This window comes from Martinezella lusitana, assembly GCF_010668395.1.
GTDB lineage: Bacteria > Pseudomonadota > Alphaproteobacteria > Rhizobiales > Rhizobiaceae > Rhizobium > Rhizobium lusitanum_A.
On sequence record NZ_WUEY01000004.1, the window covers coordinates 55368 to 280166 of the forward strand.

General features: G+C 61.6%; 221 protein-coding genes and 1 tRNA gene (2 of these 222 running past the window's edge). 92 read left to right on the forward strand and 130 right to left on the reverse strand.

What is annotated here, in order from left to right; all coding sequences use genetic code 11:
* A protein-coding gene (locus GR212_RS10295; RefSeq protein WP_163986395.1) for a group II truncated hemoglobin crosses the window boundary here: on the forward strand, window positions 1-71 show its 3' end. Its footprint begins 319 nt before the window's first position; only the last 71 of its 390 coding nucleotides appear in the window; its start codon lies beyond the left edge, outside the window; it ends in the stop codon at window positions 69-71.
* Between the two features lie 7 nt (window positions 72-78).
* Window positions 79-456: a DUF423 domain-containing protein gene (locus tag GR212_RS10300; protein ID WP_163986396.1), complete on the forward strand. Its 378-nt coding sequence runs from the start codon at window positions 79-81 to the stop codon at window positions 454-456.
* A 68-nt stretch (window positions 457-524) separates the two neighbouring features.
* Here the strand turns inward: GR212_RS10300 and GR212_RS10305 are convergent, their stop codons facing one another.
* From GR212_RS10305 to GR212_RS10325, 5 genes are all read right to left on the reverse strand, one after another.
* Window positions 525-839, reverse strand: a complete 315-nt coding sequence (locus GR212_RS10305) for an antibiotic biosynthesis monooxygenase family protein (RefSeq protein WP_163986397.1) — start codon at window positions 837-839, stop codon at window positions 525-527.
* Window positions 840-857: 18 nt separating this feature from the next.
* A complete protein-coding gene (locus GR212_RS10310) occupies window positions 858-1136 on the reverse strand; it encodes a hypothetical protein (protein ID WP_163986398.1) in 279 nt (92 codons plus the stop codon).
* Window positions 1133-1531 carry a DUF2325 domain-containing protein gene (locus GR212_RS10315; RefSeq protein ID WP_163986399.1) on the reverse strand — a complete coding sequence of 133 codons (399 nt, stop codon included), beginning with the start codon at window positions 1529-1531 and terminating at the stop codon, window positions 1133-1135. The genes GR212_RS10310 and GR212_RS10315 overlap by 4 nt, the downstream gene beginning before the upstream one ends.
* Window positions 1532-1780: 249 nt before the next feature.
* Window positions 1781-3034 carry an energy transducer TonB gene (locus tag GR212_RS10320; protein ID WP_163986400.1) on the reverse strand — a complete coding sequence of 418 codons (1254 nt, stop codon included), beginning with the start codon at window positions 3032-3034 and terminating at the stop codon, window positions 1781-1783.
* Between the two features lie 4 nt (window positions 3035-3038).
* Window positions 3039-3506: a hypothetical protein gene (locus GR212_RS10325; RefSeq protein WP_163986401.1), complete on the reverse strand. Its 468-nt coding sequence runs from the start codon at window positions 3504-3506 to the stop codon at window positions 3039-3041.
* Between the two features lie 192 nt (window positions 3507-3698).
* On the opposite strand from GR212_RS10325, the gene hemP reads away from it, so the two are divergent.
* From hemP to GR212_RS10360, 7 genes are all read left to right on the forward strand, one after another.
* Complete coding sequence (hemP, locus tag GR212_RS10330; protein WP_047629363.1) at window positions 3699-3872, forward strand: hemin uptake protein HemP; 174 nt, start codon at window positions 3699-3701, stop codon at window positions 3870-3872.
* 8 nt (window positions 3873-3880) lie between these two features.
* The gene (locus GR212_RS10335; protein ID WP_163986402.1) at window positions 3881-4936 is read left to right on the forward strand and encodes a hemin-degrading factor; all 1056 of its coding nucleotides are present in this window, start codon (window positions 3881-3883) and stop codon (window positions 4934-4936) included.
* Between the two features lie 10 nt (window positions 4937-4946).
* Window positions 4947-5879, forward strand: coding sequence for a heme/hemin ABC transporter substrate-binding protein (locus GR212_RS10340; protein ID WP_163986403.1), 933 nt, complete (start codon window positions 4947-4949; stop codon window positions 5877-5879).
* A 19-nt stretch (window positions 5880-5898) separates the two neighbouring features.
* Window positions 5899-6990, forward strand: coding sequence for a FecCD family ABC transporter permease (locus tag GR212_RS10345; protein WP_432444362.1), 1092 nt, complete (start codon window positions 5899-5901; stop codon window positions 6988-6990).
* Between the two features lie 7 nt (window positions 6991-6997).
* Window positions 6998-7789 carry a heme ABC transporter ATP-binding protein gene (locus tag GR212_RS10350; protein ID WP_163986405.1) on the forward strand — a complete coding sequence of 264 codons (792 nt, stop codon included), beginning with the start codon at window positions 6998-7000 and terminating at the stop codon, window positions 7787-7789.
* A gap of 165 nt (window positions 7790-7954) precedes the next feature.
* Entirely contained in the window at window positions 7955-8305 is a 351-nt protein-coding gene (locus GR212_RS10355) for a glycine zipper domain-containing protein (RefSeq protein WP_163986406.1), read from the forward strand.
* A gap of 9 nt (window positions 8306-8314) precedes the next feature.
* Window positions 8315-8719, forward strand: a complete 405-nt coding sequence (locus GR212_RS10360) for a hypothetical protein (RefSeq protein WP_163986407.1) — start codon at window positions 8315-8317, stop codon at window positions 8717-8719.
* An 88-nt stretch (window positions 8720-8807) separates the two neighbouring features.
* Here GR212_RS10360 and GR212_RS10365 read toward each other — a convergent pair whose 3' ends face one another.
* Both GR212_RS10365 and GR212_RS10370 read right to left on the reverse strand, forming a co-directional pair.
* Window positions 8808-9359: an RNA polymerase sigma factor gene (locus GR212_RS10365; protein WP_163986408.1), complete on the reverse strand. Its 552-nt coding sequence runs from the start codon at window positions 9357-9359 to the stop codon at window positions 8808-8810.
* A 12-nt stretch (window positions 9360-9371) separates the two neighbouring features.
* Window positions 9372-9578: a NepR family anti-sigma factor gene (locus tag GR212_RS10370; protein ID WP_163986409.1), complete on the reverse strand. Its 207-nt coding sequence runs from the start codon at window positions 9576-9578 to the stop codon at window positions 9372-9374.
* Window positions 9579-9844: 266 nt separating this feature from the next.
* Between GR212_RS10370 and GR212_RS10375 the strand changes: the two genes are divergently transcribed.
* The 4 genes from GR212_RS10375 to preA all read left to right on the forward strand — a co-directional run bounded on the left by GR212_RS10375 (window position 9845) and on the right by preA (window position 14984).
* Window positions 9845-10639 (forward strand): response regulator, encoded by a 795-nt coding sequence (locus GR212_RS10375; protein ID WP_163986410.1) that lies wholly within the window; start codon window positions 9845-9847, stop codon window positions 10637-10639.
* A gap of 228 nt (window positions 10640-10867) precedes the next feature.
* Window positions 10868-11818, forward strand: coding sequence for a sensor histidine kinase (locus tag GR212_RS10380; RefSeq protein WP_204326543.1), 951 nt, complete (start codon window positions 10868-10870; stop codon window positions 11816-11818).
* A gap of 480 nt (window positions 11819-12298) precedes the next feature.
* The gene (locus GR212_RS10385; protein ID WP_163986411.1) at window positions 12299-13657 is read left to right on the forward strand and encodes an NAD(P)-dependent oxidoreductase; all 1359 of its coding nucleotides are present in this window, start codon (window positions 12299-12301) and stop codon (window positions 13655-13657) included.
* A 13-nt stretch (window positions 13658-13670) separates the two neighbouring features.
* On the forward strand, window positions 13671-14984 hold the full coding sequence (gene preA / locus GR212_RS10390) for an NAD-dependent dihydropyrimidine dehydrogenase subunit PreA (protein ID WP_163986412.1): 1314 nt from the start codon (window positions 13671-13673) through the stop codon (window positions 14982-14984).
* 240 nt (window positions 14985-15224) lie between these two features.
* On the opposite strand, the gene GR212_RS10395 is transcribed toward preA, so the two are convergent.
* Window positions 15225-15869 (reverse strand): TetR family transcriptional regulator C-terminal domain-containing protein, encoded by a 645-nt coding sequence (locus GR212_RS10395; protein WP_163986413.1) that lies wholly within the window; start codon window positions 15867-15869, stop codon window positions 15225-15227.
* A gap of 300 nt (window positions 15870-16169) precedes the next feature.
* Here GR212_RS10395 and GR212_RS10400 point away from each other — a divergent pair, with 300 nt between their 5' ends.
* Both GR212_RS10400 and hydA read left to right on the forward strand, forming a co-directional pair.
* Window positions 16170-17423 (forward strand): Zn-dependent hydrolase, encoded by a 1254-nt coding sequence (locus tag GR212_RS10400; protein ID WP_163986414.1) that lies wholly within the window; start codon window positions 16170-16172, stop codon window positions 17421-17423.
* A gap of 48 nt (window positions 17424-17471) precedes the next feature.
* Window positions 17472-18926: a dihydropyrimidinase gene (gene hydA / locus GR212_RS10405; protein WP_163986415.1), complete on the forward strand. Its 1455-nt coding sequence runs from the start codon at window positions 17472-17474 to the stop codon at window positions 18924-18926.
* Between the two features lie 9 nt (window positions 18927-18935).
* On the opposite strand, the gene GR212_RS10410 is transcribed toward hydA, so the two are convergent.
* Entirely contained in the window at window positions 18936-19373 is a 438-nt protein-coding gene (locus GR212_RS10410; protein WP_163986416.1) for a cupin domain-containing protein, read from the reverse strand.
* Between the two features lie 121 nt (window positions 19374-19494).
* Here GR212_RS10410 and GR212_RS10415 point away from each other — a divergent pair, with 121 nt between their 5' ends.
* The 7 genes from GR212_RS10415 (at window position 19495) to GR212_RS10445 (ending at window position 28805) form a co-directional block, all read left to right on the forward strand.
* Window positions 19495-20286 (forward strand): ABC transporter ATP-binding protein, encoded by a 792-nt coding sequence (locus GR212_RS10415; protein ID WP_163986417.1) that lies wholly within the window; start codon window positions 19495-19497, stop codon window positions 20284-20286.
* A gap of 114 nt (window positions 20287-20400) precedes the next feature.
* On the forward strand, window positions 20401-20736 hold the full coding sequence (locus GR212_RS10420; RefSeq protein ID WP_163986418.1) for a hypothetical protein: 336 nt from the start codon (window positions 20401-20403) through the stop codon (window positions 20734-20736).
* Between the two features lie 2 nt (window positions 20737-20738).
* Complete coding sequence (locus tag GR212_RS10425) at window positions 20739-21626, forward strand: ABC transporter permease (RefSeq protein WP_163986419.1); 888 nt, start codon at window positions 20739-20741, stop codon at window positions 21624-21626.
* Window positions 21623-22756 carry an ABC transporter permease gene (locus tag GR212_RS10430; RefSeq protein WP_163986420.1) on the forward strand — a complete coding sequence of 378 codons (1134 nt, stop codon included), beginning with the start codon at window positions 21623-21625 and terminating at the stop codon, window positions 22754-22756. The genes GR212_RS10425 and GR212_RS10430 overlap by 4 nt, the downstream gene beginning before the upstream one ends.
* Before the next feature lie 55 nt (window positions 22757-22811).
* The gene (locus GR212_RS10435) at window positions 22812-23780 is read left to right on the forward strand and encodes an ABC transporter substrate-binding protein (RefSeq protein ID WP_163986421.1); all 969 of its coding nucleotides are present in this window, start codon (window positions 22812-22814) and stop codon (window positions 23778-23780) included.
* A 496-nt stretch (window positions 23781-24276) separates the two neighbouring features.
* Window positions 24277-25467 carry an efflux RND transporter periplasmic adaptor subunit gene (locus GR212_RS10440; protein WP_163986422.1) on the forward strand — a complete coding sequence of 397 codons (1191 nt, stop codon included), beginning with the start codon at window positions 24277-24279 and terminating at the stop codon, window positions 25465-25467.
* A gap of 14 nt (window positions 25468-25481) precedes the next feature.
* A complete protein-coding gene (locus tag GR212_RS10445) occupies window positions 25482-28805 on the forward strand; it encodes an efflux RND transporter permease subunit (RefSeq protein WP_163986423.1) in 3324 nt (1107 codons plus the stop codon).
* Between the two features lie 38 nt (window positions 28806-28843).
* Here GR212_RS10445 and ureG read toward each other — a convergent pair whose 3' ends face one another.
* The 16 genes from ureG to urtA form a co-directional block, all read right to left on the reverse strand.
* Window positions 28844-29455 carry an urease accessory protein UreG gene (gene ureG, locus GR212_RS10450; protein ID WP_163986424.1) on the reverse strand — a complete coding sequence of 204 codons (612 nt, stop codon included), beginning with the start codon at window positions 29453-29455 and terminating at the stop codon, window positions 28844-28846.
* A gap of 106 nt (window positions 29456-29561) precedes the next feature.
* Complete coding sequence (locus GR212_RS10455) at window positions 29562-30233, reverse strand: urease accessory protein UreF (protein WP_348643461.1); 672 nt, start codon at window positions 30231-30233, stop codon at window positions 29562-29564.
* Window positions 30234-30254: 21 nt separating this feature from the next.
* On the reverse strand, window positions 30255-30758 hold the full coding sequence (gene ureE / locus GR212_RS10460) for an urease accessory protein UreE (RefSeq protein ID WP_163986426.1): 504 nt from the start codon (window positions 30756-30758) through the stop codon (window positions 30255-30257).
* Between the two features lie 78 nt (window positions 30759-30836).
* Window positions 30837-31697 (reverse strand): GGDEF domain-containing protein, encoded by an 861-nt coding sequence (locus GR212_RS10465; RefSeq protein WP_163986427.1) that lies wholly within the window; start codon window positions 31695-31697, stop codon window positions 30837-30839.
* 274 nt (window positions 31698-31971) lie between these two features.
* Window positions 31972-33684, reverse strand: coding sequence for an urease subunit alpha (ureC, locus tag GR212_RS10470; protein ID WP_163986428.1), 1713 nt, complete (start codon window positions 33682-33684; stop codon window positions 31972-31974).
* A gap of 3 nt (window positions 33685-33687) precedes the next feature.
* Window positions 33688-34311 (reverse strand): Urease operon accessory protein, encoded by a 624-nt coding sequence (locus GR212_RS10475; protein WP_163986930.1) that lies wholly within the window; start codon window positions 34309-34311, stop codon window positions 33688-33690.
* Between the two features lie 17 nt (window positions 34312-34328).
* Complete coding sequence (locus GR212_RS10480) at window positions 34329-34760, reverse strand: lysozyme inhibitor LprI family protein (protein ID WP_163986931.1); 432 nt, start codon at window positions 34758-34760, stop codon at window positions 34329-34331.
* A 26-nt stretch (window positions 34761-34786) separates the two neighbouring features.
* Window positions 34787-35092: an urease subunit beta gene (locus GR212_RS10485; protein ID WP_163986429.1), complete on the reverse strand. Its 306-nt coding sequence runs from the start codon at window positions 35090-35092 to the stop codon at window positions 34787-34789.
* Window positions 35093-35102: 10 nt separating this feature from the next.
* Window positions 35103-35357 carry a DUF1272 domain-containing protein gene (locus GR212_RS10490; protein WP_163986430.1) on the reverse strand — a complete coding sequence of 85 codons (255 nt, stop codon included), beginning with the start codon at window positions 35355-35357 and terminating at the stop codon, window positions 35103-35105.
* 7 nt (window positions 35358-35364) lie between these two features.
* Window positions 35365-35667, reverse strand: coding sequence for an urease subunit gamma (locus GR212_RS10495; protein WP_034503828.1), 303 nt, complete (start codon window positions 35665-35667; stop codon window positions 35365-35367).
* Between the two features lie 142 nt (window positions 35668-35809).
* Window positions 35810-36631 carry an urease accessory protein UreD gene (locus tag GR212_RS10500; protein WP_163986431.1) on the reverse strand — a complete coding sequence of 274 codons (822 nt, stop codon included), beginning with the start codon at window positions 36629-36631 and terminating at the stop codon, window positions 35810-35812.
* A 164-nt stretch (window positions 36632-36795) separates the two neighbouring features.
* Complete coding sequence (gene urtE / locus GR212_RS10505) at window positions 36796-37491, reverse strand: urea ABC transporter ATP-binding subunit UrtE (RefSeq protein WP_163986432.1); 696 nt, start codon at window positions 37489-37491, stop codon at window positions 36796-36798.
* A 1-nt stretch (window position 37492) separates the two neighbouring features.
* Complete coding sequence (gene urtD / locus GR212_RS10510) at window positions 37493-38248, reverse strand: urea ABC transporter ATP-binding protein UrtD (RefSeq protein ID WP_163986433.1); 756 nt, start codon at window positions 38246-38248, stop codon at window positions 37493-37495.
* A 4-nt stretch (window positions 38249-38252) separates the two neighbouring features.
* Window positions 38253-39413 carry an urea ABC transporter permease subunit UrtC gene (gene urtC, locus GR212_RS10515; RefSeq protein ID WP_163986434.1) on the reverse strand — a complete coding sequence of 387 codons (1161 nt, stop codon included), beginning with the start codon at window positions 39411-39413 and terminating at the stop codon, window positions 38253-38255.
* Window positions 39410-41035, reverse strand: coding sequence for an urea ABC transporter permease subunit UrtB (gene urtB, locus GR212_RS10520; RefSeq protein ID WP_163986435.1), 1626 nt, complete (start codon window positions 41033-41035; stop codon window positions 39410-39412). Before urtB ends, urtC begins: the two co-directional genes overlap by 4 nt.
* A 68-nt stretch (window positions 41036-41103) precedes the next feature.
* Window positions 41104-42393 carry an urea ABC transporter substrate-binding protein gene (gene urtA / locus GR212_RS10525; RefSeq protein ID WP_163986436.1) on the reverse strand — a complete coding sequence of 430 codons (1290 nt, stop codon included), beginning with the start codon at window positions 42391-42393 and terminating at the stop codon, window positions 41104-41106.
* 229 nt (window positions 42394-42622) lie between these two features.
* Here urtA and GR212_RS10530 point away from each other — a divergent pair, with 229 nt between their 5' ends.
* Both GR212_RS10530 and GR212_RS10535 read left to right on the forward strand, forming a co-directional pair.
* A complete protein-coding gene (locus GR212_RS10530; protein ID WP_163986437.1) occupies window positions 42623-46003 on the forward strand; it encodes a hybrid sensor histidine kinase/response regulator in 3381 nt (1126 codons plus the stop codon).
* A gap of 1 nt (window position 46004) precedes the next feature.
* Window positions 46005-46928, forward strand: coding sequence for a response regulator transcription factor (locus GR212_RS10535; RefSeq protein ID WP_163986438.1), 924 nt, complete (start codon window positions 46005-46007; stop codon window positions 46926-46928).
* 22 nt (window positions 46929-46950) lie between these two features.
* Here the strand turns inward: GR212_RS10535 and GR212_RS10540 are convergent, their stop codons facing one another.
* From GR212_RS10540 to GR212_RS10600, 13 genes are all read right to left on the reverse strand, one after another.
* On the reverse strand, window positions 46951-47646 hold the full coding sequence (locus GR212_RS10540; protein WP_163986439.1) for a class I SAM-dependent methyltransferase: 696 nt from the start codon (window positions 47644-47646) through the stop codon (window positions 46951-46953).
* A gap of 124 nt (window positions 47647-47770) precedes the next feature.
* Window positions 47771-48742 carry a 2-hydroxyacid dehydrogenase gene (locus GR212_RS10545; protein ID WP_163986440.1) on the reverse strand — a complete coding sequence of 324 codons (972 nt, stop codon included), beginning with the start codon at window positions 48740-48742 and terminating at the stop codon, window positions 47771-47773.
* 162 nt (window positions 48743-48904) lie between these two features.
* On the reverse strand, window positions 48905-50026 hold the full coding sequence (locus tag GR212_RS10550; protein ID WP_163986441.1) for a branched-chain amino acid ABC transporter substrate-binding protein: 1122 nt from the start codon (window positions 50024-50026) through the stop codon (window positions 48905-48907).
* Window positions 50027-50208: 182 nt separating this feature from the next.
* The gene (locus GR212_RS10555) at window positions 50209-50562 is read right to left on the reverse strand and encodes a DUF6867 family protein (protein WP_163986442.1); all 354 of its coding nucleotides are present in this window, start codon (window positions 50560-50562) and stop codon (window positions 50209-50211) included.
* A 24-nt stretch (window positions 50563-50586) separates the two neighbouring features.
* Window positions 50587-51315 (reverse strand): ABC transporter ATP-binding protein, encoded by a 729-nt coding sequence (locus GR212_RS10560; RefSeq protein ID WP_163986443.1) that lies wholly within the window; start codon window positions 51313-51315, stop codon window positions 50587-50589.
* The gene (locus GR212_RS10565; protein WP_163986444.1) at window positions 51315-52187 is read right to left on the reverse strand and encodes an ABC transporter ATP-binding protein; all 873 of its coding nucleotides are present in this window, start codon (window positions 52185-52187) and stop codon (window positions 51315-51317) included. Before GR212_RS10565 ends, GR212_RS10560 begins: the two co-directional genes overlap by 1 nt.
* A complete protein-coding gene (livM, locus tag GR212_RS10570) occupies window positions 52187-53578 on the reverse strand; it encodes a high-affinity branched-chain amino acid ABC transporter permease LivM (protein WP_163986445.1) in 1392 nt (463 codons plus the stop codon). Before livM ends, GR212_RS10565 begins: the two co-directional genes overlap by 1 nt.
* Window positions 53579-53582: 4 nt before the next feature.
* Entirely contained in the window at window positions 53583-54485 is a 903-nt protein-coding gene (locus GR212_RS10575) for a branched-chain amino acid ABC transporter permease (protein WP_163986446.1), read from the reverse strand.
* 306 nt (window positions 54486-54791) lie between these two features.
* A complete protein-coding gene (locus GR212_RS10580; protein ID WP_163986447.1) occupies window positions 54792-57218 on the reverse strand; it encodes a GcvT family protein in 2427 nt (808 codons plus the stop codon).
* 218 nt (window positions 57219-57436) lie between these two features.
* Window positions 57437-57991: a sarcosine oxidase subunit gamma gene (locus tag GR212_RS10585; protein WP_163986448.1), complete on the reverse strand. Its 555-nt coding sequence runs from the start codon at window positions 57989-57991 to the stop codon at window positions 57437-57439.
* 6 nt (window positions 57992-57997) lie between these two features.
* Window positions 57998-60955: a sarcosine oxidase subunit alpha family protein gene (locus GR212_RS10590; protein ID WP_163986449.1), complete on the reverse strand. Its 2958-nt coding sequence runs from the start codon at window positions 60953-60955 to the stop codon at window positions 57998-58000.
* Window positions 60952-61230 carry a sarcosine oxidase subunit delta gene (locus GR212_RS10595; RefSeq protein ID WP_163986450.1) on the reverse strand — a complete coding sequence of 93 codons (279 nt, stop codon included), beginning with the start codon at window positions 61228-61230 and terminating at the stop codon, window positions 60952-60954. Before GR212_RS10595 ends, GR212_RS10590 begins: the two co-directional genes overlap by 4 nt.
* A 13-nt stretch (window positions 61231-61243) precedes the next feature.
* Window positions 61244-62494, reverse strand: a complete 1251-nt coding sequence (locus tag GR212_RS10600) for a sarcosine oxidase subunit beta family protein (RefSeq protein ID WP_163986451.1) — start codon at window positions 62492-62494, stop codon at window positions 61244-61246.
* Window positions 62495-62823: 329 nt separating this feature from the next.
* Between GR212_RS10600 and cysQ the strand changes: the two genes are divergently transcribed.
* From cysQ to GR212_RS10615, 3 genes are all read left to right on the forward strand, one after another.
* Entirely contained in the window at window positions 62824-63618 is a 795-nt protein-coding gene (gene cysQ / locus GR212_RS10605) for a 3'(2'),5'-bisphosphate nucleotidase CysQ (protein WP_163986452.1), read from the forward strand.
* Window positions 63619-63894: 276 nt separating this feature from the next.
* A complete protein-coding gene (locus GR212_RS10610; protein ID WP_004107124.1) occupies window positions 63895-64170 on the forward strand; it encodes a DUF1153 domain-containing protein in 276 nt (91 codons plus the stop codon).
* A 268-nt stretch (window positions 64171-64438) separates the two neighbouring features.
* Window positions 64439-64720 (forward strand): GNAT family N-acetyltransferase, encoded by a 282-nt coding sequence (locus GR212_RS10615; protein ID WP_069611717.1) that lies wholly within the window; start codon window positions 64439-64441, stop codon window positions 64718-64720.
* A 228-nt stretch (window positions 64721-64948) separates the two neighbouring features.
* On the opposite strand, the gene GR212_RS10620 is transcribed toward GR212_RS10615, so the two are convergent.
* Window positions 64949-65305, reverse strand: coding sequence for a flagellar export protein FliJ (locus GR212_RS10620; RefSeq protein WP_113356385.1), 357 nt, complete (start codon window positions 65303-65305; stop codon window positions 64949-64951).
* A gap of 442 nt (window positions 65306-65747) precedes the next feature.
* Between GR212_RS10620 and ctrA the strand changes: the two genes are divergently transcribed.
* Complete coding sequence (gene ctrA / locus GR212_RS10625; protein ID WP_069611718.1) at window positions 65748-66449, forward strand: response regulator transcription factor CtrA; 702 nt, start codon at window positions 65748-65750, stop codon at window positions 66447-66449.
* Between the two features lie 139 nt (window positions 66450-66588).
* On the opposite strand, the gene GR212_RS10630 is transcribed toward ctrA, so the two are convergent.
* Window positions 66589-66951, reverse strand: coding sequence for a response regulator (locus tag GR212_RS10630; RefSeq protein ID WP_163986453.1), 363 nt, complete (start codon window positions 66949-66951; stop codon window positions 66589-66591).
* 203 nt (window positions 66952-67154) lie between these two features.
* A complete protein-coding gene (chpT, locus tag GR212_RS10635) occupies window positions 67155-67802 on the reverse strand; it encodes a histidine phosphotransferase ChpT (protein ID WP_163986454.1) in 648 nt (215 codons plus the stop codon).
* 302 nt (window positions 67803-68104) lie between these two features.
* Between chpT and GR212_RS10640 the strand changes: the two genes are divergently transcribed.
* A complete protein-coding gene (locus tag GR212_RS10640) occupies window positions 68105-68716 on the forward strand; it encodes a DUF1134 domain-containing protein (RefSeq protein ID WP_163986455.1) in 612 nt (203 codons plus the stop codon).
* A 186-nt stretch (window positions 68717-68902) separates the two neighbouring features.
* A complete protein-coding gene (locus GR212_RS10645) occupies window positions 68903-70114 on the forward strand; it encodes a hypothetical protein (protein ID WP_163986456.1) in 1212 nt (403 codons plus the stop codon).
* Between the two features lie 226 nt (window positions 70115-70340).
* Here GR212_RS10645 and GR212_RS10650 read toward each other — a convergent pair whose 3' ends face one another.
* Together GR212_RS10650 and GR212_RS10655 are read right to left on the reverse strand one after the other, a co-directional pair.
* Window positions 70341-71171: a TrmH family RNA methyltransferase gene (locus GR212_RS10650; RefSeq protein WP_163986932.1), complete on the reverse strand. Its 831-nt coding sequence runs from the start codon at window positions 71169-71171 to the stop codon at window positions 70341-70343.
* Window positions 71172-71181: 10 nt separating this feature from the next.
* Window positions 71182-71559 carry a hypothetical protein gene (locus GR212_RS10655; protein ID WP_163986457.1) on the reverse strand — a complete coding sequence of 126 codons (378 nt, stop codon included), beginning with the start codon at window positions 71557-71559 and terminating at the stop codon, window positions 71182-71184.
* A gap of 50 nt (window positions 71560-71609) precedes the next feature.
* Between GR212_RS10655 and GR212_RS10660 the strand changes: the two genes are divergently transcribed.
* Entirely contained in the window at window positions 71610-72635 is a 1026-nt protein-coding gene (locus GR212_RS10660; protein WP_163986458.1) for an RluA family pseudouridine synthase, read from the forward strand.
* Window positions 72636-73006: 371 nt separating this feature from the next.
* Complete coding sequence (gene rpoH, locus GR212_RS10665) at window positions 73007-73915, forward strand: RNA polymerase sigma factor RpoH (RefSeq protein ID WP_163986459.1); 909 nt, start codon at window positions 73007-73009, stop codon at window positions 73913-73915.
* An 84-nt stretch (window positions 73916-73999) separates the two neighbouring features.
* On the opposite strand, the gene GR212_RS10670 is transcribed toward rpoH, so the two are convergent.
* The 4 genes from GR212_RS10670 to GR212_RS10685 all read right to left on the reverse strand — a co-directional run bounded on the left by GR212_RS10670 (window position 74000) and on the right by GR212_RS10685 (window position 79788).
* Window positions 74000-76375, reverse strand: coding sequence for a hypothetical protein (locus GR212_RS10670; RefSeq protein ID WP_163986460.1), 2376 nt, complete (start codon window positions 76373-76375; stop codon window positions 74000-74002).
* 61 nt (window positions 76376-76436) lie between these two features.
* Window positions 76437-77732, reverse strand: a complete 1296-nt coding sequence (locus GR212_RS10675) for an adenylosuccinate synthase (RefSeq protein WP_163986461.1) — start codon at window positions 77730-77732, stop codon at window positions 76437-76439.
* Between the two features lie 204 nt (window positions 77733-77936).
* A complete protein-coding gene (locus tag GR212_RS10680; protein WP_246725732.1) occupies window positions 77937-78734 on the reverse strand; it encodes a class I SAM-dependent methyltransferase in 798 nt (265 codons plus the stop codon).
* Between the two features lie 196 nt (window positions 78735-78930).
* A complete protein-coding gene (locus tag GR212_RS10685; protein ID WP_163986463.1) occupies window positions 78931-79788 on the reverse strand; it encodes a GNAT family N-acetyltransferase in 858 nt (285 codons plus the stop codon).
* A gap of 333 nt (window positions 79789-80121) precedes the next feature.
* On the opposite strand from GR212_RS10685, the gene GR212_RS10690 reads away from it, so the two are divergent.
* Window positions 80122-81444: a UDP-glucose dehydrogenase family protein gene (locus GR212_RS10690; RefSeq protein ID WP_163986464.1), complete on the forward strand. Its 1323-nt coding sequence runs from the start codon at window positions 80122-80124 to the stop codon at window positions 81442-81444.
* A gap of 71 nt (window positions 81445-81515) precedes the next feature.
* The gene (locus GR212_RS10695; RefSeq protein WP_163986465.1) at window positions 81516-82520 is read left to right on the forward strand and encodes an NAD-dependent epimerase; all 1005 of its coding nucleotides are present in this window, start codon (window positions 81516-81518) and stop codon (window positions 82518-82520) included.
* A gap of 111 nt (window positions 82521-82631) precedes the next feature.
* Here GR212_RS10695 and rutF read toward each other — a convergent pair whose 3' ends face one another.
* From rutF to GR212_RS10715, 4 genes are all read right to left on the reverse strand, one after another.
* The gene (rutF, locus tag GR212_RS10700; RefSeq protein ID WP_204326503.1) at window positions 82632-83162 is read right to left on the reverse strand and encodes an NADH-dependent FMN reductase RutF; all 531 of its coding nucleotides are present in this window, start codon (window positions 83160-83162) and stop codon (window positions 82632-82634) included.
* Between the two features lie 202 nt (window positions 83163-83364).
* Window positions 83365-84093, reverse strand: coding sequence for a class I SAM-dependent methyltransferase (locus GR212_RS10705; protein ID WP_163986466.1), 729 nt, complete (start codon window positions 84091-84093; stop codon window positions 83365-83367).
* A 70-nt stretch (window positions 84094-84163) separates the two neighbouring features.
* Window positions 84164-84553, reverse strand: a complete 390-nt coding sequence (locus GR212_RS10710) for a RidA family protein (RefSeq protein ID WP_163986467.1) — start codon at window positions 84551-84553, stop codon at window positions 84164-84166.
* Window positions 84554-84614: 61 nt separating this feature from the next.
* Entirely contained in the window at window positions 84615-85511 is an 897-nt protein-coding gene (locus GR212_RS10715; RefSeq protein ID WP_163986468.1) for an EamA family transporter, read from the reverse strand.
* Between the two features lie 248 nt (window positions 85512-85759).
* Here GR212_RS10715 and GR212_RS10720 point away from each other — a divergent pair, with 248 nt between their 5' ends.
* Window positions 85760-86185, forward strand: a complete 426-nt coding sequence (locus GR212_RS10720) for a hypothetical protein (protein WP_163986469.1) — start codon at window positions 85760-85762, stop codon at window positions 86183-86185.
* Window positions 86186-86236: 51 nt separating this feature from the next.
* Here GR212_RS10720 and GR212_RS10725 read toward each other — a convergent pair whose 3' ends face one another.
* The 5 genes from GR212_RS10725 to GR212_RS10745 form a co-directional block, all read right to left on the reverse strand.
* Complete coding sequence (locus tag GR212_RS10725) at window positions 86237-86848, reverse strand: alpha/beta hydrolase (protein ID WP_163986470.1); 612 nt, start codon at window positions 86846-86848, stop codon at window positions 86237-86239.
* A gap of 16 nt (window positions 86849-86864) precedes the next feature.
* Complete coding sequence (locus GR212_RS10730) at window positions 86865-87797, reverse strand: VOC family protein (protein WP_163986471.1); 933 nt, start codon at window positions 87795-87797, stop codon at window positions 86865-86867.
* 169 nt (window positions 87798-87966) lie between these two features.
* Window positions 87967-88668 carry a uracil-DNA glycosylase gene (ung, locus tag GR212_RS10735; protein WP_163986472.1) on the reverse strand — a complete coding sequence of 234 codons (702 nt, stop codon included), beginning with the start codon at window positions 88666-88668 and terminating at the stop codon, window positions 87967-87969.
* Between the two features lie 191 nt (window positions 88669-88859).
* Window positions 88860-89180, reverse strand: coding sequence for a DoxX family protein (locus GR212_RS10740; RefSeq protein ID WP_163986473.1), 321 nt, complete (start codon window positions 89178-89180; stop codon window positions 88860-88862).
* 1 nt (window position 89181) lies between these two features.
* Window positions 89182-89562 (reverse strand): DUF4267 domain-containing protein, encoded by a 381-nt coding sequence (locus GR212_RS10745; RefSeq protein ID WP_163986474.1) that lies wholly within the window; start codon window positions 89560-89562, stop codon window positions 89182-89184.
* 124 nt (window positions 89563-89686) lie between these two features.
* Here GR212_RS10745 and GR212_RS10750 point away from each other — a divergent pair, with 124 nt between their 5' ends.
* Entirely contained in the window at window positions 89687-90274 is a 588-nt protein-coding gene (locus GR212_RS10750) for a TetR/AcrR family transcriptional regulator (protein ID WP_163986475.1), read from the forward strand.
* Window positions 90275-90396: 122 nt separating this feature from the next.
* Here GR212_RS10750 and GR212_RS10755 read toward each other — a convergent pair whose 3' ends face one another.
* Both GR212_RS10755 and GR212_RS10760 read right to left on the reverse strand, forming a co-directional pair.
* Entirely contained in the window at window positions 90397-92844 is a 2448-nt protein-coding gene (locus tag GR212_RS10755; RefSeq protein ID WP_163986476.1) for a GcvT family protein, read from the reverse strand.
* 9 nt (window positions 92845-92853) lie between these two features.
* The gene (locus tag GR212_RS10760) at window positions 92854-93732 is read right to left on the reverse strand and encodes a choline kinase family protein (RefSeq protein ID WP_163986477.1); all 879 of its coding nucleotides are present in this window, start codon (window positions 93730-93732) and stop codon (window positions 92854-92856) included.
* 311 nt (window positions 93733-94043) lie between these two features.
* Here GR212_RS10760 and GR212_RS10765 point away from each other — a divergent pair, with 311 nt between their 5' ends.
* A complete protein-coding gene (locus GR212_RS10765) occupies window positions 94044-94850 on the forward strand; it encodes a DeoR/GlpR family DNA-binding transcription regulator (protein WP_163986478.1) in 807 nt (268 codons plus the stop codon).
* Window positions 94851-94891: 41 nt separating this feature from the next.
* Here the strand turns inward: GR212_RS10765 and GR212_RS10770 are convergent, their stop codons facing one another.
* On the reverse strand, window positions 94892-95839 hold the full coding sequence (locus GR212_RS10770; protein ID WP_163986479.1) for a LysR substrate-binding domain-containing protein: 948 nt from the start codon (window positions 95837-95839) through the stop codon (window positions 94892-94894).
* Window positions 95840-95955: 116 nt separating this feature from the next.
* Between GR212_RS10770 and GR212_RS10775 the strand changes: the two genes are divergently transcribed.
* Window positions 95956-96978 carry a YeiH family protein gene (locus GR212_RS10775; protein ID WP_163986480.1) on the forward strand — a complete coding sequence of 341 codons (1023 nt, stop codon included), beginning with the start codon at window positions 95956-95958 and terminating at the stop codon, window positions 96976-96978.
* On the opposite strand, the gene GR212_RS10780 is transcribed toward GR212_RS10775, so the two are convergent.
* The 6 genes from GR212_RS10780 to GR212_RS10805 form a co-directional block, all read right to left on the reverse strand.
* Window positions 96941-98773 (reverse strand): bifunctional diguanylate cyclase/phosphodiesterase, encoded by a 1833-nt coding sequence (locus GR212_RS10780; RefSeq protein ID WP_163986481.1) that lies wholly within the window; start codon window positions 98771-98773, stop codon window positions 96941-96943. The two genes, GR212_RS10775 and GR212_RS10780, sit on opposite strands and share 38 nt — an antisense overlap.
* Window positions 98774-98886: 113 nt before the next feature.
* Window positions 98887-100671 (reverse strand): IlvD/Edd family dehydratase, encoded by a 1785-nt coding sequence (locus tag GR212_RS10785; RefSeq protein ID WP_163986934.1) that lies wholly within the window; start codon window positions 100669-100671, stop codon window positions 98887-98889.
* A gap of 7 nt (window positions 100672-100678) precedes the next feature.
* Complete coding sequence (locus GR212_RS10790; protein WP_163986482.1) at window positions 100679-101563, reverse strand: NAD(P)-dependent oxidoreductase; 885 nt, start codon at window positions 101561-101563, stop codon at window positions 100679-100681.
* 333 nt (window positions 101564-101896) lie between these two features.
* Window positions 101897-105094, reverse strand: a complete 3198-nt coding sequence (locus tag GR212_RS10795) for an efflux RND transporter permease subunit (RefSeq protein WP_163986483.1) — start codon at window positions 105092-105094, stop codon at window positions 101897-101899.
* A gap of 119 nt (window positions 105095-105213) precedes the next feature.
* Complete coding sequence (locus GR212_RS10800; protein WP_163986484.1) at window positions 105214-106404, reverse strand: efflux RND transporter periplasmic adaptor subunit; 1191 nt, start codon at window positions 106402-106404, stop codon at window positions 105214-105216.
* 171 nt (window positions 106405-106575) lie between these two features.
* Complete coding sequence (locus tag GR212_RS10805; protein WP_163986485.1) at window positions 106576-107388, reverse strand: alpha/beta hydrolase fold domain-containing protein; 813 nt, start codon at window positions 107386-107388, stop codon at window positions 106576-106578.
* A gap of 234 nt (window positions 107389-107622) precedes the next feature.
* Here GR212_RS10805 and GR212_RS10810 point away from each other — a divergent pair, with 234 nt between their 5' ends.
* Entirely contained in the window at window positions 107623-108534 is a 912-nt protein-coding gene (locus GR212_RS10810; protein WP_163986486.1) for a LysR family transcriptional regulator, read from the forward strand.
* 57 nt (window positions 108535-108591) lie between these two features.
* Here GR212_RS10810 and GR212_RS10815 read toward each other — a convergent pair whose 3' ends face one another.
* On the reverse strand, window positions 108592-109050 hold the full coding sequence (locus tag GR212_RS10815; protein WP_163986487.1) for a carboxymuconolactone decarboxylase family protein: 459 nt from the start codon (window positions 109048-109050) through the stop codon (window positions 108592-108594).
* A 135-nt stretch (window positions 109051-109185) separates the two neighbouring features.
* On the opposite strand from GR212_RS10815, the gene GR212_RS10820 reads away from it, so the two are divergent.
* The gene (locus GR212_RS10820) at window positions 109186-110070 is read left to right on the forward strand and encodes a sigma-70 family RNA polymerase sigma factor (protein ID WP_163986488.1); all 885 of its coding nucleotides are present in this window, start codon (window positions 109186-109188) and stop codon (window positions 110068-110070) included.
* Window positions 110071-110074: 4 nt separating this feature from the next.
* Here GR212_RS10820 and GR212_RS10825 read toward each other — a convergent pair whose 3' ends face one another.
* Complete coding sequence (locus tag GR212_RS10825; protein ID WP_163986489.1) at window positions 110075-110836, reverse strand: AraC family transcriptional regulator; 762 nt, start codon at window positions 110834-110836, stop codon at window positions 110075-110077.
* 139 nt (window positions 110837-110975) lie between these two features.
* On the opposite strand from GR212_RS10825, the gene GR212_RS10830 reads away from it, so the two are divergent.
* From GR212_RS10830 to GR212_RS10860, 7 genes are all read left to right on the forward strand, one after another.
* Entirely contained in the window at window positions 110976-111935 is a 960-nt protein-coding gene (locus GR212_RS10830) for a DMT family transporter (RefSeq protein WP_163986490.1), read from the forward strand.
* An 84-nt stretch (window positions 111936-112019) separates the two neighbouring features.
* Window positions 112020-112742, forward strand: a complete 723-nt coding sequence (locus tag GR212_RS10835; RefSeq protein ID WP_163986491.1) for an FCD domain-containing protein — start codon at window positions 112020-112022, stop codon at window positions 112740-112742.
* 207 nt (window positions 112743-112949) lie between these two features.
* A complete protein-coding gene (locus tag GR212_RS10840; protein WP_163986492.1) occupies window positions 112950-114230 on the forward strand; it encodes a cysteine desulfurase-like protein in 1281 nt (426 codons plus the stop codon).
* A gap of 174 nt (window positions 114231-114404) precedes the next feature.
* On the forward strand, window positions 114405-115187 hold the full coding sequence (locus tag GR212_RS10845; protein ID WP_163986493.1) for an HpcH/HpaI aldolase family protein: 783 nt from the start codon (window positions 114405-114407) through the stop codon (window positions 115185-115187).
* A gap of 188 nt (window positions 115188-115375) precedes the next feature.
* The gene (locus GR212_RS10850; RefSeq protein WP_163986494.1) at window positions 115376-116584 is read left to right on the forward strand and encodes a pyridoxal phosphate-dependent aminotransferase; all 1209 of its coding nucleotides are present in this window, start codon (window positions 115376-115378) and stop codon (window positions 116582-116584) included.
* An 82-nt stretch (window positions 116585-116666) separates the two neighbouring features.
* Window positions 116667-117464 carry an ABC transporter substrate-binding protein gene (locus GR212_RS10855; protein ID WP_163986495.1) on the forward strand — a complete coding sequence of 266 codons (798 nt, stop codon included), beginning with the start codon at window positions 116667-116669 and terminating at the stop codon, window positions 117462-117464.
* Between the two features lie 93 nt (window positions 117465-117557).
* The gene (locus tag GR212_RS10860) at window positions 117558-118232 is read left to right on the forward strand and encodes an amino acid ABC transporter permease (protein ID WP_163986496.1); all 675 of its coding nucleotides are present in this window, start codon (window positions 117558-117560) and stop codon (window positions 118230-118232) included.
* Window positions 118233-118241: 9 nt separating this feature from the next.
* Here the strand turns inward: GR212_RS10860 and GR212_RS10865 are convergent, their stop codons facing one another.
* Together GR212_RS10865 and GR212_RS10870 are read right to left on the reverse strand one after the other, a co-directional pair.
* Window positions 118242-118757, reverse strand: a complete 516-nt coding sequence (locus GR212_RS10865) for a MarR family winged helix-turn-helix transcriptional regulator (protein ID WP_163986497.1) — start codon at window positions 118755-118757, stop codon at window positions 118242-118244.
* A 97-nt stretch (window positions 118758-118854) separates the two neighbouring features.
* Entirely contained in the window at window positions 118855-120423 is a 1569-nt protein-coding gene (locus GR212_RS10870; protein ID WP_163986498.1) for a phytoene desaturase family protein, read from the reverse strand.
* Between the two features lie 400 nt (window positions 120424-120823).
* Between GR212_RS10870 and GR212_RS10875 the strand changes: the two genes are divergently transcribed.
* The 3 genes from GR212_RS10875 (at window position 120824) to GR212_RS10885 (ending at window position 123804) form a co-directional block, all read left to right on the forward strand.
* Window positions 120824-121606, forward strand: a complete 783-nt coding sequence (locus GR212_RS10875; RefSeq protein WP_163986499.1) for a cyclase family protein — start codon at window positions 120824-120826, stop codon at window positions 121604-121606.
* Between the two features lie 77 nt (window positions 121607-121683).
* On the forward strand, window positions 121684-123273 hold the full coding sequence (locus GR212_RS10880) for a phytoene desaturase family protein (protein WP_163986500.1): 1590 nt from the start codon (window positions 121684-121686) through the stop codon (window positions 123271-123273).
* A 24-nt stretch (window positions 123274-123297) separates the two neighbouring features.
* On the forward strand, window positions 123298-123804 hold the full coding sequence (locus GR212_RS10885; protein ID WP_163986501.1) for a MarR family winged helix-turn-helix transcriptional regulator: 507 nt from the start codon (window positions 123298-123300) through the stop codon (window positions 123802-123804).
* 27 nt (window positions 123805-123831) lie between these two features.
* On the opposite strand, the gene GR212_RS10890 is transcribed toward GR212_RS10885, so the two are convergent.
* The 3 genes from GR212_RS10890 to GR212_RS10900 form a co-directional block, all read right to left on the reverse strand.
* A complete protein-coding gene (locus GR212_RS10890) occupies window positions 123832-125142 on the reverse strand; it encodes an MFS transporter (protein WP_163986502.1) in 1311 nt (436 codons plus the stop codon).
* A gap of 93 nt (window positions 125143-125235) precedes the next feature.
* On the reverse strand, window positions 125236-126795 hold the full coding sequence (locus GR212_RS10895; RefSeq protein WP_163986503.1) for an indolepyruvate oxidoreductase subunit beta family protein: 1560 nt from the start codon (window positions 126793-126795) through the stop codon (window positions 125236-125238).
* A 9-nt stretch (window positions 126796-126804) separates the two neighbouring features.
* On the reverse strand, window positions 126805-128958 hold the full coding sequence (locus GR212_RS10900; RefSeq protein WP_163986504.1) for an indolepyruvate ferredoxin oxidoreductase subunit alpha: 2154 nt from the start codon (window positions 128956-128958) through the stop codon (window positions 126805-126807).
* 375 nt (window positions 128959-129333) lie between these two features.
* Between GR212_RS10900 and GR212_RS10905 the strand changes: the two genes are divergently transcribed.
* The 6 genes from GR212_RS10905 to GR212_RS10930 all read left to right on the forward strand — a co-directional run bounded on the left by GR212_RS10905 (window position 129334) and on the right by GR212_RS10930 (window position 135408).
* Complete coding sequence (locus GR212_RS10905; RefSeq protein WP_163986505.1) at window positions 129334-130869, forward strand: ABC transporter substrate-binding protein; 1536 nt, start codon at window positions 129334-129336, stop codon at window positions 130867-130869.
* A gap of 241 nt (window positions 130870-131110) precedes the next feature.
* Window positions 131111-132118: an ABC transporter permease gene (locus GR212_RS10910; RefSeq protein WP_163986506.1), complete on the forward strand. Its 1008-nt coding sequence runs from the start codon at window positions 131111-131113 to the stop codon at window positions 132116-132118.
* Window positions 132111-133004 (forward strand): ABC transporter permease, encoded by an 894-nt coding sequence (locus tag GR212_RS10915; protein WP_163986507.1) that lies wholly within the window; start codon window positions 132111-132113, stop codon window positions 133002-133004. Before GR212_RS10910 ends, GR212_RS10915 begins: the two co-directional genes overlap by 8 nt.
* Window positions 133001-133873, forward strand: a complete 873-nt coding sequence (locus tag GR212_RS10920; protein WP_163986508.1) for an ABC transporter ATP-binding protein — start codon at window positions 133001-133003, stop codon at window positions 133871-133873. The genes GR212_RS10915 and GR212_RS10920 overlap by 4 nt, the downstream gene beginning before the upstream one ends.
* Complete coding sequence (locus tag GR212_RS10925) at window positions 133870-134724, forward strand: ATP-binding cassette domain-containing protein (RefSeq protein ID WP_163986509.1); 855 nt, start codon at window positions 133870-133872, stop codon at window positions 134722-134724. The genes GR212_RS10920 and GR212_RS10925 overlap by 4 nt, the downstream gene beginning before the upstream one ends.
* 90 nt (window positions 134725-134814) lie before the next feature.
* Window positions 134815-135408: a VOC family protein gene (locus GR212_RS10930; protein WP_163986510.1), complete on the forward strand. Its 594-nt coding sequence runs from the start codon at window positions 134815-134817 to the stop codon at window positions 135406-135408.
* 157 nt (window positions 135409-135565) lie between these two features.
* On the opposite strand, the gene GR212_RS10935 is transcribed toward GR212_RS10930, so the two are convergent.
* Complete coding sequence (locus GR212_RS10935) at window positions 135566-137176, reverse strand: AMP-binding protein (RefSeq protein ID WP_163986511.1); 1611 nt, start codon at window positions 137174-137176, stop codon at window positions 135566-135568.
* Between the two features lie 298 nt (window positions 137177-137474).
* Between GR212_RS10935 and GR212_RS10940 the strand changes: the two genes are divergently transcribed.
* The 8 genes from GR212_RS10940 to GR212_RS10975 all read left to right on the forward strand — a co-directional run bounded on the left by GR212_RS10940 (window position 137475) and on the right by GR212_RS10975 (window position 146721).
* Complete coding sequence (locus GR212_RS10940; protein ID WP_163986512.1) at window positions 137475-139793, forward strand: bifunctional salicylyl-CoA 5-hydroxylase/oxidoreductase; 2319 nt, start codon at window positions 137475-137477, stop codon at window positions 139791-139793.
* A gap of 7 nt (window positions 139794-139800) precedes the next feature.
* Window positions 139801-140580 carry an SDR family NAD(P)-dependent oxidoreductase gene (locus GR212_RS10945; RefSeq protein ID WP_163986513.1) on the forward strand — a complete coding sequence of 260 codons (780 nt, stop codon included), beginning with the start codon at window positions 139801-139803 and terminating at the stop codon, window positions 140578-140580.
* A gap of 5 nt (window positions 140581-140585) precedes the next feature.
* Window positions 140586-141437 (forward strand): enoyl-CoA hydratase family protein, encoded by an 852-nt coding sequence (locus GR212_RS10950; RefSeq protein ID WP_163986514.1) that lies wholly within the window; start codon window positions 140586-140588, stop codon window positions 141435-141437.
* A 4-nt stretch (window positions 141438-141441) separates the two neighbouring features.
* Window positions 141442-142620 (forward strand): acyl-CoA dehydrogenase family protein, encoded by a 1179-nt coding sequence (locus tag GR212_RS10955; RefSeq protein WP_163986515.1) that lies wholly within the window; start codon window positions 141442-141444, stop codon window positions 142618-142620.
* 116 nt (window positions 142621-142736) lie between these two features.
* Complete coding sequence (locus tag GR212_RS10960; protein ID WP_163986516.1) at window positions 142737-143918, forward strand: acyl-CoA dehydrogenase; 1182 nt, start codon at window positions 142737-142739, stop codon at window positions 143916-143918.
* An 8-nt stretch (window positions 143919-143926) separates the two neighbouring features.
* The gene (locus tag GR212_RS10965) at window positions 143927-144358 is read left to right on the forward strand and encodes an acyl-CoA thioesterase (protein ID WP_163986517.1); all 432 of its coding nucleotides are present in this window, start codon (window positions 143927-143929) and stop codon (window positions 144356-144358) included.
* On the forward strand, window positions 144336-144731 hold the full coding sequence (locus GR212_RS10970; protein WP_163986518.1) for a RidA family protein: 396 nt from the start codon (window positions 144336-144338) through the stop codon (window positions 144729-144731). The genes GR212_RS10965 and GR212_RS10970 overlap by 23 nt, the downstream gene beginning before the upstream one ends.
* Window positions 144732-144753: 22 nt before the next feature.
* Window positions 144754-146721, forward strand: coding sequence for a 3-hydroxyacyl-CoA dehydrogenase NAD-binding domain-containing protein (locus tag GR212_RS10975; RefSeq protein ID WP_163986519.1), 1968 nt, complete (start codon window positions 144754-144756; stop codon window positions 146719-146721).
* A gap of 18 nt (window positions 146722-146739) precedes the next feature.
* Here the strand turns inward: GR212_RS10975 and GR212_RS10980 are convergent, their stop codons facing one another.
* From GR212_RS10980 to GR212_RS10990, 3 genes are all read right to left on the reverse strand, one after another.
* Window positions 146740-147951, reverse strand: coding sequence for an adenylate/guanylate cyclase domain-containing protein (locus GR212_RS10980; protein ID WP_163986520.1), 1212 nt, complete (start codon window positions 147949-147951; stop codon window positions 146740-146742).
* A 156-nt stretch (window positions 147952-148107) separates the two neighbouring features.
* Window positions 148108-149010, reverse strand: coding sequence for an SDR family oxidoreductase (locus tag GR212_RS10985; RefSeq protein ID WP_163986521.1), 903 nt, complete (start codon window positions 149008-149010; stop codon window positions 148108-148110).
* Between the two features lie 87 nt (window positions 149011-149097).
* Window positions 149098-149838, reverse strand: coding sequence for an SDR family oxidoreductase (locus GR212_RS10990; protein ID WP_163986522.1), 741 nt, complete (start codon window positions 149836-149838; stop codon window positions 149098-149100).
* Between the two features lie 120 nt (window positions 149839-149958).
* Between GR212_RS10990 and GR212_RS10995 the strand changes: the two genes are divergently transcribed.
* From GR212_RS10995 to GR212_RS11005, 3 genes are all read left to right on the forward strand, one after another.
* Complete coding sequence (locus GR212_RS10995; RefSeq protein WP_163986523.1) at window positions 149959-150870, forward strand: LysR family transcriptional regulator; 912 nt, start codon at window positions 149959-149961, stop codon at window positions 150868-150870.
* Between the two features lie 137 nt (window positions 150871-151007).
* Window positions 151008-152354 carry an LLM class flavin-dependent oxidoreductase gene (locus GR212_RS11000; RefSeq protein ID WP_163986524.1) on the forward strand — a complete coding sequence of 449 codons (1347 nt, stop codon included), beginning with the start codon at window positions 151008-151010 and terminating at the stop codon, window positions 152352-152354.
* An 11-nt stretch (window positions 152355-152365) separates the two neighbouring features.
* Window positions 152366-152908, forward strand: a complete 543-nt coding sequence (locus tag GR212_RS11005) for a hypothetical protein (RefSeq protein WP_163986525.1) — start codon at window positions 152366-152368, stop codon at window positions 152906-152908.
* A 262-nt stretch (window positions 152909-153170) separates the two neighbouring features.
* On the opposite strand, the gene GR212_RS11010 is transcribed toward GR212_RS11005, so the two are convergent.
* Complete coding sequence (locus tag GR212_RS11010; protein ID WP_163986526.1) at window positions 153171-153599, reverse strand: OsmC family protein; 429 nt, start codon at window positions 153597-153599, stop codon at window positions 153171-153173.
* Between the two features lie 151 nt (window positions 153600-153750).
* On the opposite strand from GR212_RS11010, the gene GR212_RS11015 reads away from it, so the two are divergent.
* Window positions 153751-155016, forward strand: a complete 1266-nt coding sequence (locus GR212_RS11015; RefSeq protein ID WP_163986527.1) for a glycerate kinase type-2 family protein — start codon at window positions 153751-153753, stop codon at window positions 155014-155016.
* Between the two features lie 19 nt (window positions 155017-155035).
* Here GR212_RS11015 and GR212_RS11020 read toward each other — a convergent pair whose 3' ends face one another.
* Entirely contained in the window at window positions 155036-155221 is a 186-nt protein-coding gene (locus GR212_RS11020) for a hypothetical protein (RefSeq protein WP_246725733.1), read from the reverse strand.
* 271 nt (window positions 155222-155492) lie between these two features.
* On the opposite strand from GR212_RS11020, the gene ggt reads away from it, so the two are divergent.
* From ggt to GR212_RS11035, 3 genes are all read left to right on the forward strand, one after another.
* Window positions 155493-157235, forward strand: coding sequence for a gamma-glutamyltransferase (gene ggt, locus GR212_RS11025; protein ID WP_163986528.1), 1743 nt, complete (start codon window positions 155493-155495; stop codon window positions 157233-157235).
* A 348-nt stretch (window positions 157236-157583) separates the two neighbouring features.
* Entirely contained in the window at window positions 157584-159038 is a 1455-nt protein-coding gene (locus GR212_RS11030) for an MFS transporter (protein WP_163986529.1), read from the forward strand.
* Window positions 159039-159167: 129 nt separating this feature from the next.
* Window positions 159168-160721 carry a VOC family protein gene (locus GR212_RS11035; protein ID WP_163986530.1) on the forward strand — a complete coding sequence of 518 codons (1554 nt, stop codon included), beginning with the start codon at window positions 159168-159170 and terminating at the stop codon, window positions 160719-160721.
* Between the two features lie 57 nt (window positions 160722-160778).
* Here the strand turns inward: GR212_RS11035 and GR212_RS11040 are convergent, their stop codons facing one another.
* Both GR212_RS11040 and GR212_RS11045 read right to left on the reverse strand, forming a co-directional pair.
* On the reverse strand, window positions 160779-162056 hold the full coding sequence (locus GR212_RS11040) for an L-fuconate dehydratase (protein ID WP_163986531.1): 1278 nt from the start codon (window positions 162054-162056) through the stop codon (window positions 160779-160781).
* A 42-nt stretch (window positions 162057-162098) separates the two neighbouring features.
* On the reverse strand, window positions 162099-163259 hold the full coding sequence (locus GR212_RS11045) for a CaiB/BaiF CoA transferase family protein (RefSeq protein ID WP_163986532.1): 1161 nt from the start codon (window positions 163257-163259) through the stop codon (window positions 162099-162101).
* Window positions 163260-163492: 233 nt separating this feature from the next.
* Here GR212_RS11045 and GR212_RS11050 point away from each other — a divergent pair, with 233 nt between their 5' ends.
* The gene (locus tag GR212_RS11050; protein ID WP_163986533.1) at window positions 163493-163906 is read left to right on the forward strand and encodes a carboxymuconolactone decarboxylase family protein; all 414 of its coding nucleotides are present in this window, start codon (window positions 163493-163495) and stop codon (window positions 163904-163906) included.
* Between the two features lie 57 nt (window positions 163907-163963).
* On the opposite strand, the gene GR212_RS11055 is transcribed toward GR212_RS11050, so the two are convergent.
* The gene (locus tag GR212_RS11055; protein ID WP_163986534.1) at window positions 163964-164353 is read right to left on the reverse strand and encodes a hypothetical protein; all 390 of its coding nucleotides are present in this window, start codon (window positions 164351-164353) and stop codon (window positions 163964-163966) included.
* A gap of 340 nt (window positions 164354-164693) precedes the next feature.
* On the opposite strand from GR212_RS11055, the gene GR212_RS11060 reads away from it, so the two are divergent.
* From GR212_RS11060 to GR212_RS11075, 4 genes are all read left to right on the forward strand, one after another.
* A complete protein-coding gene (locus GR212_RS11060; protein ID WP_163986535.1) occupies window positions 164694-165197 on the forward strand; it encodes a cupin domain-containing protein in 504 nt (167 codons plus the stop codon).
* Between the two features lie 213 nt (window positions 165198-165410).
* Entirely contained in the window at window positions 165411-166259 is an 849-nt protein-coding gene (locus GR212_RS11065; protein WP_163986536.1) for a MetQ/NlpA family lipoprotein, read from the forward strand.
* 129 nt (window positions 166260-166388) lie between these two features.
* Window positions 166389-167474: a methionine ABC transporter ATP-binding protein gene (locus GR212_RS11070; RefSeq protein WP_163986537.1), complete on the forward strand. Its 1086-nt coding sequence runs from the start codon at window positions 166389-166391 to the stop codon at window positions 167472-167474.
* Window positions 167464-168120 carry a methionine ABC transporter permease gene (locus GR212_RS11075; RefSeq protein ID WP_163986538.1) on the forward strand — a complete coding sequence of 219 codons (657 nt, stop codon included), beginning with the start codon at window positions 167464-167466 and terminating at the stop codon, window positions 168118-168120. The genes GR212_RS11070 and GR212_RS11075 overlap by 11 nt, the downstream gene beginning before the upstream one ends.
* Before the next feature lie 63 nt (window positions 168121-168183).
* Here GR212_RS11075 and GR212_RS11080 read toward each other — a convergent pair whose 3' ends face one another.
* Together GR212_RS11080 and GR212_RS11085 are read right to left on the reverse strand one after the other, a co-directional pair.
* Window positions 168184-169215 (reverse strand): hydroxyacid dehydrogenase, encoded by a 1032-nt coding sequence (locus GR212_RS11080; RefSeq protein ID WP_163986539.1) that lies wholly within the window; start codon window positions 169213-169215, stop codon window positions 168184-168186.
* Between the two features lie 51 nt (window positions 169216-169266).
* Entirely contained in the window at window positions 169267-169965 is a 699-nt protein-coding gene (locus tag GR212_RS11085) for a DNA-3-methyladenine glycosylase I (RefSeq protein WP_163986540.1), read from the reverse strand.
* A 244-nt stretch (window positions 169966-170209) separates the two neighbouring features.
* Here GR212_RS11085 and GR212_RS11090 point away from each other — a divergent pair, with 244 nt between their 5' ends.
* On the forward strand, window positions 170210-170470 hold the full coding sequence (locus GR212_RS11090; RefSeq protein WP_163986541.1) for a DUF982 domain-containing protein: 261 nt from the start codon (window positions 170210-170212) through the stop codon (window positions 170468-170470).
* A 246-nt stretch (window positions 170471-170716) separates the two neighbouring features.
* On the opposite strand, the gene GR212_RS37055 is transcribed toward GR212_RS11090, so the two are convergent.
* On the reverse strand, window positions 170717-171367 hold the full coding sequence (locus GR212_RS37055; protein ID WP_246725734.1) for a hypothetical protein: 651 nt from the start codon (window positions 171365-171367) through the stop codon (window positions 170717-170719).
* Window positions 171368-171463: 96 nt separating this feature from the next.
* Between GR212_RS37055 and GR212_RS11100 the strand changes: the two genes are divergently transcribed.
* Window positions 171464-171718 (forward strand): DUF982 domain-containing protein, encoded by a 255-nt coding sequence (locus GR212_RS11100; protein ID WP_163986543.1) that lies wholly within the window; start codon window positions 171464-171466, stop codon window positions 171716-171718.
* Between the two features lie 123 nt (window positions 171719-171841).
* Window positions 171842-172093 carry a DUF6074 family protein gene (locus tag GR212_RS11105; protein ID WP_163986544.1) on the forward strand — a complete coding sequence of 84 codons (252 nt, stop codon included), beginning with the start codon at window positions 171842-171844 and terminating at the stop codon, window positions 172091-172093.
* A 5-nt stretch (window positions 172094-172098) separates the two neighbouring features.
* Here the strand turns inward: GR212_RS11105 and GR212_RS11110 are convergent, their stop codons facing one another.
* Window positions 172099-172425, reverse strand: a complete 327-nt coding sequence (locus tag GR212_RS11110; RefSeq protein ID WP_163986546.1) for a hypothetical protein — start codon at window positions 172423-172425, stop codon at window positions 172099-172101.
* 357 nt (window positions 172426-172782) lie between these two features.
* On the opposite strand from GR212_RS11110, the gene GR212_RS11115 reads away from it, so the two are divergent.
* From GR212_RS11115 to GR212_RS11130, 4 genes are all read left to right on the forward strand, one after another.
* Window positions 172783-173037, forward strand: a complete 255-nt coding sequence (locus GR212_RS11115) for a PilZ domain-containing protein (protein ID WP_163986547.1) — start codon at window positions 172783-172785, stop codon at window positions 173035-173037.
* 253 nt (window positions 173038-173290) lie between these two features.
* On the forward strand, window positions 173291-174844 hold the full coding sequence (locus GR212_RS11120; protein WP_163986549.1) for a hypothetical protein: 1554 nt from the start codon (window positions 173291-173293) through the stop codon (window positions 174842-174844).
* Between the two features lie 24 nt (window positions 174845-174868).
* Entirely contained in the window at window positions 174869-175558 is a 690-nt protein-coding gene (locus GR212_RS11125) for a hypothetical protein (protein ID WP_163986551.1), read from the forward strand.
* Window positions 175559-175580: 22 nt separating this feature from the next.
* Window positions 175581-176312, forward strand: coding sequence for a hypothetical protein (locus GR212_RS11130; protein ID WP_163986553.1), 732 nt, complete (start codon window positions 175581-175583; stop codon window positions 176310-176312).
* A gap of 866 nt (window positions 176313-177178) precedes the next feature.
* Here GR212_RS11130 and GR212_RS11135 read toward each other — a convergent pair.
* The 4 genes from GR212_RS11135 to GR212_RS11150 form a co-directional block, all read right to left on the reverse strand.
* Window positions 177179-177364 carry a hypothetical protein gene (locus GR212_RS11135; protein ID WP_246725735.1) on the reverse strand — a complete coding sequence of 62 codons (186 nt, stop codon included), beginning with the start codon at window positions 177362-177364 and terminating at the stop codon, window positions 177179-177181.
* A gap of 467 nt (window positions 177365-177831) precedes the next feature.
* Window positions 177832-178080 carry a hypothetical protein gene (locus tag GR212_RS11140; protein ID WP_163986555.1) on the reverse strand — a complete coding sequence of 83 codons (249 nt, stop codon included), beginning with the start codon at window positions 178078-178080 and terminating at the stop codon, window positions 177832-177834.
* Window positions 178008-178355 (reverse strand): phospholipase D-like domain-containing protein, encoded by a 348-nt coding sequence (locus GR212_RS37695; protein ID WP_163986936.1) that lies wholly within the window; start codon window positions 178353-178355, stop codon window positions 178008-178010. The genes GR212_RS11140 and GR212_RS37695 overlap by 73 nt, the downstream gene beginning before the upstream one ends.
* 28 nt (window positions 178356-178383) lie before the next feature.
* Window positions 178384-179547 carry an acyltransferase family protein gene (locus tag GR212_RS11150; protein ID WP_163986556.1) on the reverse strand — a complete coding sequence of 388 codons (1164 nt, stop codon included), beginning with the start codon at window positions 179545-179547 and terminating at the stop codon, window positions 178384-178386.
* A 432-nt stretch (window positions 179548-179979) separates the two neighbouring features.
* On the opposite strand from GR212_RS11150, the gene GR212_RS11155 reads away from it, so the two are divergent.
* Window positions 179980-180231 carry a DUF982 domain-containing protein gene (locus GR212_RS11155; RefSeq protein WP_163986558.1) on the forward strand — a complete coding sequence of 84 codons (252 nt, stop codon included), beginning with the start codon at window positions 179980-179982 and terminating at the stop codon, window positions 180229-180231.
* A gap of 123 nt (window positions 180232-180354) precedes the next feature.
* Here the strand turns inward: GR212_RS11155 and GR212_RS11160 are convergent, their stop codons facing one another.
* From GR212_RS11160 to GR212_RS11205, 10 genes are all read right to left on the reverse strand, one after another.
* Window positions 180355-180600 carry a hypothetical protein gene (locus GR212_RS11160; protein ID WP_163986560.1) on the reverse strand — a complete coding sequence of 82 codons (246 nt, stop codon included), beginning with the start codon at window positions 180598-180600 and terminating at the stop codon, window positions 180355-180357.
* 158 nt (window positions 180601-180758) lie between these two features.
* Entirely contained in the window at window positions 180759-181040 is a 282-nt protein-coding gene (locus GR212_RS11165; protein WP_163986561.1) for a hypothetical protein, read from the reverse strand.
* Between the two features lie 252 nt (window positions 181041-181292).
* Window positions 181293-181369, reverse strand: a tRNA-Met gene (locus GR212_RS11170).
* A gap of 162 nt (window positions 181370-181531) precedes the next feature.
* Window positions 181532-182731, reverse strand: coding sequence for a tRNA 2-thiouridine(34) synthase MnmA (gene mnmA / locus GR212_RS11175; RefSeq protein WP_163986563.1), 1200 nt, complete (start codon window positions 182729-182731; stop codon window positions 181532-181534).
* A 276-nt stretch (window positions 182732-183007) separates the two neighbouring features.
* Complete coding sequence (locus GR212_RS11180) at window positions 183008-183661, reverse strand: CDP-alcohol phosphatidyltransferase family protein (RefSeq protein WP_163986565.1); 654 nt, start codon at window positions 183659-183661, stop codon at window positions 183008-183010.
* A complete protein-coding gene (locus GR212_RS11185; RefSeq protein WP_163986567.1) occupies window positions 183651-184079 on the reverse strand; it encodes a hypothetical protein in 429 nt (142 codons plus the stop codon). Before GR212_RS11185 ends, GR212_RS11180 begins: the two co-directional genes overlap by 11 nt.
* Window positions 184067-185014 carry a phosphatidate cytidylyltransferase gene (locus tag GR212_RS11190; RefSeq protein WP_163986568.1) on the reverse strand — a complete coding sequence of 316 codons (948 nt, stop codon included), beginning with the start codon at window positions 185012-185014 and terminating at the stop codon, window positions 184067-184069. The genes GR212_RS11185 and GR212_RS11190 overlap by 13 nt, the downstream gene beginning before the upstream one ends.
* Window positions 185011-185664: a lysophospholipid acyltransferase family protein gene (locus tag GR212_RS11195; RefSeq protein ID WP_163986570.1), complete on the reverse strand. Its 654-nt coding sequence runs from the start codon at window positions 185662-185664 to the stop codon at window positions 185011-185013. The genes GR212_RS11190 and GR212_RS11195 overlap by 4 nt, the downstream gene beginning before the upstream one ends.
* A gap of 207 nt (window positions 185665-185871) precedes the next feature.
* The gene (gene serA / locus GR212_RS11200) at window positions 185872-187467 is read right to left on the reverse strand and encodes a phosphoglycerate dehydrogenase (protein ID WP_163986572.1); all 1596 of its coding nucleotides are present in this window, start codon (window positions 187465-187467) and stop codon (window positions 185872-185874) included.
* A gap of 142 nt (window positions 187468-187609) precedes the next feature.
* A complete protein-coding gene (locus GR212_RS11205) occupies window positions 187610-188788 on the reverse strand; it encodes a phosphoserine transaminase (protein WP_163986574.1) in 1179 nt (392 codons plus the stop codon).
* Window positions 188789-189053: 265 nt separating this feature from the next.
* Here GR212_RS11205 and GR212_RS11210 point away from each other — a divergent pair, with 265 nt between their 5' ends.
* Window positions 189054-189839 carry a glycosyltransferase family 25 protein gene (locus GR212_RS11210; RefSeq protein ID WP_163986576.1) on the forward strand — a complete coding sequence of 262 codons (786 nt, stop codon included), beginning with the start codon at window positions 189054-189056 and terminating at the stop codon, window positions 189837-189839.
* Window positions 189840-189848: 9 nt separating this feature from the next.
* Here the strand turns inward: GR212_RS11210 and GR212_RS11215 are convergent, their stop codons facing one another.
* Window positions 189849-190679, reverse strand: coding sequence for an outer membrane protein (locus tag GR212_RS11215; protein ID WP_163986578.1), 831 nt, complete (start codon window positions 190677-190679; stop codon window positions 189849-189851).
* Between the two features lie 244 nt (window positions 190680-190923).
* Window positions 190924-191772 carry an outer membrane protein gene (locus GR212_RS11220; protein WP_163986579.1) on the reverse strand — a complete coding sequence of 283 codons (849 nt, stop codon included), beginning with the start codon at window positions 191770-191772 and terminating at the stop codon, window positions 190924-190926.
* A 365-nt stretch (window positions 191773-192137) separates the two neighbouring features.
* On the opposite strand from GR212_RS11220, the gene GR212_RS11225 reads away from it, so the two are divergent.
* Window positions 192138-192647, forward strand: a complete 510-nt coding sequence (locus GR212_RS11225) for an SH3 domain-containing protein (RefSeq protein WP_163986580.1) — start codon at window positions 192138-192140, stop codon at window positions 192645-192647.
* A gap of 86 nt (window positions 192648-192733) precedes the next feature.
* On the opposite strand, the gene glmM is transcribed toward GR212_RS11225, so the two are convergent.
* The 11 genes from glmM to ybgC all read right to left on the reverse strand — a co-directional run bounded on the left by glmM (window position 192734) and on the right by ybgC (window position 204818).
* Window positions 192734-194086 (reverse strand): phosphoglucosamine mutase, encoded by a 1353-nt coding sequence (gene glmM, locus GR212_RS11230; protein WP_163986581.1) that lies wholly within the window; start codon window positions 194084-194086, stop codon window positions 192734-192736.
* A gap of 371 nt (window positions 194087-194457) precedes the next feature.
* A complete protein-coding gene (gene ftsH / locus GR212_RS11235; RefSeq protein WP_163986583.1) occupies window positions 194458-196401 on the reverse strand; it encodes an ATP-dependent zinc metalloprotease FtsH in 1944 nt (647 codons plus the stop codon).
* Window positions 196402-196516: 115 nt separating this feature from the next.
* Window positions 196517-197848, reverse strand: coding sequence for a tRNA lysidine(34) synthetase TilS (gene tilS, locus GR212_RS11240; RefSeq protein WP_163986584.1), 1332 nt, complete (start codon window positions 197846-197848; stop codon window positions 196517-196519).
* A gap of 5 nt (window positions 197849-197853) precedes the next feature.
* On the reverse strand, window positions 197854-198867 hold the full coding sequence (ybgF, locus tag GR212_RS11245; protein ID WP_163986585.1) for a tol-pal system protein YbgF: 1014 nt from the start codon (window positions 198865-198867) through the stop codon (window positions 197854-197856).
* 160 nt (window positions 198868-199027) lie between these two features.
* The gene (gene pal, locus GR212_RS11250; RefSeq protein ID WP_163986587.1) at window positions 199028-199561 is read right to left on the reverse strand and encodes a peptidoglycan-associated lipoprotein Pal; all 534 of its coding nucleotides are present in this window, start codon (window positions 199559-199561) and stop codon (window positions 199028-199030) included.
* A 152-nt stretch (window positions 199562-199713) separates the two neighbouring features.
* Window positions 199714-201018 (reverse strand): Tol-Pal system beta propeller repeat protein TolB, encoded by a 1305-nt coding sequence (tolB, locus tag GR212_RS11255; RefSeq protein WP_163986588.1) that lies wholly within the window; start codon window positions 201016-201018, stop codon window positions 199714-199716.
* Between the two features lie 28 nt (window positions 201019-201046).
* Window positions 201047-201454, reverse strand: a complete 408-nt coding sequence (locus GR212_RS11260; protein WP_163986590.1) for a TonB C-terminal domain-containing protein — start codon at window positions 201452-201454, stop codon at window positions 201047-201049.
* A gap of 8 nt (window positions 201455-201462) precedes the next feature.
* A complete protein-coding gene (locus tag GR212_RS11265; RefSeq protein ID WP_163986592.1) occupies window positions 201463-202725 on the reverse strand; it encodes a hypothetical protein in 1263 nt (420 codons plus the stop codon).
* A 9-nt stretch (window positions 202726-202734) separates the two neighbouring features.
* Entirely contained in the window at window positions 202735-203196 is a 462-nt protein-coding gene (tolR, locus tag GR212_RS11270; protein WP_163986594.1) for a protein TolR, read from the reverse strand.
* Window positions 203197-203223: 27 nt separating this feature from the next.
* Window positions 203224-203946 carry a protein TolQ gene (tolQ, locus tag GR212_RS11275; RefSeq protein ID WP_163986596.1) on the reverse strand — a complete coding sequence of 241 codons (723 nt, stop codon included), beginning with the start codon at window positions 203944-203946 and terminating at the stop codon, window positions 203224-203226.
* A 416-nt stretch (window positions 203947-204362) separates the two neighbouring features.
* Window positions 204363-204818: a tol-pal system-associated acyl-CoA thioesterase gene (ybgC, locus tag GR212_RS11280; protein WP_163986598.1), complete on the reverse strand. Its 456-nt coding sequence runs from the start codon at window positions 204816-204818 to the stop codon at window positions 204363-204365.
* Window positions 204819-204954: 136 nt separating this feature from the next.
* On the opposite strand from ybgC, the gene GR212_RS11285 reads away from it, so the two are divergent.
* The 3 genes from GR212_RS11285 to GR212_RS11295 are packed head-to-tail and all read left to right on the forward strand — an operon-like array spanning window position 204955 to window position 207964.
* Entirely contained in the window at window positions 204955-206175 is a 1221-nt protein-coding gene (locus tag GR212_RS11285) for an NAD-dependent epimerase/dehydratase family protein (protein ID WP_163986600.1), read from the forward strand.
* Complete coding sequence (locus GR212_RS11290; protein WP_432444361.1) at window positions 206172-207038, forward strand: glycosyltransferase; 867 nt, start codon at window positions 206172-206174, stop codon at window positions 207036-207038. The genes GR212_RS11285 and GR212_RS11290 overlap by 4 nt, the downstream gene beginning before the upstream one ends.
* Entirely contained in the window at window positions 207035-207964 is a 930-nt protein-coding gene (locus tag GR212_RS11295) for an NAD-dependent epimerase/dehydratase family protein (protein WP_163986601.1), read from the forward strand. The genes GR212_RS11290 and GR212_RS11295 overlap by 4 nt, the downstream gene beginning before the upstream one ends.
* On the opposite strand, the gene GR212_RS11300 is transcribed toward GR212_RS11295, so the two are convergent.
* The 8 genes from GR212_RS11300 to ruvC all read right to left on the reverse strand — a co-directional run bounded on the left by GR212_RS11300 (window position 207933) and on the right by ruvC (window position 213066).
* Entirely contained in the window at window positions 207933-208496 is a 564-nt protein-coding gene (locus GR212_RS11300) for a DinB family protein (protein WP_163986602.1), read from the reverse strand. The genes GR212_RS11295 and GR212_RS11300 overlap by 32 nt on opposite strands.
* A 101-nt stretch (window positions 208497-208597) precedes the next feature.
* The gene (locus GR212_RS11305) at window positions 208598-209107 is read right to left on the reverse strand and encodes an NUDIX hydrolase (RefSeq protein WP_204326518.1); all 510 of its coding nucleotides are present in this window, start codon (window positions 209105-209107) and stop codon (window positions 208598-208600) included.
* 6 nt (window positions 209108-209113) lie between these two features.
* Window positions 209114-210016: a metallophosphoesterase gene (locus GR212_RS11310; protein WP_163986604.1), complete on the reverse strand. Its 903-nt coding sequence runs from the start codon at window positions 210014-210016 to the stop codon at window positions 209114-209116.
* Complete coding sequence (gene ruvB, locus GR212_RS11315; RefSeq protein ID WP_163986606.1) at window positions 210017-211057, reverse strand: Holliday junction branch migration DNA helicase RuvB; 1041 nt, start codon at window positions 211055-211057, stop codon at window positions 210017-210019.
* Window positions 211058-211210: 153 nt separating this feature from the next.
* The gene (gene ruvA, locus GR212_RS11320; RefSeq protein ID WP_163986607.1) at window positions 211211-211825 is read right to left on the reverse strand and encodes a Holliday junction branch migration protein RuvA; all 615 of its coding nucleotides are present in this window, start codon (window positions 211823-211825) and stop codon (window positions 211211-211213) included.
* A 12-nt stretch (window positions 211826-211837) separates the two neighbouring features.
* A complete protein-coding gene (locus GR212_RS11325; protein WP_163986609.1) occupies window positions 211838-212257 on the reverse strand; it encodes a PIN domain-containing protein in 420 nt (139 codons plus the stop codon).
* Window positions 212235-212498 carry an AbrB/MazE/SpoVT family DNA-binding domain-containing protein gene (locus GR212_RS11330; protein ID WP_113392888.1) on the reverse strand — a complete coding sequence of 88 codons (264 nt, stop codon included), beginning with the start codon at window positions 212496-212498 and terminating at the stop codon, window positions 212235-212237. Before GR212_RS11330 ends, GR212_RS11325 begins: the two co-directional genes overlap by 23 nt.
* 55 nt (window positions 212499-212553) lie before the next feature.
* A complete protein-coding gene (ruvC, locus tag GR212_RS11335; RefSeq protein ID WP_004117339.1) occupies window positions 212554-213066 on the reverse strand; it encodes a crossover junction endodeoxyribonuclease RuvC in 513 nt (170 codons plus the stop codon).
* A gap of 191 nt (window positions 213067-213257) precedes the next feature.
* On the opposite strand from ruvC, the gene GR212_RS11340 reads away from it, so the two are divergent.
* Window positions 213258-214256, forward strand: coding sequence for an LLM class flavin-dependent oxidoreductase (locus GR212_RS11340; protein WP_163986611.1), 999 nt, complete (start codon window positions 213258-213260; stop codon window positions 214254-214256).
* A 70-nt stretch (window positions 214257-214326) separates the two neighbouring features.
* On the opposite strand, the gene GR212_RS11345 is transcribed toward GR212_RS11340, so the two are convergent.
* The 3 genes from GR212_RS11345 to GR212_RS11355 all read right to left on the reverse strand — a co-directional run bounded on the left by GR212_RS11345 (window position 214327) and on the right by GR212_RS11355 (window position 216331).
* Window positions 214327-214764: a DoxX family protein gene (locus GR212_RS11345; RefSeq protein ID WP_163986612.1), complete on the reverse strand. Its 438-nt coding sequence runs from the start codon at window positions 214762-214764 to the stop codon at window positions 214327-214329.
* A gap of 106 nt (window positions 214765-214870) precedes the next feature.
* Window positions 214871-215332 (reverse strand): tetratricopeptide repeat protein, encoded by a 462-nt coding sequence (locus GR212_RS11350; RefSeq protein WP_163986614.1) that lies wholly within the window; start codon window positions 215330-215332, stop codon window positions 214871-214873.
* A 24-nt stretch (window positions 215333-215356) separates the two neighbouring features.
* Entirely contained in the window at window positions 215357-216331 is a 975-nt protein-coding gene (locus GR212_RS11355) for an MBL fold metallo-hydrolase (protein WP_163986616.1), read from the reverse strand.
* Between the two features lie 343 nt (window positions 216332-216674).
* Between GR212_RS11355 and GR212_RS11360 the strand changes: the two genes are divergently transcribed.
* Complete coding sequence (locus GR212_RS11360; RefSeq protein WP_163986939.1) at window positions 216675-217430, forward strand: sigma-70 family RNA polymerase sigma factor; 756 nt, start codon at window positions 216675-216677, stop codon at window positions 217428-217430.
* On the forward strand, window positions 217427-218230 hold the full coding sequence (locus GR212_RS11365; protein ID WP_163986617.1) for an anti-sigma factor family protein: 804 nt from the start codon (window positions 217427-217429) through the stop codon (window positions 218228-218230). Before GR212_RS11360 ends, GR212_RS11365 begins: the two co-directional genes overlap by 4 nt.
* Before the next feature lie 52 nt (window positions 218231-218282).
* Here the strand turns inward: GR212_RS11365 and GR212_RS11370 are convergent, their stop codons facing one another.
* The 7 genes from GR212_RS11370 to mprF all read right to left on the reverse strand — a co-directional run.
* The gene (locus tag GR212_RS11370; protein WP_163986619.1) at window positions 218283-219029 is read right to left on the reverse strand and encodes a YebC/PmpR family DNA-binding transcriptional regulator; all 747 of its coding nucleotides are present in this window, start codon (window positions 219027-219029) and stop codon (window positions 218283-218285) included.
* Between the two features lie 135 nt (window positions 219030-219164).
* Complete coding sequence (locus GR212_RS11375; RefSeq protein ID WP_163986620.1) at window positions 219165-220007, reverse strand: MBL fold metallo-hydrolase; 843 nt, start codon at window positions 220005-220007, stop codon at window positions 219165-219167.
* 125 nt (window positions 220008-220132) lie between these two features.
* A complete protein-coding gene (locus tag GR212_RS11380) occupies window positions 220133-220957 on the reverse strand; it encodes a TIGR00282 family metallophosphoesterase (RefSeq protein ID WP_163986622.1) in 825 nt (274 codons plus the stop codon).
* 3 nt (window positions 220958-220960) lie between these two features.
* The gene (locus GR212_RS11385; protein WP_163986940.1) at window positions 220961-221548 is read right to left on the reverse strand and encodes a 5-formyltetrahydrofolate cyclo-ligase; all 588 of its coding nucleotides are present in this window, start codon (window positions 221546-221548) and stop codon (window positions 220961-220963) included.
* Between the two features lie 105 nt (window positions 221549-221653).
* A complete protein-coding gene (locus GR212_RS11390) occupies window positions 221654-222319 on the reverse strand; it encodes an HAD family hydrolase (protein WP_348643459.1) in 666 nt (221 codons plus the stop codon).
* A 236-nt stretch (window positions 222320-222555) separates the two neighbouring features.
* Entirely contained in the window at window positions 222556-223953 is a 1398-nt protein-coding gene (locus GR212_RS11395) for a virulence factor (protein ID WP_163986624.1), read from the reverse strand.
* A protein-coding gene (gene mprF, locus GR212_RS11400) for a bifunctional lysylphosphatidylglycerol flippase/synthetase MprF (RefSeq protein WP_163986625.1) crosses the window boundary here: on the reverse strand, window positions 223950-224799 show its 3' portion. It continues 1760 nt past the right edge of the window; only the last 850 of its 2610 coding nucleotides appear in the window; its start codon lies beyond the right edge, outside the window; it ends in the stop codon at window positions 223950-223952. The genes GR212_RS11395 and mprF overlap by 4 nt, the downstream gene beginning before the upstream one ends.

Here is a 224799-nt window from a genome sequence, read left to right on the forward strand (position 1 = left end):
ACGAAAAACTAAGGGCAATCATCTGGGAGCCTGTCGAGCGTCTGGCTTTCCATATGCAGAACAGGGAATGACAAAGACATGAGCATTGGCACCGCAATCCGTCCGGCCACCCTGTTTGCTGCCGGCATTCTCGGCGGCGGTGGCGTCGCGCTTGCCGCAGCGGCCACCCATGGCGGCGATACGCATTTCCTCGGCGCGGCCTCCACCATGAGCCTCGCCCATGCCCCTGCGCTGCTGGCGCTTTATGCCGGCTATGACCGCATCCGCACCGCGCCGGCCGCCGCTATCCTGTTGGGATTGGGAACGCTGATCTTCGCCGGCGATCTCATCATCAGGCATTTCGGCGGCAGCTCGCTCTTTCCGATGGCGGCCCCGACGGGCGGAATGGGCATGATTGCCGGCTGGGTGGCGATAGCGCTCGGCGCCTTCTTCAGGACGGGGACGGCAAAGGCATAAGCCGAGGATTATTGCGCTTCGCGAGCCGGCTTTCCCGGCTGAGCGGCTCAGCTTTTCACGGAATTGCCCTAAATGCCGGGAACCACGCTGAAGCCTTCGAATTGCGGCGGACCCCAGTAGAGGCGCTTGTTATCGCCCGCGTTGCGATGCGCCATGCGAAAATGCTCGGATTTCGTCCAGTTGATGAAATCCTCTTCGCTGTGCCAAACGGTATGCGAGGAAAACAGGGTATAACCCTCATCCATATTCGCCTTGCCGCGCAGGAGGCGAAACTCGAGAAAGCCGGGCACTTCGGACAGCCGGGAATCGCGTCCTCTCCAAACCTCTTCGAATTCGCCCTCCAAACCGATGACGACCTTGAAGCGGTTCATGGCGATATACATGGCAACCTCGTTCGACGATCAGACCTTCTTGCGACGCGCGACAGTCTTATCCACGTCCGGCGCAAAGGCAATGACATTCGCGCCGTCTCGGCTTGCCTCGTCCAGTTGCAGACCCGGCGCTTCTCCCGGCTTCCGCGTCTTCCAGGCCGGAAAAGTCGTCACATTCGCAGCACGCCGCTGCTCTTCGGCACGACGCATCAACAGTTCGTAAAGTTCAGGCACCAGCCCATCGCCATTCTGCGCAGCCAGCTTGTGCAGGCCGATCAGCATAAACCCGTCAGGGCCATTCTCGATCATTGGGAAACGTCTCGTTCTTTCATTGTCTGCAGCGCGCGCTCGAGGCTGGACTTGCTGCCGTTGCGCAAGGGAATGAACGCCTTGCCGAATTTCTTGCAGCCGGTCTTCACCCGCAAGCAGGCATCGTGGCTGATACAGTCGATGGGGCAGAAGACGCAGTCGACCGAGGGCAGAACGGTATCGATGCGCGACACCGCCTCGCGCAGGCCGCCATCGTGATGGATCAGTTCAGCCCCGAAATTGCTGGCGATCTGACGCAGATGCGCCACCTGGCAATCGCGACCGCCGACATAGAGAAAACTGCGGACGTCGAGACCGGATTTCGCCGGAACTTGCGCCGGCGTTTGCGCCTGGCGGCTCTCACGGCCAAAATCCTTCTTCCCCTTACGCGCCATACATCACCCGTTTGCTGGTTGCTCTTGCACGCTCGATTCCATCGAGCGCGAGGCAACCTTATTAAACATGAGTTTTGGAGTAAAGTATAAAGTTGAGAGTTTTCATCATATTTTGATGCAGCGAAATGCCTGGATGAGAAACCCCTCGCCCAGTGGATGCCATGGACTAGACCGATCCTTCGCGCCCGCAGCAGAGGTGTGCACGTCGAATGCTGCCGCCGGTGGGGAGGTGATCGCTCACTCCCCAATCTAGCGCCCTGTAACCTGGACCTCTTGGGTGAAGGACCAACTCGGCTTGCCCCATTCCGATGGCAGTGGCGGGAACGGTGCGGCTCGCCGAATACCATCCGTGACTGACTGATCCAGTTCCGGAATACCCGAGCTGCGGGCGATCGACATCGATGTCAGATCACCGCTCGACCCAATCGTAAGGCGGACACGCACTGTGATCCCGCCTTGGTATTTCGACGAGAGCCGAACCGCTCGACGGATACGCGACTGAACCTTGCCCGGATAATTGGCAATCTCGGCACTTCCCGCCCCGGTGCGTCGCGCATTTACAACTGAATTGTTATCGGACTGAGCCGTCTCGGTCCCATCGACAGATCCCCTCTTGGAATCCTGCTGGTTATCGCCTCTCGACCCGGATTTCGCCTTTACGATCTTTGCAACCGGCTTCTTGATTTCCTTCGGCTTCTCGACAGGCTTCGGCTTTTCAACAGGCGTTACGACTTCCGGCGCCGGTTCGACCGGCTGCGCCTCGACCACTTCGTTCTGGACAGGCTGGACCGGATCAACGGGCTGAACGACAGTCGTTTCAGCCGGCGCTTGCGTCGCCAATATCTGCGGCTGCTCGGAGGCGACTGTCTCGGGTGGAGCCTGCTCGACCGGCTGGGCGGCCTCAGCCGTCTGGACGGGCTGCGCTTCCGTCGTTTGCGGCTGAACAACGTCGGGCTGCGGTGCCTGTATTTCTTCCGGCGTCACCTCGGTCGGCTGAACCGTTTGCGGCTGAACCGCCTCTGCAGTCACCTGTTCAGGATCCGGATGCTGATCTTCCTCACCAGCCGTCATTTGATCGGCATCAGAATTGCCAATCATGATGACGCTGACGGTGTCGCCCGCCTCTTCCTGCGCGTCTTCCGGTGCCGCGACGAAAGTTATCAGCAGAACCGCAACGATCGCGGCGTGAAACAGGCAAGAGCCGAGGCCGGAGAAAATGAACGACGTCTTATGTCCCGCCGCTATCCTGCCCGCTCTCTCTGGCAGCGCATCCATCGGCAGTTGCTCTGCCGTTTCAATGGCCGCAGGCTCGCTCGGATGGTTCGGAAAGGAATCGATCTGCGTAAAGCGGCTGTAGTGGACGACCGCTTCCCCCGCAGGAGGTCTCGGCACGCCCTCGAGGCCGGTCAGTTCGTGGCCGGGGAGCGCATTCGGATTGTTGTCGTTCATGTCGCCGCTTGCGCGGCGGCGCTCCATGGAAACCTTGACCGAGCGCGTCGCCATGATTTCAGCCTTCGAATGGAACCGATATCTGCGAGCGCGTCGTCAACGCGGCCTTGCACTCGCCCGCCGCCGGGCCATCGCAGACCGGCGTGTCGTTGATAATGATGCGGGAGACGGTCTCGCACTTCACGCCGGGCATATCGAATTGCCGCACCCGCTTCTTGCCGAGCGGCAGGTCGCGGAAATCGAGAACGGTGACGCGGTCGACGGCGTTCTTGTCGTTGAAGAAGGCAAGCTCGAAGGAGATCTTGTTGATCGGCGTCGCCATGTCGTTTTCCGCGACGAAGGTCATCATGCATCCCTTCTGGGAGGGCGCCAGCGCATTGAGCTCGACGTTGAGCTTGTGGACAGCAGCCGGGACCGTCGATGCAGGCGCCGCAGCCGCATTCGCATCCTGGGCAAGGGCGGGAACGCAGGATGCCGCAGCGAACAGCCCCGAAGCAGCGAGAGCCAAGATCGTTTTCGTCAGCATCGGCATGTCTCCTGAATATGTTTTGACGCTTGCGTGCCCGGCCAGTGGCCCTGGCGTGTATCGTCGAAATTTTAAACTTGACTTTATCGGTCTCCTATTGCGTCTTTATGGAAGCATGAATATGAGAGTCAAGATAAATTTGGCCGGACAGCGGTTCGGCCCCCGATGAATTTTCAGGCAAAACTAAACAGGATGATTGCTGAGAAGACCCCAACGCCGCCGGTGCAATGCACGGCCGCACCGCAGGTAAGAATTGTCGAGAGCACGGATATTTTCCGGGGCCAGACCGAAATCATGATCAAGCACGAAGGCGTCATCTATCGCATGAAGATCACACGCCAAGGCAAGCTCATACTCAACAAATAGGCAGACAGATGACTGAGACGACCCGCCCGACCCCCGCCGAAATCCGCGCCTTCCGCGCCGAAAACCCGAAGATGCGCGAGCGCGATATCGCAGCACGGCTCAATATTTCCGAAGCTGCGCTGGTCGCGGCCGAAGTCGGCATCTCGGCCATCCGCATCGATGCGGGCGTCGATCGTTTTCTGGAGCGGATTGCCTCGCTCGGCGAGATCATGGCCCTGTCGCGCAACGAAAGCGCCGTGCATGAGAAGATCGGTGTCTATGAAAACATGAAGTTCGGTGCTCAGGCGGCGATCGTGCTGGGCGAAAACATCGACCTGCGCATCTTCCCGAAGCGCTGGGCCTACGGTTTCGCCGTCACCAAGACCGATGGCGATCAGGAGAAGCTCAGCCTGCAGTTCTTCGACAAGGCCGGCGATGCCGTCCACAAGGTACATCTGCGCCCCGATTCGAACGTCGAGGCCTATCACGCCATGGTCGCCGAACTACGTATCGAGGACCAGTCGCAGGAATTCGTCGAGGACCGCTCGGGCTATGACAATGGCGCGACGGACGGCGATGTCACCCGCGACGAATTGCGCGATCACTGGAGCCGCATGACGGATACGCACGAATTCTTCGGCATGCTGAAGAAGCTGAAGATCGGCCGCCAGGAAGCGGTTCGCGCCGTCGGCGACGATTATGCATGGAAGCTGGATGCCGGCTCCGTCGCCGAGATGATGCACGCCTCGGTGCAGGACGGCCTGCCGATCATGTGCTTCGTTGCCAATGAAGGCACCGTGCAGATCCACTCCGGCCCGATCTTCAACGTGCAGACCATGGGCCCCTGGATCAACGTCATGGACCCGACCTTCCACCTGCATCTGCGCCAGGATCATATCGCCGAGGCATGGGCGGTGCGCAAGCCGACCAAGGACGGCCATGTCACCTCGCTCGAAGCCTACAACGCCAAGGGCGAGATGATCATCCAGTTCTTCGGCAAGCGCAAGGAAGGCTTCGATGAGCAGCCCGCCTGGCGCGTCATCATGGAAAACCTGACGAAAGCCGGCACCAGCGTCGCCGCATGAAAGATGGTCGATGACGATGTTTAAGAACTTCAAGCGCATCAGGCCGTGGGAAATCGCCCTGACCATGGTCGTGATGGCCCTGCCCCTCGTGCCGGCGAACCCGATTGCCGGCTTCGGCAGCCTCGTGCGTCATGCACATGCCGCCGAAACGCCCAAGCTGGATACGTCGCGCCTCGTCGCCATCGGCGGCGATGTCACCGAGATCATCTATGCGCTCGGCGAAGAAAAGCGGCTTATAGCCCGCGATTCGACCAGCCTGTATCCCAAGGAGGCGACGACGCTTCCCGATGTCGGCTACATGCGCGCGCTGTCGCCGGAAGGCATCCTGGCCGTCAATCCGACGGCCATCATCGCCGTGGAAGGCTCCGGCCCGCCGGAAGCCTTGGCCGTGCTGCGCAACGCCAGCCTGCCCTTCGAAACCGTGCCGCAGCACTATGATCGCGACGGCATCCTGAAGAAGATCGAAGTCGTCGGCGCGCTGCTCGGCGTGCCGGAAAAAGCCAAGACCCTGGAAGACAAGGTCGCGGCCGATCTCGACGCGGCGATCAACGATTCCGCCAAGCGCCCGGAAGCCGAGCGCAAGCGCGTGCTCTTCATCCTCAGCAACCAGAACGGCAAGATCCTCGCCTCCGGCAGCAACACGGCTGCCGATGGCATCATCAAGCTCACCGGCGCCATCAATGCGATCAGCGGCTTTTCCGGGTACAAGTCCATAACCGACGAGGCGATCATCGAAGCCAAGCCCGACGTCATCCTGATCATGGATCGCGAAGGCCCGCTGTCGATGTCGAACGAGGACCTGCTCAAGCAGCCGGCCATTTCGCTGACGCCTGCCGCCAGCCACAAGGCCATCGTGCGCATGGACGGCCTGCACCTGCTCGGCTTCGGACCGCGCACCGCAAGCGCCATCCGCGAGCTGAACGCCGCAATCTACGGAGGCTGACGTGGCATTCAACGATGCCATGGCAGGGCTGAAGCAAATGTCGCAAACCACGGCACGCCGTCGCGAGGGGGATCGCACCGCACTTGCGATCCTCGTCATCGCCGGGCTCGTGCTGGTTTCTGCGGTTTCATTTCTCTTCTCGATCACCACGGGCGCCTCGAATGCCTCGGTCATCGACGTGATCGCCGGCATGGTGAGCGGCAGTGCCGAGAGCACGCTCAGCATTCGCGATCGCATCGTCATTTTCGACATCCGTCTGCCCCGTGCCGTGCTTGGCTTCCTGATCGGCGGCGGGCTGGCGGTTTCGGGCGCGGTCATGCAGGGCCTCTTTCGCAATCCGCTGGCCGATCCGGGGCTGATCGGCGTCTCCGCCGGCTCGAGCCTCGGCGCGGTCGCCATGATCGTTCTCGGCGGCGGCGTCCTGGCCCCCGTCGTGCATGTCTTCGGCATATTCTCCTTGCCGATCGCCGCCTTCATCGGCGGCCTGGCAACGACGGTACTGCTCTATAAGGTGGCGACCAGGCATGGGCAGACATCCATCGCGACCATGCTGCTTGCCGGCATCGCGCTCGGTTCGCTCGCTCTCGCGGCGACCGGGATCCTCATTTACATGGCCGATGACCGTCAGTTGCGCGACCTTACCTTCTGGAGCATGGGATCGCTGGCGGGCTCGACCTGGAGCAAGGTTACCGGCGCCGGACCGATCATCATCCTTTCCCTGCTGCCTCTCCCCTTCATGGCGCGCGGGCTGAACGCGCTGACGCTCGGCGAAGCAGCGGCTTTCCACATGGGGATAGCCGTGCAGCGGTTGAAGAATATCGCTATCGTCAGCGTGGCGGCGGCAGTCGGCGCCTCCGTCGCCGTCAGCGGCGGCATCGGCTTCGTCGGCATCGTCGTCCCGCATATCCTGCGCATGGTAATCGGGCCCGACCATCGTTTCCTGCTGCCCGCCTCGGCGCTGCTGGGCGGTTCGCTGCTCATGATCGCCGATGTGGTTGCCCGCACCATCGTTTCTCCGGCGGAGCTGCCGATCGGCATTCTGACGGCAGGCGTCGGCGGTCCCTTCTTCCTGTGGATGCTGCTGCGGCAGCGCTCGCGCCTCAGCCTGTGAGCCTGCGATGATCGATGTCTCCAATCTGAGCGTCCGGCTTGCCGGCAAGCCGGTCGTGCAGGACATATCCTTCACGGCCGAAGCCGGTACCATGACGGCGATCTGCGGACCGAACGGCTCCGGCAAGACCACGACGATGAAAGCCATCTCCGGCGAATTGGCCTATCGCGGCTCGGTCCACATGAACGGAGCCGAAATCGGTGGCCTCGAGGCCTGGCAGCTTGCCGAAATGCGCGGCGTGCTGCCGCAGGCGAGCTCGATATCCTTCCCCTTCACCGTCCGCGAAATTGTTCGCATGGGTCTGACCAGCGGCCGCAACCGCCATCCGGAACAGGCAGATCGCATCGCAACGGAAGCTCTTTCCGTCGTCGATCTGGCCGGGTTCGAAGGCCGCTTTTATCAGGAGCTTTCCGGCGGCGAACAGCAACGCGTGCAGCTTGCCCGCGTACTCTGCCAGATCTCGGAGCCGGTCATCGACGGCAAGCCCTGCTGGCTTCTTCTCGACGAGCCGGTCTCCAGCCTCGATATCAGCCACCAGCTCACCATCATGACGCTTGCCCGGCAATTCTGCCGGCGTGGCGGCGGCGTCATCGCCGTGATGCACGATCTCAACCTGACCGCGCTTTTCGCCGACCGGATGGTGCTGCTGAAGAACGGCCGGCTGCAAGCCAAAGGTTCGGTGAAGGACGTGCTGATCGACCAGCATCTTCAGGACGTGTTCGGCTGCAACCTGCGGGTCAACCGCGTTCCCGCCGATGGCGCCCCCTTTGTCCTCGCTCATAGCGCGCTGACCGATTGACAACCGCAATGCCGATTCTGGAACTTTTTGTTGCATCCGCGCGTTGACACAAGCGATCGAAATCAATGTTTCGAACGGACGATAGTTTAGTGTGTCGGGTAATTCCGACCAGCGCGGGATAATGGGCGCCACAGGCGCCCGAGCAAAAACCAAAGGGAGCTGACCATGGCTACATCTATTCTCCATTCGGGGCGCGGCAAGCGCAATGGCACCAGCCTGGATGACGTCGAGGCAAGCATCGAAGAGCAGATCGAATCGCTGCGCGAGGAAGTCGCGGCCTTTGCCAAGCTGATCGGCGAGAACGGGGCAAAGCAGGGCAAGAAACTGCGTGCCAGTGCCGAATCCGGCTTCGATGACCTGACGGTTCGCGGCGAAGAATTGCTGCGCGATCTCCAGCGCGGCTATGCAAGGGGCTCGCGCGAAATGCGCAGGACCGTGCGCCAGCACCCGGTCGCCACCATCGGCGCCGCGGCCGCGTTCGGCCTCGCTGTTGCTCTGTTGCTGTCTCGCCGCTAGGGTGGCGGGATGCTCGCTCCGATCCTCGGCCTGCTTCTGTCAGGCACATTCAACCGCACCGTTGCGCGAACCAAGCGCAACGGTATTTTCATCGCCATCGCGGCGCTTCTCCTGTTTACCGGCTATGCCTTTGCACTTGTAGCGGCCGCCATATGGCTCGCGACGATCTATGGCGCCGCCGTCTCGGCGCTTCTGATAGCGGCGGGCGCGCTGGTGCTGGGGCTGATCGTCCTCGTCATCATGGCCATCATCAACCAGCAGGAGCAGCGCCGCGCCCGCGAGCGCCGTCTCGCGATGGAATCGATGGCGGCCGCGGTTCTCGGCCTCGTGCGCAAACAGCCGCTGATGACCGCAGCCGTTGCGGCAGCTCTCGTGTTCGGTAATCTCTTTGGAACGCGCGATGAAGACGACTGATCCGGTCGCCTGAAACAACTCGACAGCGGCCGACAGGCCCGCATCGTCAAATGAGAAACGGCCCGGTCGGAAGACCGGGCCTCTTTTGTCAGAAGGCGAATGCCTTGGAGGTCAGCGGAGCCGATGTCGCATCGGGGCCGAAATCCGCTTCGCCGGAAATCCCCAGCAGTTCCTGCAGGCGCTGTCGCGCGCGGTTGACGCGGCTCTTGATCGTACCGACCGCGCAGCCGCAAATCTCGGCGGCTTCCTCATAGGAAAATCCGGATGCGCCCACCAGGATGATGGCTTCGCGCTGATCCGGCGGCAGCTGATCCAGCGCCTTGCGGAAGTCCTGCAGGTCGACCGCACCATATTGCGAGGGATGCGTTGCCATCGATTCGGTGAAGACGCCGTCGGTGTCCTGCACCTCGCGGCCGCTCTTGCGCATCTGGCTGTAGAGCTCGTTGCGCAGGATGGTGAAGAGCCAGGCCTTCATATTCGTGCCCATCTCGAAATGATCCTGCTTCGCCCAGGCCTTCATGATCGTGTCCTGGACGAGATCGTCGGCCCGGTCGTGACGACCGGTCAGGGAGATGGCGAATGCACGCAGGCTCGGCAGAGCTGCGAGAAGTTCGCGTTTGAAACTGGTTTGCGTTTCCATCGCGCCCACCTCCTATTCGGAGACCTTTGCGGAGGCCGAGCGTTCGGCCTGATCCAGCTTCTCGAGAAGATCGAGAAAACGATCGGGAATAACTTCGTCCTGCATGGCGGCGTAGAATGAACGCAGCCGGTTGCCGATCTGATTGTTGGGATCGAGGATATCTATCGCACGTAGGTCCGACGCCTTCTTGTCTGCGTCCTCGTGATTTTGGATAGTCATTTAACCCGCTCGCTTCTTACTTGTCTCGCGTTCATCGATAAGGCGCGCACTCTTGCCCCCCTCGTCCAGGAGACCGGTCGACCTCGTCCAAAACTATTACCTAACGAATCGTAAAGGTTGAGGTCTGCCGATTGTAAGCATTGTAATGCGACTGCCTAAAAAAAGTTCCGACAAAGAGGAACTTTTTTACTGAACTGACGTTTGTTAGTCATTCCAGCCTCTGCGGCTGTATTTAATTAGAATTTTATAAAAGGCGGGAGCCATTGATGACACTTTCCACACGTATTGCGCCGCATCTTCCGTATTTGCGCCGCTATTCCCGTGCCTTGACCGGAACGCAGACGTCGGGAGACGCTTATGTTGCCGCGGTTTTGGAAGCCATCATCGCCGACATCTCCATCTTTCCGGACACGGATAGCGACCGTGTCGCACTCTATAAACTGTTCACGAAGCTGTTCGGTTCCGTGACACTTCAGATTCCCGAACCAACCTCTCCCTTTGCCTGGGAACAGCGCGCCTCGGTGAACCTTTCCAAGGTCTCCCCGCTTGCCCGCCAAGCGTTCCTGCTGGCCTCGGTCGAAAGTTTCCGTCTCGGCGAGATCGCCGATATTCTCGACGTCTCGGAAAGCGATGCCATGCACCTGCTCGATACCGCGTCCCAGGAAATCTCGCGCCAGGTGGCGACGGACATCATGATCATCGAAGACGAACCGCTGATCGCGATGGATATCGAGCAGATGGTGGAAAGCCTCGGGCATCGCGTCACGGGCATCGCCCGCACGCATGCCGAAGCCGTGGCGCTCTATAATGCCACGAAGCCGAACATGGTGCTTGCCGACATCCAGCTCGCGGATGGCAGCTCGGGTATCGATGCCGTCAACGACATCCTGAAATCCGCCAGCATCCCGGTGATCTTCATCACCGCCTTCCCGGAACGGCTGTTGACGGGCGAGCGGCCCGAACCGACCTTCCTCGTGACCAAGCCGTTCAACCCGGACATGGTGAAGGCCCTCATCAGCCAGGCACTTTTCTTCAACGAAACCACGAAGGTAGCCGCCTGACTGACGTGAAGACCCTAGGGCGGAACAAAAATTATGACCGGGCGTTGGGGTTGAGGACGGCCGGTTTACCGACTGTTATACGGGGCGATTTTATAGGTCGGTTCAAATTGTTACGTGTGAGAATGTCCTATCGGCGGAGTTCTCGGAATTCGAGTGAAAGGCAAGCCGGTGAATACGTCTGAACCATTACCCGGCGCGCCTTTGAGTGTGGAAGGCAAAGCCGCTCTGATGGAGCGGGCGCTTTCGAGCGCCAACGTGTCGATATTGTTTCAGGATACGACCCTTGCAATCCGCCACGCCGATAATTTGCCCGATCATTTGCAGCCGCTTCTTGTCATAGGCGGCAATGACGAGCATCTGTTCGGCGAAAAGGACGGCGAACATCTTCTGAGACTGAAGAAGGGCGTTCTCGATAGCGGCAAGCCCGTGACCGCCGAGGTCGAAATCGCCAGTGGCGACGGCGTACGCATCTATGAACTGAAGATGGAGCGGATCGGCGGGCGCAAGCCGCAGGGCGTGCTCTCCGTGATCTCCGAAATCACCGAAAGCCGCCATCGTGAAAAGGTTCTGAAGTCGCTGCTGCGCGAGCTGTCGCATCGCTCCAAGAACCTGCTCGCGATCATTCAGGGCATTGCCACGCAGACGGCGCGTCATACGCTTTCCGTCGACAATTTCCTCATCAAGTTCCGCGGCCGCCTGCAATCCCTGTCGAATTCGCAGGATCTGATCACGGATTCCAGCTGGCGCGGCGCCTATCTCTTCGAACTCGCGGAAAAGCAGTTCGCCCCTTATTGGCCCGATGCCGGCGTGCCCATGCCGATCTATGGGATTAACGCACATCTGACACCCAATGCCGCCGTGCACCTGGGGCTTGCCCTGCACGAGCTGATCGTCAATTCCGCATCGCATGGCGCCATCTCGACGGGTGCCACCAGCATCACGCTGAATTGCAAGGAAGCCGAACTTGACGGCAAGAAGGCGATAGAAGTTGCCTGGTCGGAGCGCTTCTACGCCCCTTCCGATCATGAATTCGAGGACAACAGCTTCAGCCGCACGGTGCTCGAACGCGTCGTGCCGACCTCCATGAACGGCCGCGCCCACTTCGCCATCACGGACGGCGGCATCGGCTATCGCCTGACCATTCCCGAAACCGAATATGAAATCCTGAGACGCCGCTGAGGCCCACGGCAAAGACAAAAGAAAACAGCCAGTGCGAGGGCGGCGCACTGGCTGCTTTGCACTCATCGGGAGGGGACCGTGAGTAGAAGTCCTGAGATGTATTGGGCGTGCATCGGAAGATGCGATATCGTCAGGACATTTGCATAACGACGCTACGAAGCCTTGGTTCCATGCCATCGTGAAAAAATTCATCTTTTCTTCACATCGCCAGCGCCGGTCAAAATGCCAGCGGCCTCCTCGGGCGGCTTCATGCCTTCTGGCAAGACCATGATGCAGCCGAATATCCACGCCTGCATCCGTCAAGAATTCAACTCAAAAACAATAGGTTGAATGACCGCCTTCGGCTTTTCTCCGGTGACCCGCGGCCCGATTGAAAGGCAGGTCAAGGCACATTCGGCGGCAAAAATTTTACCGTTTGATAAATTTTTTATCCTGAGTTACCGTTCCAGCACTAGCCGTTTACTATAAGAGGGAACTTCAATGGGACGACTGGAAACTGGGATTCATAAAGGCAGGCTCACGCCCGCCGAATATGATGCAAACTTTTCCGATCTTCACCCGCGCCTCAACAAACACGAGGCGCTGGTCGCATCAGACCGCTGTTATTTCTGTTACGACGCGCCGTGCATGACGGCCTGTCCCACCTCCATCGACATTCCGATGTTCATCCGCCAGATCTCGACGGGCAATCCGATCGGCTCGGCCAAGACGATCTTCGACCAGAACATCCTCGGCGGCATGTGCGCCCGCGTCTGTCCCACCGAACAGCTCTGCGAGCAGGCGTGCGTGCGCAACACCGCCGAAGAGCGTCCGGTCGAAATCGGCCGTCTGCAGCGCTACGCGACGGACGCGGCAATGGCGGAGAACAAGCAGTTCTATTCGCGCGCCGAATCCACCGGCAAGAAGATTGCCGTCATCGGTGCCGGCCCGGCCGGGCTTGCCTGCGCACACCGTCTCGCCGTCAAGGGCCACGACGTCACCATCTTCGACGCCCGCGAAAAGGCCGGCGGCCTGAACGAATATGGCATCGCCACCTACAAGGCGGTCGATGACTTCGCGCAGAAGGAAGTCGATTACGTGCTCGCCATCGGCGGTATCGAGGTGAAGAACGGCCAGGCGCTCGGCCGCGATTTCAGCCTTTCCGACCTCTCCCAGCAATATGACGCCGTGTTCCTTGGTCTCGGCCTTGCCGGCGTCAACGCGCTGCGCGCCGAAGGCGAAGAGCTCGACGGCGTTGCCGACGCCGTCGCCTACATCGCCGAACTTCGTCAGGCCGGCAGCAAGGCAGATATCGCCATCGGCCGCCGCGTCGTCGTCCTCGGCGGCGGCATGACCGCCATCGACGCGGCTGTGCAGGCCAAGCTGCTCGGCGCCGAAGAGGTGACGATCTGTTATCGCCGCGGCAAGGAGCATATGAACGCCTCGGAATTCGAGCAGGATCTGGCCGCCTCCAAGGGCGTCATCATCCGCCACTGGCTCGCCCCGAAGCGCATCCTCGACAAGGACGGCAAGGTCGCCGGCATCGAGGTCGAATATACCGAGCTGCGCGACGGCAAGCTTGCCAGCACAGGCGATGTCGGCGTGATAGCCGCCGATCAGATCTTCAAGGCGATCGGCCAGACGTTCGAGGCTTCAGGCCTCGGCGCGCTGCGCATCGAGTCCGGCCGCATCGTCGTCGATGACGAAGGCCGCACTTCGATCGAAGGCGTATGGGCCGGCGGCGACTGCGTGCTCGGCGGCGATGACCTGACGGTCTCGGCCGTAGCGCACGGTCGCGACGCGGCCGAATCCATCAACCGTGCGCTCGCTGCCGCCAAGCCGGCCGTTGCAGTCGCCTGAAAGGAGAACCGACATGGCTGATCTCCGCAATAATTTCGTTGGCATCAAATCCCCGAACCCGTTCTGGCTGGCTTCCGCGCCGCCGACCGACAAGGCCTACAACGTCGAGCGCGCCTTCAAGGCGGGCTGGGGCGGCGTGGTCTGGAAGACGCTGGGCGAGGAAGGCCCACCCGTCGTCAACGTCAACGGCCCGCGCTACGGCGCGATCTGGGGCGCCGACCGCCGCCTGCTCGGCCTCAACAATATCGAGCTGATCACCGACCGCGACCTCTATACCAACCTGCGCGAAATGAAGCAGGTGAAGAAAAACTGGCCGGATCGCGCGCTCATCGCCTCGATCATGGTTCCCTGCGTCGAGGATGCCTGGAAGGCGATCCTGCCGCTGGTCGAGGAAACGGAAGCCGACGGCATCGAACTCAACTTCGGCTGTCCTCACGGCATGTCCGAGCGCGGCATGGGTGCCGCCGTCGGACAGGTGCCGGAATATATCGAGATGGTCGTGCGCTGGTGCAAGCAATATACCCGCATGCCAGTCATCACCAAGCTGACGCCAAATATCACCGACATCCGCAAGCCTGCCCGCGCCGCCAAGGCCGGCGGCACCGACGCCGTGTCGCTGATCAATACGATCAATTCGATCGTGTCGGTCGATCTCGACAATTTCGCGCCGAACCCGACCGTCGGCGGCAAGGGCAGCCATGGCGGCTATTGCGGCCCGGCGGTGAAGCCGATCGCGCTCAACATGGTGGCCGAGATCGCTCGCGATCCCGATACCTACGGCCTGCCGATCTCCGGCATCGGCGGCATCACCACCTGGCGCGATGCGGCGGAATTCCTGGCGCTTGGCGCCGGCAACGTGCAGGTCTGCACGGCTGCGATGACCTACGGCTTCAAGATCGTCGAGGAGATGATTACGGGCCTTTCCGACTGGATGGATGAGAAGGGCCACCGCAGCCTGGACGATATCATCGCCCGTGCGGTGCCGAATGTCTCCGACTGGCAGTATCTCAACCTCAACTACATCGCCAAGGCCAAGATCGACCAGGACGCCTGCATCAAGTGCGGCCGTTGCTACATCGCCTGCGAGGATACCTCGCACCAGGCGATCACCAACATGGTCGATGGCGTCAGGCATTTCGAGGTGATGGACGACGAATGCGTCGGCTGCAATCTCTGCGTCAGCGTCTGTCCCGTCGAGAACTGCATCACCATGGAAGCCCTGCCGGCCGGCAGCCTCGACAAGCGTACCGGCAAGGTCGTCGACCCGAACTACGCCAACTGGACGACCCATCCGAACAATCCGATGGCACGGCAGGCGGCGGAATAAAGGCGGGAGAAACCGCGTAGGCATGAATTGGCGGTCGCAGCTTGCTGCGGCCGCTTTTTTTTCCACAAATTTCAGGGTCGCTAATATCGGAGGCCTGCCGGCTCGCGGAGGCGGCTTCAAGAACCGTTGCCTGAAATCCGGCCGGTACGACGGCATTGAACGGGACAACTATTTTAGCGAGCGGCGCTGAGAATCATCAGCCTCGCGCGACACGATCCCCCGGACAGATTGCGCCGCAGCTCAGTTGTGGCGAATGCGAAGTCCGTCGACGAAAAGCTGCTCCAGATAGCGCGCGGCGTCCTCGAATCGCCCCTCGCCCGAGTGCTCCTGCCCCAGTACCGCACGCACCTGCACGTCGAAGTCGGCATAATGCTGCGTCGTGGACCAGATCGAGAAGATCAGGTGATAGGGATCGCATCTGGCGATCTTGCCGGCCTGGGCCCAAGCGCGGATGACCTCCGCCTTCTCATCGACAAGGCTTTTCAGCGGCCCGCGCAGCTCGTCCTCCACATGCGGGGCGCCCTGCAGCATCTCATTGGCGAATAGCCTGCTTTCGCGGGGAAAATCGCGTGCCATTTCAAGCTTCCGACGGATATAGGAGCGGATCTCGCTCTCGGGATTGCCGTTGGCGTCGAAGGCGCGCAACGGCTCCAGCCAGGTAAACAGCACCCGGTCGATCAGCGCCCGATGCATCGCCTCCTTGGTGCGGAAATAGTAGAGCAGATTGGGCTTCGACATGCCGGCCACCTCGGCGATCTGGTCGATGGTCGAGCCGCGGAAGCCGCTGACGGAAAATACGTCCAGCGCAGCCTCGAGTATGATTTCCTCTTTCTCTTCCTGGATTCGGGTGCGGCGCTGCGTCTTGGCGGCTCTGGGGATGGCCATGTGTGCTCTGTTTCTCCTTGAAATCCAAGCCTTTCGGCCGAGCTCTCATTCACCCTGTCGATGGATAGAATTTAGGCAATCGCCTGAAATTTTATCGGAAATTTTCGTGCTTTTCGTCTTGAGCCGCGCCACGGAAGTTGTAATGTTTACCAATCGGTCAAATTATCCGTCAGATGTTTCTTAAAGGCAACTGGCGATTTTCCGGGCGAGAAAAACAAGACGACGCTCCGGAACAAGACCAACGGGAACAATTGGGCATGCGCCTTGCATGCCCCAGGACAAACAGGTGAGGATTGCATCATGGTGGCAGCGCCAGGAGAAAACATGCGTATCAATGGCGACCGCCTTTGGGATACGCTGATGGACATGGCGAAGATCGGCCCCGGCATCGCCGGCGGCAACAATCGTCAAACGCTGACGGATGCCGACGCCGAGGGACGCAGCCTTTTCAAGACCTGGTGCGACAAGGCGAGCATGACCGTTGGCGTCGACAAGATGGGCACCATGTTCGCGACCCGCGCCGGCACCGATCCGGATGCGCTGCCGGTCTATGTCGGCTCGCATCTCGACACCCAGCCGACCGGCGGCAAATATGACGGCGTGCTCGGTGTGCTCGCAGCCCTCGAAGTCGTCCGTACGATGAACGACCTCGGCATCAAGACCAAGCATCCGATCGTGGTCACCAACTGGGCCAACGAGGAAGGCGCGCGCTTTGCGCCCGCCATGCTGGCCTCGGGCGTCTTTGCCGGCGTGCATACGCTGGACTATGCCTATGGCCGCAAGGATCCGGAAGGCAAGACCTATGGCGAGGAGTTGAAGCGCATCGGCTGGCTCGGCGACGAAGAGGTCGGCGCCCGCAAGATGCACGCCTATTTCGAATATCACATCGAGCAGGGACCGATCCTCGAAGCCGCGGACAAGACCATCGGTGTCGTCACGCACTGTCAGGGCCTGTGGTGGCTGGAATTCACGCTCACCGGCAAGGAAGCGCATACCGGCTCGACGCCGATGGCCATGCGCGTCAACGCCGGCCTTGCCATGTCGCGGATCGTCGAGATGGTGCAGAGCGTGGCGATGGAAAACCAGCCGGGCGCCGTCGCCGGCGTCGGCCAGGTCTTCTTCTCGCCGAACTCGCGCAACGTCCTGCCGGGCAAGGTGGTCTTCACCGTCGACCTGCGCACGCCCGACAAGGAAAAGCTTGATCGCATGCGTGCCAAGATCGAGGCGGAAGCGAAAAAGATCAGCGACAGCCTCGGCGTCGGCTGCTCCGTGGAAGCCATCGGTCATTTCGAGCCGGTGACTTTCGATCCGAAGCTCGTGACTTCCGTGCGCAATGCCGCCGAGAGGCTCGGCTACAGCCACATGAACATCATCTCCGGCGCAGGCCATGATGCCTGCTGGGCCGCCAAGGTCGCGCCCGCCACGATGGTCATGTGCCCCTGCGTCGGCGGCCTCTCGCACAACGAGGCCGAAGAAATCTCCAAGGAATGGGCAGCCGCAGGCGCGGATGTGCTGTTCCACGCAGTCGTCGAGACGGCGGAGATCGTGGCTTGACCGCCACGATTCCCAGCATCGGAACCCCACACATTTGGAGCAGACACCATGAGCACAGTCATCAAGGGTGGAACCATCGTCACGGCCGACCTGACCTATAAGGCGGATGTGAAGATCGAAGGCGGCAAGATCGTCGAAATCGGGCAGAACCTCTCGGGCAGCGAAGTGCTGGATGCTTCAGGCTGTTATGTCATGCCCGGCGGCATTGACCCGCATACGCATCTCGAAATGCCGTTCATGGGCACCTATTCCTCCGACGATTTCGAGAGCGGCACGCGCGCGGCCCTTGCCGGCGGCACGACGATGGTGGTGGATTTCGCCCTGCCCTCGCCCGGCCAGTCGCTACTCGAGGCGCTGACGATGTGGGACAACAAGTCCACCCGCGCGACCTGCGATTACTCCTTCCACATGGCGATTACATGGTGGGGCGAACAGGTCTTCAACGAGATGGAAGCCATCGTCCGCGACAAGGGCATCAACACCTTCAAGCACTTCATGGCCTACAAGGGCGCCTTGATGGTGGACGACGACGAGATGTTTTCTTCGTTCCAGCGCTGCGCCGAGCTCGGCGCCTTGCCGCTCGTCCATGCCGAAAACGGCGATGTCGTCGCGCAGATGCAGGCAAAGCTGCTGGCCGAAGGCAACAACGGGCCGGAGGCCCATGCCTATTCCCGTCCGGCCGAGGTCGAGGGTGAGGCGACGAACCGCGCCATCATGATCGCCGACATGGCCGGCTCGCCCGTCTATATCGTTCACACCTCCTGCGAACAGGCGCATGAAGCCATCCGCCGCGCCCGCCAGAAGGGTATGCGCGTCTATGGCGAGCCGCTGATCCAGCACCTGACACTCGACGAAAGCGAATATGCCAATGCGGATTGGGACCATGCCGCCCGCCGCGTCATGTCCCCGCCATTCCGCAACAAGCAGCATCAGGACAGCCTCTGGGCTGGTCTTGCCTCCGGTTCGCTGCAGGTGGTCGCGACCGACCATTGCGCCTTCACGACGGAGCAGAAGCGCTTCGGCCTCAACGACTTTACCAAGATCCCGAACGGCACCGGCGGCCTCGAGGATCGCATGCCGATGCTCTGGACCTACGGCGTCAACACCGGCCGCCTGACGATGAACGAATTCGTCGCCGCCACCTCCACCAACATCGCCAAGATCCTCAACGTCTATCCGAGGAAGGGCGCGATCCTCGTCGGCGCCGATGCCGATATCGTCGTCTGGGATCCGAAGCGCTCGAAGACGATCACCGCCAAGACGCAGCAGTCGGCGATCGACTACAACGTCTTCGAAGGCAAGGAAGTGACGGGCCTGCCGCGCTACACGCTGACGCGCGGCGTCGTCGCCATCGAGGAAGGCGCGGTAAAGACCAGGGAGGGCCACGGCGAATTCGTCAGGCGCGAGCCGTTTACCGCCGTCAACCGGGCGCTTTCGACCTGGAAGGAAGTCACCGCGCCGCGCAAGGTGCAGCGCAGCGGCATTCCCGCAAGCGGGGTGTGACGCTTGCCATCAACGCCTCGGCTCATCGACCGCTTGGCGCGGCACATACCGCTCCAGATCCGGCAGCAGGACGACGCTTTCCTGCTCGTTCGGATCGGTGCGGGCGATGATGGCTGTCGCCGGCCGGTCGCTGAGATTGGCGGGAAGATGCGGAACGCCGGCCGGGATATAGAACATCTCGCCCTCGCGGACGATGACGTGCTCTTCGAGTTCGTCCCCGAACCAGCAATGCGTCTCCCCGGAAATCGCGTAGATCGCCGTTTCATGCGAGGCATGGAGATGCGCCTTGGCGCGGGCGCCCGGCGGAATGGTCAGAAGATGCATGCAGATCCCCGTCGAGCCCACTGTCTCGGCGGCGATCCCTTCGAAATAGTTGAAGCCCTGTTTTCCGGCATAGGCATTGCCGGGCCGCACGACATGGCAGGTGGGCTTCGATGAAACACTCATGGCATTGCTCCCCTGGATTTCGCAGCCGCAAGGCACCCTCGCCAATCCAGGCCGCAATGCCAAGCAGGATAACACGCAATCCGCCCCGACCGCGCGGCGAAAACAGGACTGGTAGGTGTTAATGACGTCATCCGCTTCCTCCGTCGTCTCCGCGCGGAATCTCTGTCTCACCTACAATACGAACGACGGGCCGGTGCACGCGCTGAGCAACGTCGATCTCGATGTACGCAAGGGTGATTTCGTCTCCTTCATCGGTCCGTCCGGCTGCGGCAAGACCACCTTCCTGCGTGTGATCGCCGATCTCGAGCGCAAGACCTCGGGTGATATCACCGTCAACGGCATGTCGCCGGAAGACGCCCGCAAGGCTCGCGCCTACGGCTACGTCTTCCAGGCCGCGGCACTCTATCCCTGGCGCACGATCGAGAAGAACATCGCTCTGCCGCTCGAAATCATGGGTTATGACAAGGGCGAGCAGGCCAGGCGCATCGCCCAGACGCTCGAACTCGTCAACCTCAACGGCTTCGAACATAAATTTCCCTGGCAGCTCTCGGGCGGCATGCAGCAGCGCGCCTCCATCGCCCGCGCGCTGGCCTTCGATGCCGACCTCCTGCTGATGGACGAGCCCTTCGGCGCTCTCGACGAAATCGTGCGCGACCACCTGAACGAACAGCTGCTGAAGCTGTGGAAGCGGACGAACAAGACCATATGCTTCGTCACCCACTCCATCCCGGAAGCCGTCTACCTTTCGACCAGGATCGTGGTCATGTCGCCTCGTCCCGGCCGTGTCGCCGACGTCATCGAATCGACGCTCCCGACGGAACGGCCGCTCGGCATTCGCGAAACGCCGGAATTCCTGGAAATCGCCCATCGCGTGCGGGAAGGCCTGAGAGCGGGGCACAGCTATGAAGAATAGGTCGATACACAGCGCCGTCACGCGACCTCCCGTCACCCTAACCCAACTGCGGGGCACCGGGAGAAGGTGGCCAACAGGCTGGATAAGGGGCCTTCCCATGACAGGAGGCGCGTTATGAACCCGCAATTCCTCCTTTGGCTCGCCGGCGCGATGGCAATCTTCATCAGCGGCGCGACCGCCTCGCGCGCCTATATTACCAACAACAACATACTGGTCCTGATCCTGGCGCTCGTTCTCTATTGCGTTGGGAACCTGATGATGGTTCGGCTGATGCGGGAAGGTGGGCTTGGCCTGGCCATCTCGGCCTCTTCCATCGCACAGCTCGTCGTCGTCAACATCATCGCCTTCATGGTTTTCGGCGAGCGGCTAAGCCTGCAGCAGCTTGCCGGCGTGGGCTTGGGCATCGTTGCCATGGCGCTCATGCTGCTTCCCGCGCAAGGAAGGGCATGAGCATGGAAAAGGAACAGTTCTTCAAGCACAAGTTCCTGCCGGTCACGACCATCGTGCTGGCGATCCTCCTGCTTTGGTACGTCTTCGCCTTTCTGCTCAACGCGCCGTTCCAGCGCGATATCGACCGGCGCGGCAATGTTGCGCCAACGATGGTGGAATTCATCGGCAAGACGCTGTCGCAGCCGAAGCCAACGCTGCCTGCGCCGCATCAGGTCGCGCAGAACGTCTTCGAAAACACGTTCCTGCGAGTGCCCACAAGCAACCGCAGTCTCGTCTATAACGCCTGGGTGACCCTGGCTCCGACGGCGGTCGGCTTTGCCTTCGGCACCATCCTCGGCATCCTCTTTGCGGTCGGCATCGTTCATCTCGTCGCGCTCGACCGCAGCCTCATGCCCTGGATCATCGCGTCGCAAACCATACCGATCCTTGCCATCGCACCGACGATCATCGTCGTCTTCAGCGCTCTCGGCATAGACGGACTGATCCCCAAGGCTCTCATTTCGACCTATCTCTCATTCTTTCCCGTCACCGTCGGCATGACAAAAGGCCTGCGTTCGCCGGAAATCATGCATCTCGACCTGATGCGCACCTACAATGCCAGCTCCTGGCAGACCTTCTGGAAACTGCGCGTACCCGCTTCGATCCCATTCCTCTTCACCTCCATGAAGGTCGCCATCGCCGCAAGCCTCGTCGGCACGATCGTCGGCGAGCTTCCCACGGGCGCGGTTGCCGGCATCGGGGCGAAGTTGCTCGCGGGCTCCTACTACAGCCAGACGATCGACATCTGGGCAGCGCTGGTCGCCGGCTCCGTTCTTGCGGCAATTCTCGTCGGCATCGTCAGCATCGCTGCCCGCATCGTCGACCGTTCGATGGGAGGCAGAACGGCATGAAGCATTTTCATTTTTCCTGGCAGGGCGCGCTCTCCCTTTTTCTCTGTCTTGTGGCGATCCCCGCGCTGCCGCTGCTTGGCGCCGATGCCGCCGCGCCCGTCAGCAGCGGAACGACATTTGTCGTTTTCATTCTCATTGCTGCCGCCGCCGCCTTCTCCTTCATGAATATCTCAAGGGACCTGTGCGCGGCGATCCTCTTCTTCGGGGCGCATGCTGCGGCATGGCTGCTGCTGTCGGGGGTTTCCGGCAATGAAGGCACGGCACAGATATCCTTCTTCATTCTGATTGCAGCCGCATGGCTGCTGGCGTGGAGATGCGTTTCCGTCCTGTCCTCGATGCGCGCGCAATCGACTGCCGGCAACTACGCGCTGCGCCTGTTGATCCCGGCGGTCTTCGGCGTATGGATCCTGATCATCTGGGAAGCGGTCACGCGCGGCGCCGGCGTTTCCCTGGTTCTGCTGCCGCCGCCCAGTGCCATCGGCGTCAGAATCGCCAATTCGCTGCCGACGCTCTGGATCGACGTCCGCCAGACGATCCTGACGTCTGTCCTGATCGGCTACATCATCGGCTGCGCCAGCGGCTTCGTCGTTGCCATCCTCGCGGATCGCTTCGCCTTCCTGCGCCGCGGTCTGCTTCCGATCGGCAATTTCGTCTCGGCGCTGCCCATCATCGGCGTCGCGCCGATCATGGTCATGTGGTTCGGCTTCGATTGGCAGTCCAAGGCTGCCGTCGTCGTCATCATGACGTTCTTCCCTATGCTGGTGAACACCGTGACGGGCCTCACCGCCGCCGGCAACATGGAACGCGACCTGATGCGCACCTACGCATCGAGCTACTGGCAGACCCTGTTCAAGCTGCGCCTGCCTGCAGCCGCCCCCTTTATTTTCAACGCGCTGAAGATCAACTCGACCCTGGCAATGATTGGTGCCATCGTGGCGGAATTCTTCGGCACGCCCATGTCGGGCATGGGCTTCCGCATTTCAACCGAAAACGGCCGGTTGAACCTCGACATGGTCTGGGCCGAAATCGCGGTTGCCGCGATCGCAGGCTCCGTCTTCTACGGTATCGTCGCCATCATCGAACGAATGGTGACGTTCTGGCATCCGTCTATCCGTGGTGGGCAGACGTAATCCAGGATCTCCTCAAGGGATCAAGGCATAACTCCAGAGGGAAAAGGGTGAAGACATGAAAAAAATAATGTTTGCATTGATGGCGAGCGCAATGACGCTCGCCGCCACCCAGGCTGCAATGGCAGCGGACAAGGTGACGCTGCAGCTGAAATGGGTGGCCCAGGGCCAGTTCGGCGGCTACTTCGTCGCCAAGGACAAGGGCTTCTACAAGGAGGAAGGCCTCGATGTCGATATCAAGCCGGGCGGCCCGGATATCGCTCCCGAACAGGTGATCGCCGGCGGCGGCGCCGATGTCATCGTCGACTGGATGGGCGGTGCGCTGGTTGCCCGCGAGAAAGGCGTGCCGCTGGTCAACATCGCCCAGCCCTTCGACAAGTCCGGCCTGGAGCTGATCTGCCCCAAGGACGGCCCGGTCAAGACGGAGAAGGATTTCAAGGGGCACACCCTCGGCGTCTGGTTCTACGGCAACGAGTATCCGTTCTTCGCCTGGATGCACAAGCTTGGCCTGAAGACCGACGGCGGCAAGGATGGCGTCAACGTGCTGAAGCAGAGCTTCGACGTGCAGCCGCTCGTCCAGAAGCAGGCCGACTGCATCTCCGTCATGACCTATAATGAGTACTGGCAGGCGATCGATGCCGGTTTCAAGGCGGAAGACCTGACTGTCTTCAACTATACCAAGCTCGGCAACGACCTTCTGGAAGACGGTCTCTACGTCAAGGAAGACAAGCTGAAGGACGCGAAGTTCAAGGCCGACATGGTGAAGTTCGTTCGCGCCTCGATGAAGGGCTGGAAATACGCCGTCGAACATCCGGACGAAGCCGCCGAGATTGTCATGGACAACGGCGGTCAGGATGAAAACCACCAGAAGCGCATGGCAGGCGAAGTCGCCAAGCTGATCGGCAGCGGCAAGCTCGACATGAAGCTTTACGACCGCACGATCGAAGCCCTGCTCGATCAGAAGATCATCACCAAGAAGCCGTCCGGCGCCTATACGCATGAGATCACGGACGCCGCGCTGAAGTAGTCTCAAACCGCTTCCAGCCACTGAAACGCGCGAGATTTCGGCCTCGCGCGTTTTTTTTCATTTTGTAACAGCGGCAACAAAAGGCTGGCTTTCTTGCAGCATTTGGCTGAAAAGCCCTCGGCCATCAACTATTCGAATGCTGACATCACAATGCCGTGATTGCTTCGCAAGGTTGCGAAGGATAGAAATACCCGCGAAATCATTTTCTCGTGATCTTGCGAGAATTGAAAACCGCTCCCATCTACAAGGCGATTTTAGGATGAGGGACCCGCAACGCATGACAGACGGATATTACAGCGCCGCACGTCAAATATGACGCGCAAAGGTCGCTGTAACACTTTAAATTTGCTGCATAATTTTATCCTTAAATCGATTCCGATTTAAAGAATTATGCAGTAATCCGCCGGGTAAGCCGGCTCGCATGCATTGATCCCCCGTGTTCGCGACGGAAAACAGCGAAATCTCATTTACCAAATGCCGAACTGGAACCGGACGCATGGCCCTCACGCCGTTTAGACTTCTGAGCACGACCGCAATCCTGCTTTCCCTGCTTTCGGCACACGCCGCGCTGGCAGAGCAGCCAGCCGTTACCGCGCCGAAGCAGAACCTGCCCGCGATCGTCATCACGGCCGCCGCGATCCGCCACCTGACCGACAAGGTCGTTGCGACCGGGACCGTGAAGGCCGTCGAGGAGGTCTATATCCAGCCGCAGGTGGATGGTCTCTCCATCCGCTCGCTCAACGCCGATGTCGGCGACAAGGTCGATGCGAACAGCACGCTCGCCACGCTGAACGACGATGCGCTGATCCTGCAGAAGAGCCAGATGGGAGCGACCCGGGCCAAGGGCGAGGCAAGCCTTGCACAGCTGCGCGCGCAGCTCACCGAGGCTCGCGCCAATGCGGAAGAAGCGGAATTGCAGCGGATCCGAGCCGTCGCCATGGGCGCCAAGGGCACGGTATCGACCTCCTCGGTCGAGCAGGCGACGGCTGCAGCCGCCGCCAACAAGGCGCGCGTGGTTTCCGCCGAACAGGCGATCGCGGTTGCCGAGGCCGATCTCAAGGTCACGGACAGCCAGATCGCCGACACCGACCTCAAGCTTGCCCGCACCGGCATCAAGACCCCGGTTGCGGGCACCGTCGCCTCGCGCAACGCCCGCGTCGGCGCCATCGCCAATGGCAATGGCGATCCGCTCTTCACCATCATCCGCGAAAGCCAGCTCGAACTGGTGGTCGATGTATCCGAGAGCGACATTACCAAGATCGCCATCGGGCAGAAGGCTCTCATGGCGCTTTCCGGCAGCCGCGAGAAGCTTGCCGGAGCCGTCCGTCTCGTTGCGCCGATCGTCGATCCTGTCACCCGTCTCGGCGCGGTGCATATCTCCATCGACGATGGCGAGAAGGCTCGCGCCGGCATGTATGGCAGCGCCGAGATCATCATTCGCCAGGAGGATGGCGTCGCCCTGCCCCTGACGGCCGTCAACAGCGATGAAAACGGCTCCTCCGCCCGCAAGGTCGACAACGGCGTGGTCAAGTTCGTGAATGTCGAGACCGGCATTCAGGACGGCGGTTACGTCGAGATTCTCAACGGCCTCAAGGCAGGCGACGAGGTCGTCGCCAAGGCCGGTGCCTACGTTCGCGACGGCGATCACATCACGCCCGTGCGCGACGCGTCGCAAGCCTCCAACTGAGCGAGAACGGCAAGATGAACTTCTCCGCCTGGTCAATCCGAAATCCGGTCGCGCCGCTCCTCGGCTTCTTCCTGCTGATGGTGGTGGGCGCGCACGCGTTCTTCAATCTGCCGATCACCCGCTTCCCGAACATCGATGTGCCTGTTGTCAACGTCACCGTAACGCAGAGCGGTGCCTCGCCGGCCGAGCTCGAAATGCAGGTGACGAAGGAGGTCGAAGACGCGGTCGCCGGCATCAACGGCATCGACGAGATCCAGTCGACCGTCACCGACGGCCAGTCGCAGACCGTGGTCATCTTCCGCCTGGAAGTGCCGACGGAGCAGGCGGTTCAGGACACCAAGGACGCCATCGACCGCATCCGCGGCAACCTGCCCTCCACGATCGACGAGCCAATCGTCTCCAAGGTCGACGTCGAAGGCCAGGCGATCCAGAGTTTTGCAGTTTCCTCGCCGAACATGACGCTGGAAGAACTGTCCTGGTTCGTGGACGATACCGTCAAGCGCGCCCTGCAGGGCCAGGCGGGCATCGGCCGCGTCGACCGCTACGGCGGCGCCGACCGCGAAGTGCGCATCGAGCTCGATCCGAACAAGCTGAACGCCTACGGTATCACGGCGCTTTCGGTGAGCCAGCAGCTGCGCAGCACCAATATCGATCTCGGCTCCGGCCGCGGCCAGGTTGCCGGCAGCGAACAGGCGATCCGCGTGCTCGGCGACGCCCGCAATGTCGCCCAGCTTGCCGATACCACGATCGCGCTCACCAACGGCCGCTTCGTCAAGCTCTCCGATCTCGGCGTAATCAAGGACACCTATCAGGAACCGAAATCCTTCTCGCGCTTCGACAGCGCGCCTGTCGTCACCTTCGGCGTGTTCCGCGCCAAGGGCGCCAGCGAAGTAACGGTCGCGAAGACGGTGGCCGATACGCTCAGCAAGGTACGCGTGGAGAACCCGAACGTCTCGATAGAGATGATCGACGACGCCGTTTACTACACCTACGGCAACTACGAGTCCGCGATGCATACGCTGCTCGAAGGCGCCCTGCTGGCCGTTATCGTGGTGTTCCTGTTCCTGCGGAACTGGCGCGCGACGCTGATATCGGCGGTTGCGTTGCCGCTGTCTGCGATCCCGACCTTCTGGGTCATGCACCAGATCGGCTTTTCGCTGAACCTCGTGAGCTTCCTGGCGCTGACGCTGGCGACCGGTATTCTCGTGGACGACGCCATCGTCGAAATCGAAAATATCGCCCGCCACATCAAGATGGGCAAGACGCCATATCGGGCCGCCATCGATGCTGCCGACGAAATCGGCCTGGCGGTGATCGCGACCACATTCACCATCATCGCGGTCTTCGTGCCCGTCTCGTTCATGCCTGGCATCCCGGGCCAGTATTTCATCCAGTTCGGCCTCACGGTCGCCTTCTCGGTGTTCTTCTCGCTGCTGGTGGCGCGCCTGATAACGCCGATGATGGCGGCCTATCTGATGCGCGCCGAGGATGGCGTCGAAGATCATCACGACAATGACGGCCGCTTCATGCGCGGCTATAGCTGGCTGGTGCGGCAGACGACGAAGCGCTGGTACACGCGCTATCCGACGCTGATTGCCGCCTTCGCCTTCTCGGTCGCCTCCGTTGTCGCCCTCGTGATGTTCGTCCCCGGCAGCTTCATTCCGCCGGACGATTCCTCGCGCATCGTGCTGTCGGCCGAATTGCCGCCGAATGCGCGGCTCGACGACACGGAACTTGCGACCAACGAAATCTATCGGCGCGTGAAGGATATCGACGGCGTTGAAAACGTCTTCGTTCTCGGCGGCGCATCGCCGAAGGGCGATCTGGAACTGCGCCGCGCAACCGTGACGCTGACGCTCGGCAAGCTCGACCAGTCGCTGACGAAGAAGCTGGTGAACGATGTTCTCGGCTCGCTGCCGGTCATCGGCCCTTACTTGCCGAAGGTCGCCGTCCACGGCCGCGTTCGGCCGCAGTGGGATGTGGAAAAGGAAGTCTTTGCGAAGCTGCGCTCGATCCCCGACGTCCGCATCACCAAGCTGAACGACCGTGGCGACCGCGACCTGACCTATAACTTCCTCTCGCGTAGCGAGAAGGATCTGAACCAGGCCGTCGGCATTCTGGAAGCCAAGCTGCGGACCGACCCGGCGCTCGCCAATGTCAGCGCCGACGGCGCCCTGCCGCGTCCCGAACTACAGATCTATCCGCGCAAGGACGAAGCCGCGCGCCTCGGCATCACCCCGCAGATGATTTCCGATACCATCCGCGTGGCCACCATCGGCGATATCGACGCCTCGCTCGCGAAGATCTCGCTCGACGACCGCCAGATCCCGATCCGCGTTCAGGCCTCGCTCGGCATGCGCCGCGATCTGGCGGCGATCCGCGCCCTGCGCATCAAGACCGCCTCGGGCACCACGGTTCCGCTATCGAGCGTTGCCGACATCGACTATTCGGAAGGCCTGTCTTCCATCAAGCGCAACAACCGCTACCGCGTCGTCGCCATCGGCGCCGACCTGCCGCAGGGCGTGGCGCTGGATACGGCGTCCGAACACTTCCTCGACATCGTCAACAACGCCAAGATCCCGACAACGGTGCATCTGGCGGAAAGCGGCGACACCAAGGTCCAGAAGGAAATGCAGCAGAGCTTCGGTAATGCCATGCTGCTTGGCCTTCTGCTTGTTCTGACGGTGCTGATCCTGCTGTTCAAGGACATCATCCAGCCCTTCACCATTCTGCTGTCGCTGCCCTTGGCGATCGGCGGCGTGGCGCTGGCATTGATCCTGACCGGCAACGCGCTTTCCATGCCCGTCATGATTGGCATTCTGATGCTCATGGGCATCGTGACGAAGAACGCCATCCTTCTGGTCGATTTCGCCATCGAGATGATGCATCAGGGCATGCCGCGGCTGGAAGCGGTCGTCGAAGCCGGCCGCAAGCGGGCCCGCCCGATCATCATGACCTCGATCGCCATGTCGGCCGGCATGTTGCCGTCCGCCCTCGGTGTCGGCGAAGGCGGCTCCTTCCGCGCACCGATGGCCATTGCCGTGATCGGCGGCATCATCGTCTCCACCGTGCTCAGCCTGGTGGTCGTGCCGTCCTTCTTCCTGATCATGAACGACCTGTCGCGCCTGCTCGGCTTCCTCTTCGGCAAGCTTGTCGGCAAGAAGGATGCGGATGACGAGGTCGTGACCAAGGAAGGCCTGGCGGCCGCCGTCAACGAAAACCGGCAGTCGCTCGCCACGTTGGAAGAGCGCCTGGAGATCATGGAAAGCAGGGGCACGCGCAGCGCAAAGCCGGCAGGCACGAATGTGCTGAAGCTCCCGCCCTTCGCGGCGGAATAAGACGGCCTAACTGGATATACGAGAAATGACGGGGCGGCTCAAAGGCCGCCCTGTTCCTTTAGGAAATCGACGATCCTGCCGACGCCCTCGCCTCGCTTCATGTCGGAAAAAACGAAGGGACGAGCCTGACGCATCCGGGCCGCATCCCGATCCATCACGTCGAGATCGACTTCCACGAAGGGCGCCAGATCCTTCTTGTTGATGACGAGAAGGTCCGATCTGGTAATGCCGGGGCCGCCCTTGCGCGGGATTTCCTCGCCCTGGCAAACCGAAATCACGTAGATGGTGATGTCGGCAAGGTCAGGCGAGAAGGTTGCCGCCAGGTTGTCTCCGCCGGATTCGATGAAGACCACGTCCAGGTCGGGAAGCCGCTCGTTCAGGCCGGCGATAGCCTGCAGGTTGATCGTCGCGTCTTCGCGGATTGCCGTATGGGGGCACCCGCCCGTTTCGACGCCGACGATGCGATCCGACGTCAGCGCCTGCATCCGCACCAGCGCCTCGGCGTCCTCGGTCGTATAGATATCGTTGGTGACGACGGCGACGGAATAATCGTCGCGCATCGCCTTGCACAGCTTCTCCGTCAGCGCCGTCTTGCCCGAACCGACCGGGCCGCCGATGCCGACACGCAAGGGTCCATTTCTCGATTTCATGCTCGCAACTCCGATAAAGCGATAGCATAGCGAAGCACCTCGCCGCCGCACAGCGGCGAATGACGTAGGCCGTGCTTCGATTTCGGTATTTTCCCGGCAATGGACATCACGAACGAAAGAGCCGCGTGCCCTGGGTTTCATGCCTCAAGCTCGCAATGTCCGCGTGGACGCTCGCCGAGCCGAGTTCGTCAAGGCTTGAGTGCGCTGCGCGCCGCGCCACATCGGCAAGGAGATCCTCCAGCCGCGCAAGGATGGCGACGCCTTCCTTCTGTCCGCCGATGCCGAGGCGGATACCAGCCGAAACCATCTGCGAGACAAGCGCATGAAGGAAGGCGGCGGTGGCCTTTTCGGCCGGGATGCCATGCGCCCCCGCAACGGCCCCGACCGCAACCGGATAAGCCGTCCTTGCCGGAAGCATGGAAAAGATCTCGTGCGGCCAGGCGGCCGCCGCCGAGAGGAAGGCATCGCCAAGCAGCATGGTCTCATTATGGCGCTCTTTCGAGCCGGCCAGCGCCTCGGCGAGTTCGGCAACGGCTGCAAGCCGCGTCATGTCCCCACCGGCGCGATGCGCCTCGGCCAGCAGCACCGCGTCATTCCATACCGAACCATGCCGGATGAGGGCCGCAATCCAATCCTTGAGCCCGATGCCGTCGCCCACCAGGCCGTCGTGGACGGCACGCTCCAGGCCGCCGGAATAGGCGAAGGATCCCACCGGAAACGCGGGCGACAGCCAAGCCATCAACCGCAGGAGCGCCTGCAGATCGCGATTGTCCGTCACCGCCGTATCGGTCATCAGCGTTCAATCATGCGAGTGGTCGTGGTGATCGTGCCCATGGTCATGATGCTGGCCGTGGCCATGCGAATGGCCGCTATGGGAATGATAGGCGCCGCGGGCAGGCTGGAAAGGCTCGCTCACTTCGGTCACCGTCGCGCCCAGCCCTTCGAGCATGGAGCGGATTACATGATCGCGCAGGATCAGGATGCGCTCTTCCTCGATCTGTGCGGAAAGATGCCGGTTGCCGAGATGCCAGGCAAGTTCGATCAGATGCCTGCGGTCGCGCGGACGGATCTCGAAGAGCTTTTCGTCCGCAGCCACGATCTCGATCAGCTCGCCATCCTCGCGCACCAGCAGATCGCCACTGGCGAACAGCACCGGCTCCTTGAGGTCGAGCATGACCATCTCGCCGTTTTCGAGATGCAGCAGCTTGCGGCGCAGATGGCGCAGATCGTGCGGCAGGACGACGCGATCGATCGGATTGGAGGAAGGGGTGCCGGCCGGCAGATAGGAGGTAACGCGTTGCATGGCGGTTCCAAATGAGAGCTTTGTCAGACCATGCAAAATAGTCGCCCTCAGTGCAAGCGGCTATGGCGCTTGGCGCGACTACATCCGCTGCACATACCGTTGCAATTCCCTCACATCGGTCGTCGCTTCCTGTTCGTGCTCGGTCGCACAGCGATGCCAGACCTGGGACAATCGCTCGCGCTCGTGCATGACGCGGTTTCGGCCGAGCGTCTTGGCCAGATAAAGGGCTTTGTCGGCCGCGGCATAGACGGTCTCCGTCTTGCGATCTTTGCCGATGTCGGCGATACCGGCGGAAATGGTGATCTTCACCGACCCGCCATCGACAGAAATCGAATGCCCGGCAATCTGCTCCTTGACCTCTTCGACGCGGGCGATGCGCTCCGCCGTATCGCCGCCGTGGATGATGGCACCGAACTCCTCCCCGCCGAGCCGCGCAACGACGTCGTTTCCAACAAAGACATCCGAAAACATCTGCGACACGGCAACGATCACGGCATCGCCGGATGCGTGCCCGAAGCGATCGTTGATGGTCTTGAAGCGGTCGACATCGAAGATCACCAGAGACGCGCCGTCCCCAGCCATGTTCAACGCTTCGGTGAAGGCGCGGCGGTTGAGGAGGCCGGACAGCGTATCTGTGCGGCTCAACCGCTCGAACTCGGCGCGGGAAACGGCAAGCTTGTGGATCGAAAAGCCGGCCAGCATCGCCAGCGCGCCGGACACGGTTCCGCCGATGATCCAGGCCAGGAGAACGCCGAGGCGCATCGCCTCCAGAATCGGCAGCGGCAGAAGATCGAGCCATTGCAGCACGAGCAATAACGTCAGGATGATCGCAAGCGACATGATGACGGCGACAAAACTCATCTTAAGCGCGAAAATAAAAATCGCACGTCGCTGCTGAAAGTTACCGAGTTCGGCCTGCAGCGAAATCCATTGTTTCATGCGATTCACCTTCCTCAGCCCACCGTTTCGAACATGTGAGATAGGGGCCAAGACGCTTCCAGGTCTTTAATGCAATGATTAAAATGCGCGGCATTTCCCAAGTTGTGAACAGTAGGAAGCACACACCCGCAAAATCCAGTTTGCCGACAAGAATGCGACACCGCGGCGCCACCGCTTCCCATCTTCGATAATGCTGTATTCAGTGCGCAGCAGAAGAAAAGCCCCGGATTGCCGGGGCTTTCACATTCGCCGATGGCTGATGGCCAAAAGATCCTCAGAAGAGGAAATAGCGTTGCGCCATCGGCAGCACCGTCGCCGGTTCGCAGGTCAGAAGTTCGCCGTCCGCGCGCACCTCGTAGGTTTCCGGATCCACCTCGATATGCGGCGTCAGGTTGTTATGGATCATCGACGCCTTTGAGATGCCGCCGCGCGTGTTCCGGACGGGCAGCAGCGTCTTGGCGATGCCGAGCTTGCCGGCAAGCCCGGCATCGAACGCGGCCTGGGAAACGAAGGTCACGGAGGAATTCGTCCGGTTCCTGCCGTAGGCGCCGAACATCGGCCGGTAGTGCATCGGCTGTGGCGTCGGGATCGAGGCATTCGGATCGCCCATGGGTGCCGCGGCGATGGAGCCGCCGAGCAGGATCATCTCGGGCTTCACGCCGAAGAAGGCCGGGTTCCAGAGAACCAGATCGGCACGCTTGCCGACCTCGATCGACCCGACCTCATGGCTGACGCCGTGCGCGATCGCCGGGTTGATCGTATATTTTGCGATGTAGCGCTTCACGCGGAAATTGTCGTTGTCGCCAATCTCCTGGGCCAGTCGGCCACGCTGGCGCTTCATCTTGTCGGCGGTCTGCCAGGTGCGGATCGCCACTTCTCCGACGCGGCCCATGGCCTGGCTGTCTGATGAAATGATCGAGAATGCGCCGATATCGTGGAGAATATCCTCCGCCGCGATCGTCTCCTTGCGGATGCGGCTTTCGGCAAAGGCGATATCCTCGGGGATCGACGGAGACAGGTGATGGCACACCATCAGCATGTCCAGATGCTCGGCGATGGTATTAACCGTGTAGGGCCGCGTCGGATTGGTCGAGGAGGGAATGACGTTCGACTGACCGCAGATCTTGATGATGTCGGGAGCGTGGCCGCCGCCGGCGCCTTCCGTGTGGAAGGCATGGATCGTACGGCCCTTGATGGCGCCGATCGTGTCTTCCACGAAGCCGCTTTCGTTCAACGTATCCGTGTGAATCATCACCTGGACATCGTATTCGTCGGCAACGCTGAGGCAGCAGTCGATCGCCGCTGGCGTCGTGCCCCAATCCTCATGCAGCTTCAATGCGCAAGCGCCGCCGAGCACCATTTCCTCCAGCGCCGCCGGCAGAGACGCGTTGCCCTTGGCCGACAGGCCGATGTTCATGGGAAAGGCGTCGAAGGATTCGATCATGCGCGCCAGGTGCCAGGGACCCGGCGTGCAGGTCGTCGCCAGCGTCCCATGCGCCGGGCCGGTGCCGCCGCCAAGCATGGTGGTGATGCCCGACATCAGCGCTTCCTCGATCTGCTGCGGGCAGATGAAATGGATATGGCTGTCCATGCCGCCGGCGGTGACGATCTTGCCCTCGCCCGCGATCGCCTCCGTGCCCGGTCCGACGATGATGTTGAGATCAGGCTGCGTATCCGGATTGCCGGCCTTGCCGATCGCGACGATGCGGCCGTCCTTCAGGCCGATATCGGCTTTGACGATCCCCCAATGGTCGAGGATCAGCGCATTGGTGATGACGGTATCGACGGCGCCGTTTGCCCGCGTCACCTGGCTCTGCCCCATGCCGTCGCGAATGACCTTGCCGCCGCCGAACTTCACTTCCTCGCCATAGGTGGTGAAATCCTTCTCCACCTCGATGAACAACTCGGTATCGGCGAGACGAACCTTGTCGCCCACAGTCGGTCCGAACATGTTGGCGTAGGCGGCGCGGGAAATCTTGTAGGGCATGAATCAGTCTCCTTGGGAGGCAGAGATGAGGTTCGTGTCGGCAAGGCGTTTCAGGCGGCCGAGGGAGATGTAAGCGTCCACCAGCCATTTCTCGGCGGCAAACGGATGCTCCTCCCAGCCGGTATGGCTAAAGCCGGTAATGGCGACATCGTCGTTCGGATGGCGCAACAACACATCGGCAATGACGATCATGCCGCTGCTCGGCACCACGTAGGAGCCGGGATCATGGTCGGCGAGCGCGGCATCGACGCCCTCGTGAACAGACTGGCCGATCACCACATGACGTTTGCCCGTTGCCTGGCAGAAGGCGGCAAACTGGTCCGTATAGTCATCGCAGAAATCGTCGAGTTCCGGATGCGAAATCGCCAGCGACGCACGCAGCGCGGCGAATTTGCCTGGATCGCGAACGCTCCAGATTTCCGATGCAGAAGCGACGGCAGGGCTCTTGCGCCATTCGGCCGAGCCGAGCATGGCGCGCGCCGGCCGGCCCGTATTGCAGACGGCGACGACATCCGTCCGGCTGCCCCCGGCGCCCATCGAGCGGCAATCGTTGAAGCGGATCACGAGATCGGCGGCGTCGATCGCGGCGGCTGAGCCTGCCGCAATCTCACCATTGCCGACGATCATCACGCTGCGCCTGGCGCTCACTGATCGCCCTCCGGCCCGTCGGCGAGATCCTTCAATTCCTTGGTGCGCTTCGTGGTCAGGTCCGCCTTGCAGCCCGAAACGAGCATGGGCTCCATGGAACCGCCGCGAGCCTGGAACCCTTGCGCCTCGCATTCGCCGTCGCGATAGTCCACCCAGGCGCGCTGCGCCTTGATGAGCGCCTTTTCGGCACCTTTCATATCGTCGTCCAGATCGGCATCGATGGCGATCATCGCAGCACGCGTCTTCTTGTATTGCACGTTCAGCGCCTTGTCGGCCGTGTCGAAATCGCGCGCGGCACAAATGTTCAGATCCGTCTGCGCTTCCGCCTTGGCGCAATCGATCTTCGGTTCATCCGCAGCGTTCTGTGCAAAAGCAGAACCGCAGAGCAGGATTGCGGCAAGAGCTGCAGCGGGCATAAGCAATTTCATCGACATGCAATTCCCCCCAAGAAAACCTAAAGCTTGCCCATGACCTGCTGACGGAAGCCGTAGACTTCACGCTTGCCCGACAAGGGGATCAGCGTCACGGAACGCGTCTGCCCCGGCTCGAAACGCACGGCGGTCCCGGCGGGAATATCGAGCCGCATCCCCTTTGCCTGGTCGCGATCGAAAGAAAGCCCGGCATTGGTTTCGGCAAAATGATAGTGGCTGCCGACCTGCACGGGCCTGTCGCCGGTATTGGACACCTCCAGCGACACGGTCGGCGCTCCGGTATTGAGTTCGATGTCGCCGCTCGCAGCGATGATTTCACCTGGGATCATGATTTTCTCCTCATGCGGCCCGGACGGGCGCACATCCCTCTGCTTTCAGAATACGCTTGGTCGAAGCAGGATATTTGGCAAGCAACGCCGCCGGGCGGACGGGGCGACGGGCGAAGTCACCGCCGCAATTCGGGCAGGCGCCACCCAAGACATTATCGGCGCAATCGGCACAAAACGTACACTCGAAGGTGCAGATCATCGCCTCGCTGCTTTCCGGCGGCAGATCCTTGTCGCAGCATTCGCAATTGGGTCTCAGCTCCAGCATGGCAGCCTCACCGGATCGGCTCGTGGACGGTCACGAGCTTGGTCCCGTCGGGAAATGTCGCCTCGACCTGAACGTCGTGGATCATTTCGGCAATGCCTTCCATCACCTGATCCCGGGTAATGACGTGGGCGCCGGCCTCCATCAGCTCGGCAACCGGCCGGCCGTCGCGCGCACCTTCGACGACGAAGTCCGTTATCAGCGCGATAGCTTCGGGATGATTGAGCTTCACGCCGCGCTCCAGCCGCCGCCTCGCCACCATTGCCGCCATGGAAATCAGCAGCTTGTCTTTTTCTCTCGGAGTGAGGTTCATCGCCTACCTATGTGATTGCGGTTTTCAGAGCGCGACGCCGAAAAGTGTGAGCGGGTTTCGGACGGCATCATGCTCCGCTTCTTTGATTTTGGAGCCGGATGATTTCAGGTCAAGCGGACCTAAAGTCATCTATCTCCGGAGACTACAGGTTCCAGACTTTCGGCACAGGCGCTCCATTGCGCAAGGCGGAAATGATCGGGATGAGGATTTTTCTGAGCGCGAAGCCATCGGCGGCGGCGAGCCGCACGACGAGCTTTTCGCCCCACTGGCTCGCGCCTCCCATATGGGTTTCGAGGAGGGGCCGGATTCGGCCAAGATAGGTCTCGGCCTGCGGCCCGACATAAAGCAGGGTCGCAAAGGCAACCTGACCGCTCAACACGGCCGCCTTGGCCGTCAATCCGGCGACATCGCCGTCCAGGCGCAGCTCCTCGGCATGAACCAGCCGGCCGCCGCGACGGATGCGCCAGCGGTCGCGGAACAGCCCCTGCTCCATCGCTTCGCCCATGGCTTTCCGCCCGAGCAGGATCGCCTCGACGGCCAGGAATTCCGCCGTGTCGCCAAGCTCGACGTTCAACGCACGCGAAAGCGAGGCGCGGTCGAACAGGATCGTCTCCTGCGGCAGCCAATCGACCCTCGCGCCGCTGCCGACCTTGATCGACGTCTCCACCTCGGCCGTGCCGGCCGAAGCCTTGTAGATCTTCTCGCAGGCCTGCGTCGTCACATCGATGCGCGTGCCCGGCGCGGCAACGACGCTCCAGTCCATCCGGTCGCCGCCGGTCAAGCCGCCGGCCGTGTTGATGATGACTGCTTCCATGGAGTGGTCGAAGGTCTCGGGCAATCGGATCTTGGCCGCCCCCTCCTGATAGAGCTCGGCAAGGCGCGTTCGGCCGCCCAGCCACTTGGCCGCAAGATGGCCGCGACCACGCGCCCGCTGCGGTCTTGTGCCTGCCGCCGTCATTGCCATCTGCCTCTCCACACACCACATCATGCCGATGCCCGGTCATTGAAACCCGGCAAGGAATAAACGCAAGCAATTTCTGTGCCTTATGCGATCCCTCGCGATCATGGCCTGCCGCCGGGCACCTCAGCCGCATTTTTCACCAAACGCCGAAAAGAAAGGCAACCGCCTCAGACGGTCAGGTGCCTGCGGGCCTCGGGCGTATCCAGCGTCTCCGCCAGCCCCTCATGCACGATCTCGCCGCGATCCATGATGTAGACGTAGTCGGCAAGCTCGCGGCAGAAATCGAGATATTGCTCGACCAGCAGGATCGCCATGCCGGTGGAATCCCTCAGATAGCGGATCGCCCTGCCGATATCCTTGATGATCGACGGCTGGATACCCTCGGTCGGCTCGTCCAGCACCAGCATCTTCGGCCGCGTCACCATGGCCCGGCCGATCGCCAGCTGCTGCTGTTGGCCGCCGGAGAGATCGCCGCCGCGACGCGACAGCATGGATTTCAACACAGGGAACAGATTGTAGATATCATCCGGAATCGTGCGGTCACGGCGGGCAAGCGGCGCATAGCCGGTCTCGAGATTTTCCTTGACCGTCAGCAGGGGAAAAATCTCGCGCCCCTGCGGCACGTAGCCGATCCCCTGCTTGGCGCGGGCGAACGGCGCCATGCCGTTCAGCGCCACGCCATTGAAGGCAACCGTGCCAGCCGACAACGCGTGCTGCCCGGTGACGGCGCGCAAGAGCGAACTCTTGCCGACCCCGTTGCGCCCGAGCACGCAGGTGATCTTGCCCATCTCCGCCTTGATGGAGATGCCGCGCAGCGCCTGCGCGGCGCCATAATGCAGATTTGCGTTTTCGACTGTCAGCATCTCACCGCCCCAGATAGTTCTCGATCACCTTCGGATCGCTGCTGACGAAATCGATGGACCCTTCCGCCAGAACCGATCCTTCCGCCAGGCATGTCACCTTGACGCCGAGATCACGGATGAAGCCCATGTCGTGCTCGACGACCACCACCGAGCGCGTCTTGGCGATCTCCTTCAGCAACACTGCCGTCTCCGCCGTCTCCGCATCCGTCATGCCGGCCACCGGCTCGTCCACCAGCAGAAGCTTCGGCTCCTGCGCGAGCAGCATGCCGATCTCCAGCCATTGCTTTTGCCCATGGGAGAGGTTGGCCGCCAGCTCGTCGCGGCGATGTGACAGGCGCACCGTCTCGAGGATCTCCTCGATGCGGCTGCGATCGGCAGGCGTCAGCCGATAGAAGAGCGTCGCGAAAACACCGCGATTGCGGTTGAGCGCCAGTTCGAGATTGTCCCAGACGGTATGGCTTTCGAAGACGGTGGGCTTCTGGAATTTCCGGCCGATGCCGAGCTGGGCGATATCGGCCTCGTCCTTCTTCGTCAGGTCGATCTGGCCGTTGAAGAACACTTCGCCGTCGTCGGGACGCGTCTTGCCGGTGATGATGTCCATCATCGTGGTCTTGCCGGCGCCGTTCGGGCCGATGATGGCGCGAAGCTCCCCCGGTTCGATTACGATCGACAATGCGTTCAAAGCCTTGAAGCCATCGAAAGAGACAGAGACGTTGTTGAGATAGAGCATGCTGTTGGGCTTGATATCCGGGATCATGGTCCTACTCCGCAGCCTGCACCGATTGTTGGGTGTCATCCTTCGCGGCCTTCGGCGGCGGGCTTGCCGGTTTGCGCTTCCTGCCGAGATATTGCGCGATCGTGCCGACGATGCCCTTCGGCAGGAACAGCGTCACCGCGACGAACAGGCCGCCGAGCGCAAACAGCCAGAAATCGGGAAACAGGCCGGTAAAAACAGTCTTGCCGCCGTTGACGAGGATGGCGCCGATGATCGGGCCGATCAGCGTTGCCCGTCCGCCGACCGCCGTCCAGATGACCACTTCGATCGAGTTGGCCGGGGCGAATTCACCGGGGTTGATGATGCCGATCTGCGGCACGTAGAGCGCACCGGCGATCCCCGCCATCATCGCCGATACGACGAAGACGAAGAGCTTCATGTGTTCGACGCGGTAGCCGAGGAAGCGCGTCCGGCTTTCGGCGTCGCGCACGCCGACCAGCACCTTGCCGAACTTCGAACGCACGATGGCCGAGGATAATAGGAGTGCCAACGCCAGGAACAACGCCGTCACGGCAAAGAGCGTGGCGCGCGTGCCATCGGCCTGGATGTTGAAGCCGAGGATATCCTTGAAATCGGTCAGGCCATTATTGCCGCCGAAGCCCATGTCGTTGCGGAAGAAGGCAAGCAGCAGCGCATAGGTCATCGCCTGCGTGATGATCGACAGGTAGACGCCGTTGACACGCGATCGGAAGGCGAACCAGCCGAAAACGAAGGCGAGCAGGCCGGGCGCGACCAGAACCATGAGCATGGCGAACCAGAACTGATCGAAGCCGTACCAGAACCACGGCAGCTCCTTCCAGTTCAGGAACACCATGAAATCGGGCAGGATCGGGTTGCCGTAGGTGCCGCGCGAACCGATCTGCCGCATCAGATACATGCCCATCGCATAGCCTCCGAGCGCGAAGAACGCGCCGTGGCCGAGCGAAAGAATGCCGCAATAACCCCAGACCAGATCGAGTGCCAAAGCGAGCAGCGCATAGGTCAGATACTTGCCGAGCAGCGACATCAGGTAGGTCGGCACATGCAGCGCACTCGTTTCCGGCAACAGCAGGTTCGACAGCGGCACCAGCACTGCGACGGCAAGCAGGATCGCAATGGCGATGCTGATGCGGCGGTCGAGCGAACGAAGAATGAAGGCGGTAATCATGCTTCCACCGCCCTTCCCTTGAGCGCGAAGAGCCCGCGTGGACGTTTCTGGATGAAGAGGATGATAAGGACAAGAACGAGGATCTTGCCGAGCACCGCTCCTGCATAGGGTTCAAGGAACTTGTTGAGGATGCCGAGCGAGAAGGCACCGACGAGCGTGCCCCAAAGATTGCCGACACCGCCGAACACCACGACCATGAAGCTGTCGATAATGTAGCTCTGACCGAGGTTCGGCGAGACGTTGTCGATCTGCGAGAGCGCGACGCCCGCCATGCCGGCAATGCCCGATCCCAGGGCGAAAGTGAAGGCATCGACCCAGGATGTGCGTATCCCCATGGAGGAGGCCATGCGCCGGTTCTGCGTCACCGCCCGCATCTGCAACCCGAAGGCCGAGCGCTTGAGGAGCAGCAGCAGTGCCACGAAGACGCCGAGCGAGAAGACGATGATCCAGAGACGGTTCCAGGTGATCGAGAGATAGCCAAGGTCGAAGGAGCCGGACATCCACGAGGGATTGCCGACTTCCTGGTTGGTCGGCCCGAAGATCGAGCGCACCGCCTGCTGCAGGATCAGCGAAATGCCCCAGGTGGCAAGCAGCGTCTCCAGCGGCCTGCCATAAAGGAAGCGGATGACGCCGCGCTCGATGACGAGGCCGACGGCGCCGGTGACGATGAAGGCAACCGGCAGGGCAATGGCCAGCGACCAGTCGAACAGCGCGGGATAGGAGGTGCGGATGATGCTTTGAACGACGAAGGTCGAGTAGGCACCGAGCATCACCATCTCGCCATGCGCCATGTTGATGATGCCCATGACGCCGAAGGTGATGGCAAGGCCGATGGCGGCCAGCAGCAGCACCGAGCCGAGCGACAGGCCGTACCAGACATTCTGCACCGCATCCCAGAACTTCAGCTGCTCCTGAATGCCGGCGATGGCGGCGGCGACATCCGGCTTGAGACTATCATCGACGGAAACCGAGGAGAGAATGCCGATGGCATCCCGGCCGCCTTCGTTCTTGATCGTCTCGATCGCGGCTTTCTTGTCCTCCAGCGGACGGTCGGAGCCGAGCACGGCAACAGCCCTTGCCCGTTCGAGCACGGCGCGAATCTCTCCATCCTTCTCGTTCTGCAGTGCGGTCTCGACCGCCTCCAGCGAATCCGCGCTCGGCGATTTCAACACCGATTGCGCTGCTTCCAGACGAACGCCGCGATCCGGGCTCATCAGCGTCAGACTGCCGAGAGCCGCGCGAACGGCGCGTCGGAGGCTGTTGTTGATCTTGATCTTGCTGAGATTATCCTTGGCTTCCTGGCCGACGGCCTGCCCGCTCAAAGGATCCAGCAGGTCCATCGTCTCACCGGAGGATTTGGCGATGAACACCTGATTGTCGGATTTGCGGAGGTAGAGATCGCCGTCCGAGAAGGCCTGCAACGCCGGCACGACCTTGGGATCGCCAGTCTTTGCAAGATCCTGGACGATCTCGCCGGCCTTCTGGAAATTGGCCTGGCCGAGCGAATTGATCAGCCCGTGCGCATCCTCCTGGGCGCGCAGGCCTGTGGCCGTCAGCACCAGCACCAGGCAGAAGCCGGCGACCAGCGCCAGGGCCATGCGGTAAACGAATTTGTCGAACATTGCGCTCGTCCCCTCAAGCTGCCGCGGGCAGAGAAGCCTGCCCGCGGCGATCTCGCATCGATGGCGGCTCAGGAGCCCTTGCCGCCGCACTTGCCGGTGGAAACGTTGAAGTTGCCGCAGTTCATCGGCATGCGCCAATCCGAGATCAGATCCTTGCTGTCTGGCAGGTAGTCCGACCATTCCTTGCCCACCACTTCAGGCGTCTGCGAGACGATGTCGAACTGGCCGTTTTCCTGCACTTCGCCGATCAGCACCGGCTTGGTGATGTAGTGGTTCGGCATCATGGTGGCATAGCCGCCCGAAAGGTTCGGAACCGAGACGCCGACGAGCGCATCGATGACCTTGTCGGGATCGGTCGTGCCGGCCTTCTCGACTGCCTTCACCCACATGTTGAAGCCGATATAGGCGGCTTCCATCGGGTCGTTGGTCACGCGCTTGTCGTTCTTGGTGTAGGCGTGCCATTCCTTGATGAAGGCGGCGTTGGCCGGCGTGTCGACGGACTGGAAGTAGTTCCAGGCGGCGAGATGCCCCACAAGCGGCTTGGTATCGACGCCTGCCAGTTCCTCTTCGCCGACCGAGAAGGCGACGACCGGGATATCCTCGGCCTTGACGCCCTGGTTGCCCAGCTCCTTGTAGAAGGGAACGTTGGCATCGCCGTTGATCGTGGAGACGACGGCAGTCTTCTTGCCGGCGGCGCCGAAAGCCTTGATCTTGGAGACTTCCGTCTGCCAGTCGGAGAAGCCGAACGGCGTGTAGTTGATGATGATGTCTTCGTCCTTGACGCCCTTCGACTTCAGATAGGCTTCGAGGATCTTGTTGGTCGTGCGCGGATAGACGTAGTCCGTGCCTTCGAGCACCCAGCGCTGCACGCCTTCGTTCTTCATCAGATAGTCGACGGCCGGGATCGCCTGCTGGTTCGGAGCGGCACCCGTGTAGAAGACGTTGCGCTCGGACTCCTCGCCTTCGAACTGCACCGGATAGAACAGGATCGAATCCAGTTCCTTGAACACGGGCAGAACGGACTTGCGCGACACGGAGGTCCAGCAGCCGAACACGGCGGAAACCTTGTCCTTCTCGATCAGCTCGCGGGCCTTTTCGGCAAAGAGCGGCCAGTCGGAGGCCGGGTCGACGACGACGGGCTCGAGCTTCTTGCCGAGAACGCCGCCCTTCTTGTTCTGCTCGTCGATGAGCATGAGCATGGCGTCCTTCAGCGTCGTTTCCGAAATCGCCATGGTGCCGGAAAGCGAATGCAGCACGCCGACCTTGATGGTATCGTCGGCGGCGAAGGCGCCGTGGAATGCGGTCGTGGACATGATGGCGCCAAGCAGCGCGCCGGAGACGAGAGTCTTGAATTTCATCGTGGTTCCCCTCTTTTTGTCTGCCGCAACGGCCGGTAAACGAAGATTAACCGTTGCCTTTCGCGACTATCCGGCAGCCACTGGGGAAACCACATACGTAATATGACGTAGGCGCCGGGGCGAAATGTGCAGCTTTGCGCGCCCTCGTGCCCTTAAGCACCGTATGGATCCATGTTACGACATCTCTGGACTGCCGGAATTACGATGGCGGGACTGCTGAAGGGTAAGCATGGCTGCGCGGCAACGCATCATTCCTGTGAGACGCGAGTACAACCGCTGGGTCGCGAACCAGACGCTGGAAGACTACGCCCTGCGTTTCACCGCCAAGAGCGCGCGGCAATTCTCCTCGCAGCGCATCTCGCAGACGGCGATCGGCGCCATTTCCTTCCTGGCGCTTGAGGCGATCGGCGGCGCGATCACGCTGTCCTACGGCACCACCAACGCCTTCTACGCCATTACCGTCGCCAGCCTCGTCATGCTGGCGGTGGGCTTGCCCATCAGCCGCTATGCCATCCGCCACGGCGTCGATATCGATCTTTTGACGCGCGGCGCGAGCTTCGGCTACATCGGCTCGACCATCACCTCGCTGATCTATGCCAGCTTCACCTTCATGCTGTTTGCGATCGAAGCCTCGATCATGTCCGGCGCGCTGGAGCTGACGCTCGGCATACCCGTATGGATCGGCTATATCGTCAGCGCCGTCATGGTCATTCCACTAGTGACCCATGGTGTGCGCCTCATCAGCCGGTTCCAGCTGCTGACACAACCCTTCTGGATCGTTCTCAACGTCCTGCCCTTCGTCTTCATCGCTCTATCCGACTGGGGCAAGTTCGATCTCTGGCGGGCCTTTGCCGGCATTCATCATCCCGCCAGCGCGCCGGGCAGCGCCGCTCCCTTCGATCTGGTGGAGTTCGGCGCCGCGTCCGCCGTCATCCTGGCGCTGATGTCGCAGATCGGCGAACAGGCCGACTTCCTGCGCTTCCTGCCGCCGGATGGGCATCGCAAGTGGCGGCATCGGCTGGCGATCTTCCTTGCCGGGCCGGGATGGGTCATCATCGGCGCGCCGAAGCTGCTCGCCGGCTCCTTCCTCGTCGTTCTGACGCTGACCTCGGGCGTGCCGGCCGATCGCGCCGCCGATCCCGCGCAGATGTATCTCACCGCCTTCGGCTACATGATCCCCTGGCACAATGCCGCGCTGCTGCTGATGGCCGCCTTCGTGATGATCTCGCAGCTGAAGATCAACGTCATGAACGCCTATGCCGGCTCGCTCGCGTGGTCGAACTTCTTTTCGCGGCTGACGCACAGCCATCCCGGCCGCGTGATCTGGCTCGTCTTCAACGTCGCCATCGCGCTCTTGCTGATGGAACTCGGCATCTACCGGCTGCTGGAGGAGACGCTCGGCATTTTCTCGATCATCGCCATGGCCTGGCTCTGTACCATCTCGGCCGATCTCTTCATCAACAAGCCGCTGGGACTGGCGCCGCCGGGCATCGAATTCAAGCGCGCGCATCTCTATGACATCAATCCGGTCGGCCTGGGCGCCATGGCGCTCTCCGCAACCATCGCCCTGATTGCGCATTTCGGCGCCTTCGGCACGATCGCCGCTTCGCTTGCGCCCTATATCACCCTGATCGTCGCGCTCATCGCCTCGCCCGCCATCGCCTGGGCCACCAAGGGCAAATACTATCTCGCCCGCAAGCCGCGACAGAGCTGGAAAAACCTGACCACCATCACCTGCTCGATCTGCGAACATCCGTTCGAGCCGGAAGACATGGCGTGGTGCCCGGCCTATGCCGCGCCGATCTGCTCGCTCTGCTGTTCGCTCGACAGCCGCTGCCATGACATGTGCAAGCCGAAAGCGCGGCTCAATACGCAGGTCGGCACCGTCGCAAAGACTCTGCTGCCGGAAAGCATCGTCGCCAGGCTCGCCACACGCCTCGGCCGCTACGGCATTGCCGTTGCCTTGGCACTGACCGCCATGGGCGCGATCCTGGCAATGATCGCGCATCAGGTCGGCGCCGCTTCCCCCGAAACGGCCTCCGTGGTCGACCGCACCATCCTGATTGTCTTCTTCGTCTTTGCCGTCATCGCCGGCGTCGTCTGCTGGTTCTACGTGCTCGCCCATGACAGCCGCGTGGTCGCCGAGGAGGAATCCTCGCGCCAGAACACGCTGCTACTGAAAGAGATTGCCGCCCACAAGAAGACGGATGCGGCTTTGCAGAGCGCCAAGGAGGCAGCCGAGGCGGCGAACCGCGCCAAGAGCCGTTATGTGGTGGGCTTGAGCCACGAATTGCGCACGCCCCTCAATGCCGTGCTCGGCTACGCGCAGATCCTGGAGCGCGACGAGACCATTCCCGCTCCCCGCCAATCCTCCTTGAAGGTCATCCGCCGCAGCGCCGAGCATCTTTCGGGCCTGATCGACGGGCTGCTGGATATTTCGAAGATCGAGGCCGGCCGCCTGCAGGTCTATTCCAACGAGATCAATATCCAGGATTTCCTCGACCAGATCGTCGACATGTTCCGTCCGCAGGCACAGGCGAAGGGGCTGGCCTTCATCCACGAGCGCTCCGCCGCCCTGCCCGATTATGTCCGCACCGACGAGAAGCGGTTGCGGCAGATCCTCGTCAACCTGCTCTCCAACGCCATCAAGTTCACAGATACGGGCAGCGTTCGCTTCGATGTCGGCTACCGCAACCAGGTCGCCACCGTCACCGTCGCCGATACGGGCCGGGGGATTGCCGAGAAAGATATCACCCGCATCTATGAGCCCTTCCAGCGCGGCGAGGCCGACAGCGTGAGGCCGATGCCGGGCCTCGGTCTGGGGCTGACCATCACGCGGCTGCTGACGAACACGCTCGGCGGCGAGATTTCCGTCACCAGCGAAAAGGACAAGGGCTCAACATTCCGCGTGCGCCTGATGCTGTCGGCCGTCATCCGCCCGATGAAGCCGCCGGCGCAGGAGCAGCGCATCGCCGGCTACGAGGGGCCGCGACGCACCATCGTCGTCGTCGACGATAACGAAGACCATCGCGAGCTGATGCGCGAGATCCTGTCGCCGCTCGATTTCATCGTGCTGACCGCCGCCGGCGGCCCCGACTGCCTGACGCTGATCGAAGGCATCAAGCCGGATCTCTTTCTGGTCGATATCTCCATGCCCGGCATGAATGGCTGGCAGCTCGTCTCCCGGCTCCGGGAAAACGGCCAGACGGCGCCGATCCTGATGCTGTCGGCCAATATCGGCGATGCCGCCGCCGCGACGGACAGCGACGACAGCCATAACGACGCCATATCCAAGCCGGTCGACATCCGCCAGCTTCGCGACAAGCTGGCGCTGCATCTCGGCCTGCAATGGATCTATGCCGATGCCATCGCTCCGATCGTGCCGAAGCCGCCGCCACCCCTGAAGAGCCCCGGCACAGATCATGTGCGCGAGCTGATGCGGCTCGGCGAGATCGGCTATATCAGGGGCATCGAGGCGAAGCTTGCGGACCTCGCCAAGCTCGACGACAACAGACCGTTCACAGACGCTTTGCGCAGCTATGTTCAGGCCTTCGATCTCGACGGCTTCCTTACCGTGCTGCGCACCTTCGACACTGAAAAGGTAGAATAGATTGGCCGAGCCCACCCTTCCCCGCGACATAGTCTTGCTGGTGGACGATTCGCCTGACGCGCTCGGCTTTCTGACCGATGCGCTGGAGCAATCCGGCTTCTCCGTGCTGATCGCAACCTCGGGATCGGCTGCGCTGAACATCGTCGAGCGCATCACGCCGGATCTCATCCTGCTCGATGCCGTCATGCCGGCGATGGATGGTTTCGAAACCTGCCGCCGGCTGAAGGCCAATGCCGGCATCGCCCAGATTCCCGTCGTCTTCATGACGGGGCTGACCGAAACCGAGCATGTGGTGCATGCGCTGGAATCCGGTGGCGTCGATTATCTGACCAAGCCGATCAATGTCGACGAGCTGCGCGCCCGCATTCGCGTCCACCTGCGCAACGCCCGCTCCGCCCAGAGCGCCCGGGTGGCGCTCGACGCCGCGGGCCGCCATCTTCTGGCGGTCAAGGGCAACGGCGCCATCCATTGGTCGACGCCGCAGGCGACCCGCCTCATCAATGCCGCCACCGGCAGCGACGACGGCCTCGATCTCGCCTCCAAACACATCGCCGCCTTCATGCTGGAGCGCGAGCGGCTTGGGCCGGGGCGCGACAATCTTCTGTCGATCAGCAATGGCGGCCAATCCGCCCTGCAATTCACTTTCCTCGGCGCCATCGGAGCCGACGAATATCTCTTTCGCCTCACGGCCACCAACCAGCGCGCCGACGACGATATCCTGCGCCAGCACTTCTCCTTGACGCAACGCGAATCCGAAGTCCTCCTCTGGCTCGCCAAGGGCAAGTCGAACCGCGACATAGGCGAAATCCTCGGGCTATCCGCCCGCACGGTGAACAAGCATCTGGAGCAGATCTACGTGAAGCTCGGCGTCGAAAACCGCGCATCCGCCGCCGTCAAGGCAGCGCATGTCCTGCATGAAGTGTGAACAGCCCTTCAGGGGACCATATTCACGCCTTCACCGCCGAGAAGAACAGGAACCGTGGCTTGGTCGTCAGGCTCTTATAAGCCGCCGGGAAGAGGGTATCGACCTTTGGGTCGGGCTGCGGCTCGCTCAGGACATCGATGTGAAATCCAGCCGATTTAAGCGCATCGAACATGGCATGGAGCGGCCGATGCCAGAAACGCATGGCGATGGCCCGGCCGCCACGCTGCCATGTCTCGCTGAAATTATAGGTCTCGAAATAATTGTCGTGGCCGGCTAGGTCGTGATCCATGAAGGGGTGGTGTGTCGAAAAGACCAGACGGCCGCTTTCGGACAAAACGCGATTGAACTCCGCAAGCGGGAGTGACCAGTCCGCCAGATAATGCATCACCAGCGAGGCGATCACCAGATCGAAGGCGCCGTCTTCGAAGGGTAGAGGCTCGTTCAAGTCAGCCAGTATCAGCCGCGCCCGCCCTTCAAGGCGACGTCGCGCGATTTCGAGCAAGCCGGCGCTGGCATCGACGCCGGTCAGGATCGCGCCTCGATCGATCAGAGCCGCGGCATGAGCGCCGCCGCCGCACCCCGCATCGAGAACCCGAAGCCCAGCGACATCACCAGCCAACGCAAGAATCGCCGGCCGCTCGTAATGGGCATTCCAGGCATTGTTCTCGTTGTCGGCCTGATAGGCGGCGGCGAACGCATCATAGTCATTCTCGGACAATGTCCCTCCTCGCCGAGAGTCGGCATGCGCGGCAGCATCTCATTCGGTTGACGCCCAATATCCTGCCGATGCGCAATTTCACCGGCAAGCTTGTGCCTTCAACCTTGACCAACGCCCTCTTGGCTCAGACCACTCGGTCCGGCGGCTCGCGGCCCGCAAAGAAAGCTGTGATGTTGTCCACCACCTTCATACCCATGGCCGTGCGCGTTTCTTCGGTGGCGCTGCCGAGATGCGGCAGCAGCACGACATTGTCCAGCGACCGCAGCCGCTCGGGAACATGTGGCTCCGCCTCATAAACGTCGAGCCCCGCGCCACGGATAGTCCCTTGTTCCAGAGCCGAAATCAACGCTGCCTCGTCGACGACATCACCTCTTGCCGTATTGATCAGGAACGCGCCGGGTTTCATTGCCGCAAAGCGGGCCGCATTCATCAGATGACGATTTTCGGCTCCGCCGGGGCAATGAAGGGAGACGAAATCCGAAACCTCGAGAACGTCCTCCACCGTCTGCAGCTGTACGGCGCCATAACGCGCGGCCTCCATCGGATCGATGGCGGAACGATTGTAGAAGACGACATCCATGCCGAAGCCGAAATGGCAGCGCTGCGCGAAAGCCCGGCCGATGCGGCCGAAGCCGATGATGCCGACGGTCTTGCCGGTGACCTTGGTGCCGACCAGATGCGTCGGCCGCCAGCCCGTCCAGGCGCCGGCCCTGACCTCGCGCTCGCCTTCGCCGCCGCGACGGGCAACGGAGAGAAGAAGAAGCATGGCGATATCGGCCGTGCAGTCGGTCAGGACTCCGGGCGTATTGGTAACGACGATGCCCTTTTCCCTGGCAGCGGCGATATCGATATGATTGAAGCCGACGCCGAAATTGCCGAGGATTTTCGTGCGGAGCGCCTGCCCTTCGAAGAGCGCGGCCGGAAGCTTGTCGGAAACGGTCGGCAGAACCGCATCATAGGTCAGCAGCGCCTCGCGCAACTGCCCGGCATCGAGGGCGACGTCGTCCGTGTTGAACGTGGCGTCGAAGCGCTCCGACAGAACCTTTTCGACCGCGACCGGCCAACGCCGGGTGACGAGAATACGGGGTTTGCTCATGCTGCCATCCTCCTGCCGATAGAGGAGCAGACTTAAAACAGGTCTGCCGCAAAGGAAATGGCGATCGCCATCGTCCCGCATGAAAACCGCGGGAATGAAAAAGCCCGGCCAGTGGCCGGGCTCCTTGCATCGTCAGCGTGCCGAAAATCGGCAGCGCGGAGCTTACTTTTCGATTTCGGCGTAGTTGTACTTGCCGTCGGAACCCTTGGACCACTTGTACATGACATAGTCCGGACGGGTGATGTCGCCCTTGGCGTTGAAGCCGAGGTCGCCGATAGCGGTCTTGAACGGACCCTTTGCCTTGAGTGCGTCGGCAACAGCCATCGGGTCGTTGGAGCCGGCTGCCTTGGCGGCGGCGGCAATGACCTGCATCGCAGCATAGGAGTACAGCGTGTAGCCTTCCGGCTCATAGCCGGCAGCGCGGAACTTGGCGACGAGATCGGCGGAAGCCGGGTTCTTGCGCGGATCCGGCGAGAAGGTCATCAGCGTGCCATCGACGGCGTCGCCGGCGATCGAAGCCAGTTCGTTCGACACGATACCGTCACCCGACATGAAGTGAGCCTTGACGCCCTGGTCGGCCATCTGGCGCATGATCAGGCCGGCTTCGGTGTGCAGACCGCCGTAGTAGACGAAGTCGACGCCAGCCTGCTTCATCTTGGCGATAAGGGCGGAGTAGTCCTTGTCGCCGGGGGTGATGCCTTCATAAAGAACTTCCGTCACGCCGGCAGCGTTGAGGTTCTTCTTGGTTTCGTCGGCAAGGCCCTGACCATAGGGGGTCTTGTCGTGAACGACGGCGACCTTTGCGCCCTTGAAGTTGTCGGCGATGTACTTGCCGGCAACTGCGCCCTGCTGGTCGTCACGGCCGCAGGTACGGAACGTATTCCAGAGGCCACGCTCGGTATATTGCGGGTTGGTGGAAGCCGGGGTGACTTCGAGGATGCCGTTTTCGGCATAGACTTCCGAAGCCGGAATGGAAACGCCCGAGTTGAAGTGACCGACGACGAACTTGACGCCGTCAGCGACGAACTTGTTGGCGACCGAAACACCCTGCTTGGCGTCGGAGACGTCGTCGCCGAGTTCGATCTTGACCTTTTCCCCATTGATGCCGCCTGCCGCATTGATATCGGCAGCTGCCTGCTCGGCACCCTTCTGCAGCTGCGCGCCAAACGCAGCATTCGCACCCGTCAAGGGACCGCCAACACCGATAATGATGTCGGCCTTCGCAACACCACCGAAAGCGATCATCGCCGACAGAGCCACCGCCGACAGAAGATACTTCTTCATATTATTACTCCCAATTTTTGAGCGGGTTCCGTTTGATCTGCCCTGCGCGATACCCACCAATCATCACGCCGGTAACGCTTGCATTCCGAACTCTGGAAGCATGACCCTGCCCTGTGTCATTTGTTGTTATGGGCAGGATGACGCCACTCTATCTGCAGACTGTGCCTAGTTTAAGCACACTGTCAATTCTTCTTCTTCCAAGAAAAGGCCGAGGTCTTTTCATAAAGCCAGTAATAATTATTCACCATCTGGTCGGTACGACGATACCGGTATCCTGCTGTCCCGAAGACCAGCAGAAGAACAACGTCGATGACATAGATGACAGGATCGAACACCGCGCCATCGAACAGCGCATGGTGCAGGAATTGCAGTCCAAGGCCGATCAAGAAGCAATAGATGACGACAAGCGGATAGGATTCCCAATTGGAAGCCACGGCGCGGCCGGCGCGCCATGCGGTCCAGAAGCCGAGAATGACGATGATCGCGCGGATGACTATGCGGCCACCGGTATCACTGTCGAAGAAAAGTCCCTGCATGTCAGATTCTCCGCAGAACGAAACTCAATGATGACCGCCTTCGAGATAGGCGGCGCGCACTTCCGGATTGGCGAGCAGTTCCTTGCCGGAACCGCTCATCGTCACCCGGCCGTTGACCATCACATAGGCGCGGTCGGAAAGCTTCAGCGCCGCGAAGGCGTTCTGCTCGACGAGGAACACCGTCAATCCCTGAGTCTGGTTCAGGACCTTGATGGCCTCGAAGATGCCCTTGACGATCAGCGGCGCCAGACCCAGCGACGGTTCGTCCAGCAGCAGCAGCTTGGGACGCGCCATCAGCGCGCGGCCGATCGACAGCATCTGCTGTTCGCCGCCCGAAAGCGTGCCGCCGCGCTGCGACTGACGCTCCTTCAGGCGCGGGAACAGTGTGAAGATCTTCTCGACGTCCTCGTTGAAATACTTGAGCTTGTCGAGGCTCGCGCCCATCTGCAGGTTTTCATAGACGGTCATGCGCGGGAAGATGCGACGACCCTCGGGCGACTGCGCAATGCGCAGCCGCGCTATTTCATGCGTCGGCATGCGCGTGATATCGCGGCCGTCGAAGGTGACCGATCCGGTGCGCGCCTGCGGGCTGCCGCAGATCGTCATCATCAGCGTCGATTTACCCGCGCCGTTGGCGCCGATCAGGCTGACGATCTCACCGCTGTTGACTTCGATATCGACGCCGGCAAGAGCCCGGATATTGCCGTAAAAGGTTTCGACACCCGCGACTTTCAGAAGTGGTTGCCCCGCCATCAATTTTCACCCTCTTGGAGGTGTTCGACTTCGGCAATCACCTCTTCCACTTCCTCATCCTCGACACCCAGATAGGCGGCGATGACCTTCGGATCGTTCTTGACCTCGTCCGGCGTGCCGTCGGCTATCTTCTGCCCGTATTCGAGCACGATGACATGGTCCGAGATTTCCATGACCACGGACATGTCGTGCTCGATCAGCAGGATCGATGTGCCGGTGTCCTTGCGGATGCTGCGCAGGAACTCGTTGAGCACCAGGGATTCGCGAGGATTGAGGCCGGCTGCCGGCTCGTCCAGGCAAAGAAGTTCGGGACCCGTGCACATGGCGCGGGCGATTTCCAGGCGACGCTGCGCGCCGTAGGAGAGGTCGCCGGCGGGATCGTCGGCGCGATCGACGAGATCGGCCTTTTCGAGCCAGAAGCGCGCCAGCTCGATCGCGTTCTTCGCCTCGGCCCGATAGCGACCGATGCCGAGCAAGCCGAGGATCGTATAGCCGGAGGCCCGCATCAGCTTGTTATGCTGCGCCACCAGCAGGTTCTCGAGCACGGTGAGGCCCGAAAACAGACGGATATTCTGGAAGGTACGCGCCACCTTGGCTTCGCGCGTGATCCGGAAATCCGGAAGCCGCTCCAGCAGGTAGTCCTTGCCGCTCTTCTGGTTGAGCGTGATCATGCCCATCGTCGGCTTGTAGAAGCCGGTGATGCAGTTGAACACGGTGGTCTTGCCGGCGCCGTTCGGCCCGATCAGCGCCGTGATGTCGCCGCGCTTCGCCTCGAAGGAGAAGTCGTTGATCGCCATCAGGCCGCCGAACTTCATCGACAGGTGATCGACCTTCAGCAGGATGTCGTCGGGGGTGTTGGTCACAGCGTTCATCAGCCGTGGCCCTCCTTGGTAAAGCTGCCGGAGACCGCTTTTCGCTCCTTGAGGAACGCGGTCGGCTCACGGGTGCCGACAAAGCCGCGCGGCTTGATGATCATGACGACCACCATGGCGAGACCGAAGATCAGCATACGATAGAGTTCCGGGGTGAAATCCTCACCGAAGACCAGCTTGAGGAAATCCATGTCGCGCAGCAATTCCGTGCCGCCGATCATGGCGATCGCGGCAATCGCGATGCCCTTGAGCGATCCCATGCCGCCGAGAACGACGATCGCCAGGATCACGGCGGATTCGAGGAACACGAAGGATTCCGGCGAAACGAAGCCCTGACGCGCCGCGAAGAAGGAGCCCGCGAAGCCGCCGAACATGGCGCCGGTGGCAAAAGCGGTCAGCTTGGTCGTCACCGTGTTGATACCGAGCGAACGGCAGGCAATCTCGTCCTCGCGCAGTGCTTCCCACGCCCGCCCGATCGGCATGCGGCGCAGGCGGATCGTCACATAGGCGGTCAGCATGCAGAGGCCCAGGATGACGTAGAACAGGAAGATCTTGTACCAGGCCGACGACATAGGCAGCCCGAAGGACCGGATGAAGTTGTGCGGGTCCTTGAGGTCGAATGTATAAATGCCGAACAGCGACGCCTTGGTGATGTTGGAGATGCCGAAGCTGCCCTGCGTCACATCGGTCCAGTTCGTCAGCACGATGCGGATGATTTCACCGAAGGCCAACGTCACGATCGCCAGGTAGTCCCCCCGCAGGCGCAGGACCGGAAAGCCCAGGATCATGCCCCAAAGCGCGGCGAGGATGCCGGATATCGGCAGGAGCAGCCAGAAGGACAGGCCGAAATGCATCGAGAGCAGGGCATAGGAATAGGCGCCGACCGCATAGAAGGCGACGTAACCCAGATCGAGCAGGCCGGCGAGACCGACAACGATATTCAGGCCCCACGCGAGCATCACATAGATCAGGATCTGGATGCCGAAATTGTCGACATAGGTCAGCGATCCCTGCGGCCCCAAGAGCACCACCGCCGCGATCGGATAGATCAGCAGGAGCAGGAGCGCGATCTTGTTGAAGTGCCTGGCGGCGAAACTAGGTTCGCCTTCCACCTGCACGACCTTGGCCTTGGCTGCCTTGCGCGCCGCCAGATAGGGCTGGACGAAGACCGTCATGACAAAGCGGCCGACGGCGGCAATTGCGACGATGATGGCCAGAAGGCCCCAGCGCTGCACGATGATCAGCTTGTTGTCCATGTTCTGATCGGTCTTGAGGCCGATATAGAGAACGAACATGCCAAAAGCTATGACGGCGGTCCAAAGGGCATCGGTAATGCCTTTCTGGACAAGGCCGGGGCCGGTCTTGCCTGCAACGAAGTTTGAATTTGCCATGGCGTTATACCTTTTCGACTTCCGGCCGGCCGAGAATACCCGTCGGCTTGAAGATCAGCACGTAGGCAAGGATGCCGTATGTCGCGACATCCTTATACGCGATGGGAAAATTGCCAGACCAGAACGACTCGATGAGGCCGATCATGAGACCGCCGAGAACGGCACCCGGAAGCGAGCCGATGCCGCCCAGAACCGCCGCCGTAAAGGCCTTGACGCCCGGCACGAAACCGTCCGTGAAATTGGCGACGCCATAGTACATCAGATACATCGTGCCGGCCACGGCAGCGAGCGCGGCACCCATGATGAAGGTCACGGAGATGGTACGGTCCACATTGATGCCAAGCAACGCTGCCATCCTGCGGTCCTGCTCCGTGGCGCGCTGGGCGCGGCCGAGCGCTGTCTTGTTGACCAGATACCAGAAGGCGGCAAGCAGAACGATCGTGACGATGAAGATGATGATCTGCTTCAGCGAAATCGATACGCCGCCGAGGTTGTAGACATCACCCACCAACGTCGGGATCGGCTTGTTGCGCGGGCCCTGAGCGACCTGGATGAAGTTCGACAGCACGATCGACATGCCGATCGCCGTGATCAGCGGCGCAAGGCGGAAAGAGCCGCGCAGCGGCCGGTACGCGATCCGCTCGATCACCCAGTTCCACAGGCTCGTCATCAGCATGGCGACGATGAGCATCACCAGAAGCAGAACCGCCACCGGCAGGCCGGCAAAGAGCGAAACGAGAACCAGGTAGGTGATGAGAGCGGCGAAGCCGCCGAGCATGAAAACATCACCGTGGGCAAAATTGATCATGCCGATGATGCCGTAAACCATGGTATAGCCAATGGCTATGAGGCCGTAGATCGACCCGAGAGTCAGCCCGTTTAAGAGCTGCTGGATAAAATAATCCATATGTCATTTCCCCTGGATGCGGCGTCAAGCGACCACATCTCTTATTACTTTTTAGGGTTCCTTCGAGAGGCCCATAGGCTCGATTCCATACCGCTTTCGAAGGAAATGTGAAGCCAAAAAGGCGAGAAATTGACAAATTCTTTTCAAATCGCCGTGCGCTGATGCGAAACCGACCAAAAATGACACAAAAGCGGCAGCGCGTGGCTCAAAATTAGCCAAAAACGCCTGGCAAAATGCTCGCTCTGAAAAGCTTTCGTCAGCGGCGGGCCGTGCCTGGCCCGCCGTCATCGCCGGTATCGTCGTCCCTTAAGACCGCATCCCTGCACCGTCCGCATCGAACAGCGGCTCGGCCTGCGGCTTTGCCGGCAGAAGTTCGCCGAGCAACTCTATCGACCATCCCTGCCCATCGTCGGCAATCTCCTTCGGCACGTATCCGATCGCGACCGAAAGGCCGGAAGCGTGGGCATATCCGCCCGACGTCACCCAGCCGCAGACGGCGCCGTTATGATAGATCGGCTCGTCGCCGATAACATCGGCATCCTTTGCCGAAAGGATGAAGGTGCGCAGCCGCAAGGTCCCGCCTTCCGCCTTCTCCTTGGCCGCAGCCGCCTTGCCGACGAAATCCGTTTCCTTGGAAAGCGCAACGAATCGGTTGAGGCCGGCTTCCAGAGGGCCGTAGAGCGGCCGGTATTCTCGCGCCCAGCTGCCATAGGATTTGTCGAGGCGCAGCGCATTCAGCGCCCTCAAACCGAAGAGCCGGATATCGAACTCGGCGCCTTCCTGCATCAAAAGGTCGAAGATGTGGCGCTGGTATTCCGGCTTCATCCAGATCTCGTAGCCGAGATCGCCGGTATAGGAGACACGGCCGACGATGGCGGGCGCCATGCCGAGGTCTATCCGGCGAATCGACATGAAGGGGAAAGCTGCGGTGGAGAGATCCTGATGCGTCAGTTTCTGCAGCAGCTTGCGGGCATTCGGGCCAGCGATCGAAAGGCCAAGCAGCGAAAGACCGAGAGCCTCCAGCTGAACCGAGCCGTCCTTCGGCAGCAGGCTTTCGAACCAGCGCATGTGATAGGCTTCGGCAATGCCGGAACCGATCAGCAGGAAATCCCCTTCTCCGAGCTTCGCCAGCGTGAAATCGCCGATCAGCTTGCCGTCATGCTTCAGCATCGGCGCCAGCGTCATGCGGCCCACGGCCGGAATGCGGCAGGTCAGCAGCTTGTCGAGGAAAGCCTCCGCGCCCGATCCCTTCACCGAATATTTGGCAAAGCCCGAGGTTTCCATCAGGCCGACGCTCTCGCGCACCGCCTTCGCCTCGGCGCCAACCACATCGAAGTCGTTGGAACGGCGCCAGGAGAATTGATCGACCTCGCCTTGCGGGGCAAACCACAGAGCCTGCTCCAGGCCATAGTAAGCGCCGAAGACGCCGCCGGCCTGCTTGAGCTTGTCGTAGATCGGCGTCGTCAGCAGCGGACGGGCCGCCGGCAGCTCTTCGTTGGGATAGCGGATGGAGAAGCGGCGCGCATAGTTCTCGCGGACCTTCGCGTTCGTATAGGCCAGCGTTGCGTAGTCGCCGTAGCGGGAGACGTCCATCGCGAAGACGTCGAAGCCCGGATCGCCGTAGATCATCCAGTTGGCGAGCGCCAGGCCGACGCCGCCGCCCTGGCTGAAGCCGGCCATGACGGCGCAGGCCGACCAGTAATTGCGCAGGCCGCGCACCGGGCCGACGAGCGGATTGCCATCCGGCGAGAAGGTGAAGGGTCCGTTGATGATCTTCTTGATGCCGGCATTGTTGAAGGCCGGGAAATGGCGGAAGCCGACTTCCAGCTCCGGCGTGATGCGCTCGATATCCTCGGCCAGCAGCTCATGGCCGAAATCCCAGGGCGTCGTTACCGGCGACCATGGGCGACACGCCTTCTCATAGGTGCCCATCAACATGCCCTGCCGCTCCTGGCGCAGATAGATCTCGCCGTCGAAGTCGACGCAGTGCATCAGCTCCTTGCCCGTCGTCCTGTTGAAGTCGATGACTTCGGGCATGTCCTCGGTAATGAGGTACATGTGCTCCATGGCCAGCACCGGAAGCTCCAGCCCGACCATGCGGCCCACTTCGCGCGCCCAGAGGCCGGCGGCGTTGACGACATGCTCGGCGATGATCTCGCCCTGGTTGGTGACGACGCGCCAGGAGCCGTCCTCGCGCTGTATCAGCTCCTCGACCTTGGTATGCAGATAGATATCGGCGCCGTTCTTCTTGGCCGAGCGGGCATAGGCATGCGTCGTGCCGTAGGGGTCGAGATGGCCTTCGACGGGATCGTAGAGCGCGCCGACGAACTGATCTGGATCGAGGAGCGGCATCATCTCATGCGCTTCCTTCGGCGTCAGCAGCGTCGCTTCCAGCCCGTTGTAGCGGCCCTTGGCGAGAATGGACTTCAGCCAGTCGAAGCGCTGCGGCGTCGCCGCCAGCATCAGGCCGGAGGTCAGGTGCAGGCCGATGTCCTGGCCGGAATACTCCTCGATCTCCTTATAGAGCTCGACGGTATATTTCTGCAGCTTGGCGACGTTCGGATCGCCATTGATCGTGTGCATACCGCCCGCGGCATGCCAGGTCGAGCCGGATGTCAGCTCGGAGCGCTCCAGCAGCACCACGTCCGTCCAGCCGAATTTGGTGAGGTGGTAAAGCACCGAACATCCGACGACACCGCCACCGATGACGACGACCTTGGCATGGCTTTTCATCTAGGAATCCCCTGTTTTCGGTACGAAGCCGCTGGGTGTCTTCCCGCGCGACCGACCGCATTTGAGAGGAAACCTAGAGACTATCCGAGAGACCAAATAGCCCGAACTGCGAAACCGATATGTCTGTTTGCGCCATCGCAATTGTTCGGATCGCGCCATCGGCCATCAGATGCGCAAGCCGGCCGGCAACGCATCCGAAGTCGATCGGCATGGGGGCTTCAGTCGATGAAGGCGGCCGTCAGCGCAAACTCCCGTCCCATCTCCATGATCTCCTCGAAAACGCTGCCGGCATAGGAGCGCGGCACGATGATGTCGAAGTGGTCCGGTCCGGTGCGGGCGACATTGGCGCTGACGTGGCAGCACAGCATGTTGGCCGAATGCCCTTCGGCGAAGACCTGCGGATGCAGATCGACGGCCACGCATTTGGCGAGGATGCGACGAACGCTGGGGCCGGAAATGCGAAGCAGCACGCGGCCATCGCTTTGCTCGAAAAAGGAAGCCTGGGCGGGATCGAGCGTAAAGAGATCCCGCGCCACGCTATCGGCGCCAAGCGTCTCGGACACGACGAGCCACTCCCTCGGTCCGGCAATGCGAACCGATACGTCCCTGATCGCCTTCAGGCTTGCCAGGACACCATTCTGATCCCCCGCCCTGCCGAGCACGGAAAAGATGGCGGGACGACGCACGACGGCGAGGTGATTCGGATTGGCGGCAGCCTCGAAGCCGGAAATGTGATCTTCCAGCACATGTCTGTTCTGAAACGCGACGCTCATCAACCCTCACCCCAAAAGCTTCTTGTTGTCGGGATCGACAAAGACGGGACTGCAGACTTCCGCCGCCACTTCCTCGCCCCGCAACCCATCCCAGACGATCACACGCTCGCCGATCCGCTCCCGGCCCGACTTCAGGAAGGCGAGAGCGATGAAATGGCCGAGGGTAGGCGAAAAGCAGACCGAGGAAACATGGCCCTGATCGTTCACGGTCGAGGGCCGCGCGCCCTCCTTCAGAAGATGCGCGCCGGCATGAATTTCCTTGGCCGTATCGACCGGCTTCAGACCCACGAGCTGAACGCGGTCGGCGGCGGTCAGACCAAAACGGGTCGACAGTCTCTTGCCGATGAAATCCGGCTTCTGCGTCGACATCATGCGGCCGAGGCCGACATCGTCGGGCGTGGTGCGGCCATCGAGCTCGCTATGGGTGACATGTCCCTTCTCGATACGCAACACGTTCAAGGCTTCGACGCCGTAGGCGCAAATGCCATGCGCCTTGCCGGCCTCCATGACGGCATCGGCCACGGCCTCACCATAGCCGGCCGGAACCGCAAGCTCGTAAGCGAGTTCGCCGGAAAAGGAGATACGGAACAGCCGCGCCCTCAAACCGCCCTTCAGCAGAACCTCGGCGGCAGCGAGGAACGGGAAGAACGCATCGGAAATATCGTCCTCGACGATCTGCTCCAGCACCAGCCGCGCCTTCGGGCCGGCAATCGCCATCTGCGCCCATTGATCGGAAGAGGAGACGAAACGAACGTCGAGCTGCGGCCAAAGCGTCTGCGCGCAGAATTCCATATGCGTCATCACCTCGCCGGCCATCGCCGTCGTGGTCGTCATGAAGAAATGGTCGGGCGTCAGCCGGCTCGTCGTGCCGTCGTCGAAGACCATGCCGTCCTCGCGCAGCATGAGCCCGTAGCGCGCCTTGCCGATCGGCAGCTTCAGGAAGGCGTTGGAATAGAGGCGATTGAGAAACTCCGCCGCATCCTTGCCGAAAATCTCGATCTTGCCGAGCGTCGACACGTCGCAAAGGCCGACATTGTTGCGCACGTTCAGCACTTCGCGGTCGACGCTGTCGCGCCAGCCCTTCTCGCCCGGCCGGGCAAACCAGGACGAACGATACCAGAGACCGGCCTCGACGAAGGTCGCGCCGTTCTTCTTCGCCCAGCCATGCAACGGCGATTCCCTCACCGGCTGCGCGTGCTTGTCGCGCGCCGTACCCGCCAGTGCGCCGAACGAAACGGGCGTGTAGAACGGCCTGAACGTCGTCGTGCCGACTGCGGCGGGGCTGACACCGCGCATGCCGGCGATGAGGCCCGCGGCATTGACGTTGCCGAGCTTGCCCTGGTCCGTCGCCATGCCGCTCGTGGTATAGCGCTTGGCATGTTCCACATGGCCGAAGCCCTCACGCAGAGCGAGCCCCAGATCCTTGGCGTGGACGTCGTTCTGGAAATCCACGAACGCCTTGTCTTTCGCGCCCGGCACATGCCAGATCGCCGCGAAGGACGCATCATAGTCACCTTCGACCTCGGGAAGGTTCGCCGCATGAGCCGTGCGGCCAAGGCTTTGGACGATCAGCCGGGCCTTTTCCGCACCGTCGGCGAGACAACCGGAAACGCTCTCGACACCGGCCGCCGAGCCGGCAATCTCCAGCTCGCCGCCAACGAGCGGCGCCATGAAGGCCTGCTGCTCGTCCGACCACACCGGCTTGGCGCCGCGCTGGCAGGCAAGATGGATGATCGGAGACCAGCCGCCCGACATGGCAAGCGCATCGCAGGCAATCAGCTCATCCAGCCCGCCGCGATCGGCGATGACGCCGCTGACGCGATACTTGCCCTTGGTGGCGTGAACGCTTGCCGCTTGAACCACGCGGACACCCTGAGGCGCAACGTCGGCCGAGCCTGGCCGGGTATCGAGGATAGCCGAAATCTCGACGCCCACTGCAGCCAGATCGGCCGCCGTGCGGTAGCCGGAGCCGCCATTGGTGAAGACCGCGACTTTCTGCCCCGCGACGACGCCATAGCGGTTGAGGTAGCTGCGCATGGCGCCGGCCATCATCACGCCCGGCCGGTCGTTGCCGCCAAACACCAGCGGCCGCTCTTCCGCGCCCGAGGCGAGGATGGCGCGCTTTGCCGCGATGCGCCAGAGGCGTTCCACCGGAAGGTCGGGCGATGGCATCGCCACATGCTTCTGCACCTTCTCGACCGCACCAAAAACATTGCCGTCATACCAGCCGAACACGGTCGTACGCGGCATCAATGTCACGTTGTCGAAGCTCTGCAACTCCTCCAGCGTCGCCTGAACGAAAACATCGGAGGACGCGCCGCCGATGGTCAGACGCTCGGAAAGCAGCGAACCACCGAGGCGAAAACCCTCGTCGGCCAGGACGACGCGCAGACCGGCGCGGGCAGCGGTCAGGGCCGCCATCAATCCAGCGGGACCGGAGCCGACGACAAGCAGGTCACAATGCGCCCAAGCCTTCTCGTACCGGTCCGGATCGGCCTGCATGACCGCCTTGCCGAGCCCGGCGGCGCGGCGGATCAGCGGCTCGTAGACCTTCTCCCAGAAGGGAGCCGGCCACATGAAGGTCTTGTAGTAGAAGCCGGCGCCGAGGAAGGGCGACAGGAGCCCGTTCACCGAGCCAATATCGTGCTTCAACGACGGCCAGCGGTTCTGGCTCACAGCCGTCATGTCCTGATAGAGCTCGGCGACCGTGGCGCGCGTATTCGGCTCGGTCCGGCCGTCCTTGCCGATGGTGACGAGCGCGTTGGGTTCGGCCGAACCCGCCGTCAGGATGCCGCGCGGCCGATGGTACTTGAAGCTGCGCCCGACCAGCAGCTGGTCATTGGCAAGAAGTGCGGCGGCGAGCGTATCGCCCTCCAGCCCTTTCATCTCCTTGCCGTCGAACTTGAAGGAAAGCGGGCGGCTGCGATTGACGAGACCGCCGCTCGACAGACGATAGGCCGTCATCGTACCGCCTCCTTCGCCTTGTCCTCGGCATCGACAACGGAAAACACCTCGTGGGTAACGTTGCTGCGGTCGACGACCAGCCAGCGGCGACAGCCGGCGCCGTGGTGCCAATATTCCTCGATCCGGCCGCGCTCGTTGTCACGGATAAAGACATAGCGGTTCCAGTTCTCGTCCGGTGCCGTCGGCGTCGGACGGACCACGGAAGCGGAGCCGCGAATGGAGAATTCTTCCTTGGGTCGCACGCCGCAATGCGGGCAGTTGATCAAGCTTGCCATTGGTATTGTGCCCTCAATGCAGGTTCGGCTGCGGACCCTTGCCGCCTTCGTCGATCGCAAAACCGCGCTCGAAGCGGTCGAGACGCAGAAGGCGGCTGACATCGTGGCTCTCGCCCTTGGCGATCAGATGCGCGAAGCAGAAGCCCGAGGCCGGCGTCGCTTTGAAGCCGCCATAGTTCCAGCCGCAGTTCAGATAGAGATTGTCGATGGGGGTACGGTCGATGATCGGCGAGCCGTCCATGCTCATATCCATGACGCCGCCCCAGGCGCGCAGAACCCGCACGCGCGACAGGCCGGGGATGAGCGACACCCCCTCCTCCATCGTATGCTCGACGGTGGCCAGATTGCCGCGTTGCGCATAGGAGCTGTAGTAGTCGATATCGGCGCCGAAGACCAAGCCGCCCTTGTCCGACTGCGAGATATAGAAGTGGCCCGCGCCATAGGTGATGACGTTGTCGATGACAGGCTTCAGCCCCTCGGACACGAAGGCCTGCAGGACATGCGTTTCGATCGGCAGTTCCAGATCGGCCATGTTGCCGAGGATCGACGTGTGGCCGGCGGCTGCGAGCGCCAGCTTGTTGCAGCCGATGAAGCCGCGATTGGTCTCGACGCCGGTCACGATGCCGTTTTCGCGGCGAATGCCGATCACTTCGCATTGCTGGATGAGATCGACGCCGCGGCTGTCGGCGCCGCGCGCGTAACCCCAGGCGACCGCGTCGTGGCGCGCAGTGCCGCCGCGCCGCTGCAGCAGGCCACCGAAGATCGGAAAGCGCGCATGGTCGAAATTCAGATAGGGCATCATCCGCCGAACCTGCTCGCGATTGAGCAGCTCCGCGTCGACCCCATGCATCCGCATGGCATTGCCGCGCCGGGCCGCCTCGTCGCGCTGGCCATCGGAATGGAACAGGTTGACGATGCCGCGCTGGGAAACCATGGCATTATAGTTGAAGTCCTGCTCGAGCCCTTCCCAGAGCTTCATCGAGAACTCGTAGAAAGGCTCGTTGCCGGGCAGCAGATAGTTGGAGCGGATGATCGTCGTGTTGCGGCCGACATTGCCGGAGCCGATATAGCTCTTTTCCAGCACCGCGACATTGGTGATGCCGAATTCCTTGGCGAGGTAATAGGCCGTTGCCAGCCCATGCCCGCCGCCCCCGACGATAATCACGTCGTAATGCGATTTCGGCTCCGGCGTCCGCCACACCGGCTGCCAATGACGATTGCCTGAAAACGCCTGTTTTAGAAGCTGATATGCCGAATATCGCATGCATTCATCCCGATACTACCCGGCCGCACATTCGCATATGCAATAAAAACGACAAGTCCCGAAAGGACGAAAAAGCTTCGCAAACAGGATATGTTCTTTGCCGATTGCGCACACACGGTTCAGTGCAGCTTTCCCGGAAAACGCATCCCCCGGCATGGCGGCAGTTCCCGTAGCGGCGAGAGTCATATAGAGTAAGCTTTGTTGCCAATGCTGCGTTCTGGCGTTAAGGCGTAGGAAGCCGTGGCATTGGAAGTCTAAACTTCGCAATCGGAACTTCCTATCTATAGTGTCCGGAGACTTGAAGCGCGGAAAAGGCGCGGAAGACGTAGATGCTTGCAACGTTCGAAAAGGCGGCTATCGAGGCGGGACAGGCCATACTGGAGGTCTATCGTGCCGGCTACGCGGTTGCATTGAAGCAGGACATGAGCCCCGTCACCCTCGCCGACGAGCGCGCCGAACACATCATTCTCAGACATCTCGAGCGCGATTTTCCGCATATACCGGCCGTTGCCGAGGAGCAGGTTTCCGCAGGCAATGTCCCGGATGTGCGCGGCCGCGCCTTCTTCCTTGTCGATCCGCTCGACGGCACCCGCGAATTCATCGATCATCGCGACGAGTTCACCGTCAATATTGCCTATATCGAGAACGGCGTTCCCGTGACCGGCATCGTCTACGCGCCCGCACTCGGAATAGCCTTTACCGGCGAGCCCGGCAGGGCGCGCAAGTTGATCGTCGACGAGCATTTCGGCGTCTCCGACCGCCTGACCATCGCCGTGCGCGAGCGCCCCGCCCATCTGATGGCGCTCGCAAGCCGCTGCAACAGCAACGCGAAGACCGAGGACTTTCTGTCCGATAACGCGGTTTCCGCCTGCACGTCGATCGGCTCTTCCTTGAAATTCTGCCTCCTCGCCGAAGGCAAGGCCGATGTCTATCCGCGCTTCGGCCGCACCATGGAGTGGGATACCGCGGCAGGCGATGCCGTGTTGCGCGCCGCCGGCGGCTCCACGCTGACGGTAGACGGCCGCCTTCTGGCCTACGGCAAGACCGATCAGAGCCAGGATTCCGATTTCGCCAACCCGCATTTCATCTGCTGGGGCGGTAAGAAAAACGACGCGAACGCTTAGAATTATTCGCTCGGCCCGGAGGACTGCTTTCCTCCGGCGGAGTAATTTCCGGGATAGAAGCGTAAGTTTTCACTGACAAAAAATCATAGCATGAACGCCATTTCCCCCGGAATATCAGGGGACTAGCCGGTATTTTATTCGGCCATCGTCGCGGCAAATCAGCGGGCCGCCACATTCATTAAAATTATTAGCAAAGTCTTACCATGGGCTTAGGCAATTTTTAAATGTGGCAAGATAGAGTGCCACTCGTGGTCTTGAGTGTGTGTAGAGAGTCCAATGACCGAAATGATACGTCCCCGAGTGAAGTATGTCATCGGCCCCGATGGCAGCCCGCTGACGATAGCAGACCTCCCGCCGCCGAATACGCGCCGCTGGGTCATTCGTCGTAAGGCAGAGGTTGTCGCCGCCGTGCGTGGTGGTTTGCTCAGCTTGGAAGAAGCCTGCGAACGTTATACGTTGACCGTCGAAGAGTTCCTCTCCTGGCAGTCGTCCATCAATACCCATGGCCTCGCCGGCCTTCGGACGACACGCATACAGCAGTATCGCCACTGACAGCAACGACAGCACCACCTTAATCCGATCCTGTGTTCGGGCCTCTTTTCCTCAGACGGGACAAAAGAGGCCCGAATTATTTGGCGTAGCCGGCTGAGAGATCGCACCGATTTCCCCAGCAACCGGCAACCACACCCTTCCATCAAATTTGAGATCTGTACCCGTCTCAATTCGCCGGGAAGCTGGTCTGCCATATATCCTTCGGCGGTTGGCAGCGCGGCGGGCGCGTGCAATCATCCGCATCTGCAACGCGACGAGGGAGAAATTTATGGATATCCGCAACGAAAACAATGCATCCGGCGGCCGTTATGTCGCAACCGTCGAAGGTCACGAGGCGGAGATGACGTTCTCGCGCACCTCACCCAAACTGATCATCGTCGATCATACCGGCGTGCCGGATGCCCTGCGCGGCAAGGGCGTCGGACAGGCGCTGGCGCTTCATGCCGTGGAGGAAGCCCGCCGCGGCGGTTGGAAGATCATCCCGCTTTGCCCCTTCTTCAAGGCGCAGGCGCAACGCCACGATGACTGGCGCGACGTCGTCAATCTTTAGGTTCGGCGGCAAGCGAAGCCTTCGCACGCCCGAGACAGCATGAGTCTGCCGAGACCTAATCCGTCCACTTGGTCGGATTATTCTTAAAAATGCAAAAGCTGCGCATGGCCGGCCCCGTCACGGCCAGTCATGCGCAGCTTTCATGCGCCTTTCTTCATATCGCTCGCATTCCGAAGATGGACCCCGTATCGGAACGCGATTGATCCGAAAAGGCGACGGAATGACGACTCAGGCGCGTGCGCGCGCCGGACCCGAACCATCGCGCTCTTCGAGCGCAGCGGCCTTGGCATATTCCGCCTGCATTTCCTCAAGCGACGTTTCCAACGCCTCTTCCTGAACCTGCAGCTCACGGATCGACACCTGCAGGTTGTCCGCACGCTGGCGGGCGGCCTTGGCAAAGGTCGGGTAAGCAAAGTGGCCCGGATCGGAAATGCCGGACTTCTTCTCTTCCAGCACGATCTGGCTTTCCAGTTCCTTCGTCATGCGGTCAAATTCCGCCATCATCATCTGCAGTTGCTGCAACTGACGGCGTTTTTCGTTCACCTGAAACTCTTTCAGGCGAACAAGGCTCTCACGTGACTTCATACGCATTACTCCCGTGATGCGAGACCCCGGCTCTCGATATTCCCGCCCGCCGAACCGCTTTGACACGGCTTGGTTAAAAAAATTTCCAGCGATCTTAATAAAAGCCTACCGCTGGTAACCTTTCGTTTACGGGCATCGTTAATGATAGGCGCAATGATTTAAGGCTCAGTAAATGTTGTGGTCGAAATTCGACATGTCGACATTGGTGAGTCAGGTGAATCACTTGGCGTAGGTTCTTAATGCGATACTTTAGGAGACGATTTTACTGATTGTCGTTGGAAAACAGTGCAATGGAAAAATTATTTAATAAATTCGATACGACTTGCCAGAGTGAATCAGAATTTGTTAACCATTGCATGGCAGCTTCCAAATCAAGCAGTGATTTGATCGGTATCGCGTTCAGGGGGCTGACGACCTTTCGGCGGCGGTAAAGGGGACAATTATGCGGGTTCTACTCATTGAAGACGATAGCGCGACAGCGCAGAGCATCGAGCTGATGCTCAAATCCGAGAGTTTCAACGTTTATACCACCGATCTCGGTGAAGAAGGCGTCGATCTCGGAAAGCTCTACGACTACGACATCATCCTTCTCGATCTCAACCTTCCCGATATGTCCGGCTACGAAGTGCTGCGCACGCTGCGCCTTTCGAAGGTCAAGACGCCGATCCTCATTCTCTCCGGCATGGCCGGTATCGAGGACAAGGTTCGCGGCCTCGGCTTCGGCGCCGACGACTACATGACCAAGCCTTTCCACAAGGATGAGCTGGTCGCCCGTATCCATGCCATCGTCCGCCGTTCCAAGGGTCACGCCCAGTCGGTCATCATGACCGGCGAACTCATCGTCAACCTCGACGCCAAGACCGTCGAAGTCGGCGGCCAGCGCGTGCATCTGACCGGCAAGGAATACCAGATGCTGGAGCTGCTCTCGCTGCGCAAGGGCACGACGCTCACCAAGGAAATGTTCCTTAACCATCTCTATGGCGGCATGGACGAGCCGGAACTGAAGATCATCGACGTCTTCATCTGCAAGCTCCGCAAGAAGCTGGCCAATGCCGCCGGCGGCGCCAACTACATCGAAACCGTTTGGGGACGCGGCTATGTGCTGCGCGAGCCCGACAGCAGCGATTTCGCCGAAAGCGCCTGATACCCCTCCCCGCCATATCCGCCGAAATAAAAAAATCCCGTCTCGTCAGGCGGGATTTTTTATTGGCGCTCCAAAAAAGAACAAAAAACAATGGCCGCCTCAAAGGGCGACCATCGCGGCATCTCTGTTTTCGTTGAAATCAGGCGGCTGCGGCACGGTTGCCGAATATGGCCGTCAGGATCTTGCGATCGAAGGGCTTCAGCAGAAAATCCGAAGCGCCGGCGCGTTTTCCGGCCATCAGCTTGCGAAGGTCGGCCTCGACCACGCAGTAATAGATCTTTACATCCTTGCCGTTCGGCATGGCGCGAATGCTGGCGATGAGATCGAGCGCGCCTTCCATGCCGGCATCGACAATCAGGTAGTCCGGGATTTCCGCCTGGCAGCGCGTCAGCGCCTCGCGCGCATCCCCGGCTTCGCTCACGAGAAAATCCAGCTCGGACAGGATTCGTTTGCCGACCTTCCGTACGACATCCGAACTATCCGTTATCATGAACCGCTGCATGTGTGAGCTCCCTGGCATCAGCCGCCATTGTCCGAACGGCGGCTTCAAATTGAGACGATAGGAGCAGCAAGCTAAGGATTCGTTACCGCTACATTATCAATTGCGCGGACAACTCCGAGATTGCACAAAATTCTCAATACACGAAAAAATAAGCCCGCGGCCGATTCGGGGCCGCGGGCGAAGGATGCGCGTGAACCGATCCGTTATTGAGCGGCCATGGTCGCCACGAAGGTCAATTCCTCCGGCGTCGCATTGTAGGAAAGCTCCATACCGCTCTCGTCGGCCAGAAGAACCGTATAGTAGGGCTGGATCGAATGGGCGTCGACGGCCTCTTCCAGCGTGCCGGAGCAGATCTCGGCGAACTTCGGCGGTATGCGCATCAAGCGCCCCTTGGCGGTCAGCGTAAACTTCGCGTCGAATTCGGGATTTTCCAGCGTCACGTCGAGAACGCCGCCGCGGGGAATTGCGCCATAGGCAACGAGAAAGAGATTGAGCAGCAGCTTGACGCGGTTCTTCGCGATAATGGCGCGCGGGCCGATCCAGTTGACCTCGGTCTTCTTCTCGGCGGCGGCGAAATCCTTGGCTGCCCGCTCTGCTTCGCCTGTGTCGATCGAGGCGCCGACCGAGCCGGAGGCGCCAAAGGCAAGGCGCGCGAATTTCAGGCGGACGGAGGCGTTGAGCGCGCTCGTGCGGATCAGGTCCATCGCGTCGGCATCGGCACCACCCTCGTCGAGCAGCTCCAGACCATTGTTGATCGCCCCGACCGGCGAGATCACATCATGGCAAACGCGGCTGCAAAGCAGCGCGGCCAGATCAGGTCCGGTCAGAGTGAGATTTGGATTCTTCGACATTCATTGTCTCCTGAATGCTGGCAAGGCAAAACGCAGTAAAGTCCACGTTGCCACGGTAAGGTTGCCCGAGGGTTGTCGCAGCCAGTGTACCGCGCGCCATAATGACACCATATTTGGTAAACCGATTATTAAGACCATCGACGCAAAATGCATTCATTGCCATCAGACTTTTTCGCACGCGAATCGTCCTGCGATGGATGGGCGGAATGGTCTGAGAATGGGGGCGAGCCATGCGTGCGCATTCGGTCGAATGCGTTGCTCGTCCGCCCCTGTCGCACCGACCATGATGAACGGATGATTTCATGCGCTATGAATTCCTGAAGAGAATGCCAAATCCCGGCACCAGGACGCTCGGCCTAGGCCTGATCCTGGCCATTGTCGCATTCGTGAGCTTCGCGCTACCGGTCCGTCAGGCCTCCGCCGCGCCCACCAATCAATATTCGGCGCAGGAAATCGTCGATGCCGGTCATTCCTTTTTCGGCTCCACCAGCGGCGGTCTCGCCAAGGTGATAGAGCGGGCCTTCCAGCAGTATGGCCTGCCGAACGGCTACATCCTCGGCCAGGAAGGCTCCGGCGCCTTCCTCGCGGGCCTGACCTACGGCGAAGGCCAGCTCAATACCAAGAACGCCGGCGAGCACCCGCTCTACTGGCAGGGCCCCTCGCTCGGCCTCGACTACGGCGGCCAGGGCACCCGCGTCATGATGCTGGTCTACGATCTGCCGAGCATCGACAGCGTCTATACCCGCTTCGGCGGCGTCAGCGGCCAGGCATTCGTGGTCGCCGGCTTCGGCATGACCGTCCTCAAGAACAACAACATCGTGCTTGTCCCGATCCGCACCGGCCTCGGCGCTCGTCTCGGCGTCAATCTGGGTTACCTGAAGGTCACGCCGAATCCCACCTGGAATCCTTTCTGAGCCTTTCCGCCACAACATCTCCCAGGCAGCACACGCCTTGGCCCGCTTGCATTGCGGGCCTTTTCTTTCACCAGAACCCGTCTCGAGCCGATAAACCATATCCGCCTTAAACGCTTGCCCGCATGGCTAACCCATGATTAATCATTTTATCGAGATCGAACATAACTCCAGGATACTGGCCGCGTCGTGATTCAATATGCTCTCTTGTTCGGATTGGGCTTTCTGACGGCCGCTCTTCTGGTCTTCCTCATCGCGCCGGCAATCCATCGCCGCATCGTCTGGTTCACCGAAAAGCGCATGCGAGCGACGATGCCGTTGAGCCCGCAGGAAGTGCGCGCGCAGAAGGACATGGCCCGCGCCCTCTTCGCGGCCGAAAACGCCCGCACCGAGCGGGCCCTGACACAGGAGCGCGACAAGACCGTCGCGCTGCAGATCCATAACGGAAAACTTCAGCAGGAAGCCAGCCGTCTCTCTGCCGGGGGCGCCGAGCTGCAGACGCGCATCGACGATCTGGAGGTGGAAGCGGGCGAGCTGCGCTCGCGCCTGCGTCAGGAAGAAAGCTACATCAGCCAGCTCAAATCGAGCATCCATACCGCCGAACAGGCCAGCGCCGAAAAGGAAGCTGATATCGACGGGCTGCGCAAGCGGATGACGAAGATGGGCGCCGATGCGGACAATCTGAAGATCGACCTCGCAACCCGCGAAACCGAGATCGAGAGCCTGAAACTGCGCATCAACACCTTGCGGGACGAGCGTGATACATTGCGTCAGGATCTAAGCGCGGTGAGCCAGCGCGCGGCGGATGCCGAACAGTCGCTGCGCCAGGAAAGTGACAAGAGCAAAAGGCTCGAGGAGCGCCTCGATCGCGAGATCGCCGGCAACGCCGACAAGGAAACGGCGATCGAACGCCATGCTCAGGATGTCATTCGCCTCAGAGAGCGGCTCGAGGCCGCCGTCAGGGAATCGAGGGAAGCCGGCAAGGCGTTGCGAGCCGCCGGCCTCGCATCGCCGAAGAAGCCGGCAAAGATGCCGAAGCTCTCCGCCGCATCCATGATCGCCGGCACGGCAGACGAGCAGGCGCAGATGACGGAACAGCCGCAAACGGCGGAACCGGAACGAACAGTGGAAGACGAGATCGCCCAAATGACGGAAGAGGTTCGCAATCGGGCGGCCGCCCTATCCGACCGCTTGCTGAAAGCCCGCTCGCCGGCGCACGACAATGCGATGCGCGAGGAAATTGCCAAGATTGCCGCCAATATGGTCGCCCTGACGGCGCTCAAGGAGGGTGACAGCTCCCCGATATTCGATCTTCTGCCGAAGGATCGAGATCCCCTCGACCCGGGCGCACGCGCCAGCCTTGCCGATCGCGTGGCGGCGATGCTGCAAAAACACCCCTGAAGCGCATTGCGATTTTTCAGATCCGCTTCTTGCGCTTCGGGTCTTGGATTTCAAACATGTCGTTTTCATAAAACCGCTGCACGCTTTTGCGTGACATGCCTTGGACAAACCGAGCCGGAAGTGCCTGGAGCCTTTCCGCCTCTCTTCGAATCGCGAAAACGCTCTATCCTTTCGTTTCTGCGCAATTCCGGATGGAAAACCGCAAGACGCTTTTCCTGGAATTGCGTTAGATTCGTCCGTTCCTGGCAGCCATCTCGAAGAGAGCGATGCCACTCGCCGTCGCGACATTCAGGCTGTCCAGCCCTGGCGCCTGTGGAATCCGCACGCTGCTGAAGGCGGCGAGAATACTTGGCGGCAGCCCATCGCCCTCCGTGCCGACCACAAGCGCCATGCGCTCCGAGGTCGGGATGTCGCGAAGATCGACGGCCCCTCGTGGCGACAGGCTCCAGATCGCAAAGCCGCGCTCGGCAAGCGCCGCAAGCAGTTCGACGCCGCTCAATTGCCGACGATAGGGCACCGTGAGAATCGAGCCGACCGAAACCCGCAGCGCCTTTCGATAGAGCGGATCGCAGCAGCTCTCGTCCAGCAGTACCGCATCCGCGCCGAAGGCCGCGGCATTGCGGAACATGGAGCCCATGTTGTCGTGATTTGAAATGCCGCAGCCGACAAGGACGAGCGCCTGTTCCGCAAGCTGGTCGAGAAAGGCGTTCATCCCGCCTTCCTCGGTTCTGCGCCCCAAGGCAAGGACACCCCGATGCAGGTGAAAGCCGACGATGCCGTCCAGCACCTCGGCCTCCGCGGCGTAGATCGGGACGTCGGCCGCAAAGCTGTCGATGATGTCAGCCAGCCCGGCGACGCGATTTTTGAGCAGCAGCACTTTTTCCGCGACGAAATCGCCGCCCGCCTCGTGCGCTCCGGCGAGAAGCCGCAATACGACCGTGCCTTCCGCAATGAAGCGGCTCTCGCGGCCGGTGAGGTCGCGTTCGCGGATATCGCGGAACTCCGCAATGCGCGGATCGTCGGGACGTGTGATCTCGATGAGCCGCTCGCTCGTCATCATGCGGCCGTCAGTTGGACAGCGATATGGTCGCCACGATGCGGCCGATACCGTAGTCGAAGACGATGGCCTGGCGCTGGCCGCCGGCAAGCGTGCCGTAGAACAGCACCTGATTGCCCGACAGCGCCGTGGACTGGACGGTGAAGCCCGCCGGCAGCATAGCAGTCACGGCAACGGGGGCATCGGAGGGGATGCCGGACGCCGCCTGCCCCGCGGGCTTCGCCGATGGCTTCATCGTCTTGTAGACAACGGCGCCGAAGACAGCCATAAGGCTCACCACCATGACGGCCGCAGAGACGATCTGCAGGCGGATCATCTTGCGTCGGACTTTCTCCAGGGCCGGATCGAGGGGCTTTTCCTCTTGATCGCCTGGCTCGAGATTCGTCATCGATGCGTCCTTGCTTCCAGTAGAGCGCTTTGTGCGCCGGAGAAATACGTTTGAGCGACCCCTTTAAAGAAGCCGCGAGCAATAGAAAAGTCCTTACCGCCGATGAAAGTGCCGAAGGACGGCTCGATTCATGGCTGACGGCCGAGATCGGCGAGGAATTCTCCCGCAGTCGCGTGCAGGCACTGATCAAGGAGGGCGCGGTTTCGCTCAAGGGCACGCCGGTAACGGATGCAAAACGCAAGGTGCGCCCCGGCGACGTCTACGAGATCACGATGCCCGAGCCGGAGGACCCGACGCCGCAGGGCGAGGATATCCCGCTCGACGTGCTCTATGAGGACGATGACGTCATCGTCATCTCCAAGCCCGCAGGGCTGGTCGTCCATCCCGCCGCAGGCAACTGGACCGGAACATTGGTCAATGCGCTGATCCACCATTGCGGCGCCAGCCTTTCCGGTATCGGCGGCGTCCGCCGCCCCGGCATCGTGCACCGGCTGGACAAGGATACGACAGGCGTGATGGTCGTCGCCAAGAATGACGTCGCTCACCGGCATCTATCCCAGCAGTTTGCCGATCACGGCAGGACGACATCGCTGGAGCGCGCCTATCAGGCCATCGTCTGGGGACGGCCCCGCCAGCTCGTCGGCACTATCGACGCCCCTCTCGGCCGGTCGAGCAGCGACCGCACGCGCCGTGCCGTCAAGCGCCCGGATTCGCAGGATGCCGATGAGGCCATCACGCATTACGAGGTGCTCGAGCGCTTTCTCGAAACGCCGGACGCAACCGCCCTCGCTTCGCTGATCGACTGCCATCTGGAAACCGGCCGCACGCACCAGATCCGCGTGCATATGGCCCATATCGGCCACCCCTTGCTCGGCGACGCCGTCTATGGCGGCGGCTTCAAGACCAAGGCCAACCTTCTGCCGGAAGCAGCCAGGGCAGTCGTCGGCCGCTTCACGCGTCAGGCCCTGCATGCCTATATGCTGCAGTTCGAACACCCGCGCACCGGCGAGGTCATGCATTTCGAGGCACCCTTGCCCGATGACATGGAAGAGTTGGCGGCGGCGCTGCGGGGATGAGCGACAGGCTCGGCAGTCGCCAGACTGGACGCCTGTCCCTTGCCGCCCTATAATAGCGGATATGAAGGACCGAAGTCCGAGCGCCTGTGCTTGCCGAAAACGCGACCGCGTTTTGGAGGCAGACACGAATTTATCATCCGGCGCGGGAGCATTCGGGAGGATAATCCCAAGGGCAGTATCACGGCGGGGCCTATGGTCACGCTGGTATAACACTTGCGTGACCACATCCTTGAATCACCGTTTCGCCGTACTTATCTTTACATTGGTTCAGTGCGGGGTCCCCGGACCCGCACGCCTTGGTCCGCTTCGCAGAAGGCGCGCAAAATACGCCCCCAGGAGGAACCAAATCTCGAATAGGAGGGTGCACAATCATGGCCCGTAATACCTTACCATCCATTGCCGCCGGAGAAGCCGGCCTCAATCGTTATCTGGACGAGATCCGCAAGTTCCCGATGCTGGAACCGCAGGAAGAGTACATGCTCGCCAAGCGCTATGCGGAACATGCCGACCGCCAGGCCGCGCACAGGCTCGTCACCAGTCACCTGCGTCTCGTGGCGAAGATCGCCATGGGCTATCGCGGCTATGGCCTGCCGATCGGCGAAGTCGTTTCGGAAGGCAATGTCGGCCTGATGCAGGCCGTGAAGAAGTTTGACCCGGAACGCGGTTTCCGCCTGGCAACCTATGCCATGTGGTGGATCAAGGCCTCGATCCAGGAATACATCCTGCGCTCGTGGTCGCTGGTGAAGATGGGCACGACTGCCAACCAGAAGCGCCTGTTCTTCAACCTGCGCCGTCTGAAGGGCCGTATCCAGGCCATCGACGACGGCGATCTGAAGCCGGAGCATGTTACCGAGATCGCCACCAAGCTGAAGGTCTCCGAGGAGGAAGTCGTTTCGATGAACCGCCGCCTCTCGGGCGACGCTTCGCTGAATGCGCCGATCAAGGCTTCCGAAGGCGATTCCGGCCAGTGGCAGGATTGGCTGGTGGATGATCACGACAGCCAGGAAGACGTGCTGATCGAGCAGGACGAACTCGAGACGCGCCGCCGCATGCTAGCACGCGCCATGGGCGTTCTGAACGACCGTGAGCGCCGCATCTTCGAGGCACGTCGCCTCTCCGATGAGCCGGTGACGCTGGAAGACCTCTCGGCTGAATTCGACATCAGCCGCGAACGTGTGCGCCAGATCGAGGTTCGCGCTTTCGAAAAGGTCCAGGAAGCCGTGCAGAAGGATGCGCTGGAGCGCGCCAAGGCGCTCCGCGTCGTCGAAGCGACGGCGTAACGCCTCCGACTTCGAAGGTCTTGATGGATAAAAGAAAGGCGGGCCAAAAGCCCGCCTTTTCCATGTTCATCGATGCCGGAAGGATTATTGACCGCTCGAGGCTACGCCGCCGAGCGCTTGCCATTCCGAGATTGCCTTGTTGAAGGCATCGGTGCCGGTCGGACCCTTTTCCATCGTCAGCAGGGCGCGGCGGCCATTGCGATAGACGACCGGAATATCGATCCAGTTGCGATTCTTCAGAAGGTCGAGGTTGGTCTTGCGCGCATCCGGAAAATCGTTCAGCGCAACCATGTAGACATCGTCGGTGACTTTCGCAGGCACCGCAATCAGCGCATCGCCGCGATCCTGCTCGGTCGCCTTCAATGCAACGCGCTGGACATTGTCGATCGCTCCGCCTTCGAATGACGGCGGCACCTGGAAGGCCAGCTCGATCAGATGGCTAGCCGGCAGCGAGGAATCCGAATTCCGCGAAACGGTGATGGTAGCGGTCAAACCGCGATCCGGAACGGTGATGAGGCCCTGCACCGAAGGTTCCGGCCGGCCGTCGGCACCCTTGCCTTCCTGAACGGACCAGGTGACCGTGCCCTGGAAGGCCGAAGGCGAGGTCTGACCAAGGCGCTCTTCATAGAGAAAAACCTTCTGCCCGTCCGTAGCCGGTGCCGTCTGTTGCGTAACCGGCGGCGGTTGATTGGCGGATGCTTGCTGCTGCTGGTCGGCGGCAGGTGCCTGCTGGTCCGTCGCGGCGGACGGGGTGGCCGGCGTAGCGGCAGCAGCCGCAGGCGCCTGCGTCTGAGCAGCGCCGGCATCGGCAGCGGCGGGCGGCGGCGTTGTCGTTGCAGATGGTGCCGCGGCAGCGACATTCTGCTCCGCAACGGATTTGCCTTCGGCAACGCCCGGCTGACCGTTCGGAGCCGGACCCTCGTCCTCTTCGGTGCCATTGGCCAGAAGACGCTGCGTGAACTTCGTATTGACCGTATTCGGATCGCTTAACGCGGCCACATCCGTATTACCGGCAGCCGGTGGCTTCTGAGCTGCCGTGTTGCTTTGCGGAGGTATGGCTGCTTGTTGCTGCTGGGCGGCAGGCGCTGCAGCGGGGCTGTCGTTGTTCGCGGGACTGCTGTTTGCCGCTGCATCCGACGTCGCGGGCGCTGACGCATTCTTCGGCGCCGAGCTGACGAGCTTCGTCACCATGTTGTTGAGCGCATCGCGGTTCAACCAGGCTGCGTAACCACCGCCACCGACGACCGCAAGGCCGACGAGCGTGACGATGATGCCGGTGGCATTGATGCGACGACGCTTCGGCTCCATGCGGAAGCTTCGGCCCTGCAGCTTCGCCGCCATGCTTTGATCGAGATCGGGCGGGACGGAGGGACCACCGCCCCGGTCGTCTTCCGCGCGCTTGTCGAAACCGGCAAGCTCCTTGAGCTCGCGCCAGCCGTCATTGGCAGCATCGGCGTCGGATGCCGTCTTGCGGGGCGAATGCACGTCCGCAAAAAGATCGACGTCGTCAAAGGCGTTTTCCGGCATCTGCCGCGCCGGCTGCTGGGTCGGCTTGGAAACCGGCGGGACTGGCTCCAACTCTTCGAAGACATCAGCATCCCAGGCGAAGCCCTTGTTGCCGGCTGGTGCCTTGACGGCCTCGGACGACCCTACCGGCTGCCCGAAAGGCGCTTCCGCAAAAGCCGCGGCCGGCATGACGGGCTCGCTCGGAGGCGAGACTACCGGCTCCGGCGCAGACTGACGAACCGGCGCATCGACCTCCGCCCAGATCTGCTCGACCTGGCTTATGACATCATCGACCGGCGTTGCCTGCACGGGCGTCGCAGGCGCAGCGTGAACGGGCTCCACGGCAACAGCCGGCGCCTCTTCCACATGATGCTGCGGCTCGTCGTGATAGACCGGTTCCGGGGTCGGCTCAGCGGGAACCTCGGCATGGTGCTCCACGCCGGCATGCGCGGCGGCCGGAGCATAGGGCTCCTCCTCGCGATGCGGTTCGCTCCATTCCTCTACGGGCTGGTGCTCCTGCACATGTTCGACATGTGCGGCCGGCTCTTCGTAGACGGGTTCCTCGTGAACGGGCTCGGAAACCCTCGGCTCTTCATGGACATGAGCCTCGGCAGGAACGGCCGCCGGCTCTTCCGCATGGGGCTCGGCGTGCGCCGCACGATGCTCCGCGACGGGTTCGGGAGCGATCTCCTCATGCACAACCGACGCTTCGGCAACCGACTGCTCTTCACCATCGGGCAAGGCCTCGGCATGCTCGGCCTCGACCTCGACGATCGCGGCCTCAAGCTTGTCGAGCTGGCGGCGCAGCATTTCCTCGGGCGGGCGCGGCTTCATGCTCTCGAGCTGCCGCTGCACGGCACCACGAGCTCGATCGTAAACCTTGACCCGCATCTCGGGAGTATTGTCCGTCAGGCCGTCAACGGCCCGTCGAATAACTGCTACAAAATCCGCCATCAGCACTTTCTCATGATGCCCGGCGCGCAGCCGGGCCGGGATTCGTCATAGGTTCGCAACTTTAGCCCTCAAAAGGGTCAGTCACAAGTATGGTGTCCTCGCGCTCCGGGCTGGTCGAAAGCATCGCCACAGGCGCACCGATCAGCTCTTCCACCTGCCGGACATATTTGATCGCCTGGGCAGGCAGATCGGCCCATTTGCGGGCGCCGACGGTGGATTCCTTCCAGCCTTCGAGCGTGATGTAAATTGGCTCGACGCGGGCCTGCGCTGCCTGGCTCGCAGGCAGATAATCGATTTCCTTGCCGTCGAGCTTGTAGCCGACGCAGATCTTCAACTCGTCAAGGCCATCGAGCACGTCGAGCTTGGTGAGCGCGATGCCGGTGATGCCCGAAGTCTTCACGGTCTGGCGCACCAGCACCGCGTCGAACCAGCCGCAACGGCGCGGACGACCGGTGTTGACGCCGACTTCGCGGCCGACCGTCGAGAGGTGCTTGCCGATCTCGTCATGCAGCTCGCAGGGGAACGGTCCCTCACCGACGCGGGTCGTATAGGCCTTGGTGATGCCGAGCACGTAGCCGAGCGCCGTCGGACCGAGGCCGGAGCCGGCGGCGGCCTGGCCGGCAACCGTGTTGGACGAAGTCACGAACGGATAGGTGCCGTGGTCGTTGTCCAGCAGCGCGCCCTGCGCGCCTTCGAAAAGGATTCGGGCGCCCGCCTTGCGCTGCTCGTCGAGCAGCCGCCAGACCTGATCGATGTAGGGGAGAATATGCTCCGCGACCGAGGTCAGCTCGGTATGCAGGGTATCGAAGGAAATCTCGTCGAGACCCATGCCGCGACGCAGGGCATTGTGATGGGTCAGGAGACGGTCGATCTTGGCCGGCAGCGTTTCCGGCTCGGTAAGGTCGACGACGCGAATGGCGCGGCGGCCGACCTTGTCTTCATAAGCCGGACCGATGCCGCGGCGCGTCGTGCCGATCTTCGTGCCGCTGTTGGAAGCCGCATCTTCGCGCAAGGCATCCAGATCGCGGTGCAGCGACAGGATCAGCGGCGCGTTCTCGGCAATGCGCAGAACGTCGGGCGTGACCGCGATGCCCTGGGCGCGCAGCTTTTCCACTTCGGCGACGAAATGGTGGGGATCGACGACAACGCCGTTGCCGATGACGCTGAGCTTGCCGCGCACGAGCCCGGAGGGCAGTAGCGCGAGCTTGTAGCTGACACCATCGACGACGAGCGTATGACCGGCATTATGACCGCCTTGAAAGCGTACAATCACATCGGCGCGTTCCGAAAGCCAATCGACAATCTTGCCCTTGCCTTCGTCGCCCCACTGCGAGCCGATCACTACAACGTTCGTCATTTATCCATTCCCGCTTCCTGCGCGCGGAGGCGCGCCTTGCTCAAACCCGCGCATCTATAAAGCTTTGTTTTTGGGAAAGCGACCCTGTTGTCTCAGGAGATTCGGCTTTTTGCATGACGAATCAGCACCTCCAACAGGATTTTTCCCGGCTACCGGCCGGACGGCGGCCACGAATAGCCCCATCGGGTCGGCAGCCTTCGCCCGTCAAAGGCCCGGCTTGTGTGCGACGACATGGAAATACTCGTGCTCGGCCGACGCTGCCGCGCCGATCGGCTTTCCATCCAGATCGAGCACCAGCGCCGGCATGGCAAAACCCGCCTCCGCCAGTTGCGACCGAACCTGCGCCGGCGTCGTCGCATAGACCATGACACCGAAATCATGTGCGCCATGCAGCATGATGGCATGTTCGCCGTCGCGCTGTTCGAGCGGCCTCAGCCGGCGTTGCCGCAATGTCCCGGAAATGCGCCCCTCGACATAACGCAGGGTCCGCAGGCCGAGCCGCACCGGATTGGAGGTCCATTCCAGCCGGCGATAGTCGATGCGATGCTCGAAGCCGCGCCAGCCGCGGTGGAATGTCGAAAACACGAAGGCGCCGCCCGAGGCAAGCACCCGTGCCGCTTCGCGCATGACGGCAAGCCGCCCTGCGGCATCGACGGAATCGATACCGTTATAGCTGAAGACGATCAGATCGAAGCTGCCGTCCGGAAAAGCCGACAGATCGCGCGCATCCATATGCTCGAAGCGCAGATCCGGATGGTTCTTCCGGCACAGCTCGACCATTTCCGGCGTGTAGTCGACACCGATGTAGTCGCTTGCAACATCGCGCAAGAGCTGCGCGGTGCGGCCGCCGCCGACACCGATATCCAGGACACGCCCCCTGCCTGTCCGTGGAGCACCGATGGCAAAAGCCGCGCGCTCGCCTTCGTTAAGATAGCCGCTGCTGCGGCGGTAGTCGCGCAAGGCCCAGGGATTACGCCAGGTCTGCCGGTTAATACTTTCCATGACATGCATTGCCGACTCCAATACGGAAATGAACAATCATTGTTCAATTACCCCTTGGCGCCCCCGGACCGTCTATATAATGACCGGGCCGAATATGCAGCCCGTTAGGGTTGATTAAGGTCCCGATACGGCAATTAATCGTTTGTTAAGGTTAATGTCGGCGCTTCGTTTCCCGCGTGGCGCGGGAGCGATGCGGCTAGCCGAGCTCGAGCGTCGTGACGCCAAAAACGCGATCAAGGGGTGTTTCCGGCGCCTTGCCGCGATACATGCGCGTCGTCTCGAACACGGGAGACAAGCCGCAATCTTCGGCAAGCCTGACGGCCTGCGCATTGTCCACCGGCACATCCAGATAGACGGGAGCTCCCTTGGCCTCGGCGAGCAGCCTGCTCAACAGGGCTCGCGCGATCTCCGGCTTGTTGGCAAACAACGGACCGATCTTGTAGCCCTCGAAACAGCGCCGGATCGTGCCGAAGCCGCGAACCCTGCTGCCGCCGCCGACAATGAAGGACTTGCGCCTGTGGGGAGCGCCGCACCAGGCTTTGATGAAGGAAAAGCGCAAGCCGGGGAAAATTTCGGCATCGTAGTGCAGCAGTCCGTCAAGCTTGCCGTCCGTCACCGCCACGACTTGCCTGGCCTGTTGCTCGTCCACATCGAGCGCCTTCGGGACGCCGCCGTAGCGCACCGTTCGATACGCGGCCTCGAAGCCATGCCGGCGGTAGTTTTCCTGCTGCGCGACCACGCCGTCCAGGCCGACGGTACGATTTCCGGCGAGCGCCATGCCCTTGTTCCAGAGCTGTTTGCCGTATCCCCTGCCGCGAAATTCGGGGTGAAGCATGTAAAGGCCCAGAAACGCGAAGGTCTCGCCATAGCGGACGACGGAAATGCAGCCAACCGGCACCTCGCCGATCGCGCCGACGAGAAAACCGGACGGATCTGCCTCCCAGAATGCCGGGGCGTCGTCCACCCCAGGGTTCCAGCCCTCTTGCCGAGCCCATTCCAGAGCGAGTTCCAACTCGCCGGCTCGCATTTTACGCACGGCAAAAATCGATTTCATGCAAAAGTCCCGAACCGCCCACTCGATACTCGATACCCGTTCCCCGCGGAACGATTATGCCCGGTCCATCATGCGGTAACATGATGCCAATCACAAGCAATAGGCAATGATAAGCTTAAAGTACAAAGGCTTCGTTTCACTTGGAAAGAAAGGGAGTTGCATCAATAGAGCGGCGAGAATGCAAGCAGCCCATTGTGACACTTCTGTCGCAAATCGCCACGCACGAGCATCGCATATAGGCGTCACTGGCGATCCTGTGTATAAGCGCAATCGATCGCAACGTCGGCTTTGCTTCGGGGCAAAAGGCCGGCCCAGCAAGAGGATTGAAGTTTCATGCGCATCACGATGATCGGCTCGGGTTATGTGGGGCTCGTGTCGGGCGTTTGCTTTGCCGATTTCGGCCATGACGTCATCTGCGTCGACAAGGACGCCAGCAAGATCGAGGCATTGCGCCGGGGCGAGATTCCGATCTTCGAACCTGGCCTGGAGCAGCTCGTCGCCGACAATGTCCGCGCCGGTCGTCTCTCGTTCGCGACCGAAGTGGCGGAAAGCGTTGCCGCCAGCGACGTCGTCTTCATCGCGGTCGGCACGCCTTCACGGCGCGGCGACGGCCATGCCGATCTTTCCTATGTCTATGCCGCCGCCCGCGAGATCGCCCAGCATGTCAACGGCTTCACCGTCATCGTCACCAAATCGACCGTGCCTGTTGGAACCGGCGACGAGGTCGAGCGCATCGTGCGCGAAACCAATCCGGATGCCGACGTCGCCGTCGTCTCCAACCCGGAATTCCTGCGCGAAGGCGCCGCCATCGAGGACTTCAAGCGGCCGGACCGCATCGTCATCGGCCTCAACGACGAGCGCGCCCGCTCGGTCATGACCGAAGTCTACCGGCCGCTCTACCTCAACCAGGCGCCGCTGCTCTTCACCTCCCGCCGCACGTCCGAGCTGATCAAATATGCCGCCAACGCCTTCCTGGCCATGAAGATCACCTTCATCAACGAAATGGCCGATCTGTGCGAGAAGGTGGGCGCCAACGTGCAGGAAGTCTCGCGCGGCATCGGCCTTGACGGCCGCATCGGCTCGAAGTTCCTGCATGCCGGCCCGGGCTATGGCGGCTCCTGCTTCCCGAAGGACACGCTGGCGCTGGCAAAGACCGCCCAGGACTACGACAGCCCCGTGCGCCTCATCGAGACGACGGTTTCCATCAACGACAACCGCAAGCGCGCCATGGGCCGCAAGGTGATCGCGGCCATGGGCGGCGACATCAGGGGCAAGGCGATCGCAGTCCTCGGGCTGACCTTCAAGCCGAACACCGACGACATGCGCGACAGCCCGGCGATCTCGATCATCCAGACGCTTCTGGATGCCGGCGCCACGGTAACGGGCTACGATCCCGAAGGCATGAACAATGCCCGCCAGGTGATCGACCATATCGCCTATGCCGAAGACGCCTATGGCGCCGCACGCGACGCCGACGCGATCGTTATCGTGACGGAATGGAACCAGTTCCGCGCCCTCGACTTCGACCGGCTCAGATCCATCATGAAGGCGCCGGTGCTCGTTGACCTCAGAAACATCTATCGCCACGACGAGGTCACAAAGCACGGATTTGCCTATACAAGCGTCGGCAGACCCTCGAACGACGACACGCTTTAAAGCGTTTACGCATTCCGAACGGAAAACCGCTATGCACTTTTCCTGGAAATGCTCTCAGCAAAGGCCGATCCATGCGCTATCTCATCACCGGCACCGCCGGCTTCATCGGATTCCATCTTGCCAGGCGGCTGCTCGACGAGGGCCATTTCGTCGTCGGCTTCGACGGCATGACGCCCTATTACGACGTCAGGCTCAAGGAGAAGCGGACCGCCATCCTCGCGCGTTCCAACGGCTTCAAGGCCGTGACCGGCATGCTGGAGGACAAGGCGGCGCTCGATCACACAGCGGAACTCGCCGAACCTGACGTAATCGTCCACCTCGCCGCCCAGGCCGGCGTGCGCTACAGCCTCGAAAATCCGCGCTCCTACGTCGATTCCAACGTCACCGGCTCGTTCAACGTGCTGGAACTGGCAAGAAACCTGCAGCCCAAGCACCTGCTGCTGGCATCGACCTCATCCGTCTACGGCGCCAACGAAAAGATCCCCTTTGCCGAAAGCGACAAGGCCGACGAGCAGATGACGATCTATGCCGCGACCAAGAAGAGCATGGAGCTGATGGCGCACAGCTACGCCCATCTCTTCCATGTGCCGACCACCGCTTTCCGCTTCTTCACGGTTTACGGCCCCTGGGGCCGTCCGGACATGGCGCTGTTCAAATTCGTCGATGCCATCCGCAACGACAGGCCGATCGAAATCTACGGCGAAGGCAAGATGAGCCGCGATTTCACCTATATCGACGATCTCGTCGAAGGCATCGTGCGCCTGATCGGCGTCGTGCCCTCGGAGGAGAACCGGGTGGTATCGGATACGATTATCGATACCCTGTCGAAAAATGCGCCCTTCCGCGTCGTCAACATCGGTGGCGGTCAACCGGTTGGCCTGATGAGCTTCGTCGAAACCATCGAGACGATGCTTGGCAAGCAGGCAATCCGCAAGATGCTGCCGATGCAGCCCGGCGACGTGCACAACACCTATGCCGTGCCGGACCTGCTGGTGGCGCTGACCGGCTTCAAGCCGCAGATCGAGGTTGACGAAGGCGTGCGCCGCTTCGTCGAGTGGTATCAGGAAAATTACTGAGCAAATGTGCCGGAGCGGTTCCGCGCTTCGCGGAATCGTGGCGCCGCTCTATCTCCTTGTTTTTAAGCGATTCCGCACGGAAAGCCGCTGCGCATCTTTTCCGGAATTGCTTTAACCGGCCGGGTGATAGGCCCGGTCGAAATAGACGAGCCCCTGTCCGTTGTCGCGCCGGCGAATGGCATCGACCTCGCAGAGAAGGATGTCGTGCGTTCCGCCATCGGCCTGACGCACGATGCGACAATCGAACGACACAAGCGCATCCTCAAGCACGGGCGCACCGGTCGCCAGCGCCGACCATGCGGCGGCGGCGAACCGCTCCGCAACCGGCGTCTTGCCGCCGAAAAGCCGCGACAGATCCTGATGTGCCTCCGACAAGACGTTGACACACAGCACGCCGTTCTGCGTTACGGCGGGATGAACGGACGCACCGCGATTGAGACAGACGAGCAAGGTGGGTGGATTGTCCGTGACACTGCAGACGGCGGTTGCCGCAAAGCCGGCCAGCCCGGCGGGGCCATCGGTCGTGACGATGTTCACGGCGGCGGCCATCCGTGCCATGGCGTTACGAAACTCTGCGCGCGCGATATCGGGATCGGCGACGGCCACTGCCTTCTCTACGGCCACGGACGTCTTCATGTTCATTCCATATCCCCCAACGCGCATCGGTCAGGCTAGGCTATTGGACGGGCCCGCACATCTCAAGAAACGACATTTTACGGAAGTCGTATCCGGCGAGCAATTAATTCTCTATAAAAACTATCAACAAACAGAAAGATAGCCAAGCGCACCGCATCCCGAAAAATGCCGCCTAAAAAACCTCTGTGCAACTCGGCGAAATCCGCCGTCAGGTCTGGGTGGAAATCAGCAGAAACATCGGCCGCTCGCGCTCGGTTACCCAATCCGGATGGGCGGCAAGATCGTCATCGCTCGGCGACCACTCCTCGACATGGGCGATGATGAAACCGGACCTGATCAGCAGGTTGAGCGTCGTGGCCATCGTGCGGTGCTGCTTGACGACGCCTTCGGCAAGCCAGTTCGTCAGCCTTTTGCCCTCGATCTGGTAGGCGCTGAGCGGCCAGATATTGCCGCCCTCGGCATCGACCTGCCATTCGGGTTGCCGCGGCGCCATGTAGATCGGGTGCTCGATCGAGAAGATCAGCCGCCCGCCCGGCTTCAGCGCCTGACGGATCGTTGCCAGAAGCCCGGCAAAATCCTCGATATAGTGGAAGGCCAGCGAACTATAGACGAGATCGAAGCTCGCCCCGGCAAGCCGGAGCTTCTCCAGATCGGCCCGGTCATAGCGAACACGCATATCCATCGTCTCGCAGCGCGCCCGCTCCAGCATCTTTTCCGAGACATCGAGTCCCAAAACACCGGCGGCCCCCTGCTCGGCGGCCCAGCGGCAGAACCAGCCGAACCCGCAGCCGAGATCCGCGACATCGAGGCCTTTCATGTCAGGCAGCAATGCGCGCATGGCCGGCCATTCCGCCGCCCCCGCCAGCCCGTCGACCGAACGTTGAAGGCGGCTATAGCCTGCGAAGAAACCTGGATCGTCATAGATATTCTGAGTCATGCTCGTCTCCTGCAGATCGACGGTGTCGATCTGCCAGCATCGATTGAGAAGCCGAAACCGCTGCGAAGGGTCACATCACCTTCGCCGCCGTGACCTCGACCTCCACCAGAAACTCGGCTCGGGTAAAGCCGCCGACGATCAGCAATGTGGAAACGGGCTTCGGATCCAGGATATAGCGGTCGCGCACGGCCATATAGGCAGGGAAATCCTCGCGCGTGGTGACGAAGCCGGAAATGCGGATGACGTCGGCAAAGCTCATGCCGGCCTCGTCTAGGATGGCCTTGAGCGCCTCGAAGCACATCTCGGCCTGGGCCGTGACGTCGGCCGGAATGCGGTCGTCGAGACCGATGCCGAGCTGGCCGGACGTAACCAGAAGGCTGGCACCCGGCGGCACCAGCAGGCCATGATTGTAGTTGCCGAAAGGGCGGCGGACGGATGGGGGATTGAATACCTTTTTCATCGATTCCGACTCCTGATGACTGAGCGAATTTCAGCATTTTGAGATGAAAGGAGCAAGACGGTCAATGCGCCTTCGCCGAGGTTACCACCCGATTTCGCCGTACTTCCAACAGGATATGTCCAAAAAGCGCGGCCAGGACGATAGGGCCGCCGATCAGCGTCGCAGTCGAGGGACGCTCGGCAAAGACCATCCAGACCCACAGCGGAGTGAGAGGAACCTCCAGCGCGGTCAGCAGGGCGGCATCGGAAGCCGGGACGAGCCGGGACCCGAACGTATAGAGGCAGAGGCCCATCGCATTCTGAACGATACCGAAGGCGATGATCAGGCCGAGGTCCTGGCCCGAGATCGAAAGCGGCGAAGCGAACCAGAAGGTAACGAAGGAACACAGCCACGCGGAAAGCGCCATGGCCGGCAGCATCGGCACATTGCGGTGCTGGCGCATGATGACCGCAAGGGCGGCGACGGTCAGCGTCATGATGGCAGCAAGCCCCTTGCCGAGCCAGCTGCCGCCGTCACTCCCATGTCCGGAAAGCATCACGAGCACGCCGATGAAAGCAATGCCGCTGGCAACGAGCGTCCTCATATTCGGACGCTCGCCGATGAAAAGGAACGCGACCCCTGCGGTAACGAAGGGCACCGTCGCGTAGATGACCATGGCATCGGCAACCGACGTATAGTAGATCGAGCCGATACCACTGATCATGGACGCCGCGGAAAAGATCGTTGCCGCCAGCGACGGGCCGCGCATGGAGCGCAGGATGCGAAAGGCGTTGCGGCGCTCGATATAGAAAAACAGGGTGAACACCCCGAGACCGGAGACGATTCCGCGGCAGAACAGAATGGTCATGAGATCGGCATGGATCGCTCGCACGAACAGGCCGGACGTCGACCAGGCAAGCGCCGAAAGCGCGACATAAATCACGCCCAGCCTGTATTGTTGCTGTTCCGCCAGCGTCACGATGGAATCCCCCGCCCCTTGGTGGCAGATCATTAGCGGGCGGCAACGATGCCCACAAGCCAAGCTTGCGCCGCGACCTGTCGCTCGTGCCGGAAGATGACGAGGGTTGCAGGAAGGCCACGGCCAATGCCCGTTCATCCGACCGGGCCAGCTACCTCCGTCTCGCCGCTGTTGGCAAGATCATATTGATCTTGCACATATTTGCGATCGCTCTAGGTTTCTGGCGATCCCGGTCGAAGGAGAATCAGTTGCGCCTGCTGTCGGCCACTTTATTTGCATGCGGCTGCGTCAGCCTGGTCGACGGTCCATTGTGGCCGCCGGCGCAGACCTATGTCGATAAGACGGTGCAATGCAGCCAGAGCAGCAATCCGGCCCGCTGCGAGCATACGCGCGACAGCTGGAAGATCGACTACGAGGAAGCCATCGCAGGCGGATATCGCGCGCAGAAACATGTCGCTTTATGCCTGAGCACCGGTTGCGACGGAGCGATCCAGCCCGACAAGATGCTCGGTTGCGCCTGGCGCATGGTCATAGCGGAAGCCAATCACGCTCTGCCGGACAGCATGGATTTTACCAATCTCAGCCGCTTCTGCGGAACGGATTATATCGACGAGAAGGGAAAGCTCGCTGCCGCGTCGCAGGCGAAGGCGATGCTCCGGCTGATCGGCAAATAGCAAACCACGCGACAGAGGTCTTCCGCCGCGTGATCCGGTCATTGGCCGCGCTCAGGCATAGGGAGCAAGGAAGGTGCGGATGGCCTCGATCTCGTTGGGGCGAATATCGTGGCCGCCCGGATGCCAGTCGAGCGTGACTTCGGCATCCTGACGCGCAAAGTAATCGGCCAGCGCCTTGGTCACCGGCGCCGGCGCGATCGGATCCCGCTCGCCCGCCGTGATCAACACGCGCTTGCCCTGCAGCCTGGCATTGTCCTTCGGCTGGAACGGGATGAGCGGATGCATCAGCACCGATGCATCGAACAGATCACCATGCTCGATCAGAACGTTGGCGAGGATGTTGGCACCGTTGGAAAAGCCGAGGCCAAGCACCTGCGATGCGCCGTATTGCGCCGCCATTTCCGAAACATAGGCTGCCATCTTTTCCGTGGCCCGGGCAAGATCGGCCATATCGTAGACGCCCTCACCCGTCCGGCGGAAGAAACGCGCAGCACCGTATTCGGAAACGTCGCCGCGCGGCGATACGATGGTCGCATCCGGCAGCAGCCGGGCAGCGAAATCGAAGAACTGGTTCTCGTCGCCGCCGGTACCATGGAACGTGAAGAAAATGGGCTTTCCGGATGCACCGGCCTTCAGCCGGTGCACATAACTCGTATCCGTCATGATGTCCTCCCCTGGATTAGCCTTCCAGCGGTTCGAGGTGCTGCTCGATCAGGCCGCGCAGATGCGCATGCTGCTCGGGCAGTTTCAGCGCCTCGCCGAGATGAGCCGTATCCTCGTCGCGGTTGAAGCCAGGTTCATTGGTGGCGACTTCGAACAGCACGCCGCCTGGCGTACGGAAGTAGATCGCCCAGAAGTAATCGCGGTCGATGACCGGCGTGACCTGATAGCCCGTGTCCATCAGCGCCTTGCGCACTTCGAGCTGCTTTGCGCGGTTCTCGACGGCAAAGGCGACATGGTGGACGGAGCCGGCACCCGGAAGCGCACGGTTGATGTTCGGCATGGTTTCGAGGTCGACATAGTCGGCACCGTTGCCGCCAGGCATGGCGAGCCGCTTGACGCCTTCATGCGTATCGACAACCTCGTAACCCATGTATTTCAGCAGCTCGGCCGTGGCGCCCTCGTCCCGCAGCCGCATGGCGACGGAATGAAAACCCCTGATGGCATGTTCGGCATCGACGCCGTTATGCGTCCACGGCAGACGCTTGTCGTCCTTGACCTCGACGAGGGCGAAGCCATCGCCATCCGGGCCGGCAAAATGCAGGCGCTTCTGGCCGAAGGATTCGTCAACCTTCAAGCCCTCGACGCCATGCTGGCCGAGCCGTTCGGTCCAATAACCGATTGCGCCCTCCGGAACGGAGTAAACCGTGTTGCCGACTTCGCCGGTGCCCGGGCGACCGCGCGCCATCTTCGGAAACGGGAAGTAGGTCATGATCGTGCCGGGCGTACCGATCTCGTCACCATAGTAGAGGTGATAGACATCGGGTGCGTCGAAATTCACCGTCTTCTTGACGCGGCGCAGGCCGAGCGTGTCCGTGAAGAACTTGTTGTTGGTCCGGGCGTCTTTCGCCATCGAGGTAACGTGGTGAAGACCTTTGATCTGGTTAAGCATCTCTAACCCCTTGTCTCGCCTGCACCGGCAGGCGTTTCTCATGAGCAGAAGATGGTCTCGCGGGGCCCTTTTCGATAGCCCCCAATAGCCAAACGGATTGTCTTCAATGAGTGAACGAAAAATTCCGATCGTTCACCGATCCGCAGCCGCGCTTCCGAGAAGCGACACCTTACGGAGCGTCCGGATTGCTCGGCAGGGTCCAGTCGATCGGCTCCCTGCCGTGTTCGGAGAGATATGCGTTGGCCTTGGAAAAATGACGGCAGCCGAGGAAGCCGTTGTGGGCCGACAGCGGCGAAGGATGCGCCGCCTTCAGCACGAGATGGCGCTCGGTATCGACGAAGGCGGCCTTCTTCTGCGCGTAGGAGCCCCAGAGCATGAAGACGACGCCGTCGCATTCGTCGTTGACCCTGCGGATCACGGCGTCGGTGAAGCGCTCCCAGCCCTTGCCCTGGTGCGATGCCGCCTGCGATTCCTGGACCGTCAGCACGCTGTTGAGCAGCAGCACGCCCTGCTTCGCCCAGCTTTCCAGAAAGCCGTGCCGTGCCGGCGGAATGCCGAGATCGGTTTCCAGTTCCTTGTAGATATTGACCAGCGACGGCGGAATGCGCACGCCGGGACGCACGCTGAAGCAGAGCCCATGCGCCTGGCCGGCACCGTGATAGGGGTCCTGCCCGAGGATGACCACCTGCACCTCGTCGAGCGGGGTCAGGTCCAGCGCCCGGAAATACTCGCTGCCACGCGGAAATATCACCTTCCCGCGCTGCTTCTCCTCGACGAGAAAGGATTTGAGCTGCTGCATGTAGGGGCTTTCGAACTCCTGCGACAGCGCCTCTTTCCAGCTCTCTTCCAGCCTGATGCCCGCTTCCGCCATCGTCTTTCGCCTCCGTCTGTTGTCAGCCTGTCGATTGAGGATGAAAGCGGCGGCGTGTCAAGAAAATGGCTGACGCGATGGCGGGAGATCACAGTTTTCGAAGCGGAGCGGCCTGATCCGGATCTTAGGCACCCCTTGCCGGCAACGGCGGTCTTCGGCCCGTCGCAGGCAAGCGGCGTTGCTGGCAGCGCCTAGGATGAGATCGCGACAAGAGCGATCAAGGTGACAAAGACACTCAACGGCGCAAGATGTGCATACTCGCGGTGACGCAGGACAGTTGATAGCGCCGCCGCAATGATTACCGCCCCGAGCACTACGCCGACGATGCGGCTGACAGGAAACGCAATCAGGACGGCGCTCGCTATCTCCAGGCCACCGGTCAGGATATTCCACCAACGCGGATAGCCCCATCGAGCGAATTCGTTTCGCGCACCGGCGGCACCGATCGCGTTGACAATGCCGGCGCCAGCGAATGCGACGATCAGGAACCAGATTGAAAGAACATGAACCATCTCAGAACTCCCCAAACGTCATGGGGATGGCAGCCAGGACCATAATCGCCGCCGTGAGGCCGTGAATGCCGAAGGCGCTTTTGCCGGAGCCTTTCGCCGCGAGAATGAGCAGCATGTCGCCGACGGGGATAATCGCTTCGACCAGAAGGACGATGCCGACCTCCCGCTGGGCACCCCACAGCATAAATGCAAGCACGAGCAATCCCGCTACGATGTCGCGAACCCCCTTGAGGCGAAGCCACCAGGGGATATTTGGACCATCCTCAGGCAGCGGCAGGCCGAAACTGCGCGTCGTGGCCATTGGGTTCGCAATATAGCTGGTGCCGATCGCGATAATCGCGAGGGCCACTAGCAAACCGATGCCGTTAACAAGCCAGTACATTTTGCAATTCTCCTAGCGATGTAATATAATCTATCATTGCTAGTTATTGCCTTAGCGTTGCTAGTTAGTCAAGCGCCGTTATAATTTCGGCGCATAGTTGCCTTGCGGGCATGGAGATCCTGGAATGAGTGGCGCAGACCGGAAAAGTCGAGAACGGGCCGAACGGGAAGATCGCATCGTCGCGGCGGCGCGTATGATCGCGGAAAGCGAAGGATGGGACGCCGTTACGATTCGCCGTCTGGCTAAGGAAATCGAATACAGCCAGCCAGTTCTCTATTCGCACTTCGAGAACAGGGATGCCATCGTTGCGGCCGTTGCAATCGAAGGCTTCAAGGATCTCGCGATCGTTCTCAAGGCAGCGGCAGACGAGACAGCTGGACGACGAGACGCCCTCATGAACGTCGCCATGGGCTATTTTACCTTCGCGCTGAGCCGGCCAGCGCTCTACGACGCCATGTTCAACCTGCCGACCCAATTGAAGTTCGCCGAAGCCGAAACGAGATCGGAGCTTAGAACCGGTTTCGACGCAATTGCGGCAGCCGTGTCTCCGTTCTGCGCTGATGCGGAGACTGCAACCGAGACTTTCTGGGCAGCCCTTCACGGGCTTGCTGAGCTCGAACGTTCGGGCCGCGTTAGGCCCGGCATGCGCGACAAACGCATCGCTCTTGTTGTTCAGGCGATAGTAGATGCGGGAAGCACCAGGCCCGGCTAAGGCTCATGTCATACGGCTGGACGGCCGCTTCTGGCGGATACCGTCCAATCTCACCATCCCGCGCAGGTTGATGAGATCTGTTACGAGCCCACATCATGCCGGCCGGACAAGGCCCTGCGCAATCACGCCTTGATCCGCGCCATCTGCGGATCGTAAAGCGGCTTCAGCGACACCTGGCACGGCACGCGGCTCTGCGCGACATCGAGCTCATAGCGACCCGACAGCACGAAATCCTCCGTCACGCCGCCGGGATCGCGGACATAGCCGTAGCCGATGGCCTTGCCGATCGTGTAGCCGTAGCCGCCGCTCGACAGCCAGCCGACACGCTGCCCGTCGCGATAGATCGTCTCGCGGCCGAGAAGCACGATCTCCGGATCGTCGGGCACGAAGCAGGCGAGCATCTTCTTCACGCCGGAGGCCAGCTGCCGCGCGATCGCTTCCCTGCCGCGGAATGCGACATCCTTCTTCATCTTCACCGCCCAGCCGAGCCCGGCTTCGATCGGCGTATGATCCGGCCCGATATCGGAACCCCAGGCGCGATAGCCCTTCTCCAGCCGGCAGCTTTCGATGGCGCGATAGCCGGCATTGGCGAGGCCATGCTCACGCCCGGCTGCCATCAGCACATCGTAGACGGTGGCGGAGTATTCCACCGGCACATGCAGCTCGTAGCCGAGTTCGCCGACATAGGTGATGCGCAGCGCCCGCACCGGGCAGCCGGCAATACCGACGGTCCTCACCTTGCCGAAGGGGAATGCGGCATTCGAAACATCCGCCAAGGTCACGGCCTGCAATATCTCGCGCGATTTCGGCCCCATCAGCGACAGCACCGAGTAGGCCGAGGTCACGTCCACCAGTTCGGCGTGCAGGTCGGCCGGAATATTCCGGGCAATCCAATCGAAATCATGGGTGGCGAAGCCGGTGCCCGTGGTGATGTAGAATTCGTTCTCGGCAGTGCGGGCGACAGTCACGTCGCACTCGATGCCGCCCCGGTCGTTCAGCATCTGCGTATAGGTCAAGGCACCCACAGGCTTGGCAACATCGTTGGCGGCGATCCAGGACATCACTGCCTCGGCATCCCTGCCCTTGAGCACGAATTTGGCGAAGGAGGTCTGGTCGAAGATGACGGCCGCCTCGCGCACCGCCTTATGCTCCCGGCCGACGGCATCAAACCAGTTTTGACGGCCATAAGTATAGATGTCCTTCGGCTCCTCGCCGGCGAAAAGATCGGCAAACCAGTTCGGCCGCTCCCAGCCGAGTTTTTCGCCGAAGCAGGCGCCCTGTGCCTTCAGGCGATCGTAGAGCGGTGACTTGCGGCATGGCCGCCCGCTCGAATGCTCCTCGAAGGGCCACGCCATGGTGTAATGCTTGCCATAGGCCTCGAGCGTGCGGGTGCGCACCCAGTCGGTGTCGAAATGCGGGCGGCCGAAGCGCCTGATATCGACCGGCCAGAGATCGTAGGGCGGCTCGCCCTTGGCCACCCATTCGGCAAGCGCCATGCCTGCGCCGCCGGCGGACGCGATGCCAAAGGCATTGAAGCCGGCGCCGACGAAGAAATTCCTCAGCTCCGGCGCCTCGCCGAGAATGAAATTGCCATCGGGCGTGAAGCTCTCCGGCCCGCACAGCAGCTGCTTGACGCCTGCCGTCTGCAAGGCCGGCACGCGGATGAGCGCCTGCTCCATGATCTGCTCGAAATGATCGAAATTGCTGTCGAGCAGCGTGTAGTGGAAATCCTTTGGAATGCCGTCGAGCGCCCAGGGGATCGGGTTCGGCTCATAGCCGCCCATGACCAGCCCGCCGACCTCTTCCTTGTAATAGGTCAGCCGGTCCGGGTCGCGCAACGTCGGCAGGTTGGAGGGCACCCCGAAGGATTCGGTGATGAGATATTGATGCTCGACCGAGACGAGCGGCACATTGACGCCGAAACGGGCGGCGAACGTCCGCGTCCATTGCCCCGCGCAGACGACGACGCGCTCGCATTCGATACGGCCCTTCTCGGTGATGACGGCGCGGATTCGGCCCTTGTCGATCTCCAGATCGAGAACCTCCGTATCCTCGAAGATCGAGACGCCGGCCATGCGGGCGCCCTTCGCCAGCGCCTGGGTGATATCGGAGGGATTGGCCTGGCCGTCGGTCGGCAGGAAGGCGGCGCCGACGAGATCGTCGACATCCATCAACGGCCAGAGATCGAGCGCCTCCCGCGGCGTCAGCAGATGCATCTGCAGGCCGAAGGACTGCGCCGTCGTCGCCTGCCGCTTGACCTCCGTCCAGCGTTCTTCGTTGCAGGCGAGGCGCAGACCGCCATTCATCTTCCAGCCGGTGGCAAGCCCGGTCTCGGCCTCCAGTTTCTTGTAGAGATCGACGGAATAGCCGAGCATCTGCGTGATGTTGGCGCTGGTGCGCAGCTGGCCGACGAGACCGGCGGCATGGAACGTCGTGCCCGAGGTCAGCTTCTTGCGCTCCAGCAGCACGGTATCGGTGAAGCCGAGCTTGCCGAGATGGTAGGCCGTCGAGCAGCCGATGATGCCGCCGCCGATGACGACGGTCTTCGCTGTGGTCGGCAGTTCCTTCATCGTGTCACCTCAAGAGTTGCGAAAGCTCTGCCAGGCGCTCTCGAACCGCCGCAGATTTTCAGCTGTATAGGAAGAATAATCGAAATCGATGTCGGAATGGATTTCCGAAATCATGCTCCACATCGTCTCGCGCAGGAGCGAGGCGCATTTCATCGCCTGATAGCGCCGGCGCAGATCGTCGCTGACACCAGCCTCGAAATAGGCTTCCAGCATCGCCTCTTCCTGCGGCTCGGAGAATTCGTTGTTGGAGGCGAGGCCGCCGAGATCGAAAAGCGGCGTGTTGAAACCGGCATAGTCCCAATCGATCAGCCAAAGCCGCTTGCCGTCGTCGAGAAAATTGGCGGCCAACAGATCGTTGTGGCCGAAGGCGATCTCGAACGGACCGGCCTCGCGTTCGAGCCGCTCGGCGATCTCCAGAAAGGCAGGCAACAGCGCCTTGTGCCGGCTGCCGCCCGCGTCCAAGGCGGCCGCATAGTCCCTGACCACATGGAAGACCCAGAAGATCGCCGCCGGGCCGCGAAAATGCCGGCCGACATCGCGATGACAGGAGCGGACGAGATTCACCACCCGCGCCATCATCGCAGGCTCGCGGATATCCTCCGCGGACAACGGCCCCGCATCGATATAGTCAAGCACCAGTATGCCGGGCTCGTGATGGATGACGGCAGGGGACAGGCCGGCAGCATGGGCAGCCCTGCTCGCCGCGACCTCGTTGACCCGGCTGATGTGGTGAACGGGAATGTCCGACCCCAGCCTGACGACGAAGCGTCGGCCCGCATTGCCGACCAGATAGTTGCGATTGGTAATGCCGCCCACCAGCGGGGCGATCTCGATCGGCCCGTTCCAAATGGCGAGAGACTGTATCCTGTCTTCCGGCGTCGCAGTCATTCCCCCTCCGGTGCTACTGCCGAGCATCCTTCGGATGAGAAAGGTTCCTCACAAAGGCAGAGCTGTCAAGAACCGATCCACAAAATGAAACGAATATTTGGTTTTTTGTTGGATTTAAGCGACAAACTCCCAGCGTATGAGCTATGGATATTGCAAATACGACGCTTCACCGTAGGTGAGATTTGTCTTAAAAACTCAAGCGCGAGGCAACCGGATCGGGTTGTGCGCGTTGACGTCTCTGCCGGCGGCAAGACCGCGGTTTCGCGGGCAACACACGTTTTGGGATCAATACCTCAGTAGGATCAAGGACCATGTCGGGCACATCCCAGCCGCTTCACTCCAATCATCGCGAACGCGAGATCCTGGAGGAACTGCGCTTGGCCGGCGGCGCAAGCCGCATACAGTTCCTGGCCGAACGGCTCGGCGTTTCCGAGGAAACCATTCGGCGCAACATCCGCAGCCTGGAAGCCAACGGGCTGGTGACCAAGGTGCATGGCGGGGTCCATATCAAGGACTCGATGAACGAGCCGCCGCTGCATCTGCGCATGAACGAGAATGCCGAAGCCAAGCGGATGATCGCAGCCTCGGTCGCCGCCATGATCGAGGACGGCGACACAATCTTTCTCGACGTCGGCTCGACCACCGCCTTCATTGCCGTTGCGCTGCAGAAGCACCAGAACCTCTTCGTCGTCACCAATGCCGTTGCCGTCGCCCACGCGCTTGCCACCCGCAACGGCAACCGCGTCTTCTTTGCAGGCGGCGAGCTGCGCGGCCACGACGGCGGCGCCTTCGGCATGGAGGCCGCCAATTTCCTGCGCCGTTTCAATGTGCGCCACGCCGTCCTTTCGGTCGGCGCCATCAATGCGGCTTCGGGCTTCATGCTGCATGACCTCGAAGAGGCCGAATATTCCCGGGAGGCCGCCGGCCGCGCCGAAAATCGCATCGTCGTCGCCGACAGCGCGAAGTTCGGACGCAGCGCGCCGATCGTGCTAAGCGAACCGGCATCCTTCGACGTGCTGGTTACCGACGACACGCCTCCGGCCGATATCCGCGCCATGCTGGACCGCAACGAGATCGAGCTGGTCATCGCCAACAGGCAGCGAGCGGAGCGCCGCTAGACCGCCGCGTTCTCGATCAGCCCACGCAACCAGCGTCGAAGCTAGGCGCCCGTGTCGGCCTCAAGCGACAGGCTACGCTCATCCTCATCGAAGGCGATGGACTTGCGATAGTTCTTGCACATGGCCTCGAGCGTCTGTGCCGCCTTGCTGGCATGACGCTCCTTATGGCGCAGCAGCCGGAAGCTGCGGGCGGGCAGATCGAATGTCGCCTGGACCAGCAGGCCCTGACCGAGATAGGCCTTCGCCGCCGCGCTTGAAATAGCCGCCGCGCTTTGGCCCACGCAAACCGCCGACAGCACGGCTTCATTCGAGGGCAGCACGAGAGCCACATCGAGATCCTGCGGTGCCGCGCCAAGCTTGGCGACTGCATTCTCGAATTCCGAACGCGTGCCCGACCCCTCCTCGCGCATCACCCAGGAGGTGCCGCCGACAAGATCGGCGGCCGTCAGTTGCCGGCCGTCCGCCCAGGGATGGTGCGGCGGCACGACGATGGCAAGCGCATCCTGCGAGACGATCTTCATCGATAAGGCGGGCGCATCGACCTCGCCCTCGATGAAACCCAGCTCGGCCCCGCCATCGACGACGGCCTCGGTCACGGTACGGGTATTGCCGATCGTCAGGTCGAGCTCGATGCCGGGATAATCGCGATGGAACCGCATCAGCAAGGGCGGCAGCCAGTAGCTGGCGATGGTCTGGCTGGCATAGAGGCTGAGCCGGCCGCGCTGCAGGCCGCCCAATTCCGCAAGCATGAGTTCTGCCGAGCGCACCCGCGCAAGCGTCGCCTTGGCTTCGCCGAGGAAGGAGCGGCCGGTCTCCGTCAGCTCGATCCGCCTGCCGACGCGATGAAAGAGTTCCACGCCGTAGTAGGCCTCGAGATTCTTGATCGCGGAGCTGACGGCAGACGGCGTGAGATGGATGGCTTCCGCGGCCTGCGTCAGATGCTCTCGCTCGGCGACGGCGACGAAAATGGCGAGCTGTTCGAAGGTCATGGGAAATCATTCTAATTAATCGAACGAAACATAGGATAATATTCGATGGATGTCGACATAGACAGATGAGACTTTCCTACCGTCACCAAAGCATAACAAACGAATGACGGCACGATATGTCCATTACCCAACGCGCAAATATGATCCTCCCAGGCCTCGCGCTCACCTCGGCCGTAGCCCTTCTCGCCTATGCTGCAGAGCATGTTGAAACCAGCCTTCTCGGCGGCAGATGGATCGAAAGTCTGGTGCTTGCCATAGCGCTCGGCATCGCCGTCTGCACGATCAAGCCGCTGAAGCCGACCATGAAGCCGGGCATCGATTTCAGCGCCAAGTTCCTCCTGGAAATCGCCATCGTCCTTCTCGGCGCCTCCATCAGCCTGTCGGCGATCCGCGGTGCGGGCGTCTGGCTGATTGCCGGCATCGCCATCGTCGTCGTCCTGTCGATCGCCGCCACCTATATGATCGGGCGGGTGCTTGGCCTGCCGCCGAAGCTCGCAACGCTGATCGCCTGCGGCAATTCGATATGCGGCAACTCTGCCATCGTCGCGGTTGCTCCGGTAATCGAGGCGGATTCGCAGGAAATCGCCGCAGCCCTCGCCTTCACCGCCGTCCTCGGTATCGCAGCCGTGTTCCTGCTGCCGCTTCTCTATTTCCATCTCGGCATGAGCGTTCCGCAATACGGCACCCTGGCCGGCCTGACGGTCTATGCCGTGCCGCAGGTGCTGGCCGCGACCGCTCCCGTCGGCCTGCTTGCTGTCCAGACCGGCACGCTCGTCAAGCTCGTCCGCGTCCTGATGCTCGGTCCGGTCATCTTCCTGCTCGGCGTCATCACCAAGGCCGAGACGGCCGGCACGGACGGACGCACTGGCCACCACCACTCGCTGGTTCCCTGGTTCATCTGCGGCTTTCTCGGACTGATGGCCCTGCGCTCCTTCGGCCTCATCCCGGATGCTCTGGTAGCACCGATGCAAACGATTTCCGGCATCCTGACCGTCATCGCCATGGCTGCGCTCGGCCTCTCGGTAAACATCCGCTCCGTCGCCCATGCCGGCGGCCGGGTGATTGCGGCAGCCACGCTGTCGCTGCTGACGCTGGGCGCCATCAGCTACGGTCTGATCCTTGCCCTACAGATTCAGTAGCCCGTACGCCACCGCCGATTGAAGATCGACCCCGACTTCCCGCCAGGGTCGATTTCAGCAAAGCGGCGGTCTCGCTCTCGCAGACAGGATAACCGATAGCGTAGCCCTGAAGCTCGTCGCAGCCCAGCTCGGCAAGAACGCGTGCGTGATCCTCGGTTTCCACCCCTTCGGCCACGACCTCGACATTCAAAGCCTGTGCGATCTCGACGATGGAACCGACGAGGCGACGCTGTTCGTCGGATACGGTGATCGCCGTCACCAGTTGCCGATCGATCTTCAACCGTTTTGGCTTGAGCTTGACCAGGCCGATCAATGACGCATGGCCCGAGCCGAAATCGTCGATCTCTATATCGATATCCATCTCCTTGATGCCGGCGATATTGGCAAGCACCCTGTCGTCGGGATCGTCGAGAAAGATGGTCTCCACCAGCTCGAATGCGATGGCCTGGCGAGGTATTCTCAGCGCCCGCAATCCATCGATCAGATCCGGATCGGCTAGCCGGCGGCCGGAGATGTTGACGGCGATGCGCGGCGGCGAAAGACCCTGCGACACCCAGGCCGCCCGGTCTGCCAGCGCACGCTTCAGCACGGCGGCATCGATCTCGGCAGTAAGCCCATATTCATCGGCAACCTTGAGGAAGGCAGCCGGGCTCATCAGGCCTCTTTCCGGATGCCGCCAGCGCGCCAGAGCTTCCAGCCCGACGATGCTGCGGGTGCGGGCATCCACCTGGATCTGATAGAAGGGCTCGATCTGGCGCAAGACCGGCGCCAGCCGCAATTCATCGGCAAGCCGCCGTTCGGCCTGCAGATCGGACTGAAGCTGCGGCGTAAAGAACTCCACGCGGTTGCGGCCGAGTTTCTTGGCCTGAAACAGGGCGACATCGGATTCCGCCAGGAGGTTTCCCGCGCTTTTCGCCTGGCTCATCGCCACGCCGATGGACGCGCCGATCTTCAGCATCTCGTTGCCGAAGCGCACCTCGCGGCGCAAGCGCGAGAAAATATCGTCCGCGATCGCCGCAAGCCTTTCGAGGCTGCCGACATTGACCAATGCGGTCACGAATTCGTCGCCGCCGATGCGCGCCACGACATCATTGGCGGTGATCGCCCCGGAGATGCGGGCGGCGGCGCTCTGCAGCGTTGCGTCGCCGGCCGCGTGACCCCATTTGTCGTTGATCTCCTTGAAACCGTCGAGATCGATGTGAAGAACCGCCAGGGTCTCGACCGAGGCGTCCTTGCGCAATTCGGCCAGCCGACGATCGAAATAGCGGCGGTTGGGAAGGCCGGTCAGGTAGTCGTGATCGGCGGCATGCTCGATCCGCGACCGGCTCTGCTCGAGCGCCACGGCGCGCGCTTCCGCGATGGCCTTCTGGCTGGCGAGTTCGCGATTGAGCAGAACGTCGGCCGTGACATCCCATTCGGCGCCGATGAACGACGGCGCTCCGTCCGGGCCTTCGTAATAATGCGCGCGGGAGCGCAGGTGCCGCACCTCTCCGCCGGGCAGGAGGATGCGGAACTGGGAATTGTAGAACCCCTTGTTTTCCAGGGCGACGTCAAAGTCCCTGATCGCCCTTTCGAGATCCTCGGGATGCAGCGCCTTCATCCAGACATCGGACGAAACCCTTCGATTGTGGCGGCGGGTTCCGTAGAGCCTATGCATCTGGAGATCCCAGAGCAGTTCCTGGTCGTTGACGTTATGCTGCCAGACGCCGATTTGAGACGCCTCCAGCGCCAGCTCCAGCCTTCTCAAAAGGTCCTGGAACTCTTCCTCGCTTCGCCCTGATGTCGTCTCTGCCAAAGAGCTCCACCCCCTTCGGAATTTGAAGAGACCGCATAACTGCCGCTAAATATATATGCACTACTCCCTTTCACGAACTTTAATGGCGGCGCATTGGCGTGCCGAGACCCCGGCTAATGATTATGCCGGGGCGGAACGGCGGCAATATTGCGGAAATCGGCGGCACCATCGAGCACGGCACCATCGGAAAGCTGCGTGACCGAACGGCGGTAGATGCGCTGCCACGGGGTCGCATCCGGCGGGACCGGCGGTATGCCGTCACCCTTGCGTCGCTCGATCTCCGCTTCGTCCACCAGCATGTCGCAACGGCCGTGGTTGAAATCGATGCGGATGATGTCGCCGGTCCTGAGCCAGGCAAGCCCTCCGCCGGCAGCACTTTCCGGCGAGGCGTTCAGGATCGAGGGACTGTCTGCCGTGCCCGACTGACGGCCATCGCCGATGGTCGGCAGGCTGCGGATGCCGCGCTTCAGAAGCGCATCCGGCGGCTGCATGTTGACAACCTCCGCTGACCCCGGCCAGCCGATCGGCCCGGCGCCGCGGATGACCAGAATGGTCCTCTCGTCGATACCGAGATCCGGATCGTTGATGCGCTTGTGGTAATCCTCGGAGCCGTCGAAGACGACAGCCCTGCCCTCGAAGACCCCTTCGTGGCCGGCCTCCTGCAGATAGCGGCTGCGGAAATCCTCCGACACGACGCTCATCTTCATGATCGCGAAATCGAAGAGATTGCCCTTGAGCACGAGGAAGCCGGCGCGCTCCTTCAGTGGCTCGGCGAAGGGACGGATGACCTCGCGATCGGTTGCCTCGCGACCCTTCAGGTTCTCCGCCATCGTCCTGCCCGTCACCGTCGGACAGTTGCCCTCCAGCTTGCCCGCCTGCAGCAGTTCCCACATGATCGCCGGAACGCCGCCGGCGCGATGGAAGCGCTCGCCGAGATAGGCGCCCGCTGGCTGCACATTGGCCAGCAGCGGAATGTCGAAGCCATGCACCTGCCAGTCGTCGGGGTAAAGCTCGACGCCGGCGTGCTTGGCCATGGCAGCCAGATGCGGCTGCGCATTGGTCGAGCCGCCGATGGCGGAATTGACGCGGATGGCATTGAGGAAGGCCTCACGCGTCAGCACGTCGGAAGGCTTGATATCTTCCAATACCAGCTCGACCGACCGCCTGCCGGTGCGATAGGCCATCTGGCCACGCTCGCGATAAGCGCCGGGGATGGCGGCACAGCCGGTCAGCGACATGCCAAGCGCCTCGGCCATCGCGTTCATGGTCGATGCCGTTCCCATGGTGTTGCAGTGCCCCACCGAGGGAGCGGACGCGAGTGCAGCCTCCAGAAAGCCCTCCTCGTCGATCTCGCCGGCCGCCAGCTTGCGGCGCGAGCGCCAGATCGCCATGCCGGAGCCGGCAAGCTCGCCGTCATGCCAGCCATCGAGCATCGGGCCGCCGGACAGAACGATTGCCGGGATATTGACGGTGGAAGCCGCCATCAGCGCCGATGGCGTGGTCTTGTCGCAGCCGGTCGTCAGCACCACGCCGTCGATCGGATAGCCGTAAAGCACCTCCACCAGGCCGAGATAGGCAAGATTGCGGTCGAGCGCTGCCGTCGGGCGCTTGCAGTTCTCGAAGATCGGATGGGTCGGGAACTCGATCGGAATGCCGCCGGCATCGCGAATGCCGTCGCGCACGCGCTTGGCGAGATCGAGGTGATGGCGGTTGCAGGGCGTCAGGTCGCTGCCGCTCTGCGCAATGCCGATGATCGGCTTGCCCGACCGCAATTCTTCCGGCGTGATGCCATAGTTCATGAAGCGCTCGAGATAGAGCGCGGTCATATCGATATGATCCGGATTGTCGAACCAGTCCTGCGAACGCAGACGACGCTTGGATGCACCCTTATCGCTCATCTCTTCCTCAAGCCTTTCCTCGGGCATTCTTGTCTTCCAGATATTGCAGCAGGCCGCTGTGATCCTGCTCGCCGCCGCCATTCTCGACGAACTCGGCAAACTCCGCCCTGACCGCTTCCGTCAGAGGCAGTCGAAGAGACAGGCTCTCAGCGGCGGCAATAACGGTATCCAGATCCTTCAACTGGTTGCGGGCGGTTCCGCCCGGCTCGAAATTGCGCTCGATCATCCGCTGGCCATGCAGCTCCAGGATCCGGCTTTCCGCAAAGCCGCCGCGAATGGCGGCACGAAAAGCCTCCCGCGATCCGCCGCCGGCTTCGACCAGCAGCATGGCTTCGGCAACAGCGCCGATGGTCACCGCGACGATCTGCTGATTGCCGAGCTTTGCCAGCTGTCCGGTGCCGCTCGGGCCGACGCGTGTGACACGGCCGAGCGGCGCCATGGCATCGCGGACACCGTCTATGACGTCGGCTTCGCCACCGGCCATGATCGCAAGCGTTCCGGCTGAAGCCCCGACCACGCCGCCCGATACGGGAGCATCGATATGATGAAGGCCGCGCTCGGCAAGTTTCGCCGCATGCTCACGGGCAACGGCTGGCGATATCGAGCTGGTGTCGATCACGGTAGCGCCGGCCTCCAGCACCTCGGCAACGCCGCTGCCGAACAGAACTTCGCTGACGGCACCGCCGTTGGTGAGCATGGTGAAAAGTATCGATGCTCCCCGCGCCGCCTCCACCGCCGTATCCGCGACGGTCGCGCCATCGGCAGCCAGAGGTTCGGCCTTGCTCCGGTCGCGATTCCAGACGGTCACGGCAAAGCCGACGGCCAGCAGCCGCCGGACCATCGGCGCGCCCATCAACCCCGTCCCGAGAAAAGCGATCTTCCTGCCGCTCATAGACTATCCTTCGAATTGGAATGCACAGGGCTCAAGTCGGCATCGCGGCCGATCATGCCGGCGCATCCTACAGCGACCTTCTGCCCGCTATCGCCCTCAAAGCCCTCCTGGCCCACTGGCGGCTCCCCACGCTCGACGTACGTCAGTCAACTCATCCAAGAGTTTGATAAACCTATGGTGCCAGCATGCAAAGGAAATCAGCGGCCATGCGGCAAATTCTCCGAAAGATGAAGTCGGCCAGTAGAATAAAAGTGCCGCTCAAAAAGCGAAAGGCGGGACCTTTCGGTCCCGCCCATGGCATGTCGAGCACTGGAGTACCGCTCGGCACGGCCTCTATTCGGCGGCGATCGGGAGTACCTCCACCGAATGATCGTTGTCGTTGTGATGATGCTGCTTCAGCGGACGGTTGCCCGTCAGGCTGCGGATCAGCACATAGAAGACCGGCGTCATGAAGATGCCGAAGAAGGTGACGCCGATCATGCCGGAGAAGACGGCGACACCCATGGCGGCGCGCATCTCGGCACCGGCGCCCGTCGAGGTGACGAGCGGCACGACGCCCATGATGAAGGCCATGGAGGTCATCAGGATCGGGCGAAGACGCAGGCGGCTGGCCTCGATTGCCGCCTTAACGGGGGTGCGGCCTTCGAATTCCAGCTCGCGGGCGAATTCCACGATCAGGATGGCGTTCTTCGCCGACAAGCCGACGAGCACCACCAGGCCGATCTGGGTGAAGATGTTGTTGTCCCCACCCGTGAGCCAGACGCCGGTCAGCGCCGCCAATACGCCCATCGGCACGATCATGACGATGGCGAGCGGCAAGGTCAGGCTCTCGTATTGGGCGGCAAGCACCAGGAAGACCAGCAGCAGCGCCAGCGGGAAGACGACGACGCTGGAATTGCCGGCCAGAATCTGCTGGTAGGTCAAGTCCGTCCATTCGAAGTCTATACCGGCCGGCAACGTCTCATGCAGAATCTTCTCGATCGCCACTTGTGCCTGGCCCGACGAGAAGCCGGGCGCCGGTCCGCCATTGATGTCGGCTGCAAGGAAGCCGTTATAGCGGTTCGTACGCTCCGGACCGGTGGTGGCATCGACCTTCAGCAAAGCCGAAAGCGGGATCATCTGGCCCGATGCCGAACGAACCTTCAACTGGCCGATATCTTCCGGCTGAGCGCGGAACTTGGCATCGGCCTGCACGCGGACGCTGTAGGTGCGGCCGAAGGCGTTGAAGTCGTTCACATAGAGCGAACCGAGATAGATCTGCAGCGTCTGGAAGACGTCGGTGACGGAGACCCCGAGCTGCTCGGCCTTGGCGCGGTCGAGATCGGCAAAGAGCTGCGGCACATTTATCTGGAAGCTCGAGAAGATCCCGGCGAGTTCCGGTGTCTGGTAGGCCTTGGCGATCACGGCCTTGGCCGCCTGGTCGAGCGCCTGGTTGCCGAGGCCGGCTCGATCCTCGATCTGCAGCTTGAAGCCGCCTGTCGTGCCAAGACCGTTGACCGGCGGTGGCGGGAACATGGCGATGAAGGCATCCTGGATGACCCCGAACTTCTGGTTCAGCGCCATGGCGATCGCCCCGCCCGAAAGGTCGGGCGTCTTACGCTCGTCGAAGTCCTTCAGCGTGACGAAAACGATACCGGCATTCGAGGAATTGGTGAAGCCGTTAATCGACAGGCCCGGGAAGGCGATCGCATTGGCGACGCCTGGCTGCTTCAGCGCGATGTCCGTCATGCGCTTAATCACGTCTTCCGTACGGTCGAGGCTTGCTGCATCCGGCAACTGTGCGAAGCCGATCAGATACTGCTTGTCCTGCGACGGCACGAAACCGCCCGGAACCGTTGTGAACAGGCTATAGGTCGCTCCCACTAGCGCAAGATAGATCACCATGACGATGCTCTTGCGCGACAGCAGGCCGCCGACGCCCTTGCCGTAGTATTTCGAACCGGCTCCGAAGGCCCGATTGAAGCCGCGGAAGAACCAGCCGAAGATCGCGTCCATGACCCGCGTCAACCGATCCTTCGGCGCATGATGGCCCTTCAGGAGCAGGGATGCGAGCGCCGGAGACAGGGTGAGCGAGTTGAAGGCCGAGATGACGGTCGAGATCGCGATCGTCAGGGCGAACTGGCGGTAGAACTGGCCGGACAGGCCGGAGATGAAGGCAAGCGGCACGAAGACCGCGACGAGAACCAGCGCGATCGCGATGATCGGACCGGAGACTTCCTTCATAGCCTTGTAGGTGGCGTCTCGCGGACTGAGCCCGTTCTCGATATTGCGTTCGACGTTCTCGACCACCACGATCGCGTCGTCCACGACGATACCGATCGCCAGCACCAGGCCGAACAGGCTGAGCGCGTTGATCGAAAAGCCGAAGACATACATCACGGCGAATGTGCCGATGATCGACACCGGAACGGCGATCAGCGGGATGATGGACGCGCGCCATGTCTGCAGGAACAGGATGACGACGAGGACGACCAGCGCGATGGCTTCGAGCAGCGTGTCGATCACCTTCTCGATCGAGGCGCGGACGAATTTTGTCGTGTCGTAGACGATCTCGTACTTGACGCCCGCCGGCATGGCCAGCTGCAGCTCGTTCATGGTGGAGCGCACATTGTTGGCGATCTCGATCGCGTTCGAACCGGGTGCCTGGAGAACCGCGACTGCAACGGCCGGCTTGCCGTCGAGCAGCGAACGCAGCGTATAATCTTCCGCACCCAACTCGACGCGAGCGACGTCGCGAAGGCGGGTGATCTCGCTGTTGGCCCCTGTCTTGACGATGATGTTGCCGAATTCCTCGGGCGTGCGCAGGCGGCCCTGGGCGTTGACGTTGAGCTGCATATCCACGCCCGGCCGGCTGGGCGAAGCACCGATGATGCCGGCCGCAGCCTGGACGTTCTGCGAGCTGATCGCATTGCTGATGTCGCTGGCGGCAAGATTATGCTCGGCCGCCTTCTGCGGATCGATCCAAACGCGCATGGAATAGTCGCCGGCGCCGAAGACCTGCACCTGCCCGACGCCTTCGATGCGAGCAAGCCGATCCTTGACGTTCAGGGTTGCATAGTTTCGCAGATAGGTGATGTCGTGGTCGGCCCCGTCCGAGACGAGGTTGACGACCATGATGAAGTCGGGCGAGCTTTTGACGGTCGTGATGCCGAGGGCACGGACTTCCGCGGGCAAGCGCGGCTCAGCCTGCGAAACGCGGTTCTGCACGAGCTGCTGCGCCTTGTCCGGATCGGTGCCGAGCTTGAAAGTGACCGTCACGTTGAGAACGCCGTCGGACGTCGCCTGGCTGGACATGTAGAGCATGCCCTCGACGCCGTTGATCTGCTCTTCGAGCGGCGTCGCCACCGTTTCGGCAATAACGGTCGGATTGGCGCCGGGATAAGTGGCGCGCACGACAATCGACGGCGGCACAACCTCCGGATATTCGGAGATCGGCAGCGCCCTGAGGCCGATCAGGCCGGCGACCACGATGAGGACCGAAAGAACACCGGCAAAGACCGGGCGGTCGACAAAGAATCTGGAGATGTTCATAGCAAAGCCCTCTCCGGGGTAAAAACGGATGCAAAATCCCTGGCCGGCGAGTTCAGAGCCGCCGGCGGATCATGTGAATTGGAATGTCGGCCTTCTGCCCATGGGCAGAAGGCGAAGTCTTACTGAGCGGTCGCGACCTTCTCTGCCAGCTGCGGGGCGACGACTGCACCGGGACGGATGCGCTGCAGCCCGTTGACAACGACCTTTTCGCCGACCTTCAGGCCGTCCTCGATCACCCGCTGATCGTCGACCAGCGAACCGAGTTGGACCTGCCGGTAATTGACCTTGTTGTCGCCATCAACCACGAAAACGAACTTCTTGTCCTGGTCGGTGCCGATTGCGCGGTCGCTGATGACGAGCTTGCTCTCGGCTTTCGGCTGGCCCATGCGAACCCGCACGAACTGACCGGGAATGAGGCGACCGCCGGGATTGTCGAAGACGGCGCGAACGCTGACGGTGCCGCTCGCCGCGTCGACTTCGTTGTCGATCAGCTGCAGCTTGCCCTTGATCGGCGTGCCGTCATCGCTTGCCGTGCCGATCTGGACCGGAATCTGCTCGACCGGCGGAACAGCGCCGCCGGTTGCCGGCAGTTCGGCCAGGGCCTGGGTCACGGTCTGCTCGTTGGCGCTGAAGCTCGCATAGATCGGATCGACCGAAACGAGCGTCGTCAGCGCCGGAGAGGAAGACCCGGCGGCCACGAGATTGCCGACGGTGACGGCGATCTTGCCGACGCGACCGGCGATCGGGGCGCGGACCTGCGTGTAGTCGAGGTTAAGCTGCGCCGTCTGCAGAGCCGCATCGGCGGCCTTCAGATTGGCAACCGCCTCGGCATAGTTGCTGGCGCGCGTGTCCATGTCGCTCTGCGAGATCGTTTTGCTGTCGGAGAGCTTCTGGCCGCGATCGACCTCGACCTTGGCGAGATCGAGCTTGGCCTTTGCTGCTCCGACCTCGGCCTGAGCCTGGGCGACGGCCGCCTCATAGGGTGCGGGATCGATCGTCACCAGCAGGTCGCCCTGCTTGATCAGGGCACCTTCGCGGAAATGCACGGACTGGATGGCGCCAGCGACGCGCGGCCGGATCTCGACACGGTCGATGGCCTCGAGCCGGCCGGAAAACTCCTGCCACGCCGTAACGTCGCGCGGTTCGACGGCAGCAACGGTGACGGGAATGGCAGGCGGGGCCGCCTGGCTGGCCGCCTCGGTTGCCTGAGCGCCGCGCGGCAGCTCCAGATAGAAGGCCGCGCCTGCAACAGTCGCAGCAACACCCATGCCGGCGCCCCACAGGGCCCAGCTCTTACCGTTGGACTTCATGTTGGTCTCTCCTTTGGCTCCGTCTTGGGATACGGGGCCGAAAATTCCTATCGTCTCAATAAATCGGGGGGCCGAAGCGTCGCGCGTCCGCGTGACTATTGCTCCGGTCTCGTGCCTTCGACGTTTCATCCCATCCGCGCTTATCCCTTGCGGACGGAATACCCTGGTCGATCAAGCCTGCACGTCTTCGACAAAGCCCTTGAAACAGCAGCAGATATCCTGCTGCCACGAGGCCCTGTCCTTCGACTGCCCGCCGTAGAGTGTGGGCCAGCCTGTCCCGGCGGGAAGGACTTGCTGGCGAACACGGACGCCGGCCGCTTTCAGCCGACTGCCGTATTCCATGCTCTCGTCGCGGAGCGGGTCGTCCTCGGCCGTGAGCACCAATGCCGGCGCGAGGCCCGAAAGCCGCGAACAGTATCGAGGCGCGGCATAAGGGTGACAGACACCGCCCAGGAAACCCAGGTAACGGTTCCAACCCTCCGTCCAGCGCTCGCGCATGCCGCTTTCCTCCGCCTGGAGGAAAGATTTCGATCCCATGAAGGGATCGAGCAGAGGCGAAATCAAAACCTGTCCGTCTAACGAACCGGGTATCTGATCGCGCGCCTTTAAAGCGACACCCGCTGCGACATTGCCACCCGATTCCTCTCCGGCGACAAACAACAGCGATTTTTTCGCCCCACCCAGCGCAAGCATGTTCCGCTTGTTGCTGAGGTAGGCAAGAATTCCGTAGGCGCATTCGAGCACCTTCGGAAAAGCATTCTGATTGCAGCTCGTATAATCCGCTGCAACCACGATGGCGCCGGCCTCCGCGAGGCTCGCCGCCACCGGTCTGTTGGTCGCGTGATCGGTGTCGAGAAAAGCGCCGCCGTGCAGATAGAGCACGAGAGGCGCCGCCTTCTTCAAACCTTCGCCGTTATAGATCCGAGCTGCCACCGGCCCCGTAGGCACGTTTTCCAGCACAACATCTTTCCACGGCGCACTCATCGACCAAAATCCCTGTCTGCTCGAGTAAATATGATCCAATCCAGAAGCGGTTTATCATGCTTTACGATCATATTCTCGAAAATGCGGTCCCTGGCGCCCCCATGCCGCATTGCATCAATCTCGATAAAAACATATTGTTATTCCGCTTCGAGAATAAGTAGCCTATATTCGATCAGACTATTCAGGATAACAAACAATCGACCTCTTTTCTTCGTGGTCGAAGGGCATCACAGAATGGATCAGTTGTCAGCAATGCGGGCATTCGCGCGCGTGGTGGAAACGGGTAACTTCACCCGCGCCGCGGCGGCCCTTTCCATGCCGAAGGCGACGGTGACGACGCTCATCCAGTCGCTGGAATCGCATCTTCATGCCAAGCTTCTCAACCGGACGACCCGCCGCGTCATGGTGACGACGGATGGTGCGCTCTATTACGAGCGCGCGGTTCAGCTCCTCTCCGAAATCGAGGAGCTGGACGGCAGCATCAGCAATTCGCAGAGCCTGCCGAGCGGCCGCCTGCGCGTCGAAATGGCCGGCGCCTTTGCCGAGAAGATCGTCATGCCGGCGCTCTGCGATTTCCATCAGCGCTACCCCGACATTCACATCGATCTCGGCGTCGGCGACCGTCTCGTGGATTATCTGGCCGAGAATGTCGATTGCGCCCTGCGGGCCGGCATGCCGAACGACCAGTCGCTGATCGCCCGCCGCGTCGGCGAAATACATCTCGTGACCTGCGCGGCGCCGCTTTACATCGAGAAGCACGGCATGCCGGAACGCCCCGAGGATCTGGAAACCAGCCACTATGCGGTCAGCTATTTCCGCGCGCAAACCGGCCGCACGGTTCCTTTCATGTTCGAACGCGGCAACGAATCGCTGGAAATCAGCCCGCGCTATATCCTCTCGGTGAATGACAGCCGCAGCTATGTCCAGGCGGCCTTGACCGGTCTCGGCATCGCGCAAGTGCCCAGTTTCATGGCGCGGGACGCGCTCGCCAGCGGCGAACTTGTGCCGGTCCTCTCCGGCTGGGGCCGCCCTTCGCTGCCCTTGCATATCGTTTACCCGCCCAATCGGCACCTCAGCAACAAGGTGCGCGTCTTTGTCGACTGGCTGGCAAAATTGCTGGTCACTTCGCGAGTCGGCGAAGCCTGACATACGGGCCACCTTCTGCCCATCATGCGAGAAGAAGGTGGCGCTCTTTGCGGACCGTCAGTTCCAGGATGCGCCTGCGGGCTGGCGGACCGTTGAGTTCAGCCGGTTCCAGACATTGTCGATCGCGATCGAGACGATCAGGGCAGACAGCGCCTTCTCGTCGTAGTGTCTTGCGGCCTCGCGCCAGATCTCGTCGGTGACGGCGTCCGGCCGATCGGCAAGCCGGGTGACCGCTTCCCCGAGCGCAAGGGCCGCGCGCTCCGCATCGGAGAAATAGGGCATCTCGCGCCAGGCGGAGACCCCCACGATGCGCTCCATCGCTTCGCCCGCCTTCTGGAGCTTGCGAAAGCCCATGTCGGTGCAGACGCTGCAGCCGTTGATCTGGCTGACACGCAGATGCACAAGGTCTATGACGGTCTCGGAGAGGCCCCGATCCTTGATAGAGTTGCTGACGGCCAGAAGCGCCTGCAGCGTTTCGGGCAGGACGAGAACGGGATTCTTCATACGAGCTTGCATATTCGTTTCCTCTGAGTGTGAGAGCGCTGTTGCGGCTCATGTCCTGACGATGCACTTTCCTGCCGATCCGCTGTCACACCGGCCGGATTTCGTTCGTCATAGGGTCTGACGAAACAGGATGAGGGAATGTGACCGATGGACGGAAAAAAGTGGCAGGCCGAGAAATTCGAGGCGAACCGGCCGCATCTGCGCGCCGTCGCCTATCGCATGCTCGGCTCGCGCACCGAGGCCGAGGATGCGGTGCAGGAAGCATGGCTGCGCCTGATGCGAAGCGATACGTCCGATGTTGAAAATCTCAGCGGATGGCTGACGACGGTCACGGCCCGCATCTGCCTCGACCTGCTGCGTGCCCGCAGATCCCGCCGCGAGGAGCCGCTGACCCTTCGCATCCCCGAACCTGCGGTGATCCACGAGGCCGGAAACGGCACCGACCCGGAACAAGATGCATTGCTGGCCGATTCCGTCGGCCTGGCCCTCCTGGTGGTGCTGGAAAAGCTCAATCCGGCCGAGCGGCTCGCCTTTGTCCTGCATGACATGTTCGACGTGTCTTTCGACGATATCGCCCCGATCGTCGGCCGCACGGCGGTCGCGACCCGTCAGCTTGCCAGCCGTGCCCGCCGCCGCGTGCAGGACACGCCGTCGTCGACCGAGGCCGACCTCACCCGCCAGCGCCACGTCGTCCATGCCTTCTTCACCGCCTCGCGGCTCGGCGACATGCAGGCACTGCTGGACGTCCTCGATCCCGAAGCCGTGTTCCGGCCGGATGCCGTTGCCGCCCGCATGGGATCGGTCAGTGAACTGCGCGGGCGCGCCGATGTCGCCAGGGCTTTCAACGGTCGCGCGCAGGCAGCCCGGCTCGCCGTCATCAATGGCGCGGTCGGCGCCATCGTGGTGATCGGCGGTCAGCTGCGCATCGCGCTTCATTGCGCGATCAGCGCGGACGGCGTGATCGCGAGCATCGACGCGATGGCCGATCCGCAAGAATTGCGCAGGCTGGAGATCGTTCTGATCGAACCCTAGACTTTTAACGCATCTGCGTCGGGCTCGTGCCCGTCAGCCTGCGAAACATCGCAATGAAGGCGGACGCATTGCTGTAGCCCAGCCGCGATGCGATCCGGTGCACGGGCTCGCCGCTCTCGATCAGCGACAGCGCGGCGACAAGCTTCAGCCGCTGTCGCCACTCGTTGAAGGAAAGCCCGAGGTCGTCCTGGCACCGGCGCGACAACGTGCGCTCGGTCGTTCCCATCCTGCGGGCCCATTCCGTCAGGGAGTTCCGATCACCGGGATCGGCCTGTAACGCGGCCAGCACCGGGCCGAGTAGCGGATCGTCGGAAAACGGCAGGTAGCTCTCGCAGCGCGGCGCCGCGCGGATCTGGTCGACCAGAACCTGCGCAAGCCGCAAGTCCTCGGCCGTTTCGGGTATCGTCACATCGCGCGCCGCGAAATCCGCGAGGATCGCCTTCAAGAGTGGACTGATGCTAAGCGTGGAGGGCTTGTCCGGCAGATCGATGCAGAGGGCGCGTTCGACATAGACGGTCACATAGCGCAGGTCGTGCTTGTTGTGGGCGCCATGCATGGTGTCCGGCGGCAGCCAGATGGCATAATGCGGCGGCGACAGATAGGGCACGCCCTGAATGTCGAACTCGCAGACGCCGACGAGTGCATAGTTGAGCTCGCCCCAGGGCTGGCTCTTTTTGGGAAAAACCGTGCCCGCCCTGTAATTCTCGGTCCGGAAGGAAACCGGATTCGGCGGATCGCCTTCGATGCGTGGAGACCTGACAGACATGTCCTCATTTCACTATCGCTTGTCTTGATCTCGCTATATACCAGAATTCGGACAAAAGGTAGAAAAGCCGAGGGATGGCGAACCATGTCCGCCCTCCTGCATTTCGCCCCAAGCCAAAAGACGACGGGAGACCACCCCCATGAGCACCCAGCCGAACGCTTCCGCATCCATCGTCGGCGCGGCCGGTCTTGCGCCGTTGCTGACGGTGCTGATCTGGTCCGGCAATACCGTCGTCACAAAGGCGTCCGCCGGCGTGATCTCTCCGGGCTCCATTTCCTTCTACCGATGGCTCCTTGCCTTCGTCGTGCTCCTGCCCTTCGTCGGCCGCGCGGCATGGCAGAACCGGGCGCTGCTTCGGCAGCATTGGCTGAAGCTCGCCACCCTCGGCGCCCTCGGCATGGTGATCTACCAGAGCCTCGCCTATGAGGCGGCCAAGACCACATCGGCCGTCAACATGGGCGTCATGATCGCCCTGATGCCGCTGCTGTCGACCGTGCTCGCGGGCCTTCTCGCGGGCGAAAGGCTTACTGTGGCAAGCCTTGCCGGCGGCGCGATTTCGTTGATCGGGCTTGTCTATCTGACCTCGCAGGGCGATCCGATGCGGCTGTTGAATGGCGGCTTCCATATCGGCGACGGCCTGATGATCATCGCCGTCCTCTCGAATGCGCTCTATGGTGTGATGCTGAAGCGCTGGGCGATGCCGATCCCGATCTGGCAGCAACTCTTCTGGCAGATCGGCTTTTCGACCCTGCTGCTGATCCCTGTCTTCCTGATGGGCGATATCTCGCCGGTCACCAGCGCTAACCTGCCCCTGATCCTCTATGCCGCGATCCCGACGTCCCTCGTCGCGCCGCTCTGCTGGATGATCGGCATTCATAAGCTCGGGGCGAGCCGGACGTCGCTGCTGATCAATCTTCTGCCCATCGTCGTTGCGGCATCGGCCTGGGCGCTTCTTGGCGAACAGCTGCATTCCTATCACTCCATCGGCGGCGCCCTCGCCCTTGTCGGTGTCGGCCTCGGCTTACGGAAAGCTCGGGCAAGGAACGGCGAGACCGCTCCCGAAACGGACGAGCCGAACTGGGAGACAGAGGAAGCTTGACATGCGCTCCGAGAGGCCCCCTTTCCTTTCGGCCACGCTTCGTTCTACCATGAACGAGTCCCGAGAAGCGAAAAGGAAGCGAGCGTGCGCATAGCCCTGGAACCGGTGTCCACCAGAACGACGATCCAGGAGAGCGTCTATCAGCAGCTGAGAAACGCGTTGATGGCCGGCAATTTCGATCCCGGCCAGACGCTGACCATCGCCTCGCTCGCCGAAACCTTCGGCACCAGCAACATGCCGGTCCGCGAGGCGCTACGCCGTCTGGCGGCCGAAAATGCCCTTGAAGTCGCCGCCAACGGCTCGGCCCGGATTCCGATCGTCACGCTCGCCCGGCTGGACGACCTTTGCCGCGCCCGCATTGCGGTGGAGGGTCTCGCCGCCGAACTCGGCATGCCGAACCTCACCCCCACCGACATCGCGACCCTCGAGCGTATCGCCGGCGAACAGCATGTGATCGGCCTCGGCGCCAACGTCTACGATCTCATGGCCAGGAACCAGCAATTCCACTTCACCATCTACCGCGCCTCCGGTTCCGAAGTGCTGCAGCAGCTCATCGAGACGTTGTGGCTGCGCTTCGGCCCTTACATGCGCATGCTCTCCGCCTCGGTCGAGCCCCTGATGCGCAGCGGCGAGCTCGATCCTGCCGGCGAGCATGTTGCCATTGTCAAGGCGCTGAAGGCCGGCGACTTTGCCGGAGCCCGCGACGGTGTCGTGGCCGACATTCGCCGCACCCATGAAATCCTGCAGGATTATTGCCCGGCCACGCAGGACGAACCGCGCAAGGGCTCAGGCCTGGCCCGCCGCTGAAGTGCATCGCGACCTGCGGGATTCGCTGTTCGCGATTTGGGATCCTTGCGATTGAGCCGCCGTTTATCGGAAGGCCGCCGCACAGTTTTGCCCGACATTTTTGAATCTCACGCCGAGAGCTTGAGAAATTTGGTTGAACCTTAAACTATTTTGTGATCAAATGATCAAACTAGAGATTTCAATCCCAACATCCAGAGCGAGATCGCCATGAGTTCCGCCCCTTCCGCATCGCAATTCACCGGCCACAACAGCTTCCCGGTCGACGAGGTCCGCGCCTTGTTCCCGGCCATCCAGAAGGCCGGCGATTTCGTCTTTCTCGACAATGCCGGTGGCGCGCAGGTTCCCCAGGCGGTGGTCGATGCAGTCGCCAACCACCTCATCGATTTCAACGTCCAGCGCATGGCCAAATACCAGCACAGCCAGGGCGTCGACCGCAATCTCGACGAAGCGCGTGAAAGCGTCGCCATGCTGGTCAACGCCTACCGCCCGGAAGAAATCTCCTTCGGCCAGAACGCCACCTCCTTCATCCGCCTTGTGAGCCTCGGCATCGCCAAGCTGCTCGGCGAGCGCAACGAGATCGTCGTCACCGACATGGATCACGATGCCAACATCGCCACCTGGATGGCGCTGGAAGCCGACGGCGCCAAGATCGTCTGGTGGCGCATGCGCGAGGACGGCACGCTGCATACCGAGGATCTGAAGCCGCTGCTCAACGACAAGACCCGCCTCGTCGCCTGCACCGTCACGGCGCATTCGATCGGCACGATCGTCGATGTTGCCGCGGTCTGCAAACTGGCGCATGCCGCCGGCGCGGAAACCTTTCTCGATTGCGTCCACTACGGCCCGCATGGCCTGATCGACGTACAGGCCTGGGGCTGCGACTATCTCGTCTGCTCCGGCTACAAGAACTTTTCGCCCCACATGGGCTTCCTCTGGGGCCGCTACGACGCATTGGTCAAGCTTCCCACATTCAAGGAAGACTTCATTCCGGACGTGCCGCCCTACAAGATCGAAGTCGGCACCTTCACCTACGAGAACGTCGCCGGCATGAATGCCGCGGTCAAGTATCTCGAAAGCCTCGGCCGTCGTTTCCTGCCGACCGGCGAGCATAGCCGCCGTGAGGCACTCGCAGCCGCCATGGGCGCGATCCGTCAATACGAGCTGATGCTCTCGCGCGAAATGATCGCGGTGCTCAAGCGCCACGGCGCGGTGATCTACGGCATTTCCGACGAGGCTCGCCTGGAGCAGCGCGTTCCGACGATCTGCTTCAACATGCCCGGCATCACCCCGCAGGAATTTGCCGCCGAGATGGGCAAGGAACGCATCGGCCTGCGCGACGGTCACATGTTCGCGCCGCGCCTGATGAAGCGTCTCGGCCTTTCGATGGAAACGGGTGCCATCCGCGTATCGCTGGTGCACTATAACAAGGTCGAAGAGATCGCGCGGTTCGACGCGGTTCTCACCGAGATCATGGCGCGGCGCAAGTAAGCCGCGCCTGTGAGCGGTGGCGGCGCCCGAACAACTCCGCCACCGCAAATCCTCCGTGCCGGTGCATTGATCGGCACGGAAAGCTGCCCTGAATTCAGAACAGATTGCCGCTTCGCAGTTGTATCTTTTCGGTCTATCCCTCGCTGAGAGGACCGCTGAAATGTGAGGATGACGATGAGCGATTTCCGACGGAACTGTATCGAGCGCAAGCTGCTCGTCGGTACATTTGCGGCCATTCCGCATCCGGTCGCCATCGAAGTCACGGCAGCCGCGGGCGTCGATTTCCTTTGCATCGACTGGGAGCATTCGCAGATCAGCCGCGAGCGTATCGAGGATCTGATCCGCGCCGCCGATGTCCATCGCGTTCCTGCCATGGTCCGCGTGCCCGGCCATGCGGCGGAGGACATCGCGGCCGTTCTGGATGCGGGCGCCGCGGGCGTTCTCGTGCCGCGGATCTCGACAGCGGAGCAGGCTCGCGCAGCCGTCAAGGCCACCCGCTATCCGCCGCACGGCGCGCGCGGCGTCGGCCCGGGTCGCGCGGCGGCTTACGGCTACCGCATTCCGGATTACCTCGCCAAGGCCAATGCGGAACTGCTGCTTGCCATCCAGGTGGAAACGGCGGAGGGACTTGCCAATATCGCCGAGATCGCGGCCGTCGACGGTGTCGACCTCATTTTCATCGGCCCCGGCGACCTCTCGGTTTCGATCGATGCCATGGGACCGGCGGGCAAGGAAAGGCTCGATGCGGCCATCAGGACCATCACGGAAACGGCTTTGTCCGCCGGTCGCGCGGTCGGCATCTTCCGCCCCTCGCCAGACGATGTCGGCGCGTGGTCGAAGGCCGGCATAAGCTTCTTCATCCTGGCGAGCGACACGATGTTCCTCGGTGCCGGCCTGACGGCGGGCGTCGATGCCGCAAGACAGGAAAAGCAAGTCGGAAAGAAGAAAGAAAGCTGATTTTTATCATAGAGTTACCACGAAAGCCCATGATATGGAATCGAGCAGCGAAATAGACTTTTTAAGCTTAAACTTTGTCCTTGAAATGCATCCGTTTTTGGATAACCATTCGAAATTGAAGGGTGGTCCAAGCGAAAGCTTCCGCCGCCGTTCCAACCCTTCAACACCGGATTCCCAGGGGAAATTCCTTGTCTCTTCTGCCGCAGCATAACCTGCCGAACGCGATGTCAGGCCGCGACGCCCTCGAAGGCATTCGCGCCCAGATCCGCGACATGCGCACCGACAACATCGCCGTCCTTGCCAAGCGCGCCCGCGAACTCGGCGGCGTCATCCCGCTCTGGTTCGGCGAAGGCGACATGGTGACGCCGGACTTTATCCGCGAGGCGGCGAAGAAGACGCTCGACGACGGCGCCACCTTCTACGTTCCGAACATGCGCGGGCTGGCAACGCTGAACGAAGCGCTGTCGGAGTATCAGACGCACTGGCACCAGCGCCCGATCCCCATCGAGCGCACGACGGTCGCGCCCGGCGGCATGCAGGCTCTCTATATGGCGCTCGAACTGCTCGTCGATGTCGGGACCAACGTCGTCTACGTGGCGCCGCAATGGCCCAACATCCACAACGCCATCCACCTGATCGGCGGCGAGCCGCGCGCCGTATCGCTCGATTTCGACACCGACTGGCGGCTCGATCTCGATAAGCTTTTCGCCCGCTGCGATGCCCGCACCCGCGCAATCTTCCTGTCGACGCCTGCCAATCCGACGGGCTGGACGGCCTCGCGCGAGGAGATGCAGGCCCTGCTCGATTTCAGCCGCCGCACCGGCATCTGGATCATTTCCGACGAGGTCTACGCCCGCCTCTATTTCGACGGCGAAATCGCGCCTTCGATCCTGCAGGTAGCGGAAGACGGCGACCGCGTGATCGCCATCAACAGCTTCTCGAAAGCATGGGCGATGACCGGCTGGCGCGTCGGCTGGCTCACGCACCCGTCGGCCATCGCCGACCAGCTCGGCGCCATGACGCAATATATCAACAGCGGCACCTCGGCCATGGTTCAGGCCGGAGCGGCAGCCGCCCTGCGCGAAGGCGAGCCGCTGGTTGCCGAAATCCGCGGACGGATCAAGGCCGGCCTCGACCTTGCCTATGAAAAGCTGCCGAAGATACCGGGCATGATCCTGCCGGAAAAGCCGCGCGGGGGCATGTATGCTTTCTTTGCGCTGCAGGGCGAAGCCGATGCGACGGCGCTCTGCGAGCGCATCCTGGAAACGGCCCGCGTCGGTCTGGCGCCTGGGTATCACTTCGGCGAGTCGTCCCGCGCATTCCTGCGCATGTGCACGTTCCGCGAAACCGAACAAATGCGTATCGCGCTCGACCGCATGGTCGATGCGATGGCATGATACGACCGCCCGTCCGGGCGGCCGGGAATACCCGCGGGTGAGAGGAAAAGCCCGCAGCCATAACCAGAGGGAGACTAAGAAAATGCATATTACTCGTCGCAGTCTGCTGGTCCTAGCGACCGCCGTCGGCCTGGCCGGCGGAAGCCACCTCGCCTATGCCGCCGATGCGCTGAACGTCGGTTCCTACCCGAACAACCCGCCCTTCGAATACAAGACCGCCAATGGCGGCTTCGAAGGCTTCGAAGTCGATGTGGTCAACGAAGCCGCCAAGCGCGCCGGCATGACCACCAACATCGCCGACTACGGCTTCCAGGCCCTGTTCGCGGCAACGAGCTCCAAGCGCATCGACGTGGCGATTTCGTCCATCACCATTACGCCGGAGCGCCTGAAGTCGCAGTCCTTCACGCAGCCCTACTACGACTCGGACATGGGCGTCGCCACCAAGGAAAGCAGCTCGATCAAGGCGCTTGCCGACCTCAAGGGCACGGTTGTCGGCGTCTTGTCGGGTTCGACGGGTGAAAAATGGGTCAATGACAACAAGGCCGCTCAAGGCTTTGCCGACGTCAAGGGCTACAATTCGCAGCAGGACATGTTCCTCGATCTCGGCGCAGGCCGCATCGACGCCGTCGTCAGCGACATTCCCGGCATGCAGTATCTCTTCGTCAAGACCAAGGGCTTCGCCATCAAGGATCGCATCAAGACCGGCGAGCAGTACGGCCTGATGATGACCAAGGACTCGCCGCTTCTCGGCAAGATCAACGACGCCATCACCGCGATGAAGAAAGACGGCACGCTGGAAAAGATCCATGAGAAGTGGTTCGGCGGCAAGGCACCGGCTGGTTCGTCCACCGTCACCGAATTGCCTATCCCCAAGGCGTGATCAAAAGATCATCGTTGAAATGAGACTACGCCGGTCGCAACGACCGGCGTAGATGTAAGAAATCTTATCTTCGTTTTGCACACGGGAGTGCCAATGTCTTTCGTCGATACCTTTCTCAATTCCGACGTCATGATCTCGGCTTTCCCGCAGCTGCTGCGCGGGCTTTGGATGACAATCGCGCTCGGCGTGGTCAGCATCCTGATCGGCGTGACCGGCGGGCTTATCATCAGCCTGATCCGCCTCTACGCCCCCAAGCCGCTGCAGCTGCTGATGATCGCCTATATCGACATCATGCGCGCCATGCCGATGCTGGTCGTATTGATCCTGATCTATTATGCCCTGCCCTTCGTCGGCATCAGCTTTTCCGCCTGGTGGTCGGCCATCCTCGGCTTCTCGATCGTGCTTGCCGCCTATTCGGCCGAAGTCTTCCGCTCGGGCATCGAAAGCGTGCCGCGCGGCCAGTTCGAAGCGGCCGCCGCGCTCGGCATTCCGTTTCTGATCACGCTCTACAAGGTCGTGCTGCCGCAGGCGGTCCGCATTGTCATCCCGCCGACGACGAGCAACTGCGTGTCGATGTTCAAGGATACCTCGCTTGCCTCGACCGTGGCCCTGCCGGAACTGCTGAAAGAAGGGCAGAACGCGCAAGGATTCTACGCAAACCCCTCGCCGCTGATCATGGCCGCTGTGATTTACGTCATCCTGCTGTGGCCGATGGTGCGTCTCGTCAGCGTGCTCGAGAAGAAGTTCAAGAACGAACGGGCCAGATAAGCGCCGCCATCAATCGAAGTCGGCACCCGAAAGATGATTGCTGACGGATGACTTCACGGCGCCGATATCCCGCCAGAGCTCGCTGACGATGGCGGGATCGACATCCGCCATCATGTCGCGCAGCCAGCCTTCATGGGCCGCTGCCATGGCGCTGAAAAGCGTCTCGCCCTTTGCCGTCAGCTTGGCGACCGTCACGCGCCGGTCGCCGTCGGGCGTTACGCGCAGGACAAGCCCATCCGTCTCCAACCGCTCGACGAGCCCGGTCACATTGCCGTTCGTGACCATGGTTCGCTTCGACAGCTCCCCGAGCCGCAAGCCCTCACGCTCGCGATAGAGCTGCGCCATCAGGTCGAACTGCGGCAAGGTCGCGCCGAATTCGTTGCGCAGCCGGCGGCGGATTTCCTGCGAGATCAGCTTCGTGGTGGACAGCATGCGCAGCCAGAGCCGCAGCTCCAGCTTTTTGCCTTCCTGCGTTCCCTGAACGATGATCTCCAGGTCAACGGTTGCACTCTCTGACTCTGTCATGGCATCGCCTCGGTCTATCGTTCCACATCGCTGATCTAAGCGATCTAGGGAGCAATATTTGAAATGTCAAAGGTTTGGGCGTCAAGTCGTGCGGCTGTCACTTCGCCAGCATTTTCCCCAACATGAAACCGGAGCCGGCCCCCGTCCCCGCGCCCGGCCACGTCGAGGCTCCGCACATGAACAGCGAACCCACGGGCGTCCTGTAACGCGAATAGCCAGCAACGGGACGGAACAGGAAATTCTGGTCGAGATGATGGCTGCCGGAGAGGTTGTCGCCGCCGACGAGGTTCGGATTCTCACGCTCGAGATCAACGGGCGAAAAGACGGAGCGTCCCAATATCTTGCCACGCACGCCCGGGGCATAGCGCTCGAGAATATCCAGAACACGTTCCGCGTAGGTATCCTTGATCGCGTCCCAGCTCGTTCCGGTGATTTCACCCGCGGCATCGCCGCGGAACTCCGCCGGCAGCACGCGCACCTGAATCCAGAGCGCATGCTGTCCGGCCGGCGCGCGCGAGGGATCGATGGCCGTGGGCTGCCCGACCACCAGCGCAGGCTCGGCTGGCAACAGCCCGCCCATGGCCTCGGCATAGACACGCGACATCATCTCGAGATCCGGCGCGATATGCACATAGGCAAAGTTCTGCAGCGCCTTGCCCGCCGTCCAATCCGGAAGGCCCGAGAGCGCCAGATGAATCATCATCGTGCCGGGTCCGGCGCGGAAGCGCGAAACCTTGCCGTCGAACTCCTGACGCGACGGATCCCGATCCAGAAGCTTGCCGAACAGAATCTGCGGATGGACGTTGGCGATGACGGCACGCTTCGCGTCATAGCGGCGCCCATCGGCCAAAACGACCCCCGTCGCCTTGCCGCCCGCCGTGACGATCTTGTCGACGCGCGTACCCAGCATCAGCTCGCCGCCCTTGCTTTTCAGCACCGCCGCCATGGCGTTGATGATCGTATCGGCGCCGCCCTTGCCGATCACCATGCCGAAGGCCTGATTGGCCATGGATTCGAGATAGGGAAACAGCGCACCGCCGGCGACATCGGGGGCAAAGTCGAGATGCAGCCCCCAGGCGGCCATCATCGTCTTGAGCTTGATGTTCTGGAAACGCGCATCGAGAAAATCGCGCGGCGAGGCAAACAGCATGCGCGCCGTGTCGTAGACCCATCCCGTTCCCTTTTCGCGCCAAGCCTTCCAGACGACTTTGGCGGCCGCCATGGAGGGCATGGGTGAGCCGAGCAGGCCGAAAATGTGGGGCGCATCCGCACCGAACTGCGAGAGCATATTGCGCCAGGCCGCGGCGTCCTGCGGCGATATGTCGGCGATGGCGCCCGTGGTCTTTTCGAGGTCGGTGCTGACGCCGAGATAGGTGTTGTCGCGGAAGACGCTGGCAAAGCAATCAGCAGCCGGAACGAAGCCCAGCCCCTCGGCCGAAAGCTCGTTCTTGTATTGGGCAAAGAAAGCCGAGCCGGCGAACATGGAAAGGTTCATGGCGCAAAGATCATGCCGGAAGCCGGGCAGCGTCACCTCGCGGGTCTTGACCGCCCCGCCGGGCTCCGCATTGCCCTCGATTACAGCAACCTTCCAGCCCTTGGCGGCCAAATGCACCGCCGCCGCCAGGCCGTTATGACCGGCCCCGACTATGATCGCATCATAGCTCATCGTCTGCCCCTCTTTCATCGATTATTATTATTGTCACATGCATACATCTTGAGCTTTAAGCTTCAAGTACCTGTTGGCACGAAATACGAGTCGAAAGCGCAATCTAAAGTAGCATATCCTCAAGTTTCGTCGCGATTTGTTGTTTGACTTCAGCGATTTACGGATATCTCTCAGCCTGTGAACGAAGCATCAATTTTGACATCCGGAACCGCGCCGGAATGCTTGCAATATCATATATTGTGACATAGGCTCCGCTTCATGCCGCTGCTGCGCGGACCCGGTGCCAGGAGGAAAGGCACCCCGCGCCTGGCGATACCGACTTCAAGCTTGATCCCGATCGAAAGGTCCGCGTGGCGGCTTTTCGTATGGGGTCGTGCGACAACTAGAGGGAACCCAACATATGACCGCTACCACACTTGCCAGCCTCGCCTCGGCCCTGCTTTCAGGGTCCGTCAAGGTCGTCGACCTCACCGCGCCGCTCGGCCCGGATACCCCGGTGCTCTACCTGCCGCCGCAGTTCGGCAAGAACACGCCCAAGGTCGCGGTCCACACGATCTCCGAATACAATCAGGACGGCCCCTTCTGGGCCTGGAACTGGCTGGAACTCGGCGAGCACACCGGCACCCATTTCGATGCGCCCTGTCACTGGATCACCGGCAAGGACAATCCGAACAACACGACGGACACCATCCCGCCGCAGAATTTCGTCGCTCCGGTCAATGTCATCGACCGCTCGAAGGAATCCGCCGCAGATCCCGATTATCTGCTGACGGTCGACAGCATCAAGGAATGGGAAGCCCAGAACGGCGCCATCGAAGCCGGCAGCTGGGTGCTGCTGCGCACCGACTGGTACAAGCGCAACGGCTCCACCGATACGTTCCTGAACGCCGATGAAAACGGCCCGCACTCTCCCGGCCCGACGGCCGAGGCGATCGAGTATCTGCTGAGCAAGGGCATCATCGGCTGGGGCTCGGAAACGGTCGGCACCGATGCCGGTTCCGCCGGCGGCATGAACCCGCCCTTCCCGGCACACAACCTCATGCACAAGGCCAACCGATATGGTCTTGCCAGCCTCTCCAACCTCGATCAGCTTCCGGCCAAGGGCGCCGTGCTGATCGCCGCTCCGCTGAAGTTCGTCAAAGGCACCGGTTCGCCGGTTCGTGCGTTGGCATTGATTGCATGATAGGCTGGGAAGGCGGACGCCTGGGGGCAAGTTCGGCTCCGCCTTTCCATTCATCCTGGCTGTGAGGGGCAGCGGCAATGGGCGATTATGATTATATCATCGTCGGCAGCGGCATTAATGCGCTTGTCGCAGCCGCGATGCTCGGCAAAAAGGGCTATAAGGTGCTCGTCCTCGAGCGCAACGACCGCATTGGCGGCTGCCTGCGCACGGAGGAAATCACCGAGCCCGGTTTCATACACGACGTCATGGCAACGACCATGGTGCTGTTCCTCACCTCGCCGGCCTATGGCGCCATCGGCAAGGATCTGGAGGCGCGCGGCCTGGAATTCGCCCATGCCGACCTGCCGACGGGCGTGCTGAGGCCCGATGGCTCTCGAGTTATCTTTTCCAAGGACCGGCGGCGCAATATCGCCACCTTCGACGAGCTGTCGCTCGGCGACGGGCAGACATTCTCCCGCGAAATGGATGCGCTTGGCGCCGATGCTCCCTTCCTGTTCTCCCTGCTCGGCGGCGCGCTGTGGTCGGGATCGACCCTGAAGACGGTCGGCAAGCAAGGCTGGACTCGCGGGTTGCGCAAGCTCGCGGCCTGGTTTGGCGACGCGCTGACGCCGGCGCGCGGCTACCTCGAAACCAATTATAAATCCGAGGACATCCATGCGCTGTGGGCGCCTTGGGTGCTGCATTGCGGTCTCGGCCCGGAAAGCGCCTACTCCGCCGAAATGCTGAAGGTGATCGGCTTCGCGATAGAGCTGGCCGGCGCACCGATCGTCAAGGGCGGCGCCACGAAACTGCTGACGGCCTTCGAACGGCTGATTACCGACAATGGCGGCGAAATCCGTCTCGGCGCCGATGTCGAGGCCATCATTCCCGGCCCCAATCGCCGCGCCGACGGCGTGCGTCTCGCAGGTGGCGAAACCTTGAGAGCAAAAGCCGGAGTGATCTGCTCGGTCACGCCCAACCAGCTCTACGACCGGCTGATGGGAGAGTGGCCGGATCCGCTGCCGGCGGAGGTCAAGACGGGCGTTGCCAACTACCGCTACGGCAAGGGCGACATGCAGATCCACTATGCGCTTTCCGCACCGCCGCGCTGGAAGGCCGATGCCGAACTCGGCAAGGTGGCGCTGCTGCATCTGACCCCAGGCCTCGACGGCGTCTCGCGCGCCGCCAACGAATGCGATCGCGGGCTATTGCCGGCCGAACCCACCATCTGCGTCGGACAGCCTGTCGCGCTCGATCCCAGCCGCGCGCCGGAAGGAAAATCGATTCTCTGGCTGCAGCTTCCCGAAGCGCCGCGTCATATCAAGGGCGACGCGGCGGGCGAGATTGCGACGCCTGCAGACGGCCGCTGGACGGAAGAGGTACGGGAACGCTATGCCGACCGCATCGAGGCCCTGCTCACCAGCCACATCGAGAACTTCTCGGAGATAAAGCTCGCACGCCGGGCCTATTCTCCGGGTGATCTGGAGGCGATGAACATGAACCTCGTCGGCGGCGACCCTTACGGCGGCTATTGCGGCCTCGACCAGTTTTTCATCTGGCGCCCCTTCAAGTCATCTGTTAACCACCGCACCCACGTTACGGGCCTTTACCACATCGGCGCTTCGGCGCATCCCGGTCCAGGTCTCGGCGGGGGCTCCGGTTTCCTGCTCGCATCATCGCTGAAGTAATAGGTTTCAGGAGGAGTGTCGTCGATGGAGGAACGGTTTTCAGGCACCGTTTTGAGGCGCAAGCGCGATGAGAACGCAAAGCGCCCGACCATGGGCGAAATCGGCCTCAATCACTTCGCACCCTATCTGATGAACCGGCTGATGGCGCGCTGGAACGCCAACATGTCGGAGGAACTACGCGAATACGACATGACGACCGCCAAGATGCGGGCGCTCGCGGTCCTCTGCGTATCCTCCAGCGTCACCATCAACGAGCTCTCCGTCTTCGCGGTAACCGAACAATCGACGATGAGCCGCACGCTCGACTCCCTCGAGCAGCAGGGCTACATCCGTCGCCAGCCACGAGTCGAAGACATGCGCATCCGCGACGTTTCGATCACCGAAGAAGGCCGCGTCGCCTTCGAGAAGGTGTGGCCGACCATGTACGACCTGTTTCTGCAGATGTTCGACGGCGTCGAGGAAGCGGAATACCGCGCCTTCATCTCGACTCTGCACAAGGTGCTGCACAACATCCGCAAGCACGAGATCTGAGCGGCGCCGCCGCCGCTGCAGCTCGCCTCACCGTTTGTTCGGAATGAGCGCCGTCGCCAAGGCAGCGATGGCGGCGATGATGGCGAAAACGTAGAAATTCCATTCAGGGCCGACGTTCAGGCTGGCGATGTATCCTCCCATCAACGGGCCGGAGAGCGCGCCGATGCGCGAGAAGCTCAGCGCCCAGCCGGTGCCGGCGGCCCGCACGAACGGCTGCAGGTAGGCGGCAAGATAGCCGGTTAGGATCAGCGATGCCGAGACCGTGCCGAAACCGGCGATGGCAACGACCGTATAGTTCAGCCAGATGGAACCCTTGAAGGCGAGAAGCGCGATACCGACAGCGCCGAGCAGGTAGGATAGCGTCACGGTCAACCGCACGCCGAAACGATCCGCCCATTGGCCAAGCACGATGCCGCCGATCGCCGACGTCAGGCTGAAAACTGCGAGGAACAGCAGGCTGTCGCCAAGATCGTAGCCGCTCTTGCGCATGATCTGCGGCAGCCACTGGGCAAGCCCGTAGACCAGGAGCAGCCCCATGAACAGGGCAATCCAGAAACAAGCGGTGGCAAAGGCGTTTCTCGGCGAAAAGATCTCACCCAGCACGGCGCGCCAGCCGAGGCTCGTTTTCCTCGATGCGCTCCCCGCGGGAACGGCAACGCCCAGCCGGTCGGCCAGCCGCATCGCCGTTTCGCTCCGCCCGCGTGCCACAAGAAAATCAAGGGACTCGGGCAGCAGCCATGCCATGACAGGCACGAACAGGACCGGAAGCGCACCGACCAGAACGACAGGCCGCCATCCGTAATCCGGCAACAGCCATCGGCCGACGAGCGCTGCGGCGAAAAGGCCGAGGGAATAGCCGGAATACATGATGCCGTAGTTGAGATTCTTCTTGGCCGCCGGCGAATATTCGATGGTCAGCGCCGCCGCCAGCGGAATGATGCCCCCGAGGCCGAGACCGGCCGCAAAGCGGCTGACACCGAACCAGATCGGGGTCGGAGACCAGGCGGTGATCGCCGTGCAAACGGCAAACAGCGAAAGACAGGCCAGAAACATCGGCTTGCGGCCGTAGAGATCGCTGAGCATACCCACGACGATGCCGCCGACAAGCATACCGAAGACGGTGTAGCTGCCCATTGCCCCGAGCTGGAGTGGGGTCAGGTGCCAGACATTATCCGTGGACAGCGCCGGCAGGATGGCGCCGAGAAGGCCGACATCATATCCCTCCGCGAAGATCGCCAACCAGCAGATGAGAACGACGACGAGGCTTTTGGAATGCGAGATTTCCCCGCCGCGGGGAGCTGAAACATCCCTCGCAGCACCACTTCGGAGACTGTCCATAAGATTGTTCCCTGTTGGAAATTATCGGTCTCGGCCGATATCGTCAGCGACCCGAATGCGCGCGGGGCGGAATATCCGCCCCGTCCTGCCGCATCAGAGCGTTTCGACCGTTTTCAGCGCTCCGTCGAGCGCCGCGCCCTTCTCGTCCAGAAGCGCTGCCTGCCGCAGACGCCGCATCCAGGCGGCGCCGTCTTCGCGATTGCGCAGCAGCGGCAGCGCCGACATGACGCGATCGAACTTGGAAAGACCACGCGCATGCGTATCGGAATAGCCCTTGACGAGGCGTCGATTGCCGAGCACCTCGACGGCGAGATCGTAGTTCACGGCCAGCAGATTGGATGCCGCCGTAAGCCAGGCCTCGCGATGCTCCACTTCACGGGCATGACGCAGGGTGCCGCGGCGGATACGCCGCAGCGCCGAAACCGTGTAGAGGCCAAGGAACCAGAACAGCGTGCCGGTCTTGACGCGACGGCCCTTGTTGATGAAGCCGTCGAGCCGCTCGAACAGGCGCGGCCGGCTCTCGATCCACAGACCCATGGCTTTCGGCATCGTGCCGCAAACCTCGTCCATGCGCGGATGCATGTACTCGGTCATGTAGACGATCTGGTCGTCCTTGGCGCCGACCTCCTTGCGAACGCGCTCGAAACGCGACCCGCGAACCTTCAGGTCGGCAACCCGGATGACATCGTCGTAAGCCATGGCGACGGCGACATATTTGGCAGCCTGAACGGTAAAGGCAAAATCCTTGTCCGCACCGCCGGCCTTCCGGTCGAGCGCATGAAGCGCTGCAACACGGCTCAGATACTCATCGGCATAGGCCGGATCCTGATAATCGGTCAGCTTCTTGGCGCCGGCAAACAGCAGGGGCCAAGCCACCTCCGGAAATTCGGATCGGATGCGATTGACCAGCCGGTCCAGCGCAGGGTGCCCGGCGGTTTCAGGCAGAGCGTCGAAATGCTTCGGCGGCGTCGCCGAAACCGCGTCGCGCGGCTTCTCCTTGACCCTCTCGAACGCGGCATTGAACGCCTTCAGGCTGGGCTCGATACCCTTGCCGCCGGCGCGAATCATCGCTTCGAAAGCCTGCTTTGCAAAGGGCAACGCACCCGAAGCAGCCAGCACGCCGAACATGGAGGCGGAAATCACGCTGCCATTCCGGACGGCAAGCGCTTCCATATCGAAAGCGATGGTGCGTTTGGCTGCGAAGTCGGTCGCATCGACCACGACCTCAGGATTGCCGATGCCGTCGCCCGGCTTCTCCTTTTCGGCGACCGCAAAGGAGCGATGCGTCGAGGCGATCAGCAGCGTCTTGTCCGGCGTGACAAGGCCGCGCAGCACGGAGCGGCCGGCTTCCATCAGTTCCGCCGCCATGACGACATCGACATCGCCCGGCGTCGGCATCAGCGAAAAGATCGGCTCGTGGCCGTCGCGGGCCGGCAGCATCTCGATATAGTAGATCGTCGCGCCCGTTCGCTGCGCCACGCCGGGCACCGAGGTCGTTTGCGCCATCCAGCCTTCGGCTTCGGCAAGGCCGACGATCCAGTCGGCCAGCACGCCGCCGCCCTGCCCGCCCATGGCGAGGATGGCAAGCGACAGCGGCTTGTCCGTGGAAAGGCGGCCTGCGCCGAGATCACTCATTTTTACATGCTCGTTCATATCGCCCTCTCAATCCGCGAAGACGATACGGCCGGCGCGGCGACGCGCCTGCAGCCAGCCGATGACGCGGGAACGCAAGCCGGCGACGAAGCGATCCCAACCCGTCGGGTTGTGGATGATATCGGCGCGATAGAAGGAGGGACAGAGCACCGCCGCCTCCGAGACCTCGCCGCAATTGCCGCAGCCGACGCAATTATTGTCGATCGCCGCCACCGGATCGTCCTTCAGCGGGTCGTCGGTATGCTTGACCGACAGCGAAGGACAGCCGGAAAGACGGATGCAGGCGTGATCGCCTGTGCAGACGTCCTCGTCGACGCCGAAGCGCTCCTTGACCATGCGCTTGCCGTCCTTGACCGCCTTGGCGAATTGCGGCTTCACGCGGCGCTGCTTGTTGAGCATGCATTCCGAAGAGGCGACGATGATCTTCGGGCCCGGCTCCTTCGAGGTCAGGGCCTCGCGCAACGTGTCGCGCATCTTTGCGACATCGTAGGTCCGGTCGATCTGCCGCACCCAGGTCGCGCCGATGCCTTTCACGGCGTTGACGATGGAATTGTTGGTCTTGCGGCGCGGATTGAGCGCGCGCGAGGACGGTATGTCCTGACCGCCGGTCGCGGCCGAATAGTAGTTGTCGACGACGAGGATGACGCCGTCCTGCTTGTTGAAGACGGCATTGCCGACGGAGGTCGCAAGGCCGTTGTGCCAGAAGCCACCATCGCCCATGACCGAGATCACGCGCTTGTCGGCCGCGACATTGAAGGCCGAGGCGGCAGCCGGACCGAGCCCGTAGCCCATCGTCGTGCTGCCAATATTGAAGGGCGGCAGGATCGAGAAGAGATGGCAGCCGATATCGCCTGAGATATGATGCTGGCCGAGCTCGCTCTCCACCATCTTCATCGCCGCGAAGATCGGACGCTCGGGACAGCCGATGCAGAATCCCGGCGGGCGCGGCGGTACGACTTCGGCCAGGGCCTTGATTTTCGGATCGTTCAGGATGGGCGTCGGATCCGGCAGCGGCGGCTGGTTGCCGAGCAGCACGCGCTGATGGATCTCCAGGAAGTTCTTGATGCCCTTCATCAGCACCGGCGCGGTATATTCGCCGCCCATCGGCAGGACGTCCTTGCCCGCGACCTTGGTCTGGATATCGCGGCGGCGCAGGATGGTGTTGAGGGACTGCTCGATATATTCGGGCGCCCCTTCCTCGACCATCAGCACGGCCTTCTTGTTGGCGCAGAAGTCGGCGAGCTGGTCGTCGACCAGCGGATAGGCGACATTGAGAACATAAAGCGGCACGGCGGAATTGCCGTAGACATCGGCAAGCCCGAGCTGCTGCAGCGCGCGCATGACGCCATTATACGCACCACCGAGCAGGATGATGCCGACTTCGCCTTCCGAAGGGCCGAAATACTCGTTGAGCTGGCGCTTCTTGATGAAATCGACGGCCGCGGGCCAGCGCTTCTCCAGCTTTTCCTTCTCATGAATGAAGGATGCCGGCGGCAGCACGATACGGTTGACGTCGCGAACGGGATTCTCGAGCGCCTGCTTCAGCGTATAGGCCGGCCGCTTGTTGTCCTTGGCGACGAATTGGCCGTGCACATGACAGCTGCGGATGCCGACCTGCAGCATGACGGGCGTGTTCGACACTTCCGAAAGCTCGAAGCCCTCCTCGACCGCCTGCACGATCGACGGCAGGTTCGGGCGCGGATTGAGCAGCCACATCTGCGATTTCATCGCATAGGCATGGCTGCGCTCCTGCATGATCGACGAGCCCTCGCCGTAGTCTTCGCCGATGATGATCAGCGCGCCGCCCGTAACCCCGCCCGAAGACAGGTTGGAAAGCGCATCGGAGGCGACATTCGTTCCGGCCGTCGATTTCCAGGTGACGGCGCCGCGCACCGGATACATGACGGAGGCGGACAGCATGGCGGCGGCGGCCGCTTCCGACGCCGATGTCTCGAAATGGATGCCCAGATCCTGCATCACGTCCTTGGCGTCGGCCAGGACGTCCATCAGATGGGAAATCGGCGAACCCTGATAGCCTCCCACATAGGAGACGCCGGATTGCAGAAGTGCTTTGGTGATCGCGAGAATACCCTCGCCGCGGAAGATATCGCCTTCCCCGAGCTTCAGATCCTCGACCTCGCGCGCAAACGATCGCTCGGCCATAGACGTTACCCCTTTGCCCTATGGGCTTCTTCTAAATCATTTGCAAAATCATATTTTGAACTTCCCTGAACTGTCAACGAACAATTATCGGATCTCGCCATTCTCGTTTGCGCTATCGACCGTCCAACCATATCGGGCGGCTGTCGCAACCCGTCGGCAACAAGGCGATGCATCGTCAAAATATATGCATATGCATAAAATTTTTGCGAATAGTCGAAGCCAGCCGAAAAATAACGGCCAGGATTTTGCGAAACACCCGAGAAAGCGCTTGCCGCTCCGAAATACGTATTTTAAGATTAAAACATTCCGACAATAAATCGCCAGCGGCAGGCGGCGTCACGCTTTTTTGCCGCTTAACAGGGGAACGGAGTGACCATGACAACGCTTACTCGGCGCGAGGCCCTTAGCCTCGGCGCAGCTGCATTCATTACTGGGATTCTCGCAGGCAGAACGCCGGTGGAAGCCGCCGAAGCCGGCACGCTGACCATCGCCTTCAACGTCAACCTGCCCTCTTTCGATCCGACGACCGGCCCGTCCGCCGTCAACCCGACGATCCAGGCGATCTATCGCTCGATCTTCGACCAGTTCATCGGCCAGGGACCCGATCTGAAGTTCCAGCCGGGCCTGCTGACCGCCTGGGGCTGGAACGACGACAAGACCAAGGTCTGGATGGACGTCCGCGAAGGCGTCACCTGGCACGACGGCTCCAAGTTTACCCCCGACGATGTCGTCTGGTCGCTGGAGCGCGCCGCCAAGCAGGAAACCGGCAATCCGATCCAGTTCATCTGGTCGACCGCCAATAATTACAAGGTGGAAGGCAACCGGATCACCGGCGATGTCGTCCGTTTCGAGCCGACCTATTTCAAATGGATGGCGTTCCTCACCGGCTATATCCTGCCGAAGGACTACTATACCAAGGTGGGCGCCGAAGGCTTCGAAAAGAAGCCCGTCGGCACCGGCCCCTATATGGTCGACGCCTATGAGGGCAATTCCTATCTGCGCCTGAAGGCGAACCCCAACTATTTCGGCGGCAAGCCGGCGTTCGAGACCGTCATCTTCAAGTTCGTGCCCGACACGACGAGCCGCGTCGCGGAAATCGAATCCGGTTCGTCCGACGTGACGCTGGAAATCCCCTATGAGGATTTCGACCGGCTGAAAAAGAAGTCCGGCCTCGCCGGCGTCGCGACCCCGATCTCCGACATCGGCATGATCTTCATCAGCAATGTCGATCCGATGCTCGACAAGAACGTCCGCCTCGCCGCCAACATGGCGATCGACAAGGAAGCGATCATCAAGCGGCTTCTGCGCGGCTACGGCAAGCCTCTGTCGACGCTGGAAGCGCCGGAATACGAAGCTTACGACGCCTCGGTCAAGATCCCCTACGATCCGGAGCAGGCCAAGAAGCTTCTGGCCGCCAGCGGCTATTCGCCGGCAAAGCCGGTGAAGTTCGGCATCAAGACGACCCGCGGCTTCAAGCCGAAGGACTACGAGATGATCCAGGCGATCGTCGGCATGTGGCGCAAGGTCGGCATCGAGGCGGAAATCGAAGTCTACGAAATCGCCAAGCACTACGAACTGCGCGCCGCCCACCAGCTCGGCCCCGCCGCCTTCTACAACTGGGGCAACGCCATCGGCGACCCGACGACCTCGACGGGTTTCGCCATGTTCGGCCCCTCGCCACACTCGGCCTGGAAGACCAAGGATGTCGACGACATGATGGGGCCGCTCTGGGTCGAAAAGGACGAGACGAAGCGCATCGACGGCTGGAAGGCGGTAATCAAGTACATCGCCGAGCAAGGCTATGTGATCCCGCTGCTGCAATATGCCCAGCCGATCGTCTATAAATCGAGCCTGAAGGTGACGCCGAACGTGTCGGGCGCGCTGCAGCCGACGCTGGTGTCGAAGGGTTGATGCGTCGAGCCTTGAGCCCGTAGCCTTGCCCCTCACCCTAGCCCTCTTCCCGCCCCTTCGACAAGCTCAGGACGGAGAGAGGGAACGACCTCTGTTCCCTCGCTTAAACAGGCGGTTGAGGGTAGGCTGCAAGTGCCTCCTTCCCTTCTCTCCGTCATGACGGGGAGAAGGTGCCCGACAGGGCGGATGAGGGGCTTGGGACTCTTCAGCGCCATAGCCGCGCGATCGGAATTCATAACGAATGATAGCAGTCTCCATTTTCAACCGCCTGATCATGGCCGCCATCACGCTCTTCGGCGTGGCGGTGATCGTCTTCGTCCTGTTGCGTGTCGTGCCGGGCGATCCGATCGCCATGATGATCTCGCCGGGCGCAAGCCCAGCCGATATCGCCGCGCTCCGCGCCCACTACGGCCTCGATGCCAGCCTGACGACCCAGTTCGGCATCTGGCTGAAATCGGTTCTGATGGGTGATTTCGGCACATCGATCTCCCTTAAGCGCGATGTGCTGTCGCTGCTGGGAGAACGCCTCCCTGCGACGCTGGAACTGGCCTTTGCCGCCCTCGCGCTGGCGGTTCTTCTCGGCGGTGCGGTCGCCATCGTCGGCACGCTCGCCCGCCGCACCGTCTTCGAGCCGGTCATCGACAGCCTCAACGGTCTTTTCCTCGCCGTTCCGGATTTCGTCTGGGCGCTGGCCCTGGTCCTTGTCCTCGGCGTTCTCTTTCCGCTTTTCCCGCTCTCCGGCCGCATCGATCCGAGCATCGACGTGCAGTTCGCGACCCCCTTCTATCTCCTCGAAAGCCTCGTGACGCTTCGCTTCGGGATCTTCGCGGATATTTGCGCGCATATGGTCATGCCGGTCCTGGCGCTCGGCCTGCCGCTGGCGGCCATCATCGCCCGCGTGCTGAAAGCCGCACTCTCCGAGGCCATGGTGCAGGATTATGTCCTGCTCGCCAAGCTGAAGGGCATGTCCGAGCTGCGGCTCGTTCTCCAGGAGGCGTTGCGCAATGCCGTCGGGCCGACGATCGCGCTCACCGGCGTGCAGTTTACCTTTCTGATCGGCGGCACCGTCATCGTCGAGCGCATCTTCGCCTATCCCGGCATCGGCAACATGGCGATCGATGCGGTCATCAACCGCGACCTGCCGCTGATCCAGGGCCTCGTTCTCGTCTTCGGCGCCCTCTTCATTCTCGTCAATCTGGCGGTCGACCTTTTGGTCGCGGCCTTCAATCCGAGGCTCGCCCATGGCTGACGTCACTTCGCCCGCCATGCCAAAAACACCGTCGAGAACGGCGAAACGCATTCGCGCGATGCTTTCCGAGCCAAAGGTGATCTTCGGCGGCGGCTTCATTCTCATCCTCCTCATCCTCGCGATCTTCGCGCCCTACATCGCGCCGAAGGATCCGCTGGAGCAGGACCTGATGTCCGGCACCTTGCCGCCGGCGTGGATCGACGGTTCCGATCCGGGCTTCCTGCTGGGCACCGACGACCTCGGCCGGGACGTCCTGTCGCGCGCCATCTTCGGCACGCGCATCGCGCTGACTGTCGCCTTCGTCGCGGCCGGGCTTGCGGCGTTGATCGGCACGCTGCTCGGCCTTCTCGCCGGCTGGTATGGCGGCTGGATCGACAAGGTGATCTCGCGCCTCGTCGATATCTGGATGGCCTTCCCTCCAGTGCTGCTGTCGATCCTGCTCGTCGCCGTCTTCGGCTCCGGCGTCCACTCGGTCATCGCGGCCATCGTCATCATCGACTGGACGCGCTTCTGTCGCGTCGTGCGCTCGGAAACGCAGGCGCAGGCCCGGATGGATTATGTGACCGCGGCCCACACGATCGGCTTTTCACGAGCCAGGATCCTCTTCAGCGAGATCCTGCCCAATGTGACGCCCGTGCTGATCGCGCTCGTCAGCCTGGAAATGGGCATTGCCGTCATTGTCGAGGCCATCCTGTCCTTCGTTGGCCTCTCGGTCTCATCCGACACACCCACCTGGGGCGGCATGATCGCCGAGGGGCGGCAGATGATCTACCAGGGCTGGTGGGTGCTGGTCGTGCCGCTGATCGCCCTCTTCGCCACGGTGCTTGCCTTCAATCAACTCGGCGACGGCCTGCGCCGCGCCCTCGATCCGGTAATGCGCCGATGACATCTCCGCTTCTCTCCATTGCCGGCCTCAGCGCCGTATCCGACCGCGACGGCGGCGCACCGATCCTGCGCCATGTCTCCCTCACGCTGGAGCGCGGCGAGGTCCGCGGGCTCGTCGGCGAAAGCGGCGCCGGAAAATCGACCATCGCCAAGGCCCTGCTCGGCATCCTGCCGCGCAGCGTCCGCATTACCGCCGGCTCGATCCTCTTCGAGAGCCGCGATCTTCTCACGCTTTCCACCAGGGAATTGCGCGGCATCATGGGCAGCGAAATCTCACTGATCCCGCAGGACCCGCAGACGGCACTCAATCCCGGCCGCCGCATCGAGGCGCAGCTGACCGACGGCCTGCGGCTGAAGCGCGGAATGTCGTCGCGCGACGCGAGGCGGCGCGCACTGAAACTGCTGGAGGAAGTGCATATCCGCGATCCCGAGCGCGTGCTGCGCGCCTACCCCCATGAATTGTCGGGCGGCATGCGGCAGCGCATCCTGATCGCCGCCGCCTTCGCGCTGGAACCGAAGCTGGTGGTGGCCGACGAGCCCACCACCGCGCTCGACGTCACCGTGCAGAAGCAGATCCTGCGGCTGATTCGCGGCCTGCAGGAGGCGCACGGCACTGCCGTCGTCTTCGTCACGCACGATCTCGGCGTCGTCGCCCAGATTTGCGACAGCGTCACCCTGCTTTACGCCGGCAAGGTCATCGAAGAGGGGCGAACGGGTGACGTGCTCGCGCATCCGCAGCACATCTACACGAAATCGCTCATTGCCGCCGGCCCGCGCTACGACCGGCCGGATGCCGGGCTGACGCCGGTGCCGCAGGCGGTCTTCGAACAATTGCGCCGCGAAATCGGCATTCCGGAGGGCGGCCGATGAGCGTTTCCGATAGCCTGCTTTCGGCCAAGGGCATCGAGGTCACCTACGGCGCCAAGCCGCATCTTTTCGGCCCGTCGGGCCTTGGCATCAAGGTGCTGCACGGCGTCGATATCGACATCCGCCGCGGCGAGACGGTCGGCATCGTCGGCGAAAGCGGCTCGGGCAAGACGACGCTGGGCCGCGCCCTGCTGCGGCTGGTCGATGTCACTGCGGGCACCATCCATTTCGACGGCCGGGACATCACCCAGTTGCCCGATGCCGACATGCGGCCGCTGCGCCGCCGCATGCAGATGATATTCCAGGATCCGATGGCCTCGCTCAATCCGCGCCACACGATCCGCCGCATCCTCGTCGAGCCGCTGCTCCTGCATGGGCTGGCTTCCGACCGAAAGGAAGCCGAACGACAGGTCGCTGCGATCCTCGATCGCGTGACGCTGCCCCAGGCCTGCCTCGACCGCAATCCGCATGAGCTTTCCGGCGGTCAGCGCCAGCGCGTCGGCATCGCACGGGCGGCCTTGCTGAAGCCGGACTTCGTGCTTGCCGACGAAATCGTCTCCGGTCTCGACGTGTCGACCCAGGCACAGGTGCTCAATCTGCTGAAGGAGCTTTCGCGCGATCTCGGCCTTTCCATGGCCTTCATCAGCCATGACCTCTCCGTCATCCGCGCCATTTGCGACCGTGTCTATGTGATGCGCCATGGCCGCGTCGAAGAGGAAGGCGATTGCGAGCGCGTCTTCACCGAACCCGCCTCGGCCTATACGCGCATGCTGCTCGACGCCATCCCCCTGCCGGAGGTCGACCCGCACTGGCTGCGCCGCGAGAGCGTGGTTGCAGAAGCGTCCGACGCCTGAACCGCGGCCCGACGGCAACGCAAGGCCAACACTGGAGCCGCGGGTATCGGCGAGAGTTCAACAATACCCGCACACAGAAAGGGAGTAACGATGAAAGACCCGGAGTCAGCGGCAACGAAAGCTTCAACTGTTGGACCGGGAGGGGCAAAAGCCACCGGGCTGCCTGGTCTTCGTGGTCACGACCATACAGGACTTACGGTGCCGGACATGAAGCAGGCCATCGATTTCTTCGAGAATGTGCTCGGTTGCAAGGTCGCAATGTCATTTGGACCGTTTGCCGACGATGAGGGCACCTTCATGACGGATCTGCTCGGTGTCCACCCCAAGGCTGAAATAAAGCAGATAGTGCAAGTTCGCTGCGGCTTCGGATCGAACATAGAGTTGTTCGAATATTCAGCGCCCGATCAGCGAGACTTCAAGCAGAAGAACAGCGACATCGGTGCGTTTCATATCTCGCTCTACGTCGACGATATCGATGCCGCAAAGGCCTATCTCGACAGCAGGAACATTGAAACACGGCTGGGGCCGTTGCCGATCAATGATGGTCCGGCAGCTGGCCAGTCGATCCTCTATTTCCAGGCGCCGTGGGGCTTGCAATTCGAGGCCATCAGCTACCCCAAGGGTATGGCTTATGAAAAAGGCGCCGAAACCCTGCTGTGGAATCCGAAAGATCCGGCCAAGTGATACCTGCCCGGGGCGAAGCTGGAAGGCTGCGCAATGGCATCGCCGCAGCTCGACCGGCTGCGGCCGCGACCGCACGCAAGCGCTATGTCAGCAACAATGAGTAACTGCATGCGGCGTCAAAAATGCCGCCCGCAGCCAGCCTGATTGAGCGTTTCCGCTATTTGAGGCGGAAACGCTGTATCTTACCGGACTCCGTCTTCGGCAAGGCCTCGACGAAGATAATCGAACGGGGATATTTGTAGGGTGCGATCACGGCCTTGACGTGATCCTGCAGCGCCTTGACCAGAACCTGAGATCCGGTCACGCCGGCCACCAGCACCACATGAGCCTGGACGATATGCCCGCGCTCCTCGTCCGGCTTGCCGATGACGGCGCATTCCAGCACGTCGGCATGCGAAAGAAGCGCAGCTTCGACTTCCGGCCCGGCAATATTGTAGCCGGCCGAAAGAATGATGTCGTCGGAACGTGCCGCGAAATGGAAATAGCCTTCGTCGTCCTGAATGAAGCTGTCGCCCGTCAGGTTCCAGCCAGCACGCACATAGTCGGCCTGCCTGCTGTCGGCAAGATAACGGCAGCCGATCGGCCCGCGAACAACGAGCTTGCCGATCGTGCCGCGCGGAACTTCGTTCATCTCGTCATCGACGATACGGGCCTCGTAGCCCGTCAGCGGTTTGCCGGTGCAGTACGGCTTGGCGTCGGACAGTCGGTTGGAGATGAAGATATGCAGCATCTCCGTCGAGCCGATGCCGTCGAGGATCGGCTTGCCGGTCTTGCGCGTCCATTCCTCGAAGATCGGTCCGGGCAGCGTCTCGCCGGCGGAAACCGCAATGCGTAGCGAGGAAAGGTCAGCCCCCTCCTCCATCGCCGCCAGCATGGCGCGATAGGCGGTCGGTGCGGTGAAGCTGATCGTCGCGCCGTATTCCTGGATGATCTCGACCATGTTCTTCGGCGAGGCGTTTTCGAGCAGGGCCGTCGATGCCCCGAAGCGCAGCGGGAAGATGACGAGGCCGCCCAGCCCGAAGGTGAAGGCGATCGGCGGCGAACCGATGAAGACGTCGTCGGGCGTGACCTGCAGCACTTCCTTGGCATAGGCATCGGCGATGATCAGGATATCGCGATGGAAATGCATGGTGGCCTTGGGCACACCGGTCGATCCCGACGTAAAGCCGAGCAGCGCCACGTCGTCACGTCCGGTTTTCACCGCTTCGAAACGAACCGGCTTGTTGAGGGCGATGCGGTCGAGTTCGGCATCGTGATTGGCGGTGCCGTCGAAGCCAACCACCTGCTTCAGGAAGCGGCTGTCCTTGGCGGCGGCCACGAGTTCCTCCAGCAGCCGCGTATCGCAGAGCGCGAAGGAAATTTCCGCCTTGTCGATGACCTTCGAAAGCTCGCCCGCCCGCAACATCGGCATGGTGTTGACGGCGACGGCACCGACCTTCGTCACCGCCAGCCAGCAGGCGATCATGGCAGGGTTGTTTCCGGAGCGGATGAGAACGCGATTGCCGGGTTTGACGCCAAAGTCTTCCACGAGCGCATGGGCGATGCGGTTGGTCCAGTCCGCCAGCTCCTTGTAGGTGCGGCGGCGGCCGTTGCCGATCAGGGCCACGTTGTCGCCGAAGCCCTTCTCGACCATCCGGTCGCTCAGCTCGAAGCCGGCGTTCAGCCACTCCGGGTAGTCGAAACCATCCATCAGCAACTCGGGCCATTCGCCGAAAGGCGGCAGATTATCCCGCGTGAATGTATCGGTATGACCGGTCGGTCCCAGCATTGCCTCGCTCCCACATTCTTCTCGATCAAATCGCCATCACCGACCTCTCCCAAGGTGGCGCCTGTAGCGTGCTAAAAAAGATCGCACTGAAGATTGAATAGTTCAAGCGAGAAATTTTAAGTCTAAAATATTTTTGATTTCTCATTGATTCTAAAAGGAAATTCTTGAATTTCGAGCTATTGCGACCCCTGCTGGGCCACAGAGTCGGAGAGGAAAAGCCTTGACGAATGACGATGACGAGATATTTTAAACTTAAATGATTTCGAGATCGGCTTCGGCCTCAGAGGAGGGATAAGCGATGCGCATCGTCTGTATCGGCGGCGGCCCCGCAGGGCTCTACTTCGCGCTTCTAATGAAGAAGCTCCATCCTGAACATTCGATCCGCGTCGTCGAACGCAATCGTCCCTATGATACGTTCGGCTGGGGCGTCGTCTTTTCCGACGCGACGATGGTCTCGATGCGCGAATGGGACCCTGAAAGCGCCGCCGAGATCGAGGACGCCTTCAACCATTGGGACGACATCGAGGTCCTGTTCAAGGGCACGCGCCAGCGCACGTCGGGCCACGGCTTCGTCGGCATCGGCCGCAAGAAGCTGCTGAACATCCTGCAGCGCCGCTGCGAGGCGCTCGATGTCGAGTTGATCTTCGAAACGGAGGTCAACTCCGATCTCGATTACCCCGACGCCGATCTGGTCATCGGCTCGGACGGTCTCAACTCCAAGATCCGCAATCATTATCCGGAGGTTTTCCAGCCGGACATGATTACCCGGCCGAACCGCTACATCTGGCTCGGCACCAACAAACTGTTCGACGCCTTCACCTTCGATTTCCGCCGCACCGACCACGGCTGGTTCCAGGCGCATATCTACAAGTTCGATGACAAGACCTCGACCTTCATCATCGAAACGACAGAAGAAGCCTATCTGGCGCACGGCCTCGACAAGATGGACCAGGACGGCTCCATCGCCTTCTGCGAGAACCTGTTTGCGGAAGTGCTCGAAGGCGCGCCGCTGATAACCAATGCCCGCCACCTCAGGGGATCGGCCTGGTTGAACTTCAATCGCCTGATCTGCGGCAAGTGGAGCCACTTCAACGGCAATTCCCATGTCGTCCTGATGGGGGATGCCGCCCACACGGCACATTTCGCCATCGGTTCGGGCACCAAGCTCGCCATCGATGACGCCATCGAGCTCACCCGGCAGTTCCAGATCCACGGACACGAGAAGGACAAGATACCGGCCGTCCTCGATACCTACGAGGAAATCCGCCGCGTCGATGTCGCGCGCATCCAGAATGCCGCCCGCAACGCGATGGAATGGTTCGAAGTCGTCGGACGCCGCTATGCCGATACGCTCGAGCCGCCGCAATTCATGTATTCGATGCTGACACGCTCGCAGCGCATCAGCCACGAAAACCTGAGACTGCGCGACAAGACATGGCTCGAAGGCTACGAGCGCTGGTTCGCCGAAAAATCCGGCCTCACCGTCGGCAACGACCGGTGCCTGCCGCCGATGTTCACGCCCTACCGCCTGCGCGATGTCCAGCTCGTCAACCGTATCGTCGTCTCGCCGATGGCCATGTATTCGGCTGAGGATGGCGTGATGAACGATTTCCATATCGTCCATCTCGGCTCTCGCGCCATGGGCGGCGCGGCGCTCGTCTTCGCGGAAATGACCTGCGTAACCCCGGATGCGCGCATCACGCCCGGCTGCCTCGGCCTCTGGAACGAAGCGCAGATGGCGCAGTGGAAACGGCTTGTCGACTTCGTTCATACGAACAGCGCCGCCAAGGTCGGCATCCAGATCGGCCATGCCGGGCGCAAGGGCGCAACGAAGCTCGCCTGGGAAGGGATCGACCAGCCGCTGGCCGAAGGCGACTGGCCGCTGATCTCCGCGTCGGCAATTCCTTACCTCAAGAACAGCCAGGTGCCGAAGGCCATGGACCGCGCCGATATGGACCGCGTCAAGGCCGATTTCATTCGCTCGACCGAACTGGCGATCGAAACCGGCGCCGACTGGCTGGAGCTGCATTGCGCCCACGGCTATCTGCTGTCGAGCTTCCTGTCGCCGCTGACCAATGTGCGCGACGACGAGTATGGCGGCAGCCATGAAAACCGCGCCCGCTATCCCCTGGAGATCTTCAAGGCGATACGGGCGATCTGGCCGGCAGACAAGCCGATCTCGGTCCGTCTTTCCTGCCACGACTGGACGGATGGCGGCAACACGCCGGAAGATGCGGCAATCTTTGCCGCCATGTTCAAGGAAGCCGGCGCCGACCTGATCGATTGCTCCTCGGGCCAGGTCTCGAAACAGGAAAAGCCTGTCTACGGCCGCCTGTTCCAGACGCCTTTCTCCGACAAGATCCGCAACGAAATAGGCATTCCCACCATTGCCGTCGGTGCGATATCGGAGGCCGATCACGCCAATTCGATCATCGCCGCCGGCCGTGCCGATCTTTGCGCCGTCGCCCGCCCGCATCTGGCGGACCCGGCCTGGTCGCTGCATGAAGCCGCCAAGATCGGCGTGACTTCCATCCCCTGGCCGAAGCAATATGTTTCCGGCAAGCTGCAGTACGAAACCAACCTTGCCCGCGCGGCCACCGCCGCACCGGCGAAATGAGGATGAGATGACGACTTCGGGCAAACTCGCCGGCCGTCACGCCCTCGTCACCGGGGCCGGAAGCGGCATCGGCGCCGCGATCGCCAAGGCGCTCGCGGCCGAAGGCGCGCATGTCAGCCTGGCGGGTCGCCGCAGAGAGCCGCTGGAAGCGGTCGCCGCCGAACTCGGTGCGGCCGCATTCGTTGTCGATGGCTTCGATGTCACGAGCCCCGAAGCCGTGGCTCAAGGTCTCGCCAAGGCACGCGAAACATTCGGCCCGGTGGATATCCTCGTCAACAATGCCGGCGAAGCGCCGAGCGCGTCTTTCGAGAAGACGAGCCTTGAGGCCTGGAACCACGTATTGTCGGTCGACCTGACAGGCGTTTTCGTGGTGACGCAGGCAGCCCTTTCCGACCTGAAAGCTTACGGCCCCGGCGCGCGTATCATCAATATCGCCTCGACGGCTGGCCTGAAGGGATACGGCTACGTTTCCGCCTATGTCGCCGCCAAGCATGGCGTCGTCGGCCTGACGCGTTCGCTGGCGCTGGAACTTGCCAGGACCGGCATCACGGTCAATGCTGTCTGCCCCGGCTTCACCGACACGCCGATCATCCAGCGCTCGATCGAGACGATCGTCGCCAAGACCGGACGTACGGCGGAGCAGGCACTTTCAGAGTTCACGAAGTCCAATCCGCAGGGACGGCTCGTCAAGCCGGAAGAGGTCGCCGATACCGTCTTGTGGCTGGCATCGCCGGCTGCGGCATCGATCAATGGACAGGCAATCGCGGTTGCCGGTGGGGAGATTTGAACGCGATGAGCGATCGGGACATGACGATGAAAGGCCATCTGAAGCCCTTCAAGGATTACAAGCCGCAGCACTTCCTCTGGGAAGTGAGCGAGGACGGCCGCGTCGCCACCATTCGCCTGAACCGCCCCGAACGTAAGAACCCGCTGACCTTCGACAGCTATGCGGAACTGCGCGACCTTTTCCGCGACCTCGCCTATGCATCGGATATCCGCGCCATCGTGCTGACGGGCGCCGGCGGTAACTTCTCCTCCGGCGGCGATGTCTTCGAGATCATCGAGCCGCTGACCCGCATGGCCATGCCCGAACTTCTGGCTTTCACGCGCATGACCGGCGATCTCGTCAAGGCGATGCGCAAATGCCCGCAGCCGATCGTCACGGCGGTCGACGGCATCTGCGCGGGCGCCGGCGCGATCCTTGCCATGGCCTCCGATCTGAGGCTGGCGACGCCCGAAGCCAAGACGGCCTTCCTTTTCACCCGCGTCGGCCTTGCCGGTGCTGATATGGGCGCCTGCGGCATCCTGCCCCGCATCATCGGCCAGGGCCGTGCCGCCGAACTTCTCTTTACCGGCCGGTCGATGACTTCGGCCGAAGGCCATGCCTGGGGTTTCTACAACGCCCGGCACGCCAACGCCGATCTGGAACGCGAGGCCCTCGCGCTTGCCCGTTCGCTGGCCGACGGTCCCTGGTTCGCCCACGGCATGACCAAGACCATGCTGAACCAGGAATGGGCGATGGGTATCGACGAGATGATCGAATCCGAAGCGCAGGCGCAGGCGATCTGCATGGCGACGCAGGATTTCCGCCGCGCCTTCGAAGCCTTCGCGGCCAAGCGCCGGCCGGAATTCCAGGGAGATTGAGCTGATGTCCACGGCAAGCAGCCTTCCCGGCCCGACACGCGATCATCTGGATTGGCCCTTCTTCGAGGAGCGGCATCGCCGTTTCGCCGCCGAGGTCGATGCCTTCGCCAAGTCCGGCGTCATGGCTTCCATCGATCATGCCGATGTCGATGGCGCGTGCCGCAAGCTGGTCAAGGCGCTGGGCGACGCCGGGCTTCTGACCGCCGCGACCGGTTCGTCCGATAGCGAACCCCTGATCGATTCCCGCATGGTCTGCCTTGCCCGCGAAACGCTCGCCTGGCACGACGGCCTTGCCGATTTCGCCTTCGCCATGCAGGGTCTCGGCACCGGGGCCATCGGCCTTTCCGGCTCGCCGGAACTACGTTCGGCCGTTCTGCCCAAGGTGCGCTCCGGCGACTGGCTCTCCGCTTTTGCATTGTCCGAGAAGGATGCCGGCTCCGATGTCGCGGCCATGAGCTGCGCCGCACGCCTCGACGGCGATCACTACGTTCTCGACGGCGAAAAGACCTGGATTTCCAACGGCGGCATCGCCGATGTCTATACGGTCTTTGCCCGCACCGGCGAAGCGCCGGGAACGCGCGGCATCTCCGCCTTCGTCGTCTTTGCCGACGACCCCGGCTTTTCGATCGCCGAACGCATCGAGGTGATTGCGCCGCATCCGCTGGCGACGATCCGCTTCGACAATTGCCGTATTCCCGCGTCGCGCCGCCTCGGGGCCCCGGGCGAAGGCTTCAAGATCGCCATGCGCACGCTCGATATCTTCCGCGCCTCTGTCGCCGCGGCCGGCCTCGGCTTTGCCCGCCGCGCCCTGGATGAATCGCTTGCCCATGCGCGTGCACGCCCGATGTTCGGCGCCACCCTTGCCGACCTTCAGCTGACGCAGGCCGCTCTCGGCGACATGGCGACCGGCATCGACGCGGCGGCATTGCTCACCTATCGGGCGGCTTGGCGTCGCGACGTGCAGCGCTTGCCGACGACGCGCGAGGCGGCCATGGCCAAGATGACGGCGACGGAAACCGCGCAGAGCGTCATCGACCGTGCCGTCCAGCTTTTTGGCGGGCGCGGCGTGAGGTCGGGCGAGATAACGGAAAAACTCTATCGGGAGATCCGCGCGCTTCGCATCTACGAAGGTGCGACGGAGGTTCAGAAACTCATTGTTGCGCGCGAACTTCTGAAGACCTAGAGCAATTCCAGGAAAAATGCCGTGCGGTTTTCCGTCCGGAATTGCGTAAAACAAAGAAATTGAGCGGTTCGGCCCCTGCAGGAAATACCGAACTGCCCCAATGGGAGATTAAGAGCATGAGCCGCGAGATTTTCGACTGGGCCGACCCGTTCCGGCTGACGGAGCAACTGAGCGACGACGAACGCATGGTGCTGGACACTGCGCATTCCTACGCGCAGGAGAAGCTCAGCCCCCGCGTGCTCGAAGCCTTCCGCAACGAAAAGACAGATCCGGCGATCTTCCGCGAAATGGGCGAACTCGGCCTGCTCGGCCCGACGATTTCTCCCGAATATGGCGGCGCCGGCCTCAGCTACGTCGCCTACGGCCTGATTGCCCGCGAAGTCGAACGCGTCGACAGCGGCTACCGCTCGATGATGAGCGTCCAGTCCTCTCTCGTCATGGTGCCGATCGAAACCTTCGGCTCGGACGCGCAGAAGCAGAAGTATCTGCCGAAGCTCGCGACCGGCGAATGGATCGGCTGCTTCGGCCTGACGGAACCCAACCATGGCTCCGACCCCGGCTCGATGGTCACGCGGGCAAAGAAGGTCGATGGCGGCTACAGCCTGACCGGCGCCAAGACCTGGATCTCCAATGCGCCGATCGCCGATGTCTTCGTCGTCTGGGCGAAGACCGAGGATGGCCTCATCCGCGGCTTCATCCTCGAAAAGGGCTGGAAGGGCCTGTCGGCGCCCGCCATCCACGGCAAGGTGGGCCTGCGCGCCTCCATCACCGGCGAAGTCGTCATGGACAATGTCTTCGTGCCGGAAGAAAACCTGATGCCGAACGTGTCCGGCCTGAAGGGGCCGTTTACCTGCCTCAACTCGGCGCGCTTCGGTATTGCCTGGGGCGCCTTGGGTGCTGCCGAGGATTGCTATGCCAAGGCTCGGCAATATGTGCTCGACCGCAAGCAGTTCGGCCGGCCGCTGGCCGCCAACCAGCTCATCCAGAAGAAGCTTGCCGACATGGTGACCGAGATTACGCTCGGCCTGCAGGGCTGCCTGCGCCTCGGCCGCATGAAGGAAGAGGGCCATCCGCCTGTCGAACTCACCTCCATCGTCAAGCGCAACAGCTGCGGCAAGGCGCTGGATATCGCCCGCGCCGCCCGCGACATGCTGGGCGGTAACGGCATATCGGACGAGTTCGGCGTCGCGCGTCACCTCGTCAACCTCGAAGTGGTCAACACCTATGAGGGCACGCACGATATCCACGCGCTTATCCTCGGCCGCGCCATCACCGGCATCGCCGCCTTTTCGAACTGAGGCCCGCCTTGGCGTTCAAAACCACCAGACCCCTGCGTTTCGGAGATTGCGATCCCTCTGGGATCGCCTATTTCCCATCCTATCTGAACATCCTCGTCGGGGTGCTGGAAGATTACTTCGCCTCGCTTGGCTTTCCCTGGAGAAAACTGATCGACGACCGTCAGCTCGGCGTGCCGACGGTGCGGCTCGATCTGACCTTCATGAAGCCGGGCCTTCAGGGCGACGATCTCGAATTCCTGCTGACGGTTCATGGCATCGGCCGCTCCTCGCTCGACCTGGAACATCAGGTGTCGGCGAACGGCCATGTGCTGTGGACGGCCAGGCACCGCGTCGTCGCCACCTCGCTCGATACGCATAAATCCATTGAATGGCCGGAGGATCTCCGTGCCGCGCTGACCTCTCATCTGGAGAAGACCGATGCACACCATCCTGCAACCTGAAGGCTGGGCCAAGCCGATCGGCTATGCCAATGGCGTAGCGGCGACGGGCCGCACGGTGTTCGTCGGCGGCCAGATCGGCTGGAATGCCGCCTGCGAATTCGAAAGCGACGACTTTGTCGATCAGGTGCGCCAGACATTGAAGAATGTCGTCGCCATCCTGGCCGAAGGCGGCGCCGAACCGAAGCACATCACCTCGATGACCTGGTATTTCACGGACAAGCAGGAATATCTCGGCAGTCTGAAGGGCCTCGGCCAGGCCTATCGCGAGATCATCGGCCGGCACTTCCCGGCCATGGCTGCCGTGCAGGTCGTCGCCCTCGTCGAAGATCGCGCCAAGATCGAGATCCAGGCGACCGCCGTCATCCCGGAATAATATCGGACAGGCTGGTAAAATCATGTCGGCATCGCGTTTTTCGGACACCATCTCGGCGGCGCTGACCAACGGGATCCTCGTCGTCACCATAGACAACGCGCCCGTCAACGCGCTTTCCGCCGATGTCAGGGCCGGCCTCATGGCCGCGTTCGGGCACGCGGAAAACGATGGCAATGTTGCCGGCGTCGTGCTGACGGGAGCAGGCAACAGCTTCATCGGCGGCGCCGACATCAAGGAATTCGGCAAGCCGCCGGTCGAGCCGTTTCTGCCTGACGTCATTGCCCGGATCGAAGCCTTTCCGAAACCCGTTGTCGCCGCGATCAATGGCGCGGCCCTCGGCGGCGGCCTGGAGGTGGCGCTTGCCTGCCATCGCCGCCTTGCCGCACCTGCCGCCAAGCTCGGCCTTCCCGAGGTCAAGCTCGGCATCGTACCCGGCGCAGGCGGCACGCAACGTCTGCCGCGTCTCACCGGAATTGCGGCCGCCATCGACATGATCGCCAATGGCCGTATCGTCTCTACCGCCGAAGCCCTCAAGCTCGGCATCATTGACGCGGCGGCCAGCGGCGAGCTGATCGCTGAGGCCGTTGCCGATGCCAAGGCCGCCATCGCCTCCCCCATACGCCGCACCGGATCGCTGACGGTTCAGCCGGAAGCTCCCGAGGCCGTCGACAAGGCGGCAGCGGACGCGTTGCGCAAGGCGCGCGGCCAGCGCGCGCCCGCAGAAGCCGTCCGCCTCATACGCCTGGCGGCAACCGCCTCCCTTTCGGATGGTCTTGCCGAGGAGCGCCGCACCTTCGTCGAGCTGCGCGACAGCGAAGAGGCTGCGGCGTTGCGGCATGTCTTCTTCGCCGAACGCGCAGCCGGTAAGGTCGAGGGCCTGGATGCGGTCACTCCGCGCCGGATCGAAACCGTCGGCATCGTCGGCACCGGGCTCATGGGGTCCGGGATTGCCGTCTCGGCGCTCAACGGCGGCTACCGCGTCATCGGCGTGGAACAGACCACCGAAGCTGCCGAAAAGGGACGCGAGCGCATCACCAGTCTCCTCGACAAGGCCGTGCAATCGGGCCGCCTCGACGCCGCGGGCCGGGACGATCGCCTCAGCCGCCTGACGGTGACGGCGGAAATGCAGGAACTCGCCAAGGCCGATATGGTCATCGAAGCCGTGTTCGACGATCTCTCCGTCAAGACGGAGCTGTTCCAAAGACTTGATGACATCGTCCGCGCCGACGCGATCCTCGCGACCAATACGAGTTACCTCGATCCCGATACCATCGCCGCGTCCACCAGGCTGCCGGAACGCGTCGTCGGGCTGCATTTCTTCTCGCCCGCCAACATCATGCGGCTGCTTGAAGTGGTGAACTGCAAGGAGACCGCGCCCGACGTGCTGGCGACGGCCCTTGTTTTCGCGAAGCGGTTGGGCAAGCTGCCCATCGTCTCCGGCGTCACCGAAGGCTTCATCGGCAACCGCATCTTTTCCGCCTATCGCCGCGAAGCCGAATACATGCTCGAGGATGGCGCCCTGCCGCAGGAGATCGATGCGGCGCTGGAAGCCTTTGGCTTTCCCATGGGCCCGTTTGCCGTCTTTGACATGGCCGGTCTGGAAATCGCCTGGGCGCGCCGCAAGCGGCAGGCCGCAACCCGTGACCCAAATGAGCGTTACGTCGTCATCGCCGACCGGCTCTGCGAAGCCGGCCGCTTCGGCCAGAAATCCGGCCGTGGCTGGTACGCCTATCCCGATGGCAAGCGCACCGTCGATCCGGCGGTGACGGCGATGATCGAAGCCGCACGCGCCGAGAAAGGCATTACGCCGCGGCATTTCCCGGCAGACGAGATCGTCGCCCGCCTGTTGAAGGCCATGGCCGGCGAAGGCGAGGCGCTGCTTTCGGAAGGCATCGCCGCACGCGCAAGCGATATCGACCTCGTCATGATCAACGGCTACGGCTTCCCCTCGAGCAAGGGCGGCCCGATGTTTGCTGCCGGTCGCCGCTGAGAGCGGTTCCCGTCGCTGTCAGGCTGCCGAAGAGAGCAGCGTGAACAGTTCCTGCGGCCGCTTGACGCCGCGCAGCGCGTAACGTCCAACGGAAACGAGATCGTTGCTGTTCTGGCTCGACAGCGCCTCGACGAAATTCGAGGACATCAGGATATTACGATCGGCCGAGCGGCACATCGAGGCGATGCGGCTGACTTCGTTGACGGCCGGCCCGATGACCGTGAAGTCAAGCCGGTCCATGCTACCGATATTGCCGTAGAACACATCGCCGATATGCAGGCCGAGATAGACGTCCGTCACCGGCCTGCCCTCGATCTGCCGTTGCGAATTCAAGTCGCCCAGCCGCTGGCGCAGCAGCGATTCCGCCATCAGCGCGGCAGCGCAGGCATCGGCGGAATTCCTGGCCTTGAAGATCGCCAGCGTGCCGTCGCCGATCAGCTTCAGCACGTTGCCGCCGGCCTCGTGGATCGAGGAGATGACAGCATCCGCATAGGCGTTCAGCATGGGGATGATTTCGTCGGGCTCGGCCGTATCCGAGATGCGCGTGTAGTTCGCGAGATCGGAAAACCAGAGGGCTGCGGAAATCCGCTCCGTCTTGCCGCGGGTGATCTTGCCTTCGAGAACATGCCGGGCGGCATCCTCGCCGAGGTAGACCTCGGCAATGGTCCGGGCGATGCGGCTCATGCCGGTGCATTTGATAGCGAGCGCCAGCGCCGGCGTCAGCTTGCGCAGCACGCGCAGATCGTCTTCCGGGAAACCGACCTCGGCTGCCGTGGCGAAGTTGGAGTAGAAGCAATCCATCTCGCCGATCGTACCGCCCTCCTCGAACCGGTGCACCATGGCGATGTAGTCGGTGTGACCATCGGCCAGCAGCGTATCGAGCCCGAAGAAATCGGCCGGCTCGCCAAAACCGATGCGCCGGCGCACCTCTTCTCCGCCCGTCGTCAACATATGATAGAAGGCGGAACGCTGCCAATTTTCGGAGGCGATGCCCTGATGCGACGGGCCGTATTCGAACTCGCGCTCGACTACCTGGTTGCCGTCCCAGCGGAAGGCGCGGCCCTCATAGACCGGGTGCAGCGTATCCATCAGCGCCATGGCCCGGTCGACGTTGAGGCCATGCTGACGGCACTGCTCGCAGAAGCCCGCCAGAATGTCGGCCTCCGCCATGCCCTTGAGGCCGGCCTGCATGAGCCAGCTGGCAATTTCGCCAATGTCCTTCGCGTCCATGGATGTCTCCCGACCCTCTGAAGGATTCGCTTTAGTACGAAACCAATGGGCTTGGAATGCCGTACGAAGCAAAATAGCCTTGATGTAAGCAACAGATCGCCGCCTCTGTGGCACAGAAGCGGCGATTTGACACGTTCGAAGGATGGTCGCGGGGCCTCAGGCCCTTGCGTGCGGCTTCAGCAGATCTTCCAGACCGATACGCCGGAAGAGTTCCGCCCGAACCCGGTCGGCAACACCGTTGACGATTTCCGCGCCATCCTCGGAGGGATCTATATGGGTACGGAACGGCCGTGTGCCAAACGGCATGTCGACGACATCGACGATCGCTGTTGCTACAGAGGCGGCATCGGCGTCCGCCGGTTCCAGTGAAGCGAGCCCCTTCAACGCCTGGTCGGGCACGCCGGCATAGGGGCCGTTGTCGTATTCGGCAGCACGGGCCTTATCGGCGGGCGAGCCGGAATGGGCAAAATGGTTGGTGCCCTTGGTGAAGGCGCCGGGCACGATGATGGCGGTCTCGATGCCCCAGCGGGTCAGCTCCGAAGCGTAGGAGACGGCGAGCGAATCCATCGCGGCCTTGGCCGCGAAATACGGAGAGAGGTAGGGCGGCGTACCGCCGCGCGTGCTGGACGAGGAAACCCAGACGACCAGACCGTTGCCCTGCTTGCGCATACGGGGCAGCACGGCGCGATTGACGCGCTGGGTGCTGAGCACGTTGATGTCGTAAAGTTCGGCGAACTGCTCGGGCGTAAAAGCCTCGGCCGGGCCGAAGGACATGTGGCCGGCATTGTGGATGATGGTGTCTATGCGGCCCTGCTCGGCGATGACGGCGGCGATACCGGTTTCCACGGAAACGTCGGATGCGACATCGAGCTCGACCGTCCTGAGATCGACGCCGTTCTCCTCGGCAAATGCTGCTGCCGCTGCCACCTGCGCCGCATTGCGCCCCCGGGTTTCGCGGATGCCGGCATAGACCGTGTGGCCTGCCTTCGCGAGAGCGCGCGCCGTCAGAGCGCCGAAGCCGCTCGATGCGCCTGATATGACGATAACTTGCTTGCTCATGATCTTGCTCCTTCGTGAAATTATCGGCTGTTGACGATTGTCGGGATCGGGGATCGGCGGCAGGCTTTGCCCTGCCGCCTGAAGGGTTCAGATCATGCCGCCATTGGCGCGCAGCGTCTGGCCGTTGACCCAGCCGCCATCCGGGCCGACGAGGAAGGAAACGGCGGCGGCGATATCCTGCGGCGTGCCCAGGCGCTCCAGCGGGTTCATCTTGGCCATGCGGTCGATCAACTCGTCACTCTTGCCGTTCAAAAAGAGATCCGTGGCTGTCGGGCCGGGCGCGACGGCATTGACCGTGATCGACCGGCCGCGCAGCTCCTTCGCCATGATGCCCGTCAGCGTCTCGACAGCGGCTTTGGTCGCGGCATAGACGCCATAGGTTTCCAGCTTGAGGCCGACGACGCTGGTCGAGAAATTGACGATGCGGCCGCCGTCGCGCAGGCGCTTGCCGGCTTCGCGCAGCGTGTTGAACGTGCCCTTGAGGTTGATGGCGATATGGCGGTCGAAATGCGCGTCGTCAGCATCGGCGATCCTCGCGAGCTGCATGATGCCGGCATTGTTGACCAGCACGTCGACGCCGCCGAAGACTGCCTCGGCCGCGTCGAACATGCGTCGCACGGCCTCGACATCGGAAACATCGGCCTTCGCGGTCAGCGCCTTGCCGCCCTTTTCCTCGATCTTGCGGGCCAATTCTTCCGCGGCGGCCTCGCTGCCGGCATAGTTGACGACGACGGTGAAGCCATCCTCGGCCAGGCGCTCGGCAATGGCGGCACCGATCCCGCGGGAGGCGCCGGTAACGATTGCGACCTTATTGGAATTGCTGCTCATTTTCCTCATCCTTTGCTGTTTGCGCCGTAGCGCGTTTCGATGAGGACAGGATGCCCCTTTCCATGAGGCGGATAATCAGCCATTAATCGCCATCACTATCCGAAATTGGCGAACAAATAGATGGACAGATTCGATGCCATGCGCGTGTTTTGCCGGATCGTGGATCGGCGCAGCTTCACGCTGGCGGCCGAAGACACCGGTCTGCCCCGCTCGACGGTGACGGATGCCGTCAAGCAGCTTGAGGCTCGCCTCGGCGTGCGTCTGCTGCAGCGCACGACACGGCATGTCAGCCCGACGCTCGACGGCGAGGCCTATTACCAGCGCTGCCAGCGGATCCTGTCCGATATCGAGGAAGCGGAAGGCGCCTTCGCCGGCGCCAAGCCGAAGGGGGTGCTACGCGTCGACGTGCATGGCACGCTGGCCCGGCATTTCGTGCTGCCGAACCTGCCATCCTTCCTCGAAACCTATCCCGATATCGAATTGCAGATTACCGAGGGCGACCGGTTCGTCGATCTGATCCGCGAGGGGATCGACTGCGTGCTGCGCGTCGGCACGCTGCAGGACAGCGACATGATTGGCAGGCGTGTGGCGATGCTGGAAGAGGTGACGCTTGCAGCCCCGGCCTATGTGCGGCGCTTCGGCATGCCAGCCCACCCGGACAGGCTCGACGGCCATCGCATGATCGGCTTCCGTTCCTCCGCAACCGGCGGATTGCTGCCTTTGGAATTCGAGATCGGCGGCGCCGTGCGCGAGGTCATCCTCCCCGCCACCATCTCCGTCAACGCGGCCGAAAGCTATTTTGCCGCAGCTAGGCTCGGACTCGGCCTGATCCAGGTTCCTCGTTATCACGCCGAGGAAGCGTTGCGATCCGGCGACCTGCTGCATGTCCTCCAGGATTATCCGCCAACGCGAACGCCCGTCTCGATGCTGTACCCCCGCAGTCGGCAGCTTTCGCCGCGCGTCCGCGTCTTCATAGACTGGCTGGTCAAGGTTTTCGCGGAACGGAACGGCGTGGAAACCCAGGCGGGATGAATATTCCATGAAAGCGATCAAATAAATGAAATCGGCTCTTTGAATGCGCAATCGGCGCGCCTACGTCGTAGTGGATCATTCCGCTGGCGATGCCGTTTCGTCGTCACGACAGCCTGACGATTTTCGAGAGAGAGCCGATGACCGAACAGAAGCAATTGAAGCTCGGGGCCTTCATGCGTCCCGTCAGCCTGCATACCGGTGCCTGGCGTTATCCCGGCGGCTATCCGGACGCCAACTTCAATTTCCGGCATATCAAAAGCTTCGCCCAGGAGCTGGAAAAGGCAAAATTCGACGCCTTCTTCATGGCCGATCACCTGGCGGTCCTCAACATGCCGATCGAGGCGCTGAAGCGCAGCCATACCGTCACGTCCTTCGAGCCCTTCACCCTGCTTTCGGCGCTGGCCGCCGTTACCGACAAGATCGGCCTCGTGGCAACCGCATCGACCACCTTCGACCTGCCCTATCACATCGCCCGCCGCTTCGCGTCGCTCGATCATATCAGCGGCGGCCGCGCCGGCTGGAATATCGTCACCACGTCCAATCCCGATGCCGCCCTTAATTTCGGCCTCGAAGAGCATATGGAACATGGCGAGCGCTATCATCGCGCCCGCGAATTCTACGATGTCGTGACCGGCCTCTGGGACAGTTTTGCCGACGACGCCTTCATCCATGACGCCGAAAGCGGCATCTTCTTCGATCCCGAGCGGATGCATGTCCTGGGACACAAGGGGGAAGAGCTCAGCGTTCGCGGCCCCCTCAACATCGCCCGGCCGCCGCAGGGCTGGCCGGTCATCGTGCAGGCCGGGCAATCGGATGCCGGCCGCCAGCTTGCCGCTGAGACGGCGGAAGCGGTCTTCGCGGCACCCCGCAATCTCGCCGACGGCAAGGCGATCTTCGCCGATATCAAGGGGCGGATGAAGGCGATCGGCCGCAACCCGGACCATCTCAAAATACTGCCCGCCGCCTTCATCGTCGTCGGCGACACGATCGAGGAAGCGAAAGCCAAGCGGGCGAAGCTCGACAGCCTCGTCCACTACGACAGCGCCATCGCATCGCTGTCGATCGCACTCGGCCACGATGCCTCCAGGTTCGATCCGGATGGTCCCTTGCCCGAGATCCCGGAGACCAATGCCAGCAAGAGCGGGCGCGAACGCGTCATCGCCCTTGCCGAAGCGGAAAAGCTCACGGTGCGCCAGCTTGCCCAGCGTCTTGGCGGCTATGCCGGCCTTGCCTTCGTCGGCACGCCGCAGAGCATCGCCGACGAGATGGAGCAATGGCTGCGGGAAGAAGGCTCGGACGGCTTCAATGTCGTCTTCCCCTTCCTGCCGCAGGGCCTTCTTGACGTGACGACCCGTGTTGTTCCAGAGCTTCAGCGCCGCGGCATCTTCCGCCGCGACTACGAAGGCACGACATTACGCGAACACCTCGGCTTGCCGCGTCCGGAAAACCGCTTCTTCCAGGCAACGGCGGCGGCAGCACAGTAAGAGAGAATGAAATGAGCCATATCACGCCGATCGAGTATGAAACCGCTTCCGACGCCGTGCGCGCCGAGCATGACCGCGAGGTGCAATTGCGCGGCCGCATGACGAACATGAAGCGGACATTGCTGCACTCGCCGGTGGCGCATCGCATCTATGCGGAATGGTTCCCTTTGCGCGAGGAGCTGCGCCCGGCGCTCGACGACCGCGCGGTCTGGCTTCTTTGCCATGCCATCGCTCTGGAGTGCCGATCGATCATCCCCGTCGGCTTTTTCCGGCGCGCGCTGATCAATGCCGGGCTGAAACCGGAAACGATCGTACCGACCGAAGACGAGGCGTTGCTGATCGAGTTCGGCAAAGAGATCGTCAGGGATTCCAACGCCATTCCCGAAGACGTGTGGACACGATTGAAGGCGCGCTATGACGAACCGACCCTCGCCAACCTCGTCGCATTCGCCGGCATCATGATCGCGACAGCGATCTACAACAATGCCGTGAAGGTCGACATCGATCCGGAGCTTGGGCCCTATCTGGAAGGGTTTCAGTTTCCCGCGAAGTGAGGAGCCATCTCGCCCTTGGCGGGCGAGAAAGCAATTTCATTGGTTTAGGAATTGCGGCACAGGATACTCCACCTGCAGGAAGCCTCGCGCAATTTCTAAGCCATTGAAATTGCAAGAGAGGGGGACTGCTTCTAGCTCATTCTAATTCTGGCAAGCAAGTGCGTCCCTGCCTACCCCCGCCCTTGCAAAATCTAGCACTTAGCCTTCCGGCTAAATGCTAGATTTTGCTTTCCCGCCCACAAGGGGCGGGATAAAGCCAACCTCACCCCGAAATCGTCGTCGAAAACTGCGGATTGCCGCGGATCGTGTTGCTCACGGTGCAGATTTCGTCTTCGGCCGCATGGGCGATCGCGTTGCGGATATCATCGCTGAAATCGCCCTTGATGGTGAAGGCGATGTTGAACTTCTCCACGCGCGAAAGACCTTCGGTGGCCTTTTCGCCAGTCACGACGGCGGTCACTTCGGTCAGCTTGTCGAGCACGCCGAGGCTGCTTGCCGCCATGCGGGCGCTTAAGACCAGGCAGGCGGAAAGCGACGAATAGAGCAGATCGAGCGGGTTGAAACCGGGCTGCGACGGCGAGGTGACGATATCGATCTCGCCGCCCGTCACCGAGGTCACATGCGGAAAGCCAGTGCGGCCAAGCGTGGCGGTCGCGCCCGTCTGCCTCGTCTTCACTTTCAGTTCGGCCATTTCGAAAATCCTTGAAATAAAAGAGGGAAACTCCTTTCTTCAACATAGGGATTCATGGCGCCGGACACAATTGCAGTTCCCGCCCCTTGCGTCTTCCAGTCAGTTAAGCCACCAAATGGTTACAAGTTCATCGCAAGACAGGCCCTTCGACATGACCGTTTCCGATCCCCGCGCCTTCCTGACCTCGCTATTCGATGCTGCCGTTCGCGCCGCCAATCCGCTGACCGGCATCCGCGCCAATCTGCCGGCCAGGCCGAAGGGCCGGACGATCGTCATCGGCGCCGGCAAGGGCTCCGCCCAGATGGCTGCGGCACTGGAGCAATGCTGGGACGGCCCGCTGGAGGGTCTGGTGGTGACGCGATACGGCTTCTCCGCTCCCTGCCGCCGGATCGAGATCATCGAAGCGGCGCATCCGGTGCCGGACGAAGCAGGCCTTACCGCTTCCCGCCGGCTTCTCAAGCTTGTCGAGGGCCTCACGAAGGACGATCTGGTGATCGCCCTGATTTCCGGCGGCGGCTCGGCGCTTCTGCCTTCGCCGGCCGGCACGCTGAGTCTCGCCGACGAGATCGCCGTCAACAGGGCGCTGCTCGCATCCGGCGCACCGATTTCGGCAATGAACGTCATTCGCAAGCACCTGTCGACCATCAAGGGCGGCCGGCTCGCCGCCGCGGCCCATCCGGCCAAGGTCGTCTCCCTCGTCGTCTCCGACATTCCCGGCGACGATCCGGCTCTGGTGGCGTCCGGCCCGACCGTGCCGGGTGCCGGCACACGCGCCGAAGCGCTCGACCTCATCCGCCTCTACCGCATCGAGCTGCCACCCGCCGTTCTCGCCCATATCGAGAAGGCCGAAGCGGATGCGCCACGCCCGGACGATCCGCGCTTTGCCGGCAATGAAGTTCATCTCATCGCATCCGCCGGCGTCTCGCTGGAGGCGGCGGCGGACGTGGCACGCGCGGCCGGGATCGAACCGGCCATCCTCTCGGACGCCATCGAGGGCGAGGCCCGCGAAGCCGCCCATGTTCACGCCGCCATCGCGCGCGAGGTGCTTCACCGCAATCGTCCCTTCGCCAAACCGGTCGTGCTGCTATCCGGCGGAGAAACGACGGTGACGCTGAAAGGCAAGGGCAAGGGCGGACGAAACTCTGAATTCCTTCTGTCGCTGGCGATCGACATCGACGGCCATACCGGCATTCACGCGATGGCAGCCGATACGGACGGCATCGATGGCAGCGAGGACAATGCCGGCGCCTTTGCCGATGCAGGCACGGTGGCGCGGCTGCGCAATGCCGGACTGGTGCCGGCCGACATGCTGGCAAACAACGATGCCTGGACGGCCTTCAACGCGATCGGCGATCTATTCGTGCCCGGCCCGACAGGAACCAACGTTAACGATTTCCGCGCCATCCTGATCGTGTAGGCTCGCGCGACAAGCCACATCAGCCGATGGCGCTGCAATCGTCGCAACGCCGGTAGACGGCCGCCATCGACGACCAGCGAAAGAAGTGCCGGCTGCAATGGCCGCATTCGATTTCAATGATATGCGTCTTTTCGGAAACGATGACCGGCTTGACCTTCGTCAAGCGCTCGCTCTTCCGCTGCTCCAGCTTCGTCACAGCCATCATGGCCCTCCACGCAACACCCGGTCTTGCTCGACAAGGCATGAAGTAGCAGCCACTAATAAATAAAATATTGCAGCTGCGACGCCATCTTGCAGTCGGCATGAACGAGGCATTCGCCGTTGCATATGTGCAACTCTTCGCGGATCGACCCCGACCCCAACCATGCCGGCGGCATCTAAAAAATTGTAGCGGCGGATATCGCCATTTTCACGCTAGGCACCATGTCATTTACGGGGCATTTTCCATCAATATGACAACGGGAGGCATAGCCATCATGCGCCAGCTCCACCAGCGGGTGATTTCGTCGGTAACCCTGGTCACATTCGCGCTCTTTTCGGTGACGGCGAGAGCCGCCGCCCCGCCTCCGGTGGAGGCCGAACACGGCATGGTGGTCACGGCGCAGCACCTGGCCACCGATGTCGGCGTGGAGGTGCTGAAAAACGGCGGCAACGCCGTCGATGCAGCCGTTGCGGTCGGCTATGCCCTCGCCGTGGTCTATCCGACGGCCGGCAATATCGGCGGTGGCGGCTTCATGACCATCCGCCTGCGGGACGGCAAGACGACATTCCTCGATTTCCGCGAGCGTGCGCCGCTGGCGGCCACCAAGGGCATGTATCTCGACGACAAGGGCAACATCGTCAAAGGCGCCAGCACGGATGGCTATCTCGCCGTCGGCGTTCCCGGCTCTGTCATGGGCTTCGAGACCGCCCGCGAGAAATACGGCACGAAGTCCCGACAGGATCTGATGGCGCCGGCCATTCGTTACGCCAAGGAAGGCTTCACGCTGAACCAGGCCGATGCGGCGGAGCTTAACGAGGGCAAGAAGTGGCTCTCGCGCGATCCGGCCACCGCCGCGATCTTCACCAAGTCGGACGGCAAGCCCTTCGCCGCAGGCGATACGCTGACACAGCCTGACCTCGCCAGCGCCCTTTCCGGCATTTCGGATCAGGGACCGGACGGCTTCTACAAGGGGCCGGTCGCCAACGCCATCGTCAAGGCGAGCCAGGACAAGGGCGGCATTCTCGCAAACCAGGATTTCGAGCAATACAAGGTGCGCGAACTCGAACCCGTGAAGTGCGACTATCGCGGCTACCAGATCATTTCGTCGCCGCCGCCTTCTTCCGGCGGTATCATCATCTGCGAAATCCTCAACGTACTGGAAGGCTATCCGCTCTCCTATACCGGCTACGCCTCGGCCGACACGGTCCATTACATGGTCGAAGCCATGCGCTACGCCTATGTCGACCGCAACTCGGCGCTTGGCGACCCGGACTTCGTCGACAATCCCGTCGGCAAGCTTCTGGATAAGGCCTATGCCCAGAAGATCCGCGACGGCATCTCCCCTTACAAGGCGGGCGTCTCCAAGGACCTGATGCCCAAGGGCCTCGGCGAAAGCCACGAGACGACGCATTATTCGATCATCGACAACGACGGCAACGCCGTCGCCGTCACCTACACCCTGAACGGCTCCTTCGGCGCCGGCGTCGTCGCACCGGGCACCGGTATCCTGCTGAACAACGAGATGGACGACTTCACCTCCAAGCCCGGCGTGCCCAACCTGTACGGTCTGGTGCAGGGCGAAGCCAACGCCATCCAGCCGAAGAAGACGCCGCTCTCGTCCATGAGCCCGACCATCATCGCCAAGGACGGCAAGCCCTTCATGGTAATCGGCAGCCCCGGCGGATCGCGCATCATCACCATCACGCTCGAGGCGATCATCAATGTCATCGATTTCGGCATGAACATCCAGGAAGCGATCGACGCGCCGCGCATTCATCACCAGTGGCTGCCGGACAAGGTCTACATGGAGCCGCACGCGCTTTCGCCCGATACGGTCAAGCTTTTGACGGGTATGGGTTACACGGTTCAGGTCGACAACGACTGGCCGATCTGGGGCCAATCGGCAGGCATCCTCGTCGGCGGCAAGAGCCTCGGCGACATCGCCAAGGGCGGCGGCGCCCGCTACAACGGCGCCATGGACAGCCGCGCCGGCTCCGGACTGGCGGCAGGCTATTGAGCGCTCGCCCGATACCGATGACTGAGACCGGTGCCGCTATCCCCGGCACCGGCCTTTTCCGGCGTAAATGCCTGACGAGACGAGCACATTATCTTACGCCGCAAAACCAAGCGTGAGCATTTCGGCGAAATATCCGGCCCATTCATTCACCTCGCGTTCATTTGTTGCGGGTTTTCGGCGTACGTGCGTCATTTTTTTCATCCCATCAATAAGATTTGTGATTTCTGATATGGCAATCAGGCCGTGGCAGGAGTATACACACCGCCGTTCAAATAGGCCTTCGCGCCATGACCAGACTTGCGGTTCTGTCCTAGGACCCCACCGCACCATCGAGAGCGATCCCCGACAATGTCGGATCAGATATTCCAGGCCGCCCCCACCCGGCGGGCCGCACCGAATTTTCGTGTAGTGGCGCTTATTGTAGCAAGCGCGATGTTCATGGAGCAGCTTGACGCGACCGTGCTCGCGACGGCCCTTCCGACGATGGCGAGAGACTTCGGCGTCAGCGCGCCGGCCATGAGTATCTCGCTGACGTCGTATCTTCTCAGCCTCGCAATCTTCATTCCCGCAAGCGGCGCCATTGCCGATCGCTTCGGATCGCGCACCGTCTTCCGCTCTGCCATCGCGGTTTTCGTCGTGGGATCGCTTCTGTGCGCGCAGGCTCCGAACCTGTTCTTCCTCGTGCTCGCGCGATTGCTGCAGGGTCTTGGCGGCGCCATGATGCTGCCCGTCGGCCGCCTCGTGCTGATGCGCAGCGTCGCCCGCAAGGACATGGTCAACGCCATGTCCTGGCTGCTGATCCCGGCGCTCGTCGGCCCCATCCTCGGGCCGCCGGTCGGCGGCATGTTCGTCACCTATCTCGACTGGCGCTGGATCTTCTACATCAACGTGCCGATCGGCGTCATCGGCTTCGTCCTGGTGACGATGTTCATCGAAGAGGTGAAGGGCCCCCGTGCCGGGCGCTTCGATCTCTCTGGCTTCATCCTGTCGGGCATCTCGCTCGGATCGCTGCTCTTCGGCTTCGAAATGTCGAGCCGCGAGGGCGAAGGCTATCTGGCCATTTTCCTGATCTCCATCGGCCTCCTGTTCGGCATCGCCTATCTGCGCCACGCCCGCAAGCATCCCTCGCCGATCATGGATTTCTCGCTGATGAAGGTGCCGACCTTCCGCACCTCGGTCATCGCCGGCTCGCTGACGCGCATCAGCCAGGGGGCCCATCCCTTCCTGATTCCCTTGATGCTGCAGCTCGGTTTCGGCCTATCGGCGGCGGCAGCCGGCCAGATCGCCATTGCGACGGCGCTCGGCTCCATGGCGATGAAACCTTTCCAGGTCCGTATCCTGAGGAAACTCGGCTTCCGCACCGCTCTCATCATCTTCGGCCTGATCGGTACGCTCGGTTATGGCTTGTGCGCCATCTTCAAGCCCGACTGGCCGCTGCCCGTCATCTTCATGATCCTGTTCTTCTGCGGCTTCTTCATGTCGTTTCAGTTCACGGCCTACAACACGATCGCCTATGACGAGATCGAGCGGGACCGCATGAGCATCGCGACCAGCTTCTACTCGACCTTCCAGCAGCTGATGCTTTCGCTCGGCATTTGCGTCGCCGCCCTTGCCCTGCATGGCTCGATGCAATTCTTCGGCCACGCGAAAGCCGAGATGGCCGACTTCTCCATCGCCTTCATCGTCGTCACGGCCATCGCCCTTCTGGCGGTGATCTGGAACGCCAGCTTCTCGCGCACCGCCGGCTCCGAAATCAGCGGTCACCGCCGCAAATCGCCGGAAGAGAGCCTCGGCGAGCATTGAGGCTCGCCGCCGGCTGGCGCAAACAATAGCGACTTTTGTGAACAGTGCCTCCATGGGCGGCGCATTGCATTGAACAGTGGCAGCGGCCTAAATAGCGACCAGACACGAAATGACAGTCTGGAGCATCCCATGGTCGCCGGCATCCATCACATCACGCTCATCACCCGCAAGGTACAGGCGAATGTCGATTTCTACGTCGGCTTCCTCGGCCTGCGCCTCGTCAAGCGTACCGGCGGCTTCGAGGACGCCATGCAGCTTCACCTGCTCTACGGCGACGCCATTGGCTCGCCCGGCTCGCTGATCACCTTTCTCGTCTGGGAAGACGGTTCCCCCGGCCGGGCCGGCGTCGGTCAGGTCGCCGAGATTTCGCTCGCCATCGATCCGGCAAGCATCGGCTTCTGGCTGACGCGCGCCTTAAGCGCCGGCCTCAAGCCGGAAGGCCCCTCGGAGGAATTCGGCGAGCCGGTCCTGCGGCTGAAGGATCCGGACGGCGTTATCGTCAAGCTGGTGGGAACCAACGCTTTGCAGGCGACGGCTCCCTGGGCAAGCGCTTCCATCCCGCGGGAGCACGCCATCCGCCGCATCCGCGGTGCGACGCTCTTCAGCGAGACGCCCGAGGAAACGCAGGCGACCCTGGTCGATCATTTCGACTACCGGCCGTTGGCAACCAGCGGCGCCATCAGCCGGCTGGTCTCCGAGCCGGGCGATATCCTCGACATCCGCGATGCACGCGGCTTTTGGGCAAGCGCGCCGGGCACCGGCACGGTCGATCACGTCGCCTTTCGCGCCACGGACGACGCCGAATTGCAGTCGGTCCGCACCGCGCTGCAGGCGGTCAATTCCTGGCCGACGGCGATGCATGACCGCAGATATTTCCGCTCGCTCTACGTCCGCGAGCCCGGCCGCATCCTGTTCGAGCTCGCAACGGATGCGCCCGGCATGCTGGTCGACGAGGATGAGGCAACGCTTGGCACGCGTCTCTTTGCCCCCGGCGACAAGCCGGCGCTTCTGGCCGAGCTGAACGTGATTCTGCCGCAGTTCTCCATGCCCGGCGAGCCGCGCGTCATCTATCGCGACCTGCCTTTCATCCACCGCTTCTTCACGCCGGAGCAGCCGAACGGCGATGTCTTCATCCTGCTGCACGGCTCCGGCGCCGATGAAACGACGATGCTGCCGCTCGCCCACAAGATCGACGCCGATGCGACCCTGCTGAGCGTGCGCGGGCGCGCGCTCGAGGAAGGTGCGCCGCGCTGGTTTCGCCGGATGGGGCCGATGACCTTCGATCAGGCCGATATCGCCAGCGAAGCCGAAGCCTTTGCCGCCTTTGTCGATGGCGCGATCCATGCCTATGGACTCGATCCGGAGCGCATCGTCTATATCGGCTATTCCAACGGCGCCAACCTGCTGAACGCCATGCTGTCGCTGCATCCGCATCTCATCCGCCGCGCCGTTCTGCTGCGGTCCATGGCCGTGTTGGCCGACCCACCGGCGGCCGACATGTCGGACGCCAACGTGCTGATCATCGCCGGCGAAAAGGATCTGTATAGCCCATATGCGCAGCCGCTCGTCGAACGCCTGCGCGACGGAGGCGCGAAGGTCGAGCTTGCGACCGTGCCTGCCGGTCACGAGTTTGCAGATGCCGACGTGCCGGTCATTCAGGCATGGTTAAAGCGGAACGTGTAGGGCCGACTTGTCGCAGACCCCTTCTCCCCGAGGGGAGAAGGGGTTCACGGCAGGGAATCAACCCTTGAAGGTATATTCCGTGATCGATTCCGGCTTCATCTCGATCGAGAAGCCCGGCAGGCTCGGTGGCATGTAGGCGGCGTCGCGGATGATGCAGGGGTCGATGAAATGCTCGTGCAGATGATCGACATACTCGATCACGCGGCCGTCCTTGGTGCCTGACACGGCGATGTAGTCGATCATCGACAGGTGCTGCACATATTCGCAGAGACCGACACCGCCGGCATGCGGCCAGACCGGCAGTCCGTACTTGGCGGCAATCAGCAGCACGGCGAGAACTTCGTTGAGACCGCCCATGCGGCAGGAATCGATCTGGACGATGTCGATCGCGCCCTCGGCGATGAACTGCTTGAACATGATACGGTTCTGGCACATCTCGCCGGTCGCGACCTTCACCGGGCCGACGGCCTGGCGGATCTTGCGGTGTCCGGCGACATCGTCCGGGCTGGTCGGCTCTTCGATGAAGAAAGGCTTGGCGAAGGCAAGCTTGCGCACCCAGTCGATCGCCTGATTGACTTCCCAGACCTGGTTGGCGTCGATCATCAGATAGCGGTCGGGGCCGATCACCTCGCGGGCGATGGTGAGGCGGCGGATATCGTCCTCGAGATCGCGGCCGACCTTCATCTTCACATGGTTGAAGCCGGCGTCGATGGCTTCCTGGCAGAGCCGGCGCAGCTTGGCGTCGTCATAGCCGAGCCAGCCGGCGGACGTCGTGTAGCAGGCATAGCCCTCGCGTTCGAGGGTCGCAATGCGATCGGCCTTGCCGGCCTCCGCCTTCTTCAGGATGGCGACGGCTTCGTCCCGCGTCAGAACATCCGTGAGATAGCGATAGTCGACGATATCGGCGATCTGCTCCGCATCCATCTCCGAAACCAGACGCCAGACCGGCTTGCCGGCTTCCTTGGCGAGCAGGTCCCAGACCGCGTTGACGACCGCGCCGGTTGCCAGGTGCATCGCGCCCTTCTCCGGGCCGATCCAGCGCAGCTGGCTGTCGCTGGTCAGGTGCCGCCAGTATTTGCCGGGGTTTTCCAGCACCGTCTTGAGCTCCGTGCCGACGACGAGATGCCGCATCGCTTCGATCGCCATGCAGCAGATGTCGTTGCCGCGCCCGATGGTGAAGGTCAGTCCATGGCCGGCAAGCCCCGGCCTGTCAGTATCGAGGATGACATAGGCTGCCGAATAGTCCGGATCCGGGTTCATCGCATCCGAACCGTCGAGGCTCTGCGATGTGGGGAAGCGCAAATCGAAAACGCGAAGATTGGTAATGCGCGTCATTGGAAAACTCCTTCTAAATCCATCGGCAACCTCTCGACCCCTTTAGCCAAGGTCGAACTCCTCCCAGAGCGCCGCATTATGCTCGCCAACGTGCGGGGCCGCACGCTCGAATTTCGGCCGCTGCCCGTCGATGCGGATGGGCGAGCGGGTAGTATGCAGGCTGACGCCGTCATCGCGCCCGAGCGTCTGCAGCATGTCGAGAACGCGGAAGCCTTCGCTGCCCAGCAGCTCCGGCCAGTTCAGCACCCGTGCGCACCAGATGTCGGCAGGTTCGAGGATCGCAAGCCAGTCGTCCACATTTCGGGTGGCAATGCGCGCCGCGATCAGCGCCTTGATCTCGTCGCGCGCGGTGAACCAGCTTTTCGGGTCGTCGCGATAGGGTGCCAGTTCCGCCATGCCCAGCAGATCGGCCAGCTTGGAAATCGGCGTCATGGCAATGGCGAGATAACCGTCGGCAGCAGGATAGACACCGTAGGGCGCGGAAAGATAGGCATGGGCGCTGCGGACATGCGAGCGCTCGGGCAACTTGTTGCCGCTGTTCATGTGCACGCTCAGCACCTCGACCTGCAGATCGACCAGGGCCTCTAGCAGGCTGGTTTCGACCAGGCCGCCTTCGCCCGTGACGCCGCGCCGAACCAGCGCCGCGAGAATGCCCTGGGCCGCGGCGGCACCCGCCAGCATATCGCCGATCGCGAGGCCGAACGGCACAGGCCCCTGCCCTTCGTCGCCATTCAACCACATGACGCCGGAGCGTGACTGCGCCAGAAGATCCTGCCCCGGCCGCGAGACCCACGGCCCTTCTTCGCCGTAACCGCTGATCGAGCAATAGACGAGGCGCGGATTGAGGTCGCGCGCAGCCTCGTAGCCCAGACCCAGCCGCTCGATCACGCCCGGGCGGAAATTCTGCACGAGAACGTCGGCTTTGGAGATGAGCTTGCGCAGCGCACCCATGTCGCGCTCGTTTTTCAGGTCGATCGCCAGGCTCTCCTTGGAGCGGTTGATCGCATGAAAGATCGTGGAATCACCGCGCTCGTGATCGCTGAGATAGAGTCCGCGCGAGAGATCGCCCCCGGCTGGCCGCTCGATCTTGATGACCCTGGCGCCGAGATCCATCAGCCGCAGGGTGCAATAAGGACCAGACAGGAACTGGCTCATGTCGACGACGACCAGGCCGGCCAGCGGCAAGTCCTTCTTCAGCGCCATCGATATTCCCGCTCCCCTGATATCACCCCGGCTAGAAATGCCTGACCGCGTCGAGGAATGCCCCCACAACCGGCTTTCGCATTCGCCTCAGTTTTCTTATGTGAATAGTATTTTCACATATGGATGATTTTTGCAAACGAAAAGAGGCAGGATAATGGAAGCTCCACTCACCCCGGTCTTCCGGAAATGCATTATGCTGCCACGCGATGAGGGTTGCTGAAAGGAGAAACAGAGTGACGACGGTCAAGTTGCTTGATGATGCGGAGGTGGAGGCAGTCCCGGCGGTCAAGGCGGTGTTCGACGACATTCGCGCGGTGAGAAAGTCCGACTTCGTCAATAACTTCTGGCGCGGCCTCGCAAATGACCCTGCTCTGTTGAAGCGGACCTGGGAGGGGCTGAAAGCCGTCATGATAGCGGAGGGCGCTCTTGATCCGCTCGTGCGCGAGATGATCTATATCGCCGTCTCCACGGCAAACGGCTGCGCCTATTGCGTCCATTCCCACACGGCAGCGGCAAAGGCGAAGGGGATGACCGACGCCCAGCATGCGGAGCTGATGGCGGTCATCGGGCTGGCCGGACAGACCAACCACCTGGTCACGGCGATGCAAATCCCCGTCGATCCTGAATTCGATGTCAGCCGGCGCTGAACGCAAAAGGCCCGCCGGAGCGTGCCGGCGGGCCCTCGATACGAGAATATCGTTCCTTTAGCGATCCGATTTTTCCGGCGCCTGGGCATCCGCCGCAAGAACGGCGACGGTGAGGCCGTTGTTGACCGCCAGCAGCCTTTTGCGAACCAGCACGCCCATCACGCGGGCGGCGGTCGAAAAGGTCATCGTGTCGAGCGGACCTTCACCCTCCCAGGGCTTGGTCAGCCGCTCGGTCACGGCCGAGACGATGTTGTTGGGCACGGTGTCTGTGCATTCGCGCATGGCTTCGAACACGACGCTGATGGGATGGATACGTCCCTCGAACGTCACGATCGGTTCGGTCACTTCGCTGTCCCATTCCTCGAAGGCATAGAGCGCTTCACGGAAGAGCTGCTGCAGGGTGATGGGGGCATGACCCTCATGAAGGGGCGGCAAGGCATTAGACATGTCTGTCTCCTTTCAATTGGAAGTCCGGCGCATGATATGTAAAGTATCGGTCTCCTCCGAGACCAGGCGCTGCTTCTTCAGTTTGGCGCGCCCCGAAACGCATTCCATGGGGGCAAGTGGCGCGGCAAACCATCTTGTGACCGGCGCAACGCGGGACACACACAAAATGTTCCCACCGGTCATTTAACTTGATCAAGTCTATAGATTAATCACGACTTGAAAAGCCTCTTTGACAACTTTCTGCAATTCCCTTTATTTTTGAATGGCTTCGGATAGAGTAACACAACAGCGATCCTGTGGACGGGGCTGCGAATCTCTCTGCAAGGCCGAAAGGACGACTATGTGCGGCGATCATGAGCATGGGCATGAACACGGGCACGATCACGGTCATCAACCCGTCGATTGGCGCGAACACGGCATCAAGATCATTCCGGGCAATGCCCTCGATCCGAATACGGCGCAGACGCCGGGCATGAGCCGCGCGACCGCAATCAACAATGCCCGCGCCGGCGCGGAAAAGATCTGGGCCGGGACCGTGACGATCCACGCGAACGCCAAGACCGGCGCCCACCATCACGGCGATCTCGAAAGCATCATTTATGTCGTCAAGGGCAAGGCTCGCATGCGCTGGGGCGAGAACCTGGAATTCGTCGCCGAAGCCGGCCCCGGCGATTTCATCTTCGTGCCGCCCTATGTGCCGCACCAGGAAATCAATGCCAGCCGCGACGAAACGCTCGAATGCGTTCTGGTCCGCTCCGGGCAAGAGCCGGTGGTCGTCAATCTCGACATCGAACCGGTGGAAAAGCCGGAGGAAGTCCTCTGGAAAGACCCGATCCACCGCTGACCGCGCCCAAGTTTTAGGCAAATGCCTATTTTGCCGTATAAATAATCTACAGTATTTATAGAAAATTAGTTTGCTCTTTCGCGTCGCACAGAAAAGAGTTTTTCAGAACCGCAGCGCACAACGCATGATCCTGCTTCGCGGGCCGAACGCGCGTCTGAGATGATTGGGCCGTCAACGAGAGAACGATCTCGATCATCTGGAACAGGATTTCCCATGACTGAAAAGCTTTCCAAAGGTCTCGGCACGCTGCGCCTTTCCCGTAGGGCCGGCCTTGCCGCCATCTTTGCTTCCGCTGTCGCCGTTTTCGGCTTGACGGCAACCGCCCCGCAGTCTTTCGCCGCCGACAAGACGATCAAGGTCGGCATCATGAGCGGTGAGGACGAGGACGTCTGGCGCGTCGTTGTTTCCGAAGCCGCCAAGAAGGGCCTGAAGGTCGAGCCCGTAGTCTTCAACGACTACACGCAGCCGAACGAGGCACTGGAGCGTGGAGAAATCGACGCCAACGCCTTCCAGCACCAGCCTTACCTCGACAACCAGGTGAAGCAGCACGGCTATCATATCGTCAATGTCGGCTTCACCGGCATCTGGCCGATCGGCCTCTATACCAAGAAGTACAAGACCGTGGCCGAGCTTCCGAAGGGCGCCGTCATCGGTGTTCCGAACGATCCGTCCAACGAAGGCCGCGCGCTTCTCGTCCTGCAGCATGAAGGCGTGATCAAGCTCAAGGATGGCACCGGCATCCTCGCCACCACCGCCGACATCGCGGAAAACCCGAAGAACGTCGAGATCAAGGAACTGGATGCCGGTATCGTCGGCCGTTCGATCGACGACCTCGACGCCGCCGTCGTCAACACCGACTGGGCGCTGAAGAGCGGCCTGACGCCGAAGGACCGCATTGCGCAGGAGCCGACCGAAGGCAATCCCTACCGCAACTTCATCGCCGTCAAGCAGGGCAGCGAGAAGGAGGACTGGGTGAAGACGCTGGTCGCCTCCTACCAGAACGACACCGTGAAGGCCGAATTCGACAAGGTCTACAAGGGTACCGGCCAGAGCGCCTATTGATAACCGGACGGCGCGGGGGACAGCGCTGAGCGGCGGGCGGCCGGGGCATCTTGCCCGGGCCGCCTTCGGTGTTTAAAGCCCAGCCCTCAACCCGCGCCGAACGCAAGAAAAGAAGATCGGGAAGCAGACATGAACTCCTTCATCCCCGCCACATCAATCGACGGGCAGGCGCCGCCTGAACGGGCGACGGGCGACGAAATCGTCCGCCTGGTCGATGTTCGCCGCCGGTTCGACACGACGCCCGCGCTGGACGGCGTATCGCTGATTGCCCGCCGCAGCGAAATCGTCGGCATCATCGGCCGCAGCGGCGCCGGCAAATCGACGCTGATCCGTTGCTTGAACGGGCTGGAACGCGCCGATAGCGGCGAGATCCACATCGAAGGCCGCGATATCGCCCGCCTTTCGGAGCAGGAGTTGCAGCCGCTGCGCCGTCGCATCGGCATGGTCTTCCAGCATTTCAATCTGCTCTCCGCAAAAACGGTCGAAGAGAACATCGCCCTGCCGCTCAAGATCGAAGGCGTCGGCAAGGCCGAGCGGCTGCAGCGTGCCCGCGAACTGCTCGACCTCGTCGGCCTGGCCGACAAGGCAAAGGCCTACCCGGCAGCGCTTTCCGGCGGCCAGAAGCAGCGCGTCGGCATTGCCCGTGCTCTCGCCGCCCGGCCGGCATTACTGCTGTCCGACGAGGCGACGTCGGCGCTCGACCCGGAAACCACCCGCTCCATTCTGGCGCTGCTGAAGGACATCAATCGCAAGCTCGGCCTGACGATCCTGCTCATCACCCATGAGATGGAAGTGATACGCTCCATCGCCGATCGCGTCGCCGTCATCGATGCGGGCAAGATCGTCGAAGAGGGCTCGGTCTGGTCCGTCTTCGCCAATCCGCAAACGGAAATCACGGCAAGCCTGCTTGGCGGCATCCGCCCGCAGCTGCCGGAGCACATTGCGGCGCGCCTGTCGCCGACATCGGGCGCCGAGGCCATTCTCAGTGTCGATCTTGCCGGCCCGGCCGCGCAAGGGGCTCTGTTTGCAGAGCTTTCCGCAACCCTGCCGCGCTCCTTCCGGCTGGTCCACGGCGGCATCGATCACATCCAGAACCAGCCGGTCGCCCGTTTCTTCATCGCCGTGCCGACGCGGGAAGCGACCCTGCCGGCACAGGTCGGTGATTTTCTGAAAGCCCGCTCCGCCCGGGTGGAGGTTCTCGGCTATGACAACTGACGTTATTCTCAGCCTGCTGTGGCGCTCCTTCTGGGAAACCGTCTGGATGACCGGCGCATCCGGCCTGCTCTCGTTGATTATCGGCCTGCCGCTCGGCCTTGCCCTCGTCGTCACCAGCCGCGGCGGCATTGCCGAGCAGCTGACGATCAACGGCATCCTTGCGGCGCTGGTGAACGGCTTTCGCGCCGTGCCCTTCGTAATCCTGCTGATTGCCTTGATTCCCCTGACGCGACTGATCGTCGGCACCTCGCTCGGCACGACGGCCGCGATCGTACCGCTGACCATCGCCGCGATCCCCTATTATGCCCGTATTGCGGAAGTCTCGCTGCGCGAAGTCGATCGCGGCCTGATCGACGCGGTGCGCGCCATGGGCGGCAATCGCTGGACCATCATCCGAGAGGTTCTGGTGCCGGAAGCCATGCCCGGCATCGTCGCGGGCTTCACGGTCACTCTGGTCACATTGATCGGCGCTTCCGCCATGGCCGGCACGATCGGCGGCGGCGGCCTCGGCGACCTTGCCATCCGCTATGGCTACCAGCGTTTCGAAACCAGCGTCATGATCGCCGTCGTCGTCGTGCTGATCATTCTGGTCTGCGGCATGCAGTGGCTGGGCGATCGCCTGGCCACCCGGCTCGATCGCCGCTAGCCTTGTCGTCATGAACTCGTTCCCGACGCGAAAAGACATTGCACCGGGAATGGAGCGCGGCGATCAGTTGCGCGTGACCGGCTTGGAACGCATGCGCGATACCGTTTCCCGCTCCGCGCGCTTGCAGCGCATCGGCGGCAGGCCGCGATCCATGAGATCCATATCCTCCAGCACCATGTCGCCCATTTTCTTGAAGGCGCTATCGAGCGCGCCGGCACGGTGAGCCGAACGAATGAAGCCTTTCAGCTTGCGAACCGGATGATCGGGGCCGAGCGGCTCCTCCGGATAGACGTCGCTTGCCGCGACGATATGGCCGGAGGCGACCGCCGCCATCAGCGCATCGAAGTCGACGACATCGGCCCGACTGAGCAGGATGAAGGCCGCCCCCTTGCGCATCTTCGCGAAAGCCTCGGCGCCGAGAAAACCCTTGTTTTCGCTGGTGACGGAAGCAACCACGAAAACGAAATCGCTACCCGCGAGGACCTCGTCCAATCCGGCGGGCTGAACCCCATGTTCCCGAAGGATCGAGGGCGGCATCCAGGGATCGAACACCCTGACATTGGCGCGGAAACCGGAGAGCACCCGGTTCAGCGCCTTGCCGAGATCGCCGAAGCCGACGATGCCAATATCGCTGCCGGAAACGAGCCGCGCCCTGGCGTTGCCGTCGCCGCCCCAGAGCTCCCTGCCCTCGCGGAAATCCAGATCAGCATCGACGATGCCGCGCGCCAGGCTGAGCGCAAATCCCAGGCCGATTTCGGCCACCGGCTCGGCAAAGACCTGCCCGGTAGTGACGACATGGATGCCGCGTTCGAACAGCACCTCATAAGGCATGTTGTTGATGAGATTGCTCTCGACGTTGAGGATGCAGCGCAGTTGCCGCATGCGGTCCAGCGTCTCCCTCGACAAGGGCGGTTGGCCGATGATGTAGCGTGCCTCGCCGAGCACCTCGTCACCCAGTCCGGCGATATTTTCCGGATCCGCCTCGACGAGGCGATATTTCGCGTGAAGGAGCGACAGTGCGTCCCCGGCGAAAATAAGCTCGAGCGAGCGCGGCTCCGGCGCGCTGATGGCCAAGGGTCTGCTGTCGGTCGTCATTCTGTTCCTCCCCGTCTCGGGAGGCGATCCAATATCATTCGACGGGTGAGATCAATCCACCTCGTCCTCTTCGCCAGGCATTCCGACGGAGAAGGCGCAGATGCGCGAGAGATGGGTGAACGGCAGACCGGTCTCCGCATGCCAGGCATTGAACTGATCCTGGATCAACCGCAGATCCTTCTTGCCCGGCTTGCCCTCGGAAATGGGCACGCCGGCGAGCCGCAAGCAGACGAGAACGTCGTGGCTCATCACGAAGCTGTCGCGGCCGATCGCCCGCAGGAAATACTGCCCGGTCATGCCGCCCAGCCGGTTCGCCTGCTTGTCGAGGACTGCAAGCAAGCCGATCTGATCCTCCGGCGGCCAATCGGCAAAGAAACGCGCGGCGCTGCCATGCTCGTCGGCAAGCCGGCGGATGAACTGAGCGTTGGCCCGCACGGACATGATCTTGGCGCCGTTGCGGATCACCCGCGTATCGGAGGTCAGGTCATGCCAGTAATCGTCGGGCGCAAGATTGAGAAACGCCGGATCGAACCCGGAAAAGGCAGCCTCGAACCCCGGCCATTTGGAATCGATGACGTTGCGCACGAAGCCCGCATAGAAGATATAGCGCGTCATCTCCGACAGGATCCGGTCGTCAGCAAGCCCGCGCAGGACATCCTGGTTCGGTGCCTGCGGCATCAAGGCCATCAACCCATCGGCCCCGCCCTTGCGTTTCTCGGCGCGCTCCTCAATCTCCGCAAAGCTTCCCATCGCTTCCCTCGTTCGGCTGTGCTGTCCGCCAAGTCTTTTATGATGTTACGCCACCACGCAAGTAATCTCCGCACAATGATCGCTTGTGAAGACGTGACTCGAAAGTTGATCGCGCTGACGGTCGAATTGATTTTGCCGGTGATTGAAACAATTCCAGACTGCTCCAGATATCGCCTTGAAATTAACTTGAGATTTCGCGCAGCGTGGCGTTAATTTCGGCGGCATCGGATCGGAGCCTCGTGCCATGAATAATAAAGACTGGAACTATCCCGTCATGGTCATCTGCAAGCGTACCGGAAAAATCTATACGGTCGCCAGCACCAAGGAAGCGCTGGACATCCTTTTGAATGCGTGGCCCGTGGCTGAAGGCAAGGCGTTCATGATCGCATTGCAGATTTGCGCCGATGTCGAAAGAGGCCAAGGACAGTCGCTGGAGGCTCGAAACAGCTTTCTCGCGGCAGCGGCGGAGGCCGGTGTGCCGATCGAAATTCCGGTGGTTCAATAGGAAAAAGCGACCTTAAGGCACCCTTGTTCGCGTGCGGCGGGGCTGCCTGTCTCATTATCGGACAGGCACGATACACTGAACGGGAAAATTCCAGCGCCGGCCCCTCATGATCGTTGCGTTTTTGGTATTCATCCTCCTTGCGGTGATGTTTCGAGGCATATTGCGCACCCTCTTCGCAGGATTGGCGCTCCTCGCGATCATCCTGCTGCTGATCGCCATATAGTGTGGTGACAGTTTGCAAAGCCGTTAGCCGCCGCCCCATTTTGAAACCGCCCGCGTTCGATTTTCCAGAAATTGCGAAACCTTTTGCCGCCGCAGGAGTTTCGATGGGAATGTCGGAGTACCATCGAAATGAACATGATCTTCAATACCGGCGATATTCGTTGGCAGGAGCCCGTCTATCTCCGTATCGGTTATGGCATCCCGGAAGCGATAAGAAGCCCGAAAGAAGCCTGCAATCACCTCCTTTTCCGTTGGCCGGCCATCAGAGGCGAGAAATACAATGCAGCCCGGAGCCTCTGCCTCGAGGCGAACACCAATCCCCTTCTCTGCCGCAAAGCCAGGGAGATGTTCGTCGAGGCCTGCATCGAAGCCGACGTCCTTGACTAGGTCGTCATCCGGAAATTGAATCTGCCGCCGACCGCTAGGCGTAAGCCGTCTGCCGGTATCCTGGCGTGCATACTCAAGGATCGGCGTGACATTGCCGTCATAAGATCCGATCGGCTTAGGGACCCGGCCGGACTGGCAGCTTTTCGAACATATTCGGTTGTATGTCTGCTGAGCTTTTAGCCGGGTTCGGTTCCATGAAAGCTGTGCGATAATCCGACACCGCCAAATGGCTTGCGAGCGCTTGCGTCTTGCATCCAAGGCCGACGATTGAGCCTCGTCGGCAGGCAAACGAAACCAGCCTCGATGACCTCGGGCAGTCGGCGTTCGGTCCGGAATGCTTCTTGCTAGGTTACCGAAGCATATATGTTTCGGAGGTAATGCGTTTTGAAACGAAACACTTTACGGCCTTTTCCAGCCGTTACGCTGGTGATGGGAGAGAGTGGCGGGACCCGCCGCATCAATTCGGTGCATCAGGTCTCGGAGTTGCTGCTGCAACATTGGCCGGTCGAAAATGGTGAAGAATATGTTGCAGCGGTCCGTGTCTGCCTCGAAGCCATGCTCGGGGCCGTGCCGCCCGAAGCCGTAAGGGAAGCCCTGATCAGGGCCGCGCGCGAAGCCGGCATATCCGTCATGCAATGAACCAGCCGCCCGCTCCTCCGGCCTTGGTCGATATCTCTCGGACACAATTCACTTTTTATGAACCAGTGCCAGCGATGTTTCCATTAAGGGCAGGCGATTCGCCTTGCCAATGACGGAGAGAATATGTCGCTTCTACCATTCCCGGCCGACAGGCGTACCAGTGATGTCAGGCGGTGTGCCATAGCCCTGCAGCAGCTTCACGGAGAGGCGGCAAATCGCTTCTGGCGCTCGGAAATGGCAAGCTTTGCCAGCTCCCTGCGCGAGCAGGGAGTGGAGGACGGCGAAATCTCTCGGCAGGCCGGGCTCTTCATGCATGCAGTCCAGATGGAACTGCAGCTTGCCTATGCCGACGAGGAACTGAACGCCTTGGCCTGACGGCGCTATTTCGGCAATCTGCAAAATGCGATCGACTTTTCGCCGCTGGTCGGAGACCTGATCTGCACGGTCCATTCTGCGCCGGGGAAATGGAACCCCTTGGAAGAGGCCACGCCGGTGATCTGCACGCAGGCTTTTCTGGCATCGGCGATCGGCAGGTCTATCGTCGCCACCACGGCGTTTCGTCGGTTGGCAACCTGGCATGGCGCGGTGAACAGGCCGGTATTGTCGATCATCTTGCAAACCCGGAACGCATTGTTCACGGCGTCGTCGGCAGCAATTGCGGAATTGGCGACCACTAGCGCAGTGGTCACCGCCAAAAACAATCTCATTGAAAACCCCGATCCCCTATGGCGGCACGGTGCCAGAGCATGTTTCGTCTTGCAAGGCATGTAGCGCGGTTTTCCGGTGGCTGTCTGACAATACAACGCAGGCGGCGGTAACTTGTTCGCCGCCGGGATCGCTGCCTTCGCCGGTCGCTGCATTATCGTGAAATCGAGCCCGGAGTTTGAGCCGGCATACGTCGCCAGGCGCCGGCCTTGGCGACCGCAACCAGTTGCAGCACCTAAAGGTTCTTCCCGTGTCCCATGCTCTCCGGCCTGAAAAACGCGCGCCCGGCAGCACCCTGTTAACTCCTTGATATTAGAATATTGAAAATTAGGAATATCCAGGTTCAGGGAACCCGTGAGATGACGACATTCTCGCCCGAAGGCCGCGCATCCGCTCGCAAACGAACGCTTCTCGGCGCAAAGATCATATTCAACGATGGGCATTCGGTCTTCGATTGCATCGTCAGAAATCTGTCCGACACCGGCGCCTTGATCCATATGGAAAATCCGCTCTCCGCCCCGAACGCCTTCGACCTGCAGCTTTCGGACGCCCGGCTACTGCCATGCGAGGTGCGCTGGCGGAAAATCAACAGCATGGGCGTCGAATTCCTGTGAAGTGAACTGCCGCTCCGCATCAGACAAAGCCATCTCACCTTGATGGCCTGACCCGCTCAAGCCTGGCACAAGCTGACAAACCTAGCTTCCATGCTGCAGGATAAGGGGTCGGGACTATCGCTTGGATAGAGAGGTTTCCGCTCCCGACGCCGGACTGTGTCTGCCGCCTGCGTAATTTCCGGACACGGGCCGGAAGTCATTCCCATGGGGCTCGGGACTCAGGCACGAGCGCGGCGACGCTGGAGAACAAGACGTGAATACAGCTCCGAACTCCAACCAGTTCTCCCAGTATCTCATCGGCGCGCCGAATGCCCAACCCGGACCGGCTGCAGCTCTTCCGGCATCGCCTGAAGTGCGCGACGAACGTGCCCTGCCATCCGTCAGGACGTTCGATGTCTTCGACACGCTGATTGCGCGGCGTTGTGTCGAACCTGCCAAGGTGTTCGAGATCGTCGGGAAGCGGGCGGATCTGCCTGGGTTCGCGGCCGCGCGCAAGCAGGCTGAAGCGAAGATCGCGAAGCATCCCTACAATTTCGACATGATCTACGACGAGCTGGCAGCGGCATTGCAGCTCGACCCGATCCAGACCGCCGCGCTCAAGGCGCTGGAGATCGACGTCGAGCTGGAGCAGGTCATCCCGATCGCGGAAAACATGGCCCTGGTGCGCCATGGCGACGTGCTGATCTCCGACATGTATCTCGGCCATGACATGATCCGGAAGCTGCTCGACAAGGCCGGGCTCGACAAGAAGGTAAGCCTGATCGTCACCTCCGACGGCAAGCGGTCCGGTGCCATCTGGCCGCTGGCGCAGGCAAATCTTTCGATCGAGGAACATCTCGGCGACAACCTTCATTCCGATGTCGAGATGCCCGGCCGCTACGATATTGCCAACCGCCATACAGGCATCTTCGGCCTCAATCCCGTCGAGGACGTTCTGACCCAGATCGGCCTGCGGCAGCTTGCCGAGCTCTGCCGCGAAACCCGCCTTTCGACCTGGTCGGCCAATCCCCAGAGCCGAACCGTGCAGGTCGTCCAGGCGAGCCTCAACTTTCCGATCATGCTGCTGGGAAGCGTCGCTCTGGCAAGGCTCGCCGCCAGGCTCGGCAAGCGCTCGATCCTCTTTTCCAGCCGCGACTGCGATTCCTGGATGCCGCTGTTCGACAAGGTGGCCCAGCGGATCGGCTTCACCTGCCGGTCGACCTATTTCTACACCAGCCGCCTTGCCAAGATGCAGCCGTCGCCGAGCTATACGCGCTACGCCAGACAGTTGATTTCGGATGATGCGCTGATTGTCGATCTCTGCGGCACCGGCTGGTCGCTCGCCAATTTCGCGGCCACCATCGGCCTCAGGAACGTCCCGGTCTTCTTCGTGCATAAGCTGCCGGCGGCGGCGGCCTACGAGACAATGGCCGCAACGCCGCAGACCTGCCAGTTCCATAGCCTCGTCCCGGCAGGGCAGGCAGCGGTGCAGAACACCATGCTGGAAATGTGCAACTACGCCACGCACGGCATGGTCGAAGATGTGCGCCTGATCCAGGATTTCGCCATTCCGGTCTTCGCGGAGGACAACCGCTCGCCCGAGACGCTTGCGATCGTGGAGGCGCAGCAGGACTGCTTCCGAGCCGGCCTGCGGCTCATGGAGAACTACGATCTCCACGAGGTCTTCGCCCTGGACGACGCATCGCTCGTCGCGGTGACGACGGCACTCTACGAAATGCTGTCGCAGCAGATGGAATTGCGCTCGATTTACGGCAGCAGCCACACGGCGGAAGAAAGCAGCGTTCGCCGGGCGCTCGGCTGCGCCTGACCACTATCCTTTGGAAGGAATTTCATGCCTGAACTCGTAGAGCTTGCCGATTACTACAAGACCGACAAGGGAACACAGATCGGTCACGCCCACAACTATGCGAGCCTGTACTCGTTCCTCTTCGAGCAATTCCGCGACCAGGCGTTTTCCATGCTCGAAATCGGCCTGGAACGGGGCGGCGTGGAAGCGGGAGCCTCCGTCGATCGCGTCGGCAGCGACGTGCCGTCGATCCGCATGTGGCTCAACTACTTCCCCCGCGCAAAGCTCTACGGCTTCGACCTCTCCGATTTCTCGCACATACGGCTGGACCGTTTCGAGTTTCACCGCGGCGATCTCGGCAGCATCGAGGACCTCGACCGCCTGAATGCCGCCCTGCCCCCTCTGAAGCTGCTCATCGACGACGGCTCGCACGCCTCGTTCCACCAGCAGCTCGCCTTCCTCAAGCTTTTCGACAAGGTCGAGCCGGGCGGCTTCTACGTCATCGAGGATTTCCACTGGCAGCCGCCGTTCGAGAGCGCCTTGCCGCCCTGCAAGAAAAGCGCGGACGTCTTCGAAACCTTCCTGAAGACCGGCAAGCTCGACATCCCCTTCGCCCATCCGGATTATCTCAGCGCGGTCGCCTCGCAGATCCAGAACGTCTATGTCCACCGCAACAACCGCGGCGGCATCAACGACTGGCAATTCAAGATGGTCGCGCTGCAGAAGCGGCTTTGAGCGCAGGACGAAAGGCGACGACATGTCCTACAGCATCGTGACCGGATGGTACGCAGACAACAGGGCCCGCGACTACAAGGCCTATGGCGACGATTTCGTCCGCTCGGCGGAATGCTTCGATATCTGGTATCATTGCATTCGCGCCTTCACCTCGCCGAGCAATATCCTGGTCATCGATTCGGCCTCTCCCCTGCGCCCCCGAATGCCGGAGGATCCCCGCATCAGCTGGGTCAATCTGAAGCGCAATTACGGACATGCGGTTCAGGGCCACAGCGCGCTGTGCGGCTGGTCGCGCGCACTTCTGCTCGGCCTGAGCTATGGCTTTGCCAATGGCGACCTCTATACCGTGCTTCTCGAGCAGGGCACGCTGTTCTACGGCAAGGACATCATCGAACGCCAGATCGCAGCCCATCCCGACGCGGACATCATCGCGCCGAACGGCTCGGGAACCCCGCAACCCTTGCAGACCGGCATTTTGATCTTCCGCAGCGCAATGATCCCGAAATTCGTCGAGAACTACACGCGCGTTGCCGCATCCGACGATGCGCTAAGCCCGGAAAAGAAAGTCGCGCTTGCAGGAAACGGCATGAAGATCGCCTTTTCCGACCTCCCCTTCGGCCGCCGCCGCCCGATCGACATCTCCGCCGATCACTTCTTCCTGCGCCATTGCAACCTCGCCGAACTGCACGCTTTCACCACACGCCTCGGCTTCGGAAAAGAACTCCTGCCGCCTCTCCAACGCCAGTTCGCCTGATCGCGGTTTTTCTACTTGCTTTTGGGGAGGAATGGCAGCGGATGTCCGTTCTGGTCACGACAGCCGACAGCAGGAACGGGCCGAGATCAGTCTGGGAACGTGGCAAATTCCGCTGAGGGTGAGCGATAGCTAAGTATCTGAAAACAAAGACATCCTGCTAATCGAACGATGAACAAGCCGATACGAATAGTCAGAAGAAGCTCAATTGATTTCGCATGCTGCCTTTGGATTACTCATCGCTCCAGCGGGCCTCAAGATAGCCGCCTAGCGCCACAACCGCGCGATTGATGGCTTTGAAGTTCGGATATTTCGATCTGTGACCCCGGGTCTGAAAGTACCGCCCGGTTCCACTCTCCTCATCAAGATCACGCATTATCCAGCCAATCTCGTAGCACCGAATCCGAGCTTGATCGTTGGCCACAATACCAGTGATCTTATAGGGCTTATTTTTTCTTCTATACCCATAATATCGGGCAACCGCCTGGATATTCACCCAATCGATGTTTGGAAATGCCGCACAAATGTCTTCCCGCGTACTTTCTGGATACATCCTTCGAAGCTTCTGCCTCTCCATAGGTCCCCATCGCTGATATCGCTTTCCGAGACCCAATTTACGGCAACGAGCTTGAATAGCCCTGTGAGTCCTATGGGGAAGAAGCTTCCTAAGGGCAAATTGATCGAAATAAAGCAGCCTGCAAAAGTCGTCTTCGATCGGGGTCCAAAGTTTATTTCCGTTGGGCGTAAACCCCGATCTTTCCAGTCTCGCGCGCATCCGTTGAGCAGTTGCTGCGTTCTTCGCAAAGTACGCTAGAGACAATCTTGCTCGCTCCGGTTAAGTCTTCTTCACCTTCATCGTGCGATAGGAATTACAAAGTGCCGGCTTTGTCGGTGAAAGCTTCCACAACCGCGTTCGGGAGCATGCCCAACTCCCTAAGCTTGTAGGCAAGTTCAGCAAAATCAAGCTTCAGCCTTTCGACCTCGCCAACCATCACTTCCTTGATTCTTGCTTCCAACTCAGCTTTCTGCCGCAAAAGATCATCGAGTTCCGACATTCGCTCTTCCTTTGAAAGGTGCTAGCTTTAGCCCAGGAATGGGTACGGAAGTTTTAAGGCGACGCGGCGGAATCTGTCCAATCGGGACAACGTTTAGGCTTTCAGATGTTCTAAGATGGATAGATCACTGCTCGATTGTGGGCCAGACGGCGGAGAAGAGGCATGTCCTACACTGGCATATGGAAGCTATGCAAAAGGCGATTTATCTGCCGAGGGCTCAGAGCACCATGAAAGTTACGAGGACGCTTTAGATGCTGTAACGAAGATCGTTACGGTCGGGAAAATAGCGCGCTTCTTGGTGCCTGCAACGGCATCTCAGGAGCAATCAGAGACGTTTAACAAACTTGGACCTGTTCAGCGCATTTGAATTCGCAGCTACGAGATCGAACACGACAATCATCCGAGCCGCCTTCCGCCAAGCCGATATCGAGCGCATCACTCGAGCGGCAAATGTAAGTGGCACTCCGTCAGCCGCGGCGGTGGAAGTAAAACATCAGGCCCAAAAGCAAAATTGTAGGAATTCCGACGATGCTGGAAAAGGCCGCATATGCCCAGAGATCCTGTGCCTCTCCGATGCATTGAGTAAAAGGACAGACAACCTGCGCGGTAACAACCAGCGCCAGAAAGGCGACTGCAAGCAAAATTAGAATTGCCAGGATTGTGAAGGCCAACGCGAAAGCAAGAAAGCGATTGATAAACGCAATTGCCGCCAGCATTCCTTGACCTTTTCGGCTGAACCTTCTGGTTGTTTTACACGAGTCCAGTTGCCTAGGCCATGTCCATCAAAAGTTCTCGACACCTTCAGCCGGCTATCCCAGTTCGCCGAGTATTCGCGAGCCAATTCTCGGCTCTCAGTGAAGGTGATGTTCTCTGCATTCCACTCCTGCGCCGAGGTGGTGTAGTTGTACAACCTGCCGATAGTCAGATGCCCGTCGATCACGATAACCTTGTTGTGAGCTATCGCCTGTTCGAAATCGATCCAGACCGGGATGCCGGCGGCGTCAGATGCACACTATGTTTCAGCTAGAAAGCTGATCACCTTTCACATTTTGCAATGCACCTTTCGGTACATCTTCGAATATGTGATTGTTGACATATCGCGGCTGAGCGGTTCCGCGGCCAAACTTGCCCTTTAGCTTCAAGGCACGCTTCTCTATCAAATGCCAGGATAGGAAGCCTAGAACCCACGCGCAACATAGTGTCGCAGCAGCCAATGGCACCGCCCCTATCGTCGGCCAATAGCGCACGATCAATTGTGCCGCCGGCCAGCCATAGATGTAAATACCGTAGGAATAATCCTCGACACACGGGATGTGGACCTTTCGAGTATAGGCCAGAAATATTGTCCCGTACGCGATCATCATGATGACGGCGATGTTAAAATTCACCGTATGTCGGCTCAGAATACAGGCCAAAAAGAGAAGAAGTAATATCCAGCCATTCAGCGGAATCAAATCGCGATTAGCGTACAGGAATGCCCCGATAAGGAAAAACATGGACACGCGCAGGCTTGTCGGATCAGTCCCAATCAGTGACAAGTAAGCGGGCGCCAAAATGCCGACTGCAAGCAATCCCGCCATCACAAAACTGGCGCGAAGTCGGTTTCGCAGGACGCCAAATGTGCCGGCCAGACCAACCAAAACATAAAGCCTCACTTCTACGAACAAACTCCAGATAGCGCCATTCATGGATTGCCCATAAGTGGGGTTTGCCGTCAGAACGACCCCCGGCAGAGAATAAACGGCTTCGCGAAACAGAACGTTCGACAGAAAATAATGCCAAGTCGCTGAAGATTGGAAGTAGCCAGACAACGGCAAAGATCCCAATGCCGCCCCCATCAGAACCATGAGAAGAAGGCAAATGACGAAAGCGGGAACGATCCGAAGCAGCCGGGATTCTATAAATTGCGCAGGATTATTTCGCTTGCAAAAGCTTCCCACAACCAGAAACCCGCTGACGACGAAGAATATTTCCAAACCCACTTCGCCTGAATACGTGTAACCCAAATACCGGGCGGTGAAATCCTCGGCGGGGTTGCCAGTATTAGAGATGTAAAAGGAATGCCCATAGATAACGAGCGCAGCCGCGACGAGCCGAAGAATGAGAAAATTGTTCTCGCCGTCCGATGAACGACTATCAACCAGATCTCCTATAGTCCGCATTGCGATCCCCAACGCCATCATTCCCGTTGCCACTCTTATCGCATGGGGAGCCGCCTGATCAATTCCGAACTGGCGATGAGAACACGCGATACTGCTTTCAGGACCTAGTATAGAGCTCGCCGGCATTGTGCTTGTTGCCGGTGACGAGCATCAGAACCAGGTGAAGATGTTCTTCACCGTACCGGCGCATGATCTCTCTGACCGTCGGTTTGCAATAGCATTCTCAAGCCTTTCGGCTCGCGGGGCTGTGATGCTGCCAGTCGCGGAGCATGATACCGCACTCACGGGCGATCCTATGGATGTTGCATGAATAGGCAGTGCGTCAGATCATATATGCGCGACTTCCCCTAAAATACTCCACCGAACACTGGTGCTGATCGAAACCGCCTCGCCAGACGAGTTGAATTGGCGTACGAGCCCAAAGATGAGCACCCATAAATTCGAGGATCTGCCGTGACGCACAGAAAATGGAGCAAGGCGGTTACAATCGCTCTTGAGAGCCCCGACGAATGGGTTGTCATCGACACGACCCAAGCTGCGAGCTGGGCACTCATCGAAGATTGGCCGCTTGAGGAAGCCACGGCGCTGGACCGAGCGTTGTCGATATGCGCTGATGTGATCAGCGGCAAGCGAACACCTGAGGATGCCCGCCTGGCGTTTATCGATGCCGTCAAAGAAGCCAAAATACCGATGAAGGAAGAGTGAGGTCACATCGCCCCATGATCCGATGGTATTCCGCCTCGAGATCCTCGTTGACAGGATCCGCTGGGCCGGCGCCCAGCTTAGCCTTCAGCCTCCTGAATCGCTCCTCAATCGGGCTACGATCGCTTATTCGGCCATCCTGATAGCTATCGCGATATCCAACGGAGTCTGGCTCGACCAACTATCGCCATAAGTTGCGCCGAGCGCTGCGCTTCCCCGTTCCGCAATCGTCGCGCATCTCTCCCGTTCGGCCAGGACGTGCTTCATGATTTCATCGGTAATGGCAAAGACCGTTCCGTGATCAGCCGGAATGCCAAGCCTATCGCACAAGCTCTTCGCTGCCTCTGCAATATTTTCCGCTGTCTCGGTCATATGCGCTCCTTATTTGACGACAGTTATCCTTTAACTTCGCTCCCGTGCTGCTTTCTCGGCTAGATATGCAGCGGGATCGATACGCTTGATTTCGGACGCTACACCAAGCGTCCCAAGCTTGTAATCACGACACACCCGATTCCCGGTTGGGGCGAATTTCACGACAGCGGCACTCCGAACCCGGCTTGCGTCTTCGAAGACCTGACATTCATCTGGCGTTCCTGTCTTGCGGCCAGTGCAGCCCGCCGCTTTTCCTTTCGGCGGTACTTTTTAGCTTTATGGTCAGGTTTGCCCCGCAGTGCCTTTTTATTGCGCTTCGGCCGATCGGGGATTGCATTCTGCCGGTCGAGTCGATCAAGGGCCTTTCGGGCGGTGGCATTGGTATTGAAAGTGTCCTCGATCACTTCCCCGGACGGATCGGCGATGATCGACGCGTGCATTTGATTTTCCGTTTGATTAAATTCAAAGAGAGATGCAACCCCTGGCTATCGCCGCCACCTCGTGGTGGCGTGCGCAAGCCGATAGCACCAGCCACGGCTGCCATTTAGATTTGAAGCGACATAGAGGGAGCCTTGAAGCCCTTTTAAGCAAACCAAAAATTCCGGGAAGTCGCGTCCGGCTGCAATACGACGGAAAATGTGGAAAACACCCAGAAGGGGCGGCGTAAGCCTTTGATTTATTTAAAGAGCTTTTGGTAGCGGAGGAGGGATTTGAACCCCCGACACAAGGATTATGATTCCTCTGCTCTGACCTACTGAGCTACTCCGCCACGCGACGTCTGATGATGAACATCATACGCAAAGGTCAAACGAACCGTCGCTCGAAAGCGCTAGCTCGTCGGTTGAGCGGCTTATAAGGTGCGGTTCGGCTTGGTGTCAAGCGGATGATTTGGAAAAATCAGTGCTTTCTTTCAAGCAGGCGCATCTGGCCTTCAGGCCGCCACCGGGCTTGCCAGCAGCGCCTTGAGCGAGGCTTCCGCCACGGGCTCGCGTTCCGAGCGCTCGATGAAGCCGCCGCCGTAGACGCGGGCGTCGTCGCCCGGTGCGGAATAGAGCGCGCAGGCCTGGCCCGGGGCCACGCCTGCCTCGCCGATTGTCAGGTCGACATAGATGCCGCTGGCGTCCGCATGCAGCACGGCCGGCGCCGGAGCGCGGGTGGAGCGGACCTTGGCGAAGCAGGCAAAGCCTTCGCCGGACGCCGCCTGCAAGAGCGGCTCGTCGCCCAGCCAATTGACATCGCGCAGATAAACGCGGTGCGTTTCCAGCGCCTCCTTCGGGCCGACGATGACGCGGCGCGAGCGGGCGTCGAGATAGACGACATAGAGCGGCTCGCCGGTGGCGATGCCGATGCCGCGGCGCTGGCCGATGGTGTAGTGCAGGATGCCTTCGTGATGGCCGAGCACGCGGCCGTCGAGATGAACGATCTCGCCGGCGAGCGCCGCATTCGGCTTCAGCTTGGCGATCACGTCGGAATACTTGCCCTGCGGCACGAAACAGATGTCCTGGCTATCGGCCTTCTTGGCGACGACGAGGCCCATTTCCTCGGCAAGCGCGCGTGTCTCCGCCTTCGGCATGCCGCCGAGCGGAAAGCGCAGATAGTCGATCTGCTCCTGCGTGGTCGCAAAGAGGAAATAGCTCTGGTCACGGTCGGCATCCGCCGGGCGGTAAAGTGCGCGGCGATGCGGGTGTTCCGGCGATGGATTCGGGCGCGAGCGGATATAGTGGCCGGTCGCCAGCGCATCGGCGCCGAGTTCCTTGGCCGTCAACAGAAGGTCGGCGAACTTGACGGTCTGGTTGCAGGCAACGCAGGGGATCGGCGTCTCGCCGGCGACATAGCTCTCGGCGAAGGGATTGATCACCGTCTCGCGGAAGCGCTTTTCGTAGTCGAGCACGTAATGCGGGATGCCCAGCGTTTCGCAGACGCGGCGCGCATCGTCGATATCCTGGCCGGCGCAACAGGAGCCGGCGCGATGAACGGCAGCGCCATGGTCATAGAGCTGCAGCGTGATACCGAGCACGTCATAGCCCTGCCGCTTCAGAATGCCGGCGACGACGGAGCTGTCGACACCGCCCGACATGGCGACGACGACGCGGGTATCTTCCGGCCTCTTGTCAAAATCCAGTGTATTCACGGTCGTTGCCGCCAGTCTTGAACGATCTTCGATGCTGCCGAGAACGGGATGGCTTTTCTTCGAAACGCCGTCACGATCTTGTTATTTAATATCGCATGATCTGATCCAAAACCGCTGCGCACTTTTCGGGATCATGCTTCTGACCGCCGGATGCCATGCAAAAGCGGCGAATTTCCATCATGCGGGGCTTTTGGCCGCTCTTTAGCGGCTCGCCTCAATTGTGGACGGATATAGAAAGGATTGCCATCCCATGCAAGGGGTGCGCGAAATCGCGAATCACCCCTTTGCCTTCAAATGCCGAATCAGATTGAAGCTGCGCCGCAATACGGTCACTGCCGATCCTAAGACGACGATCCAGAGCGCGATCGTCAAAACCCAGCTGCCGCCGTTCCATAGCGCCTCGATAATCGAGAGCAAAGCCGCAGCCGTCGCGACCGCCATGCGGTGCTGCTTGGCCATCGGCCCGCCGAAATCGCTGGGATTGCCGGTGGCGCGTCCGAGTTCCCGCACATAGGCCGTCAGCACCGCGAAGGCGCCGGCCGCCCAGCCAAGCCCCGGCATTGCGATGCCATAGCCGATACCCGCAAAGATCAGGATATCGGCAACCCGATCCGGAAACTCGTTCCAGAACGGCCCGTCGGCCTCGCCCTTCCCGCCCTCGACCGCCACCATGCCGTCAAGCAGGTTGCAGAGCAGGCGCAACTGGCAGAACAGAGCCGCAAGAATCAGCAAGGTTACGCGCGTCCCGACGCTGCCGGCGGCACCGGAGAGCCCGAAGGAGGCCCCCGCCAGCGCCGCCATGACCATGCTTGCCTGCGAGATCCGGTTCGGCGTCACCGAAAGCGCGGTCATGCGCCGTGCCAGAGACTGAGCCCATCGCGTGTTGCGGCTGGCCAGCGGCCGCCTGTCGCCTGTCCCCTCACCTGTCATGGCTCTCACCGCTCATGCCTCGATGCCTCCCGCCCGATATCGAATAATTGTAGATGGCCGCATAGCTGGAGGAGACCAGCAGCGGCACGGCAATGGTCTTCAGGATCTCCGGCGTGCCGCTGAGCGCATGGATGGCAATCAGAATGGTTGCCGAGCCCAGGCAGGCGATCAGCGGCGGCGCCCAGAGGACCGTAAAGCCGCTGAATCGCCTCGACAAAGCCTCGACCACAGACTTCAGAAACAGCGTCAGGCAGCCCGAAAGCACGCCTTGCACGATGCCTGATATCAGCGGGCGCGGCATCGGATGAAGACGATTGGCGAAAACGGCCCAGCCACCCATCGCCAGGAAAGCAAACAGGACGTGCACGATGCTGCTGCCGGCAAAAGCCTTGAGCCTGCCGCCGGTCAAACCGACCACCAGAAGCGCACCAGATGAAAGAAGATCGGCGCGGAAAAGACGACCGAATCCAGCCGGTCGATCAACCCGCCATGCCCCTCGATGAGATGGCCCCAATCCTTGACGCCGCGATCCCGCTTGATCGCCGACATCACCAGGCCGCCGAAGAAGCCCATGATCGTAATGACGAAAGCCAGCAGCCCGGCCTGCAGCGGCGTGAACGGCGTCACCCACCACAGAGCCGCCCCGATCAGCGACGCGCTGACGACGCCGCCGACAAACCCCTCCACCGTCTTCGATGGCGATAGCCGCGGCGCGATCTTCGTTTTCCCGAAAAGCTTGCCCCAGACATATTGCAGCACATCGCTGAGCTGGACGACGATCACCAGGAAGGCGATCAGCAACACGTTGCGGCCCTCATAGCCGGGAATGTGCAGCGTCAGCAGCGCCGGCACATGCGAGGCGCAGAAGACGCAGATCATCAGCGCCCATTGCACCTCGGCGATACGCACCAGAAACCGCTCGGTATCGCCGCGCAGCACGGCGATGATCGGCATGAAGAGGAAGGCGTAGACGGGGATGAAAATCGAGTAGATGCCGTATTGCTCGGCCCAGAGCAGGTAATATTGCACCGGCAGGGCCACGAAGAAGGCGGCGGCAAGCGCCCAGTGATCGGCCCGCTTCGTGTTGATCAGCGTCACGAACTCGCGGAGCGCCGCAAAGGAGCAGAAGGCAAAGAGCAGGATGACGCCGGCGCGGCCCGCCACGAAGGCGATGCCGATCAGCACCACCATCACCCACCAGGCCTTGATGCGCGCATTCAGGTTTTCGATCGCAGCATTCGATCCGTCGGGCGACAGGCGCTTTTCCAGCACGTAGCCGATGATGGAGGCGACGATCAGGACGCCGAAAATGCCAAGGACGAGATGGATCAGATCCGCGCTTGCCGCACTCATGCGCGCTCTCCCGCTCGCTTGGGCGCAAGCGCCAGCAGGGCCGCTTCCGCCCTCGCCAGGAAATCCGCTTTCTCCTCGGTTGCGCCGATATGCAGCGCCTCGCCGAAGGTGACGGTGCAGATCAGCGGAATGGGCACGAACTCGCCCTTCGGCATGACGCGATTGAGGTTGTCGATCCAGACCGGAACGAGGTCGATATCCGGGCGGGCCTGGGCAAGATGGAAGAGCCCGCTCTTGAAGGGCTGCAGCGGCTCCTCGGTGAGATTGCGGGTGCCTTCCGGAAACAGGATCAGGGAAGAGCCGGCATCGAGCGCCTGCGTCATCTGCGTGACCGGATCCTCCTTGCGCGCCTCGCGATCCCGCTCGATCAGCACGGCGTTGAAGACATCCCGGCCGATGAAGCTGTTCAGCGGCGATTTCAGCCAATAGTCGGCGCCGGCCACCGGCCGGACGCGCCGGCGTAGCCGTGGCGGCAGAACGGTCCAGATCAGGATGAAATCGCCATGGCTGGAATGGTTGGCGAAATAAACGCAACGGCGGGTGCGCATGCCGCTCTCGGGCCAGATCGCCCGAACGGCGGTAATGGCCCGCGCAAACAATACGATCGCCACGGAAACGGGTTTGGCCAGCCACTCGATCGGCGTACCCATCCCTTCACCGAGAATGTTCTTCCGCAGTGCCTCCATGACACAAGAGATAGGCGGGTTTGCCCGGCCTCGATAGTCGGTAACCCGACCTTATCCACAACCCAAGCAATCATGAAGAAAGCCCGGCGCAACTCATGTCGCGCCGGGCTTCCGGATTGGCTCTTGGGAGGAGCGAACTGCGTGGCTGCCGCCCTTCGAAAGCGGGCAGGCTCAGTCGACGTTGAACACCAAGGGCTTTGCCTGACGAATGGCCTGATGCGCCGTCAGCTTGGCAAGCACATCGTCGCTGATCGGGCCGTCGACGTAGAGCAATGCGATGGCATCGCCGCCCTGCTTGTCGCGGCCGAGCTGGAAGTTGGCGATGTTGACGCCGGCAGAGCCGAGCGCCGTACCGATGAAGCCGATCATGCCGGGAACGTCGGTGTTGGCGATGTAGACCATGTGGTTGCCGACATCGGCATCGAGGTTGATGCCCTTGATCTGGATGAAGCGCGGCTTGCCGTCCGAGAAGACGGTGCCGGCGACCGAGCGCGTCATGCTGTCGGTGGTGACCGTCAGCTTGATGTAGCCGTCATAGACGCCGGTCTTGTCGCGCTTGACTTCGGCAAGCACGACGCCCTTTTCCTTGATCATGATCGGCGCCGAAACCATGTTGACGTCGGCAACCTGATTGCGGATCAGGCCGGCGAGCAATGCGCTCGTCAGAGCCTTCGTGTTCATGTTCGCGGTGACGCCGTCGTAAAGGATCTCGATTTCCTTGATCGGATCTTCCGTGACCTGGCCGACGAAGGCGCCGAGAACATCGGCAAGCTTGATGAACGGCTTCAGGATCGGCGCTTCCTCGGCGGTGATCGAGGGCATGTTGATGGCGTTCGAAACCGCGCCCTTGACGAGGTAGTCCGCCATCTGCTCGGCGACCTGCAGAGCAACGTTTTCCTGCGCTTCCGTCGTGGAGGCGCCGAGATGCGGCGTGCAGACGACGTTCGGCAGGCCGAACAGCGGGCTTTCCTTGGCGGGCTCGACCTCGAACACGTCGAAGGCCGCACCGGCGACATGGCCGGACTTGATGGCGGCGGCGAGAGCTGCCTCATCGACCAGACCGCCACGGGCGCAATTGATGATGCGAACACCTTCCTTCATCTTGGCGAGCGCGGTGGCATCGATGATGTTGCGGGTCTTGTCGGTCAGCGGCACATGCAGCGTGATGAAGTCGGCGCGGGCGAAAAGCTCGTCGAGCTCAACCTTGGTGACGCCCATTTCCTCGGCGCGCTCCTTCGACAGGAACGGGTCGTAGGCAAGGACGTGCATCTTCAGGCCGAGGGCGCGGGCAATGACGATGGAGCCGATATTGCCGGCGCCGATGATGCCGAGCGTCTTGCCGGTGATTTCGACACCCATGAACTTCGACTTTTCCCACTTGCCGGCCTGCGTCGAGGCGTCGGCAGCCGGAAGCTGGCGGGCAACGGCGAACATCAGCGCGATGGCGTGCTCGGCCGTGGTGATCGAGTTGCCGAACGGCGTATTCATGACGATGATACCGCGGCGCGAGGCGGCCGGAATATCGACATTGTCGACGCCGATACCGGCGCGGCCGACGACCTTGAGGTTCTTGGCCGCTTCGATGATCTTTTCCGTCACCTTGGTGGCGGAGCGGATGGCAAGGCCATCGTATCTGCCGATGATTTCGAACAGCTTGTCCTTGTCCTTGCCAAGCTGCGGCTGGAAATCGACTTCGACGCCGCGATCGCGAAAGATCTGGACGGCGGTTTCCGACAGTTCGTCGGATACGAGAACGCGAGGTGCCATTGAGGCCTCCTGAAAAAGGTCAGCTGAGACGAGCAATCCCGGGAAAGGTGCGAAGCGGCTTTCCGTCTGGAATTGCGTGAAAATAAAGACGTTCGGAATGCTGGGCTCCGCCTTCGGGGCGGAGCCGTGAACGCTCAAAGCCTCAGGCAGCAGCCTGGGAGAGCGTCGCCTTCTGCGTTTCGAAAGCCCAGGCGAGCCAGGGCATCAGCTTCTGCATGTCGGAAGCTTCGATCGTCGCACCAGCCCATATGCGCAGGCCCGACGGTGCGTCGCGGTAGTGGCCGACGTCGAAAGCAACGGCTTCCTTTTCCAGGAGTGCCACCAGGCCCTTGGCGAAGTTCGCCTGGCCATCGGAATCGAGAGCAACGACATCCTTGTCGACGATCTTCAGGCAGACGGAGGTATTGGATTCCGTCTCGGCCTTGACGGCGAGATTGGCGATCCAGTCATTGGCGGCAACGAAGTCGTGGATGACCTTGGCGTTGGCGTCGGCACGGCCGATCAGCGCCTTCAGGCCGCCGAGATCCTTGGCCCAGAGAAGCGCATCGATATAATCTTCGACGCAGAGCATCGACGGCGTGTTGATCGTCTCGCCGGTAAAGATACCTTCGATCAGCTTGCCGCCGCTCGTCATGCGGAAGATCTTCGGCAACGGCCAGGCCGGCTGATAGGTCGTCAGGCGCTCGACGGCGCGCGGCGACAGGATGATGATGCCATGCGCGCCCTCGCCGCCCAGAACCTTCTGCCAGGAGAAGGTAACGACGTCGAGCTTGGCAAAGTCGAGGTTCTGAGCGAAGGCGGCCGAGGTGGCGTCGCAGATCGTCAGGCCCTTGCGGTCGGCCGGAATGAAATCGGCGTTCGGAACGCGGACGCCGGACGTGGTGCCGTTCCAGGTGAAGACCACGTCACGATCGAAATCGATCGTGGAAAGATCGGGCAGCTCGCCGTAGCCGGCTTCGAGCTTGCGAACGTCCTTGAGCTTCAGCTGCTTGACGACGTCTGTCACCCAGCCGGCGCCGAAGCTTTCCCAGGCGACCATATCGACGCCGCGTTCGCCGAGCAGCGACCACAACGCCATTTCGACGGCGCCGGTGTCAGAAGCCGGAACGATGCCGATGCGGTAGTCCGCCGGTACTTCCAGAATTTCGCGGGTAAGATCAATGGCCTGCTTGAGCTTGGCTTTGCCGACCTTCGCGCGGTGCGAACGGCCAAGAGCCGCGTCGGAAAGAGCGTCGAGCGTCCAACCGGGGCGCTTCGAGCAGGGGCCAGAAGAGAAATGGGTATTGTTCGGACGGATGTCCGGCTTGGCGAGCTTAGTCATAATGCTATCCTCTCAGATAGAAAGCCCTTCGTTGGGGAAGGGTGTCCCGCCGCCGGATATATTGAAAGCCACTCGCAAGCGCAATAGTAAAAATTACGGATGGCGTTCCATCACGAAGTCGTGCAAGAAATTTGACGGTACGCAAGTTACGCGCAATGAAATTAAGCCAAATTTAGTCTCCCAAAAGCTGGTTTTTGTGCAACCGCACAATCATATAAAGTTGGACGCTCGCTGGTCGCGCCGACGAAAATAACAAGTGTGCTCGATGTCCTTAACTGCACTCGCCGAAAGCCCGTTCACCCCTGCGCAGGCCTTGCCTGTCTATCTGATCAATATCGATAGAGCGACGGAAAGGCTCGCGGAAATCCGGCGGCAGGGCGAGGAGTTCGGCTTTCGATTCGAACGCATCCACGGCCTCGACGGCACCCTCGTTCCGCGCGACCAATGGATCGACGTCGATCACGAGCGCTTTCAGCGCAGACATGGCCGAACCATCCTGCCCGGTGAATATGGTTGCTACCGCAGCCACCTCATGGCGCTGCGCCGGTTTCTGGCGAGCGGCGACGAGATGGCCGTGATTATCGAGGACGATGTCGCGCTGGATGCCGATTTCCTCGCAAGAGCCATGGCCGCAAAGGAAGCCGCGCCCACGGCCGACCTCGTCAAGCTCGTCAATCACCGCTGGGGCGGCTTCCGCGCCGTGAGCCGCAGCAGCAGGGGAGATATCGTCGGCCGCAGCCTGTTCGGCCCGCAGGGCTCGACGGCCTGCTATCTCGTCACCCGCAGCGGCGCCGGAAAGATCGTGCAATCGCTGGCGGTCATGTCGCTGCCATGGGACGTGGCCGTGGAACGGGGCTGGGACATGCGGGTGTCCATCTTCAGCACGCGCACGAATATCGCCGGTTTCAGCCGGCTGCAGAAAAACACCATGATCGGCTGGCGCCGCGACTATCGCGCCGCCAAATCCTCTCCCTGGCGGCGCATACCGGCGCATCTCTTCCGGACTTTGGATTTCTTCCGCCGCCTCGCCTACGTCGTAACGACGCCGTAGGCGTTGGAACTACCAGGTCGTGATCCGGAGGCCGATCCGGATTTCGTGACGCGAGAGCGCGCCGTCGCGTCCCATGGTGCCGCCGGCACCCGCAGCCGAATCGGCGGCGGAGTAGCCGAACATGTCATCGCCCGCCGTGTGGGAGAAACGATAGCCAAGATCGACCTTGACGTTCGGCGCGACCTCGTAGGCCACGCCGGCCATCAGGGCATAGGTCATGCGCCAGTCGCTCTCGCCCGGATAGCGCGTGCTGACCGACGTTGCGCCGGCGCAGCCCGAGATGCCATCCACGCAGGAACCGGTGGCATTGACGCTGCTCCAGGAGACGCGCGTCGCGCCGAGGCCGGCACCGACATAAGGCGTGAAGCCGGCAAGCGTGCCGAGATCGACATAGCCGTTGACCATCAGGCTACCGGCCCTGAAGGAGGAATGCGCCTTCGTGGAGCAACCGGTTCCGCCCGCTCCGCCGGAACAAGACGAATCGCTTGAGATGCGGCCGTTGAAGTCGCCGCTGAAAAAGTCGCCGGTGACATCGGCGCGAAACAGATCGTTGAACTGGTAGCCGACGCCCAGGCCGCCGGAAAAGTCGCCGCCGAAGCGGTCGGAATCGAAGTGACCGGAGCTGTAGTCGCCGCCGGCGGGATCATAGGCGCGGAATGTCGTATCGTTGCGGCTGGCATTGACGGCATATCCGACATCACCGCGCACATACCACCCCTTCGCATCCTTGACGCTGACTTCGGGCATCTTGATTTCCGGAGGAGCATCGCCCGCCAAGGCAACACCCGCCGATGCGCCTGCCATCGCTGCGGCCAGCGCCAAAGCGTCAAAACGGATCATTACCCCTCGCCTTCCATCCTCGGGCGAACGCCCGCGCGTCGAACCGGCTGGCCTGCCCCTACCGTACGAGACGTCTCAAAGGAGCGCTCTCTGCTGAAAGCCGCCATTCTCATTTCATTAACCATAGGGAATTCATGGTTAATGAAGCTTTAAAGCTGCGAGTAATTGCTTAACGGGAGGGATAAAAAATAAAAGCCGCCCGGAGGAAACCGGGCGGCTTTTCAATGGCTTGTTCGAGATGCGCTTACTTGTAGACCGGCTGGACCGGGATATCGGCCGGCGGCATGTAGCTTGCGGTCTGGCAGCCGCCGAACGTATAGCGAGCACCGATGCGGGCTTCGTGCAGGTTCAGGCCCTTGTCATAGCCGGGGCCGCCATTCTCGGCATAGCCGAACATGTCGCCGCCCTCGACGTGACGATAGCGATAGCCGACGTCAGCCTTGAGATTGCAAGTCAGGTCGATGGACGTACCGGCCATCAGCGCATAGGTGAAGCGCCAGCTGCCGCGGCCATTGTGCGAAACCGTGCCATCGCACGAGTCCGGATTGGCGTCCGAGCAGGAGGTATTCTTCAGCTTGTCCCATTTGACGTAGGTGCCACCGAGACCGCCACCGACATAAGGCGTGAAGATGCCGTAGGTGCCGAGATCGACATAGGCGTTGGCCAGCAAGCTGTAGGCCGTCAGGGACGTAAGGTCACGCGAGGTCGCCGCAGTTGGGGTAAAGCCCGGGCCGCAGGCGCCGCAATCGCCCTTCGTCGAGCCCTTGAAATCGGACTTGAAGAGATAGTCGAACGTCAAGTCCGTGCGCAGGTAGTTGTTGATCTGATAACCGACACCACCGCCGAGCGTGACGTTGTCGTCAAGCGTTGCGCGGTCGAAATCGACCAGGCTCGAGTTGGAGCCCTGGAAGTAGTTGGCACCGCGCAGGTTCGTGAAGGTGTAGCCGACATCGCCGCGCAGATACCAGCCGCTGGACTGGGCGACAGCCACCTCCGGCGTCGGCTGTGCTGGCTCCGGTGTATAAAGGTCGGCGGAAAAGGCCGACGTGCCGACAAGCAAGGTGGCGAGTGCCCCGATCAGGGATTTCATCATGGCTTTGGCTCCAAATTTCTTGCCTGTGGCACAGCAGATGCTTGCCAATGGAAAAGACATGGCAGCGATAATGCTGAAAAGGAGTTAAAACCTGATTAACTACGAATATTTACCCTGTTTATTCAGAGGCTATACTTCGTTTTGAATATTAGGCATCCGTGATTTTATAATAAAGAGAACAGGATGCGGTCGTTCGCCTCTCTCCCGTCCTTCCAGAGACACGGCCCGCAGGTGTCACCGACGATCGGATATCTAAACCAATTGGCAAGATTCGCGCCTTTAGAGTGCCGTGGTCGGGAAGCCAACGCAGGAGGAACTCTTTGACTTGCCATCGAAGAATGTGGGCCTGCCTGGCGCTTGTCGGTATGGTCCTGAACTCCGCCGTTCCGGCCGGCGCGATGCCGATAAAGCCCGTCGCGGCGACGGTGTGGAACAAGGGTCGCGAAACGGGGCTGCCGATCCCGCGCTACGTCTCGCTCAGGGCACAGAAGGCACGCATGCGCGTAGGGCCATCGACGATCTATGCCACAAAATGGATCTATATGAAGCCCGGCCTTCCCTTGGAGATCATCGACGAATACGGCCATTGGCGGCAGGTCCGCGACGATACCGGAGTGACCGGCTGGATGCACAGCGCCCTGCTCTCCGGGGTCCGCACGGCCGTCATCGCACCCTGGCTGACGAAGAATGCCATGCTGCGCGCCGATGCCAATCCGGCTGCAAGGGCGATCGTGGAACTGCAGCCACGCGTGCTTGTTTCACTGCAGTCCTGCACGGGAACATGGTGCCGCGTTTCGGTAAGGGAGCATTCGGCGCGAGGCTATGTCAGGCAGGACAAGCTCTGGGGCGCCTATCCCGGAGAAATGTTCCAGTAAGCCGAACGCATCGGAGCAATCTGAAACGATATGGCCGCCTTGATAAGGCGGCCATGAAACAAAACTGTCAGCCAATCCTCGGCCGTTCAGGCCGCCGAACGGACGCTCGAGATCACATCGATCAATCCGCCGACGATGCGCTCGATCTGGCCGCGATCGTCGCCTTCCGCCATGACGCGGATCAGGGGTTCCGTGCCGGACGGGCGGATCACCAGGCGGCCGTTGCGGGCAAGCTCGCTTTCCGCATCGGCGATCGCCTGACGCACCTGGATATCCTCCAGCGGCTTGCCGCCGGAAATGCGGACATTGCGCAACAGCTGCGGCACCGGCTCGAAACGGCGGCAGACCTCGCTGACCGGCCGGCCCGTACGCTTTACAGCGGCAAGGATCTGCAGCGCGGCCACAAGGCCGTCGCCCGTCGTGCCGTAGTCGGACAGGACGATATGACCGGACTGCTCGCCGCCGATATTGTAATTGTGCTGGCGCATGTGCTCGACGACATAGCGGTCGCCGACGGCCGTGCGGGCAAGCGACATGCCGCGATCTTCCAGGAAGCGCTCCAGGCCGAGATTGGACATGACCGTCGCCACGATGCCGTTGCCGCGCAACGCCTGGCTCTCGGCCCAGCTTTCCGCGATGACCGCCATCAGCTGGTCGCCGTCGATGATCGTGCCGGTCTCGTCGACGATGATGACGCGGTCGGCGTCGCCATCGAGCGCGATGCCGATATCGGCGCGCACCTCATCGACCTTCTTCTGCAGCGCCACCGGGCTGGTCGAACCGCAGTTGAGATTGATGTTCGTGCCGTTCGGCTCGTTGCCGATGGTCACCACCTCCGCGCCGAGTTCCCAGAGGACGGCCGGAGCAACCTTGTAGGCAGCGCCGTTTGCGCAATCGATGGCGATCCGCAGACCCTGCAATGTGACGTCGCGCGGCAATGTGCGCTTGGCATGTTCGATATAGCGGTCGTGCACGCCGTCGACACGCTTGGCCCGGCCGATATTTTCCGACTTGGCAAGATGCTCGGACATGTCCCTGTCGAGCATGTCCTCGATCTTCATTTCCAGATCGTCGGACAGCTTGTAGCCATCCGGGCCGAAAAGCTTGATGCCGTTGTCTTCATAGGGATTGTGCGACGCGGAGATCATGACGCCGATATCGGCGCGCAGCGAGCGCGTCAGCATGGCGACGGCCGGCGTCGGAATAGGGCCGAGAACGAAGGCGTCGACACCGGCGGCGGTAAAGCCGGCCACGATCGCGTTTTCCAGCATATAGCCGGAAAGGCGGGTGTCCTTGCCGATCACGACGCGGTGGCGGTGACTGCCTCGATGGAAGATCGTGCCGGCAGCGATACCCACGCGCATGGCAAGATCCGGCGTCATCGGATAGATATTCGATTGACCGCGAATCCCGTCCGTTCCGAAATAGCGACGTTTCATAAGCACTCCTGTCGTTGCTGCATCCTTGCGGAACATGCAGCGGCATCGAGATCGCCGCTCTCAATCCGGAGACGCTACGAGCATCGATGCTTGTGGCTCATGCCACAGATTGTAAAACTCGGCACTTAAATTACCGAGACCGCCTATTACAACGCGTTACCATTAATAAGCACTAAAAAACTGCACCAGGTGGGGATAGGCAATATTCCAATTCACAGCATATGGTGCCCGTATTACTTCCTTCGGCTACGGCGATTGTATGCTGCCCATGCGATGTCCGGTGCGCCACGCCTGCCATCCCGCAAGCAAAAGGCCGGCTCCCTTTGCAGGTCGCCGGCCTTTTTGTCTCGATGTTTGAACGTCTCGCGCGGTTAGCGCGGCTGCGGTTCGAACCCGCCTTCGGGCTCATCACCCTTGGCGCCGAGCGAGCCGTCCTTCTTCGCACCGGTCTTCGGCACGGCCGAGCCACGGCTTGGCGGCGTATCGTCACCGAGATCGCGTGCGGGCTTCTCGCCGCGGATAAGCGCCTTGATCTCTTCCCCGGTCAGCGTCTCGTATTCGAGCAGGCCCTCGGCGATCGCCACGAACCCGTCATGCTGTTCGGTCAGGATATCCTTGGCCTGGTGATAAGCCTGGTCGATCAGGCGGCGCACCTCGGTGTCGATCGTCTGCGCAGTCGCTTCCGAAACGTTCTTCGACTGCGATACGGAGTGGCCGAGGAAGACCTCCTGCTGGTTCTCGCCATAGGCAACGAGGCCGAGTTCGTCGGAGAAGCCCCACTGGGTCACCATCGCGCGGGCAAGCTTGGTGGCCTGCTCGATGTCGGAGGATGCGCCGGAGGTGATGTTCTCCTTGCCGAAGGTCAGCTCTTCGGCAACGCGGCCGCCCATCATGATGCAGAGGCGCGACACCATCCACTTATAGCTCATCGAATAGCGGTCGCCCTCGGGAAGCTGCATGACCATGCCGAGCGCACGGCCGCGTGGAATGATGGTCGCCTTGTGAAGCGGGTCGGCAACGGCGACATAGAGCGCCGTGATCGCATGACCGGCTTCGTGATAGGCAGTGAGCTTCTTTTCCGCCTCGGTCATCGCCGAAGAGCGGCGCTCGGCGCCCATCATGATCTTGTCCTTGGCGTCTTCGAATTCCTGCATGGTCACCAGGCGCTTGTTGCGGCGGGCAGCCATCAGGGCGGCTTCGTTGACGAGGTTCATCAGGTCGGCGCCGGAGAAGCCGGGCGTACCGCGCGCCAGCGTCTTCAGGTCGACATTCGGAGCGAGCGGCACGTTGCGGGCGTGAACCTTGAGGATGCGCTCACGACCGACGATATCCGGGTTCGGAACCACGACCTGACGATCGAAACGGCCCGGACGCAGCAACGCCGGGTCGAGAACGTCCGGACGGTTGGTGGCAGCGATCAGGATGATGCCTTCATTGGCCTCGAAGCCGTCCATTTCGACGAGCAGCTGGTTGAGCGTCTGTTCGCGCTCGTCGTTGCCGCCGCCGAGACCGGCGCCACGATGGCGGCCGACAGCGTCGATTTCGTCGATGAAGATGATGCAGGGCGCATTCTTCTTGGCCTGCTCGAACATGTCGCGCACACGGCTTGCGCCGACGCCGACGAACATTTCGACGAAGTCGGAACCGGAGATGGTGAAGAACGGCACATTGGCCTCGCCGGCGATGGCGCGCGCCAGAAGGGTCTTACCCGTACCGGGAGGACCAACGAGCAGAACGCCGCGCGGAATGCGGCCGCCGAGGCGCTGGAATTTCTGCGGATCGCGCAGGAATTCAACGATTTCCTCGAGATCCTGCTTGGCTTCGTCAACGCCTGCAACGTCATCGAAGGTGACACGGCCATGCGCTTCCGTCAGAAGCTTTGCCTTCGACTTGCCGAAGCCCATAGCACCGCGCGAGCCACCCTGCATCTGGCGCATGAAGAACAGCCAGACGCCGAGGATCAGGAGCATCGGCAGCAGCGTGCCGAGATAGCTCAGGAAGCTCGAAGAGCCGTCCGATTCCGGACGGGCGACGATGTTGACGTTCTTGGTCTGCAGGCGTTCAAGCAGGCTGTCGTCGATGACCGGAGCATAGGTCTGGAAGGGCGTGCCGTTTTCGACATAGCTGCCGACGACGCGGTTGCCCGTGACGGTCACGTCACGAACCCGGCCGGAATCAACTTCCCGGAGGAACTGCGAATACGGAATTTCCCTGGAGCCTGTTTGTGCCGGCGCGTTCTGAAACATGCTGAACAGGGCAATCAGCAGCAGAGCTATGATTGCCCACAAAGCGAAATTACGAAAATTAGGGTTCATCGAACTCCCCAGCACTGAAACTTCCGCCGTCGAACGGCGGCATTACTTGATCCCTAACATAGGGTTGCGCCAAGCCCTTGCCAAGGCAAACCGCATCGCCGCATGTCTTTTCCGTCTATAGGGCCGAAAACGGGCGCCGCCTATAGGCTTCACGTCCAAAAGCGATCGAAAGACGATCTGCGAATGTGAGGTCAAATCGTGTCAAAAAGCGGTCGAACGGCGCAAGATAAGGCACGACCGCGACCGATACCGGCTTTGCCCCCTCTGCCGTCACGATCAGCGGCATCGCTGCCCGAGCGCGCTGCACCGCCCCTTTCGGCAGATTCGGCGGAAAAGCTGTGGCATTTTCCGCTCCGGAGGGATGCACGCTAAGCGGCAGCCGTCCTGAATTGCTGATCTCGAAACGGCCGTCCCAGTTGCCTTTTGCGCCCGGGGGGATCGATATCGGCCCGATGTTGCGGCTTTCCCGCATGAGATAAAGCGCATCGCGGCGCAGATCGAAGACCACGCCGCCAACCGTGCGGCGACCGGAATTGGCGCCATTCACAAATTCGAGAACACGCTCCATCTGCGCGCGCCCAGGCGCGTAAGCCTTGCCGCCGAAGACGGCCGCAAGGCGGGACAACGCATAGGCAACGACCGCTTTGTCAGCCGAAAGGCCGGATCGCTCGACAAGACAAAGCGCATTCGCATGGATGGTGACGTGGGCATCAAGCCATGCGGCTGCCCTGCTGGAAAGGGCGATACGATTGACGCCGTCATCCGCGGGCATCGCCCTCGCCTGTTCCTGTGCGAGATCCATGCGCGTCCGGACGCGCTCATACGTCACGTCTTCATTGCTGGGATCGTCGAGCCAGGAAATGCCACGCGCTTCGAGATAGGCTCTGATATCCATCCGCCGGCAGGATAGAAACGGCCTGGCGATCCAGATACGCCGGTCAAACAGCACCTCGTCGGCGATGCCGGTACGGGCGCTGTCCTCATCGTCCGGCCGGCGCTTGCCGCGCATCAGCAGCGTCTCGCGCTGGTCGTCCATCGTGTGGGCGGTGACGATCAGATCGGCGGAAATCTCATCGGCGAGATCGGCAAGCAGACCATAGCGCGCCTCGCGCGCCGCAGCCATGATACCGGTCTTCGGCTTCTCGCCTTCCCAGCGACGGACGAAATGGGAAATGCCGCGCGAGGCGCAGAGTGCGGCGACCTCTCGCGCTTCTTCTGCCGCTTCAGCCCGCAAGCCATGATCTATCGTCGCGGCGGCAAGGGTAACATCTTCGTGAGGATCGGTTTTCAGCCGTTCGGCCAGGGCAATCAGAAGCCCGGTGGAATCGCTGCCGCCCGAAACGGCGACCAGAATATGCGCAGGCTTCGATAGAGAATGAAGAAAATCAGTTGCGGCATCTTCAGGCGTGAGAGCTGCGGCGCCGCCGATCACAGCATCAGCAGACATGGCAATCAGCAGGCAAGCCGCTTCTCTTCGCTGGCAACCTTGCCGGTCACGGCCTTGGAAGCCTTGGGATAACGCTTGGTCACTTCGCGAAGGGTGGCGCAGGCCGTATCCTTGTTATCAAGCGCCGCAAGCGACATGCCGAGCTTCAAGAGCATTTCCGGCGCCTTTTCGGAACCGCTATACTTCTGATGCGCGTTCAGAAATGTCTTGGCGGCATCATTGTACTTTCCCTGCGAGTAAAGGGCCTCGCCGAGCCAGAAATTCGCGTCAGCAGCCCGCGCGCTGCTCGGATAGCTTTCGATATACTGGCGGAACTCCTGTTCGGCGACACTATAGTCGCCGGACAGGACGTGGCCATAGGCAGCCTTGTACTGGTCGCTCTCGTTGCCGAGCGAAGCGGTCTGCGTGCTGGAGCCGGCACTCGGCGCAGCACCCGAACCATTGCTGGCCCCCGACATCGACGAGCCAAGCTGGTTTCCGCTCTGGTCGAACTGGATGGAGCCGAGCTGGCTCGGCGGCTTGCCGCCGCCGCTCCCCTGCTGGGAAGCGACATCGTTATTCTGCGAATCGCCGATGACGCCGGCAATATCATCCTGCTGGCCGCCGGAGCTCTGCGCCGGAGCATCGGCCTCGCTCTTCTTCATCGTCGCCCCGGCTGCGGGTGCGCTGCCGCCGCGCTTTTCAAGCTGCTGGAAGCGGAATTCGTTGTCTTCCTGCGTCTTGCGGATCTGTTCCTGCATCTGCAGCAGCTGATAGCTCATTTCCTCGACGCGGCCGTTCAGCTGGCGCATCTGGTCTTCGAGCTGCTGCAGGCGAACTTCGGCGTCGCTGTTTTGAACTTTGACGACGGGTGCCTGACCGTATTGTGCTTGTCTCTGATCCGCATTGTTTTGAGCCGGCTGCGCGGAAGCATCGCGGCCCCCGAGGTGCATTCCAAACAGCGACAAGGCAGAAGCATCGCGCTCACTACCAGCAAAGGCAGCGAGACAAAGCATGCTCGCCACGACAAGTTTTCTCATATGGATCGTCCTGTCTCATTGATTCTTCGGGCCAGGGGGCTCGAACAGGAGATTTTTACAATTGCTCTCAAAAAGCAACGGAGTTCGGCCAAAGTGTGGTCAAAAAAGTAAAGGCGACCATGTGGCCGCCTTTATACATCTCGACCGGCCGTTTGACCTATCAGGAGCCGGCGCCGTTGAGCACGGTGACGGCGCGACGGTTCTGCGACCAGCAGGAAATATCGTCGCAGGTGGCAACCGGACGTTCCTTGCCGTAGGAGATCGTCTTCATGCGCTTGGCCGGAACACCGCGCGAAGCGAGATAGTCCTTGGCCGCAGCCGCACGGCGGGCACCGAGAGCCAGGTTGTACTCGCGCGTACCGCGTTCGTCGGCATGGCCTTCGACGGTGATCGCGTAGTTCGGATAGCGGGCGAGCCACTGCGCCTGACGATCGAGCGTCTGGGCGGCATCGGCGCGGATCGAGGTGCTGTCCGTGTCGAAGAAGATGCGGTCGCCGACATTGACCGTGAAATCCTGCGGCGAACCAGGAGCAGCATTGCCGGCACCGTTCAGGCCAAGACCGTTGGCATCGTTCGGCAGACCCTTCTTGGAGGCGCAGCCGGCCAACGAAAGGCCAACGAAAAGCGCGATCATGATCGGGTTGCGGGCAAGGTTCTGCATGTGGCCAACGGCCGGGGTTGCGATGCGGCTCATGGCCGGTCTCTCCTTAAGTCTCTATCAGGGTTGCCAGACTGTAACCGAATTCGGTTAATCCGATTCCAACAAGTATGGTTAATAATGTCCTAAAATTGTCGCGAAACGGTCAACTCACAGGACTTTGCGGCGATAAAGTGGCAAGTGCCGAACTACTCGAGAAGCGGCGACCATGCCGGGTCGGAAGCGAAGCCCGGGGTCGGGATCTTCTGCTCGTTGTAGCCGGTCAGATCGATGGAGTAGAGCTGCGGGCCGCCTGCACCGGCCGGCTGGCGGAAGAACATGATGACGCGGCCGTTCGGCGCCCAGGTCGGGCCTTCGTTGTGGAAGCCCGTGGTCAGCAGGCGCTCGCCCGAACCGTCCGTCTTCATGACGCCGATGGAGAAGCTTCCGCCGGACTGCTTGGTGAAGGCGATGAGATCGCCGCGCGGCGACCAGACCGGCGTCGAATACGAACCGTCGCCGAAGGAAATGCGGCGCTGGTTGGAGCCATCGGCGCCCATCACGTAGATCTGCGGCTTCCCGCCGCGGTCGCTTTCGAAGGCGATCTGCGTGCCGTCGGGCGAATAGGACGGCGAGGTGTCGATGGCGGCCGTGGAGGTCAGGCGCGTCGTGGTGCGCGAGCGCAGGTCCATCGTATAGATGTTGGCGTTGCCTTCCTGCTGCAGGCTCATGATGACACGCTGGCCATCTGGCGAGAAGCGCGGCGAGAAGGTCATGCCGGGGAAATTGCCGACCAGTTCGCGCTGGCCCGTCTGCAGCTGCAGCAGGTAAACGCGCGGCTGCTGGTTGGCGAAGGACATGTAGGTCACTTCCTGCCGGTTGGGCGAGAAGCGCGGCGTCAGCACGAGATCGCTGCCGTCGGTCAGCATGCGCACGTTGGCGCCGTCTTGGTCCATGATGCCGAGCTGCGTCTTGCGGGCCGTCTTCGGGCCGCTTTCCGCAACGAAGACGACGCGCGTGTCGAAGTAGCCCTTCTCGCCGGTGATCTTCTGGTAGATCGCATCGGCGATGATATGGGCGACGCGGCGCCAGTTGTCCGGCTGGGCAAAGAACTGCTGGCCGATCATCTGGCTGTTGCCGAACGTGTCCCACAGGCGGAATTCGGCGCGAAGGCGGCCGCCTTCCTGCGTCACGCGGCCGGTCACCAGCGCCTGCGCGTTGATCGACGTCCAGTCCTGGAAGCGCGGGGTCGAATCCGGATTGGTGATCTTCTCGATGAAGGCCTGCTTGTTGATCGGCGCGAACAGGCCGGAACGCTGCAGGTCGGCGGCGATCACGCCCGAAATCTGCTGGCCGAGCGTATCATTCGACAGAAGGTCGGTGATAGCGATCGGCATGGGCTGGACATTGCCCTTGTTGATGTTGAGCTCGACCACGGCATAGGCCGGAGTTGCGAGAACTGCCGTCAGGCCTGCCAGCACCAGCAGGAGACGAACGAGGGAGTTTCTGATCATATGTGCCAAGCCTTTCAGCATTAATTCGTCAGATAGCCGGTTCGAAGTTGATGGTGACTTCTTTCCAGTCGTCATATTGATCTATTGGCAGATTATTGAACGGGGCAGCCCGGAGCACGGCTCGCATCGCAGCTGCCGCCATGGCTTGCTGCGTCCCCTTGGGGCCGCCGGTCACGGTAACCTTCGGCTCGCCCACAATCTTTCCGCTTCGGCTGAGCCTGAGATGCACCCGGACGCGGACATCTTTCGCTCCCTCCATGCCCGGAGGTATGTTCCAGTTCTTGGCGACGTCCTCGCGCAGGCGGCCACCGGCCGAATTTCCAGGCTGCTGCGTAGCGCTTGCAGCCCGCACTGACGCGGAACCAGCCAACATCATCCCGAAGGCCACAAGCAGGCTCAGGCCGATACGGGGACAGTGGTTCGTCGAAAGCTGCATTCCCCGCATCACAGCCCCAAGTCTCTGGGATCGAAGTTCAGCACCAGCTCGTTCCAGCCGTCCGCGCCATCATATTTGTCCGGTGGCAACAATCCTCCGGCATTCACTTCCTTTTGCAAATCGGGACGGCTTTTCAGCACCGCACGCTCTGCCGCGCCCCTTAGCGCTTGCTGCGTTGTAGCCGGGCCGCCGCTGACGGAGACTTCCGGCTCGCCGACAATCTGGCCTGACTTATCGAGACGAACATGAACCTTAATAGTGACATCGCTTGCCCCTTCCATCCCGGGGATGACATTCCAGTTCTTACCAATCAGATCGCGCAAACCGTCCTTCTGGCTCTGGCTGAGCTTGCCGCCGCCAAGCGATCTCATGCCGCCGGGCGAAGCGACCGGCGTATCGGCGCCTGCTGAAGCCTGCTGCGAGGAGCGCTTCGCGCCGCCCTTCGACGACGTGTTGTTCAGAACATTGGCGATCTCGTCGGCAAGACCATCGTCCAGACCCTTGTTGGGCCCTTTCGGAGTGTCGCGTTTCTTGTCAGCGTCCTTCTTGCCATCATCGGGCGATGTGGTCTTACTCGTGCTCTGCGTCGTCGTCTTGTCCGTCGGCTTGGCGTCGGCCACCTTCACGTCCGGCTTCGGCGTCGGCTTGACGTCGGGCTTCTGCTCCACGGTCTTCGGCGGCGTCGGCTGCGGCTTCACATCCGGCACGGGAACATTGTTCGGCACCGGAATTTCAGCCTGTTGCGTAGGCTGTTCGGTCGGTGGCGGGGTCGGCGTTGCGTCGGCCTTCGGCGTCGGCGGTGGCGGCGTGGGATCGGTCTTCGGCGGGGTCGGCGTCACATCCGGCTTCTGCTGCGGAACGGCGGCCACTTCCTTCGGCGCGGCCTCCGTTTCCTTCTGCTCGATCGTCTTGACGTCATTCGGCCGAGGATCGTTCTGCGGAACGGGCACATCGACCTTCTTCGGCGCTAGCGCTGCCGTATCGCTCTCCGGCCGCTGGGTCGGCACGACCGGGTTCTTGATATCGACGTTGTTCTCGCCGACGTTCTGAGCATTGGCGACCTGGTCCTGCTTCGTGGTCTGCTTGCGCGAGACGTGATCCGTCACCGGCGCCTTCTTCTCGCCCTGCTGGAGCTGATCCGCCTGCACGATATCGACATCCATCGCCGTGCTTTCCGGCGTCTCAAGCGGCGCCGGCGCACTCAGCGTCACCATGGCGCCGATCAGCACCAGGATGTGAAAGACAGCAGATGTAGCAAGACTGCGCTTCATGTCGGTTCGTCAGTGATCCGTTGTCTGCTGCTGCGTGACCAGACCGATGTTCTTGTAACCGGCCTCCTGGATGCGCGACATGACGTCGGCGATCACGCCGTAAGGCGCCTTGCCGTCGCCACGCACGAAAATGCGCTCGTTATAGCCAGTGGTCGCGATCGCCTGCAGCTTCGCGGCGATTTCGGCGACGTCGATCTGCGTTTCCTGCAGGAACACCTGGCCATCGGCCTTGATCGAAATGGTGATGGGCTGGGTCTGGGCGTTGAGCGCGCCTGCCTGCGTCTGCGGCAGATCGATCGGAACACCCGACGTCATCATCGGCGCCGCCACCATGAAGATGATCAGCAGCACGAGCATGACGTCGACCAGCGGCGTCACGTTGATATCGGCGATCGGGCCGCCCCGGCCTCCGCCGCGACGACCGCCCCGGCGGCCACCGCCGCCACCCTTGCCTCCAACAGACATTGCCATATGAACTACTCCGGTTCTGTCCGCTACTTACTGAGCCGCCTGGCGGGGCTGCAGCTTCTCATCGATCTGGCGCGAAAGAATGGCGGAGAATTCATCCGCAAAACCTTCCATGCGCGCCGAAAGCTTGCCGGCGTCACCAGAAAACTTGTTGTAGGCGATAACCGCCGGAATAGCCGCGACCAGACCAATAGCGGTTGCCAGCAACGCTTCCGCGATACCCGGCGCGACGACCGCAAGGTTGGTCGACTTCGAGCCGGCGATCGCCTGGAACGAGGTCATGATACCGACGACCGTACCGAAGAGACCGATGAACGGGCCGGCGGAACCGATGGTGGCGAGCGAGCCAAGGCGGGCGATCAGATGCTCCGATTCACGCGCCAGGGTGACGTCCATGGCGCGGTCGATACGCATCTGCAGGCCGATCGGCGAACGCGCGCCGCGCTCAAAGGACTTCTTCCATTCGCGCATGGCCGCGACGAAGATGGCGCTGAGGCCGGTGTTGTTGCGCTCAGAAAGCGTGCGGTAAAGCTCTTCGAGCGACTGGCCAGACCAGAAGACCTGCTCGAAGTGATCGAACTGGCGGCGCGCTCGCGCGTAGCTCAGATATTTGTCGATGACGATCGCCCAGGTCCATACGGACGCTGCCAGCAGACCGATCATGACGAGCTTGACCACCAAGCCCGCCTGCATGAAGAGCGACCAGAGCGTGATGTCCGGTGTGGTGGCCGCCGCCAATGCTACTTGTTCCATTGATCCAAAATCCCCGAATCCAAACGCCCGGCGCTAGACCGGGCGGCTAAAAGTGATCTCACAAGAAATGTTTGGCAGCCGCCGCTGAACGCCCTGGTCAAGCCTTCCAAGCTTACAACTGCCTTCTTGCCGTCAAATTTGGTCAAAGGAAGGCGTGCACCGCACAAACTCCGACATAACCAGTAAGACACTATTATGGTTAAAAGAATGTTAGCGTCGAAACATGAAGGATTTAACGGCGGCGGCAGTTATTCTAGCTCCAGGGAAGAACTGACCGGACGAAACCGGCGACAAACGCAGACAGATCTTGCGTGCCGAATTCCTTCACATAAAACTCAAGTTATTGCAAGGCGGCTGTTGACAATCGCAATATCTTTGCAAGCAGCCGACGACGGACGCGGGCAAGGCCCCTTCGCCTAGCCGGCGTTTTCCGATGCCGCCAGCATCTGCGCCGCCAGCTTTTCCGGAAGCCGGCGCGGGCGGCCCTTCGCGTTGATGACGGCGATGATGACCTTGGCTGCGATCAGCAGCGTATCCTCGCGCCTTATCTCCTGCGACAGCACCATCTTGGCGCCGCCGGCCTTTTCGGTGACCGTCCGGATCGTCAGCACGTCGTCCATGCGCGCCGGCCCCTTGAAGTCGATTTCCATGCGATGGACGACGAAAACCAGCCCTTCCTCATCGGCATTCAGCAGCTCGCGCTGTTCCACGCCGAGACAGCGCAGATAGTCCGTGCGCCCCCGCTCGAGGAAATGCAGATAGCGCGCGTGATAGACGAGGCCGGAAAAATCCGTATCCTCATAGTAGACTCGCTGCACCAGCCGGTGGCTGCCGGCTTCCAGTTCCCCAGCTATCAGAAAGGGGCTGTTCATCGTTGCCGCATCTCCTTGAATGTCCGGCATCTCTTTGGCCGAAGTTCTGCCATCAAGCAAGCTTTGAACAATTGTCATAAACTCCGACTATCCGGAATGGTGCCGGCTAGCGGATCGGCGCAGAAGGAAAACTCTCATGAAAATAGCGGTTATGGGCGGCGACGGATTCATCGGTTGGCCGACTTCGCTCCATCTCTCCGACGCCGGTCATGAGGTCCACATTCTCGACAATCTCTCGCGCCGATGGATCGACACGGAGCTTGGCGTCCAATCGCTGACACCGATGGATTCGATCCAGGAACGCACCCGCATCTGGCACGCCGAAACCGGGCGCCGCACCCATTTCAACCTCATCGACCTCGCCAAGGACTATGAGCTTCTGAAGAAGTGGCTGGCCGAGCATCGCCCCGATGCGATCGTGCATTTCGCCGAGCAGCGCGCCGCGCCCTATTCGATGAAGAGCGACCGCCACAAGAACTACACGGTCAACAACAACGTCAACGCCACGCACAATCTCCTGAACGCGCTGGTCGAACTCAATCTCGACGCGCATCTCGTGCATCTCGGCACGATGGGCGTCTACGGCTATTCGACGATCGGCGCTGCGATCCCCGAAGGCTACCTGCCCGTCGGCATCGAGACCACCGATGGCCGCACCGTCAGCCAGGAGATCCTTTATCCGGCCAATCCCGGCTCGATCTACCATATGACGAAATGCCTCGATCAGTTGCTCTTCCAGTTCTATGCCAAGAACGACGGGCTCAGGATCACCGACCTGCATCAGGGCATCGTCTGGGGCACGCATACGCAGCAGACGCGCCGGCATGAGCAGCTGATCAATCGTTTCGACTATGACGGCGACTACGGCACGGTGCTTAACCGCTTCCTCATCCAGGCGGCGATCGGCTATCCCTTGACGGTGCACGGCACCGGCGGTCAGACCCGCGCCTTCATCCACATCCAGGATTCCGTGCGCTGCATCGAACTTGCCCTGAAGAACCCGCCGGCCCGCGGCGCTCGCGTCGAAATCTTCAACCAGATGACGGAAACGCATCGCGTGCGCGATCTTGCCGACATGATCGCCAAGATGAGCGGCGCGGAAGTCGTCCGCCTGCCCAACCCGCGCAAGGAAGCCCCCGAGAACGAACTGATCGTCAAGAACGACAAGTTCCTCGGCCTCGGCCTGGCGCCGATCACGCTGGAAGCCGGCCTGCTCAACGAAATCGTCGATGTCGCCAAGAAATATGCCTACCGCGTCGACCGCTCGCGCGTTCCGGCCGTTTCCGCCTGGACCAAGGATCTCGCCGCGACGGTCAATCACGATCCCGAAGGCAAGAGGTTGAAGTCCGTGTCATGATGCCGGGAAGCGAAATGCTGCAGGGGCTACGCCCGCAAACCCGCCCTCGCTCCGGCCAGGCATTCGTGACGCTCGTCACGAATGCGGATTACGCCATGGGTGCGCTGGCGCTCGCCCGCTCGATCGTTCACAGCGGCACGAAGGCCGATATCGTCGTGCTTCATACGGCGGGGGTCTGCGAAGAAGACCTCGCTCCGCTGACGGCACTCGACTGCCGGCTGGTCGAAGTCGAGCACCTGCCGCTGTCGGACGCGTTCAACGAGCGGCATGCCCGCGGCAATCTTCATGCGGCCGCCCCCTTCACCAAGGGCCGCAAGCCTTCCTTTCACACGCCGCTCGACAATTTCTGCAAGCTGCGGCTCTGGCAGTTGATCGAATACGACACCTGCGTCTTCATCGATGCGGATGCGCTGGTCTTGAAGAATGTCGATCGCCTGTTCGACTATCCGGAATTCTCCGCTGCGCCGAACGTCTACGAAAGCCTCGCCGATTTCCATCGGCTGAACTCGGGCGTCTTCGTCGCCAAGCCGTCGCTGGCGACCTTCCGGCACATGCTGGAGCAGCTCGATCGCCCCGATGTCTTCTGGCGGCGCACGGATCAGACCTTTCTCGAGACATTCTTCCCGGATTGGCACGGGCTGCCTGTGTTCATGAACATGCTGCAATATGTCTGGTTCAGCATGCCCGCGCTCTGGGACTGGAACAGTGTCTCGATCCTGCACTATCAGTATGAGAAGCCCTGGGAGGAAAACCACCCCAAGGCCGAGCAGCTGAGACCGCTGATCGAGCTGTGGCATAGCTTCCATACCGGCCGGAACATGCCTGATATCGCAACGCTCGCAAATCCGAGAGCGGCGGCATGAAAATCCTCATTTCGGGCGGAACGGGCCTCGTCGGCCGGTACATCGCCGAGGAGCTGCTGTCGGCCGGATACAAGGTTGCGATCGGCGGGCGCAACCCGCCGCCAAAAGGTCTTTTCCCGCAGCCCATCGCCTATGTTCCCATGAGTCTCGATCCATCGGAAAACCAGAGCTGTGCTTTCGACGATGCCTATTTTTTCGTGCATGCGGCCTTCAGCCATGTCGCCGGCAGGTATCGCGGCGGCGAAGGTGACGATCCGGAAAGCTTTCGCCGGCTCAATCTCGCAGGCACCGTCAAGCTGTTCGAGACGGCTAGGAAAGCCGGCATTCGCCGCTGCATCTTCCTTTCCTCCCGCGCCGTCTATGGCGACGGGATTGCCGGCGAGGCATTGACCGAAGCGATGAAGCCCACGCCGAACACACTCTACGGCGAGGTGAAGCGCGACGCCGAGCATGCGCTCTTCTCCCTGTCAGCACCCGGCTTCGTGACCGCGAGTCTGAGGGCGACGGGCGTCTATGGCGACCTCAGGCCCAACAAATGGGACGAGCTGTTCGATGACTATCTGAACGGCAGGCCCGTTCCGTCCCGCGCCGGAACCGAAGTTCACGGCCGCGACCTCGGCCGCGCCCTCCGACTTTTGCTGGAAACGGAAGCAGGCCGGATAGACCGCGAAGCCTTCAACCTGTCGGATATTCTGACCGATACGCACGAAATCCTCGGGCATCTTCAGAACGCGACGAACTGTCCCCACGCACTGCCCGCATCCGCGCAGCAGGGCGCGGTCCGCGCCATGGATACCTCGAAGATCCGCGCGCTCGGATGGCAGGGCGGCGGAAAAACCTTGCTGCGGCAAACGATAGAGGCACTGGCAAAATCAACACCGCGACCCACCGGCGTCAGCGCATCAGTGTCATCTCGTCCCAATTGAGCGCGGCCAGTTCCTCGCCTCTGAACCGCGCATCGTCAGCGACGATGAATTCATCGAGCTGCGGCGGTGCAGCGCTGGTTCCCGAAAGCATGGCGTGAACCTGGCCGCGGTGATGCGTCTGATGCTGGAACAGATGGTTCAGCACGTCGTCCGCCCTCTCCCGCTGGATGCGGCCCGTACGTTGGATATCGACAATTCGCGTGGCCCCCTCCGGCGTCAGCCGTTCGCAGAAGGCCACCAGACGGCGATCGACCTCCGCCTGCTCCCGGCTCAATTCGTCGAGACGATCATAGGGCTCGTCAAGCTCAAAAGCCTTCAGGCCCAGGGTGCCGCCTTCCAGTGCGTCGACATAGAACCAGTCCACCGTCAGGATGTGACTGAGGGTCGCCTTGATCGACGGAAAGAAGCTGACGCGCTTCGCTTCGAACTCGCCGGGCCGCAGCGACGCACAGGCCCGATGCAGACGGACGGTCGCCAAGGCGTTGTTGTAGGCAAGCTTGCGAAAGCCGCGGACCGGATCGAAAGCGGACATGGAGCCTCCTCGCTAAAGCATGCAGCGGTTTTGCGACAACGACACGCGAAACATCAAAAGCCTGAAGCGAACGAAGCAACACAGAAAAATTGCGACACGCTTCAGGCCCTGTCGAGATCGCCATCCCGCCAGACCAGATGACGAGAGGTCGACGGCAGGTTCTCGATTTCCTCGGCGATGAAATAGGGCGGGATGTCGAGCGCAACCAGCGCCTCGCGCGTGGCCCGCGCCCATTTGAACTCCAGATCGTTGTCGCCGTCCTGGATGCGATGCACGATCCGCTCGGGATCGAAGGGAAAACCGGCAGGAATATCCATCAGGTAGTAGAGACCGAGCTCATGCCAGTCCAGCTGCTCGTAGTGGAAGAAATTCTCGACAGACCAGAGGAGACGCCCGACGGTAACATCAACGCCGAGCTCTTCCATCATCTCCCGCCGCAGGGTCTCTTCGGACGTCTCGCCGACCTCCGCACGTCCGCCGGGAAAGGTCCAGAAGGTTTCATGCACGGCGCGATGCACCAATACATGGCCGTCGCGAAATCCGAGCCCGGCAACCCGCACCTGAAAGCGCGTGCGACCGGCATTCAATCTGATGAGCTTGCGTTTCGGCATGATCCCCTATCCCACGTCGATCACGACGATCTCAGGCGGAACGCCGAAGCGGACCGGCGCGATGGAGCAGCCGAGGCCGCCGGATACGATGATATGGCGCTCCTCCTCCACGATATGGCCGTAGACGTACCTGTCGCCATAGCGCGAGGGCGAATAGGGCGACCAGCCGAAAATCCTGACCTGGCCGCCATGCGTGTGCCCCGAAAGCGTAAGCGACACTCGAGACGGCACCGCGGGAAAGATATCGGGCTCATGAGCGAGCAGGATGACCGGCGCGGCGTCACCGACCTGCTCCAACGTGCCGCCGAGATCATCGAGCCCCGAGGTAAAGGGGCGCTTCCATCGCATGCTCCGCCGCAGGGCGAGTTGATCTTCGACGCCGGCAAGCCAGAACCCCTGTCCGTCCTTTTCCAGACGCGCGGCGCGGTTGGAATAGACCTCGATGCCGACAGCCGCCAATGCCCGATGACTGAACGTCGGCCCGTGGCCGGTTCTTTGGGCAGTCGCGTCATGCCACCAGTCATGATTGCCGAGAATGGCGTGGACGCCGAGCGGTGCCTTCAACTTTCCCAGCTCCGCCGCCCAGATGCTATGATCGACGCGTGCGGTAATGAGATCGGTTCCCGACGTATAATCGCCCAGCAGCACGATGATATCGGCGCCGAGATCGTTGGCATGCGCGCAGATCGAGCCGATGCGCTCGGCCGTCATCCACGGTTCGCAGGCATGGAAATCGGCAAGCGCGACGATCCTGAGCTTGAGCCCCGGTGTCCATCCCGGCGGCGTCACCGCGTAGCGCGTCACATCCAGGCGGATGACCGGCTCATATCCAAGGGCATATCCTCCGAGTGCCATCAAACCGAAAACGCTGCCGCCGAAAAGCTTCAGGAAGGCGCGACGGCCAAGCATTCAGTCCCCCTCCTGGAACAGCCGGAACTGGGCCGCCTCCAGATCCTTGGGCGGCTGCAGGCCGAGATGTTTCCAGGCAATCGCGGTCAGGACACGGCCTCGCGGCGTGCGCTGAATGAAACCCTGCTGGATCATGTAGGGCTCGATAATGTCCTCGATCGCATCGCGCGGTTCGGACAGACCGGCCGCAATGGTCTCGATACCGACGGGACCGCCACCGAAATTGACCGCGATCATGTTGAGATAGCGCTTGTCGAGCTGATCGAAACCGACATTGTCGACCAGAAGCCGCGTCAGTGCCTCGTCGGCGATTACCCGCGTCACCGCTTCGACCTTGGCGACCTCCGCGAAATCGCGCACGCGGCGCAGCAGGCGGCCGGCGATGCGCGGTGTGCCGCGGGCGCGGCGTGCAATCTCGCGCGCGCCTTCGTCGGTCATGCCGAGGCCCATCAGCCTGGCGCCGCGCCGGACGATCGACTCCAGTTCTTCGACCGTATAGAAACTCAGCCGCACCGGGATGCCGAAGCGGTCACGCAGCGGCGTCGTCAGCAGCCCGAGGCGCGTCGTTGCAGCGACGAGCGTGAACTTGGCGAGATCGATCTTCACCGAACGCGCCGCCGGCCCCTCGCCGATGATCAGATCGAGCTGGAAATCCTCCATGGCCGGATAAAGGATTTCCTCGACGGCCGGATTGAGGCGGTGGATTTCGTCGATGAAGAGCACGTCGCGCTCCTCGAGATTGGTGAGCAGCGCCGCCAGGTCGCCGGCCTTGGCGATGACGGGACCGGAGGTCGAGCGGAAATTGACTCCGAGCTCCTTGGCCATGATCTGCGCCAGCGTCGTCTTGCCGAGGCCGGGCGGGCCGACGAACAGCACATGGTCCAGCGCCTCGCCGCGCCCCTTGGCGGCCTCGATGAAGACCTTCAGGTTGGCGCGTGCTTCCGCCTGGCCGGTGAATTCGTCCAGCGATTGCGGCCTGAGAGTCGCATCGATGTCTTCGCCCCGCTTTTCCGGCGATATCAGACGTGCGGCTTCACTCATGTCAGAGGTTCCATTCCCGATATGCGTTTTGCGTCTCTCGCGCCGGAGGCGGCATCCGTTCGGCCGCGCTCAAAATAGCCTTCGACGAAAGAGCATCGCAAGTCGATCTCCCGACTTTGAGACAATAGTAAGGAACGCGGAAGCTGCAAAGCCTCACCGCGAGAGTTCCTTGAGGCCGAAGCGGATCAGCTTGGCGCTGTCGGCGCCCTCGCCGGCCGTCTTCATCGCCGCCGCTATGGCATTGGCCGCCTGATCGCGGGAGTAGCCGAGATTGGTCAGCGCCGAAACGGCATCGGCAACGGGTGCCGAGGCGACCCCTTCGCCCAGCTCCTGCTTGAACCCGATATTGGCGGCATCGCCGGCAAAGGCCGGCGCCTTGTTCTTGAGTTCGGTCACGATGCGCATCGCAACCTTCGGGCCGACGCCCGGCGCCCGCGAAACGGCGGCACGGTCCTGCAACGCGATCGCATTCGCAAGCTCGGCAGGCGTCAGCGTCGACAGCAGAGCCAGCGCCACTTTCGCACCGACGCCCTGAACCGTCTGCACGATGTTGAACCACTCGCGTTCCAGCGCGCTCATGAAACCGAACAGCCGGATCTGATCCTCACGGACATAGGTCTCGATAAAGAGAACACAGGCCTCGCCGACGGAACCGAGCTTCGATAGCGTGCGGGCCGAGCAATAGGCGACGTAGCAGACCCCATGCACATCCACGAGCACATAGTCTTCGCCGATCTCTTCGATTGTGCCTTTCAGCTTGCCGATCATGGGTGAGGTCCGTCAGGGATGGGTTTCGGGGGAAATGAGGTCAATCGAAGGAAAATAGGATCGGTAGCGGGAGGCATCTCGTGTCAGCAGCCTGTGCCTTCGCCATTCGGCATGGGCGCCGATCAGAAAGTCCGGAAGCGTCCGTTCCCGTTGCCCACCGGCAAGCCGATAGAGGCGATGCGCCTTGCCTGCTCGAAAAGCCGCCTCAAAGGGTATGGCTTCACGCTTCATCTCAAGCCAGGACAAGGCAATCGTCAACTCCTCCTCGCCCAAGGACGATGCGGCGAGCTCCGACCAGACGACCGGGCTGATGACAAGGTCGCCCTCGCCAATGCATTGCTTCAAAAGCTTTGCCGACCATTGCCGCCGGATCGAAGCCGGGCCGAGGATATCGATGAAGATATTGGTATCAACGAGGGTCGACGTCGTCACGCGGACCTCTCAGAAACTCCATGAATTCGTCGGTCGTCATGCCATCGAGATCGATCGTACCCCTGACACGTTCCAGCCAATCGTCGAAATCGCGAATGGCCGGCTCCGATGCCTCGGCGATCTTTACCAGCATCGCACCATTGCCCGACGCGATGAAATCAACCTCGGAGCCTGGACGAATGCCAAGCCTGTCCCGAACTTCCTTCGGGATGGTCACCTGACCTTTTTCTGTCACACGCATGGTAATACCTCTTCAGTAATACCTAGCGGGCAAATCAGAACAAGTCAAGAACAAACTATCCTGCAAGTGCCGCCTGCCGCAGCCGGCTGGCGCCGCGGTTATGGGCATGGCACACGGCGATGGCGAGTGCGTCGGCGGCGTCGTTGCCCTTGAACTCGACCTTGGGCATGAGGATCTTCAGCATCATGTGGATCTGCTGCTTCTCGCCATGACCGACGCCGATGACGGCTTTCTTGACCGCATTCGGGGCATATTCCGATACCGGCAGACCGGCGCGCGCCGGCACCAGCATGACGACGCCGCGCGCCTGGCCAAGCTTCAGCGTCGCCACCGCATCCTTGTTGACGAAGGTCTGCTCGACGGCTGCCTCGTCCGGCTGGTAGCTGTGAACGACTTCGGCAAGCCCGTCATGCAGCTGGCAAAGACGGGACGCCAGATCCATGTCGCCATCCGAGGTCACGGTTCCGGACGCCACGAAGCGCAGGGAATTGCCGAGCGTGTCGATGATCCCCCAGCCGGTGCGGCGCAGGCCCGGATCGATGCCGATGATGCGAATCGTATTTTGCATGGGTCAACCTATCTTTCAGGCCTGACATGTGCCAGCAAAATGTGAACAAAACAAAAACAAGGCACAGATTGCAATCGCCGGGACGACGCTGAAACCATCGTGACGAAATTGCGGCGACAGGGTTTGGAATGCGGCGGCCGCGCTCCTACATGTGGGAGCGACCCTCCCTTCAACCACGCAGGTTTCTTGCCATGGTTCCCTTTTCCATCCTTGATCTTTCGCCCGTTGCCGAAGGCAGCACCATCCGCCAGTCCTTCGACAGTTCGAGGCGCATGGCGCAGAAGGCGGAAGAGCTTGGCTACAACCGGTTCTGGCTCGCGGAGCATCACGGCATGCCTGGTGTCGCCAGCGCCGCGACATCGGTCGTCATCGGCCATATCGGCGCGGCGACCTCGCGCATCCGCATCGGCTCGGGCGGCGTCATGCTGCCGAACCATTCGCCCCTCGTCATCGCCGAGCAGTTCGGCACGCTGGAAGCCTTGTTTCCCGGCCGTGTCGATCTCGGCCTAGGCCGTGCGCCGGGCACGGACATGCGCACCGCACAAGCCCTGCGGCGCAACATGGAGGCCGGCGCGCAGAGCTTCCCTAACGATATCGTCGAGCTGCAGCACCTCTTCAGCCCCGCCGACGAAGGCCAGATCATTCTCGCCGTTCCCGGCCATGGCGCCAACGTGCCAATCTGGCTCCTCGGTTCCAGCCTTTACAGCGCCCATCTCGCCGCCATGCTCGGCCTGCCCTATGCCTTCGCTTCGCATTTCGCCCCGGACTCCCTGCTGGATGCCGTGGCCATCTACCGCGAGCGCTTCACGCCCTCGGCAACGCTCGACAAACCCTATGTCATGGTTGGCGCCATGGGCTCAGTGGCGGATACGGACGAGGAGGCGCAATATCACTTCACCTCCGCACAGCAGCAATTCGTCAACCTGCGCCGCAACGTGCGCGGCCCCTTCCCTCGTCCGCGCAAGGATATGGACGACTTCTGGACGCCGATGGAAAAGCTCAACGTCGAACATACGCTTCGCTACGCCGTGGTCGGCTCCCCCACGACGGCGGAAGCAAAGCTTTCGCAGTTCATCAAGGATACCGAGGCCGACGAAGTCATCATTTCGATGCCGATCCACGACATCGAGGCACGGCTGAAGTCGGTGGAGTTGTTCGCGACGCTGCCGAGCTTCAAGAAAGTGTCCTGATTTTCAGCGGCAGGAAGATTGCCCGGCCGGCCGCTCTTGTCGCTGCGGCTCGCCGGGCGATGGACGCGGCTCAGGAAACCAGCCTCGTCTTCCAGCGGCGCTGGATGAGCGTGTCCAGAGACAGCTTGCCGGCGCCGGCGACGATCAGCACGAACATCCCGCCGGCAATGGCCAGGTCCTTTTCGAAGTGCAGGACTTCGTTGTGGCTGGCGAAGTTCGTGTGAAAGAGCGTCGCCGTCAGCAGGCAGAACAGGCCGAGGCCGAATGCGGCAAGCCGGGTCATGAACCCGGCGGCAATGGCAATGCCGGCGGCAAGCTGCATCACGATGGTCGCGGTCGCGATGGGTGCGGCGACGCCGAGCTGGGCCATGGCCGACAGGGCGCTGTCGAAATGGCTGGCCAGCTCGACACCCTCCTCCAGAAAAAGCAGCGACAGCAACAAGCGCCCGAACAGCAAGGCCATGTCGGCGAGATTGACGAGAACGGTACTCTCCGTTTCGAATTCCATGATTTTTCCTCCACGCTAGAATTCGGATATTTCAAGCGTTTCTCCGGCGGCACTCCCGCAGGCCGAGCCGAGCGCAAGCGCCGCCGGAACCGGTTGGCGCCGGATCTCAGTTGCCACCCTTCGCGGCGATCGACTTGGTCAGATCCTCAAGCTCTTCGCATCCTGCCGGGCAAAGCTTCGTCAGCACCGCAAGCTGCTCGCGGGCCTTGGGCATGTCGCCGGTCTCGACATAGAGTTCGCCGAGATATTCGTGCGCGCCCTTGTGATCCGGCTGCAATTCCAGGGCCTTGGTATAGTAGGTCAGCGATGTCCGGAAGTCGCCGGTCTTGCGCAGGGTGAAGCCCATCAGGTTGTAGACGTCGGCCTGCTGGTGCTCCTCGGCGATGTCGCGAAGCTCGGCGAGCGCGCCGGCATAGTCCTTCGCGTCGATCTTGGCGCGCACCGAGGTCAGGTCCGGCGCGTCGGTCGATTCCATATTGTCGACCGCGAAGGCGATGCCCGCCGTGGCTGCCGGCAGGATGGTGACGGCGCACAGGCCGGCGATCCCGAAAATGGCATATTTGAACATGGTTCTGCTCCTCTGTGTGGCCCTTCAGGCCTGGATGGTGGGGGTGAATCCGTAGGCGTTGCCGTCCTTGACGAAGGTGCCGGAGCCCGGGAACGGGAAATGCGAGCCGCAGATCCTGATCTTGTCGGCAATGACGCGGTCGATCAGCTTGTGGCGGGTGCCGACGGCCATGGGGCCGTCCTGGTCGTAGCTGCCTTCCCATTCCGGATGGGGTGCGAGCAACGCCGGCACGTACATGATGTCGGCCGAAACCATAAGCTGCTCGTTGCCGCCATCGATGAGAAAGACCGAATGGCCCGGCGTGTGACCGTATGCGGCCAGCATGTGCACACCCGGCGCCACTTCCGCGCCATCGTCGACCAGCTTCCAGTTCTTCCATTTCGGGAAGACCGAGGCGATGCGCCGGCCGGCGTCCTTGCGGCCCTCCGCCAGCTTGTCGACACGGCCCGGATCGGTCCACCAATTGTATTCGACCGCGTTGACGATCAGCTCCGCATTCGGGAAGACAGGTGCATTCGTCCCCTTTTCCATCAGCCCCCAGACATGGTCCGGATGGAAATGCGAGATCATGATCGTATCGATCTTCCGGTAGTCGATGCCGGCCGCCGCCATGTTGGCCGGCAGATGCGTGGCGTTGGTCTGCCACTGCCCAACGCCCGAGCCGGCATCCATCATGATCTTCCGCCCGCCGATATCGAGAACGACGACGGTCAGCGGTATGGGCATGAAGTCCGTCGTCAGGCCGGCCTTGGAGAGAGCCTCCTTGGTATCGTCGACGGAGGCGTTCTTGATGAAGGCTGGGTCGTGCGGCTTGCGCCAGATACCGTCATAGACGGCCGTGACCTCGATCGAACCGACCTTGTATTTGTAGAAACCGACCGCCGGTTCCAGCGGCGTCGCGGCAAAGGCTTGCGGGATGAATTCCAGCTTCGACGACAGCCCGAAGGCTGCCGCAGCGGCGGCCGTGCCGAGCACGGCGCGGCGGGTCATATCAAACATCGCACTATCTCCTCAGGGTTATGGCTTTTGGGGCCAGGCGGAGGTCGCAACAGATGACGGCCATCCACTGAGGAAGAAGATCGGCGACGGCGGGCGCTTATTCCTCACCGCAAGAAGAATTCCCTCAAGCCATTGAAATAAATCGGCTTATTTTTGCAGCACCAGGTTGGACCGCCAAGACGACGGGTGCCTGAATTCGACATCCACGATTTTCTGCATCCGATCGGGAATAAAACCCGCGCGAGCGCGATCTAGCCTTTGAGGCAACATTGCAAGCACCGTATCCGAGGCCTACAGTCGGCATCGGCGTTTTGCGGGGATCATGATGACAGACGCCCGACTTATGAGTTCGATGACGCTCGGCGGCCAGTTCCACGCATGGACATGGCGCAAGCCGCGAAATACCGCGACGAGCAGGCTGGTGAAGCTGCTGGCTCGCCTGCGTCTCTTCATTGCCGAAGGGAAGCGGGGCAAGCACGCCGCCCTCATGACAATCGCTGAATCCGCGGCGAATGCCGCGCCATTGAAGCGTGCGGTCTCCTCTTCCGACGAGACGATGCGCCGCTTCCAGCACACCATCATCCCGCATCTGGACGCCGCCTATAATTTCGCACGTTTCTTGAGCCGGGACGCCGACGCCGCGCAGGACATCGTGCAGGAAGCGTTTCTGCGCGCCTATCGCGGCTTTGGCGGCTTTCGCGATGGCGACGCCCGTGCCTGGACCTTCACCATCGTCCGCAACTGCTATCATGCCTGGCTGCAGGAAGGCCGGCGAAAGACCCGTTACGAACAGCCGATGACCGATGAAAGGGAGCAGGACGAAGGCTCGCCGTCGCCCGATCCCGCTTCCGAGGAGGATACGCCGGAAGCGGCATTCATCCGCAAGTCGGAAACGCAGCGGGTGCGTGAGGTCATCAATGGGCTGCCCGACGTCATGCGCGAGGTGCTGGTCCTGCGCGAACTGGAAGATCTTTCCTACAAGGAAATCGCCGAGATCATCGATGCGCCGATCGGCACCGTCATGTCGCGCCTCGCCCGCGCCCGCCGCGATTTCGGCGAGATCTGGCGCAGTCTCGACGAGAATGAGGCGGCACGATGAGCGGCGGGGAGCGCGACGAGCATGGCGAATGGGCGGACCTGCTGCACGGCTTCATCGACGGCGAGCTCGACGCGGCCAATGCTGCACGGTTCGAGGCACATCTGGCGACCTGCCGCGACTGTGCCGACGAGATGGAGAATGCCTTGATGGTCAAGCGCCTTTCCGCACGCGAAGGCGTGAAATGGCAAGCGCCGGATGCCGTCCATGCACGCATCCAGGCGTCGCTCGCGCTGGAGCAGTCCATGCTGGCTCGCGCGGCGATGGCCACGCGCCGGACGGAAAGCCCATGGCAGCGCTTCTGGCGGTTCGTCCGCGAATGGAGCTTCGTTCCCTCGCTTGCCGTGCTGGCGGCGAGCCTCATGCTGGTGCTGAACGTGCCGCGGCAGAGCCAGACCATCGAGGACCAGCTTCTTGCCAGCCATGTCCGTTCGATGCTGGCCGATCATCTGACCGATGTGCTGACCTCCGACCAGCACACCGTCAAGCCATGGTTCGACGGCAAGATCGATTTTTCGCCGCCGGTGGTCGACCTCGCGGCTCAGGGCTTTCCGTTGGTCGGCGGCAGGGTGGATTATCTCGACGGCCGGGTGGTGGCGGCGCTGATCTATCGCCGGCACGGCCACATCATCAATCTCTTCATCTGGCCCGGCGCTTTGCAGGCGCGGGGCAATGCCGAGAAGGACGGCTACAATTTCGTCGAATGGCACGCGGACGGACTGGTCTTCTGGGCAATCTCCGATGTCGCCGCAGCCGATCTCGCCGCCTTCCGCGACGATTTCACGCGCGCAACAACTCCATGACGCAAAAAGCCGGTCGCATGGCTGCAGCCGGCTTTTCGATTGTGTGGGCAGATCAGGCCGAGAGCTTGGCCAGCACTTCTTCCGAGACTTCGAAGTTCGAATAGACGTTCTGAACGTCGTCGTCGTCTTCGAGGCTGTCGATGAGCTTCATCAGCGACAGGGCCTTTTCTTCGTCGACCGGCACGTTGTTCTGCGCACGCCAGATCGCCTTGACCGTTTCGGCTTCACCGAGCGTCGCTTCCAGCGCCTTGGCGACTTCGCCGAGGGTTTCGAAGGCGCAGATGATCACATGGCTTTCATCGTCGCTCTCGACGTCATCGGCACCGGCTTCGATCGCCGCTTCCATGACCTTGTCGGCATCGCCAGCTGAGGGCTTGTAGGTGATTTCGCCGACATGGTCGAAGGAGAAAGACACCGAACCGGTTTCGCCGAGCGCACCGCCGGCCTTCGTGAAGATCGAGCGGACGTTGGAAGCCGTACGGTTGCGGTTGTCGGTCAGCGCTTCGACGATGATCGCCGTGCCGCCTGGGCCGTAGCCTTCGTAACGGATCGCATCGTAATTCTCGGTATCGGCACCCGATGCCTTCTTGATGGCGCGGTCGATATTGTCCTTCGGCATCGACTGGGCCTTGGCGTTCTGGATCGCCAGGCGCAGGCTCGCGTTCATGGTCGGGTCAGGCAGGCCCGCCTTGGCGGCGACGGTGATTTCACGCGCCAGCTTCGAGAACATTTTCGAACGCACCGAGTCCTGACGACCCTTGCGGTGCATGATGTTTTTAAACTGTGAATGGCCAGCCATGGCACCCCTGTTCACGTCTTTTGTTGGGAATGGGCCGCCTTATAAGAGCGAAGCGGCCTTCATTCAAGTAAAAAGCCGGATAATGGCGATGGAGGACACTGCGCATCAAGGAGATCGCGGCGGCGGCCGCGACGATCAAAGCCCCTTCAGCACATAGATCAGCGGCTTGCGCGGCAGGGTCTTCACCGACACCGTGACGCTTGGCGTCGGCGCATAGCCGACATCGAAATCCGGGCCGAACAGGGCAAGGAACTGGTCGATCGGCGGGCCCCAGCGATGCATGGGCAGGATGAGCGAGGACCGAAGCCGCTTGACCACGCGGCTCATGCTGTCGGCCCCCATGGTCAGGCCGCCGTCGACCGGCACCATCACCACATCGAGCCGGCCGATCTCGGCATATTGCTGGTCGGTGAGTTCGAAATGCAGATGTCCCAGATGGCCGATGCAAAGCCCCGCCACCTCGAAGATGAAGATCGAATTGCCGTTGGCCTCGATGCCGCCGCCCCAAGAGCGAATGTCGGTGACGACATTGCGGATCAGCGTGTCGCCCACGGTCATACGGATCTTCGCGGGCTCTCCGGGCGTATCGCTCCAGCCGTGCAGCACATATCTGATCGCCGGATCGGGCGTCAGCGTATAATGGCTCGGATGCGCCTTGTTCATCGTCACGACTTCCGGCGTGTAGGGCGGCGGATAGGCGCCGCTGTAATCCGTGGCGATGGAAACACCGCCAGGCGTTTCGATGAAGAGCGTCGCATGGCCGAGAAACGTGATCTTCACGTCGCCATCGATGGGATCATTGGCAAGTGTGGGACCGGCGGGAGAAAAGCTGGCAAAACTCGCTTTGGGAAGAGATTGCGCGATCGCCTGACACTGGCTGGGTTGCGGGCGAACCGGCTTTTGCTGGGCATGCGCCACGCTCCAGCAGAAAATCATCGACAGGAAGAATGCGGCAAGAACAGGAAATCGCGGCATCATGCCACCCCCTCAAGCCCGACGGTGGCGGAAGGATGCGGCATGAGCGGACACAGGTCCAGCGGCAATCAGGCGCGATTGCTCACAATCGCGTCATCGAATGGCGATGATGAATTATCGTGCAGCGATCAGCGCCAGAAGTCCGGAATGGTCTCCGCAAGCCGAGGCCCCAGCCGCAGCGGCGCAATCTTTTCGGCCAATCCGGTGGCGTCGGAAATCTCGACGCCGACGCCGCAGATGGTGGCGGGCCCGGAAGCCGCTTCGAAACGGCCCTTCGGCATCTTCGAGATGAAGCGGTTCAGCGGCTCCTCCTTCTCCATGCCGAGCGAGGAATCGTAATCGCCGCACATGCCGGCATCCGACATGTAGGCGGTGCCGCCGTTCAGGATCTGCGCGTCCGCGGTCGGCACATGCGTATGCGTGCCGACGACGAAGCTGGCGCGGCCGTCGACGAAGTGGCCGAAGCACTGCTTTTCGCTGGTCGCTTCCGCATGAAAATCGAAGACGATGGCATCGGCCTGTTCCTTCAGCGGGCAGGCATCGAGGATGGCCTCGGCCGACTTGAAGGGATCGTCCAGCTCCGGATGCATGAAGACGCGGCCCATGATGTTGGCAACAAGGATACGGGCGCCGTTGCGGGCGTAGTAGAGGCCGGAACCTCGGCCGGGCGTGCCGGCCGGATAGTTGGCGGGGCGGAGAAACTGGTCGTGGCGCTCGCAGAAAACGACGGCTTCCTTCTGGTCCCAGACGTGGTTGCCTGTCGTTACGACATCGGCGCCGGCATTGATCGTTTCGAGGAATATATCCTCGGTGATGCCGAAGCCGCCGGCAGCGTTTTCGCCGTTGACGATGACGAAATCGAGCTTCAGGTCGGATACGAGCCCCGGCAGGCGGTTCCACACCGCGGTTCGTCCCGTCTTGCCGACCATGTCACCCAGAAAAAGCAGCCGCATTCGCTATCCAATCACTTCCGAAACGAAATTGAGTCCGCTCTCGGTCAAAATCGCGTCAAGACGGACATCATGCGGCTCAGCGGGTACTGATGGCACTTCTTGGCAATCGAATGCAATGCCGATCAGCCGCGGATTCAACCCTTTTTGATGCAGGCGGTCGATAGCGCGATCATAATAGCCGGCACCATAACCGATGCGATGGCCGGTGCTGTCGAAAGCGGAGAGCGGCACCAGCATGACATCCGGGTCCAGCTCCGCCGCGTCGGGTCCCGGCCCGAACGTTCCAAACCCGCACGGCACCAGCGGCGCCCCCGGCACGAGTTCCCTAAAGACGATCGTGCTGCGGTCGAGAATGACGGGAACGCAAAGCCGCGCGCCGCGCGTCCGCAGATGCGCCATCAACGGCCTTATATCCACCTCGGAACGGATCGGCAGGAAGCCGGATACGATGTCCCCCGCCCCGACCTCGATGCCATCGCCGCCGTGCGCGGCCATGGCGAGACCTTTTTCGATCCGGTCTTCGTCCGGAATGGCATCGCGTGCCGCCAGGCGCTCGTTGCGATATTGGGCTTTCAGTTCTTTGGGAGTCATCGGATCTTCGCGAAAATTCATAATATCACGAAAACATAATGAGCCGGCGGCCCATTGCAATGCGCGAAAGCGACATGCAGCGATCCTATGGCCGGGCCGGCATTATCAGCCGCCGCTCCGGACAATGGACAGCTTGCCTTCGCCGTTCACATGCGCGCGGACATTTTCATAGTTCAGCAACGATGAGTGATTGGTTTCGATGGGATGGGAATGGGTGGCGGTGATCACCATTACATCCGCGCCCGCCGCTTCGCCTGCCTTGATGCCGGCCATAACATCCTCGAACACCAGGCAATCCGAGGTGCGCAAACCAAGACGCTCCGCGCCAAGGATGTAGCCCTGCGGATCCGGCTTGCCGACCTTGACGTCCTCCGCGGTCACGATAAAGCGCGGCACCGGGATGCCGGCGGCGTCAAGCCGCGCCATCGCCAGGCGATATGGGGAGGATGTCACGATCGCCCAACGCTCCGGCGGCAGCGACGCCAGGAAATCGGCGGCGCCCGGCAGGGCGACCACGCCCTCGACATCGGCAATCTCCGCTTCCATGATGCCGGCCGACTCCGCAACCGGATCGACGCCGGGCAGGTTCAGCTGGCTGATCGTATCCACCCCGCGCTTGCCATGCATGGTCGGCATGAATTCTTCGACGTTCAGACCCTTGCTGCGAGCCCAATTGCCCCAGACGCGTTCGGCAGCCGCAATCGAGTTGATGATCGTGCCATCCATATCGAACAGGAAGCCGGAATAGGTCTTGGTGAAGGCGGAAGACAATGCTGAACCTTTCTGGACGTAAAAACGAGCGGCCGGGCGGATCGCGCCACTCGTAACAAATGCTTCCTCCGACTAACGTCAGCCGCGGCAAGAAGCAAATGATTGCTGGGCAACGGCCGCGGAATAAGCACTCCGTTCGCGCCGGCGAGACATGGACGGAAAAGGACCTTTCCTTGCGAAAAGGCCGCAGGAAGAGCCGCGCGCGGCACAAGCCGACCACGCGCGGAGTGCGTCGATTACTCGCCGAGGCGGCTCTTCAGACCATTGATGATATGGTTCGCCAGTGCCTCGTAGTCGTCGTCGAAATGATGGCCGCCATCCATGGCGATGACTTCGGCGCCGGTGCCGTTCAACAGCGGGCACGCCACATCCTCGTCGTCATCCTTGCCATAGACGCATTGCACCATCTTCGGATTGACCGACTTGAGATCGTTGACAGGATTGCCGCCCTTGCCTTCGCTCGAAGCGCCGAGCCAGCCCATGACCGAGATCACGTAGTCGACCTTCTGCGACAGCGACAACAGCGACATCTGGACGATCTTGTCCTTCTCCGGCTGCTTCAGGCGATTGTAGCTTGCCGGCAGCACATCGGCGCCGAAGGAATAGCCGACCAACACCACATGCTTGACCTTGAAGCGCTTGGTATAGAACTGGATGATCCGGGCGAGATCGTCGGCCGTCTGCTGCGGGTCCCGCTCCGACCAGAAGTAATGCAGGGAATCGACGCCCACGACCGGAATGCCCTGATCCTGCAGATAGCTGCCGACTTCCTTGTCGATGTCGCGCCAGCCGCCGTCGCCGGAATAGACGATCGCGAGCGTGTCCTCGGTCGGCGTGGTTTCCATGACGTCGACCGGCAGGCCGAGCGGCGACTTGGCGCTGTCGATTGATTTCATCAGGTCGGCAAGCGAAGCCTCGAGCGTCGCATAGGTATCCGCATTGTCCGAATCCGTCGACTGGACTTCGGGATGCTCCTTCTGGATCTCCTCGACATGGTCGCGTCCGTCCTTCGGTGCATTCGGCGTGAAGGTCACGAGGATCGGATTCGGCAGCGCGCCTTCCTGCAGGCCGAAGGACACCATGTCGCCATCGGTCTTCTTTTCGGCCGGCGTGCAGAGTTCCTGCTTCAGCCCGATGCCGGCGGCCGGATCGACGGCCAGCGTGCCGGCGACCGTCGCATCCGGCGTCTGGGCCGCGATCGTCAGCGCCATGGCTCCACCGGCGCCGACACCGGCGATGATGGGCAGCTGGTAGGTGCTGTCGGAAAACGAACGCTGCACCTGCTGGCTCAGCGATTCCAGGTCCGCGACGATGTAGATGCAGCCGTCGTTCTGGCTGACATCGTATTTGTTGAGCGAAGCCAGAAAGGACGGATAGTCGATGCCGATCACAAGCGAACCGTCGGCCACGAGCTTGTCGGCGACCGCCTTTTCCTTGTCGCCCCAGCCGGCAAGATCGGAAATCAGAACGACCTCGCTCGAAACCTTGCCTTGCGGGCGCATGATATGCGGCGCCGGGATCATGCCCAGATCGTATTTGGCATCGTCGGCTTCCGCCCGTGCCGGACCGGACATCAACAGGCCCGTCGACACCATGCATGCGAAAGCCAATGACATTGCGTATTTCAAGATCATTTCCTCACGACCCCCTTAAGTCCGCCTCCGATGAGGAATGTGGCATCCATCAACGCGATCATTGGACTGACACCTCCCGAGACAGCCAGATAGCGCGGCTGCCATTCGGGATGGAACTTGGATTTGAAGGCACGAAGCCCTTTGAAATTGTAGAAGCGCTCGCCGTGCTCGAAGACAGTCCCACCGACCCTGTCCCAAACCGGCGCCGATTCCCGTCTCGACATGCCCGACAGCGGCGCCATGCCGAGGTTGAAGCGCTGAAAGCCCTGGCTCTTCAGGTATTCGAGGATCTGCACGAACAGAAAATCCATCGAACCCTTCGGGGCATCGGGCGAAAAACGCATCAGGTCGACGGAACCCTCTTCCCTGGTTTCCGTCATCAGGATATTCGCAAAAGCGACGATCTTACCATCCTTTTTCAACACGCCGATCGGCTGTGAGCACACATAGTCCGGATCGAACGCGCCGAGAGAGAAGCTCTTTTCCTTGGCATTGTGATCGGCAAGCCATGTGTCGGACACATGGGCAAGCTCATCCATGACTTCGGGTATATCTTGAAGCTCGATAACGGCAAATTCTAGTCCATCGCGAACCGCTCGGCTCGCGGTCTGCCGCAGGTTGGCCCATTTGCCGCCTTTCAGCTCGAAATTGGCAAGGTTGACCACGGCCAGTTCACCGAGCTTGAAGGCGCGAAGACCGGCATCGGCGCAGTAGGACAGAAGCGCCGGCGAGATCTGGTAGAAGACCGAGCGGCAACCCGCCGCCCGCGCCGCCTCGACAAAACGCCAGATGAGATCGGGCAGCGCCTGACGCGGACCGACAGGGTCGAACAATGCGATCCACGAG

What these genes read in the sequence shown, in the direction of transcription:
- GR212_RS10830 (WP_163986490.1), top strand. Translation starts at nt 110,976, where the DNA reads ATGAGCACCCAGCCGAACGCTTCCGCATCCATCGTCGGCGCGGCCGGT.
- GR212_RS10790 (WP_163986482.1), bottom strand. Translation starts at nt 101,563, where the DNA reads ATGAGCGGCAGGAAGATCGCTTTTCTCGGGACGGGGTTGATGGGCGCG.
- GR212_RS11355 (WP_163986616.1), bottom strand. Translation starts at nt 216,331, where the DNA reads ATGTTTGATATGACCCGCCGCGCCGTGCTCGGCACGGCCGCCGCTGCG.
- pal (WP_163986587.1), bottom strand. Translation starts at nt 199,561, where the DNA reads ATGAGCCGCATCGCAACCCCGGCCGTTGGCCACATGCAGAACCTTGCC.
- ggt (WP_163986528.1), top strand. Translation starts at nt 155,493, where the DNA reads ATGCGCCAGCTCCACCAGCGGGTGATTTCGTCGGTAACCCTGGTCACA.
- preA (WP_163986412.1), top strand. Translation starts at nt 13,671, where the DNA reads ATGGCTGATCTCCGCAATAATTTCGTTGGCATCAAATCCCCGAACCCG.
- GR212_RS10755 (WP_163986476.1), bottom strand. Translation starts at nt 92,844, where the DNA reads ATGAAGGAACTGCCGACCACAGCGAAGACCGTCGTCATCGGCGGCGGC.
- GR212_RS10310 (WP_163986398.1), bottom strand. Translation starts at nt 1,136, where the DNA reads ATGATCGAGAATGGCCCTGACGGGTTTATGCTGATCGGCCTGCACAAG.
- GR212_RS10650 (WP_163986932.1), bottom strand. Translation starts at nt 71,171, where the DNA reads ATGACGAGCGAGCGGCTCATCGAGATCACACGTCCCGACGATCCGCGC.
- tolB (WP_163986588.1), bottom strand. Translation starts at nt 201,018, where the DNA reads ATGATCAGAAACTCCCTCGTTCGTCTCCTGCTGGTGCTGGCAGGCCTG.
- GR212_RS11125 (WP_163986551.1), top strand. Translation starts at nt 174,869, where the DNA reads ATGCCTGAACTCGTAGAGCTTGCCGATTACTACAAGACCGACAAGGGA.
- GR212_RS10705 (WP_163986466.1), bottom strand. Translation starts at nt 84,093, where the DNA reads ATGACTCAGAATATCTATGACGATCCAGGTTTCTTCGCAGGCTATAGC.
- GR212_RS10725 (WP_163986470.1), bottom strand. Translation starts at nt 86,848, where the DNA reads ATGACGGATACGAGTTATGTGCACCGGCTGAAGGCCGGTGCATCCGGA.
- GR212_RS11395 (WP_163986624.1), bottom strand. Translation starts at nt 223,953, where the DNA reads ATGATCTTGAAATACGCAATGTCATTGGCTTTCGCATGCATGGTGTCG.
- GR212_RS10415 (WP_163986417.1), top strand. Translation starts at nt 19,495, where the DNA reads ATGACGTCATCCGCTTCCTCCGTCGTCTCCGCGCGGAATCTCTGTCTC.
- GR212_RS10840 (WP_163986492.1), top strand. Translation starts at nt 112,950, where the DNA reads ATGAGTTCCGCCCCTTCCGCATCGCAATTCACCGGCCACAACAGCTTC.
- GR212_RS11165 (WP_163986561.1), bottom strand. Translation starts at nt 181,040, where the DNA reads ATGCACGCGTCGATCATCGCCGATCCGTCCGGGGAAGTGATCGAGGAC.
- ureC (WP_163986428.1), bottom strand. Translation starts at nt 33,684, where the DNA reads ATGCCCTACAAGATTTCCCGCGCCGCCTACGCCAACATGTTCGGACCG.
- GR212_RS10890 (WP_163986502.1), bottom strand. Translation starts at nt 125,142, where the DNA reads ATGGACAGTCTCCGAAGTGGTGCTGCGAGGGATGTTTCAGCTCCCCGC.
- GR212_RS11195 (WP_163986570.1), bottom strand. Translation starts at nt 185,664, where the DNA reads ATGGGTACGCCGATCGAGTGGCTGGCCAAACCCGTTTCCGTGGCGATC.
- GR212_RS10810 (WP_163986486.1), top strand. Translation starts at nt 107,623, where the DNA reads ATGGATCAGTTGTCAGCAATGCGGGCATTCGCGCGCGTGGTGGAAACG.
- GR212_RS10900 (WP_163986504.1), bottom strand. Translation starts at nt 128,958, where the DNA reads ATGGCCGAGCGATCGTTTGCGCGCGAGGTCGAGGATCTGAAGCTCGGG.
- GR212_RS10615 (WP_069611717.1), top strand. Translation starts at nt 64,439, where the DNA reads ATGGATATCCGCAACGAAAACAATGCATCCGGCGGCCGTTATGTCGCA.
- GR212_RS10420 (WP_163986418.1), top strand. Translation starts at nt 20,401, where the DNA reads ATGAACCCGCAATTCCTCCTTTGGCTCGCCGGCGCGATGGCAATCTTC.
- GR212_RS11225 (WP_163986580.1), top strand. Translation starts at nt 192,138, where the DNA reads ATGGTCCTGAACTCCGCCGTTCCGGCCGGCGCGATGCCGATAAAGCCC.
- GR212_RS11260 (WP_163986590.1), bottom strand. Translation starts at nt 201,454, where the DNA reads ATGCAGCTTTCGACGAACCACTGTCCCCGTATCGGCCTGAGCCTGCTT.
- GR212_RS11110 (WP_163986546.1), bottom strand. Translation starts at nt 172,425, where the DNA reads ATGAGATTGTTTTTGGCGGTGACCACTGCGCTAGTGGTCGCCAATTCC.
- GR212_RS11055 (WP_163986534.1), bottom strand. Translation starts at nt 164,353, where the DNA reads ATGTCTAATGCCTTGCCGCCCCTTCATGAGGGTCATGCCCCCATCACC.
- GR212_RS11085 (WP_163986540.1), bottom strand. Translation starts at nt 169,965, where the DNA reads ATGGGAAGCTTTGCGGAGATTGAGGAGCGCGCCGAGAAACGCAAGGGC.
- GR212_RS11075 (WP_163986538.1), top strand. Translation starts at nt 167,464, where the DNA reads ATGACAACTGACGTTATTCTCAGCCTGCTGTGGCGCTCCTTCTGGGAA.
- GR212_RS10925 (WP_163986509.1), top strand. Translation starts at nt 133,870, where the DNA reads ATGAGCGTTTCCGATAGCCTGCTTTCGGCCAAGGGCATCGAGGTCACC.
- GR212_RS11045 (WP_163986532.1), bottom strand. Translation starts at nt 163,259, where the DNA reads ATGGCGCTGAAGAAGGACTTGCCGCTGGCCGGCCTGGTCGTCGTCGAC.
- urtE (WP_163986432.1), bottom strand. Translation starts at nt 37,491, where the DNA reads ATGCTGACAGTCGAAAACGCAAATCTGCATTATGGCGCCGCGCAGGCG.
- GR212_RS10640 (WP_163986455.1), top strand. Translation starts at nt 68,105, where the DNA reads ATGCGCTATGAATTCCTGAAGAGAATGCCAAATCCCGGCACCAGGACG.
- GR212_RS10630 (WP_163986453.1), bottom strand. Translation starts at nt 66,951, where the DNA reads ATGCAGCGGTTCATGATAACGGATAGTTCGGATGTCGTACGGAAGGTC.
- GR212_RS11090 (WP_163986541.1), top strand. Translation starts at nt 170,210, where the DNA reads ATGAATAATAAAGACTGGAACTATCCCGTCATGGTCATCTGCAAGCGT.
- GR212_RS10315 (WP_163986399.1), bottom strand. Translation starts at nt 1,531, where the DNA reads ATGGCGCGTAAGGGGAAGAAGGATTTTGGCCGTGAGAGCCGCCAGGCG.
- GR212_RS10895 (WP_163986503.1), bottom strand. Translation starts at nt 126,795, where the DNA reads ATGAACGAGCATGTAAAAATGAGTGATCTCGGCGCAGGCCGCCTTTCC.
- GR212_RS11140 (WP_163986555.1), bottom strand. Translation starts at nt 178,080, where the DNA reads ATGCTGGCGGCAATTGCGTTTATCAATCGCTTTCTTGCTTTCGCGTTG.
- GR212_RS10960 (WP_163986516.1), top strand. Translation starts at nt 142,737, where the DNA reads ATGAGCCGCGAGATTTTCGACTGGGCCGACCCGTTCCGGCTGACGGAG.
- tolR (WP_163986594.1), bottom strand. Translation starts at nt 203,196, where the DNA reads ATGGCAATGTCTGTTGGAGGCAAGGGTGGCGGCGGTGGCCGCCGGGGC.
- GR212_RS10485 (WP_163986429.1), bottom strand. Translation starts at nt 35,092, where the DNA reads ATGATCCCAGGTGAAATCATCGCTGCGAGCGGCGACATCGAACTCAAT.
- GR212_RS11210 (WP_163986576.1), top strand. Translation starts at nt 189,054, where the DNA reads ATGTCCTTAACTGCACTCGCCGAAAGCCCGTTCACCCCTGCGCAGGCC.
- GR212_RS11375 (WP_163986620.1), bottom strand. Translation starts at nt 220,007, where the DNA reads ATGATGCCGCGATTTCCTGTTCTTGCCGCATTCTTCCTGTCGATGATT.
- GR212_RS10610 (WP_004107124.1), top strand. Translation starts at nt 63,895, where the DNA reads ATGACCGAAATGATACGTCCCCGAGTGAAGTATGTCATCGGCCCCGAT.
- GR212_RS10530 (WP_163986437.1), top strand. Translation starts at nt 42,623, where the DNA reads ATGGCTGCGCGGCAACGCATCATTCCTGTGAGACGCGAGTACAACCGC.
- GR212_RS10325 (WP_163986401.1), bottom strand. Translation starts at nt 3,506, where the DNA reads ATGCTGACGAAAACGATCTTGGCTCTCGCTGCTTCGGGGCTGTTCGCT.
- GR212_RS10775 (WP_163986480.1), top strand. Translation starts at nt 95,956, where the DNA reads ATGTCCATTACCCAACGCGCAAATATGATCCTCCCAGGCCTCGCGCTC.
- GR212_RS10880 (WP_163986500.1), top strand. Translation starts at nt 121,684, where the DNA reads ATGGGCGATTATGATTATATCATCGTCGGCAGCGGCATTAATGCGCTT.
- GR212_RS11015 (WP_163986527.1), top strand. Translation starts at nt 153,751, where the DNA reads ATGACCGTTTCCGATCCCCGCGCCTTCCTGACCTCGCTATTCGATGCT.
- GR212_RS11065 (WP_163986536.1), top strand. Translation starts at nt 165,411, where the DNA reads ATGACTGAAAAGCTTTCCAAAGGTCTCGGCACGCTGCGCCTTTCCCGT.
- GR212_RS10745 (WP_163986474.1), bottom strand. Translation starts at nt 89,562, where the DNA reads ATGTACTGGCTTGTTAACGGCATCGGTTTGCTAGTGGCCCTCGCGATT.
- GR212_RS10855 (WP_163986495.1), top strand. Translation starts at nt 116,667, where the DNA reads ATGCATATTACTCGTCGCAGTCTGCTGGTCCTAGCGACCGCCGTCGGC.
- GR212_RS10395 (WP_163986413.1), bottom strand. Translation starts at nt 15,869, where the DNA reads ATGGCCATCCCCAGAGCCGCCAAGACGCAGCGCCGCACCCGAATCCAG.
- tilS (WP_163986584.1), bottom strand. Translation starts at nt 197,848, where the DNA reads ATGTCTGCTGATGCTGTGATCGGCGGCGCCGCAGCTCTCACGCCTGAA.
- GR212_RS10560 (WP_163986443.1), bottom strand. Translation starts at nt 51,315, where the DNA reads ATGGCGGGGCAACCACTTCTGAAAGTCGCGGGTGTCGAAACCTTTTAC.
- ung (WP_163986472.1), bottom strand. Translation starts at nt 88,668, where the DNA reads ATGGCGGAAGCGGGCATCAGGCTGGAAGAGAGCTGGAAAGAGGCGCTG.
- GR212_RS10920 (WP_163986508.1), top strand. Translation starts at nt 133,001, where the DNA reads ATGACATCTCCGCTTCTCTCCATTGCCGGCCTCAGCGCCGTATCCGAC.
- chpT (WP_163986454.1), bottom strand. Translation starts at nt 67,802, where the DNA reads ATGTCGAAGAATCCAAATCTCACTCTGACCGGACCTGATCTGGCCGCG.
- GR212_RS10385 (WP_163986411.1), top strand. Translation starts at nt 12,299, where the DNA reads ATGGGACGACTGGAAACTGGGATTCATAAAGGCAGGCTCACGCCCGCC.
- GR212_RS11040 (WP_163986531.1), bottom strand. Translation starts at nt 162,056, where the DNA reads ATGACGCGCATTACCAATCTTCGCGTTTTCGATTTGCGCTTCCCCACA.
- GR212_RS10590 (WP_163986449.1), bottom strand. Translation starts at nt 60,955, where the DNA reads ATGACGGCCTATCGTCTGTCGAGCGGCGGTCTCGTCAATCGCAGCCGC.
- GR212_RS10675 (WP_163986461.1), bottom strand. Translation starts at nt 77,732, where the DNA reads ATGACGAACGTTGTAGTGATCGGCTCGCAGTGGGGCGACGAAGGCAAG.
- GR212_RS10320 (WP_163986400.1), bottom strand. Translation starts at nt 3,034, where the DNA reads ATGGCGACGCGCTCGGTCAAGGTTTCCATGGAGCGCCGCCGCGCAAGC.
- GR212_RS11380 (WP_163986622.1), bottom strand. Translation starts at nt 220,957, where the DNA reads ATGCGGCTGCTTTTTCTGGGTGACATGGTCGGCAAGACGGGACGAACC.
- GR212_RS10885 (WP_163986501.1), top strand. Translation starts at nt 123,298, where the DNA reads ATGGAGGAACGGTTTTCAGGCACCGTTTTGAGGCGCAAGCGCGATGAG.
- GR212_RS11365 (WP_163986617.1), top strand. Translation starts at nt 217,427, where the DNA reads ATGAGCGGCGGGGAGCGCGACGAGCATGGCGAATGGGCGGACCTGCTG.
- GR212_RS10785 (WP_163986934.1), bottom strand. Translation starts at nt 100,671, where the DNA reads ATGAGCGATAAGGGTGCATCCAAGCGTCGTCTGCGTTCGCAGGACTGG.
- GR212_RS10495 (WP_034503828.1), bottom strand. Translation starts at nt 35,667, where the DNA reads ATGAACCTCACTCCGAGAGAAAAAGACAAGCTGCTGATTTCCATGGCG.
- ureE (WP_163986426.1), bottom strand. Translation starts at nt 30,758, where the DNA reads ATGCAACGCGTTACCTCCTATCTGCCGGCCGGCACCCCTTCCTCCAAT.
- GR212_RS11290 (WP_432444361.1), top strand. Translation starts at nt 206,172, where the DNA reads ATGATGCCGGGAAGCGAAATGCTGCAGGGGCTACGCCCGCAAACCCGC.
- GR212_RS10580 (WP_163986447.1), bottom strand. Translation starts at nt 57,218, where the DNA reads ATGAAAAGCCATGCCAAGGTCGTCGTCATCGGTGGCGGTGTCGTCGGA.
- GR212_RS10740 (WP_163986473.1), bottom strand. Translation starts at nt 89,180, where the DNA reads ATGGTTCATGTTCTTTCAATCTGGTTCCTGATCGTCGCATTCGCTGGC.
- GR212_RS11340 (WP_163986611.1), top strand. Translation starts at nt 213,258, where the DNA reads ATGGTTCCCTTTTCCATCCTTGATCTTTCGCCCGTTGCCGAAGGCAGC.
- GR212_RS10795 (WP_163986483.1), bottom strand. Translation starts at nt 105,094, where the DNA reads ATGAACATCTCCAGATTCTTTGTCGACCGCCCGGTCTTTGCCGGTGTT.
- GR212_RS10555 (WP_163986442.1), bottom strand. Translation starts at nt 50,562, where the DNA reads ATGCAGGGACTTTTCTTCGACAGTGATACCGGTGGCCGCATAGTCATC.
- glmM (WP_163986581.1), bottom strand. Translation starts at nt 194,086, where the DNA reads ATGAAACGTCGCTATTTCGGAACGGACGGGATTCGCGGTCAATCGAAT.
- GR212_RS10800 (WP_163986484.1), bottom strand. Translation starts at nt 106,404, where the DNA reads ATGAAGTCCAACGGTAAGAGCTGGGCCCTGTGGGGCGCCGGCATGGGT.
- livM (WP_163986445.1), bottom strand. Translation starts at nt 53,578, where the DNA reads ATGGCAAATTCAAACTTCGTTGCAGGCAAGACCGGCCCCGGCCTTGTC.
- GR212_RS11350 (WP_163986614.1), bottom strand. Translation starts at nt 215,332, where the DNA reads ATGTTCAAATATGCCATTTTCGGGATCGCCGGCCTGTGCGCCGTCACC.
- GR212_RS10750 (WP_163986475.1), top strand. Translation starts at nt 89,687, where the DNA reads ATGAGTGGCGCAGACCGGAAAAGTCGAGAACGGGCCGAACGGGAAGAT.
- GR212_RS10350 (WP_163986405.1), top strand. Translation starts at nt 6,998, where the DNA reads ATGATCGATGTCTCCAATCTGAGCGTCCGGCTTGCCGGCAAGCCGGTC.
- GR212_RS10985 (WP_163986521.1), bottom strand. Translation starts at nt 149,010, where the DNA reads ATGAGCAAGCAAGTTATCGTCATATCAGGCGCATCGAGCGGCTTCGGC.
- GR212_RS11220 (WP_163986579.1), bottom strand. Translation starts at nt 191,772, where the DNA reads ATGATGAAATCCCTGATCGGGGCACTCGCCACCTTGCTTGTCGGCACG.
- GR212_RS11345 (WP_163986612.1), bottom strand. Translation starts at nt 214,764, where the DNA reads ATGGAATTCGAAACGGAGAGTACCGTTCTCGTCAATCTCGCCGACATG.
- GR212_RS11205 (WP_163986574.1), bottom strand. Translation starts at nt 188,788, where the DNA reads ATGACTAAGCTCGCCAAGCCGGACATCCGTCCGAACAATACCCATTTC.
- GR212_RS11000 (WP_163986524.1), top strand. Translation starts at nt 151,008, where the DNA reads ATGACCGAACAGAAGCAATTGAAGCTCGGGGCCTTCATGCGTCCCGTC.
- GR212_RS10300 (WP_163986396.1), top strand. Translation starts at nt 79, where the DNA reads ATGAGCATTGGCACCGCAATCCGTCCGGCCACCCTGTTTGCTGCCGGC.
- GR212_RS10815 (WP_163986487.1), bottom strand. Translation starts at nt 109,050, where the DNA reads ATGCAAGCTCGTATGAAGAATCCCGTTCTCGTCCTGCCCGAAACGCTG.
- ybgC (WP_163986598.1), bottom strand. Translation starts at nt 204,818, where the DNA reads ATGAACAGCCCCTTTCTGATAGCTGGGGAACTGGAAGCCGGCAGCCAC.
- GR212_RS10620 (WP_113356385.1), bottom strand. Translation starts at nt 65,305, where the DNA reads ATGAAGTCACGTGAGAGCCTTGTTCGCCTGAAAGAGTTTCAGGTGAAC.
- GR212_RS10565 (WP_163986444.1), bottom strand. Translation starts at nt 52,187, where the DNA reads ATGAACGCTGTGACCAACACCCCCGACGACATCCTGCTGAAGGTCGAT.
- GR212_RS10910 (WP_163986506.1), top strand. Translation starts at nt 131,111, where the DNA reads ATGATAGCAGTCTCCATTTTCAACCGCCTGATCATGGCCGCCATCACG.
- GR212_RS11150 (WP_163986556.1), bottom strand. Translation starts at nt 179,547, where the DNA reads ATGATGGCGTTGGGGATCGCAATGCGGACTATAGGAGATCTGGTTGAT.
- GR212_RS10655 (WP_163986457.1), bottom strand. Translation starts at nt 71,559, where the DNA reads ATGACGAATCTCGAGCCAGGCGATCAAGAGGAAAAGCCCCTCGATCCG.
- ureG (WP_163986424.1), bottom strand. Translation starts at nt 29,455, where the DNA reads ATGAAATCGAGAAATGGACCCTTGCGTGTCGGCATCGGCGGCCCGGTC.
- GR212_RS10875 (WP_163986499.1), top strand. Translation starts at nt 120,824, where the DNA reads ATGACCGCTACCACACTTGCCAGCCTCGCCTCGGCCCTGCTTTCAGGG.
- ctrA (WP_069611718.1), top strand. Translation starts at nt 65,748, where the DNA reads ATGCGGGTTCTACTCATTGAAGACGATAGCGCGACAGCGCAGAGCATC.
- GR212_RS10685 (WP_163986463.1), bottom strand. Translation starts at nt 79,788, where the DNA reads ATGAAATCGATTTTTGCCGTGCGTAAAATGCGAGCCGGCGAGTTGGAA.
- GR212_RS10410 (WP_163986416.1), bottom strand. Translation starts at nt 19,373, where the DNA reads ATGAGTGTTTCATCGAAGCCCACCTGCCATGTCGTGCGGCCCGGCAAT.
- GR212_RS10990 (WP_163986522.1), bottom strand. Translation starts at nt 149,838, where the DNA reads ATGAGCAGCAATTCCAATAAGGTCGCAATCGTTACCGGCGCCTCCCGC.
- GR212_RS10550 (WP_163986441.1), bottom strand. Translation starts at nt 50,026, where the DNA reads ATGAAGAAGTATCTTCTGTCGGCGGTGGCTCTGTCGGCGATGATCGCT.
- hemP (WP_047629363.1), top strand. Translation starts at nt 3,699, where the DNA reads ATGATTGCTGAGAAGACCCCAACGCCGCCGGTGCAATGCACGGCCGCA.
- GR212_RS10765 (WP_163986478.1), top strand. Translation starts at nt 94,044, where the DNA reads ATGTCGGGCACATCCCAGCCGCTTCACTCCAATCATCGCGAACGCGAG.
- GR212_RS10445 (WP_163986423.1), top strand. Translation starts at nt 25,482, where the DNA reads ATGAACTTCTCCGCCTGGTCAATCCGAAATCCGGTCGCGCCGCTCCTC.
- GR212_RS10760 (WP_163986477.1), bottom strand. Translation starts at nt 93,732, where the DNA reads ATGACTGCGACGCCGGAAGACAGGATACAGTCTCTCGCCATTTGGAAC.
- GR212_RS10490 (WP_163986430.1), bottom strand. Translation starts at nt 35,357, where the DNA reads ATGCTGGAGCTGAGACCCAATTGCGAATGCTGCGACAAGGATCTGCCG.
- GR212_RS10935 (WP_163986511.1), bottom strand. Translation starts at nt 137,176, where the DNA reads ATGCTGGGACCGACCGGTCATACCGATACATTCACGCGGGATAATCTG.
- GR212_RS10905 (WP_163986505.1), top strand. Translation starts at nt 129,334, where the DNA reads ATGACAACGCTTACTCGGCGCGAGGCCCTTAGCCTCGGCGCAGCTGCA.
- GR212_RS10930 (WP_163986510.1), top strand. Translation starts at nt 134,815, where the DNA reads ATGAAAGACCCGGAGTCAGCGGCAACGAAAGCTTCAACTGTTGGACCG.
- urtB (WP_163986435.1), bottom strand. Translation starts at nt 41,035, where the DNA reads ATGTTCGACAAATTCGTTTACCGCATGGCCCTGGCGCTGGTCGCCGGC.
- GR212_RS10820 (WP_163986488.1), top strand. Translation starts at nt 109,186, where the DNA reads ATGGACGGAAAAAAGTGGCAGGCCGAGAAATTCGAGGCGAACCGGCCG.
- GR212_RS10845 (WP_163986493.1), top strand. Translation starts at nt 114,405, where the DNA reads ATGAGCGATTTCCGACGGAACTGTATCGAGCGCAAGCTGCTCGTCGGT.
- GR212_RS10365 (WP_163986408.1), bottom strand. Translation starts at nt 9,359, where the DNA reads ATGGAAACGCAAACCAGTTTCAAACGCGAACTTCTCGCAGCTCTGCCG.
- GR212_RS11030 (WP_163986529.1), top strand. Translation starts at nt 157,584, where the DNA reads ATGTCGGATCAGATATTCCAGGCCGCCCCCACCCGGCGGGCCGCACCG.
- GR212_RS11070 (WP_163986537.1), top strand. Translation starts at nt 166,389, where the DNA reads ATGAACTCCTTCATCCCCGCCACATCAATCGACGGGCAGGCGCCGCCT.
- GR212_RS10695 (WP_163986465.1), top strand. Translation starts at nt 81,516, where the DNA reads ATGCGCTATCTCATCACCGGCACCGCCGGCTTCATCGGATTCCATCTT.
- GR212_RS10860 (WP_163986496.1), top strand. Translation starts at nt 117,558, where the DNA reads ATGTCTTTCGTCGATACCTTTCTCAATTCCGACGTCATGATCTCGGCT.
- GR212_RS10980 (WP_163986520.1), bottom strand. Translation starts at nt 147,951, where the DNA reads ATGGACGCGAAGGACATTGGCGAAATTGCCAGCTGGCTCATGCAGGCC.
- GR212_RS11265 (WP_163986592.1), bottom strand. Translation starts at nt 202,725, where the DNA reads ATGAAGCGCAGTCTTGCTACATCTGCTGTCTTTCACATCCTGGTGCTG.
- GR212_RS10425 (WP_163986419.1), top strand. Translation starts at nt 20,739, where the DNA reads ATGGAAAAGGAACAGTTCTTCAAGCACAAGTTCCTGCCGGTCACGACC.
- GR212_RS11295 (WP_163986601.1), top strand. Translation starts at nt 207,035, where the DNA reads ATGAAAATCCTCATTTCGGGCGGAACGGGCCTCGTCGGCCGGTACATC.
- GR212_RS10430 (WP_163986420.1), top strand. Translation starts at nt 21,623, where the DNA reads ATGAAGCATTTTCATTTTTCCTGGCAGGGCGCGCTCTCCCTTTTTCTC.
- GR212_RS10500 (WP_163986431.1), bottom strand. Translation starts at nt 36,631, where the DNA reads ATGGCAATGACGGCGGCAGGCACAAGACCGCAGCGGGCGCGTGGTCGC.
- GR212_RS10770 (WP_163986479.1), bottom strand. Translation starts at nt 95,839, where the DNA reads ATGACCTTCGAACAGCTCGCCATTTTCGTCGCCGTCGCCGAGCGAGAG.
- GR212_RS11010 (WP_163986526.1), bottom strand. Translation starts at nt 153,599, where the DNA reads ATGGCCGAACTGAAAGTGAAGACGAGGCAGACGGGCGCGACCGCCACG.
- GR212_RS11385 (WP_163986940.1), bottom strand. Translation starts at nt 221,548, where the DNA reads ATGACTCCCAAAGAACTGAAAGCCCAATATCGCAACGAGCGCCTGGCG.
- GR212_RS11135 (WP_246725735.1), bottom strand. Translation starts at nt 177,364, where the DNA reads ATGTCGGAACTCGATGATCTTTTGCGGCAGAAAGCTGAGTTGGAAGCA.
- ftsH (WP_163986583.1), bottom strand. Translation starts at nt 196,401, where the DNA reads ATGAACCCTAATTTTCGTAATTTCGCTTTGTGGGCAATCATAGCTCTG.
- GR212_RS11305 (WP_204326518.1), bottom strand. Translation starts at nt 209,107, where the DNA reads ATGCCGAAACGCAAGCTCATCAGATTGAATGCCGGTCGCACGCGCTTT.
- GR212_RS11360 (WP_163986939.1), top strand. Translation starts at nt 216,675, where the DNA reads ATGAGTTCGATGACGCTCGGCGGCCAGTTCCACGCATGGACATGGCGC.
- urtC (WP_163986434.1), bottom strand. Translation starts at nt 39,413, where the DNA reads ATGATTACCGCCTTCATTCTTCGTTCGCTCGACCGCCGCATCAGCATC.
- GR212_RS10680 (WP_246725732.1), bottom strand. Translation starts at nt 78,734, where the DNA reads ATGGAAAGTATTAACCGGCAGACCTGGCGTAATCCCTGGGCCTTGCGC.
- GR212_RS10710 (WP_163986467.1), bottom strand. Translation starts at nt 84,553, where the DNA reads ATGAAAAAGGTATTCAATCCCCCATCCGTCCGCCGCCCTTTCGGCAAC.
- GR212_RS11160 (WP_163986560.1), bottom strand. Translation starts at nt 180,600, where the DNA reads ATGACCGAGACAGCGGAAAATATTGCAGAGGCAGCGAAGAGCTTGTGC.
- GR212_RS11190 (WP_163986568.1), bottom strand. Translation starts at nt 185,014, where the DNA reads ATGAGTGCGGCAAGCGCGGATCTGATCCATCTCGTCCTTGGCATTTTC.
- rpoH (WP_163986459.1), top strand. Translation starts at nt 73,007, where the DNA reads ATGGCCCGTAATACCTTACCATCCATTGCCGCCGGAGAAGCCGGCCTC.
- GR212_RS10355 (WP_163986406.1), top strand. Translation starts at nt 7,955, where the DNA reads ATGGCTACATCTATTCTCCATTCGGGGCGCGGCAAGCGCAATGGCACC.
- GR212_RS10480 (WP_163986931.1), bottom strand. Translation starts at nt 34,760, where the DNA reads ATGAAATTGCTTATGCCCGCTGCAGCTCTTGCCGCAATCCTGCTCTGC.
- GR212_RS11180 (WP_163986565.1), bottom strand. Translation starts at nt 183,661, where the DNA reads ATGACAGGTGAGGGGACAGGCGACAGGCGGCCGCTGGCCAGCCGCAAC.
- GR212_RS11130 (WP_163986553.1), top strand. Translation starts at nt 175,581, where the DNA reads ATGTCCTACAGCATCGTGACCGGATGGTACGCAGACAACAGGGCCCGC.
- GR212_RS11300 (WP_163986602.1), bottom strand. Translation starts at nt 208,496, where the DNA reads ATGTCCGCTTTCGATCCGGTCCGCGGCTTTCGCAAGCTTGCCTACAAC.
- GR212_RS10975 (WP_163986519.1), top strand. Translation starts at nt 144,754, where the DNA reads ATGTCGGCATCGCGTTTTTCGGACACCATCTCGGCGGCGCTGACCAAC.
- GR212_RS10380 (WP_204326543.1), top strand. Translation starts at nt 10,868, where the DNA reads ATGGAGCGGGCGCTTTCGAGCGCCAACGTGTCGATATTGTTTCAGGAT.
- GR212_RS11105 (WP_163986544.1), top strand. Translation starts at nt 171,842, where the DNA reads ATGTCGCTTCTACCATTCCCGGCCGACAGGCGTACCAGTGATGTCAGG.
- GR212_RS10805 (WP_163986485.1), bottom strand. Translation starts at nt 107,388, where the DNA reads ATGAGTGCGCCGTGGAAAGATGTTGTGCTGGAAAACGTGCCTACGGGG.
- GR212_RS11215 (WP_163986578.1), bottom strand. Translation starts at nt 190,679, where the DNA reads ATGATCCGTTTTGACGCTTTGGCGCTGGCCGCAGCGATGGCAGGCGCA.
- GR212_RS10335 (WP_163986402.1), top strand. Translation starts at nt 3,881, where the DNA reads ATGACTGAGACGACCCGCCCGACCCCCGCCGAAATCCGCGCCTTCCGC.
- GR212_RS10585 (WP_163986448.1), bottom strand. Translation starts at nt 57,991, where the DNA reads ATGAGCGTCGCGTTTCAGAACAGACATGTGCTGGAAGATCACATTTCC.
- GR212_RS10690 (WP_163986464.1), top strand. Translation starts at nt 80,122, where the DNA reads ATGCGCATCACGATGATCGGCTCGGGTTATGTGGGGCTCGTGTCGGGC.
- GR212_RS11310 (WP_163986604.1), bottom strand. Translation starts at nt 210,016, where the DNA reads ATGCTTGGCCGTCGCGCCTTCCTGAAGCTTTTCGGCGGCAGCGTTTTC.
- urtA (WP_163986436.1), bottom strand. Translation starts at nt 42,393, where the DNA reads ATGAAATTCAAGACTCTCGTCTCCGGCGCGCTGCTTGGCGCCATCATG.
- ybgF (WP_163986585.1), bottom strand. Translation starts at nt 198,867, where the DNA reads ATGAGAAAACTTGTCGTGGCGAGCATGCTTTGTCTCGCTGCCTTTGCT.
- GR212_RS11020 (WP_246725733.1), bottom strand. Translation starts at nt 155,221, where the DNA reads ATGATGGCTGTGACGAAGCTGGAGCAGCGGAAGAGCGAGCGCTTGACG.
- GR212_RS10915 (WP_163986507.1), top strand. Translation starts at nt 132,111, where the DNA reads ATGGCTGACGTCACTTCGCCCGCCATGCCAAAAACACCGTCGAGAACG.
- GR212_RS10370 (WP_163986409.1), bottom strand. Translation starts at nt 9,578, where the DNA reads ATGACTATCCAAAATCACGAGGACGCAGACAAGAAGGCGTCGGACCTA.
- ruvA (WP_163986607.1), bottom strand. Translation starts at nt 211,825, where the DNA reads ATGATCGGCAAGCTGAAAGGCACAATCGAAGAGATCGGCGAAGACTAT.
- GR212_RS11115 (WP_163986547.1), top strand. Translation starts at nt 172,783, where the DNA reads ATGACGACATTCTCGCCCGAAGGCCGCGCATCCGCTCGCAAACGAACG.
- GR212_RS10465 (WP_163986427.1), bottom strand. Translation starts at nt 31,697, where the DNA reads ATGAAACAATGGATTTCGCTGCAGGCCGAACTCGGTAACTTTCAGCAG.
- GR212_RS10435 (WP_163986421.1), top strand. Translation starts at nt 22,812, where the DNA reads ATGAAAAAAATAATGTTTGCATTGATGGCGAGCGCAATGACGCTCGCC.
- GR212_RS10945 (WP_163986513.1), top strand. Translation starts at nt 139,801, where the DNA reads ATGACGACTTCGGGCAAACTCGCCGGCCGTCACGCCCTCGTCACCGGG.
- GR212_RS10730 (WP_163986471.1), bottom strand. Translation starts at nt 87,797, where the DNA reads ATGCTTAACCAGATCAAAGGTCTTCACCACGTTACCTCGATGGCGAAA.
- GR212_RS11330 (WP_113392888.1), bottom strand. Translation starts at nt 212,498, where the DNA reads ATGCGTGTGACAGAAAAAGGTCAGGTGACCATCCCGAAGGAAGTTCGG.
- GR212_RS10825 (WP_163986489.1), bottom strand. Translation starts at nt 110,836, where the DNA reads ATGTCTGTCAGGTCTCCACGCATCGAAGGCGATCCGCCGAATCCGGTT.
- urtD (WP_163986433.1), bottom strand. Translation starts at nt 38,248, where the DNA reads ATGATCCCGGATATCAAGCCCAACAGCATGCTCTATCTCAACAACGTC.
- GR212_RS10595 (WP_163986450.1), bottom strand. Translation starts at nt 61,230, where the DNA reads ATGGCAAGCTTGATCAACTGCCCGCATTGCGGCGTGCGACCCAAGGAA.
- GR212_RS11370 (WP_163986619.1), bottom strand. Translation starts at nt 219,029, where the DNA reads ATGGCTGGCCATTCACAGTTTAAAAACATCATGCACCGCAAGGGTCGT.
- ruvC (WP_004117339.1), bottom strand. Translation starts at nt 213,066, where the DNA reads ATGCAAAATACGATTCGCATCATCGGCATCGATCCGGGCCTGCGCCGC.
- GR212_RS11080 (WP_163986539.1), bottom strand. Translation starts at nt 169,215, where the DNA reads ATGACGACCGACAGCAGACCCTTGGCCATCAGCGCGCCGGAGCCGCGC.
- GR212_RS10305 (WP_163986397.1), bottom strand. Translation starts at nt 839, where the DNA reads ATGTATATCGCCATGAACCGCTTCAAGGTCGTCATCGGTTTGGAGGGC.
- ruvB (WP_163986606.1), bottom strand. Translation starts at nt 211,057, where the DNA reads ATGAGTGAAGCCGCACGTCTGATATCGCCGGAAAAGCGGGGCGAAGAC.
- GR212_RS10870 (WP_163986498.1), bottom strand. Translation starts at nt 120,423, where the DNA reads ATGAGCTATGATGCGATCATAGTCGGGGCCGGTCATAACGGCCTGGCG.
- GR212_RS11035 (WP_163986530.1), top strand. Translation starts at nt 159,168, where the DNA reads ATGGTCGCCGGCATCCATCACATCACGCTCATCACCCGCAAGGTACAG.
- GR212_RS10600 (WP_163986451.1), bottom strand. Translation starts at nt 62,494, where the DNA reads ATGCGATATTCGGCATATCAGCTTCTAAAACAGGCGTTTTCAGGCAAT.
- tolQ (WP_163986596.1), bottom strand. Translation starts at nt 203,946, where the DNA reads ATGGAACAAGTAGCATTGGCGGCGGCCACCACACCGGACATCACGCTC.
- GR212_RS10360 (WP_163986407.1), top strand. Translation starts at nt 8,315, where the DNA reads ATGCTCGCTCCGATCCTCGGCCTGCTTCTGTCAGGCACATTCAACCGC.
- GR212_RS10375 (WP_163986410.1), top strand. Translation starts at nt 9,845, where the DNA reads ATGACACTTTCCACACGTATTGCGCCGCATCTTCCGTATTTGCGCCGC.
- GR212_RS10670 (WP_163986460.1), bottom strand. Translation starts at nt 76,375, where the DNA reads ATGGCGGATTTTGTAGCAGTTATTCGACGGGCCGTTGACGGCCTGACG.
- serA (WP_163986572.1), bottom strand. Translation starts at nt 187,467, where the DNA reads ATGGCACCTCGCGTTCTCGTATCCGACGAACTGTCGGAAACCGCCGTC.
- hydA (WP_163986415.1), top strand. Translation starts at nt 17,472, where the DNA reads ATGAGCACAGTCATCAAGGGTGGAACCATCGTCACGGCCGACCTGACC.
- GR212_RS10575 (WP_163986446.1), bottom strand. Translation starts at nt 54,485, where the DNA reads ATGGATTATTTTATCCAGCAGCTCTTAAACGGGCTGACTCTCGGGTCG.
- GR212_RS10340 (WP_163986403.1), top strand. Translation starts at nt 4,947, where the DNA reads ATGACGATGTTTAAGAACTTCAAGCGCATCAGGCCGTGGGAAATCGCC.
- GR212_RS10970 (WP_163986518.1), top strand. Translation starts at nt 144,336, where the DNA reads ATGCACACCATCCTGCAACCTGAAGGCTGGGCCAAGCCGATCGGCTAT.
- GR212_RS10545 (WP_163986440.1), bottom strand. Translation starts at nt 48,742, where the DNA reads ATGAGCAAACCCCGTATTCTCGTCACCCGGCGTTGGCCGGTCGCGGTC.
- cysQ (WP_163986452.1), top strand. Translation starts at nt 62,824, where the DNA reads ATGCTTGCAACGTTCGAAAAGGCGGCTATCGAGGCGGGACAGGCCATA.
- GR212_RS10400 (WP_163986414.1), top strand. Translation starts at nt 16,170, where the DNA reads ATGGTGGCAGCGCCAGGAGAAAACATGCGTATCAATGGCGACCGCCTT.
- GR212_RS11060 (WP_163986535.1), top strand. Translation starts at nt 164,694, where the DNA reads ATGTGCGGCGATCATGAGCATGGGCATGAACACGGGCACGATCACGGT.
- rutF (WP_204326503.1), bottom strand. Translation starts at nt 83,162, where the DNA reads ATGAACATGAAGACGTCCGTGGCCGTAGAGAAGGCAGTGGCCGTCGCC.
- GR212_RS11005 (WP_163986525.1), top strand. Translation starts at nt 152,366, where the DNA reads ATGAGCCATATCACGCCGATCGAGTATGAAACCGCTTCCGACGCCGTG.
- GR212_RS10955 (WP_163986515.1), top strand. Translation starts at nt 141,442, where the DNA reads ATGTCCACGGCAAGCAGCCTTCCCGGCCCGACACGCGATCATCTGGAT.
- GR212_RS10950 (WP_163986514.1), top strand. Translation starts at nt 140,586, where the DNA reads ATGAGCGATCGGGACATGACGATGAAAGGCCATCTGAAGCCCTTCAAG.
- GR212_RS10940 (WP_163986512.1), top strand. Translation starts at nt 137,475, where the DNA reads ATGCGCATCGTCTGTATCGGCGGCGGCCCCGCAGGGCTCTACTTCGCG.
- GR212_RS11285 (WP_163986600.1), top strand. Translation starts at nt 204,955, where the DNA reads ATGAAAATAGCGGTTATGGGCGGCGACGGATTCATCGGTTGGCCGACT.
- GR212_RS10865 (WP_163986497.1), bottom strand. Translation starts at nt 118,757, where the DNA reads ATGACAGAGTCAGAGAGTGCAACCGTTGACCTGGAGATCATCGTTCAG.
- GR212_RS10475 (WP_163986930.1), bottom strand. Translation starts at nt 34,311, where the DNA reads ATGATCGTCGGCAATGGTGAGATTGCGGCAGGCTCAGCCGCCGCGATC.
- GR212_RS10440 (WP_163986422.1), top strand. Translation starts at nt 24,277, where the DNA reads ATGGCCCTCACGCCGTTTAGACTTCTGAGCACGACCGCAATCCTGCTT.
- GR212_RS10995 (WP_163986523.1), top strand. Translation starts at nt 149,959, where the DNA reads ATGGACAGATTCGATGCCATGCGCGTGTTTTGCCGGATCGTGGATCGG.
- GR212_RS10345 (WP_432444362.1), top strand. Translation starts at nt 5,899, where the DNA reads ATGGCAGGGCTGAAGCAAATGTCGCAAACCACGGCACGCCGTCGCGAG.